This window comes from Pseudomonas sp. zfem003 (assembly GCF_032621675.1).
GTDB lineage: Bacteria > Pseudomonadota > Gammaproteobacteria > Pseudomonadales > Pseudomonadaceae > Metapseudomonas > Metapseudomonas otitidis.
The window spans coordinates 1-222,202 of the sequence record NZ_JAVYJG010000001.1; the positions used below are offsets into that span (position 1 = coordinate 1).

The following is a 222,202-nucleotide window of genomic DNA, read 5'->3' on the forward strand; positions in this document are numbered from 1 at the left end:
AATATCATTGAGCGGATGTTTGGCTGGCTAAAAGAGAACCGGAGAATTAGCACCCGTTACGACAAGCTCGCCAGAAGTTTTGCCGCAATGGTCACGCTGGCTTGCACGCTGCGATGCCTGCGGCAGTACTTTTCGTACAGAACCTAGCAACGCGTCGCCCCATCGCCCGGTATCAATCCCCTCGCCTCGCATTCGAATGTGCAGGCCTTGCTTCCCAGAAAACCTTGCTTAAGCCCGTTACCTGGTCGACAGTCCTTCGTCTGCAATCAAGAGCGGCTCACTGACGAGCCTCGGACCAAGTAAGAACTGCTTCTGCTCAAAGCCAGGGCAACAGGAAGAATGAATGGCAACGACTCCATCGATATATGTGCTGCATGTTCAGTTGGCTCCCCTAGTGGTGCTGCCACCCGTCTGGCGGCGGCTGGCGGTAACGGGGGATTGTTCGCTGCGACGGCTGCACCACTTCATCCAGGCAGCATTCGGCTGGGAGAGTCGCCATCTGCATGAGTTCTCCAATGGCATCGACCACTACCTGCCACCTGACCCCGACATAGGACTGCCGGAAGCGGGAACAGCGGACGATCGCCGAGTGAAAGTACGGCGCGCGCTTAAACCAGGGGACCGGATGCAGTACATCTACGACTTCGGGGATGAATGGCTGCATGTGATCGCAGTGGAATCTGTCCGGCCGTGCGAGGTTACGGGGGCCTGGTGCGAGCTGCTGGACGGAGCCGGCGCATGTCCGCCGGAGGACGTAGGCGGGCCACACGGGTACATGGCGTTCTTGCAGAGCATCCACTCTCCCACCAGCCCTGCTGGTCGGGAGGCACTGGAGTGGGCGGGTGGCACGTTCGATCCGGAGCTGTTCGATCTCCGGGCTGCGAAGGCGGCAGTGCAGCGGGTTTGCAATAACCAGTGAGGGTGACATTCGATCAAGCCGATGCGGCTGGGCTTAGGGAGGTCCTGAAGGAGACTTTTCGAATCTGATGAGATACACCGATTCCGCTGCCCGAGTCCTCCGATGAAGCAGATGGCCTTCGCCGACACCAAGTACGCCGGCAAGCGTAAACAGACTCGCAAAGAGCTGTTCCTGATCAAGATGGAACAGATGATGCCGTGGGAGGGCTTGATTTCCCTGATCGAGCCACACTACCCCGAGGGAGAAGATGGTCGTCTAGGTTCTGTACGAAAAGTACTGCCGCAGGCATCGCAGCGTGCAAGCCAGCGTGACCATTGCGGCAAAACTCCTGGCGAGCTTGTCGTAACGGGTGACAATTCTCCGGTTTTCTTTTAGCCAGCCAAACATCCGCTCAATGATATTCCGCTGCCGGTATTTCGGACGATCAAACAGTCGGGGTAGTCCTGGCTTGGGTTTGCGCTTCCTGGTGCGCTGCGGAATCACCGGCTGCATGCGGTAGCGGTACTGGCGCAGATGCTCGGCATCGTAACCTTTGTCTGCCAGTAACCAACGGCAGCGCTTACGAGGCCGTCCAGACCTTCCGGGGATACGTACCTGATCTAAGAGTGGCTGAGCATGGCCAATGTCGCTGGCCTGCCCGGGTGACAGCATGAAGTGGGGAGGTATCCCGTTGGCATCGCAGATAAGGTGAATCTTGGTGGTTAGGCCGCCTCGGCTACGTCCCAATGCATGATCTACCGGTTCTTCTGGCCCCCCTTTTTCCCGGCGCCAGAAGAGGCTCGGGTTGCACGCACCGCGGTGGAGTCGATCATCCACGTATCCAGGTCGATCAGGCCTTCCTGATTCAACCGGACGTGCAAGCGCTCAAGTACTCGGTTAAACGTGCCGTCGTCTCGCCAGTCACGGAACCGTTGATAAACCGTCGACCACGGGCCGAAACGTTCCGGCAGATCACGCCAGGCGGCTCCGGAGCAGAGGATCCAGAAGATGCCGTTGAGCACCAGCCGGTCATCACTTCGAGGTCGGCCCATCTTCTGTTCCGGGGAAACCATATCCTTGATCAACTCCCAGTCCGCATCTGGGAGTTCGTAGCGCCTTGCCATGTGGGCCTCCAGCTAATCATGGTGGCGATTCTACCTGTACCGACTTTTCGTACAGAACCTAAGTTGACTTGCCCGGGTAACGCGGCAGGAAGCATTACGGCGATGTAATTTTGACTTCATTTTTATGACAGGTTGAGCAGATATATTTTAATCACCACCTTGAAGGAGTGATTAAACATGAAAAGCCTCAACGTTATTGCAGCACTTACCGTTATGGTTGCTTCCTCTGCCGCTCTGGCAGAAGGTGGCGCTGATCGTGTTTATGGTCGGATGATTCAGGCCAATGAGCAGGCCATGCAAGAATATGCTGCAGCTAACGGAAAGAATCCGCCTGAAGTTATTCATTACCGTTACGGCATGAAACTGGATATCGCCAAAGTCGTGGCCACTACCCGGACGGACTCTAGCTGCGATGTGATGCCGGCTCAGATGACCTACGAGGACTCCAACGGCAATCTGAATATTCTCGAATACCGGGCAGCCGGAACAGGTTGCCGGAACAAGAATTAATAAATGACATTACGCTGACTGAAATGTAATTTTCATGTCGCCTTGGTGTTATTTGGCATGTGGAAATATACTCAAAGCGCGCCTTGGCTATGCCCGGCGCGCTTGGCACATATATGCAACCACACAATGACAACTGCCAATAACATCAGGAACACTTATGAATAACAGGACTTTGTTAGGGCTTTCTCTGCTCGCTCTGAGCGTCAGCATCGGCCAAGCTGCAATGGCCGCTGGCGAGAAAGGCGAGGGATTTATCGAAGGCAGCAGCCTGACCATCCTCAATCGAAACCTCTACTTCAACCGCGATTTCCGTAAGGGCCAGTCCAGCAGTTCAGGTAATGGCTATTCGGAGGAGTGGGCGCATGGCGTGATAGGCCGATTCGAGTCTGGCTTCACCGAGGGCACTATAGGCTTTGGTGTCGATGCCTTTGCAATGCTAGGGCTCAAACTTGACACTGGCGACGGCCGTTCAGGAGCCGGCGGCTCAGTCGATGTGCTGCCTTACAACAGCCTGGGGCAGGCTGAGGACAACTACTCCAAACTGGGTGGCGCGGTGAAAGCTCGGTTCATGGATACCGAGATCAAGGCGGGCGACGTCTTTCCCGTCAGCCCGGTCGTCCAATACGGTGATGCGCGGCTTTTACCGGAGAGTTTCCGAGGTGTCACCGTGACCAACAGCAGCGTGGAAGGACTGTCGCTTCAAGGCGGTCGCCTCCACTCGATGAGCCAACCCAATACCAGCAGCCTGCGCGACGGCTTCGCTACCTTCTACGCGGGCGAAGTGGACTCGCCATGGATCGCCTATTTCGGTGGTGATTACACGCTTAATGACAACGTCGGCTTCAGTCTCTACACCAGTCGCCTCAAGGATGCCTGGAATCAATACTACGCGGGCACCACGCTGAGCTATCCGCTTGCGGACGATGTCACCTTGATCGGTGGGCTGAATTACTACAAGGCGGTCGATGAAGGTAAGCAACTCCTGGGGCGCTTCGATAACAACATCTTTAGCGGTAAGGTCGGCATCCAGTTCGGCGCTCACACAGTGCTGGTAGGTTTACAGCGCAACAATGGCGATGATGACTTCGACTACTTGCGCCAATCGGACTCCATCTATCTAGACAACTCCATCCAGTACAGCGACTTCAACTCGCCCAAGGAGAAGTCATGGCAAGTGCGCTATGACCTGGATATGGAGTCTTTCGGTGTGCCTGGATTGAGCTTCATGACTCGGTATGCCCAAGGCTGGGATGCCGACTACAGCAATGCCAACGAGGTCTATATGCGTCGGGATGACAACGGCGATCCGTTGACCAACCAGAAGCGCTGGGAGCGGGACATCGAGGCCAAATACGTTGTGCAGACTGGATCACTGAAGGATATGTCTTTCCGTGTTCGCCAAATGACCACTCGCGCGACCGACTACGAGTCCGATCTTGATGAAGTCCGCCTGATTGTCGAGTACCCGCTGGAAGTTCTCTAACCTCGGTGCGCGAGCGGGTTGGTTGCCCGCTCGCGCCTTGGTCCTGCTGTCCCCTCGTAGTGCTCCTTTGGTTTGGAGACAGCCCTTGGCACCTTCGGGTGCCTTTTTTACTTAGGTTGACGGGTGGTTTGAAAAAGCGTCGGTCACTCGATGCACAAGCGGCCATGGTGGCAGGAGCTGCTACTGAGCGGGATATTCTGCCACGATCTGATCAGCACCCGTCTTGGTCAAGCCAATGACCTGGTAGACATGCTGTACGCCATCGACTTCCATGCCGGGAGAGCCGGCCGGCATCCCGGGAACAGCGATGCCCACGAGGTCATTACGCTTGCTGAGTTCTAGGACTTGAGCCGCTGGCACATGTCCTTCGACGAACTTGCCGTCAATCACCGCGGTGTGGCAAGACGCCAAGCGTGGCGCAACACCCAGACTTTGCTTCACTGCCGTCATGTTGCTTTCGACATGGTCGACGACTTTGAAGCCATTCGCTTCGAGGTGCGTAATCCACTTCTTGCAACACCCGCAATTGGCATCACGATGAACATCAATCGTCAGGGCATCAGCTGCTTGAACCGCAGATGTGATGGAGAGAGCGCCGAGTAAGGCCAGATAGTTAGTTTTCATGTACGTGTTCTTTGCCATCAGCGTGGGTGTGGGTCTTGGGCGCGGCATTCGGAGCCTGCTTGGAGTGATGATCGCCTCCGTTGGCAGGTGCCTCATTCCCAGCATGGTGGTCATCGGCACTCATATCCGAGTGGTGGTCAGCCTCAGAAGCGGAGTCACCGCCGTTATCCGTAGCCGCAGTATCGTGATGACCAGGCTCTCCGGCATCACCTGTTCCATGATGGTCTTCGCCACCGCCGCTATTGCCATGATCGCCAGGCTTGTTGTCGCCGTGCTGCCCTTCATGGTTATGCATCTGCGTTTCTCCACCACCATGTTGATGGCCGGTACTGGATGCGACGAGTGCTTGGTATTGTTTGCCATCCATCGTCGGCAGCTGGTTGAGGAAGGCAACCATGCCCCAGATGTACTGATCGCCCATGTTCTTGCCCCAAGCAGGCATACCTGTAGCTTTGATGCCGTGCTTGATTACCCAGAATGCTGCAGAGGGATTGCCATCGACACCGATCTTGGCGAGATTTGGGGGAGCAGGATAAAGCGATTGGCTCAGCTCGGTCTCCGCCACACCTGGCGCCAAGTGACAGCCGATGCACATGGAGTTGTAGTTGCCCGCCCCGGTGCGAATAAGAGCTTGATCATCGAGATTGGGAACCTCGATGTCCCGCGAACGAACCTCGATAGAGCGGTCACGGGCCATCGTGAGAAACGCGCTCACTGCGGGAAAATGAGGATCGTCGGCCCCCACGTTGACCACGCCATAGTACGCACCGGCCAGGACAGCTGTGCTACCGACTACACCAGCCGCCACCAAAGTTTTAATTGTTCTTTTCATGTCAGGTTCTCAAAACCACATCCGGATACCGGCGACAAAACGCGCCTCGTTTACATCACCGTCCTCGTCGCGCACCATGTCAGCCGTGTTGCCATAGGAGCGGCTCCAGGAAACGCCGATATAGGGGGCAAACTGCCGGACAATCTCGTAGCGCAGACGCAAGCCGAGTTCAGTATTGGCCAACCCCGACCCCACGCCACGCTCAGGATCGTTCTTGCCGTAGAAGTTCACTTCGGCAGTCGGCTGTAGGATCAACCGGTTGGTTAGCAAAATGTCGTAATCACCCTCCAATCGGGCAGCCGTCTGGCCATTCTCGCCCACGAACGCCGTGGCTTCGGCCTCGAAGGCGTAAAGCGCCATGCCCTGAACACCGAAGGCGGCCCAAGTCTGCGGCGACTCCGGTTTAAAGTCCTGGCGAACGCCCGCGACGACGTCCCACCAGGGGCCGATCGAGCGGCCGTACAACAGCTGTAATTCCGCATCCTCGGTCACGCCGTTGGTACGCTCGCCTTCGGAGCGGAACCACACCCGGTTGATATCACCGCCTACCCAACCCGACGCATCCCAGGCCAGAGTGCTGCCCTCATCTGCGTCCTGGTATTCGAGCTGATCGAGCAGGAAAAAGCTGTTGATGGCGCTGTCGTGCACCTTGTGGCCAGGCAGTGGCGGGAAAGCCGCTTGACGATCAGCATCCGTCAGAACGGGAATCGGCGTACGGCTGGTGGTTCTCGGGGCTTCAGCGGAGCCATGATTCATCTTCGAGTGATCCATGCCCTCCATCTGTCCTTGCATGGTGCCGTGCCCCATCTTGCTGTGGTCCATGGCCGGGGCCTTCTCTTGGCCCTGGCTGTGGCCCATCTGGCTATGGTCCATGCTGCCCGACTCGCTCTGCATGGCACCATGATCCATCTTGCTGTGATCCATGCCCTCCATCGGCGCTTTGGCGGAACCGTGATCCATCTGGCTATGGTCCATCGACATGGAGCCGTGCCCCATTGCCGAATGATCCATTTCTTCCGCAGCCTGGGTAACGCCGCCGCTGAACGCACTCAGCGATACGGCTAACGCTATAAGGGACGGACGTGAAAACCTAGTGGTCATGGTTCGAACCTGCTTCGGCCTCGGTGCCGCCATGCTTATCCATCATGTTTTCGTGCTTCATACCGTCGTGGTTCATGCCCTCATGATCCATGGTGCCATGATCCATCTGCTGGCCAGCGGCCTTATCCTTCGATTGATCTGCAGCCTTGCCACTGGTGGCGTTGGGCGCAGCCGACTCGGCAGCATGTTGTTCGTGCTCACCGTGCCCCTCACCTGCCCATGATGCAGGTGCGTGCAGAGCAGCCAAAAGACTGAACATAACTGCGCTGCCAACAAGGGCATTTCGCTTCATAAAAGTGCTCATCAGAAATCTCCTTTACTCATCCACACGGACTTCACGGAACATGCCCATTTCCATGTGGAGCAACAGGTGGCAGTGATAGGCCCAACGCCCCAACGCATCGGCCGTCACTCGATAGCTACGCTTGGAGCCTGGCGGCATGTCGATAGTGTGTTTACGCACCAGGAAATTGCCGTTCGCATCCTCCAGATCACTCCACATGCCATGGAGATGGATCGGGTGAGTCATCATGGTGTCGTTGACCAGCGTGATGCGAACACGCTCGCCGTACTTGAGGCGCAGAGGCTCGGCGTCAGAGAACTTGATTCCATCGAAGGACCAGGAGAATTTCTCCATATGTCCGGTGAGGTGCAGCTCGATGGTGCGACTTGGCTCACGCCCGTCCGGATCAGGGAAGGTGCTGCGCAGGTCAGAGTAAGTAAGGACGCGCCGGCCGTTATCACGCAGACCGATACCTGGATCGTCCAGCTTGTGTGTCGGCGTCATGGTCTGCATGTCGACCAGCGGGTTATTGGTCTCTGATGCCGGGTGTGCCTGCATGGCGCCTGCCATGCCTGCCATGCCTGCCATGCCTGAATGATCCATTCCGGCCATCTGGCTATGATCCATCCCAGCCATGCCACCCTGCATGCTGCCGTGATCCATACCCGCCATGCTGCTGTGGTCCATTGCGGCCATGCTGCTGTGGTCCATTGCGGCCATGCTTCCGTGATCCATGCCGCCCATGCCGCCCATGCTGCCGTGATCCATACCCATGTCGCCCATCGCGATCAGTGGGCGCGGGTCGGGGCTTGGTACCGGAGCACTCAACCCTTCCTGTACCGCAAGGGTGCCGCGCGCATAGCCAGTGCGATCCATGGATTGAGCAAAGACGGTGTAGGCTTGCTCGCTATCGGGCTCGACTATCACGTCGTAGGTCTCGGCTACGGCGACACGGAACTCATCGACGCTGACTGGTTTGACGTGCTGGCCATCGGCCGCGACTACCGTCATTTTTAGGCCGGGGATACGCACATCGAAGTACGTCATGGCCGAGGCATTGATGAAACGCAGACGGATCTTCTCGCCCGGTTTGAATATGCCGGTCCAGTTGCCATCAGGTGCCTGGCCGTTCATCAGGTAGGTGTAGGTGTAGCCACTGACGTCGGCGAGATCAGTCGGGCTCATCTTCATTTCGGCCCACATCTTGCGGTCGGCTACGGCGGCGGACCAACCCATCTCGCTTACGTCATCAATGAAGTCGCCGACGGTGCGCTTGTGCTGGTTGTAGTAGTCCGACTGCTTCTTCAGCTTGGCCAGTACCCGCGCTGGATTTTCATCCGTCCAGTCGCTCAGCAGTACGACGTAGTCACGGTCGTAACTGAAGGACTCGGGCTCCTTGGCATCTATGACCAGCGCGCCGTATACGCCGACCTGCTCCTGCAGCCCCGAGTGACTGTGATACCAGTAGGTACCGTTCTGGTTGACCTTGAACTTGTACTCATACATGCCGTCAGGGGCGATGCCATGGAAGCTCAGGCCCGGAACACCATCCATGTTCGCCGGCAGGATGATGCCGTGCCAATGGATGGAGGTGTCCTCCTTGAGGCGGTTGCGCACGCGCAATGTGACCGTATCGCCTTCGCGCCAACGAAGAATCGGCCCAGGGAGCGAGCCGTTGATGGTCATGGCAGTACGCGCTGCGCCGGTGATATTCACCGGGGTTTCACCGATGAACAGGTCGAATTCATTACCAGTCAGTACGTTGGGCTGGCCGGGACTGGTCACCGCCCAGACCGGCGTGCGCCACAGGCCAAGGCCGCCGATAATGCCGGTGGCGGCCAGGCCTTTGACGAAGGTGCGCCTTGTGGTTTTACTTTGCATGCCGTTTTGTCCAATCCGTCAAATGAGCCGGTGATGGTGTGCCCGGTCTCGGGTTCATGGCTGCTTCAATGTTGGGGATTTCACCCCTCGATTTTCCACGTCGATGCATTACTCAAGTATCACCGACGATCAGCAGTATGAAACTGCCATATCCCAACCATCGAGGTGATTACATTTATGTAAGGTAGCAGCCTTTAGCAGTTGGTGTGCTCTGCTTGCTTGGCTGGGTTGCTGGCCACAGGAGCCTCAACTTTCTGCTGTTGTGCTACCCGGTAGGCCTCCATTGACGCCTGACGTGCTTGATCCATGCGTGCGAAGGTGCGGTCAGCGCCACCTTCAGCCATTGCCAGGCTGGAGATACCCAGGGCAGTAACTACAAACAGAGCTTTGATCGATTTCATATGGGGTATTCCTCGTAAGTTCAGTGGGCCCCTGCAGCTGCGGAGGCCGAGCATCAGGCTCGATGTCACGTTAACCAAGAGGGCCTGTCAGCAACCTGAGCTGAACATTACAGTTCTGTCAGGTTGCTATTTCTTACTTGTAGCCCATCCAGCAGGCTCGGTACTGTCTTTCATGCCCTCACAAAAGCCTTGCGAATTTCTTGAGAGAGCATGCTCGGCAGTGATGCCTAAGCTACATAGGGTCATTCGCATCTGCGGATACGACCACCAACCATTAAGAGAGATTGCCACTATGTCGAACAAATCCAACGTTGCTACCGGTGCCGCTCTGGCTCTCGTGGCTGCCAGCCTGTTCTCCACCCTGCCCGCCCAAGCTGCCCAAGACACGAAAGCAGCTGAAGTGAAATGCTTCGGCGTCAATGGTTGTAAAGGCCAGAACGATTGCGCGACCGCCAAAAACGCCTGCAAAGGCCAGGGTGAATGCAAAGGCCAAGGTTTCAAGCTGATGACTCAGGCGAAGTGCGATGAGGCCGGTGGCAAGACCAGCGAATAATGCCATTCGGGGAGTGCCTGCCACTCCCCCTGCTGGAGTCTTGAATGAGTGAGCACACAACGCTGGGTTTCGGCCTTGGCCTTCGCAGTGAGTATTACCAGCAGATTCTTGAACAGCGGCCTGCGGTCGACTGGTTTGAAGTGATTTCCGAGAATTACCTAGTGGGCGGTGGCAAGGCCCTCTACTTTCTCGATGCGATTGGCGAGCAATACCCCCTGGTGATGCACGGAGTATCGCTGTCGATCGGCGGTTTACATAACCTGGACATGGGTTACTTACGACAGCTCAAGCAACTGGCGGACCGGATACAGCCCCAGTGGGTCTCCGACCACTTGTGCTGGAGTCGCGGCAACGCCCATCAACTCCACGACCTGCTACCGCTGCCGTTTACCCAAGAAAGCCTGCTGCATGTCGCCGCGCGGGTGAGTCTAGTGCAGGATGTTCTGGAACGTCCCATTGTGCTGGAGAACGTTTCCTCTTACGTGCAGTGGAAGACGTCCAGCATGAGCGAATCGCAGTTTCTCGCAGAACTGAGTTACCTAACCGGTTGCGAGTTGCTCCTTGACGTGAACAACGTCTACGTCAGCGCACGAAATCAGGGTTTCGACCCTTGGCAGTACATCATGGAATTGCCGCACGAGGGGATTCGTCAAATACACCTGGCCGGGCACAGCGATTACGGACGATACCTCATCGACACCCATGATCAGCCCATCGCTGATCCAGTTTGGGCGCTCTACAGCAAGACGCTGAGCTACATGGGCCCAACATCGACTTTGATCGAGCGGGATGATCATTTTCCACCCTTCGAGGATCTGTTATCCGAGTTGGAGCATGCCCGAGCAATTTCCAATGGCGTTGTATCGAGGGCAACACCTTGAGCCTTAGCGCCCTACAGACGGCATTTGAAACTTACCTGACAGATGAAGGCACCCTGCCCTCCGCCGAGCTTTTGGAGCAAGTTCGCGGTAGCACTGCACTGAGTGCCCTTGAAGGCTTGCAGATCTACCACAACGCCTATCGCGCTCGCCTGCTGGCGGTGCTGCGCGAGGATTTCCCGGCGCTGCAGCAATGGCTGGGAGACGAGTCGTTCGAGCAGTTGGCAATGGCCTATATCGCTGCCTGGCCTCCGCGGCATTACAGCCTCCGCTGGCTTGGCGAGCATCTGCCCGAGTTCATCGGCAACTATGTCGCGGAGCCACAGCTGTCGCCACTGCGCGAGCTCGCCACGCTGGAGTGGGCCTTTACACTGGCATTCGATGCCCCGGACACCGATGCGCTCTCGGCCGAGAGCATAAGCAGCTTCTCGGCAGAAGACTGGGTCACCCTTAGGGTGTCACTGGTGCTATCAGCAAACTGGCTGCACTTGACGTACAACACGCTAGAGCTATGGAAAGCCGCCAAAGGCGGAGAACCGCTTCCGGAACCTACACGTCTGCCTGATGAACGCAGCTGCCTGGTCTGGCGCCGCGAGTTGGTATGCCAGTATCGCAGCCTGGAGCCCGATGAAGCGACCGCACTGCAGTTGCTTGTTGCAGGAGAATCCTTCTCCACCCTCTGCGAGTCGTTGCTCCCCAGATACGCCGAACAAGCACCTATGCAGGCAGCAGTCTGGTTGCGACAGTGGGTAAATGATGGGCTGCTGGTTCGACTCAAGCCTGGATGTGAGGGCCGCTGAAGAGTAGCGGCCCTCTATAGAACCAGGCACACCGAAGTCCTACGCAGCAAGTTCAGCCCCAAAACCGAGTTTCTGAACCACATCACGCAAGGTGGCCGCGCTTTCATCGGTGTCGACCGAGACTATGCCGGTGGCTCGATCTACTTCAACCCGCGCGTTCTGATCCAGGGCCTGGATCGCCTTCGTGATCTTGCCCACACAGCTGCCGCAGCCCATCCCCGTCACCTTCAAAACGACCATATGTCACCTCATCTAAGGAACGGCACCAGTTGCCGTGCTCTCAGCATCAACCTTGCCACCTTGGCAAGGTCAAGTGGCCCACTCAGGGTTGCAATACAGCGGGTTGGCCCTGGCGCAGGTTCACCTCGACAGTGATGTGTACCAGCTCTTCATGAATGCTTAGCTGCTCCCGGAAGTAATCAGGTTCAGCCACCTCCATGACGGCAAGCGAGAGGATGCAGGCGTACTTTCCCTTCCCCACACGCCAGACGTGAAGGTCTGTGATGGTGGCCTGGATTGGACTGGCCGAGATGACTTCCCGGATTTCCGCAACCACTGGCGCGTCCATTTCGGCATCTAGTAGGACACGCCCAGTGTCACGCAGCAATCCATAAGCCCAGATCGCAACCAGCACCGCACCGACGATTCCCATTACAGGATCAAGCCAGCTTGCTCCCCAGAATTTACCCCCAACAAGAGCCAAGATGGCGAGCACTGACGTCGCAGCATCAGCCACCACGTGCAAATAGGCTGAGCGCAAATTCAGGTCATGATGGTGGTCATGACCATGGTGGTCATGGTGATGGCCGTGCTCGTGATGGTGGGCGTGGCCACCCTTGAGAAGCCAGGCACAGGCAAGATTGACCAGCAAACCAATCCCGGCAATCGCGATGGCTTGGTCGTAGTGGATCGGTGTCGGTGCAATCAGACGCTCAACCGACTGGTAGAGCATCAACCCAGCCACACCGACGAGAAAGATCGCACTGCTATAACCGCCCAGCACCTCGATCTTCCAAGTACCAAAGGCGAATCGAGTGTCGCGAGCGAAGCGGCGGGCAGCTGAATAAGCCAAAACCGAAAGGCCAAGCGCCAAAACGTGGGAGCTCATGTGCCAGCCGTCTGCCAAGAGCGCCATCGAGTTGTACATCCAACCGCCAATGATCTCGGCCACCATCATCACGGCTGTCAGCACCACCGCCCAGCGGGTATTTCTCTCAGCCAGTGGGTTTCCCTCATCAAAGACGTGAGAGTGATGCCAACGCTCAACAGGAATGGAAGTTCTCATGCCTAAGATGTTCCCCGATCAATTGCTATATACTATACCCCAGTATACTTTAATGCCATCAAGGTGACCACATGGCTCATACGACCAAATCGCAAAAGCAGCTGCTGACGCGCGTGCGGCGCATAAAAGGGCAGGCAGAGGGATTGGAAAAAGCACTGGAACAGAACAGGGAGTGCATAGCGATTCTTCAGCAAATCGCAGCAATTCGGGGAGCAGTCAACGGACTGATGTCAGAGGTGTTAGAGGGACATATCCGAGAGCACCTGGGTGCAGACGACGTCCCTCCCCAGCAAAGGAACGAGGATTTGGAGCAGGTAATTACCGTTCTACGCTCTTACCTGAAGTAGTGCCGGCTTACGTTTTATTGCTGTCCGGATTCTGCACCCCTTTGCTAATCAATCCGGGTTTGCCTCAAGCGCAATGCGTTGAATACAACGGAAGCCGAACTGACGCTCATTGCCAGGGCAGCGATCAAGGGCGACAGAAGATGCCCTGTCAGCGGGTACAGTAACCCGGCCGCTAGTGGGATCCCCATCGCGTTGTAGAGGAACGCAAAGGCGAGGTTCTGCCTCATGTTTTTCACGGTTGCCACTGACAGGGTGCGCGCTCGCAGGATGCCCATCAGGTCTCCCTTGACCAGCGTCACCTGAGCACTGTTCATCGCCACATCGGTACCGGTGCCCATGGCGACACCTACGTCAGACCTGGCCAGGGCGGGCGCATCGTTGATGCCGTCACCCGCCATGGCGACACGACGGCCATAGCCCTGCAAATCGGCGACCAGTTTCTCCTTATCCTGCGGTTTGACCTCACCATGCACTTCCTCGATTCCGAGCTGCTTCGCCACGGCCTTTGCTGTAGTGAGACCATCACCAGTGGCCATGATGACCTTCACGTCTTCGCTTTGAAGCTTGGAGACAGCCTGTTGAGAAGTAGGCTTGATTGGATCGGAAACGGCTAGGAGTCCCGCCAGGCGACCGTCAACGGCCAAATAGATGATGCTGATGCCTTCCAGACGCAGTTGCTCGGCGCGATTACGCAGCGGGGTAATATCGACGCCCGCCTCGTCCATCAGTGCGGTGTTGCCGAGCTGCAGCTGATGGCCATCGACCAGACCGCGCACACCAATACCCGAGCCAGACTCGAAAGTGTCCGGCTTGACCAGTGCAATGCCTTGACCACGCGCGTGATCGACGATGGCATGAGCCAGCGGGTGCTCACTACCCTGGTCGAGACTGGCGGCCAGGCGCAGCACTTCGTTGGAGTCGTAACTGCCTGTCCCTTCCGCGCTATGGAATACGGGACGCCCCTCAGTCAGGGTTCCAGTCTTGTCGACGATGAGCGTGTCGATCTTGCATAGATTTTCGATGGCGCTGGCGTCGCGGAACAACACACCACTGCTAGCTGCCTTGCCAGTCGCAACCATGACGGACATTGGGGTTGCCAGGCCCAGGGCGCAGGGGCAGGCAATGATCAGCACTGCCACCGCATTGATCAGGCCAAATACCCAGCCAGATTCCGGCCCGAACAGCCCCCAGCCGAAGAAGGTCAGAATCGCGATCAGGATCACCCCGACCACGAAATACCCCGCAACGGCATCGGCCATGCGCTGCATAGGAGCCTTGGAGCGTTGGGCTCTGGCCACCATCTGGACGATCTGCGACAGCATGGTTTCAGCGCCCACCTTCTGCGCCTCCATCACCAGGCTGCCGTGGGTGTTGAGGGTCGCGCCGATGAGGGAATCGCCTGTACGCTTAGTAACAGGCACCGGTTCGCCGGTGAGCATGGACTCATCGACCGCGCTCTCGCCCTCAACCACGATGCCATCCACTGGGACTTTCTCGCCCGGCCGGACACGCAGGTGGTCGCCCTGGTGAACGTGAGTTAGAGGAATGTCCTCCTCTTGGCCGTCGGGCCTTATGCGCCGAGCGGTTTTGGGAGCCAAGCCCAGCAGCGATTTAATGGCGGCAGAAGTCTGCGAGCGGGCTTTTAGCTCGAGCATTTGCCCCAACAGCGTGAGCGAGATAATCACTGCAGCAGCCTCGAAGTAGACGCCGATACGGCCATCCTGGACGAAGGCTGCCGGAAACCACTGCGGAACCAGAGTGGCGGCCACACTGTAGAGGTAGGCAGCGGCCGTTCCCAAACCGATCAGGGTCCACATGTTGGGGCTGCGGTGGCGAATGGAGTCGATGCCGCGGGTGAAGAACACCCAGCCGCCCCACAGCGTCACGGGTGTCGCCAGAGCCAGCTCGACCCAGTTCTGGGTAGTGCCATGGAGCAGCTGTAGGGAGTGACCCGCCATTGCTAGTACGGTCACGATGACGGTCAGCGGGAGGGTCCACCAGAACCGCCGCGAGAAGTCCTTCAGCTCCGGGTTTTCCTCCTCTTCCAGCTCCGGGATGACAGGTTCCAGCGTCATCCCGCAGATCGGGCAGTTTCCGGGAGCCTGTTGACGAATCTCAGGATGCATCGGGCAGGTGTATTCAGCACCTACAGGTGTCGATGTGGGTGCTGAATTCACGTGCTGGTGATGCCCCCCATGAGGCTGGTGGCTCATATACTGGTGAGGTGCTGCTTTGAATTTCCCCAGGCACTTCGCACTGCAGAAACGATAGGTCTTCCCCTCAACGCTATCGTGGTAAGGGCCATCAGGTTTGACCTCCATGCCACACACCGGGTCATGTTGACTCTCGGGGTGAGAGTGCGAGTGATGTGCATGATCCTGATCGTGATGGCAGGAGGACTTTTGCATGCGATTTATTTCCTCTCTTCGTCCTTGGAAACTTCGGCACCACTGGAGTGGGCGCCATGATTGTGGCCAAAAAGGTGCATCAGCGGACATAGCAGCAGGATGAGGTACGGCAAAGCCTGCGACAGATGGCCGTAATGCTCGCGTGCCACATAGAAGATGCCGATTACGGCCAGCATGATCAGTGCAATGCCTATCTTGCTCTTCCAAAAAGGTGGTTCCGTGGTATTGGTGTGATGGGTATGGTCCATGGCAATAGCCTCAATGCAATGGCTGCTGATCAGCATAGATGTCTCTGGCTAAGCGGAGTTGACGAGTATCATAAGACGTCAGCGTACGGTCACCTTACCGACCATTCCCGACTGATAATGTCCTGGAACATTGCAGGCAAACTCCAGATCAGTGGTCTCGGAGAACGTCCAGATCAACTCTTCGCGTGCTCCAGGTCCGACTAGTACGCTGTTTGGGTCATTGTGTTCCATGCCATCCATCTTCATGCCGCCCATATCCATACTGCTCATTTTAGGAGCACCTGTCGGGGAGAGCGTGCCGTTCTGAAACATCGCTGCCATCTCTTTCTGATGCGCAGCATGAGATGCCGCTTTGCCAAGGTTGAACTCGTGCAGCAGTGCCCCCTCGTTTGTCAGCACGAAGCGCACCGTCTCGCCTGCTTTGATCTCAATTGCCTTGGGGTCGAAGAAGATATCCCCCATCCGGACTTCGATGGTGCGATCTACTGCCTGACTGTCTCCCGGTTGCCCGATGCTGTCTTTGGTGTGGCCCGGGCTGGCCAGCGCATTAACAGCACTGAGCAACAAGCCAAGGGCTATGATTTTGGAAGTGGGTCTGAGTTTCATGGTGTGCCTCTGAAGTTGAGGAGGGATGAGTCCCGATGCTAAGAAGGTACAGCTGGCGGTACGCTGACGCGAAAACTACATTGCAGTAAGGTTCGTCAGATCGGTGCTACCCAGCCCGCGGCCAACGGGTAGCACCAGTGCCGAACTAACGCAGAGCAAACTCACCGACCATCCCTGCCTGGTAATGCCCAGGCAACGTACAGGCGAAGCTAAAACTGCCCGCCTGCGGAAAGGTCCACACGAACTCTTTGGTTGTGCCGGGCTCGACGAGAACCGCGTTCGGATCGTCATGCTTAGCCTTGATGACTTCCGGATAACCTGGAGGGTTGGCGTCTCCCATGCCATAACGCTCATGCCAGACAATGCGTTCGGCCATACCGGTCGGGGTCAAAGTGCCGTCCTTGAACAAGGACGCCATCTTGCGCTGGTGCTCCAGCTGGGAAGTTGCTTGCCCGATGTTGAACTCGTGCATCAACGCGCCCTCGTTCTTCAGAACGAAGCGCACGGTTTCACCCGGTTTTACATCGATCGTTTTCTGGCTGTAGTTAATGTCGGCCATCTTTACCAAGATAGTGCGAGTCGCTGGCTTCGCCTTGGCCTGCTGGCCAAAGTTGCTTCCGTTGGGCTCGGCAATTGCCGAGATAGCAGTGCTGATGAACAGAGTGCTCATCAGCAGCTTAAGGGGTATGTGTTTCATGGTGAGACCTCGCGATGGATGCTGGAAATCTCATGCTATCCCCCACTTGCTGCCAGGCCACTGACCCCAAAGCTACAATTGCGTCAGCTGGGAAAAAGCACGGCGCCATAAAGGCGCCGCTAGGCCAAAGGAGCAATCACGAAAGGCCTGGAAGATGGGTGGGATCTTTACTGATGGCATTCCTTGTCGGCCATCATCAGCTTGTGCTCTCGAATCATTTGACCCAGCACGTCGTCTACCAGCTTGTCATGCTTTTCCATCCAGGCCAGATGCTCTTCGGCAGACATATCGGGCGCAGGATGTTCGTTGTGCAGCTGGCTCATGATGTCTTCAAGCATGTTCATATGCTCTTTCATGTGCACATGCCGCTCGCCGACCGGGGCCTTCTCCGCCTGAACCAACACAGCTTCTGCTTTATCGCGCATCTGCTGGATACGCTCGAATACACGGTCGCCGCCCCCTTCGGCCCAAGCCATAGAAGACAGCAGTAGCGAACCAACCAGAAGCAAAGGTTTCAGCGATTTCATGGGGCAGTCTCCATCAGTGCAAACTATGGCCGGCACCTCTGCTTTTGGTTGTCGAGGGCCGAGAGCGCAACCTAGTGCTCAGGCAATCACTGTAGACGAAAAATTCTGTCGATGACCTGAGCTCAAGATTACTTTTCTGTAAGCTTCTGGCTGGAGCTGCCATTTGTCTGCAAACTCAGGCATACAAACTTTTGGAGTCTGCTCGCATGAAACTACTGGTAGCTGAAGATGAACCTAGAACCGGCGCATACCTACAGCAAGGCCTAAGCGAAGCGGGCTTCAATGTCGACCGGGTTATGACCGGCACAGATGCTCTACAACACGCGCTGAGTGAGTCCTATGACCTCCTGATTCTGGATGTGATGATGCCTGGGCTGGACGGGTGGGAAGTGCTGCGCATGGTGCGCGCAGCAGGAAAAGACGTTCCCGTATTGTTCTTAACGGCACGCGATGGGGTGGAGGACCGCGTTAAAGGATTGGAGTTGGGCGCGGACGACTACCTGATCAAGCCATTTGCTTTTTCAGAACTTCTGGCCAGAGTCAGAACGCTGCTGCGCAGAGGCAATGGCTCACTCACGCAAACAACGATGAAAATTGCCGATCTGGAGGTCGATCTGATGAAGCGCCGCGCCATCCGCGGCGGTAAAAGAATTGACCTGACCGCGAAGGAGTTTTCACTGCTGGAACTGCTACTGCGCCGGCGCGGCGAGGTGCTCCCGAAATCTCTGATTGCTTCTCAGGTTTGGGATATGAACTTCGACAGCGACACGAACGTCATTGAGGTCGCCGTACGTCGGCTGCGCGCCAAGATCGATGACGATTTCGATCTCAAACTAATCCATACCGCCCGTGGCATGGGATACATGATGGATGCGCCGGAGTGAGTATGAAACACCTCTCGCTGACCGCCCGTATGAGTTTAATGTTCATGTCTGCGGTAATCGTAGTTCTGACAGTGGCGGGGCTGAGTTTCAACATGCTCAGTCAGCACCACTTCAAGATGCTGGATCGGCAGGCCCTGGCGGAGAAACTCGAATCCGCCAAACATATCCTCAACAACGCCCGCGGCGAAGCGAGCCTTTCTGAGGAGTTACCGCAGTTGCGAGCCTTGTTGGGAGCCCATCAGGATCTGGCGGCGACCATCCTGGCCAGTGACGGCTCTGTACTGTTTTCCGACCCCAGAGCAGTCGAAGTACCTGAGCGTTTCAGGCGTGCCAATGAGCAGAGCATGTGGGAGTGGCAAGACGGCCAACACATGTACCGTGGCATGACGGCGCAAATCTCAGTAGCCGATCAGCCTGAGCCGCTCACAGCCTTGCTCATTCTTGATGTCACCAATCACACACACTTTTTCGACACGCTGCAGCGATGGTTCTGGATTGGATTGGTCATCAGTGCCCTGGTCAGTGCCGCGCTCGGCTGGGTGGTTGCTCGCAGCGGCCTCAGACCGCTGCGACAAGTCACACACGTAGCCTCCGGGATGTCCGCTCGCTCGTTACAAGAGCGAATCCCTCTCGAACCAGTACCGCGAGAGCTTCAGCAACTGGTTCTGTCCTTCAATGCGATGCTGGCTCGGCTAGAGGATGCCTTCGTTAGGCTCTCCAATTTTTCGGCCGACATAGCCCACGAGCTTCGAACTCCAGTCAGCAATCTGATGACCCACACGGAGGTCGTGCTGAGCAAAAAGCGCGATATCAATGCCTATGAGGAGAATCTGTACTCCAACCTCGAGGACTTGAAGCGTATGTCTCGGATGATTGATGACATGCTGTTCTTGGCCAAGGCTGATAATGGCCTGATCATCCCAGAGCAGGCCAGGATCGAGCTGGCTGACGTCGTCTTCAAGCTGTTTGACTACTACCACCTTCTGGCCGAAGAGCGTGGCATTGAACTATCGCTCTCAGGCAAGGGCCAAGTGCTAGGAGATCGGCTGATGCTTGATCGAGCGCTATCCAACTTGCTGTCTAATGCACTGCGCTATACGCCGGCGGGAACAACAATTTCGGTTTTGATCCGAGAGACAGCTGACTTAACTACCTTCAGCATCGAGAACCCTGGGGGCACAATCAGCCCAGAGCATTTAGAGAAGCTCTTCGACCGCTTTTACCGGGTTGACCCCGCTCGGCGGGAGGGAAGCCCGAGCAACGCCGGGCTCGGACTTGCCATCACCCGATCCATCATTGAAGCTCACAGAGGCCGCATCTGGTGCACCTCAGTGGCGGACCTTACGGGCTTTCACATCGAACTTCCCCACCCCCACTGATGCCAGTCTGGTGGTAGTTCGGTTACTGCTAATCGCTCGCTCAACTTCACTGAGTGGGTGCAGGGACCATCCGACTGAGCGCTGATTGCATTCGGCATCCAGATAGGCAACGAGCGGCGCGCTGACACCAGGGCCAGCCATTCGCTCTCCGTTGTAGCTTATGAATTTTGGAAACGGCATCCCTCACGCTTGGTAAGCCGATGCTCGAAAGACGTCCCCCCGCTCCACTATCGCCAACAGCCATCAACCATCGACGCGCATGCCGAATCGACACGGTGGTCTTGCCAACCTGAAGCGCCCTAGGCCGCTTTTATCATTTTTGCCCCACCGAGCGTTTTTCTAGCCTGTAATTCAGCATCACTTCGTATGTGATCACCGGCTTTCTGTCGTGCACAAGGCCTTGGATACCAGATCATCGGCCTGATTGTCTCTCAGTAAGGAATTCTCTCAATGTTCAACACCAAGCTTCCGACCCTCAACGCACTCCCATCGACAGTGCAGCTGCTTCGCGCCACGATCACCGCAGCAATCATTGCCTGCGTGTTCTTGGTTACCGTGGTATGGCTTCGGAGTATGCGATCGTGGGCCGAGCACTTGGATTGGGCTCCGATCATTGGCGACCCGTTGACCATGATCGCCGGCGTCATGCGCGAACCCTTCTGGAGCTTCTTTTTGATCGTGCTACTGGCCAAGGCTGCTCGATACCTGGTTCTCACCGTTGTTGCCCTTGGGATCGCGGGGTAATGCGCTCGACCAGTTTGGATCTCGTCAAATGGCTCGCCATGCTAACGATGGTCATAGACCACCTGCGCTATCTCTGGCCTGAAGAGACAGCCTGGCTGTTCGTGGTTGGACGCTTCGCCTTCCCATTGTTCTGCTTGGGTATTGCCGCCAACGTGTCACGTTCACGCCCAGGAGAACTATACAGCGACAACAACTTTCGCTATCTGAGCTGGCTGCTAGCTTTCAGCCTCATATCCGAGCTGCCGTATAGGGCGCTGTCCGAGATGAGCAATACGCTGAATGTCATGCCGACACTGATGTTGGGGTTTATCGTTGCCTGGAGCGTCCATCACAGCGATCGTGCAGGCTTGGCGCTAGGACTAGTCACGCTGATCGTTTCGATAGCGCTTCATGATCGGCTGATGTACGGCGCCTTTGGTGTCTTGCTGCCGGCGACCATGGTATTGGCAGCGCAACGCCCTTGGATTACCTGGCTCATACCTGCAGTGGTCAGCGTATTGGCCAATAGTCGTGACGGCTGGATTGGAGCCGGCACTTGGTGGGCCATGGCTGCTACCTTTGCGGCTCCGCTGGTTGGCCTGTGGCTATTGCGCCAGAAAATCACCCAGCACATATGGCCAGTGGGGCGCTGGGGTTACTACTTCTACCCCGGCCATCTAGCGGTGCTGGCGTTGCTTCGTGCGGCTCTGTGATCGCCATCGCCACCGTTATTGCCCTTTTTTCCGACGCTGCTATTGCTCACAGCGGCGGTACCGATTCGAAGGGCTGCCATGCCAACCACTCCACAGGCGAGTACCACTGCCATTGATTTAGGTGCCTCTCGCGAGGCGGCCAGAAGCAGATGGCTAGACCAAATCGCACACCGCCTGCTTGGCTTCACGCCATCCTGCAAAGCCGTCGACGAAATACGGCGCATCCAGCTCGCGGCACATCCTGGCTGATTTCATGCCCGCGAGCGCAGTAAGGATTCACGGGGCGATCCCGTGGCACCTGATCCTTCCAAAAAAAGCTGATCGGGCTCGTACCATTTCACCTCGGCGTCTGTGCTCGGCTAGCGTTGCGCACGTTAGCTCGGCGCACATCGAGTAACTCAAAGCAGCGATCTGAAGCCTGCCACTCAGCGAGCTCGCGAATCGATGTGCGCTCAATAACCACTCCCTAACGCAGCAGGTGGATTGGTGTCGGGATCGTGCGAATGGCTGTCGGAGGATGCGGATAGGTTTCGACGGGGTGCGAATGGCTGTCAGTTTTGAACAACCGTGTTGTGTCGGTTTTGCGTGCGAATCAGTGTCGGAACCATTGCGAACACTCACTCTGGGGTGAGTGGACAGCAACTACCTACGGGCGGCTGAAAAATGAGCTGGAAATAGCCCGTCAAGAGAAAATGAAAGCCAAAATAGATAAGCAGGCATCCCGCAGTTACCTCTTTTTTGTAGGTTCCCAGGATCCCAAGAACCCTGCAATTTTCCATGTGCTGGACCATCGACTCATTTGCACCGCACATGACGAGCTGGTGTTCCCAGTGCGCAGCTAGGTGCGGATCGGGGCCGCGGAAGGCTGTCTTATGGCAGTCCCTCGGGCCAGTTTGAGATGTGTTGTAGCGCACTCAGCTGCCCGGGGAACACTCCTGTGCTCTCGACATAGCGCAACGCGGATTGACCATCGCTCCAGCCTACGTACTGCATCAGCGCTTTGAGATCCCAGCCGCTGCGGGTGGCCCAGGTGGCAAAGCCGCGGCGCAGCGAGTGACTACTGTACAGCTCCGAAGGCAGCCCTGCCGCCTGCAGGACGGCGCGCATGAGTGGGACAACGCTATTGGGGTGCAAGCCCTGCTCACCTAAGTGCCCCCAACGATCAATTCCACGGAATACCGGCCCACGCGCGATGCCCGCCACGCTGATCCAGTCGACATAGGCTTGTACTGGGCACAGCCTGGCCAACGCCGGCGCGCTGAAGGTCTGGCCTTGGTTGTCGCGGTCACCCTTGCTCCAGGGCAGAAACAGCTGCATCCCCTCCCCGGCCCGCACCTGGATGTGCTCGACGTGCAGGCGGCATAGCTCATCACTGCGGAACGCCCGCCAGAAGCCAATCAGGATCAGAGCACGGTCGCGGCAACAGCGCAGCAACCGTGGCCAGTCATCCTCCGCACGTGCCTGCTGCCCGGCCTGCTCTAGCCACAACACGCACTGCTCAAGCTGACGCAGCTGCAATGGCTCGGCCTGTTTCTCCTGGCGAGGGTGCAGCGTACGGATGCCCTTGAGTATCTGGCGAACCAGCGGGGTCTTAGTCGGATCGGGGAAACCCTGGCTGACGTGCCACTGTGCCAACGCCGCCAGGCGCAGTTTTAACGTATTGCTGGAGAGCGTGGAGGCGTAGTCGACCAGGTAACGCACGATGGCATCGCTAGTCGCCGGTAGAAAGCCGCCCCAGGTCACCTCGAAGTGCTCGAGCGCTTGCTGGTAGCTGCGCCGGGTGTTGGCGCGGGTACCAGCCTGCAGGTACCGCTCGATCGCCTGACTCATCGGCGCATATCCCCTTGGTGTACCGGTGCGCGACTGTCGAATGACGAAAAGGCCGCCTCACCTTGGATAATTCGTGATTACCCAATTCTAGAATACTGGAGGATCAGAAAGAAAATTCTTGATAAAGTGCCATGTAAATACATGGTATGTACCACAGAACGAAATCGTCAGGAGTCCCACTTATGGCCCGCGGTGGTGTCAACAAAGCGATCGTGCAGAAAGCCAGGAGTGCCCTCCTCGCCCGTGGCATTCACCCCAGTATTGATGCGGTGCGCATCGAGTTGGGCAATACCGGTTCAAAGACCACCATTCACCGCTACCTGAAAGAGCTTGAAGACGCCGAGCGCGGCCGGGATGCGGCCGTGATCCCGCTCAGCGAACAGTTGGCCAATCTGGTCAGCCAACTGGCAGACCAGCTTGAGGAAGAGACCCAGGCCGCCGTGGCCCAGGAGCGCGAACAACTGGCGCGCGAACGGCTCGATTTCCAGCATCGGTTTCGACAGGCCGATAGCCGCATCCAACAACTGGAAGGCCAGACCGCGCTCGACGCGGAACGACTTCAGGCCACTCATCACGAGTTGCAGCAGGCACGCGAGCAACGGCAACAGGCCGAGATCGAGAACGCCCGCCTACAGCAGGCTAATCGTGACCTCGAGGAGCGGCACAAGGATCGCGACGCACAGATCCACTCGCTGGAGGAAAAACACCGACATGCGCGCGACACCCTGGAGCACTACCGACAGGCCAGCAAGGAACAGCGTGAGCAGGAACAACGCCGACACGAGTCGCAGGTACAACAACTGCAACTAGAACTGCGGCAACTGCAGCAGACCTTGATAATCAAGCAGGACGAACTGACGCAACTGAACCGCGACAATGCACGCTTGCTCACCGAGGCGCGGCAGTTGCAAAAAGAGCGACATGCACAGCAACAGCTAGTGGCGCAGAAAACTCAGGCCCTGGAGGCTCTGCAGAGCACGCTGGCCGGCTCCGAACGCTCGAATGAGGCCCTTGAACAGCGTTGTCGCACATTGCAGGAGGAGGTGTCCCGGCTGAGCGAAGCCTCCGCGCTTCAGGCGCAGCAGACGCAGGGCCTGCAGGAGCGCTTGGTCGAAGCCACTACACAGCTGAAGCTACTCGGGGCGCCGCTTGCGAACAGCGATGGCGCATGTAGCACATGAACCGGCACACTGAGCCTAAGCGCTAAGCGGAGGTGAAGATGACGCTACTTGAGACTGCCAATGAGGGGGCTGCTGAACCTGTCCGGCTGACTACGCCGCTGGGCCAGGCCATTGGTAATCTGTTCGCCCGGGCCTTGCCGCTACTGGATGGCAATCCGCCAGGCTCGCTCAAAGTCTTCATCTTCGGCGGCTGCGCGGTGCACCTGCTCACCCATGCGCGTGGCAGTGCGGACATCGATGCGGAGATCGAGGCGGCCCGTGTGCTGCGTAAGGACGAGATCATGGCCGTCTACACACCGCCAGAGGGCTATGAGGACGGCGACGGCCGCGACTTGCAGGTGTACCTGGACCAGAACTACACCAATGCCCTCGGGCCACTACACGAGGACTACCGCGAGCGCGCCATCCCCATGGAGGGTTTCGAGGGTGAGCAGCCGCTGCATATCTTCGTTGCCGCCGGCGTGGATCTGGCCATCTCCAAGCTCGGCCGCTTTACGGAAAACGATCAATCTGATATCGAACAGCTAATCGAATGCGGCCGTGTCGATGTCGGCCAGTTTGTTACACTGGCAACAGAGGCAATCGATTATGCCGTGGGCAACCGAAGCGCAATGCTAAGCTGCCTGAAACTGGTCACAGCGAAGTACCTGGAGGATGGGCGAGATGCCACGTCTGGATCGTAAACAAAGCTTTGGCACGCTTCTGGAGACTGTCACCCAGCAGCGCCTTAGCCAAGTTGCGTCCGATGCTCTCGTGGAGCTCGCCAAGCAGTTGTGGTACGAAGAGCGCGACCTCGTGCCGGTACTGCAGCGTGAAGTGGCAGGCAAGCTGCGCGAGCCTGAACAGAAGTTGCGTGCCCTCTATCTCGTCGACCTGCTGCGTCGCTTTCCCTGTGTATCAACGGACAAAGCCGCGCGCCTAAAAGGCTTTGTCAGCAGTTGGTCGAACCTGAAACCAGCAGAACGCTCACCTCGTGCGACCCAGCTTGTCTCTCGCTACCAACTCGACAAGCTGGCCTATGAATGGGGGCTTGAAGAGGACGTCAGTAAGCAGATGCAGGATGTCCTGGCTTTCCAAACCCGCCATTACGCCGCCACCCAGGGCGTGAAGACGGGCTATTCAGAGCCAACGCCCGTCAGCTAGCAGCAGGGCACGGCAAAATGGACGCGGAATGGCCAATTCAACAAATGACGACCAACGACTCGCTGATCTAACACGCGAGGCATTAGCCGACGTGGGCGAGGGTTTGGTGATCGATCATGCATTGGTCGAGACCTGGGCTCAGAGCCTTGATACCGACACCCCGGTGCCTTTGCCAACTCCAGATCGGCCTACTTAATTCGCAGCAGGCCGAACTGATCCTCAGCGGTATCAGGCTGAAGCCATTGCGCTAAGCGCGCCTTCGCTTGAGCAGGACTTCCATTCTGTTCGTTTAAATACAGCAAGTTACAGAACGAATGCACTAATTTTTGCCTCATCTCGGCATACCCCTGATTCCCCCATTACCTCGGCATAACTTCAATCAGGCGTTCAGAGCCGTTTCTATAATTGACTATAAAAGCCTATAAAGCCCACCCTGAGCAGCTCAGCGTTGCTTGAAAAATATTTAAATACAATCAGTTGCAGCGCGTATGTCCTAATTTTCCTTTATCTCGGCATGACCCCCTTGCGGTCCACCAGCCGCCCCACCACCGGCGACAGCAGCGCCACGCCCAGGGTGGTGGGCAGCAGCAACAGGCCGCTGGCCTGCACGCTCTCGCCACGGATCAGCGACAGGTACAGCGGCATCACGAAGAAGGCCACGCAGTAGAACAGCGCCAGGCCGAAGCTGGCGGTCACCGCGGCGACGAAGCGGCGGTTGGCGAACAGGCGCAGGTCGACGATGGGCGCACGCACCCGCAGCTCCACCGCGACGAAGGCGATGAAGGCCAGCGCGGCCAGGCCGACCAGCCCCAGGGTGGTGGCCGAGGACCAGCCCCAGGCGCCGCCCTGGACGATCACCAGCACCAGGCTCGGCAGGCCCACCAGCAGCAGCGCTGCACCGGCCCAGTCGAGCCGCGCGCCGTCCTGCTCGGCACGGGATTCGTCCGCCGCCAGGGCGATGATCGCCAGGCTGAGCAGCACGAAGGGCACGTTGACCAGGAAGATCCACTGCCAGCCGAAGGCGCTGGTGATCACCCCGCCCAGCACCGGTCCCACGGCGAGGCCGACGCCGTTGACGCCGAACAGCACGCCGAAGGCCTTACCCTGCTCCTCGCTGGCGAAGGTGGCCGAGACGATGGCACCGGAGGCCGTGTACAGCACCGCACAGGCCAGCCCCTGGGCCACCCGCGCGGCCACCAGGGCGTCGATGCTGGTGGCCAGCCCGGCACCGAGGGAGGCCAGGCCGAATACGGCGAGGCCGATGTTCAGCACCCGCCGGCGGCCATGCAGGTCGGCCAGCCGGCCCACCAGCACCATGGCGCTGGAGAGCGCGAGGATGAAGCCGTTGATCACCCATTGCAGGCTTTCCACCGAAGCACCGAGGTCGGCCTGCAGGGCCGGCAGCGCGGTGTTGACGATGGTGAAATCCACGCAGCCGAGAAAACTGGCGATGCTCACACCGAGCAAGGCCCACCATTTGCGTTGCTGTTGCGCAAAAACGCTCATGGGAACTCCTTCCGTCATGACAGGGGGTGGAGGCCGTCGTCCGTGTGGCGTGGGGCCGTTTTTGGTGCTGGAAATTTGTAGGGGCGAATTCATTCGCCCAGGCAGCCCGCAGGGCTGCGCCCTTTTCGCGGATGAATCCGCTCCCACGGGTGGTTCATCAACCCTCCGGCTGTGTGCCGGGTCGGTTGGCGATGCGGCGCATCGCTGGGCGAATGAATTCGCCCCTACAGGGAACGATCGTGCCCTGTGGGAGCGAATTCATTCGCGATGGCGGCGCAAGCCGCCCTTCATGGAACAGTCAGATCGCAATCGCACTCCCCGCCCAGGCCGGGTGCACGGCGCCCGGGAGGGTGAAGGGGATCGGGATGCCACGCTTCTTGAACTTGAGCGGCAGCCAGTGCACCCGATCCGGCGCGTGGGGCTCGATCAGCAGGCGCCGGGCGGTGGCCATGGCGTTGGTCATCTGCTGCGGGTAGATCACGTAGTCGTAGCCCTCCTCCGCCCACAGCGGGAGGATGATCGGCACCTCTTCCAGGATGTACTCGCGGCATTGCGCAGCCGCGCGCTCGACGTCGGCGTCCGGGTCGCGCAATCGCAGGCGCTCGATGAACACGCCGATGGTGGCCTCGATGGCGCCGCGCAGGTCCTCGCTCTCGCGGTAGAGCTGGTCCACCTGCTGGCGCAGCTCGGCGTAGCGGTCGGAGGCCAGCTCCTGGTTCCAGCGGCTGACCGTTACCGGTGCTTCCAGCCCCGACAGGTAGCGGCGGTTGCGCGCCAGCCAGGCGTCGCCGTCGCGGATCGAGGCGGACAGCGCCTCCCCCGGCGACTTGCCGTGCTTGTTGTGGCGCTGCAGGGTGTCGGCCACCACCACCTTCACCCGGCTGAAGCCGGACTTGTTGATCAGGTGCACGGTGGAGCTGAGCTTCTGCCCCTCGTGGTACTCCTGCCCCACGCTCACCGCCAGTACACAGCGCTTGCCGGTGAAGTCCAGCTCCTCGCCGCCCTTGTTGAAATAGGCTTTCAGGTTGATCGCTTCCACGTCACTCATGCTGCTTAGCTCCAATAGGCCAGGGGCTGGTCGTCGCCGAAATAACCGATGAATACGCCGAGGGTGATCCGCGTGGCGGTGGCCGAGGGGCGCACCGCATGGATCAGCCGCGGGTTGAGCAGGATCAGGTCGCCCGGCTCGGGCTTGACCACCACCTCCGGCGGCGGCAGCAGGTGCCGTTCGATGCCGTAGGCACGCGAGCCGCGCAGCCGCTCGTATTCCGCCTCGTCGGGCTGCTGGCCCCAGAACTCCAGTTCGCCGCCGTCCTCCGGGATGGCCAGGTAGACGTTGGCGGACAGCTGCGTCAGCAGCTTGGGCTCGTGGTCCTGGGGCGCGTTGCGCTCGAGGTTGTCGGTATGGGGGGTGAGGTCGGTGCCATTGCCGAGGAAGCGGGTGATGCCGACGAAGCACTTCTGCCCGTTCACATCCAGCAGGCGCGCGCCCTTGGGCCAGACCTCATCGAGCAGCAGGCGCAGCTCGTCGATGGGCGACGCCAGGGGCCGGAACACGTCGCGCACGCGGCGGATGGTGGGCACGGCCTGGGCGTGGTACTCGGCGCGGCTGGCCTCGTCGCCGATCTCGATATAGGCCTTGCCCAGGCGCACGAACTCGTTCTGCTCGCTGAAGGCGCTGCGCAGTTCGTGGCGGCTGAGCCGCTCACGGGCCAGTTCGACGGTGTCGGCCGGGGCAAAGCCCTTGATGAGGATGCCGTAGTGCCGGGCCTGGATCAGGCCGGCCAGGTGGTCGGCGGTCAGTTCATCGACCGTGGTGGTGATCAGCATGGTGTTGCCTCGCATGTATCCCTGAAATGGAACGTCCGTTGTGGGTTCGGGGAAGGGTCGGCCTGGGAGGAGCGTGGGCTTCGGGACGGGTCATGGATGCGCCTCCCCGTGGCTGTTGAAGCGCCGGTCCACCTGCTCGGCTGCCACGAAGCCGGGGCCGATCACACCCTCGTCCCGGTACAGCCGGGCGGTGTCGGCGAGGTCCTGCACCAGGGCCTCGTCCACGTCCACCCGCCGGGGCTGCGAGTAGCGGTTGGAGCGCAAATGCACCTCCAGTGGCAGGCCGCTCTGGCGCGCCTGGATCGCCGAGAAGGCCTCGACATGGGCGTTGGCCCAGTCCCAGGCGCGGCCGACGCGCTGGAGGAAGTCTCGCAGCTGCTCCGGCTTGTCGCGGATCGCCGCCGGGTTGGCCACCAGCAGCATGTTGCCGGCGAACAGCCCTTCCCCGCTGACCAGCACCCGCGTGCCGCCTTCCAGCTGCACCATGCTGGTGTACGGGTCCCAGGTGGCCCAGGCATCCGCCCCGCCGTTGGCCAGCAGGCTGCGGGACTCCCCCGGCTGCAGGAACACGAACGTCGCATCGCGCCCGCTGCGGCCCACCGAGCGCAACGCCGCCAGCGCCAGGTAATGGCCGATGGAGCCGCGCGTGGTGGTGATGCGCGTGCCCACCAGGGACGCGGCATCGGTGAGCGGCGAGCCCTCGGGCACGACGATGGCCACCGCCGTGGGCGTGACCTTCAGGCGCACCACGCCCACCGTCTTCAACCCGGCACCGGCCGAGGCGGCGAAGACGAAGGGCGCGACGCCCAGGGTGCCGACGTCCACCGCGCCGGCGCTCAGGGCCTCGGCCGTGGGCGCCGCCGCGCCGAAGGCGGCGAACTCGATGGGGTACGGCACCGACTCCAGCTCTCCGGCGGCCTGCAGCAGCACCTGCAGCGAGTTCTTCTGGCTCGACACGCGCAGCGCCTCGGCGCCCAGCGCGGGGGCAGCCCCCAGCGCCAGGCACAGGAGACCCGCCAGCAAACGTCCCGTGCCCATCATCAGAACGCCAGGCTCACGCGGCCGTAGTAGTAGCCGCCACCCAGGCCGTACGGGGAGAACATCCCGTACTCGTAGGTGCCGGCCCAGGGCACGATGCCGATCTTGTCCGGGTAGACGTCGAACAGGTTGTTCGCCCCCAGGGCCACGGTGAGGTTCTGGGTGACGTCGTAGGCGACGTCGATGTCGGTGATCCACTTGGCGCTGTAGGTGCGGTCGTTGGCCGGGATATTCGAGCCCTCGGTGTATTCGCCGTAGCGGGTCAGCGTCAGGTTGAGGGTCCAGTCGTCCACCTTGTAGTTGGTGTTGAGGATCCACTTGTCCTTGGGCGTGGCCTTGGTCAGGTCGGTTTGCTGCTGGCGGTCGAACAGCACGTAGCCGGAACCCAGGCTGGACAGCTCGGGCGGCGTGTCGGCGAGGTCGCGGATGGTGGTCTTGTTGTGGTTGTAGGCCAGGCTCCAGCGCACCGTGCCGTACTCGTCCAGCGGTTGGCGGTACTCGGCCACCAGGTCGACGCCCTTGGTGCGGGTGTCGGCGGCGTTGGCGAAATACTGGCCGGAAAGGTTCGGCGACAGGCCGTTGGCCACCAGGATCGCCGACACCGCCGGGCCGGTGAGCACGCCGGTCTGCAGGATGCGGTCGTCGATGTCGATCAGGTAGAAGTCGGCGGTGAGGCGCAGGCGGTCGGTGGGTTCGGCGGTGAAGCCCAGGCTGTAGTTGCGCGAGGTCTCCGGTTCCAGGGCCTTGGCACCGAGGGCGATGGCTTCCCGCGAGCCGGGGCGCATCTGCTTGGTGCGCGCGGTGGTGGTGGAGCCGCCGGCACCAAAGATGGTCACCGAGCTGGTGGAGGAGAACACGTTCTGCGCCAGGGATGGCGCGCGGAAGCCGTTGCTCACCGCCGCCCGCACCGCGTAGCCCGGGGCGAACTCGTAGCGGGTGGTGAACTTGCCGCTGAGGGTCTCGCCGATGTCCTGGTTGTAGCGCTCGTAGCGCAGGGCGAAGGCGTTGTACCACTGCGGGGTGACGTTGAGGCCGAAGTCCACATAGGCGGCGCCGCTGTGGCGGATCATGTCGCCAGCGTCCTCGGGGGTGGTGCCGTTGACCGAGAACAGGCCCGGGTCGGGTCGGCGCCCGCCCAGGCTGCCGCTGGGAATCACGTAGTTGCCGTAGTTGTAGGAGTTGGGCTCGCCCTCGGTGAGTTCGTACTTCTCCCAGCGGTATTCGATGCCGGCGGAGGTTTCCAGGGGGCTGTCCAGGCCGATGTCCAGCGCACGGGTCAGGTCCAGGTTGGTGGTCCACTGGTCGAAGATCTCGTCGGTCAGGTGGAAACGTCGCTGACTGAAATCCGGCCCGTTGGAGAGGTTGAGGTTGTTGTCGGTGTAGAGCTTGGCCTTGTCGCGACCGTAGCTGGTGGAGAGGTCCCAGTCCCAGTCGGCGGCCAGGCCCTTGAGCCCGGCGAGGAACTGGTAGTCCGTCTCGTTCACCTCGCGGGTGGCCTGACCGCCCTTGGGGTACGGCTGGTTGGCCAGCCAGTTGGTGGCGGTGATGTCGGTGGGCGCACGGTGGCCGAGCACCTTCTTGCCGTCGCGGTAGCTGAGGGTGGAGAAGGAGTAGAACTTGAGGTCATCGCCCAGCGGCAGCTCCAGGTTGTAGGCGCTGCTGTAGGTGCGGTCGCGGCCCAGGCCGTACTCCTCGCCCCAGCCGTGGCGCTGGGTGATGCGCGGGTCGGGCTGGCCGTTGGCGAGGGTGCCGAAGTTGCCGCGCACGGCGCCGGCGCGGTCATAGGGCTCCTGCACCTTTGCGTCGAAGGAAAGGTTGAAGAAGCCGCCCTCCCCCAGGCCGAAGCCGAAGTTGGCGGCCTCGTGGCCGGTGGTGCCGTCGCCGCTGTAGTACTGGCCGAGGGAGCTGTCCGAGGTGATCCCCTCGGCGTCCTTCTTGAGGATGATGTTGATCACCCCGGCGATGGCGTCGGAGCCGTACTGGGCGGCGGCGCCGTCGCGCAGCACCTCGATGCGCTCGATGGCGGCGGTGGGAATCAGGTCCAGGTCCACCGGCACGGCGGCGGTGCCGACCCGGGCGTTGTTGTTGATCATCGCGGTGTTGTGGCGGCGCTTGCCGTTCACCAGGATCAGCACCTGGTCACCGCCCAGGCCGCGCATGCTGATGCCACGCACCAGGAAGGCGGTGCCGCCGCCGTTGATGGTGGGTGCGTTGAAGGACGGCAGCAGGCGCGTGAGCATGTCCTTGAGGCCGTTCTGGCCGCTGGTCTTCAACTGCTCGCCGGAGATCACGTCCACCGGCGCGGGGCTGTCGGTCACGGTGCGCTGCTGGCTGCCGCGCACGCCGGTCACCACTACGGTGGACAGGGTCGGGTCGCTGGCGGCCAGCGCCTCGCCGCCCAGGGCGAGGAGCAGCGCGGCGCTGAGGGGGGAAAGCGAGAAGGTCTTGCTGAAGGCGTTACGCATCACGGGACTTCCTGTAGGCGACCGCAACCCGGCCGCATCTGGCTCGATCTGTGGGGGATTGGGTCAGCGGGCCTTGGCGGCCACCGCCTCGACTTCGATCAGCGCGCCGGGCAGCACCAGGCCGGCCACCTGCACCGTGGTGCGGGTCGGCTTCAGCGGCTGCTTCTCGCTGCCGAAGAACTGCCGGAAGCCGCGCTGCAGGCCCTCGAAGTCCATGCGCCCGTCCAGTTTCGGGTCGCCCACCAGGTACACCCGCAGTTGCACCACATCGCCCAGGCCGAGGCCGCGCGGGGCCAGGGCGGCCTCCACCTTGCGCAGCACGGCGACGGTCTGCGCCTCGGTGTCGCCGGCGGCGCGCAGGTCGTCCTTGGCGGCCTTGGGGTCGGCCGGGTCCGGCAGGATGCCGGAGACGAAGGTCAGCGCCGTGCCCGGCGGCAGGGTCGCCGACTGCAGGATCGGCGAGTTGGGATAGGTCGAGGGCACCCGCTCGATCTCCGCGGCCTGGCCGACGGTGGCGAAAAGGACCCCCAACCCCAGAAGGGCATGTTTGAAAGGCATCGCGAAAGCTCCAAGGTCTGTGTTGGCGCCAGCCTCGGAGGTCCGCTACCTGGCAGGTGGATCTGGTTATGGATGCGGCGCGGCGTGGTTCAGGCCGTTTGCCGGTGTTGCGACGTGCCTTGCGCACGCTCGAAGATGTTCCGCACCACGCGCCGGGCAGCGCCGGCGGCGGCTTCCTGCCAGATGCCCACGCCGCTGTGGGCGAGGCCGTCGCTGGTCAGGTGCACGCGGCCCTGGGCCTGGTTGAGCAGGCCGTAGTCCGGCTCCGCCACCTCGTGGCTGATCCAGGGGCCGAGGCTGTGGGGAATGCGGTTCCAGGCGATGGCCAGCGGCTTGCGCAGGTCCTGCCCGTGGCCGGGGTGCAGCAGCTCCACGGCCTGGCGCGACAGGGCGATCTGCTCGTCGATGGTCTTGTCGCCGAATTTGCGCGCCACCTCGCCGTTGTTGTACGCGGCAATGAGGATGCCCTCGGCCTGGTTGAAGCCGCCGCTGGGGTACCAGAGCCCCGAGGCCTCCTGGTTGATGAAGGAAAGCCCGCCGTAGATCTGGTAGTCGGTCTCCCAGAAGCGCCGCGACTGCCAGGCCACCTTGTTGGCGTAGCCGAACTGCACCGCCGAGATCGCCTGGCGCACCGGGGCGGTGAAGTTGCTGTCGATCCTGGCCAGCAGCGGCAGCGGCAGCGCGATCACCGCGTAGTCGCTGGTCACCTGCTGCTCGCGGCCGCTGCGGCGGTCGCGGTAGCCGATCTCCACGCGGTCCTCGTGGTTGCGGATGGAGCGCACCTCCGCCCCCAGGCGCAGGGACGGCTGCAGGTGGCGCTGGAAGGCCGCCGGGATGCGGTCCATGCCGCCCACCGGCTGGAACATGGTGGGCGAGAATTCCGGGTATTCGTCGATCATCAGCGCGGTGCCCAGGGCCGGGTTGAGCAGCGTGCGCAGCGGCAGCGGCTCGTTCTTCTGCGCCAGCTGGTCGCCGGCGCCGGGCCACACCTTGTAGCCGGAGCGCGCCGAGCCGAGGTAGTCGAGCTTCTCCGAGAGGTCGCCCCAGGTCTTGAGGAAGCCCAGCAGGTTCTGCCGGTCGGCCGCGTTCAGCTCCTGGTCCAGGGCCTGGCGGTTGACCGCCTTGGCCAGCAGCTCGGCGATGTGGCCACGGCTGTCGTTCACCGCCTGGCGGATCTGCATCGGCGGCGCGGACAGGTCCGGGCGCACCAGGGCGTTGCGGCTGGTGTTGACCAGCACCTCCAGCTCCACGCCCAGCTCGCGGCAGTAGCCGAGCATCAGCTGGTGGTGGCTGGGCAGGCGCGCGGGGCCGGCGTTGAAGTAGAAGCCTTCGTCGAAGTCAGCGACCTGGGTGGTGCCGTCGGTGTACTCGACGCGATCGCCGCGGCGCAGCGTCCAGTTGCGCCCGCCGACCCGCTCGCGGGCCTCCAGCAGGGTCACGGCGAAGCCGGCCTTGCGCAGCTCGTAGGCCGCCACCAGCCCGCCGATGCCGGCACCGACCACGGTGACGCTGGCGCCCTGCCCCAGGCCGCTGGCCGGTTGCAGCGCCGCATAGTTCTCCTGGCTGGCACCCGTGGCCGGGCTCATCACCCCGAGCACACCCATGGCCGCCATGGCGGCGCGGTAGCCCCCAACGGCACCGATGCGGGCGATGAGCTGTCGTCTGGTCAAAGGCATTGCAGGCACTCTCCTTGATTCCCTTCCACCAGGCACGGCTCGCCCGATGGCGCCCTTCCCTGGCTGCATCCGGATATCGCATCCGGTTATAGATTCACATCAAAGAGCTTCGAAATCGCTCTATGTGGAGCCATCCTATGGGGCGGAATTTGATAAGAGAAATACATTTTGAGCATATGCAAATATTAAAATGTTTCATTTTTATCAATCTGCATATTGCGTGAAACGCATAATCATCTTGAAACATCATGCCCACGTAGCCCAAGGCACGGGCGGCGCGGAGCTGACGAGACGGGATGGCAACCGTAGGAGGCGAAGGGCGCAGGCACCGTCCGTAGCCCGGACCTGCGTTTACCGCATGGGATGGCGCTGAGCGATTTCGTGTGGAGATCGGCGCCAGGGTGCATCTGGGGAGCCCGGACTTCGGTCCGGGGATGCCACAGGCTTCGCTCCCGGGCTGAAGCCCGGGCTACTTCGAGGCGGCGTTTGCTTCCGCTGCCGCCAGCACCCGCAGCAGGTTGCCGCCCCAGATCGCGGCGAGGTCCTGCTCGCTGTAGCCGGCGGCGAGCAGGCGTTCGCTGATGCGTGGCAGGTCGCTGACGTCGCGCAGGCCTTCCACGCCGCCGCCACCGTCCCAGTCGGCGCCGATGCCGACGTGTTGCGGGCCGACCACGTCGAGGATGTGCAGCAGGTGCGCCATGAAGTCGTCCAGGCGCGTGGGTGGCAACGGGTAGCGTGCATCGGCCTCGCGGATGCGCCGGGCGAGGTCGGCCACCTGTTCCGGGGAGAGGCTGGCGGCCAGGCGGAACTCGCGGTACAGCGGTGCCATGGCCTTGTCCCGCTCGGGGTTGGGCGCACGTGGCACGAGATCGCTGGGGAAGCTGTTGACCTGCACCACCCCGCCCTTTTCCGCGAGCCTGCGCAGGCGTGCGTCGTCGAGGTTGCGCGGGTGCGGGCCGATGGCGCGGGCGCCGGAGTGCGAGGCGATCACGGGGGCGCGGGACAACTCCAGCACCTGGTCGAACACCGCGTCGGAGGCATGGGACACATCGATGAGAATCCCCAGCCGGTTGGCCTCCCCCACCAGCTCGCGCCCGGCCGGGCTGAGGCCGTGCCATTCCGGCAGCGCGGTGGCGGAGTCGGCGAATGAATTGTTCTGCGCGTGCACCAGGCCGAGCATGCGCAGCCCCAGGCGCTGGTAGGTGGCCAGGCGGCCGGGATCGGCCGCCAGGGGCTCGGCGTTCTCCATGCTGATCAGCACCACGCGGCGCCCCGAGGCGACGATGCCCGGCACCTCCTGCGCGCGGGTGGCCAGGGCGAATTCATCGGGCCGCGCGGCGACCATGTCGCGGATGCGGGTGATGACTGCCAGGCCGTGCTCGCTGGCCAGGGTGCGCCCCTCCGCCGTGCGCGGGCCCTGGGGCGTGAACACGGCGAAGAAGCCGCCATCCAGCCCGCCCTCGCGCATGCGCGGCAGGTCGACCTGGGACAGGTCGTCGGCGTAGCGGTGGCGCTGGCTGATGTCCCAGCCGGGCCGCGCCAGTTGCATGGGCGTGTCGAGGTGGCTGTCGAGCACCAGCAGCCGCTCGTGGAGGGCGCGGATAGCGGGCGGGACGTCGGCAGCCTGGGCGCTGCCGGTGAGCACTGCCAGGGCGATCAGGGGTGGCTTGAGGTGCATGGAACCGATCCTTGGATGCCTGGGATACGTGACGGGCTCAGCCCCAGCGGAAGCTCCGATCCCAAAGCGACGCCACGTCCAACCGCTGCGGCAGCACGCCGGCCTCGAAGAAGGTGTCGGCCACGGCCTGCTGGGAGCGCACGGCGGCGTCGTCCACTGCCTGCAGCACGCGCGGCCCGCTCTGGGCCTTGTACTGGGCGAGGAACACCTCGCGGGGGATGCCGAGGATCTTCTCGCTCTTGGCCGCCCAGGCCTCCGGGTTGTGCTGCACCCATTGCCAGCTGCGGTACTCGCGCTGGACGTAGTCCTCGATGGCCGCGCGCTTGCCCGGGTCGTCGATGGCGCGCTGGTTGGCGGCGATCACGTAGTTGCCGGAGAGGTAGCCCTGCCCCGTGCGCAGCACCCTTGCGCCGCTGCGCAGCTCGGCCAGCTGGATGAAGTAGCCGAAGGTCACCCAGACATCCAGATTGCCGTTCTGGAAGGCGGCGAAACCATCCTGGGGCGTCAGCGCGAAGGGTTGGATGTCGGCCAGGGTCAGGCCCTGCTCCTTCAATGCGCGCAGCAGCATGTAGTGCGACGAGGTGGAGCGGATGTAGCCCACGCGCTTGCCCGGCAGCTCCGCCAGGGATTGCATGGCCGAGCCCTTGGGCACCACGAAGGCCTGGTTGTTGACGTCGCCGGTGAGCACGGCGATGAGCTTCACCGGCGCCTGGTTCCTGATGCCGAAGATCGGCGGGATCTCGCTCATGGGCGCGAGGTCCAGGGTGCCGCTGATCAGCGCCTCGAAACCGAGGTTGCCGCCGTTGAACTCGGCGTATTTCACCGCGTAGGGCGGACGCTCGATGCCCGCCTCGTCGAAGAAGGTGGGCGCCGCGCCCTTGTAGGTGGCGACGTTGAGGCCGATGCCGTTCCAGTCCCGGGCGAAGGCCGTGGGCAGCGCGCAGGCGAGCCCGGCCAGGGCGGAATACTGGAGGAAGTGACGGCGGTTCATGGGGGCTCCTTGCAATCAGTCGAGGAAGTCGGGCTCGTCGCGCAACAGGCGGTCCCAGTAGGGCTGGAAGCTGAACCAGCCGCCGAATTCGGTGCCCACCTGGCGCGCGGTGTGTTCGGCCACGGCCGGGGGAATGGGCCGGGGCGTGCCGGCGGCCTCGGCCAGCAGTTGGGCGTGGGCGGCGTTGTCCAGGGCGATAAAGCGCCAGACGGCCGCCTCCACCGTGCGGCCGACGGTGAGCAGGCCGTGGTTCTGCAGGATCAGCGCGACGTTGCTCGGCCCCAGGGTGGCGGCGATGCGCGCGCCCTCGCTGGCTTCCAGCACCACGCCGGTGAAGTTGTCGAACAGCGCGTGCTTGCCGTGGAAGGCGCAGGCGTCCTGGGTCAGCGGGTCGAGCAGGCGCCCGAGGCTGGACCAGGCCTTGCCGTACAGCGAGTGGGCATGGGCGGCGGCGACCACGTCCGGTCGGGCCTCGTGCAGCGCGGCGTGGATGGCGAAGGCGGCGAGGTTGAGTGCGCCCTGCCCTTCGACGATCTCGCCGTGGGGGTTGACCAGCAGCAGGTCGGAGACGCGGATATGGCCGAAGTACACGCCCACCGGGTTGACCCAGAAGTGGTCGGGGAACTCCGGGTCGCGCACGGTGATGTGGCCGGCGCCGCCCATGTCGAAGCCGTGGCGGGCGAACAGGCGGAAGGAGCCGGCCAGGCGCTGCTTGCGCAGCAGGCGCTCGGCCTCGACCGTGGGTTGCTGCGGCGGCTCCTGCCAGCGGTATACGGTGTGGCCGTCGCGGGGCAGCGAGTAGGCCGTGGGTTGCGGGGTGCCGGTGAGGCCGGTCAGCCTGGCGGTCATGCGGTTTCTCCTTGAAGGGCCGGCGGGCTCAGTAGCCACGCGTGGCCTGCACCAGGTTCTCCAGCGGTTGCCCGCTGTGGAAACGTTCGAGGTTGCGCGCCAGCAGCGCTACGAGGTTGCGGTACACCTGCGGCGTGTTGGCCGAGGTGTGGGGGCTCAGTCGTACACGGGGATGGCTGTAGAACGGGTGCCCGGCCGGCAGCGGCTCGGGGTCGGTGACATCGAGGCTGGCGAGCGCCAGGCGCCCGTCGTCCAGGGCCTGCAGCAGCGCGGCCTGGTCCACCAGGGCGCCGCGCGCGACGTTGATCAGGTGCAGGCCGGGGCGCGCCGAGGCCAGGGTCTCGCGGTTGACCACATAGTGCGTCTCGGCGGTGGCGGGCGCGGCCAGCACCAGGTGATCAGCGCGGGCGAAGAGTTCATGGATGTCGCCGGCGCGCTGCACGCCGTCCAGGCCGAAGGGCTGGGGTGAATGGCGCAGGGCGAGCACCTGCATGTCCAGCGCCAGGGCCTTGTGCGCCAGGTCACGGGCGATGCTGCCGAAGCCGTAGAGCCCCAGCGTGCTGCCGGCCAGGGACGCCAGCGGGCGTTGCCGCCAGGCGTCGGCGCTGTCGATCCACAGCTCGGGCAGCTGCTTGGCGGCGACGAAGATGGCCGCCAGGGCGAACTCGGCGATGCTGCTGGCGGTGGCGCCCCGGGCGCTGGCCACCGGCGGGCCGTCGAACAGCCAGGGCGGGAAGAAATCCAGCCCCGAGCTCACCAGTTGCACGAACCCCAGGCCGAAGGGCCAGCCGGGGGGCGGCTCGGCGGCGTTGCGCCAATCGGCGTGGGGCGCGGCGAGCAGCACCTGTATGTCCGTCGGCAGCGTGCTGGGCACCCCACGAGGCAGGTCCAGCACCTCCACGCCCGGCAGGCGCGCGCGCAGCAGGTCGTTGAAGGTGCCGTCCAGTTGGCTGGCGATGCGCGCCCGGCTCATGCCTGCCCGCCCCGGCTGGGCAACGCGAACGCGGCGCGGCCGGCGGCGCCGAGCACGGCGTCGTTCTGCGGTGTGTGGATGCGACTGCAGAGCACGTCGCGGTAGTGCCGCTCCAGCGGGTTGCCCCGGGCCAGGGCCGGGTTGCCGATGGCTTCCACGCCCAGCTCTACGGCGGTGATGGCCTGGGTGGTGACCAGGTACTTGACCTGGGTCGCCTCGCTGACGGGGATGCGGCCTTCGGCGGCGGCGTCGAGCAGTACGCGGTTGGACAGCAGCAATGCGTCGATGCGCCCCACCAGTTCCTGGAAGCGCGGCAGGCTGGAGAGCGGTGCGCCGAGGTTGGCCGGCGTGCGCTCGGCCAGCCAGCCCACCAGCCAGTCCCGGGCGGCGCGGGCCACGCCGTCGTAGATGCTGGAGAGCAGCACGGCGAGCCAGAGCACGCCGCTGGAGTCCAGCTCCGAGGGTCGCGGCTGGCTGGCGGGGAGGATGTCCACGGCGTATTCGTCGGGCACCAGGACGTCGTCGAAGACCACGTCGTGGCTGCAGGTGGCGCGCATGCCCAGGTGGTCCCAGGTTTCCTCGATGCGGATGCCCGGCGTGTCGCGGTGCACCAGCCAGGTGCCGACACGGGGTTCGGCCTCGTCGCTGCGCGCCCACACAGACAGCCAGGTGAGCCCGGGGATGCCGGTGGAGTAGATCTTGCGCCCGCTGATGCGCCAGCCCTCGGGCACGCGCCGGGCGATGGTGCCCGGCAGGCCGCCACGGGCGGGGGTGCCCAGGTCCGGCTCCACGCGCAGGGCGTTGATCAGCGCGCCCTCTTCCACCGCCTCGCGGGCCAGGCGCAGGCGCAGGTGCTCGGGCCAGGCCTGGTTGGCCTGCAGGCGCGCGTGCTGCAGGTATTGCATCACCAGCACCAGGGCGGTGGACGGCTCGCCCCGCGCCACGGCGGCGATCACCCGGCGCGCCTGTGCCAGGCTGGCCTCGCTGCCGCCGAGGCTACGCGGCACGGTGAGGGCGATGAGGCCGTGTTCGTGCAGGCGGCGCAGGTTGGCGTGGGGGAATTCGCCGTGGCGGTCGTAATGGGCGGCGCTGGCGGCGAACTCGTCGCTGAGCTGGGCCAGCAGGTCGGCGAAGGCCGGGGAATCGAGGTCGGGCACGCGGGCCGTCTCCTTGGCGGTTTTCAAGTCGAAGCTCATCGTTGGGCGGTCCGTGCGAGGGTGTGGACGAAGGGGCTGGCCGGCGCTTCGACGCCGAGCAGGGTGAGCAGGTGCTGGCGCAGCTCCTGGAAGCCGCGGCTGGCCACCTCCCGTGGACGCGGCAGGCGCACGGGGATCTGTTCGGCGATGCGTCCGGCCTCCAGCACGACGACGCGATCGGCCAGCAGCACCGCCTCGTCGACGTCGTGGGTGACCAGCAGCACCGAGGGCTGGTGGGTGCACCACAGCTCGATGATCAGCTGGTGCATGCGGATGCGGGTCAGCGCATCCAGCGCGGCGAAGGGCTCGTCCAGCAGCAGCAACTCCGGCTCGCGCACCAGGGCGCGGGCCAGGGCCACGCGCTGCGCCTCGCCGCCGGACAGGGTGCCGGGCCAGGCGTCGAGGCGATGGCCCAGCCCCACTTCCTGCAAGGCGGCCAGGGCGCGGGTCTGCGGGTTGGCGCCGCGCAGGCCGAGGGCGACGTTGCGCCAGGCGCGCTTCCAGGGCATCAGCCGGGGCTCCTGGAACACCGCCGCGTGGGCCTCGGGCACCTCCAGCGTGCCGCCGTCCACCGCGTCCAGCCCGGCCAGGGCGCGCAGCAGGGTGGTCTTGCCCGAGCCGCTGCGCCCCAGCAGGGCGACGAATTCGCCGGCGCCCAGCTCCAGGTCGAGGCCGTCGAGCACGGCCTGGCCGGCGAAGCGACGGGTCAGCCCGCGCACGCGCACCGGTGGGCGCAGGCGTTGCAGCGCAACATCCATGGTCAGTTCCTTATGAAGGTGGGGCGCCAGGCCAGGGCCAGGCGTTCGAGCAGGCGCACCAGGGCGTCGATGGACAGGCCCAGCACGCTGTAGACGATGAGGCAGATGACGATCACGTCGGTGCGCATGAAGTCGCGGGCGTCGTTGACCAGGTAGCCGAGGCCGGCGCTGGCGTTGATCTGCTCCACCACCACCAGGCCGAGCCAGCTGATGCCGAAGGCGTAGCGCAGGCCGACGAAGAAGGACGGCAAGGCACCGGGCAGGATGACGTGGACCACCAACTCCAGGCGGCTGAGGCCGAACAGGCGCCCCGCCTCCACCAGCTTGGGATCGACGCCGCGGATGCCGGAGAACAGCGTGAGGTAGACCGGGAAGGTGGTGCCGAGGGCGATCAGGGCGATCTTCGGTGTCTCACCCACGCCGAACCAGAGGATGAACAGCGGCACGATGGCCAGGAACGGCAGCGTGCGCAGCATCTGCACCGGGGAGTCGATGATCAGCTCGCCCCGGCGCGACAGGCCGGCCAGCAGGGCCAGCACCGTGCCGAGGGACACGCCTATGGCCAGCCCGCTGAGGGCGCGCTTGAGGGACACCCAGAGGTGCCCGGCCAGCTCGCCGCTGGCGATCATCTGCCAGAGGGTGTCGCCGATGGCGCTGGGCGCGGCGATGATGCGCGCCGGCAGCAGGCCCGTGCGGGAGGCCAGCTCCCAGAGCAGGAGCAGCACCAGCGGGCTGACCAGGCGCAGGCCGAGGTTGCTCCAGCCCTTCCAGCGCAGGGGCGCCAGCAGGGCCGTCAGTGCGGTGCCCGGGGGCACCAGGGCGTTGCTTCGCCGGGACATTCCTTCTCCTCGCTCGAGGCCTTTCCAATGGTCGGGGGCCGCAGGCGGGAGGTTGGATCGAGCCCGCTGCAGCCTGGCTTGACCCACATGCTATCCATCTAAAAAACCGCAGTGAAATTCGATCTGGTTCTAATCTAATATACAAATCGCGCATCTAACCAATGCAGTTACATGCAAGATGCTTTGGTTATGAGCCTGCCGCGGCCCCCTCCTCCGCCTGGTGCGCCACGCGCTGGGCCACGGTCTCGCCGAACAGCGCCACCGGCGCCTGCAGGTTGCCGAGGAAGCGCGGGTGGATCAGCCACAGGTCGATCACCGGCTTGAAGTCGCTCACCGGCACCACCTCCAGCCGCTCGCGGTGACGGCTGTTCTCCAGCAGCGGGCGCGGCACCAGGCCGAAGCCCAGGCCATTGGCGATCAGCCCCAGTTGCAGCTCGGTGCCGAAGGTCTCCAGGTTGATGCGCAGCGACAGCCCCTCGTCGCTCAGGGCCCGTTGCAGGCCGGCGCGGAAGCCGCAGCCATCGGGGTTCAGCACCCAGCCGCGCTGGTAGCAATCGGCGAGCTTGCAGGAGCGCTTGCGCACCTCGCCCTTGGCCGCGACTACCACCAGGTCCATGCGCGCCAGGGAGCGCCCGACTATGCCTTCGGGGAACACCTTGCCCGCCGGGAACAGCGCGGCCACGGCGTCCAGCTCCCCGTTCTCCATCTTGCCCAGCAGGTGGCTGCCCCAGCCGGTGGACACCTGGGTCTGCAGGTCCGGGTAGAGGGTCTTGAGCTGGCTGAGGGCGTCCAGCAGCACCACGTCACCCACCGTCTGCGGCACGCCCAGGCGCAGCACGCCGCTGGGGGAGGAATCGCTCAGCACCAGTTCGCGCAGGGCGTCCATCTCGCGCAGCACCGAGCGGCACTGCTCGTACACGCGCATGCCCATGGGCGTGGGCTTCAGCGGCTTGGTGTTGCGGTCCAGCAGGCTGACGCCGAGGGCCTCTTCGAAGTTCTGCACGCGCCGGGTGATGGCCGGCTGGGTGAGCTGCAGGGACTCCGCCGCCTGGCTGATCGACTGGCTGCGGATGACGGCCACGAATGCATCGATATCATCTATCTTCATTCTTTATTCGCATAATAAATGGCTGGAAGAATACGTAAGAAGAATAATATCTTTTGCCCCGGCACGGTAGCGGTTACCGCTGCGCACTCACGGACATCGAGGGAACCATGTCTCAAACGCCCAACCTCGGACGGCTACGCGGCTTCATCGTCGACCTCGCCGACCTCCTCGCCCAGGCACCGGACGAGCCACGGATACTCGACCAGGGCGCCGCGCTGCTGCGCGACCTGGTGAGCACCGACGACTGGCTGCCGGACGCCTACGCCCAGCCCAGCCCGGAGCGCTACCAGCAGTACCTGCTGCACGCCGACTCGCGCCAGGCCTTCTCCATCGTCAGCTTCGTCTGGGGCCCCGGCCAGTCCACCCCGGTGCACGACCACCGCACCTGGGGGCTGATCGGCATGCTGCGCGGCGCCGAGCTCAGCCAGGGCTTCGCCCGCAACGCCGACGGCAGCCTGCGGCCCCAGGGCGCGGCGGAATCCCTGCAGCCGGGCGACGTGGTCGCCGTGTCGCCCCGGGTGGGCGACATCCACCAGGTGCGCAACGCCTTCGAGAACCGCACCTCCATCAGCATCCACGTGTACGGCGCCAACATCGGTGCGGTGCGTCGCGCCGTCTATGCCGAGGGCGGCGTCGAGAAGCCCTTCATCTCCGGTTATTCCAACCTCCACCTGCCCAATATCTGGGACCTGTCGAAAGAGAGCCTGGCGCCATGAGCCGTATCCCCCTTCGCCGTTTTGCCGACATCCGCTCCGCCCTCCTCGCCCACGAGGAAGTCGCCCTCATCGACCTGCGCGAGGAGGCCCCCTTCGCCGAGGCGCACCCGCTGTTCGCGGCCAATATCCCGCTGTCCAAGCTGGAACTGGAAGTGCTCGACCGCGTGCCCCGCCGCGACACCGCCGTGACCCTCTACGACGACGGCGAAGGCCTGGCCGAGCGCGCCGCCGAGCGCCTGCTGCAACTCGGTTACAGCGACGTAGCGTTGCTGGAGGGCGGCCTCGCCGGCTGGCGCGAGGCCGGCGGCGAGCTGTTCCGTGACGTCAACGTGCCCAGCAAGGCCTTCGGCGAACTGGTGGAAAGCCAGCGCCACACGCCCTCCCTCGCCGCAGAGGAAGTGAAGGCGCTACTGGACGCCAAGGCCGACGTGGTGGTGCTCGACGCCCGCCGCTTCGACGAATACCAGACCATGAACATCCCCGGCTCCATCAGCGTGCCCGGCGCCGAACTGGTGCTGCGCGTGCGCGAACTGGCGCCGGACCCGAGCACCCGGGTGATCGTCAACTGCGCCGGGCGCACCCGCAGCATCATCGGCACCCAATCCCTGGTGAACGCCGGCATCCCAAACCCGGTGGCCGCCCTGCGCAACGGCACCATCGGCTGGACCCTGGCCGGGCAGACGCTGGAGCACGGCCAGCAACGGCGCTTCGCCGAGGTCGGCCAGCACACCCGCGAACAGGCCGGGCAGGCAGCCCGCGCCGTGGCCGACAAGGCTGGCGTACGCCGCGCCGGCCTCACACAGCTGCACGACTGGCACGCCGAGCCCGGCCGCACCACCTACCTGTTCGACGTGCGCACCGAAGAGGAATACCGCGCCGGCCACCTGCCCGGCGCGCGCTGGGTCGCCGGCGGCCAGCTGGTGCAGGAGACCGACCACTACGCCAGCGTGCGCGGCGCCCGCATCGTCCTCGCCGACGACGACGGCACCCGCGCCAACATGACCGGCTCCTGGCTGGCGCAACTGGGTTGGGAGGTGCATGTACTGGACGGGCTCACGGCAGCGGACTTCAGCGAGAGCGGCGCCTGGCGCCCCGCCCTGCCCGCCCTGCCCCAGGTCGAAGCCATCGCCCCACAGACCCTGGCCACCTGGCTGGAGCATGGCGACACGGTGGTGCTGGACTTCACCGCCAGCGCCAACCACGTCAAACGCCACATCCCCGGCGCCCGCTGGGTGCTGCGCGCACAACTGCGCGAAGCCCTCGCCGCCGCGCCCAAGGCCGAGCGCTACGTACTCACCTGCGGCAGCGGCCTGCTGGCCCGCTTCGCCGTGGACGAAGTGGCGGCCATCACCGGCAAACCCGCCTTCCTGCTCGACGGCGGCAACACCGCCTGGGCCGACGCCGGCCTGCCGGTTGAAGCCGGCGAAAGCGGCCTGCTGTCACCGCGTATCGACCGCTACCGCCGCCCGTACGAAGGCACCGACAACCCGCGCGAGGCCATGCAGGCTTACCTTGATTGGGAGTTCGGGTTGGTGGAGCAGTTGGGGCGGGATGGGACGAGTGGGTTCTTTGTGGTTTGAATGACAGTTACGTTTTGCGCTACTGAAATTTGATGAGGAGAGGCTGCACTTGGCTATTAACAGCCTCTCTCTTATCAGGCCACTATCAGCTATTGGGGGTTGCTTACTATTGCCTCAGGCGGGCCCGACATAACTCCAATTTCGGATGAAGCAGAAGCTTCACTTGAGCCAGCAAGCATCATCCCGCCATAAAACCGAAAGCGCCATATAGATATCTGAGGGGAGTCAACACCTTGGACTCCCTCATATATAATCGTTCCCTTTCCAATATTAGCCAGAACATGTTTGCCTGGGCGTAATGAAAAGAAATTCTCCTTAAAAAACCTAGCCCCGTCCGCCGTTAGAATTAGTGGCTCAATTTCATTATCGGGATTGATGTAAGTACCCCAGTGATACCAAGACAGACCGCGCACTATATATCCAAATAGCGACTCAATTGTTCCCTCTCGGATCGGGAGCGCAATTGTCTTTGATGTAACGCCACCCTCATTTAAATTTACATACATTAAGCCTTCTTGCAGTTCACGATGTAGCGCTTGGTTTCGGCTTAGCCGTTTAGGCACTAACTCGGAAAGGGTTTCGCAAGACTGGTTGTGGCGCCCAGCGAAAGGAAGTATGGCGGTCAAATAGTGCTCTAACTTGCTTTTCTCGTTATTGCAGCGCGCACAAACCGGCGCTTGCGGAAGCTGATCACGATCCACCGGCAAGAAAAACTCTCGTGCAAATATGTGATCACCCGCAACTGATTTTTGCTCAACACAATAAGCACAGTCTAGGTTTTTGAAGCGTTTACTTCCCACAGGAACCTCTTAAAGCCTGACTGTAATTATTGATAACAGCACTATCCCTATTAATCATTGCGACACATAACCTCCTCAGCCCCAATCTTCAGCGCCGTAATCCCCTCCCGAGGCGGCAAGTTGCTCGGCACATTCACATCCCAGGCAAGACCAAGACGCTGGAGCAGTTGGATGAAGTGCCAGCCCAGGTCGATCTGGCCGGGATAGAGCCCATGGCGAGCTGACGCCGGGAATGCATGGTGGTTGTTGTGCCAGCTCTCGCCAAAGGTGGGGATGGCGGCGATGGGCACGTCATGGGCCTGCACGCCTGCGCCATCCACTTCCCAGGTCTGGGGGCCGCGGGTGTGGGCGAAGTAGGAAATGAACCAGTGCATGGTGGTACAGGCCGCCACCCGGACCGACACGCCCCACACCAGCCACGGCATGCCGCCAATGAGGTAAAGGACGATGCCGATGGGGAGTTGCTGGAGCATCCAGGTCTTTTCAAGGAATTGGTAGAAGCGGTCGTTGGCGATCTCCGGGCCCGGGTTGAAGCCGGGTGGGTGATCGAGCACGAACTTGCAGTGCAGGTTGTACCAGGCGTCCTTGAGCAAACCCTGGCGGTGAGCGAGGTAGTCGTGGCAGGCCGGCTGCCGCTGGGACCAATCGCGGGTGTCATGGGTGCGGATGGTCCAGAACGGGCCGCCGATACCGACGATGGTCCCCATCCACACGAGAAAGCGTTCCGTGACCTTCGAGCATTTGAAGCTGCGGTGAATCAGCCGCCGATGAAACCCTACCGAATGGCCCGCACACAGGGTCGCCGCACTGAGCGTGAGGAAGACCAGCAAAGCACCCCAGCTGAAATAGAGCGGTGCCAGCACGAGGGCGCTGGTGAAGATGAAGCTGTTCCAGAGCGACCGCCATGTGTCCCAGACGATGGTGCCCGTCAGCGGGCTGGCGCCGTTGTCCAGCACCAGGGAGTTGACCTTGAACGCGCCGGCGGCAGCGCCTGCGTGAGTGGACATCAGAAAATCTCCGCTAGGACAAAGGCGATGGCCAATAGCGGCAGCGCGATGACGCTTGCCGAGCAGGCAACCAGGGCCAGGTATTCGAGGTAATGCCGAGGCGTCGCGGCTACGGGAGCGGAAGGCAGTATCTCGGCGCGAACGTCCGCCACCCTCCTCTCCAACAGCTCCGGATAGGCGTAACCCTGGTACAGCGTGCGGCTGTGCTTGCCGCGCACGAAGGCCGAGAAGCTGCGCCTGGGTACGACACAGGCCCCCATGCTTACCAACGGCAGGCAGAACAGTGTGCTCAGCGGGTTGGGGTAGCGGCCCGCAGCGAATTCCCAGGCGGCCATCTCGAACTCGCCGGTTGGCCGGAATGGGTAACCGGTGAGGACGTGGTGAATGTCATGGAGGGGCAGCGCCCGGCGGCGCCACTCGAAATTCGGCAGATAGACCTTGAGGTCGCGGCACCCCACGGGTGACCAGCGCTTGGCACTGACTCCACCGTCGATAGGGAAACCATTGCGGGTATAGAACTGGGCGACAGCCTCTTTCAACGACGCATTCGGATCGACTTCCATATCACCTGACTCCTTTCAGGTTCGCCGTGTCTTGCGGGCTTCGTGGGCACGAAGCTTGTGCCGTCGGCTGCGTCATTCTTGACGCGGCGGGCGTATGGATCAACTGGGTGACTGAAGAAATTTCAGCGTCGATTTGGGCGGCAAGCTGAAGCAAGCACCTGCCTGGCGCCTGCTTAATGGGCTGACTCGATCAATGAGCGCTCTACGATGTGAGTCCTTGACGTATCGCCTGGTGCGCTTGGAGCCTCAAGCCTCTTTCCCATAAGGGCTGGGCAGATCGTTGCGTTCGAGCAGGTGCTCCATCGAGTTGTTGATCGCCCACACCATCAGCGCATCCAGCGTCATATCGAGGGGTTGGCCGCTCAACAGCGGTTCAAGCCGCTGCAGGGTGCCGGGGTAGTCTTCGGTGTGGAAGCGGAACCGCCCGTAGTTGCCGTGGCGGTCCACCAGGAGATAGGTGCAGTAGTGGTCATCGTCCGACCAGCGCCCGAAACAGAAGTAGTTGGCGCTCAGGTGCGCGATCTGTTCTTCCGACAACTCTTCCCTGGCGAAGTACTCGCCGAAGTTCCAGGCGATCGCCGGGCAGAACGCGTGCAGGCACGGGTAGGAGGTAGAGGTCGAACGCCCGTAGATCTCGAGGATGCGGCGGTCGCCCCAGCGGCCGCGATCCGCAATGACGTCGTAGATGGCGAAACGCTTCCTGAACAGCGCCTTCAGCTCCTCCGGCATCGCGAACCCATGCTGGGTCTCGGCGCTCAGCAGGTCCTCGTCGGATACAGCACCCGACCACTCGAACAGCGTGCCGTCCTGGAAGTACTCGTCGAAGTACAGCTCATAGGTTTCCCCTTCCTCGTCGTAGAACGCATGCAGGCTCAGGCAGAACGACTCGAAACGGTTCAGGGCCTCAGGCCAGGTTTCGTCCGCCCCACCACGGAGATGGACGCTGTAGCTGTTTTCACCTGCTGGTTTGGGCTGGATGCCGAGAATGCCTTTGATTTTCTTGAACACGATGGGGCCTGATGAGGATCTGGGATTCGAGGACATTAAATGAAAAGGACCTTGCCTGGATGGGCATGGTTATCGAATCGAGTGTTGAGTAACAAGAAGCTTTACCGCCCCAGGGTTCTAGCTCTACGTAGTCAACTGCGATGGCAGCGGCGCTTCGCAGATCGCGGTTCTAGGCGTTAAGCGACCACTTTCGGACAAGAGCGAATCTTGGCAGGCACTGAACTGAGATCAATCAATACAATACTAATCAGGTAGACCCTAGAGTAGTATGTCAAAGCTCAATCCTTAGGCTTCGCGAGTAATATGACGACAAAACGAAAGCGTTCACAGGCCACTAGTCGTGATGGAGTCAATTTCGTAAAAGGATTGATTGAGCGCCAGAACTCAATTTTTCAAGAAATCGATCTTCATAACGACATAGGTAACGACGCCTATATTGAATTTATAGTCGAAGAGAATGCCACCGGCTGCTGCGTGGCTTTACAGATAAAATCAGGGGCATCCTACCGTAGTCCTTCTGGCCGATATGCCTTCCAATCAGACAGTGATCACTTCGAGTACTGGGCGTCTCACATATTGCCTGTGCTTGCAGTAGTCTTTGATCCAGAAAGAAAAAAGGCAGTTTGGGTCGATATCACTGATCACCTTCGAAAGACCCCCTCGGCCATCACCGATGGACCCTACACAATCTATGCTGACCAAGATTTTTCGGAGTCCACATTCTTAGAGTTTCGAAATCATTGCCTGCAGTATCGAGACCAATACAGCCGCGAATCAAATTTCGGGCAAGCGCTTGAGAGTCTCTCCATTCGAAATGACGTGGAGCGCTGCCTTGACGGTCTGCGGGCTCTTTTTGCGTACCATCGAAATCAACCAGCAACGTGGTATTACCTAATCTCCTGCATTTCAAACTACAGAGGGCACGCTCTTCTTCGTGAACTGATAGTGCAACTTTCCCACATTCCAGGGCATGGTGACATTTTCTGGAGCAAGAGAAACATTATTAATGAGACGGTTCGTCGTAGCGCTCTTCTTTTCATGAGGGAGCGATTTGAACGCAGAGATGCTTTGACAATGCTCTCTGCAATAGATGATGCAGGAATTGATAGGGGAACAATAGGGCAATATGTGCATGCGCTGATCGACACTATGACGGACGCGCAAGGGGTTATGGAATCCATCGCGATTGATATCAACCAGGATGGGCGTATCCGTCACAGCGCACTATTATTTGCCATTAGTGCCGCGCAAGCTCAATCTGTGGCTAACGCCCTTGCGCTTTTGAGTCGACTTCGACACTCCATCGATGATGAGGAACTTAACTCTGTAGTTGGATGGCTTGAGGAGGATCTTCGTCAGTTTGGCTACGTTTCTTTTTACTAGATTGCGTAATATTTGTGAAACCTGTGAATACATTGACCAGCTCAAAACATTAATTTTCGACCAAATTATTGCCTGCCGTGACCGTTGGCTTTGGGTCGACTACTACCGGTCGTGACAGGCCGGAGTCAACCCAAAGCTGACTTTACTCAAGTGCATCTATTCCACCAGCCATTCCTGCTCCTCTGGCGAGCAGGCCGAGGGTCATTGAGCCCGCTGATTACTGCGTATGACATGCACAAGCCTGCGGTCTTCCTGGATATCCATCAGCTCCCTTGCCTTTGCTAACTGCTCTGGCGTCGGGTCGGGGAGATTTCTGAACCACGGCCCCCATCGATTGCGAATCCCTTCGAGCGATACTTCGTCGGTGGTTCCGCAGTTTGCCTGATCTAGAATCAGCGAGAGCAATTCGCGAGAAAGGTCCTTGCCTTCGAAATATCGTTTAAACACCCATAAATACACGTCCACCAACTCAAGCCCAACGCTCTGATCACCAGGGGTTGGTGTAAGTGGAATAATAGGCATATGGCGCAGGTCCATTTCCGGCAACCCCGCCCCACCTGGGAATACATACCCTTTCCCCTGAGCATAAATATTCGCGATAAATTCTTGAGCCTTATTAAACTGAGACTGCCTATCAACAATAATACGTGAGGCGTCCACCCGAGCCTTACCCAGCCGACGTGCAATAGTATGCATCACAGACTGAAAGCCAATTAGATTCGGCGATATCTGTAGAGTGTCGTCTTTACTGTATGCGTTGTAGTGAATTTCTTCTGGGTTCGTCATTGCCCACTGAAGCCCATCAACAAGAATCTCTTTTGCTCGTGGATCTCTAATCAGTCGATCAATCCTGGCAAGCAACTTTTGACAAACTTCGACATATAGCTGATTTGCTTCTGCGTCCTTGACATTAATCCTTGCCTGCCACACCTTCCTGAGAAGCTCATCATCGAACAGGCCCGGCAACTTAAGCAAGAGAAGAAACCTCAACGGCGTCCAGTACCAACTCCATGGAACAGCAGGGTTTAACCCCTGATCGAAAGTCTGATCAAAAAAACTTATTAGAGCGTGATCTGACTTCATTATCCTTAGAACATCAAAGGTAATCCTATATTTCTTCTTTAGTTTTCTTATTTCCTCGGCGATCTCGGAAAGCCTTGCGACACCAAGCTCGTTTGAATGCAGGCGATCAACACCAAATCGATTTCGCATTCTCCTAATGGAGTCCGACGCGACTAGATCAAGATTTACCTTTGATGTAATCAGCCCGTAATAAAGGGTCGGCTGACTCTTGTCGAATAAATTTAGCCCGGTGTGCCCACTTTCATCTACGTAAAAATACATAGCAATTCCCTCTTTCTACGAGTTCCCTAAAACTCCTGAAGCCCCCAGTGCCCAACCAAGGGGGGCACTCAGTGTCCCAGTTACGTAAGCGCCGCCAGACTTTCCAACAGCTTGAACACCGCCGGCTATCACGGCGACATTACGGACATCGCCACCTAATACTGCGATAGCAAAGCGAAACCGCGTAGTTCTTGCCTTATTGAGGGACAGCTTCTGACCGATTGCTGCTGTTTACAACTAGTGCCTTAACTGCCGCTGGTGAGGCCCGGCGCGAGTTTCCATCTACAACGCATCGTCCGCAAGGAACCTCCTCCCCTTGCCCTAAACCGCCCCCCTCCCTATCCTCCTCCGGCCACGGTCAATCCCGTGGCCGGGTTTGACAGCCCGCTTACGTTGGCGAGCTTGCCCCAAGTGTCATGCAAAGCGATGAATAGCTTTTTGCAGGCATCAAACGGGGCAAGAAAATGGACCTTAATTGGAACTTCGCCATGCATGACGCATCCACTCCCATCACCTTTCAACGCCACTGCCATCAACTGCGCGCCGTGATGATCGACAACCGCCCCTGGTTCGTCGCCATCGATTTCGCGCTGATGATCGCCGCTGCCCGCCCCTATCGGTTGACCAAGCGCCTGTATCCCCACCAGCACCGTTTCGCGATGCTGCGTTTTGCCACTGGCCGTTGCGAGGAGCTGGAGTTGATCAGTGAGGCCGGGCTTTACCGGGCGCTGTATCGCTTCGGGCACCCGGAGCATTGCGCGTTGAGCCAGTGGCTCAGCGATGAGGTGATCCCCGCGCTGTACGACTACCACCGCGAGGTCGATGCCAGCCCGCGACGCATTCTGATGACCTGGGCGAACCAGCTTGTCGGCGCCCTGCGTTGGCAGGGGGAGCTGTGGATCGCGCGGCGGGACCTGCCGCGCTTCATGGCGGCGCACGATGACCCGGCGCTGAGCGACGGGCCGAGCTGGAAGCGGTTTTTCTAGGGGCAGGACGGGAGCGCCGCATGGAGGTGCGGCGTTTTCGGCTCCGGCAGCACCCGCTGGCCGGCCAACTACCATTCAGCATGCCTATCCCCACCAATCCGGCCGTGAATGACGGTTCGGTGCGGTTTGACCTTGAACCGAGCTTGAACCTTAGGGTTCGGCCATGCGCTCCATGCCCTTCGCTTCCGGGCGAGCTACGGAGCTGCTACCGCGCTACGAGCACGACAATCTTTTCGATTCGTAGAAGTTCAAGCAGCGCTTTCCTGCCTTCGAAGTGACTACCTATCGCCAGGGGCTTGAGCAGGTGCTCGCCGGCTTGGTTCGTCAGGCCTGAGCTCGCTGCATGATCCGTGTCGCATTCCAGTAATGCGTCGTATCCTGCCGACCGAGCTGGGGTGACTTCTCCATAAGGAAGAGAGAGAGATGGCTACAAGCGCCGTAACGTTTGAGGGCAGGCATGCATTTATCAATGATGCGAGCCTCTACGAGCTCATCAAGGCGATTGCCTTCAACTTAAAATCCAGAGTTGATGAAGGCTCTGAGCACAATTGGTTGATTCTGGCGTGCTGTTCCTGGATGGATGAGTACGAAACCATGCCTCCCGGCTTAAGAGATATTGATCTTGATAGATGGCTGATCGCGCCTGAAAGAAAAGAGATGTTCAGAGCGTATTTGCAGTGGCTTAAGTCCGTGCCAATCGACAGGAAGCCCTACGACTCTGACGTGTTGATAAAGGTTATCGATAGGCTAGAGCTGGAGCTCTTTGATGCTGCCGGTAGCGCGTAGGACCTCTTGGGGCTCGTCGTGACGGTATAGAGACCTACCGGCAGTTCCTCGCGACGATGTGTACGGCACACCTTAAAGCATGGGTCATCCTGACGTCGCTCCCACTGGAGTTCGAATGAAAAGCGCCGCATGGGAATGCGGCGTTTTTCTGTGTTGCGCTCGCTGGGCAAGTTGGTGGGCTGAAGCGGAACGCCACCCGGCCCACCTTGCTGACTCAGGCCGCTCTACCCTGCCCAGCGCGGGGGCGCGATGAGAGCGGCAGCAGGTGGCGCAGTTCTTCTTCGACGATGCGGTTTTCGAGGCGCATGTCGAGCATGGGGCAGCTCAATTCCAGGCAGTCGCCGTGTTGCAAGTAGGTGGCGACGATTTCGCTGTCGAGGCGGCTGAAGAGGTAATGGACCATGCCCGGCTGGAGGAATTGCGGGTGCTGCTCCAGCAGGGCTTCGCCGGCTTCCCGCGAGGCGCGCCAGGCCTGTGGGTCGAGGCGCAGGTGGGTTTCGCTGAAGCAGGTGCCGTTGCGTTCGATGCGTTGGCGCAGGTGCAGCGGTTCGTCCAGCTCGCCCAGCAGCAATTCCGAGGCCACGGCGCATTCGAGCAGGTGGGCGCGGGCGGATTGGCCCTGCAACGGGTCGTGCAGGTCGTGGCCGAGGGTGACGCCGACGTGGAGCAACTGGCCCCGCGAGCCCACCAGGTAGATGGAGACCAGGCAGGCGTCCGCTGCGATGGCCTGGACGTGGTACGGCACTTCCAGGTCGTCGCGGTCGATGCGCAGGACGCGGCCGTTGCCCTTGTAGAACCAGCCGGCATCGTCCCGCGCGCCCAGCGGCAGGCCGCTGACGTGGGTGAGCAGCGGGTTGTCGGGCATGGCGGGCGGGCGCAGGCGGGTTTCCTGGCGCAGGGCGGGCAGCGTGTGCGTTGGGCCCGGCAGGTGGCGCAGGTGCGCCAGGTGGTCCTGGTGGCGGCGCGCGCAGTCCTGCAGGGTCTGGTAAAGGCCGCTGCTTTCGCCGTGCACCCGCACCGTGTGCGCGGGGTCGTCGCCCAGCAGACCGATACGCGGCCCGCCGCTGTGTTCGATGTCGAGGACTTTCAGGTAGTCGCCCATTTCAATTACTCCCTAATAAGCAGTGCGGCGTTGGCCGGCGGTGTGGCCTCGCGGGGTGCCTGTGCGCGGCCTTCCTTGAGCCCGAGCGCCAGGCACAGGCCGGCGAGGCTGCCGGCCAGGGCCAGGTAGAGGATCGATGGCAGCCCGTGGTGGGTGGCGAGGTAGCCGGCGAGGATCGGCGCCAGGCCGCCGCCGAGGATTTCGCCGAAGCCGATGACGATGCCGGTGGCCGCCGTGAGCAGGTGCGGCGCCACCGATTCGCCCGTGAGCGGGCCGACGGTGAGGCAGATGAGGCTGAAGTTGAAGAAGGTGATGAAGAACAGCACCCCGAACAGCAACCAGCGCTCGGCGGGGGTGACGATCAGCGTGGCGACCAGCGCGGCGCTGGCACAGAACGAGAGCAACACCACCGGTTTGCGCCCGAAGCGGTCGGACAGGCCGGGGATGATCAGTTGGCCGACGAAGCCGCCGAAGCCGATCGCCGAGATAACCAGCGCCATCGCCTCCAGCGACAGCCCGAGGTGGTCGGTGAGGTAGCTGGGCAGCAGCGCGCAGAGCACGAACTGGCAGGTGAGGATGCAGAACATGATGCCGATGTTGCGCCGCACGTTGCCGCTGCCGAGGGCCGCGAGCCACAGGCGCCAGGGCCGCTCCTGCCCGGCCTGGAGGGGTGCGGGGACGGGGCGGTAGGTGCGCTGCAGCCACCAGGCGAGGATGAACCCGGGGATGGACACGCTGATGAACACCCAGCGCCAGGAGCCGAGCCAGGCCAGCAGGCCGGCGGCGATCAGCGGCCCGAGGCCGAGCCCGAGGATGGGGAACACGGCCTGCTGCACGCCGATGTTGAAGCCGGTGCGCCGCAGGTGCGAGACCTGGGTGGTGACGCTGATGCTGGTGGGGGTGAAGGCGCCCTCCGAGAAGCCCATGAGGCCGCGCAGGAGGATGAGCCCGAGCACCCCGCCGGCCAGGGCGGAGAGCCCCGAGAGCAGCGAGAAGGCGAGCACGGAGACGACCAGCACGCGCTTGGCGCCGAGCCGTTCCACCAGGCAGCCCATGCCCAGGGCGGAGACGCCCCAGGTGAGCGCCAGGGCCGCGGAGATGTTGCCGAGGTCCTGATAGTCCAGCTGCAGGTCGCGCATGATCAGCGGGAACAGCGGCAGGATGATGAAGCGATCCAGCCCCACCAGGCCGAAGCTCAGCGACAGCAGGATCACCATGCGTGTTTCGTAGCGGGCATCCCAGCCCGTGTCGCTTGCCTGCTCGCGCATGGCCAGCCCTCCTCTTCTAAGGAGCCGAAAAAGGTGGCGCGGGTTACCCCGCGCCACCGTGCCCGAGGGTACTCAGGCTGCCCATTCACCAAGTGCCATTTCGGCGGTGAAGCCCGGCCCGAACGCGGCGAGCAGGCCTTTGCTGCCGGGTTTGGGGGAGCTGTCGAACTGCCGGCGCAGGACGTCGAAGACCACCACGCTGGCGATGTTGCCGGCCTCGGAGAGGCTGGTACGCGAGAGCGAGACGCGCTCGGACGGCAGGTCCAGGTGGCGGACCAGTTCGTCGAGGATCTTGCGGCCGCCGGTGTGGAAGATGAAGAAGTCGTTCTGCGCGCAGTTCTGCTGGTAGCCGGCCTGGTTGAGGCGCTCGATCACCGGGGCGACGTCCTTGATGGAGTTCATCACGGCCTTGTCGAGGGTGAAGTGGAAGCCGGTGTCCTTCACGTCGTACTTGATGAAGTGCTCGCTCTTGGGCAGGAAGAACGAGTCGGTGGCCTTGATGCGGAAGCCCTTGGCCTCGTCGTCGGCGCGCAGCACGCAGGCGGAGACGGCATCACCGAACAGCGCCGCAGAGATGAAGGAGTGCAGCTTGGTGTCGTCCGGCTGGTAGCACAGCGAGGAGAACTCCAGGGAGACGATCAGCACGTGGTTGTCGGCCTTCAGGGTGGCGAAGTCGTGGGCGCGGTTGATGGCGGCGGCGCCGGCCACGCAGCCGAGCTGGGCGATGGGCAGCTGGATGGTGGAGTTCGGCAGGCCGAGGTCGTTGATCAGGTGGGCGGTGAGCGACGGCATCATGAAGCCGGTGCAGGAGGTGACGATGACCATGCGCACGTCCTCGGGCTTGAGGCCGGCGTTGTCCAGCGCCTGGCGGGCGGCGGCGGAGGACATCTCGCGGGCGGCACGCTCGTAGACGATGCTGCGGTGGGTGAAGCCGGTGTGGATGGCCAGCTCGTCGATGGGCAGCACGAGGTGGCGCTCGTTGACCTCGGTGTTGAGGATCATGCGCTTGGCCAGGGCCATGCGCGGGTGGTCACCGTGGAGGTTCTCCAGGTGCTCGATCATCTGCTGCTGAGTGATCTTGTGTTGCGGGAACAGTACGTGGGGTTGGCAAAGAGTCGACATGTTGAATCCTCGTTGATCGTTCAAAATTCGTTCATTCAGTGGGTAAGAACCCGTTCTTCAGGCACAGCCAAGCCCGTCAGCGCTGGCGTGGGCCAGCACTTCACGGGGGGCAGCGGCAGGAGAAAAGGGCGTAAACCGCACGCCGGAAAATGACGTTCTTGTTTTAGCTGCCACGGAGCCCATCCGGGCCCCGCGGCAAGAGCCTCAGTGGTCGAGTACGAACTTGTAGGCGTACTGCCAGGCCAAGTTGCTTTCACGCACCTGCTTGCGCACCACCATCCTCACGCGGGCGCCGACCTTGAGCTGGGCCGGGTCGACGACATCGACGATCTCGGAGGCGATCACCAGGCCGTCGTCCAGCCGCACCATGGCGATGTGCCGGGGCACCACTTCGCCGTAGCCCATGGCCGCGAGGATCGGGTTCTCGGCGTTGGCCATGACTTCGATATGGCCGGTGCGCTCGCAGCGGTAGGCGCTGACCTTCAGCGAGTTGCAGGCGCCGCAGACGGTGCGCCGGGGGAAGAAGATCTCGTGGCATTCGTCGCAACGGCTGCCTTCGAGCCGGTACTTGCCGCCGTGCTCGCGCCATTCGCGGAGCATGCTGGCGGTGGTCATCCGGTGGATCTGTTCGGGGTAGAGAGACATGGTCGACACTCCTCAGTCGTTGGCCAGGACGATCACCGAGTTGTGGGCGGCGTAACCCCCCAGGTTCTGCGAGACGGCGATACGGGCGCCGGGAACCTGGTTGGTGGACTCGCCGCGCAACTGGCGGAACAGTTCGGTGATGTGCAGGATGCCGTCGGCGCCGGAGGCGTGGCCGCGTCCGATGTTGCCGCCGTCGGTGTTCAACGGCAGTTGGCCGTCCAGGGCGATGCCACCCTCGCGGACGAAGTCACCGGCCTGGCCGGGTTTGCACACGCCCATGGACTCCATCTGGATGAGCCCGGCGCCGAGCAGGTCGTAGACCTGGGCGACGTCGATGTCCTTGGCGGTGATGCCGGCCTTCTTGTAGGCGATCTCGGCGCAGGCGATGGAGTTGGCCGAGACGGCCATGCCGACGTCCTGGGGCAGGCCCGGGTACTTCAGCGTCGGGTTGTGGTAGCGGGTGCCGTAGTAGTGCGACACACCGGTGTATGCGCAGCCCCGCACGAACACCGGTTTGTCGGTGTACTTGTGGGCCAGGTGCTCGGCCACGAGGATGGCGCAGCCGCTAGCCTCGCCCCAGGCGAGCATGGAGCCGCAGGCCTCGGTGCGCTTGAGCTCTTCGAGGCTGGGGATGGGGTGGCCGTAGCGGGTGGAGCCGGGGGTATTGTGGGCGTAGATGCGCATCTGCCGGCCGAAGCTGGCGAGCACGTCGGCCTCGCGACCGGCGTAGCCGTACTTGTGGAAGTACTCGGCGGTGGCCAGGGCGAAGGCGTCGGTGTGGGAGATGCCGAGGAAGTAGTCGTACTCGCACTCGGTGCTGGAGCCGATGTACTCGGCGTAGTTGTAGTGGTCGGTCATCTTCTCGAAGCCGCCGCACAGGACGATGTCGTATTCACCGGAGGCCACCATCTGGTGGGCCATCTGGAACGACACCGAGCTGCTGGTGCAGTTGGCGGTGCTCATGAAGGTGGGCGCAGGGCTGATGCCGAGGGCGTCGGACAGGGTCGGGCCAAGGCCGCCGTATTCGGAAATGCCCTCGCCGTGGTAGCCGTAGGCGACGCCCTGGATTTCACGCGGGTGCATCTTGGCGGCGTGGATGGCCTCGTAGGCGGACTCGACGATCATTTCCTTGAAGGTCTGCCGGACGCGGGAGTTGCCGGGTTTCGGCGTATGGGCGGCCGACACGATTGCAACGCGACGTGCAGTCATGGTTGTGCTCCTTGCAGTACGGGCGGTCAGAGGTAGGCGGTCAGGGCGTAGTCGGCGCGCAAATACTTGAATTCGTATTTGATCGACGTGCCGTAATCCACGTACACCTTGTTCTCCAGCACCTTGCGCAGCGGCTTGGCGCGCTGCTGGTAGGCGAGGATGGCGTCGGTGACCGTCAGCGCGATGGCATCGCTGCCGGCGCCGAACCCGTACGACGAGAGGAGGATCTTCTGCCCCGGCCGTGCCTGGTCGAGCACGTTGATCAACCCCAGCAGCGGGCTGGCCGAGCCGGTGTCGCCGACGCTGCCGGCGTAGATGCCGGGCTCGATCTGGCGCGCCTCGAAACCGAGGTGGCGGCCCAGCGAGCGGGGGGTGGAGACGAGGTTCTGCTGGAACACCGCGTAGTCGTAGTCATGGCTGGAGGTGCCGAGCTTCTTGAACAGGCCGTGCACGGCGCGGGCGGTCTGCTCCTCCAGGCCGATGCTGTTCTTGTCGGAGCCCAGGCCCATGCCAGAGCGGATATAGCGCTCGCCTTGCGGGCGGATGTTGTCGGCGACGTCGGCGGCGCAGGAGAAGCTGCCGTCGAACTCGGCGATCAGGTTGTCGCGGCCCAGCAGCAGCGCGGCGGCACCGGCGCCGGCGTAGGCTTCGGTGAGGTCGCCCGGGGCGGTGTTGCGGTTGATGGTGTCGGCACCGATGGCCAGGGCGTTGCGGGCCATGCCGGAGGCGACCAGGGCGTGGCCGATCTGCAGGGCGGAGGTGCCGGACTTGCCGGCGAACTGCACGTCGGCGCAGAAGGCATCGTAGCCGCTGCCGAGCATCTCCAGGATCACCGCTGCCGAGGCGCGGGATTCATAGGGGTTGGTGCAGGTTCCCAGGTACAGGGCGTCGAGCTCGGCGATACCGCCCTGCTCCACCGCCTGCTGGGCCGCGAGGGCACCCAGGGTGATCACATCCTCGTCCGGCTGGAGCACGGCACGTTCGGTTATCCCTAACTGATCCCTGACCAGTCTCAGGTCGGCGTTACGCCAGACGCTGAGCACGTCTTCGACTTTCAGGCGGCACACGGGCAGCCCGTAGCCGTAACTGACAATTCCTGTCTTATGCACGGTCGTATTCCTCTTGAGCACATTTTCATTGAGACAAGCCATCCCTTGCCGTCCGGAATGGGCAGCACGCAAATCACATCGAAAAAAGGCACTCCTGCTTTCTAGTTCCGGGCGGGAACGCACGAGTCGTCCGCTCGCCACAGGGTGTCCGCGACGTCCGCAGGTTGTTTCACGGGCACCGATAGCTCTCTCACGCTTGGGGCGTGCTTGCGTTGCCAGCGCCAACGGCGCTGTGCAGGGCATTGCGCAAACATCACCTTCCCGTCATCGACCTCCTTTTAGAATACGAAACGTACCGTATCTATTTTATGAAACACTTCAACTTCGTTTGCCCAAGAAAGAGGGGTATCGGTAGCCGTGGTTACTTCTGCCGTGATATGTGACCGCCGACCCGATCCCCCCATCTCAAGAGGAAGTTTTGTTACAAATTCACTGCACGAAACGGTCCGTATCGTTTCGTAAAATCAGCCTATACCTTAGAATTCGTTTGTCAACACATTTCCTATGGGGACTTTTGCCTTGACTCGAACACGCTCACGAAGCTCCATCGGTTCGCTGCGTAGCCCGCATGCGCACAAAGCCATCCTCAAGTCGACGACCGAGATCCTGATGGAAAGCGGTTATGCCGGGTTGAGCATCGAGTCCGTCGCAAGACGGGCAAGCGCCAGCAAACCGACGATCTACCGCTGGTGGCGGAACAAGGCAGCACTGATTGCCGAGGTGTACGAGAAGGAAAGCGAGCAGATCCGCATCTTCCCGGAACTTGGCTCGTTCCGCGAAGATCTCTCGTTTCTTCTGCACAATCTCTGGAAGATCTGGCGGGAGACCATTTGCGGCCTGGCCTTTCGGAGCGTCATCGCCGAGGCCCAGCTGGACCCGGAGACGCTGGAGGAACTCAAGGATCAGTTCATGGAACGGCGCCGGGAAGTGCCCAAACGCCTGGTGGAAAATGCCGTGAATCGCGGTGAACTGCCGAAGGACATCAACCAGGACCTGCTGCTCGACATGATCTTCGGGTTCTGCTGGTACCGCCTGCTCACCGACCAGTTGCGGGCCGAAGAGGACATCGATGACTTCATCAACTTGCTGACCAGCGGTGTCTGCGCCTCCCCCACCGCCTGACCAGCAAGACAAAGACCCGCAGGGAGCGCGGGTCGTCCAGGATCAGGCCGGATGGCCTGAAAACTCGCGGTAGAGTTCCGGCAGGAAACTCGCTAGGTGATTGAACTCGCACAGGTCGTGCACCGCGAACTCGAACGCCAGCTCCTCCAGCCCGGCAGCATCCAGCCCCAGCCCCGCCAACAAGCTCTCTGCCCGTTCAGCACCGGGGAACCGCGCCATCGACGGGTGCGCACCGACCCAGTAACGGCTGGTCAGCCACATCCCCTCCTCCGTCTCCTTGAACAGATGGACCATCAGCGACACCGGCACGTCCGGCTCCTGGGCCAGGCTCATCAGCGCACTGACGCTGCCATCGATCTTCGCTTCGCGGTACAGCGCCGGGTCCAGCCCCAGTTCCGATGGCTCGCGGAAGTCGATCTTCAGGTCCATCAGGCGCGAGCCGACGTACTCCGTGGCGCAGAAGCTGTTGCCGTAGAGCCGCTCGGTGAAGCAGCAGCCGTCGTCACAGAGCTTGTGGGCGTTCAGGCAGGGATTCTTCACGTGCGCATAGGGAAACCAGAGCATGTAGCGCTCGGCCTCCAGCGGGTGCCAGAGGAACCACCACTCGAACATGCGTGCGCTACAGCCCGGAAAGAACTTCCGGCTCTGGACATAGGCCATCGGCCCGCTCAACAGTGCGTACCCGGCTTCCGCACTGCGGTAGTCGGGATCGAGCAGGCGATTGATGTCGTCCACCGACGGCGTCAGGGTCTGCTCAAGGGGCAACGGCCCACGCTGCAACAGCTGTACGGCAGACAACGGGACCTGCATGTCGCCGCTGAAGAAGCGCGCGTAAGGCTTGCCGCGAATCGCTTCGCGGTTGCGCAGGAACTGCTTCTGCATCGGCAGGGAAAAATAACTGAATGGCACCATCACGCGTGTTTGCATTGAAGTAACCTGCATCGTTGGTTGCGATGGGGATCAGGCGCGGACGGATCACATATCTCACCTCCCTGCGGGAAGGTGTCGGCCCCTGAGACGCTAGGACAGGCCAAAAACAAAGTCAAATTTGAATTTAAACTAAGTCACACAGAGTCGGTTCCATGACAGCTACAGAGCAGCAGCCCGCCGGTCGCGCCTCTCGCCAGGACGGCCAGGCCACACGCCAGCAGATACTCGAGATCGCCGGGCAGGTTTTCGCTGAACGCGGCTTCGCCAATACCACCAGCAAGGAGATCTGCGCCCGCTCCCAGGCCAACGCGGCTGCGGTGAACTACCACTTCGAGGGCAAGGACGGCCTCTACACCGCCGTGCTGCTGGAAGCCCACCAGCGGATCATGAGCCTGGAGACGCTGGAGGCGCTGTCCACCAGCGAACTGTCAGGCCAAGACAAGTTGCGCCGGCTCATCGCCGAACTGCTGGGCAGCCTCGGCAGCCCCCGCCTGGCCTGGCCCGCCAAGGTGCTGGCGCGGGAGCTGCTCTCCCCTTCCCCGCTGCTGCCGGCCGTGCTGAAGATGGAATCCTTCCCCAAGGCCCGCGCCGCCCGCCGCATCATCGGCGAACTGCTGGGCCTGCCGGAGGACGACCCGGCGGTGCTGCGCAGTGCGCTGAACATCTTCTCGCCCTGCCTGTTCCTGCTGATCGCCCACGACACCCTCAGCACCACCGTCCTGCCCGGCCTCGACACCCAGCCGCAACCCCTGCTGGAGCACATGCTCACCTTCGCCCTGGGCGGCCTCGCGGCCATTGGCGAGCCGCACCGCGCAGGTTGAGGCCGACCGGGCGGCTGCCCTGCCCTAGCGCTCTGCAGACGGGCGCTCGTGAACCGCCCGGAGAAACTCGGCCGCCAGGTGATGCGCCCATGAGCGCGCGGTGAACCCGGCGAGGTAGGCGCAGTGGCTGCCCCGCCGGGTTACCGCCAGCACGGTCCTGGGCATGCGTGCCATGGCGTGCTGGTGGTCCCGCACATTGCCCACCACGCACACCGGATCATCCTCGGCGTTGAGCACCAGCAGCGGGATGCTCACCGTCTCCATCACCGTGATCGGGTTGCAGCTCTCCAGGTAGGCCTGCTGGCTGGGGTAGCCCGCGCACTCGTACAGGTGGCGGTGGAATTCATCCAGGCTCTGCGCGCCTTCGAGGGCGGCCAGGCTGGGCAGGTGCGCCAGCGCGTCGCGGTTGGGGGTGACGAACTGGCGAACCAGCTTGCGCGCCATCAGGCGGGTGTAGGGCGCGCGCGAGCGGGCGAAGGCCACGCGGATGTCGTAGCCCGGGCAGTAGGCGAAGGCACCGCGCAACGGCGTCGCCTCGCCCTCCTCGCCCAGGTAGCGGATCAGCAGCCCCGTGCCGGCGGAAATGCCCGCGGCGTAGAGCGGCGAGCGAGGGTAGCGCTCGCCGATCAGGCGCAGCTGTTCGCGCAGGTCCGCCGTGTCGCCCATGGTGTTGAAGCGCGGGCTGGTCAGCGGCAGCCGGCCGTGGCCACGGCGCTCGCAGAACACCACGCGCCAGCCCGTGAGCCGCTGCAGGTCCCGCACGAAGCCGCGCATGCTGTGGGGCGAGCCGGTGATGGTGTGCAGCACCACCAGGGTCGGCACCTCCGCCGGCAGCTCGGCGCCGAGCCAGTGCAGCGCCGTGGTGCCGCCATCGGCCATGCGCAGGGTGTCGACCCGGTCGTAGGCCAGGCGCGGGGCGAAGGCCTTCTTCAGGCCCAGGCCGAGCAGTTGCAGGTGCCCGTTGAACAGCCAGGGCGTCGCCCAGAAGCGCCGGGTGAGGCGCGGCACCTGGGCGATCAGCGCCTGGTTCTCCGGGTTGGCCTGGTAGACCAGCTCCGGCTTGCGCGCCGCCGTGCGCAGGTAGTGGGCGCCGAGCCCGACCGCCAGCACGGGCAAGGCGGTGATCCAGATGGACATCGGAACTCCTCAATCAGAAAGAAACCTGCCCCGGCATGGGCCTATGCCCGCTCAGGTGCGCAGCTGGGCCCGGAGTATCTTGCCGATGGGCTGCTTGAGGCAATTGCATGTGGAAGTCGGTGCCTGCTTTGTCGACGGCCCCCTCAAGGGCCTTCGGTCAACGGTTACAGCTCAAGAGAACGCAAACGCACCAGCCGGCTAGCACGCGCGCGTCCTGCCGGGGCTTTGAAAGGCAGGCCCTGATTGCCCTACCCTTGCCGCCCTGTCGAGGACGTACAGCGAGAAGGAGTCTTGATGCAGCGCGTGATGATCATCGGCCAACCCGGGTCCGGCAAAAGCACCCTGGCCCGCAGGCTGGGTGAACTGACCGGCTTGCCGGTCGTCCACATCGACACCATCCATTGGCAGTCGGGCTGGGTGGAACGCACTCGGGACGAGAAGACCCGCCTATGCCACGAAGTCGAGGCCCGTGAGCGCTGGATCTTCGAAGGCGGCCACTCCGAAACCTGGGGCAACCGGCTCGCCCGGGCCGACCTGCTGGTCTGGATCGACCGCTCGGCGCCGCTCCGTTGCTGGCGCGTACTACTGCGTACCCTGTCCCTGCGGGGCCGCACCCGCCCCGACCTGCCGGAGAATTGCCCGGAGCAACTGGGCAACCTCCCCGAGTTCCTCGGCTTCATGTGGCGCACCCGGCAATCGGCCCGGGCCAAGATGAAACAGCTCGCCGCCACCGCGCCCTCCACCTGCCGCGTCGTGCGTCTGCGCTCCAACCGGGATACCGAGCGTTTCCTGGCGGACATCCAGGCATCCCGGGTCGTCTCAGGCCTGCGCACCGGCGCGCCGCTGAACGACTGAACCCCCTCCCCCAGGCGCCAGTACGACCATGCGTATCCACCTGCTGTCAGACCTGCACAACGAATTCAGTCTCTTCCAGCCCCAGGTGCTGGACGCGGACGTGGTGATCCTCGCCGGTGACATCGACCTCAAGGGCCGTGGCGTGCATTGGGCACGGGAGGTGTTTCCAGGCCAGGTGCTCTACGTACCGGGCAACCACGAGTACTACGGTGGCCACCTGAAGCGGACCCTGGAAAAGATGAAGGCCGCGCAGGACGCGCGCATTCGCGTTCTGGATAGGGACGAGGTGGTGATCGGTGGTACCCGGTTTCTCGGCGCCACCCTCTGGACTGACTACTGCGCAACCGGCAACCCGGCGATAGCCGCCTTCACCGCGCAGAACGGCATGAACGACTTCAAGAAGATCCGCACCGGCGAGTTTCGGCGGATCCGGCCCGCCGACCTCAAGGATGAGTCGGTGCTGGCGCGCAACTGGCTGCGGGAGAAACTCACCACGCCCCATGACGGCCCGACGGTGGTGATCACCCACCACGCCCCGTCCCTGCGCTCACTGGTAGACAACCCCTACGCGGGCGGTCACATGGACGCCGCCTACGCCAACCGGTACGACGACCTGCTGGAGATGGGCGCGGACCTCTGGGTCCACGGCCACTCCCACACCGCGTGCGACTACAGGACGGGCACCACCCGCGTGGTGTGCAACCCGCGCGGGTATCCCGGTGAACTCACCGACTGGTCGCCCGATCTGGTGTTGGATTTGTAAGGCGCTGGTAGCGCCAAGACCCGGCCCGCCCACGCGGGCCGGGCCACGCCTCAGAAGGTCAAGGTACCCAGGCCCATCCCCGGATCACTGAAGCTCGGGCGGCCGTCTTCCAGGTGGCCACTGAAGCGCCGCAGGAAGCCGTCAACGCCCTGTGCGCTGACACTGAAGTCGTACCAGTTGCCGCTGCTGCGCAGCGAGTAGCGCACCTCGCGGCGCTTGCCTGGGGCGACGGTCAGGGTCTGGCTTTCGCCGCGGTAGTAGACGTTGTCCTTCACGGTCATGCGCAGGGGCTTGAGGCCTCGGTTGACCAGTTGCACCACCAGCCTGCCGAACAGTGGGTCGTGGTCGATGCGCACCTCGGGCTGAGGCGCCCTGCGGTCGGCAGCGGCCACGCGCAGGTTGCCACGGAACACCCGCAGGAAGCCGTTGGGGCCGTGCACTTCCAGGTGGTAATCGCCGCTGGCGTCCCCCATGAAGCGGTCATGCAGGCGTCGGTGGGCCCCAACCGTGTAGCGTTTCGGCGCGCGGACGCTGTCCAGCAGGTCATAGACCTGGAACACCGCGCCGGCCTTGCCGGTGTTGGCGAACGTCAGGCTCAGTGCTTCCTCGCGGACGTGGTAGCGCGCGTGCACCGCCAGGTCGTAAGGCAAGGGGCGCGCACGGCGCAGGCCCATCTCCTGCTTGGGCATGGCGGCCACCGCTGGCGGTTTGGGCTTGGGCAGCTTCACCTGGCTGGCGACGATGGCGTCGGCCTGGCTGGTGTCCGGCAACCCCGGGAGTGCCCCGTTGTCGGGGTGGCTGAAGTCGAAGGCCGAGGTCAGGTCGCCACACACTGCACGGCGCCAGGGGCTGATGTTGGGCTCCATCACGCCGAAGCGCTGTTCGAGGAAGCGGATCACCGAGGTGTGGTCGAACACCTGGGAGTTGACCCAGCCGCCCTTGCTCCAGGGCGAAATCACGTACATGGGCACGCGCGGGCCGAGGCCGTAGGGCTGGCTGCGGTAGCGGGTGTCGCCCAGGGTGTGCCATTCGAGGGTGGCGTCGGCGGTGGTCTTGCCGTGCAGCGTGCCGTCGGCGTTCAGGCCCGGCGCGGCAGGGGGCGCCATGTGGTCAAAGAAGCCATCGTTCTCGTCGAACATCACCAGCAGCGCGGTTTTGCTCCACACCTCGGGGTTGGCGGTCAGCGCGTCCAGCACCCAGGCAGTGTATTCGGCGCCCCAGATCGGGCTCGACGGGCCGGGGTGCTCGGAATACTTGGCCGGCGCCACGATCCACGACACCTGCGGCAGCGTATTGGCCAGCACGTCGCGCTTCAGCGCATCCAGCTTCCAGGTGCTCAGGCCGTTGACGATCAGCGGCGAGTCCGGCCCGGCCGCGCGGTACTGGCGGAAGCCGATCAGCGGGTTGTCGGAGAAGTTGTCCGCCATGTCCTGGTACACGCGCCAGCTGATGCCGGCGGCCTGCAGCCGTTCCGGGTAGGTGGTCCAGGTGTAGCCCTCTTCCACCGGGCCTTCGCTGTCGTGGTCGTTGGTGGTCACCGGGCCGCCGTGCTGGCCGAGCGGGTCGTTGGTGCCGGTCCAGAGGAACAGGCGGTTGGGGTTGGTGCCGCCCTGGAACGAGCAGTGGTACGCGTCGCAGACCGTGAAGGCGTTGGCCAGGGCGAACTGGAAGGCGATGTCCTGCTCCTTGTAGTAGCCCAGGGAGCGCTCGGTCTTGGCCGGCAGCCACTTGTCCATGCGCCCCTCGTTCCAGGCCTGCTGGGCGTCGGGCCAGGTGTGCGGGGTGCCGTCCACGCGCTGGGCGCTGGTGGTGCGGGTGTCGAAGTGGTACGGCAGGACCTCGCCCTTGCTGCCCTTCTGGTGCCACACGCGCTGGCCGTCGGGCAGCGGGATCGGCACGCGGTCGCCGAAGCCGCGCACACCCTTGAGGGTGCCGAAGTAGTGGTCGAACGAGCGGTTCTCCTGCATCAGGATCACCACATGCTCGACGTCCTTGAGGTTGCCGTGGCGGCGGTGCGCGGGGATCGCCAGCGCCGCCTGGATGCTGGACGGCAGCAGGCTGCTGGCGACGGTGGCACCGACCGTTCCGGCCGCCAGCTGGATGAAGCTTCTTCTGCTTTTCGAAATCATCGGGGGAACTCACCAGGTCGTATGAGTGGCAAAAGGCTGCTGAGCGCTTCCATGACGCTGGCAGCGAGATGTTCGAACTCAGGCGACGCTAGTAACGGAAAAAGACGCTTTGGTTTCAGCGCGTCTTGCAACACCCATCCATGCCAACCCCATCACGTTTCAACGCCATGTTTTTGGTCTAGGCCAGCTTTTGCTTGACAGGCTCTGCCGACTGAACAGGACCAAGATAGAGCGGTGGCCGAGATCGCCTTGCCAGTACGCACCCTGCAGTTCGGGTGGTACAGACCAACGCCTTCAAAGGTGTCTGTCCTCTCCGGGTGTCGCAGCACATGCAGGGTGAATGACGCTCTTTTCATCCACCCGGCGGGGTGGCTGGCAAGCACGCACGGTGGACCGATGAAGCGCGGTCCACCCTACGCCCGGACAGGCAAAGTAGTGGGGACATCCAACTCCCGGAACGGCGTCTTCTGACCCGGAGAAAAATCACTGTGAGGGGTGTCGCAACGCGGCACAGCCGACGTATCACCGCCGCCACGAGGCGGTATGTTCGGAGCAGTCACAGGCAGGGCTGGCCAGGAGAGGGAAGGATGAAAGAACGGGAACGCTGCCCCAGGTGCTCGGCACTGTTCACGGCCCGCAAGGCGCTGGTTTCCAGCGGTGTGGGCGTCAGCCAGAGCGCATTCGCCTCGCGGATGCAGGTGCGTTGCCCCGAGTGCTGGCACATCTTCACGGCACGCACGCTGCGCCTGTTCGGCTTCCTGCCACCCAACGGCCTGCGCTGGGTGGTGCTGGGCCTGCTGGTGGCGTGCGTGGTGCTGGCGAAGGTATTGCCTCGCTGAGCGTTCAGCAATTGACGCGTTGGATCATCCGATTGGCGTGGTCGGTCATGTCGCCTCCCCTGTCCTTGGGCACACTCGGGGTCACGGATCTTCACCCAGGCTGAACCACTCGACCCGCAGGAGAGCACGATGTCCAGAGGCGCCCCCATTCCCCGCAACCCCGAGAACGACTACACCCGCGAGCAGGCCACCCTGCGCCGTGACTTCATCAAGGAGCAGACCGGTGCCGCACTGGACACGGTCGGCCAGTACGCCATCGACCCGGCCGTCACCCGCGGCAATATCGAGAACTTCATCGGCGTGGTGCAGATGCCCCTGGGGCTGGCCGGCCCGCTGCGCATAGAAGGCGAGCACGCGCGCGGCGATTTCTACATCCCCATGGCCACCACCGAAGGCACGCTGCTGGCCAGCTACAGCCGGGGCATGCGCGCCATCAGTGCCTCCGGCGGGGTGAAGACCACGGTGGTCAAGCACTCCATGCAGCGGGCACCGGTGTTCTTTTTCGAGGATGCGCTGCAGGCCCGCGAGTTCGGTGTCTGGCTGGTGCGCGAGTTCGAGGCGATCAAGGCGGCCAGCGAAACCACCACCCGCAGCGGCAAGCTGTTCGAGATCGAGCAGTACCCGGTGGCCAACATGCTCTACACCCGTTTCTGCTACACCACCGGCGATGCCGCCGGGCAGAACATGACCAGCAAGGCCACCTACGCAGCCTGCGAATGGATCAAGGCCAACCACCCGTTGCAGCCGCGCTACATCCTTTCCGGTGCCATCGACACCGACAAGAAGCACTCGGCCATGAACATGATCCAGACCCGGGGCAAGCGGGTGATCGCCGAGTTCACCCTCAAGCGCGAGGTGGCCCACGAGCTGCTGCGCGTCGACCCCGCCAACCTCTACCGCTACCGACAGATCGCGGCTGTGGGCGCCTTCCAGGCCGGTTCCGCGTACAGCGGCGCGCACTCGGCCAACGGGCTGGCGGCGATGTACATCGCCACCGGGCAGGACGCCGCCAACGTGGCCGAATCCCACGGCGGTATCACCTACGGGCAACTGCTGGAGAACGGCGACTACTACTGGTCGGTGACCCTGCCCGCGGTGATCTGCGCCACCCATGGCGGCGGCACCAACCTGCCGACCCAGCGGGAATGCCTGGAGCTGCTGGGCTGCCACGGAGCCGGCAAGGCGGACAAGCTGGCGGAGATCATCGCAGCCGTGGTGCTGGCCGGCGATGTGTCCCTGACCTCCGCGATCCTGGCCGGCGACTGGGTCAGCAGCCACGAGGCGCTGGGGCGCAACCGCTGAGGGCGTAGGTTGCAGTGGGCCAGGTCATCGCGATTGCCATCAAACCCTGAGCTGTCGGCCAGGCGCACCCACTGGGAACAGCGGCGCTTTGTGTGACCCCGTGACATATTGGTCACTCGTTGTTCCCGGTCCTTTCGCTCTGTAGGCTATGCGCCCATGAATACGACACCCCCCTCCCGAACGGCCCGCGGGCCGGTGGACCATGAGGTCCGTGACCAGATCGTGGCTGCCGCCACCGAACACTTCAGCCTCTACGGCTTCGAGAAGACCACGGTCTCGGACCTGGCCAAGGCCATCGGCTTCTCCAAGGCCTACATCTACAAGTTCTTCGAGTCCAAGCAGGCCATCGGCGAGATGATCTGCTCGAACTGCCTGCGCCAGATCGAGACGGAGGTCCGTGCCGCCGTCGCCGAGGCCGAGCACCCGCCGGAGAAGCTGCGGTGGATGTTCAAGGCCATCGTCGAGTCCGGACTGCGCCTGTTCTTCCAGGACCGCAAGCTCTACGAGATCGCCGCCTCCGCCGCCACGGAACGCTGGCCGGCCGCCCGCGCCTACGAAGGGCGCATCCTCGAGCTGCTCCGGGACATCCTGCAGCAGGGTCGGGAGAGCGGTGACTTCGAACGCAAGACGCCGCTGGACGAGACCGTGAAGGCGATCCACATGGTCCTGCGGCCGTACCTCAACCCGCTGCTGCTCCAGCATGGGCTGGACTACACCGACGAAGCCCCCCTGCTGCTCTCCAGCCTGGTGTTGCGCAGCCTGTCACCCTGAATAGTGACCATTGACTAATTTGGTCACAAGAATCAAAGTGAGGCTCCCTATGACTTCGCAATGGGTGCCTCATGCTTCGGCACAGCTTTTCTTCCCTCCTCCTGGTCGGTGTCGTGCCAATGGCGCTGGTCGCCTGCAGCGAGCCGCAAGCACACGATCCGCGTACTGAAGCGCCGCTGGTCCGCACCGCCTACCCCCAGTCGGCGGACGCAGCGACACGCGCCTTCACCGGTATCGTCGCCGCCCGGGTACAGAGCGACCTGGGCTTCCGCGTCTCCGGCAAGGTACTGGAGCGCCTGGTCGACACCGGCCAGGCCGTTAAGCGCGGCCAGGTGCTGCTGCGCCTCGACCCGGCCGACCTGAAGCTGGCGGCCAACGCCCAGCGTGAAGCCGTTACCGCTGCCCAGGCGCGGGCCAGGCAGGCGCGCGAGGATGAGGCCCGCTACCGCAAGCTGCGAGGAACCGGTGCCGTCTCGGCATCGGCCTACGACCAGTACAAGGCCGCCGCGGACACCGCCCTGGCGCAGCTCAGTGCAGCGCAGGCGCAGGCCGAGGTGGCACGCAACGCCACCCGCTACGCCGAACTGACAGCAGACGCCGATGGCATCGTCATGGAGACGGTCGCCGAGCCCGGCCAGGTGGTGAATGCCGGCCAGGTGGTGGTCCGTGTCGCCCATGCCGGCCCCCGGGAGGCGGTGGTGCAGCTACCGGAAACCTTGCGCCCGGCGGTGGGTTCCACTGCCCAGGCATCACTGTTCGGGAAAGGCGATCTCCGCGTCGCGACCCGCCTGCGCCAGCTCTCCGACGTGGCGGATCGCCTGACGCGCACCTTCGAAGCGCGCTACGTGCTGGAGGGCGAACTGGCCAATGCCCCGCTGGGGACCACCATCACCGTGCAGGTGGCGGATGGGCAGCCCGGCGCGGCCGGCGAACAGCAGATTCCTGTCGGCGCCCTGTACGACGCCGGCAACGGCCCTGGCGTGTGGGTCATCCAGGGTGAGCCGGCGCGTGTGGCCTGGCATCCGGTCGCAGTCCACCACCTGGGCGCCGAGCAGGTGCGCATCGCTGGGAGCCTGCAGCCGGGCGAGCCGATCGTTGCCCTGGGCGCCCATCTGCTGCACGAGGGGCAGCCGGTCCGCACGGCAGATGCCCATGCCGTCGCCGCCGTCGAGGAAGTGCGTCCATGAGCGAGGGCCGCTTCAACCTCTCCGCGCTGGCCGTGCGCGAGCGCGCCGTCACGCTGTTCATGGTCTGCCTGATCTCCCTGGCCGGGATCGTGGCCTTCTTCAAGCTCGGGCGCGCGGAAGACCCGGCTTTCACCGTCAAGGTCATGACCATCGTCACCGCCTGGCCCGGCGCCACCGCCCAGGAGATGCAGGACCAGGTCGCCGAGAAGCTGGAAAAACGCCTCCAGGAACTGCGCTGGTACGACCGTAGCGAGACCTACACCCGCCCCGGTCTGGCGTTCACCACGCTCACGCTGCTGGACACGACGCCGCCAGCGGAGGTGCCGGAGGCGTTCTACCAGGCCCGCAAGAAGATCAGCGACGAAGCCAAGCTGCTGCCGGCGGGGGTGATCGGTCCGCTGGTCAACGACGAGTACTCCGACGTGACCTTCGCCCTGTACGCCCTCAAGGCCAGGGGCGAGCCGCAGCGCCTGCTGGTGCGTGACGCCGAGACCCTGCGTCAGCGGTTGCTGCACGTGCCCGGTGTGAAGAAGGTCAACATCATCGGCGAGCAGGCCGAGCGCATCTACGTCGAGTTCTCCCATGAACGCCTGGCCACCCTTGGCATCGGCCCGCAGGAGGTGTTCGCTGCGCTGAACGGCCAGAATGCGCTGACCCCGGCAGGCTCCGTGGAGACCCGGGGGCCGGAAGTGTTCCTGCGCCTCGACGGCGCCTTCAATGAGCTGCAGAAAATCCGCGACACTCCGGTGATCGCCCAGGGGCGCACCCTCAAGCTGTCCGACGTGGCCACGGTCCGGCGCGGCTATGAAGACCCGGCCACCTTCCTCATCCGCAACGGTGGCGAACCGGCCCTGCTGCTGGGCATCGTCATGCGCGAAGGCTGGAACGGCCTCGACCTGGGCAAGGCACTGAACGACGAAGTGGGCGCCATCAACGCCCAGCTGCCCCTGGGCATGAGCCTGAGCAAGGTCACCGACCAGGCCGTCAACATCAGCGCCTCGGTCGACGAGTTCATGATCAAGTTCTTCGTCGCCCTGCTGGTGGTGATGCTGGTGAGCTTCCTGAGCATGGGTTGGCGCGTGGGCGTGGTGGTGGCGGTCGCCGTACCGCTGACGCTGGCCCTGGTGTTCGTGGTGATGGCCGCCACCGGCAAGAACTTCGACCGCATCACCCTGGGCTCGCTGATCCTCGCCCTGGGCCTGCTGGTGGACGACGCCATCATCGCCATCGAGATGATGGTGGTGAAGATGGAGGAAGGCTACAGCCGCATCCAGGCCTCGGCCTATGCCTGGAGCCACACTGCCGCGCCGATGCTTTCCGGCACCCTGGTCACCGCCGTCGGCTTCATGCCCAACGGTTTTGCCCGCTCCACCGCCGGCGAGTACACCAGCAACATGTTCTGGATCGTGGGGATCGCACTGGTCGCCTCCTGGCTGGTGGCCGTGGTCTTCACGCCCTACTTCGGCGTCAAGCTCCTGCCGGACTTCAAGAAGGTCGAAGGCGGCCACGAAGCCCTCTATGACACCCCTCGCTACAACCGTTTCCGCACGCTGCTCGGCCGCGTCATCGCCGGCAAGTGGCTGGTTGCCGGCTCGGTGGTGGGGTTGTTCGTGATCGCGATCCTCGGCATGGCGCTGGTGAAGAAGCAGTTCTTCCCCATCTCCGACCGCCCGGAAGTGCTGGTGGAGGTGCAGATGCCCTACGGCACCGCCATCGCCCAGACCAGCGCCGCCACGGAAAAGGTCGAGGCCTGGCTGGCCCAGCAGAAGGAGGCGCGCATCGTCACCGCCTATGTCGGCCAGGGCGCCCCGCGCTTCTTCATGGCCATGGGCCCGGAGCTGCCTGACCCGTCCTTCGCCAAGATCGTGATCCGTACCGACAACCAGGACGAACGCGAGGCGCTCAAGCACCGGCTGCGCCAGGCGATAGCCGAGGGCCTGGCCAGCGAGGCACGGGTCCGCGTCACCCAGCTGGTGTTCGGCCCCTACTCCCCCTTCCCGGTGGCCTACCGGGTCAGCGGCCCGGAGCCGGACACCCTGCGGCGGATCGCCGGCGAGGTGCAGGCAGTGATGGACGCCAGCCCGCTGATGCGCACCGTCAACAGCGACTGGGGAACCCGGGTGCCGACCCTGCATTTCACCCTGCAACAGGACCGCCTGCAGGCGGTGGGGCTCACCTCCAGCGCGGTCGCCCAGCAACTGCAGTTCCTGCTCAGCGGTGTACCCGTGACCGCCGTGCGCGAGGACATCCGCACCGTGCAGGTCATGGCCCGCGCCGCCGGGGACATCCGCCTCGACCCGGCCCGGATGCTGGACTTCACCCTGGCCGGGGCCAACGGGCAGCGCATTCCACTGTCGCAGGTGGGCGAGGTGCAGGTGCGCATGGAGGAACCGATCATGCGCTGGCGCGACCGCGTGCCCACCCTCACCGTGCGCGGCGACATCGCCGAAGGGCTGCAGCCACCGGATGTCTCGACCGCCATCAGCAAGCAGCTGCAACCCATCATCGACAGGCTGCCCAGCGGCTACCGCATCGAACAGGCGGGCTCCATCGAGGAGTCGGGCAAGGCCAGCAAGGCCATGCTGCCGCTGTTCCCGATCATGCTGGCGGCCACCCTGGTCATCATCATCCTGCAGGTGCGCTCGATCTCGGCGATGGTGATGGTGTTCCTCACCAGCCCCCTGGGCCTGATCGGCGTGGTGCCCACGTTGCTGCTGTTCCACCAGCCGTTCGGCATCAATGCGCTGGTGGGGTTGATCGCCCTGTCGGGCATCCTCATGCGCAACACGCTCATCCTCATTGGGCAGATCCGCCATAACCAGGACGCGGGCCTGGAGCCTTTCCAGGCCGTGGTGGAGGCCACCGTGCAACGGGCCCGCCCGGTGATCCTCACCGCGCTGGCGGCGATCCTCGCGTTCATCCCCCTGACCCATTCGGTGTTCTGGGGAACCCTCGCCTACACCCTCATCGGCGGCACCCTCGCCGGTACCGTGCTGACCCTGGTGTTCCTGCCGGCCATGTACGCCATCTGGTTCGGCATCCGACCCATTCCCAACCAGGCAACCGCGGAGGTGCAGCCCGCATGAGCCCTGCCCCCGCTGCCTTCAAGCCACCAAGAGGAACCACCATGTCGAACCCTGTCGTCGCTCTTGTCACCGGCGTGTCGTCGGGTATCGGGCGCACCACGGCCGAACAGCTGGCGCAACGTGGGTGCCGCGTGTTCGGCAGCGTGCGCCGCATCGCCAGCGCCCAGCCGATAGCCGGCGTGGAGCTGGTGGAACTGGACGTCCGCGACGAGGCCTCGGTCAACCTCGGGGTCCAGCAGGTCATCGCCCAGGCCGGGCGCATCGATGTGCTGATCAACAACGCCGGCGTGACCCTGCTCGGCGCCACCGAGGAAACGTCGATTGCCGAGGCCCAGGCCCTGCTGGATACCAATGTCCTCGGCATCCTGCGGACCACCCGCGCCGCCCTGCCCCACATGCGTGAACAGGGCGGCGGCCGCATCGTCAATGTCAGCTCGGTGCTGGGCTTCCTGCCGGCGCCCTACATGGCGCTCTACTCGGCCTCCAAGCATGCCGTGGAGGGCCTGTCCGAGACGCTGGACCACGAGGTGCGCCAGTTCGGCATTCGTGTCGCCCTGGTCGAGCCCTCGTTCACCCGCACCCAGCTGGACCTCAATGCACCCCGGGCCGCCCTCACCCTGCCTGCCTACGAACGCGAGCGTGGCCTCGTGTCCCGCAGCATCGAAACGAGCGTACGCAAGGCGCCGCTGCCCGACAGCGTCGCCGCCACCCTGGTCGAGGCCGCACTGGGGCCCTGGAAGATGCGCCACACCCCTCGGGGCGAGGCCTCGTTGCTGCGCACGCTTCGCCGCTTCATGCCTGCCGGGGCGGTGGAGAAAGGCCTGAGGAAGACTTTCGGGCTCGCCTAGGCCGAGCCTGTTCCACACTGAACCCACCCTTGAAACCACCCAACGCACGCCGCCCGGTCCCCGGCGGCAACGGAGGCCACATGGATACACACCCCACGACAGTCAACTGGGCCAGCCAGCAGGCAGAGGCGCTGCAGCGGATGCGCGAAGGCGGCGGCCAGCCGGGCCTTGCCCGACCTGAGCAGCTCGCGGGCAAGAGCGGTCGGCAGATCCTGGAAGGGATGATGTCCGGCGAACTGCCCTACCCGCCGATGAACGACACCATGAACATGACGCTGCTGGAGGTGGGCGACGGGCGTGCGGTGTTCCAGGGCACTCCCCTGGCTGGGCACTACAACCCCCTCGGCACCGTCCATGGCGGCTGGTTCGCCACCCTGCTGGACTCCGCCCTCGGGTGCGCCGTGCAGACCTCGCTTCCAGCCGGGCGCTCCTACACCACCGCCGAGCTGAGCCTCAACATTGTGCGCTCGGCCTCCCACCGGACCGGCCCATTAAGGGCTGTCGGCACGCTGATACACGGTGGACGCCAGGTCGCTACGGCCGAAGCCCGCATCGAGGACGAATCCGGCAAGCTCTACGCCCACGCCACGACCACCTGTTTCGTGTTCGACCTGCCTCCGCAGTGATGGCCGAACGACCGGCCCGATGCCCGCGTGCCGGTCATGGCAACCCCGAACGAGCCAGCCGCTCAGGCCGGTTCGTCTTCAGGCTCCGACGGCACCGGCTCGATGCGCCACGGGGCCTGGGCATCGTCCCGCGTCGCCTGCCAGCCGGGCTCGAGCCCGGCGAGTTCGGCCATGGAGGGATCCAGGTCGAGCACATGGCCAAGGCCGACGATGCACAGGTCTTCCAGGGCCTCGCTCTCGTTGTCGAGGAACTGCCAGCCGTGGTCGTCCTCGTCATGGACGACGTGAAGGATGGGCTTGCGTTTGTCGATCACGCTTTTCGAAACGATGGTCGCGCCGTTCGGCGGTTGGTCGAAGGGCCACATGGGGAGCCTGCCAGCAGAGTGGGAGCGCTGCAGTATGCCTGCCCCGCCACGACCGCACGAGGCGCGCCATCACGAATCCCCGACGTTCTTCCAGGCAAGAAAAAGCCCGCCGAAGCGGGCTTTTCCCTTTTCGCCATCAGCGTCCGCCGCCGTGGCTGTTCTGGCCACCCTTGCGGCCGGCCTCGGAGGCCTTCTCGCGGTCATTGGCGAAGTTGCCACCGCTGTTATGGCCGCCCTTGCGGCCGGCTTCGGAAGCTTTCTCGCGGTCGTTGGCGAAGTTGCCGGGGTTCTTGTTGGTGGTCATGTCTTCATCCTCTCTTGGCAGGCCGACGTTGGCCTCACAGAAGGTACGAACAGCCCCCTTGCGGATCGTTCTGAACGAATCGCGCTTCGCCGCGCTTGCTGCCCGACGAGCGGTCCCTGCTGATGGAGCGCTGATATCAACCACCCCGCATCACCGGGCCCGTGGTCAGGAACCTTGAACCCGTCCCGGCACCTCCGCTCCATACCTTCGTCATCCCGACATCAAGACGGAGACCACCCCGATGGAAAAGACCCGATCCCACCTGCTGGACTGGCTGCGTGATGCGCACGCCATGGAGCAACAGGCCGAGCAGATGCTCAAGGCGCAGTCCTCGCGGCTGGAGCACTACCCCGACCTCAAGGCCCGCATCGACCAGCACCTGGAGGAGACCCTGGGCCAGCAGAAGCTCCTGGAAGAAGCCCTGGCGCGCCTGGACAGCAGCCCGTCCACCCTCAAGGACATCGGCGGCAAGCTCATGGCCTTCGGCCAGGCCGTGGGCGGCATGACCGCCACCGACGAGGTGATCAAGGGCGCGATGGCCGGCTACGTGTTCGAGAACATGGAGATCGCCTCCTACACCGTGCTCATCGCCGCCGCCCAGGCCGCCGGTGACGTCGAGACCCAGCGTGCCTGCGAACGCATCCTGCCCCAGGAGGTGGCCATGGCCGACTGGCTGAGGGAGCACCTGCCGAGCCTCACCGAGGCCTTCCTGGCCCGCTCCGAAGCCCCCGAAACCCCGGCCAAGCGCTGAGCCCGGCTCGCCAACGGCCCACGACACGAGGAGACACGACATGAACCACGAGTACCAGAACGTCCACGGCATCGAACGCGCCCTGTCCCTGGGCACCGGGCTGGTGGCCCTGTGCACCGGCATCCACCGTGGCGGCACTGCCGGCACCCTCAAGGCCCTCACCGGCGCGCTGCTGCTGTGGCGCGGCACCACCGGCCACTGCGCCATGAAGGGCATGGTCACCGACCTGGAAGGCGAGCTGGAGTACCTGCGCCAGCGCATCGCCCGCCTGCGCGAGGCCCTGCCCAAGGTGGACAACGCCCAGGGCAAGGCACGCACGCCGACCGAGGCCAAGGTCGACAACGCCATCGAGGAAACCTTCCCCGCCAGCGACCCGATCTCGCCCTGACCTGCGAGGGCGCCCCACCCGGGGCGCCCCTTCGCCTAGGGGCGGAGGATCACCTTGCGACAGCCCTCCTCCTTCTTCTCGAACAGCCGATAGCCCTCCGCCGCCTCTGCCAGCGCCATGCGGTGGCTGATGATCACCTCCGGTTTCAGCGCGCCGGTCTGGATGTACTCCAGCAACGTGGGCAGCGTCGGGTGCACGTGGGTCTGGCCCATGCGGAAGGTCAGCCCCTTGTCGAAGGCGTCGCCGAACAGGAAGCCGTGCATGAAGCCGGCGTACACCCCGGGCACGCTCACCACCCCGCCCCGGCGCACCGCCGCGATGCACTGGCGCAGCGCGTAGCCGCTGCTGATCTCCAGCTTCAGCGTGGTCAGAATCGTTTCCGTGGTACTGCCCTTGGCCTCGAAGCCCACGGCATCGATCACCGCATCCACCCCCCTGAACCCGGGTGTGTTCTCGATGATGGCCGCCGCCGGGTCGTCGATCCGCTCGAAATCGATGGGGATCACGCCGTAGGTCTGGCGCGCGTACTCCAGGCGGTACGGGTGGTGATCGACCATGAAGATCAGCTCCGCCCCCAGCATCCGCGCGCAGGCGGCGCTCATCAGCCCCACCGGCCCGGCGCCGAAGATCGCCAGGCTGCTGCCAGGGCCGATGCCGGCGTTGACCACCGCCTGGTAGCCGGTGGGCAGGATGTCGCTGAGGAACAGCACCTGCTCGTCGTCCAGCTCGTCCGGCACCTTGAAGGGCCCCACGTTGGCGTGGGGCACCCGTACCAGCTCGGCCTGGCCGCCCGGCACACCCCCGTAGAGGTGGCTGTAGCCGAACAGCGCCGCGCCCGGCGGGATCTGTTTCTTGTTGAGGATGGCGCCGCGCCCGGTGTTGGTGGTCTCGCAGGCCGCATGCAGGTTCAGCTGGCAGAAGAAGCAGCCACCGCAGGCGATCACGAAGGGCACCACCACCCGGTCGCCCGTGCGCACGGCCGTGACCGCCGGGCCCGTCTCCTCGACGATGCCCATGAACTCGTGGCCGAAGATGTCGCCGTGCTTCACCTGGGGGATCTTGCCCCGGTAGAGGTGCAGGTCCGAACCGCAGATGGCGGTGGCGGTGACCCGCAGGATGATGTCGTCGGGCTGCTCGATCACGGGATCGGGCACCCGCTCGACGCGAACGTCGTGGCTGCCGTGGTAGGTCAAGGCCTGCATGGGGATTCTCCTGGTTGGGGGCTACCCCTGTCGGAAAACCCGCCCGGGCGACTGTTCAGGGAATCGGGATGAACGGTCGGAAGTGCCCGGAGAGAGGCCGCCCGGGTCGCCTGCGTCCCGCATGGGGCGCGGCTTTCCGACCGATGGTGTTTCGATACAGGAGTTGTACGGCGAAGGGCCATTGATAGCTAAATGCAACCCCAGGCGCCGTCGAATCTGTACAGCGCTTCGCCTATGCCTTGCTGCGAGCCTGTGCCGCTGGCGACAAGGCCCTGAGCCATCATTTACAGCGCCTGCTCAGCCCCTAGTCTAGGAAGTCCGCACAGTGACCTTTTTGCTCGGAGGCTTCCCTTCCGTTGTTCTTCCGTCGCTGCACATTCGCCGCCACCCTGCACCAGGGGGTCCCATGTTCCTCAGCGAAATCAGTCGACTCTTCGAAATCCACATGCCCGGCTACAGCTGCAAGGCGATCCGCCAGGACGATGGTTCGCTGTCCTGCCAGTTCACCGCCCGCAGCAGCCAGGCCACCATCACCATCACCGGGCTGACCGCCACCGAGGTGTCCACGCCTGAGGCCGTGGCCGACGTGAGCAAGAGCTTGCTGGAAGAAATTGCCTGCGCCACCGGTGACGTCCATTCCCTGCTGCCCCCGCTGGCCTTGCCCGAGCGCTGGTAGCCTTCCGTCCCGAGGCATGCGGGAGCCCGCCGGACGGCGGGCTCCCAGGGAGGGTTACTCCCGGTCCTTGCCGCCGTGGCTGTTCTGACCACCCTTGCGGCCCGCCTCGGAGGCTTTCTCGCGGTCATTGGCGAAGTTGCCACCGCTGTTCTGGCCACCCTTGCGACCGGCTTCGGCCGCGCGCTCCGGGTCATTGGCGAAATTGCCGCCGCTGTTCTGGCCGCCCTTGCGCCCGGCTTCGGCAGCACGCTCGGGATCGTTGGCGAAGTTGCCACCACTCACCTGGCCACCCTTGCGCCCGGCTTCGGCAGCGCGTTCCGGATCATTGGCGAAATTGCCACCGCTGTTGTGACCACCCTTGCGTCCCGCTTCGGAGGCTTTTTCACGGTCGTTGGCAAAGTTGCCCGGGTTATCGTTCGACATGATGAATCTCCTGTGACAGGCAGGCCGGAATTGGCCTTGCAGAGGTTCTGAAACGGGCCGAAAGGAAGTGTTCGATCTTTTTAGGCTTCGCTAAGTCATTGAATGACAAGCGGTTATCGATGATTTCCGGGTGATATCAAGGCTCGCTACGACACCTGTACAACCCCGCTGCCGGCGGCAGCGGGTTGTACAGGCAGGCCTCAGCGGGACTCCATGGTGGCGGCCTGGTTGCCACCCTCCTCGGCGATCTTGCTGAGCTTCTCGTCGGTGCTCTTCTCCTCGGCCAGGGTGTCCTTCAGCGGCCCGATGGCCTCCTTCAGCCCCAGGTGCTTGGCCATGGCGATCAGCGTGCCGTAGCTGGCGATCTCGTAGTGCTCCACCTTCTGCGCGGCACCGATCAGGCCGGCATCCAGCACCGGGCCCTTGTCGATCTCGTCGATGAGCTCCTTGCCCTCTTCCACCAGGCCTTCCATCGCGATGCACTTCACGCGCTTGAGCTTCAGCCCCAAGGCTTCCACCACCTGGTCGATACGCTCGATCTGGCCCTGGGTTTCCTCCAGGTGCGCCTGGAAGGCCTCGACGAGGATCGGGTTGCTGGCCGCACGGGCCATCTTCGGCAGGGCGCGGGTCAGTTGCTTCTCCGCGCTGTAGACGTCGGACAGTTCGTGGATGAACAGGTCTTGAACGGTTTTACGGGCCATGGGTTGCCTCCAGATGGTTTCGAGTCATGGGTCCGGGCCTCTCCAGAGGCCTCGGGAAAGTCGACTCGGGGGGTGGCAACCCGTTCCAGTTTTATCCCCGTGCGGTCACTGCGCGGGAATGATGGAGATCTTCCCGTTGCGCTCGACGATGGCGTAGCGGATCTGTTCCAGTCGCTCCAGGCCGTGCTTCTCGCGGGCGGCTTCGAGGATGTCCGCCTCGCGCAGGCGCGCCGCGTCCAACCGGCTCTTCAGGACCGCGCCGTGCTCCACCACGATCACCGGCGAGCCCTCCAGCCAGAGGTCGAGGCGCGGCCAGCGCCACTGCAGGCGGGTGAGTACCAGGTCGATGCTGATCAGCGTGACGATCACCAGCACCGCATTGGTGACCGAGAAATCGTCCCCCAGCAGCGCCTGCTGGGTGGCCTCGCCGATGATCAGCAGCAGCACGAAGTCGAAGATCGTGATCTCCGACAGGGAACGGCGGCCGGAGAACTTGAAGATCACCAGCAGAGCGAAGTAGATGGCGGCAGCGCGGAATACGGCGTCCATGGCGGGCTCCTCAGGGGTAGATGAACTGGCTGACCGGCACCTGCCGGTCACCCACGCGGACCTGGCTGCGGAACAGCCCCACGCCGTCGGCGCGCAGGGACAGGAACAGCCGCACCCGCCCCTGCTCGTCCGCCGTCACGTCCAGGGCCAGGCCGTTGCCCCCGGCGGTGCGGCTTGCCGCCGGCTGCGGCTGCAGGCCTTCCAGGGTGGAGCCCTCCAGCAGCTCGCCGAGCAGTTCCACCCGGACCTTGGAGCCCACTCCATGCACGTCCACCACCAGGGTGGAGGTGGCCCCGTTGCGCAGGAAACGCTGCCAGCTCACCTGCAAGCGCCCGTCCTCGGAGGCCGCCTCGGCATGGCTCAGCGGGCCCTTGGCGAACAGCCCGGCCACCGTGAGCAGCACCAGCGCCCCCAGTATCCAGACGCCCACCCGCTCCAGCGCCCACTGGCGCCGCTGCACGTGGAGGTTCTCCTGCACCGGGTAGTGGCGCTCCTGTTCATCGGACGGATCGAGGCGGGGCAGCATGACGGCGCTCCTGGGTGATGGGCCTTGCTTCACAGACCCCGCGCCGTGTCGCCCGGTTCGAGTGATCGACGGCACCGCCCGGTCAGGAAACCGGAACCTCCGCCGCCGGCCCCTGCCAACCGCAGACACCCAGGCAACCGGAGACCACCATGCACATCCATCACCTCGACTGCGGCTGCATGTGCCCCCTGGGCGGGGCCCTCTACGACGGGTTCAGCACCGGCCTGCGTGCGCACCTGGTGTGCCACTGCCTGCTGCTGGAGACCGCCCACGACGGCCTGGTACTGGTGGACACCGGCTTCGGCCTGCGCGACATGCGCCAGCGCGGCGCCCGGATCAGCGCCTTCTTCCGCCGGCTCAACAACATCCGCTACGACACCAGCCTCACCGCCGTGGCCCAGGTCCGACGGCTCGGCTACCAGCCCGACGACGTGCGCCACATCGTCCTCACCCACCTGGACTTCGACCACGCCGGCGGCCTGGAGGACTTCCCCCGGGCCACCGTGCACCTGATGGAGCGCGAGCTGAAGAGCGCCGAGGCCAGCACCGGTTTCTTCGGCCGCCGGCGTTTCGTGCCCGAACAGTGGAAGCGCGTGAAGCGCTGGCAGATCTACCGCGAGCAGGGCGAGCAGTGGAACGGCTTCAATGCCGTGCGGACCCTGCGCGGGCTGGAAAGCGAGCCCCTGTGCCTGCTGCCGCTGGCCGGGCACACACTGGGCCATGCCGGGGTTGCGGTGCAGGGGCCCAACGGCTGGCTGCTGCACGCCGGCGACGCCTACTTCCACCGCGCCGAGGTGCGCCACGCCCAGCGGCATTGCCCGCCGGGCCTGCGCTTCTACCAGTGGATGATGGACACCGACGGCAGCGCCCGGCGGCGCAACCAGCAGCGCCTGCGCCACCTCTCCCTCAGCCGCCCGGACATCGAGCTGTTCTGCAGCCACGACGCCCTGGAGCTGAAGCGCCTGAAGCAACCGGCCTGACCCTCGGGCCAGGCCGGCACAGCACTACTTGCTGTGCTCCGGGGACGACGGGCCGCGGCCCAGGCCCCGGGGCCCGGCGATGCCCCAGTAGACCACCCCCAGCACCGGGAACAACGAGATACCCAGCGCCCACAGCGCCTTGGTTTCAACCGACTTGCTGCTGCGGAAGACGCTGATGATCGCCCACAGGTCGAGCAGGACCAGGATGCCGGCGACGGCGATCCAGAAGTACGTGACGGGATCGGACATGGGATGACCCTCCTCTGCTGAGTCCTGGTGTTTCGGGTCGCACGGGGCGGTCCGGGTTCAGACTTTCCGCCCCGGCGGCCTAGCCGTTGACCACCGTCCCGCCGTTCACGTGCAGCACCTGGCCGCTGACGTAGGAGGCATCCTCGCTGGCGAGGTACACGTAGGCCGGCGCCACCTCGGCCGGCTGCCCGGGGCGTCCCATGGGGGTGTCGGCGCCGAAGCGCGCCACCTGCTCGGCGGTGAAGGTGGAGGGGATCAGCGGCGTCCAGATCGGCCCCGGCGCCACCCCGTTCACGCGGATGCCACGGCTCGCCAGGTTCAGCGCCAGGGAGCGGGTGAAGGCGGTGATCGCCCCCTTGGTGGAGGAGTAGTCCAGCAGCGACGGGTTGCCCTTGTAGGCCGTGATGGAGGTGGTGTTGATGATGCTCGCCCCCTGCCCCATGTGCGGCAGCGTCGCCTTGGTGAGCTGGAACATGCCGAGGATGTTGGTGCGGAAGGTGCGCTCCCAGGTGGCTTCCTCCAGGGCCTCCAGGCCCTCGCAGGGATGCTGCTCGCCGGCGTTGTTCACCAGCACGTCGAGGCGCCCCCAGGTGTCCAGCACGTCCGCCACCACCTGCCGGCAGAACTCGCCATCGGCCACGTCGCCGGCCCGGGTGATGACCTGGCCGCCCTGGCGCGCCACCGCCTCGGCGGTCTCGCGGGCGTCGTCCTCCTCGTCGAGGTAGACCAGCGCCACCTGGGCGCCCTCGGCAGCGAAATGCACCGCCACGGCGCGGCCGATGCCGCTGTCGCCACCGGTGATCAGTGCCACCTTGCCGGCCAGCTTGCCGGCGGCCTTGTAACGTTCGGAGAAGTACTCCGGCAGCGGGTGCATGGCGCCCTCGCGGCCGGGCTGTTTGTCCTGGTGCTGGGGGGGAAGGGTCTGCTCGCTCATGGGGTTCTCCCTGTGGCCTGTGCTTGCCCCGACGGTCGCCGGGCGTTCACAGGGTGGGAAACCCCTCCCCGGCTTAGGTTCGACCTGTCTGGACGAACCGCCCGGGACATTCCCTTGAACTTGTCCGCGCCTGCCCGCTTCTACCGACCGTCATCACCCACCACGGAGACACCGCCATGACCCATCCCCTGAGACACCTGATGTTCGCCCTGCTCGCTGCCTTCGTCGCCTTCGGCGGCACCGCCCGCGCCGCCAACACCGTCGACCCGCAGGACTTCGTCGACCGCGCCTCCGAGTCCGGCATCGCCGAGGTGGAGGCCGGCAAGCTCGCCGAGAAGAAGGCCCAGCACCCGCAGGTCAAGGCCTTCGCCGAGATGATGGTCAAGGACCACACCGCCGCGAATGCCGAACTCAAGCAACTGGCCGCCACGCTGAAACTGAAGACCGCCGATGACGCCAGCCTGATGGAGCAGGCCAAGGCCAAGCTGCTGGAGATGCGTGACGACTCCTTCGACAAGGCCTACGCCGAGAACCAGGTCAAGGCCCACCAGGAAGCCGTCGAGCTGTACCGCCAGGCCGCCCAGTCCGACCAGGCCCCGCTGCGCGACTTCGCCCAGAAGATCCTGCCCAAGCTGCAGGCCCACCTCGAGAAGGCCGAGAGCCTGGCCAAGGAGCTGGACGCCAAGCGCTGATCGCAGCCCCCGGGCGCCCGCGCGGTTGCGGCGGGCGCCCCTCGCGCAAGAGGACCCCGCCATGAACGACACCTACCGCTTCCAGACCTGCATTTCCGCCTGCAACGCCTGCGCCGCCGCCTGTGAAACCTGCGCCTCGGCCTGCCTCAGCGAGGAACATGCCCAGCAGATGACCCGCTGCATCCAGCTCTGCCGGGACTGCGCTGACCTCTGCCACCTGTGCGCCACGCTGATGATCCGCGGCAGCGAGTTCGCTCCGGGCCTGTGCCAGGTGTGCCGCGCCGCCTGCACGGCCTGCGCCGAGGAGTGCCAGCAGCACAACAGCCAGCACTGCCAGGAATGCGCCCAGGCCTGCCAGCGCTGCGCCGACGAGTGCGAACGCATGGCCGCCTGAGCCCACCTGCAAGGAGTTCCCCCATGAGTGCCCAGCAACCGCATGTCCCGAGCACCGAAGAACCGATCCTCGATGACCCTGGTAACGAAGACCCGGGCTCCCAGCTCGACCGTGGCGACCCGCCGGTGGAACAGACGCCGCGCCAGGCGCCGCCCGAGGACGCGCCGCGTTGAGCAGCGCCCTCAGGCCTTGCGTCGGCGCGGCCGGCTGGCGTCGTCCTTCGCCGCCTTGGCCGGGGCACGCTTGCGCGGTGCCTTGGCCGGCGCGGCCTTCTCGCTCTTTTCCGGCTTCGCCCCCTTGCCGCCCAGGCTGCGCCGCAGCAGCTCGGTGAGGTCGATGATGTCCGCGCCCTGGGGCGCCTCCTCGTCCGGCCGTTCGACCCGCTCCACGTGGCCCTCCTGGGCCTTCTGTTCCACCAGGTCCATCACCTTCTCGGTGAAGGTGTCGCGGTAGTCGTCCGGCTGCCAGTCCTGGGTCATGTCCTCGATCAGCCGCTTGGCCATCGCCAGCTCGCCCTTGGCCAGGGTCGGCTCGGTCACCTCGCTGCCCAGGTCGAGGATGCCCAGGCCCTTCACATCCGCCGGCCAGCGCAGCGTCACCAATACCAGCGCCGACTCCTGGGGCATCACCGCCGCCAGGTACTGGCGGGTGCGCAACACCACCTCCGCCAGGGCCACCTTGCCGCTGGCCACCAGGGACTCGCGCAGCAGCGCATAGACCTTGCCACTGCGCCGGTCGGGGCTCAGGTAGTAGGGCGTGTCGATGTTCTGCAACGGGATCTGCCCGGCATCCACGAAGGCGAAGATGTCGATGGTCCGCGTCGCACGCGGGTGCGCCTGCTGGATCTCCTCCTCGCTCAGCACCACGTACTCGCCGGGGGCGTGCTCCACCCCCTTGACGATGTGCTCGCGGGGCACCTCCTTGCCGGTGACCTTGTTCACCCGGCGGTAGCCCACCGGCTCCATGGAGCGGTCGTCCAGCCAGTCGAAATCCACCCCGCCGGAGCTGCTGGCGGACACCAGGTCCACCGGGATGTGCACCAGCCCGAAGCTGATCGCCCCTTTCCAGATCGCGCGTGCCATGGGCTTCTCCTTCGTCATGCCGTCTTTCGATGACCGGCCCGCACGGCAGAAAGTTTCCCCTGGCGCAGGCGCCCGTGCCGCCCATCAAACACCCTGAACTCCCGGCGCGTACCGCTGCTCACAACCCAGGTACGGACGCCAAGGAGACACCGCCATGCGCCGCCTTCCCCTGCTCCTGCTGCTCGGCTGCCTGCCCGCCGGGCTCGCCCTCGCCGAGGGCTGCCACGTCAACAGCCGCACCTCCAGCGCTGCGGTCACCGGCATCGAGACCGAGAGCTGCTACGAATTCGTCGGCATGCCGGCAGAGGCGCTGGACTGGTCCTGCAGCAACGAGAGCAAGGACATGACCAGCACCCGCAAGCAGCGGGTCGCCCAGTGCCCCGGCGGCGAGCAGGCCCGCTGCGACGCCCCGCTGGACCAGGAGAGCCTGGCCAACCCCCGCGCCAGTGCCCGCGGACCGGACACGGCACGCCCGGCGGTGCCGAACGATGCCCGCGTGCTCACCCGCTACTACCAGATGACCGACCTCGGCCAGGTGCGCACCGATTGCGAGAAGAGCGGCGGCCGCTGGCAGGAGCAATGACATGGCCTGCCCTGCCGACGTGCGCCTGCTGCGCAGTGGTACCCCCCTGGCGGAGCACGAAGCCTGCGTGCAGCGCCTGCTCGGCGGACGCCTGGCGCGCCTGCTGGGCTGCCCCTTCGACCCCGCGCCCATCACCCAGGTCGAGGAGCCCGGGCGGCACTATCTGCTGCCCGACGACACCCTGGTGGGCCCGACCCAGCGTCACGGCCTGAGCCACATCGGGCAGCTCTTCGGCGGCTGGGTCGCCGAGCCCTTCATGGCCACCAAGGCCATCGGCCATCCCCTCGCGGGCCCTGGCGCCCAGGCGCCACGGGGCTGGTCCGACGCCTTCGCCGAACAGGCCGGGGATGCCGTGCTGGAGGGCTTCAGCGTGTTCAGCCCGGAGGACGCCCGGCGCGCCGGGCAGCGCCTGCTGGAACGCGGCCCGCTGCGGGCCAAACCGGTGCGCGCCAAGGCCGGGCGCGGCCAGCAGGTGATCCGCCAGCTGGCGGAACTGGACGCCCTGATGGCGCAGCTGCCGACCGATGAACTGGCCACCTGGGGCCTGGTGCTGGAAGAGCAACTGGAGGACGTGGCGACCTACAGCGTCGGCCAGGTGGAGGTGAACGGCCTGCTGGCCAGCTACCACGGCGTGCAGCACCTGACCCGCGACGGCGCCGGCGAGCCGGTCTACGGCGGCTCCGACCTGTACCTGGTGCGCGGCGGCTACGACGCGCTGCTGGCCGAGCCGCTGGCGGCCTCGATACGCCTGGCGGTGCAACAGGCCCGGCGCTACGAAGAGGCCGCCCTGCACAGCTACCCCGACCTGCTCGCCTCGCGCCGAAACTACGACGTGGCGCGCGGGCGCAATGCCGAAGGCCAGTGGCGCTCCGGGGTGCTGGAGCAATCCTGGCGGGTGGGCGGAGCCAGTGCGGCGGAGGTCTTCGCCCTGGAACTGTTCGACGCAGAGCCGGCGTGCCGGCGGGTCCACGCCCGCACCCGGGAAACCTATGGCGAGCCCCGGGTGCCGGCCGACGCCTGGGTGCTCTTCGACGGCGAGGTGCCCGGGCTGGGGCGCCTATGCAAATACGTGGAGGTAATCGCTGATGACCGCCCATAGCCAGGCCCTGGAAATCATCGTCGAGGGCCAGCCCCTGTGCGGCACCCTGCTCTCCCCCGAAGCCCGCGTGCCGGGCATCCTCTTCGTGCACGGCTGGGGCGGCAGCCAGCAACGCGACCTGGCGCGGGCCAAGGGCATCGCCGGGCTCGGCTGCGTGTGCCTGACCTTCGACCTGCGCGGCCACGAGCGCACCGCCGAGGCCAAGGCCAGCGTCACCCGCGAGCAGAACCTGGCCGACATCCTCGCCGCCTACGACCGGCTGGCGGCACACCCGGCGGTCAACCCCGAGGCCATCGCGGTGATCGGCAGCAGCTACGGCGGCTACCTGGCCACCTTCCTCACCACCCGGCGCCCGGTGAAGTGGCTGGCCCTGCGGGTGCCGGCCCTGTACTGGGACGAGGAATGGGACCGCCCCAAGCAGTCCCTCGACGTGGCCCGCCTGGCGCGCTACCGGCGCCAGCCCTGGAACCCCGATGAAAACCTCGCGCTGAAGGCGTGCGCCGCCTTCACCGGCGACGTGCTGCTGGTGGAGTCGGAGCACGACAGCTACGTCCCGCACATGACGCTGATGAGCTACCGCGCTGCCTTCGAGCAGGCCCATTCCCTCACCCATCGCATCCTCGATGGCGCCGACCACGCCCTCAGCGAGGACCATCACCAGCAGGCCTACACGCGCATCCTCACCAACTGGATCAGCGAGATGGTCATCGGTGCCCGCGTCGGCGCCTACCCCCATCACTCTTCCCGCTACTCCTGAGCATGGTCGGCACCGCCTGCGTCTCGCGAAAGCCACGATCCGCCCTTGCGGAGACTCCAGGGTGAGCTTCCAGCAGTGGCTGCTGGTCCTGGGCGGCCTGCTGCTGATCCTCGGGTTGGCCTCTGCCTACGTACGCCTGCTGCCGATCACCACCTCGGCCCTGTACCTGGGCTTCGGGCTGCTGATCGGCCCCCTGGGGCTGGGCCTCTGGCAGCAGGACCTGCCCCAGGTTCGCACCTGGCTCGGGCACCTGGTGGAGGTGGCCGTGCTGGTGTCGCTGTTCCTCGCCGGGTTGCGCCTGCGCCTGCCGTTGAATGCCCGCCAGTGGCGCCCGGCCTGGCTGCTGGCCGGGCCGGTGCTGGTGGCCACCGTGCTGGTGTTCGCGCTCCTGCTGCAGGCGCTGCTGGGCCTGGACTTCGGCTTCTGCCTGCTGCTGGCGGCGATCCTCTCGCCCACTGACCCGGTGCTGGCCAACCTGATCCAGGTGAACCACGCCAGCGACACCGACCCGATGCGCTTCGCCCTCACCGGCGAGGCCGGGCTGAACGACGGCATCGCCTTCCCCTTCGTGATGCTGGGCCTGCTGTTCCTCCAGGGCTCCGGCCTGCCCGGGCAGGCCACCTGGCTGCACTGGCTGACCAACGACGTGCTCTGGGCGGTGCCGGTGGGGCTGCTGGTGGGGTTCGGCTTCGGCCGCGCGGTGGGGCGCGGAGTGATCCGCCTGCGCGCCCGCCACACCGAGACCGCCGTGTCGCCGAACGATTTCATCGCCCTGGCGGTGATCGCCCTGTCCTACGTGCTGGCCGAGGCGCTGGGCGGCTGGGGCTTTCTCAGCACCTTCGCCGCCGGGCTCGGCATGCGCCACGCCGAGGCCCGCGCCAGCGGCCCGGTGCCGGCCGAGGAGTCGGCGCGCCAGGGCGAGCTGCGCGAGGACAGCCACACCCAGGCGCTGATCGAGTTCGGCGAGGACCCGGCGCGCCACCCGCAGATCGCCGCCAGCGCGTTGATGGTGGACATCCAGGCCTTCGGCAACCTGCTCGAACGCATCCTCGAAGTGCTGCTGGTGACGGTGCTCGGTGCCCTGCTCGCCCAGCACTGGCGCTGGGAAGCGGTGCCGGTGGCGTTGCTGCTGTTCGTCGGCGTGCGCCCGCTGATGGTAGCGCTGCTGCTGGGTCGCCACGGCATTCCCCGGTCCCAGCGGTACCTGGTGGGCTGGTTCGGCATACGCGGCATCGGCAGCCTGTACTACCTGTGCTTCGCCCTGGCCCATGCGCCCCGGGCGCTGGACCAGGACCGCCTCGGCGACCTGGTGCTGAGCGTGGTGGCGCTGAGCATCCTGCTCCATGGGCTGTCGATCCAGCCGCTGCTCAAGCGCTTCCACCCCGATCCCTGACCGCTCGCGAAGCGACCTGAACCTTCCGCCCCGCCGGCCACTCCCCTGCACAGGAGGACCTGCCATGAGCGACGCCCTGAACGACTACGCCCGCAAGCGCGACTTCGACGCCACCCCCGAGCCCGGCACCTCCGCGCGCCGGCGCGGCAAGAAGGCGGCCGGGCACGCGCTGCGCTACTGCATCCAGAAGCACGATGCGACGCGCCTGCACTACGACTTCCGCCTGGAGCTGGAGGGCACCCTGAAGAGCTGGGCGGTGCCCAAGGGCCCGAGCCTGGACCCGGCCGCCCGGCGCCTGGCCATCCACGTGGAGGATCACCCGCTGGACTACGCCGACTTCGAAGGCCACATCCCCGAGGGTCACTACGGCGCGGGCGATGTGATCGTCTGGGACCGGGGCGTGTGGATTCCCCAGGGCGACCCGGTGGCCGGCTACCGTGCCGGGCGCCTGCGCTTCGAGCTGCAGGGCGAGAAGCTCTCCGGCCAGTGGAACCTGGTGCGCACCCAGCTGCCGGGCAAGCAGGAGCAATGGTTCCTGATCAAGCACCGGGACGCGGCGGCCCACCCCGAGAGCGAGCTGAGCATCACCGAATCACGCCCGGACAGCGTGCTCAGCGAGCGCCGCCTGGTGCCCCGCGAGGCCAGGACCCAGGCCCCGCGCACCCGGCGCAAGGCGGCCAAGCCCAAGGTCGCCGCCCTGCCCGCGCAGCTCAAGCCGCAGCTGGCCACCCTGGTGGACCGTCCACCGGCCGGGGACTGGCACTACGAGGTGAAGTTCGACGGCTACCGCCTGCTGGCCCGCCTCGATCACGGCCAGGTGCAGCTGTTCACCCGCAACGGCCATGACTGGACCGCCCGCCTGCCGGCCCAGGCCCGGGCCCTGTCACGCCTGCCGGTGGACGAGGCCTGGCTGGACGGCGAAGTGGTGGTGATGGACGAGGACGGCCAGCCCGACTTCCAGGCCCTGCAGAACGCCTTCGAGGTGGGCCGCAGCGAGGCGGCGCTGTACTACCTCTTCGACCTGCTGCACCTCAACGGCAGCGACCTGCACGAGACCCCGCTGGAGCAGCGCCGGGAAGCCCTGGCGCAGCTGCTGGAGCCGCTCGACGACGACGGACTACTGCGCTATTCCCGGTCCTTCACCGAACCCGCCGAGGCGGTGCTCGACAGCGCCTGCCGGCTGGGCCTGGAGGGCCTGATCGGCAAGCGCGCCGGCAGCCTCTACGCGGGCCGGCGCAGCAGCGACTGGATCAAGCTCAAGTGCAAGCGCCGGCAGGAATTCGTCATCGTCGGCTACACCGAGCCCAAGGGCAGCCGCTCGCATTTCGGTGCCCTGCTGCTGGCGCTGCACGATGCCCACGGCGAACTGCGCTACGCCGGCAAGGTGGGCACCGGCTTCGACCAGGCCGTGCTCGCCCGCGTGCATGCCCGGCTCAAGACCCTGGAGACGCGCCAGCCGGCCTGCTCCCAGCCGCCGCGCGGGGCCGAGGCGCGCGGCGTGCACTGGCTGCGTCCGGAGGTGCTGGCGGAAGTGGCCTTCGCCGAGATGACCCGTGAAGGCATCGTGCGCCAGGCGGTGTTCAAGGGCCTGCGGGAGGACAAGCCGGCCCGCGCCATAACCCGCGACGAGCCCGTCGCCGCCCAGCGCCTGCAGGGCGAGGAGACGGCCAGTTCGGCGGCCGTGCGCATCACCCATCCGCAGCGGGTGATCGACCCGGCCAGCGGCCTGACCAAGGGCGATGTGGCCCGGTACTACGAAACCATCGCCCCCTGGCTGCTGCCGCACCTGGCCCAGCGGCCGGTGGCGCTGCTGCGGGTGCCGGAAGGCATCGAGGGCGAGCAGTTCTTCCAGAAGAACCCGGGCAGCCTGGGCACCCAGGCCATCGGTGTGCTGGACAAGGCCCGCGCCGGCCAGCCGGGCCTGCTGCTGGACAGCCCCGAGGCGCTGCTCGGTGCCGTGCAGATTGGCACCCTGGAGCTGCACACCTGGAATGCCACCACCGACGACCTGGCGCACCCCGACCGCTTCGTGCTGGACCTCGACCCGGACCCGGCCTTGCCCTGGAAGACCATGCTGGAGGCCACCGAGCTGACCCTGGCGGTGCTTGACGAACTGGGCCTGCGGGCCTTCCTCAAGACCAGCGGCGGCAAGGGCGTGCACCTGATCGTGCCCCTGGCTCCGAAGCACGACTGGGACACGGTGAAAGCCTTCAGCCAGGGCATCACCCAGCACATGGCGCGCAACCTGCCCCAGCGCTTCGCGGCCAAGTCCGGCCCGCGCAACCGGGTCGGGCGCGTCTTCATCGACTACCTGCGCAATGGCGCCGGCGCCACCACCGTCTGCGCCTACTCCCTGCGGGCGCGGGAGGGGCTGCCGGTATCGGTGCCGGTGAGCTTCGAGGAACTGGCGACGCTCAGGAATGCCCAGGCCTGGACCCTGCGCACCCTGCACAAGCGCCTGGACGACCTGGGCGAAGACCCCTGGCGGGACCTGCCCGGTACCCGCCAGCGCCTGACCGTGGCGATGCGCCGCAAGCTGGGCCTGGCGTAGCCGGGCTCAGCTGTGCACGCACCAGTTGACCGCCTCGGTGGGCATGCCGAGGCAGTCCACCTCGTGGATCAGCCCGGCGGCCAGGGCCTCGTCGACGTTGAAGATCTTCGGTGCGGCGGTCAGGCAGGCCAGCACGTCGATGGGCACCCGGGCGCCGTCGGTACGTGCCTGGACGATGGCGTCGTACAGGTGCAGGTCGTAGTCCAGGCTCATGGCGTACTCGGACATGCGCGCATGGTCCACCGCGCCGTTGAGGGTCCAGTGGAAGGGATGGAACAGGAACTTGCTGTACGGGCAGGCCGTGCGCCGCTCGCCGGCCAGGAAGATGATGTTGCCCATGGATTCCACCGTGCCCAGGTTGTGGGTCTTCACCGGCACCGGCAGCGAGACGAGGAAGTTGTACAGGGAGAACCCGTAGCTGCATTCCCCGCCCATGGTAGCGATCTTGATGATCAGTTCGTCCGCCCCCTGCTGGATCGCCTGGGAGCATTTGTCGATCAGCTGGCCGCACGTGTGCGAGTTGATCGGCGCCGTGAAGTGCACCACATGGCTTCTCATCCCGTCCTCCTCCGCAGTCGCCCCGCATCCACGCGGGTTCGCTGCCGTCCCGGCCCGGACCGCGCGTCCGGGCCCCTTCTGGATGGAGTGACGCGGGTCGCCCAGGGTTCCCCCCCAATTGGCCGCCGGGCCGGGGCACCGTGCGCAGGTGGCTGGCGGAAGCGGCGCGATGCACGCAAAATGCATAGCGCTATTAACTAATTCTGCCGAGTGAGACCCCATGGCCCGACGTGCCGCCACCCCCGCCGACGCTGCAATCGAAACCGCAGAGCCCGCCGTGCTCGACACTTCCCTGGATGAACTGATTGGCTACGCCATGCGCCGCGCCCAGCTGAAGGTCTTCCAGCATCTGGTGAACAAGCTGGCGGTGCATGACCTGCGCCCGGCGCAGTTCTCGGCGATGGCGATCATCGACCAGAACCCGGGGCTGATGCAGGCGGACCTGGCCCGTGCCCTGGCCATCGAGCCGCCGCAACTGGTGCCCTTGCTGAACAAGCTGGAGGCCCGTGCGCTGGCGGTGCGGGTGCGCTGCAAGCCGGACAAGCGCTCCTACGGGATCTTCCTCAGCAAGACCGGCGAGCAGCTGCTGAAGGACCTCAAGCAGGTCGCGGCGGAAAGCGACATCGAGTCCACCAGCGCCCTGAGCGACGCCGAGCGGGACACCCTCCTGCAGCTGCTGCGCAAGGTCTATCGCGGCAGCTGATGCAGCGCCTGCCTCAGGCGCTGAGGCGCTCCCGCAGCCGGCCGAGCATGCCCAGCAGGCTCCCTACACGCTCCTTCTCCCGCGCCTCGCGCGGCAGTTCGGCCTGCCGCGCCGGCACCTGGGTCGGCTGCTCGCGCCAGTTGCGCGCCTGCTCGGCAGCCGCCTTCAGGCCCTTCTCGAACAGCCCCCGGCGGATCGGCTTGGGCAGGTAGCGGAAGATCTGTGCCTCGTTCACCAGTTGCAGCAGCGCCTGGGTGTCGCGGAACGGCGTCACCACCAGGCTGAGCAGGCGCGGGTGGGCCTGGGCCAGAGACTTGAGCAGCGGCGCGGTGTCTTCGCCGCCGCAGCGCAGGTCGCTCACCAGCAGGTCGGCGCCCTCCTCGTTCAGCAGGCCGATGGCCTCGGTGAGGCTGCGGGCCCGCAGCAGGCGGTGACCACCGGCCATGCAGAAGTCGGCCACGCTGGCCAGGGTCTCCGGGTCTTCGTCCAGCAGCAGCACGCTCAGGCCACGGGGTTCGGCGCTGGGTGCGCTGGCCGAGGCGGCCTGCGGGCGGGCGGCGATCTCCGCTGCTTGGCGCAGGGTGAAGGCCATTTCCTGCGGGTCCCAGGGTTTGGTCAGGTAGCGGAAGATGCCGCCGCTGTTCAGCGCCTCCACCGCCGCATCCAGGTCGGAGTAGCCGGTGAGCAGGATGCGCAGGCAGTCCGGGGCGATCTCGCGGGCCTGGGTCAGCAGCTCGGCGCCGTTCATCTGCGGCATGCGCTGGTCGCTGACCACGATGTGGAAGGTCTCCCGCGCCAGGCGCTCCAGGGCGCGCAGCGGGTCGCTCTCGGTGACCACCTGGTAGTCCCGGCGGAACTGCATGGCCAGGCTGCGCAGGATGCGCTCCTCGTCGTCGACGAACAGGATGCGGATGGCGGATGTCATGGCTCAGGCACTCCGTTTAAGGGCGCGGGCCTGCGCAGTCGGCAGGCGGATGAGGAAGCGCGTGCCGCGCCCCAGTTCAGAGGCCACGCGGATGCTGCCGCCGTGGTCCTGGATGATCTTGTAGCTGATGGACAGGCCCAGGCCGGTGCCCTCGCCCACCGGTTTGGTGGTGAAGAACGGGTCGAAGATGCGCCGGGCCACTTCGGGAGCCATACCGCAGCCGCTGTCCTGCACCGAGACGCACACCCAGTCGCCTTCGGCCCAGGTGCGGATCTGGATGCGGCCGTGGCCGACCATGGCCTGGGCGGCGTTGGTCAGCAGGTTGAGCAGCACCTGGTTGATCTGCGAGGGCGCGGCGCTGACGGCTGGCAGTTCGCCCAAGCCCAGCACCACCTCGGCCTTGTCCTTGATGTGGTTGCGGGCGATCAGCAAGGCGCTGCGCACGCAGTCGTTGAGGTCCACGGCCTCGTCCATGGCGCGGTCGAGCCGGGCGAAATCCTTCAGCCCCACCACCAGCTCGCCGATCTGGCCGAGGCCGTAGAGGGTGTCGTCGAGCAGTTGCCGCAGGTCGTCCGCCAGTTGCTCGGGGGCGGCCTGCTCGCGCATGGCGGCGGCAGCCTCGAAGGCCTGGGCCAGGCGCGCTTCGTCGCAGGCCGGGTCGGCCAGGCAATCGGCCAGCGCGGCCTGGCTGCGGGCCAGCTCCACCAGCGGGGCGCTGAGCTGGTCGAGCAGCTGCACGTTGTTGCGCACGTAGCCCAGCGGGGTGTTCAGCTCATGGGCGACGCCGGCGACCATCTGCCCGAGGGAGGCCATCTTCTCCGACTGCACCAGCTGCGCCTGGGACTCCTTGAGGTCCACCAGGGCCTGGCGCAGCACCCGGTTGCGCTGGGCGATGCGCAGCTCCATGGCCTTGAGCAGGTCGAGCACGGTGCCGAGGCCGCGGTACAGGCCGTCGCCGTCCACCAGGATGAAGTCCTCGGTGATGGGGTACTGCAGGCCGGCGGTGACCTGCTTGGCGGCCTGCTCCAGGTTGCTGTCCAGGCTCAGCACCAGGGGCTCGGCGTTCATCACGTCGGCCACCGGGCGGCGGCCCCAGAGGTCGCGGCCGAAGCGCTGCATGAAGATGTCCTGCAGGGTGTAGCGGCTCACCAGACCGATGGGCCGGCCGCCTTCCACCACCGGGAGGGACAGGAAGCGGCGGTGCTCGGGAGCCAGCAGCTGATCCGCCACGTCGCTGATGCTCAGGCTCGGCGGCAGCGCCGCCACCGGTCTGAGCAGGCGTTCCAGCGCGTTTTCGGCTGCCATTGGCGACTCCCCCGAGCCCGTTGAATGGCGGCCATTGAAGCAATATCAGGTTGCCATCCTGTGACAGCTGTCTCATTCGCGTTACAGGCCGCTGCGCGGCACGCGCCGACAGGCTGGCCAGTCGACAGGCATTGACCTGCGCGACCAGGCAGTCAGAATGGCGCCCCTTCATTTTCCGAGGACTGCCCCGTGCGTACCCTGACCAACTTCGGCCTTGCCCTGCTGCTGGCCCAACCCGCCGTGGCCGCCCAGGCCGTCCTGCCGCAACTGCAGCCCTACACCGCCCCGACCGCCTGGCTGACCCCGGTGGCACCGCTGCGCATCGCCGACAACACCTGGCACATCGGCACCGCCAGCATCACCGCGCTGCTGGTGAAGACGCCGGAAGGCGCCGTGCTGCTGGACGGCGGCATGCCCCAGGTGGCCGACCACCTGCTGGCCAACATGCGCGAGCTGGGTGTGGCGCCGGGCGACCTCAAGCTGATCCTGCACAGCCATGCCCACATCGATCACGTCGGCCCGCTGGCCGCCATCAAGAAGGCCACCGGCGCGCAACTGGTGAGCAACGCCGAATCGGCCGTGCTGCTGCAGCGCGGCGACAGCCAGGACATCCACTTCGGCGACGACATGGTCTTCGCCCCGGTGCAGGTGGACCGCCTGGTGCAGGACGGCGAAACGGTGGAACTGGGCGGCATGACCTTCACCGCCCACTTCACCCCCGGGCACACCCCCGGCAGCCTGAGCTGGACCTGGACCGACCGCCGCGACGGCAAGCCCCTGCGCATCGCCTACAGCGACAGCCTGAGCGCCCCCGGCTACAGCCTGTGGATGAACCCGCGCTTCCCGAAGATCGCCGAGGCCTTCCGCAGCGGCTTCGCGGCCGTCCGCGCCCTGCCCTGCGACCTGCTGATCACCCCCCACGCCGAGGCCAGCGGCTGGGACTACACCAACGCCGAACACCCCAACCCGTCACCCATGAGCTGCAAGGCCTACGCCGACAAGGCCGAGGCCGCCTTCGACGCGCAACTGAAGAAGCAGCGCGGCGGCTGAGGTCTCTGATGACGCAGGTGGTTTTCTAGAAGCGCCCTTCAGGCCCGCACCCAGCGCTGGCGCATGCGGTCGCTGAGGGCGTCCACCAGCAGCACCAGGGCCAGCATGGCGAGGATCACGGTGCTGGCCTGGCGTTCCTGGAACAGGCTGAGGGTGGTGTAGAGCATTTGCCCCAGCCCGCCGGCGCCGACGAAGCCGAGCACGCTGGCCATGCGGATGTTGTTCTCCCAGCGGTACAGCATGTAGGCCAGCAACTGCGGCCAGAGGTTGGGCAGCGTGCCGTAGCAGAAGGCCGCCAGGTGGCTGCCGCCCTCCAGGCGGATCGCGTCGGCAGGCTCCGGCGGGGCGTTCTCCAGGGCCTCGGCGAACAGCCGGCCGAGCACCCCGGCGGTATGCGCCGCCAGGGCCAGGGCCCCGGCGTTGGGGCCGAGGCCGGCCGCCAGCACCATCAGCGCCGCCCACACCAGTTCCGGAATGGCCCGCAGGGCATTGAGCAGCAGCCGCGCCAGGGCCTTGCCCGGCCAGCCGAAGCGCCCGGCGGCGGGAAGTGCCAGGAGCAGGCCGAGCAGCGCGGCCAGGAGCGTGCCCAGGCCGGACATGGCCAGGGTTTCCAGCGCCCCCCGGCCCACCGCCTGGAGGTGCTCCAGGCCCAGGTCCGGCCGCAGGAAGCGCAGGGCGTAGTCGGCCATCTGCCCACCCACGCCCTCCCCCAGCAAGGCCTGGAGGTCGAGCCCGAGGTAGCGGAACGACCCCACCACGGCCGCCAGCAGGGCGAGGACGATGGCCAGGTCGATCACCCGCTTCATGCCAGCCTCCCGCGCAGCAGGCGGCTCAACTGGTCCGCCAGCCACACCAGCAGCAGGAAGGTCAGCAGCATGCTGGCCACCTCGGCACCGGCGAACATGCGCATCGACAGGTCGATCTGCTGGCCGAGCCCGCCGGCACCGACGAAGCCCATCACCACCGAGGCGCGCACGGCGCACTCCCAGCGGTACACGGTGTAGGACACCAGCTCGCCGGCGGCGCTGGGCAGGATGCCGTAGAAGAACGCCGACAGGCGCCCGGCACCGGCCTGCATTAGCGCATGGGCAGGCCGCTGGCCGACCGATTCGAAGATTTCCGCGTAGACCTTGCCGAGCATGCCGCTGTAGGTGATGGCGATGGCCAGCACCCCGGCGGTCGGCCCCAGGCCCACGGCGCGGACGAACAGCAGCGCCCAGACGATCTCCGGCACGCTGCGCAGGAACACCAGCAAGGCCCGCACCGGCCAGCGCAGCACCAGCCCGAAGGTGCTGGGCCGACCGCTGCGGGAGGCAGCCGACAGCGACAGCGCGCGGCTGGCCAGCAGGCTCATGGGCACCGCCAGCAGCAGCGCCAGTGCCATGCCGGCGGTGGCCACGGCGAGGGTCTGCAGGGTGGCGTCCAGCAGCAACTCAAGGAACTCGGCGCCGTGGGCCGGCGGCCAGAACCCGGCCAGGAAGCCGCCCATGGCCTGGCGGCTGTCGGCCTGGAACAGCACGCGTGGGTCCAGTTCGGCCAGGCGGATGCCCGGCCACAGCACCAGCACCGCCAGCAGCCCCAGCAGCAGGCGCGGCAGGAAGGCCGGATCGCGGGTGTCGCGGCTCAGCATCGGGGGATCTGCACCGGGGCGGGCGCGGCGCCGGCGGCCTGTGGCGAGGCGATACCGGCGTTGGCGTAGAGCGCGTCCAGGCGTTCAGGGGTGACCTGGGCGGCCGGCAGGTCGAAGGCCAGGCGGCCGTCGCGCACGCCGATCACCCGGGGGAAGTGCGCCAGGGCCAGCTCCACGGCATGCAGGCTGGCCACCAGGGTGACGCCACGCTCGCCAGCATGGCGGCAGAGGGTCTCCAGGGTGTGGTCGGCCAGCACCGGGTCCATGGCCGAGACCGGCTCGTCCGCCAGCAGCAGTTCGGGTTGCTGGTACAGCACGCGGGCGATGCCGACCCGCTGCAACTGGCCACCGGACAGCTGGCCGCACTGGGCGAAGAGCTTGTCCGCCAGGCCGAGGGTGGCCAGGGCCGCACGGGCACCGGGCACATCCCGTGGGTGCAGCAGGCTGGCCAGCCCGCGCAGGGTGCCCCAGCGCCCCAGGCGCCCGGCAAGCACGGCAGTGACCACCCGCTGGCGCGACGGCAGCGGCGGCGCCTGGTGGATCAGCCCGATGCGCGTGCGCAGGCGCTGGCGGGCGCGGCCCGAAAGGCGCCAGGGCGTCTCGCCGAGCAGCTCCACCGTGCCGCTGTCGGGCTGCAGGGCGGTGGCCAGGAGGTTGAGCAGGCTGGACTTGCCGGCCCCGGAGGGACCGATGACCGCCACCCGCTCGCCGGCCCCGATGTGCAGGTCGATGCCGTCCAGGGCGCGGACCTGGCCGAGGCGCAGGCCCACGCCGGTGAGGCGGACGGTCATTTCAGCAGTTCGGCGGCCCGGGCGGCCTCCTCAATGCCCTTGTAGTTCTCGGGCTGGGTCTCGATGAAGCGGCTGGCGGCCTGCAGGTCGAGGATCGCCTTGTGCTCCGGGTTGGCCGGATCGAGGGCGAGGAAGGCGGCCTTGATCTTCTCGGCCAGGGCCGGGTCGAGGGTGCCGCGCACGGTCCAGTTGTAGTCGTAGTAGGTCGGTGTGGTGGAGAGCACGCGCACCTTGGCGGTGTCCACCTTGCCGGCGGCCACCAGCTTCTCCCAGACGCTGGCGTTGAGCACGCCGCCGTCCACCTTGCCGGCCTGGACCCAGGCCACGGTGGCGTCATGGGCACCGGAATAGGCCACGCGGCTGAAGTAGGTCTCGGGCTTGATGCCGTCCTTGAGCATGAAGAAGCGCGGCATCAGGCTGCCGGAGGTGGAAGACACCGAACCGAAGGCGAAGCTCTTGCCCTTGAGGTCGGCCAGGCTCTTCACCTCCGGGTTGGCGGTGATGAACTTGCTGGTGAACTGGGCGTCCTGCTCGCGCTGGACCAGGGGGATGGCATTGCCGGTCTTCAGGCGCACCTGGACGAAGGTGAAGCCGCCGAGCCAGGCCAGGTCCAGGCGGTCGGTGGCCAGCGCCTCGACCACCGCCGGGTAGTCGGCCACCGGCACGAACTGCACCTTCATGCCCAGTTGCTGCTCCAGGTAGGCGCCGAGCGGCTTGAACTTGCGCAGCAGCTCGGTGGGCGCTTCATCGGGGATGGCACTGACCCGCAGGGTTTCGGTGGCCTGCACGGCCAGGGCGGAACAGGACAGGGCAAGGCCGGCAACGAGGGCCAGGGTGCGCTTGAGCATGCTGATTCTCCGGTTCAATAGCGGAAGGATCGGGGGAGATGGGCGGCCACTGCGGGCGCCGCGGCGGAATTATAGGAATCGCGGGCGCAAAGGCCAGTGTTGCAGGGGCTTTCTATCTCGACTTTCAAAGCCCTTGGAGCCCCTTCCCGCCTCTCTTTCCGAAAGGAAGAAGACACGGGCGTACGCTGGACTTCTGCTTGGAGAGGAAGGTGAGGCAGGGAAAATGCCCCTTCAGGAGGCCGAGCGCAGTCGTTGCGCAGGGGGACGAGCGGCATGGATGCCGAGAGAGGCGCGCCAGGCCATGGATGGCCCATCGCGCCGGCCCCCGGACGCTGCTTGCAGCGAACGCACTTCAGTGCGGCCCGAAGGGCGAGCGAAGCGAGTAGCAACGATGGAGCGAGGGAAGTCCCGCGAAGCGGGACCCGGATGCAGGGGCGAGCCCTTTTGGTTACTTTTCTGGGCGATTGAGAAAAGTGACTCGCCTGGGAAGGCGAAACAGGTGACATCAACAGAACTGGTTAAGCAGCATGAGCACACGGCTCGTTACAGGGACCTAACCCAATGGACATCCAGAGGATGTCTATTGCCGCAGCGGCGGCCCGGTGAGTTTCCCAGCGGCCTGATAGAATCCGCCGCCACGATTTCAGTGAGGTGCGACATGAGCGAACCCATCCGCCTGACCCAGTACAGCCACGGCGCCGGCTGCGGCTGCAAGATCTCCCCCAAGGTGCTGGAAGTGATCCTCGCCGGCAGCGGCGCGCAGAACCTGGACCCGCGCCTGTGGGTGGGCAACGCCTCCCGCGACGACGCGGCGGTCTACGCCCTGGACGAGGAGCGCGGGGTGGTCTCCACCACCGACTTCTTCATGCCCATCGTCGACGACCCCTTCGACTTCGGCCGCATCGCCGCGACCAACGCCATCAGCGACATCTACGCCATGGGCGGCGACCCGCTGATGGCCATCGCCATCCTCGGCTGGCCGGTCAACGTGCTGCCGCCGGAGGTCGCCCGCGAGGTCATCCGTGGCGGCCGCGCGGTGTGCGACGAGGCCGGCATCCCCCTGGCCGGTGGCCATTCCATCGACGCTCCCGAGCCGATCTTCGGCCTGGCCGTCACCGGCGTGGTGGACAAGCGCCACATGAAGCGCAACGACACCGCCACCGCCGGCTGCCGCCTGTACCTGACCAAACCGCTGGGCATCGGCATCCTCACCACAGCGGAGAAGAAGTCCAAGCTGCGCGAGCAGGACCGCCACCTGGCCCGCGACTGGATGTGCACCCTGAACCGCCCGGGCAGCCGCTTCGGCAAGCTGGCCGGCGTCCACGCCATGACCGACGTCACCGGTTTCGGCCTGCTCGGCCACCTGGTGGAAATGGCCGACGGCAGCGGCTTGACCGCGCGCATCCGCTACGACGCGGTGCCGCGCCTGCCCGGCGTGGAGCATTACCTGGCCGAGGGCTGCATCCCCGGCGGCACCCTGCGCAACTTCGACAGCTACGGCGATCGCATCGCCCCGCTGGACGAGGCCCGTCGCCACCTGCTCTGCGACCCGCAGACCAGCGGCGGCCTGCTGGTGGCAGTGGCGCCGGAGGGCGAGGCGGAGTTCCTCGCCGTGGCCCGCGAACTGGGCCTGGACCTGGCGCCCATCGGCGAACTGGCCGAGCGACAGAGCCACGCGGTAGAGGTGGAGTGATGCGCGAAAACACCACCGACTACCGCCGCCTGTTCCTCGAGGGCGTGCCGATGATGGACGCCCGTGCACCGGTGGAGTTCGCCAAAGGCGCGTTCCCCGGTGTGGTCAACCTGCCGCTGATGACCGACATCGAGCGGCAGAAGGTCGGCACCTGCTACAAGCAGCAGGGCCAGCAAGCCGCCATCGCCCTCGGCCATCAGCTTGTCAGCGGCGCCACCAAGGCGGCCCGCATCGAAGCCTGGGCCGCCTTCGCCCAAGCCCACCCCGATGGCTACCTCTATTGCTTCCGTGGCGGGCTGCGCTCGCAGATCGTCCAGCAGTGGCTGAAGGACGAGGCCGGCATCCAGTACCCGCGCGTCACCGGTGGCTACAAGGCGATGCGGACCTTCCTCATCGAGACCCTCCAGGCCGCCGTGCACGAGTGCGACTTCGTGCTGGTGGGCGGCCTCACCGGCACCGGCAAGACCGACGTCATCCAGGCCCTCGGCAACGCCCTGGACCTGGAAGGCCACGCCAACCACCGGGGCTCCAGCTTCGGCCGCCGCGCCACCGCCCAGCCGGCGCAGATCGATTTCGAGAACGGCCTGGCCATCGACCTGCTGCGCAAGCGCGACAGCGGCATCGGTCAGTTCGTGCTGGAGGACGAGGGCCGCGTGGTGGGCAGCTGCAACCTGCCCATGGAGCTGTACCAGGGCATGCAGCAGTACCCGCTGGTGTGGCTGGACGACAGTTTCGAGAACCGCGTGGAGCGCATCCTGCGGGACTACGTGATCGGCCTGTGCGCCGAGTTCGTCGCCCTGCACGGCGAGGAAGCCGGTTTCGAGCAGTTCGCCGCACGCCTGCGCCAGGGCATGGCCAACATCCTCAAGCGCCTGGGTGGCGAGCGCCACAAGCGCATGACGGCGATCCTCGACGAGGCGCTGCAACGCCAGCAGGCCAGCGGCGAGGTGGACCTGCACCGGGGCTGGATCGAAGGCCTGCTGCGGGAATACTACGACCCGATGTACGCCTTCCAGCGCGAAGGCAAGGCCGCGCGCATCGAGTTCGCCGGCGACCAGGCCGCCGTGCTCGACTACCTCCGCCAGCGCCCGTCCCGGCGCTGACCCCCTACCCCGCGCCCGGCAACTTCGGGCGCGAGGCTCACTTCAGGCGAACGCGGTAGACGCAGCGATTGGCATCGCTCAGCAGGTGCTGCTCGCGCTCCACCTCGGCGTCGGCACCGATCACCTCGCGGAACAGCTGTAGCTCCGAGCGGCAGAACCCCTGGCAGACCGTGGCTGCTGCGCAGATCGGGCAGTGGTCCTCGATCAGCAGCCAATCCGCGCCATCGGCCTCCACCCTCGCCATGTAGCCCTCGCGGGAGCGCACCTCGGCGAGCTGCTGCAGGCGCCCAACCACGCTGTCGGCCTGGCAGGCCTGGCGGTAGAGCGCACGGGTCTCGCACTCGCGCTGGCCGATCAGGCGGTCCATGCCCTCCTCCCCGAACAGCTGCCTCACCGAGGCGATCAACTGCACGGTGAGCTGCGCGTGGGCATCGGGGAAGCGCCGGTGGCCGGCCTCGGTGAGCGCCCAGCGCTGGCGCGGACGCCCGGCCCCGCTGATGGGCGCCTGCTGGCCCTCCAGCAAGCCGCCCTGGGCCAGCTTCTGCACCTGCTGGCGGGCGGCCTCGGGGGTCAGCTCCAGTTCCTCGGCCAGTTCGGCGGTGGCCAGCGGGCCCCGGGTCTTCACCAGCATCAGGATGCGGTCGGCCGTGGAGGTGGCGGAGTCGTCGGTCATCGGCGGGGCTTTAGGCAAGAAGGGGCTTGCATATTAGAAGGGCATTCCGGCCAGTGTCGAGCGCATTCCCCGTGTCAGCGAACGGCCTTCCCGCAGATTTCCTGACCGTTCGTCCAGCTTCACGGCCACGGACGCTTTTCGGCCCTTTCAACGAATCCGCTCTGGAACGCAGGTTTCACGCGCTCCTACGCCAAAGCGCCGACTGGCCGGTCGCAAATCGCACACAGGGTGCTGAATTTTATGTATACAACCATCTGGAAACATTGAGACAAAAAGCACTACAGTGCGCGCACAACGACAAGAAGTGAGTGCACCTCCATGAAAAACACCGCTACGACCGCGCCCGCAGCACAACGGCCGGAAGATGAAAAACTCAGCGTCGGCGCCAACCTTGCGTACGGCATGCAGCACGTCCTGACCATGTACGGCGGCATCGTTGCCGTACCGCTGATCCTCGGTCAGGCCGCCGGCCTCTCCCCCGCCGAGATCGGCCTGCTGATCGCCGCCTCGCTCTTCGCCGGTGGCCTAGCCACCCTCCTCCAGACCCTCGGTGTTCCCTTCTTCGGCAGCCAGATGCCCCTGGTCCAGGGCGTGTCCTTTGCCGGCGTGGCGACCATGATCGCCATCCTCCAGAGCGGCGAAGGCGGCGGCATCCAGTCGGTGCTCGGTGCGGTGATGGCAGCCTCGCTCATCGGCCTGCTGATCACCCCGGTGTTTTCCCGCATCACCAAGTTCTTCCCGCCGCTGGTCACCGGCGTGGTCATCACCACCATCGGCCTGACGCTGATGCCGGTGGCCGCGCGCTGGGCCATGGGTGGCAACAGCCAGTCGCCGGAGTTCGGCAGCATGGCCAACATCGGCCTCGCCGGGCTCACCCTCGCGGTGGTCCTGCTGTTGAGCAAGGTGGGCAGCGCCACCATCTCGCGCCTGTCGATCCTGCTGGCCATGGTGATCGGCACCCTGGTGGCCATGTCCCTGGGCATGGCGGACTTCTCCAAAGTCTCCGAAGGACCGCTGGTGGCCTTCCCCTCGATCTTCCACTTCGGCATGCCGACCTTCCATGTGGCCGCCATCATCTCCATGTGCATCGTCATCATGGTGACCCTGGTGGAAACCTCCGCCGACATCCTCGCCGTGGGCGAGATCATCGGCACCAAGGTGGACTCCCGCCGCCTGGGCGACGGCCTGCGTGCCGACATGCTGTCCAGCATCCTGGCGCCGGTGTTCGGCTCCTTCACCCAGAGCGCCTTCGCCCAGAACGTCGGCCTGGTGGCCGTCACCGGGGTGAAGAGCCGCTACGTGGTCGCCACCGGCGGCCTGATCCTGGTGACCCTCGGCCTGCTGCCGGTGATGGGGCGCATCATCGCGGCGGTGCCCACCTCCGTGCTGGGCGGCGCCGGCATCGTGCTGTTCGGCACCGTGGCCGCCAGCGGCATCCGCACCCTGGCCAAGGTGGAATACCGCAACAACATGAACCTGATCATCGTCGCGACCTCCATCGGCTTCGGCATGATCCCGATCGCCGCGCCGACCTTCTACCACCAGTTCCCCGGCTGGTTCGAAACCATCTTCCACTCCGGCATCAGCTCCGCCGCGATCATGGCCATCGTGCTCAACCTGGTGTTCAACCACTTCACCGCCGGCACGCCCGACCAGCCTTCGGTGATCGCTGCCGGCCGCGAGCGCCAGCTGCGCTACACCGACATCGCCTGCCTGAACGAGGGTGACTACTTCCAGAACGGCAAGCTGTACGACGCCGCCGGCAATGAAGTGCCTCTGTGCGAGGACGACGACCACCACCCCGCGCCACGCAGTGCCGGGCGCAGCAGCAAGGCGGCGGAACCCAGTAGTGCGTGACGGCTTGCCTGCTCTGAAGAACCCCGTCCTTTGACGGGGTTTTTCATTGGGCGGCAGGGCCCAGCGGGTTACCGGGCCTGCTGGAAACGCCTGTTCATTTCCGTTCGCTGACCGCCCACTGCCCACCCCACCTGATTGGTCCCGCCCCGGGTGCCCCCATAGAATATGGAACCTCGTTCCACATTCAGGAATATCCCATGCTCACACCCGCTTCCCCTCCCCTCGAATGCGACCTGCTGGTCATCGGTTCCGGTGCTGCCGGGCTGGCGGCGGCGGTTACGGCGGCTCACCACGGCAAGCGGGTGGTGCTGGTGGAGAAGGACCCGGTACTGGGCGGGGCGACGGCCTGGTCCGGGGGCTGGATGTGGGTGCCGCGCAACCCGTTGGCGCGCCGGGCCGGGATCGACGAGCCCCCCGAGCAAGCCCGCACCTACCTGCGTCACGTGCTGGGTGAGCACTACCGCGCCGAGCTGGTGGATGCCTTCCTCGATCACGGCCCCGAGATGGTGGCCTTCTTCGAGCAGCACACCGCCCTGCAGTTCGCCGATGGCAACGGCATTCCCGACATGCATGGCGATGCTCCCGGTGCGGCCACCGGCGGACACCAGCTGATCGCCGCGCCCTACGACGGCCACGCGGTGCTGGACCTGCTGCCCCGCCTGCGCACGACGATGCGGGAAACCTCGTTCCTCGGCATGCCGATCATGGCCGGCACCGACCTCGCCGCCTTCCTCAACCTCACCCGCTCGCCCCGTGCCTTCCTCCACGTGGCGCGCCGTGTGAGCCGCCACCTGTGGCACCTGGCCCGTCATGGTCGCGCCCTGCAGCTGGTCAACGGTGTGGCGCTGGTGGCGCGCCTGGCCCGTTCCGCTGAAGACCTGGGGGTCACCCTGCTGACCCAGGCCCCGGCCCGGCGCCTGCTGCTGCAGGCAGGCCGCGTCAGCGGCGCGGTGATCGAGCAGGACGGCGTCGAACACAGCATCCGCGCCCGTGCCGTGCTGCTGGCCACCGGCGGCTTCGCCCATGACGCCGAGCGACGGCGCGAGCTGGTGCCGCACGAGCGCAACGGCCAGGCCACCCTGGCCCTGCCGCCGCCCGGTTGCAGCGGCGACGGCCTGCGCCTGGGCGAGTCCGCCGGGGGCGTGGTGGCCCGCGACCTGCGTGCACCGCTGGCCTGGGCGCCGGTGTCCGAGGTGCCGCACGGGGACGGCAGCACCGGGCACTTCCCGCACATCATCGAGCGCGGCAAGCCCGGGGTGATCGCCGTGCTGCCCAGCGGCCAGCGCTTCGTCAACGAAGCCCACGGCTACTACGACTACGTCGACGCCCTGCTGCGTACCACGCCGGAAGGCGAACCGGTGGTGTCCTGGCTGGTGTGCGACCACCGTTTCCTCCGCCGCTACGGCCTGGGCCACGTACGCCCGGCACCGCTGCCGATCGGCGTGCACCTGCGCAGCGGCTACCTGAAGCGCGGGGCCACGCCCGAGGCACTGGCAGCCGCCTGCGGCATCGACCCCGCCGGCCTGGCCGCTACCCTCGCCGCCTACAACCGCCACGCCCGCGACGGCCAGGACCCGGCCTTCGGACGCGGCAGCACCGCCTTCAACCGCCGCAGCGGCGACCCCGGGCACCCCGGGCCCAACCCCTGCGTGGCCCCCATCGAGCACGGGCCGTTCTATGCGGTGAAGGTGCTGCCCGGCTGCTTCGGCAGCTTCGCCGGGCTGCGCACCGACGGCCATGCACGGGTGCTGGATGCCCGGGGCCAGCCCATCGCCGGGCTCTACGCCGCCGGCACCGACATGGCCAGCGTGATGGGCGGGCACTACCCCTCCGGCGGCATCAACCTCGGCCCGGCCATGACCTTCGGCTACATCGCCGGGCGCCACGCCGCCGGGCTCGATGCCCCGGCCCGCAGCCCGCGCGCGGTCACTGAACCAGTTGGTTGATCTCGATGATGGGCAGCAGCACGGCCATCACGATGGTCAGCACCACGCCGCCCATCACCACGATCATCAGCGGCTCCAGCAGCGCCGTCATGCCCAGGGCGCGCCGCTCGATGTCCCGCGACAGCGTCTGGGCCGCGCGCTCCAGCATCGGCGGCAGCGCGCCGGTCTTCTCCCCGCTGGCGATCAGGTGGATGAGGATCGGCGGGAACACCCGCCCCGCCTTCAGCGCCACCGCCAGCCCCACGCCTTCGCGCACCGCCAGGGAAGCCTGGGCCACGCAGGCCGCCAGGCGCGCGTTGGAAAGCGTCTCCCGCGCTGCATCCAGCGCCCGCAGCAACGGCACCCCGGCGCCACCGAGGATGGCCAGGGTCGAGGCGAAGCGGGCCGTGTCCACCCCCAGCACGAAGCGCCCCACCAGCGGCAGGCGCAGCACCCGTGTGTGCCAGGCCAGGCGTGCCGCCGGGTTCTGCAGGTAGCGCCGCCAGCCCCAGCCGGCGGCCACCAGGGCCGCCGCGCAGGCCAGGCCCCAGGCACGCACGAAGTCACTGGCCTGGAGCATGGCGCGGGTCAGGCCCGGCAGGTCCTGGCGCGCCTGGGAGAAGGCGCTGACCACCTGGGGCACCACGAAGCCGAGCAGGAAGACCACGATGCCGATGGACACCACCCCCACCACCGCCGGGTAGATGAACGCCGTCAGCACCTTGCCGCGCAGGGCGTTGCGCTCCTCCACGTAGTCCGCCAGGCGCTCCATCACCTGGGCCAGGTCGCCGGACTCCTCGCCCGCCGCCACCAGCGCGCGGTAGATGGCGGGAAAGTCCCGTGGCCGCGCCCCCAGGGCATCGGCCAGGCGCACCCCGCTGCGCACATCCCCCCGCACCGCCTCCAGGGCTTCGGCCACGTGGCGCCGCTCGGCCTGTTCCAGGGCCGCGCTGAGCGCCGCCTCCAGGGGCATGCCGGCGCCCAGCAGGCTGGCCAGCTGGCGGGTGGTACCGGCCAGTTCGGTTTCCGACAGGCGCGGCGCCAGCCAGCCCGCCGAAGCGGCCGGCGCTGCCGGGGCCACCTCCAGCGGCACCAGTCCACGCCCGCGCAGGGCCGCCAGGACCCCGCGCTCGCTGTCGGCCTCCAGCACGCCAGTCTCGATGCGCCCGCCGGCGTCGGCGGCCTCGTAGCGGTAGCGCTGCACGTCCATGTTCAGGTGTCCCGGGTCACGCGTAGGATTTCCTCCCGCGTGGTGGTGCCGTCGAGCACCCAGCGCTCGCCGTCGTCGCGCATGCTGGCCATCCCCGCCGCCCGCGCGGCCTGGCGCAGCACCTGCTCGGCGGCGCCTTCATGGACCAGCGCCCGGGCGCCGTCGTCCATCACGAACAGCTCATGGATGCCGGTGCGCCCGCTGTAGCCGGTGTGGTTGCAGGCCGTGCAGCCCACCGCGCGCCAGCCGCCGGGCTGCAGCGGGTCGGGCGCCTTGCACTGCGGGCAGAGCCGCCGCACCAGGCGCTGGGCCAACACCCCCAGCAGGCTGGAGGCCAGCAGGAAGGGTTCCACGCCCATGTCCACCAGGCGGGTCACGGCGGAGACGGCATCGTTGGTGTGCAGCGTGGCCAGCACCAGGTGCCCGGTGAGGGACGCCTGCACGGCGATCTGCGCCGTCTCCAGGTCGCGGATCTCGCCGATCATGATGATGTCCGGGTCCTGCCGCAGCAGCGCCCGCAGGGCCAGGGCGAAGGTCATGTCGATGCGCGCGTTGACCTGGACCTGGCCGATCCCCGGCAGGTCGTACTCCACCGGGTCCTCCACGGTGAGGATGTTGTGCACGCTGGCATCCAGCCGGGCCAGGGCGGCGTACAGCGTGGTGGTCTTGCCCGAGCCGGTGGGCCCGGTGACCAGCACGATGCCGTGGGGCTGGCGGATCAGCCCGTCCAGCCGCGCCAGCAGCCCCGGCGCCATGCCCAGGCGCTCCAGGCTGAGGCGCCCGGCCTGCTTGTCCAGCAGGCGCATCACCACCCGCTCGCCGTGGCCGGTGGGTACCGTGGAAACGCGCACGTCGATGGGCCGACCGGCCACTCGCAGGGCGATGCGGCCGTCCTGGGGCAGGCGTTTCTCGGCGATGTCCAGCTGCGCCATGATCTTGATCCGCGACACCAGCGCCGGGTGCAGCGCCTTGCGTGGCGCCACCACGTCGCGCAGGGTGCCGTCCACCCGGTAGCGCACCACGGCGTGGCTCTCGAAGGGCTCGATGTGGATGTCGCTGGCGCCGTCCCGCGCGGCCTGGGTCAGCAGCGCGTTGATCATGCGGATCACCGGCGCACCGTCTTCCGCCTCCAGCAGGTCGGTCACCTCGGGGATGTCCTGCAGCAGGCGGTCCAGGTCCACCTCGCTCTCCACCGCGCCCACCACCGCCGCCGCACTGCCGGTGTCGGCGTAGGCCCGGGCCAGGGCCTGTTCCAGCTCGGCATCGCTGACCGGCTGCAGCCGCGCCCCGGCGAACCGCCGCAGCGCCTCGCCGATGGCCCAGCCGGGGGTGGCCTCGCTGATCAGCAGCACCGGCTCGTCCGTGCCGCCCTCCAGCAGCACCCGCTGGGCCCGCGCCCAGGCATAGGGCAGGCCGCTCACGGCTGCTCCCCCGGGGCCAGCGGCACGGCACGCATCGGCCTGGGCTGTGCCGGTGGCATGGCCTGGGCGGCCGGCGGCAGCTGCGGCGCCTGCATGTCGTCGAGGGACCAGCGCCGCACCGGCTGCAGCGCGCCCTGGGCGCGGCGGATGTAGTCGTAGCGGTTGAGGGTGATGCCCTGGCCGGTGGCGGCATCGCGGACGATGTAGGGCCGCAGGAACACCATCAGGTTGGTCTTGCTGCGGGTGCGCCGGTCACTGCGGAACAGCGCCCCCACGCCCGGCAGCGCCGAGAGCCCGGGGATGGCGTTGCTGGTCTCGGTGTAGCCGTCCTGCAGCAGGCCGCCGAGCACCATGATCTGGCCGTCGTCGAGGAGGATGCTGGTGTCGATGGCGCGCTTCTGGGTCACCGTGCCGGCGTCGCTGGTGGCGCGCTCGTCCACGCTGCTGACCTCCTGGTAGATGTCCAGCTTCACCGTGCCGCCCTCGGAGATCTGCGGGCGCACGTTCAGCCGCAGCCCCACCTCCTCGCGCTCGATGGTCTGGAACGGGTTGTTGCTGTTGCCGCCGCCGTTGGTGACGTAGTTGCCGGTGACGAAGGGGATGGTCTGGCCGACGAAGATGCTCGCCACCTCGTTGTCCAAGGTCAGCAGGTTCGGCGTCGACAGCACGTTGGTGCCGCCCTTGGCCTTCAGCGCCCGGGCCAGCACCTTCAGGTCCAGCACCCGGCCGACACCGGGGATGTCCACCCCGCCGGAGGCCTTGCCGATGTTCAGCCCGCCGGGCAGCACGTCCAGGCTGTTGCGCGCGGTGGTGGTGAGACCGGAGCCGCCCAGCCTGGCACCGCCGAACCAGCCGTTGGCGAGGTCGCCGGCCTGCCACTGGATGCCGAACTCGCTGGCGTCGTCCTCGCTGACCTCGACGATCAGGCTCTCGATCACCACCTGGGCGCGGCGCTGGTCCAGCAGGTCGATCACCTCCCGCAGGCTGCGGTACAGCGGCTCGGGCGCGGAGATCAGCAAGGTGTTGGTGGTGGTGTCGGCCTGCACCGTGGCGCCCCCGGCGGAAAATGCCACCGGCGCTTCCACCCCGTGGGCCTGGCCGCTGGCGGTCGGGGTGGTGGCGGTTACCGCCTGGCTGCCGCTGCGGGACGGGGTGCCTGTGCCAGCGGACTGCCGGGTGCTGCCGGCCTGGCCCTGGCCGCCCAGTTCGCCGCCGTTGAGCCGCTCGCGGGTGCCGTCGCCCTGCCCGCCGCCGGCCTCCGCCTCGCCGGTGAGCAGCCCGCGCAGGGCCTGGGCCAGCTTGTTGGCCTGGGCGTTGCGCAGGTACACCACGTGGAGGTTGCTGGGGTTGCCCTGGGCGCTGTCCAGGCGGTCGATCAGCTGCCGCGCCAGGGCCGTGCGCTCCGGGCTGCCGGTGCGCAGGATGACGCTGTTGGAGCGCGGGTCGCCCACCGCCCAGACCTTCTGCCCGGCATCGCCGCCGGGGGTGTCCATCAGTTCGCCGAGCATCGCGGCGATGTCGGTGGCGATGCCGTTGCGCACCGGCACCACGTCGGTGTCCACCGAGCCCGGCACGTCGATGTTGGCGATGATCGCCGCCACCCGGTCGAGGTTCTCCGCGTAGTCGGTGACCACCACGGTGTTGTTGCCGGGGTAGGCGTTGATCGGGTTGTTCGGCGAGACGATGGGCCGCAACACCGGGATCAGGTTCACCGCGTTCTCGTACTGCAGGCGGTAGGTGCGGGTGATCATGCCGTTGCCCGCCGCGCGGTCACCGTCGCCCACCGGCCCGCCCAGCAGCTTGGCGTCCGCCTCGGGCACCACCTGGCTGACCTCGCCCGCCTCCACCACCGAGTAGCCCTGCATGCGCAGCGCCGCCAGCAGCATCCCGTAGGCGGTTCGCGCCGGCACCGGCCCTTCCGAGACCAGGGTCAGCTGGCCCTTGACCCGGGGATCGGCGAGAAACTGCCGGCCGGTGGCGCGGGACAGCGCCCGCAACACCGCCGGGATGTCCGCCTCGACGAAGTTCAGCTGCACCGGCTGCTCCCCCAGGCCGGACGCCCCGCTGCCCGCTGCCGGGCGCGGCGCAGACGGCCCTGGTGCGTGGGCCTGGCGCGCCCGTGCCTCGCGTTGCTGCTGTTCCAGCTGGGCCTGGCGCCGCTGGCGCTCGGCCAGGGTGTCCACCGCCGGCCCCGGCGCCACCAGCGGGCGCCCCAGTTCGCTGGGGGCCGGCAGCACCGGCGGCACCTGTGCGCCGCCCTGGCTGCAGGCGGCCAGGACCGCCACCAGGCCGAGCAGCGCCGGGCCCTGCCAGCCGCGCCAATTACGTTTTGTCATGATCCTTCCCCTGTGCCTGGCGCCCTGTCCAATTCGATGACACCCGTGAGCCGGCCTTCCGCCGCCTTTCCATCGCGTTCGCCATCCCGCCGCAGGCGGACTTCGCGCACCCGCACCGGCACGCTGGGCAAGCCGCCCAGCAGCCACTCCATCAGGGCCGGCGCCGGGGCGCCGTCCAGTTGCACCTGCCAACGCCCCGGCTCGCCGCCGAGGCGCACGTGTTCCGTCAGCCCGGCCCGCTCCAGGGTCTCGCGCAGGCGGGTGTCGGCCTCCCCGGGGGGCAGCGCCTGGCCCACGCCCGCCTCCGCCAGCACGGTTTCCAGGGTCTGCGCCTGGGCCCGCAGACGCGGCAGCTCCGCCTGCCAGTGGTCGATGCGCTGCAACGCCGGGTCCACCAGGGCGAACCACAGCAGCAACGGCGGCAGCACCAGGGCCGCCACGCGCAGCACGCGGCGCTCGCGGGGGGCCAGCCGCTGCCAGGCCTGGCGCGCCTCGTCGTAGCGCTGCTGCAGGGCTTCACGGTTCATCGCGGCGGGCCTCCGGGGCCGGTGCACGGCGCAGGGTCCAGCCATCGGCCACGGCCTCGCCCTCCAGGCCGGCGGGGGCCAGGGTCGCCTGCCAGTCGGCCGGCAAGGGGCTGGCGCTGCGCGCCGGGCGGATCAGGTGCAGGGCGCCGTCGGCGTAGTCCAGCCCCTCCAGGCTGCCGGCCGGCAGCGCCAGGGCCAGGCCGGCCTGGCGCAACAGGCTGTCGAAGCCGTCCGCCCCCGGCGCCTGCCCGGCCAGGCGGGCGTCGCGCTGCTGGCGGGCCTGCTGCAGCGGGTTGAGCACCACCGGCAGCTGCGGGAAGGCCTGGCGCACGCGCTCGTTCATCTGCCGGCGCAGGGCCTGGCCCTGCTCGGCGAGCTGCGCCGCGTAGAGGTTCAGGCCCAGGGTCCAGACCAGCGCCGCCAGGGCGCAGCAACCCAGGGCCCGCCCCCAGCGCGCCGTGCCTTCGTGGCGCGGGGCGGCACCAGCTGCCAGGTCGAGGGTGCCGGCCGGCCCCTGCCAGGCGGCTTCGACGGGCAGCGCGGCGACACCCTCGGGGCCGCCTGGCCCCAGCCAGTGCCAGCGGGTGGGGTCGGGCTGCTCGGCCAGGGCCAGCGCCGGCAGCGGGTGCACCCAGCCGTGGTCCGGCCCGCTGCGTGCCACCAGGTAGCCGTCCAGGCACTGGGCGCTGACCTGGCCGGGCGGCGGCAGCGGCAGGAAGAACGGTGCCGGCACCAGGCGGAAGCGAACCCCCGCCAGCAGGCGTTGCAGCCGTGCCAGGGCCGGGCGTGCCAGCCAGGCCAGTTGCACCTGCCCGTCGGTCTCGCGCGGGCCATGGGCCAGGTGCAGGGCATCGCGCCCTTCCAGGGCCAGGCCGTCCAGGGCACAGGCGGCCGCAGCGGCCAGGCGCGGGGCCGGCAAGGGCGGCAGCGCCACCCGCGCCAGCAGGCTGTCTTCGGGGTGCAGGCGCAGTTCCAGGGGTGCGCCGCGCAACGTGGCGGCCAGCGTCGGGAGCGCTACCGAGCAGGGCAAGGCCTGCTCGCGTGCTTCCAGCCAGAGGCCCTCCAGCACGCTGCCGGGCTCCAGCAGGCGCAAGGGCGGCAGGGCCAGGCGCAGGCGGCGCTTCATGCGCCCACCCGCGACCAGACCACCCGCGCCGCGCCGTCCTCGGGGCGGAACAGCAAGGCCTCCAGCGGCCACTGGCGGCTGCCGACGCGAACCTGGCCCTGCAGGCGGAACCATTCGCTGGTGATGCCCAGGCGCACCTGCTCGGTGTCCAGCTGCGGCAGGCGCAGGCGATTGAGCAGATCGCCGCTGTTGATGAAGCCCTGGCCCCGGTCACGCTCGGCCACCAGGGCGCGGGCCCGCTCCAGGCCGAGGCCGGGCACCCGCGCGGCGATCACTTCGGCCGGCGCAGTGTTGCCGTTCACCCAGCCGGGCAGTGGCAGCACGGTGACGAAGGGCGCCAGCCGCGCCAGCGCGCGGGGCTCCACCCCCGGCGCGCCGGCCAGGTCCTCCAGGCTGCGCGGGCGCGGCAGGCGGGCCTCGCCGTAGGCGGCCAGCAGGCGCTGTTCCAGGGCGGCGAGGGTCGCCGGGGCGACGCCGAGGCTGGCCCCCAGGCGCTGGAAGGCGGCCTGCTCCAGCGGATCGAGCTGGCCCTCGTGCACCAGGCTGGCGAGGTTGAACAGGCCCTGCTCGTCCAGCAGGCGCCCGTCGAAGGCGGCGCTGTCGGTCACCGGCAGCTGCCAGCCACGGGCCCAACCCTGATCCAGCCGCGTGGCCGGGTCCTGCTGCCAGGCCTGGCGCAGGCGCTGCAGGCCGAAGGCCGTGGCGCTGCGGGCCACCCACTGGGCCGCCTGGCGCTCGCCCTCACCTTCCGCCAGGCGCACCAGCCGCGCCTGGCGGGCCAGCAGGCCGGCGGCGATCACCGCCACCAGCGCCGCCACCAGCAGCGCGCTGATCACCGCCATGCCCCGTTGCCGGTCCACGTTCAGAGCTGCCAGGAGCCGATGTCGGCGTTCACGCCCTCGCCTTCGGGCTGGCCGTCGGCGCCCAGGGAGAACACGTCCACTTCGCCGTTGGCGCCCGGGTTGAGGTACTGGTAGGGCCGGCTCCAGGGGTCGTTGGGCAGGCGTTCGAGGTAGGCGCGCCAATTGCTGGTGGCGGCGTCGGCAGGCTTTTCCACCAGCACCTTCAGGCCCTGGGCCTGGCTGGGGTAGCGGCCCTGGTCGAGGCGGTAGAGCTTGAGGGCCTGCATCAGCCCGGCGATGTCCTGGCGGGCGGCGGTGGCACGGGCCTGGTCCGGCCGGTCGAGCACCTTGGGCACCACCATCGCGGCAAGGATCCCGAGGATCACCACCACCACCATGATCTCGATGAGGGTGAAGCCTCGCTGGGAGGCCAGGCGCACGCCATCCATATCCGTTACTCCTCGCTGCAGTCCTTGCCGGTCGGCGGGCTCTTGCCCGATCAGATGCAGCGGATTGTTCCAAGCGGATATGTCAGACCGATTGAAAATCCTCGGGAGCTTGGCGGCCCCGGCGGCCCTGGGATACGGCTCTCGGGACTGTGCCTGGCGCCCGGGGACCGCCTCCTCCTGAGCATTGGTCGCCGTTTCGTCAGCTGACCCGGCTAGGGTCGCGGGCACAGCCTGGAGAACGCGCGATGACCCGATTCCCCCGCCGCGACGCGGCCGGCTTCACCCTGGTGGAAGTGCTGGTGGCCCTGGCCATCGTCGCCGTGGCCATGTCGGCGGCGGTGCGCGCCGCCGGGGTGGCGACCCAGGGCAGCGGCCTGCTGCGGGACCGTTCGCTGGCGCTGCTGGCGGCGCGCAGTGAACTGGCCGAGGCGCAGTTGCAGGGCCGCCTGCGCGGCGGCCGCGAGGTGCGCGACTGCGACCAGGGGCGGCTGCGCCTGGCCTGCGTGCGCGAGGTGACGCGGGACGGCGAGCTGTTCAACCTGCGCCTGGAGGTCCACCCCCGGGACGCCGACGGGCCGCCGTTGGCCCGCCTGAACGCCCGCCTGCCGGCGCAGGACGCCGGGACGGTGCGCCCATGAGGCGCTCAGCGCAGATCCGGCAGCTCCGGCCCCTGGGCCAGGCGCGGAATGGCCAGGCGCTCGCGGCGCTCGCCCCGGCGGATGACCACGGCATCGGGCTCGATGGCCTCCAGCCACACCCCCTCGGCCAGCGGCTCGCCGACCAGGAACGGCTGCGGACTGCTGCCGTCCACGGCGAGGATCGCCACCCGCCCACGCGGGCCGGCGAACAGCCCGGTCACCTGCAGGGTGACGCTGTCGCTGCGCCGGGCGAACCAGCGGGCCGGCTGTTCCGGCACCGCCACCTGCACGGCCGTGGCGCTGCTGGCGCGGGCCTCCAGGGGCGGCGGGTCGCTCAGCAGCAGGTACCAGGTGGCCAGCCCTGCCAGGGTGGCGAGGATGGCGGCGCCCTGCACCAGGGCGGCGGGGGCGGGTCGGCGGGTCCAGTGCATGGGGCGGTCCTCCCTGAGGTCAGGCAGCCGACCCTAGCAGGCGATCTTCACGGTTTTGTGTCACGGGCTCGGGGTTTCACCCTGGTGGAGCTGATGGTGGTGCTGGTGGTGATCGGCATCGCCAGCGCCGCCGTGGGGTTGAGCATCCGCCCCGACCCGGCGCGCCTGCTGCGGGACGAGGCGCGGCGCCTGGTGCTGTTGCTGCAGGTGGCCCAGGACGAGGCCCGCAGCAGCGGCGAGGTGATCGCCTGGGAGGCGGACGAGCGCGGCTACCGCTTCCGCCGCCTGGGTGCGTCGGCCGGCAGTGCCCTGGACGGCGATGCCACGCTGCGCCCGCGCCCCTGGCAACTGGCCGGCGCGCGGGTGCGGGCGACCCCGCCCCGGCTGCTGCTGGACGCCGAGTGGCTGGGCAGCCCGGCACGGGTGGAACTCTCCGACGGGCTGAACCGGGTCGCCCTGGTGCGCGGCGCCGACGGCCGCCTGGAGCTGGAATGACGGCGCGCCAGCGGGGTTTCACCCTGATCGAGGTGATGGTGGCGATCCTGCTGATGGCGGTGGTGGCGCTGATCGCCTGGCGCGGCCTGGACAGCGTCAGCCGCGCCGACGAGCACCTGCGCCTGGCCACGGAGCGGGACGACGCCCTGCTGCGTGCGCTGAACCAGCTGCAGCGGGACCTGGACCAGCGCGCCGGGGTGGAGCTGGAACCCCCGCGCCGGGCCGACGAGCCGCCGCCCCCCGCCGAGCGCCTGGCGGCGGTGCAGGTGCGCGGCGGCGGGCGGCTGCTCACCCGCCTGGAGCTGGTGCGCCGCGCCCCCGGCCAGCCCGGCGCCCTGCAACGGGTGCGCTGGTGGGTGGAAGGCGGCGTGCTGCGGCGCGCCACCTCCGCCCCGGCACAGCGCTACCCGCTGCCGCCCCTGGGGCGCGCGGTGACGGTGCTGGAGGGTATCGGCGACTTCCAGCTGCGCACCTGGGCCGAGGGCAGCGGCTGGCACGCCCTGGCCGGTACGCCGGTGCGCAATCCCCGGGGCCTGGAGCTGCGCTTCAGCCGCGAAACGCCCCAGGGGCGCGAGCGCTACCGCCAGGTGTTCGGCCCGCTGGACTGAGCCGCCCGCCCGGGCAGAAAACCTGAACCCCACCGCCCTGCCCCAGTCGGACTCATCAGGTGGCCGGGCACGACCCCGGCCGGTCCCGGAGCCAGACAGGAGCAGCCAGCATGAAGGCCGTGGTTTTCCATGACGTGGGCGACATCCGCCTGGAGGATGTGCCCGAACCCACCTTGCAGGCCCCGACCGACGCCATCATCCGCCTCACGGCCTCGGCCATCTGCGGCACCGACCTGCATTTCGTGCGCGGCAGCGTCAGCGGCATGGTCAAGGGCACCATCCTCGGCCACGAGGGCGTTGGCATCGTCGAGGCCCTGGGGGAGGACGTGCGCAACCTGCAGGTGGGCGACCGGGTGGTGGTGCCCTCCACCATCGCCTGCGGCAACTGCAGCTACTGCCGGGCCGGCTACTACGCCCAGTGCGACGTCGCCAACCCCAACGGCAAGGAGGCCGGCACCGCTTTCTACGGCGGCCCCGCCGCCACCGGTCCGTTCCACGGGCTGCAGGCGGAGAAGGCGCGCATCCCCCACGCCAACATCGGCCTGGTGCGCCTGCCCAGCGAGATCAGCGACGACCAGGCCATCCTGCTGTCCGACATCTTCCCCACCGGCTACTTCGGCGCCGAGATGGCCGAGATCACCCCCGGCGACACCGTGGCGGTGTTCGGCTGCGGGCCGGTGGGCCAGTTCGCCATCGCCAGCGCGTTCCTCTTCGGCGCGGCGCGGGTGTTCGCCGTGGACCACCGGCCCGACCGCCTGCGCATGGCCCGCCAGCAAGGCGCCGAGGTGATCGACTTCGACCGGGAAGACCCGGTGCAGGTGCTGCGCCGGCTCACCGACGGCATCGGCGTGGACCGCGCCATCGACGCCGTGGGCGTGGACGCCGAGCACGGGTGCGCCAGCGGCAGAGCGCAGCGCCAGGAAATGGCCGAGCTGACTCCGCGCACCCACCCGGACGGCGCCAACTGGCACCCCGGCGACGCCCCCAGCCAGGCCCTGCAATGGGCCGTGGAGGGCCTGGCCAAGGCCGGCACGCTGTCCATCATCGGCGTCTACCCGCCCCAGGCGCGGCACTTCCCCATCGGTCTGGCGATGAACAAGAACCTCACCCTGAACATGGGCAACTGCCACCACCGCAAGTACATCCCCCGGCTGATCGAACTGGTGCTGGCCAAGCGCATCGACCCGGCGCGCATCCTCACCCAGGTCAAGCCCATGGGCGACGCCATCGAGGCGTTCAAGGCCTTCGACCGGCGCGAGGCCGGCTGGATCAAGGTGGAGCTGCATCCCCAGCGCCACGGCTCGGCCGGCCCTGCCGGCGAGGAGCAGGTGAAGGACGCCGAACAGGTGGCCGGCGCCCTGCAGCGGGCCATCGACGACCGCCAGCGCTGACGGGGGGGACGCCCATGGCTTGCGTACGCATCGGCATATCCGGCTGGCGCTATGCCCCCTGGCGGGGCGACTTCTACCCCGAGGGGCTGGCGCAGAAGCGCGAGCTGGCCTTCGCCGCCCGCGCCGTCGGCAGCATCGAGATCAACGGCAGCTTCTACGCCCTGCAGACCCCGGAGCGCTATGCGGACTGGGCGGCCCAGACGCCGGAGGATTTCGTCTTCAGCGTCAAGGCGCCGCGCTTCATCACCCATGTGCGGCGGTTGCGCGACATCGAGGCACCGCTGGCCAACTTCATGGCCTCGGGCCTGTTGCGCCTGGGGCCCCGGCTGGGCGCCCTGCTCTGGCAGTTCCCGCCCAGTTTCCGCTTCGATGCCGAGCGCTTCGAGGCCTTCCTGGCGCAGTTGCCCCACGACGGCGAGCAGGCCCTGGCGCTGGCCCACCAGTGCGAGCCGCGCATGCACCGCGAGGGCTACCTGGACCTGGCGCCGGGCACCCGCCTGCGCCATGCGGTGGAGATCCGCCACGAGAGCTTCCGCAGCCCGGCCTTCATCGAGCTGCTGCGCCGCCACGGGGTGGCGCTGGTGGTGGCGGACACCGCCGGCAAGTGGCCGCTGCTGGAGGACCTGACCACCGACTTCGTCTACCTGCGCCTGCACGGTGACAAGACGCTATACGCCAGCGGCTACAGCGAGGAGGCCCTGGAGGCCTGGCAACGGCGCATCGAGGCCTGGCAGCGGGGCCGGCAGGTGCCCGACGCGCGCCTGGCCGAGCCCGACCCGCTCACCGAGGGCGGCTCCCGGGACGTCTACTGCTACTTCGACAACGACCTGAAGGTGCGCGCGCCCTACGACGCCCGCCGCCTGCTGGAGCGCCTGGGGCTGGACCGGGACCTGGCGGTGCGCCCGGGCCAGCCGCCGGCCGAGGGGGTGCTGCCATGAGCCTGGCCCCCGGTCGCCCGTTGCCCGGGCTCGACGGCGCCGAGGCGGTGCGGCGCCTGCGGATCATCACGGTGAACACCCACAAGGGCTTCACCGCGCTGAACCGGCGCTTCATCCTCCCGGAGCTGCGCGATGCGGTGCGCACCCTGGGGGCGGACCTGGTGTTCCTGCAGGAAGTGCTCGGCACCCACCGCCGCCACTCCCGGCGCTACCAGGACTGGCCGCCCACGCCGCAATACGAGTTCCTCGCCGACAGCATGTGGGGCGCCTACGCCTATGGCCGCAACGCGGTCTACCCGGACGGCGACCACGGCAACGCGCTGCTCTCCAAGTTCCCGATCCTGCGCCACGAGAACCTCGACGTGTCCATCGCCGGCAACGAGGAGCGCGGCCTGTTGCATTCGGTGCTGGAGGTGCCCGGGCACGACGAGGTGCACGCCATCTGCGTGCACCTCGGGCTGCGCGAGGCCCATCGCCAGCAGCAGCTGGCCCTGCTCTGCGATCGGGTGGCGGGCCTGCCTTCGGAGGCGCCGGTGATCGTGGCCGGTGACTTCAACGACTGGCGCCAGCGCGCCGACCCGGTGCTGGCCGCCTGCGGCCTGCGCGAGGCCTTCGTCGAGGCCCATGGCGCGCCGGCACGCAGCTTTCCCGCGCGCTGGCCGCTGTTGCCGCTGGACCGCGTGTACCTGCGCAACGCCAGCGCCCATTCCCCCCAAGTCTTGCGGCAGCGGCCGTGGTCGCACCTGTCCGATCACGCCCCGCTGCTGGTGGAGGTGCACCTGTGAGTTACCCATGGCGCGACGGCAACCAGGTGGAGTTGCTGATCAATGGCGAGGCCTTCTTCCCCCGCGTGTTCGAGGCCATCGAACACGCCCGCCACGAGGTTCTGCTGGAGACCTTCATCATCTTCGAGGACAAGGTCGGCCAGCGCCTCAAGGAGGCCCTGCTGGCCGCCGCGGCCCGGGGCGTGCGGGTGGAGGCCACGGTGGACGGCTACGGCACCGCCGACCTCGGCGAGCGCTACGTGGCCGAGCTGGCGGCCGCCGGAGTGAACCTGCGCATGTTCGACCCGCAGCCCCGGCGCTTGGGCCTGCGCACCAACCTGTTCCGCCGGCTGCACCGCAAGCTGGTGGTGGTGGACGGCGAGCTGGGCTTCATCGGCGGCATCAATTTCGGCGCCGACCACCTGGCCGACTACGGCGAGATGGCCAAGCAGGACTACGCGGTGGCCCTGCGCGGCCCCATCGTCGCCGACCTGCACCGGGTCTGCCGCGACCTGCTGGCCCATGCGCCGGAGCCGCCCAGCTCCGTGCCGCCGCCGACGCCGCGCCAGGTGGGGAGCTCGCGCCTGCGCCTGGTGCTGCGGGACAACGCGGCCCACCGCAACGACATCGAGGAGCAGTACCTGGAGGCGCTGCGCAGCGCCCGCCAGCGCCTGGTGGTGGCCAATGCCTATTTCTTCCCCGGCTATCGCCTGCTGCGCGAGCTGCGCAACGCTGCGCGCCGGGGGGTGAAGGTGACGCTGATCATGCAGGGCATGCCGGACATGCCCATCGTCCGCCTGTGCTCGCGGCTGCTCTACAACTACCTGCTGCGCGACGGCGTGGTGATCCACGAATACTGCCGCCGCCCGCTGCACGGCAAGGTGGCGCTGGTGGACGGCGAGTGGGCGACGGTGGGCTCCAGCAACCTCGACCCGCTGAGCCTGTCGCTGAACCTGGAGGCGAACGTGGTGATCCGCGATGCGGCGTTCAACTGCCAGTTGCACGACCACCTCACCCAGCTGGCCCAGCAGCACTGCAAGGCGGTGACGCTGCAGCGCATCACCCGGGGCCACTGGTGGCGTGCGCCGCTGATCTTCCTGTGCTTCCACTTCCTGCGGCACTTCCCCGCCCTCGCCGGGCTGCTGCCGGCGCATTCGCCGCGGGTCGAACCGGTGACACCGGTGGAGCCCAAGGACGCGGTGCTGGAACAGGAGCAGGCCCGATGAATCGCCAACGCTGGTTCACCTGGGGCAAGCGGGCGTTGACGGTGTTCTTCTTCTGCCTGGTGCCCGTGCTGCTGTTCCTGCTGGTGAAGAACATGGACTGGGACGAGGTCGTCCGCGCCCTCTCCGCCTACAGCGCCGGGACCCTGGCCCTGGGCCTGGCCGCGTGCGTGGCGAGCTACGCCACCTATTGCTGCTTCGACCTGGTGGGCCGCCACTACACGGACCACAAGCTGCCGGCGTGGCAGACCTTCCCGGTGACCTTCGTCTGCTACGCCTTCAACCTCAACCTGAGTTCGTGGGTGGGCGGCATCGCCATGCGCTACCGGCTCTATTCGCGCCTGGGGCTCGACGTGCCGACCATCACCCAGGTACTGAGCCTGAGCCTGATGACCAACTGGCTGGGCTACATGCTGCTGGCCGGCTGCGTGTTCGCCCTGCGCCTGGTGGAACTGCCGGAGAACTGGAAGATCGGCGAGACCGGCCTGCAGGTGATCGGCGTCGTGCTGGTGGCGCTGTCCCTCGGCTACCTGGCCGCCTGCCGCTTCGCCAGGCGCCGCACCTGGCGCATCCGCCAGCAGGAGCTGACGTTGCCGAGCCTGCGCATGGCTTTGGTGCAGGTCGGCCTGGGGATGCTGAACTGGGCGCTGATGGCGCTGCTGATCTACGTGCTGCTGCCACCCCAGGCGTTCTACCCGACGGTGCTCGGCATCCTGCTGATCAGCAGCATCGCTGGCGTGGTCACCCATATCCCCGCCGGCCTGGGGGTGCTGGAGGCGGTGTTCATCGCGCTGATGCAGCACCAGTTCGCCAAGGGCACCCTGCTGGCAGCGCTGATCGGCTACCGGGCCATCTACTTCCTGCTGCCACTGGCGGTGGCCTGCGTGGTCTACCTGGTGCTGGAGCGCCGGGCACGCCGGCTGCGCCGCGTGGACTGGCGCGAGGACAAGGGCGAGCCGGCCCAGGCGAAAGGCTGAGCGGCGGGCCGTAGCCCGCCGCGTGGCCCCTTCAGCGCGCCTCGCCGTCCCAGGGCTTGCCGTCCAGGGGGTAGGCGCGGCCCTCCTCGGCTTCGTCCAGACCGTCTCCGGCACCGATCTCGTCAGCACCCACCACACTCAGCTCCTTGTCTGCCGGCAGGCTGCCGGTGGTGCCCCGGCCCAGGCGCTCTCCGTTCTCGTCGATCAGCGTCTCTGGGCTCAGGTCGTCATCGGAGACGCCGTCCTCATGCAGGCTCTGCCCCAGGGTCTCGCCGCCGGTCATGCCGGCCTCACGCACGCGTTCGTCCGGGAACTCCCGCTCCAGCTCCTCTTCGGATCGCAGGTCGCCGACGCGGCCCTGGCGTTCATCCTTGCGCTCGCTGAAGTCCAGCTGCTCCATCGATCCCATGCGGTCCTCGATGTCGTCGATCTCGTGGATGCGGGCGCTCGGCTTGTTCGATTTCATGGTGATTTCCTCCGGTTGTCCTCTAGGTGGACCGGGGCCCGGCGGCAAGATTCAGGTTGAGCGAGGAACGGCCAGCGGGAACGTCGGGGGTGGGGCAGGCACTGGCATCGCTCATTCTTTACTCAATATAAATATCGTTATTTATCAGATATTTACGATCACTTAGTAATGTAAAAAATCACATGGAATCACCATAACCCAGCGAAAGACTCGGAATTGGGAGAGCCAATCGAGGTATGACGGCTGATTTACCGCATTTACTGACTTTTAAATTGTTATTTTTCAATGATTTACGATGCATTAATAACCTGATTTATCAGAAATCCAGCCAGCCGCTGGCGCATCGAGCCCGAACTTCCTCCGCAGCACCGGACTCACACCCCTTACGGCCCCGCCGCGCATCCAACAGTCCTGCCCACAGCACTGAGAGAACCGCGATGAACAGCACCCCGTACCTCGAGCGCTACCGGCACGTCCGCCGCCAGAGCGAAAACCTGGTGGCACCCCTTGGCGAAGAGGACATGGTGGTGCAGTCCATGCCGGACGCCAGCCCGAGCAAGTGGCACCTGGGCCATACCAGCTGGTTCTTCGAAACCTTTCTGCTACCGCGCCTGGCGGGTTACCGGGTGTTCGACCCGGCCTTCGCCTACCTCTTCAACTCCTACTACGAGGCGGTCGGCCCCCGGCAGCCACGCCCCGAGCGCGGCCTGCTGACCCGGCCGCCCCTGCATGAGGTGCTGGCCTACCGGGCCCACGTGGATGCGCACATGGAGCGGCTCATCCCGGACCTCACCGAACCCGACCTGGCCCTGCTGGAGCTGGGTCTGGCACACGAGGAGCAGCACCAGGAACTGCTGCTGATGGACGTGCTGCACCTGTTCAGCCGCTCGCCGCTGTCGCCGGCCTACGATCCGCGCTGGCAGGAGCCGGAGGGCGACCGGCCCGGGCGCTTCGTCTCGCTGCCGGGCGGGCTGGTGGAGCTGGGGCACGATGGCGACGGCTTCGCGTTCGACAACGAGGGCCCACGGCACACCACCTACCTGCAACCCTTCCAGATCTGCGATCGCCTGGTGACCAACGGCGATTGGCAGGCCTTCATCGACGACGGCGGCTACCAGCGCCCCGACCTCTGGCTGGCCGATGGCTGGGCGCGGGTCCAGGCCGAGGGCTGGCGGGCGCCGCTGTACTGGCAGCGCCAGGGCGATGGCTGGCAGGAGCTGGGCCTGGGCGGCCTGCGCCCGCTGGTGCCCGATGCGCCGGTGCGCCACATCAGCTACTACGAGGCCTGCGCCTATGCGCTGTGGGCCGAGGCGCGGCTGCCCAGCGAAGCGGAATGGGAAGTGGCCGCCCGCAGCGGCGTGCTGGGCCAGGTGGAAGACAGCGCCTGGCAATGGACGGCGAGCGCCTACGCGCCCTACCCCGGCTTCCGCCCCTCCGCAGGCGCGGTGGGCGAATACAACGGCAAGTTCATGGTCAGCCAGATGGTGCTGCGCGGCGGCGCCAGCATCACCCCGGCCGGTCACGCCCGGGTGAGCTACCGCAACTTCTTCTACCCGCACCAGCGCTGGATGTTCGCCGGCCTGCGCCTGGCCCGTGATCCGGCTGGCACACAACGGGAAGCCGGGGCGGACACCTCCTTCGCCGAGGACGTGCGCGCCGGGCTGGGCGCCCCGGACAAGAGCCTGCCGCCCAAGTACTTCTACGACGCCATCGGCTCGGAGCTGTTCGAAGCCATCTGCCGCACCCGCGAGTACTACCCGACGCGCATGGAAACGGCGCTGCTGGAGGCGATCGCCGGGGAGCTGTCGAGCGTCATCCCACGGGGTGCCGCCCTGGTGGAGTTCGGCAGCGGTGCCAGCCTGAAGACCCGCCTGCTGCTGGACGCCGCCCCGCAGGTGGGCGTCTACCTGCCCATCGACATCTCGGAATCAGCCCTGCGCAAGGCCACCGCCATGCTGGAGGCGGCCTACCCGAGGCTGCGGGTCCTGCCCCAGGTCGGCGACTTCGGCCACTTGCCCCACCTGCCCGCCGCCGTGGCCTCGCGCCCTCGCGTGGCGTTCTTCCCCGGCTCAACCCTGGGCAACTTCAGCCCGCCGGAGGCCCTGCGCTTCCTGCGCTCGGTGCGCCGCTACCTGGGCCGTGACTCACGGCTGATCCTCGGGCTGGACATGCAGAAGGACGTGGCCACCCTGGAAGCGGCCTACGACGACGGGGACGGCATCACCGCCCAGTTCAACAAGAACCTGCTGACCCGCATCAACAGCGAACTGGGCGGCACCTTCGACCTCGATGCCTTCCAGCACCTGGCCCGCTGGAATCCGCAGGCGCAGTGCATGGAGATGTTCCTGGTCAGCCAGCGGGACCAGGTGGTGAGCGCCGCCGGCCAGCGCTTCCACTTCGCCGCCGGCGAGCGACTGCACACCGAGTGCTCGCACAAGTACAACCTGGAAGGCATCGCCGACATGGCCGCCCAATCCGGCTGGCGCCTCGCCCGCCGCTGGCTGAGCCCGGCGCCGCAGGTGGGGATGTTTGTGTTGGAGAGCGGGTGAAGAAGCGGGACGCCTCTTGCTAAGGCGTATAGAGCGTCGGCTTGGTCCAATAGCCGTAACGTATGACACCCCACGAAAGCAGATGACCTTGGAGGCTGTTGAACTCCATAGCCGTTACGACACTCGAGAAATTTTCCTTGTCCAGGTGATAACGACCCAAGCCATCGAAATTCACGTTCATGTCTGACTCGATGCGCTCAATGGCCAACTCTACGTATCGATTGGCGTACTGCAGTAACTCGGACGAAGCATTCATGCGAACAGACAGGCGTTGCGCCACGTCATCCCTTAACAACCCATTGTGGTTGTTCACGATGATCTTCCCGTCGCTACCTACCGTTATCCCGACCAGCCCATCGCGCATGACCGGCTCCCGTCCGGACAACTCTCGCAGCATCTTGCCGTAGAGCTCCTGAAACCCTGCATGGGCCATATTGAGTTCTGCGTCTATCTGCTCCAGCGGGCGGGCATTCTCCTTGGGTGGGCGCTTCACCTGCTCCGATATCCAGATCTCGAAATCGCTGGCGATGTTCGGGCCTGAAGGCAATTGCCCCAGCCGGTCATAGGTTCGCGCCTCGATAAAGCTGTCCAGATCCTCCTGTGGCCGCTCCTGGGGTGTGGCCACCGTGCGCGTCGACTCTGCCGCCTTGGCGACTTCAGCGAGGCGGGTGTCCGAGCGGGTGGTCCAGAGCGGAAGGCTGCTGTTGATTTCCATGGCGACCTCTCCTTTTGGGTATTCCCATCAAGGTCGGCCGGGGCGGGTTGAAGCTGAACGTAAAGCAGGCTTCGAACGACCTGATTCAAGGAAGGAAATGGACTACATGACCAGTGATAGAGCGTTACTCAGACGGATAAATCTTGCGTTCGCTCCAATGCCCATACCGGACAACACCGGAACTAGACAGATGGAGAAGAAGGCTATTGAACTCCATCGCCACGAATGCATCTGCGAAGTTGCTTTTGTCCAGGTGGTAGCGACCAAGCCCCTCCAGATAGACATTCATATCTGATTCAACTCGCTCAATTGCCAGTTCTACATAGCGATTGGCGTACCGCAGCAACTCCTCAGAAGCATTCATCCGTGCCGACAGGCGTTGCGCCACATCATCTCTAAGCAGGCCGTTGTGGTTACGCACAATGATCTTCCCGTCGCCATCGACCGATATCCCCACCATGCCGTCTGGCATGACCGGCTCCCGCCCTGACAATTCCCGCAGCATCTTGCCGTAGATCTCCTGAAACCCTGCATGGGCCATATTGAGTTCTGCGTCGATCTGCTCCAGCGGACGGGCATTCTCCTTGGGTGGACGCTTCGCCTGCTCCAAGGCCCAGACCTCGTAGTCGCCGCCCCCGCTCTGACCCGACGACAATTGCCCAAGCCGGTCATAGGTCCGCGCCGCAATAAAACTGTCCAGATCTTCCTGCGGCCGTTCCAGTGGTGTGGCCACCGTTCGCGTCGACTCAGCCGCCTTGGTGACTTCAGCGAGGCGGGTGTCCGAGCGGGTGGTCCAGAGCGGCAGGCTGCTGTTGATTTCCATGGCGACCTCTCCTTTTGGGTATTCCCATCAAGGTCGGCCGGGGCGGGTTGAAGATGAGGGGCGATGTTCTGGATAGCGTCCTATTACCGCGTAGGAACGGGACGACGCCGGCCAGGGCTGTGAGTGCCGGGGCACGAACGGCCCCGGCGGATATGCAGCGGTGGTCAGACCGCCCGGCGGATCTCGGCCGGTTGTGCGTTGGCGAGCCGGGTGAGACGGCGGCCGCCGCAGCCGGCCTGCAGCAGCACCATGTCCTCGAACACCTGCTTGCCCAGGCGACGCAGCGCGCGGGAGTCGGGATAGTCCTGCGGTTTCAGGGCGCTGACCTTGAAGGATTCCTGGGTGGCCGAGTTGTACATGAACAGGCTGAAGGTGCCATCGCCGTCGGCACGGCTTTCAACCCGGCACCCCGGAATGGACTGGGCCAGCCAGTGGTCGATCTGCTTGTGGGACAGGGTCTGGGTCATCGGGCATCTCCTTGTGCTCGGCCTGCCTGGGGGCAGGCATGGGGAATCATTCACGGCATGCGTAAGGCCGGTCCGGGGCGCAGGCCATCGGTGTGCGTAACCCGGCACGCGCCCCGTGCGTGGAGCAGGCAATAGCCAGTTCCATGCCAGTCCAGCTTTCCATGGCGTTAATCGATGCGAGCCCGAAGTTGGTAGAAGGTCTGTCCACTTAATCAGTGGCACCTTGATGCCAAATCAATCTTCCGGGCCCGCCGAACACGCTCGCGACCCCTGCAAATTGCACGGGCAATGTGCACGATCCGGGCATTCTGCATGGCCGCCGGGCACCGTCTCGCTTCGCCAATCCACGTGACGTCACGACGGCATCCTTCTGATGCCAAAGGGTTTTTATCGGCAAAAAAAGCTGAACTCCCGTGCCCCGTCCCGGCTCTCAAGCCATGACTCACACGACTCCCTTCGAGCCCGGTCGCTGGCGGCATGCGCCGGGCTTCTTTCTGGAACAGGCGCCGATGAGCTACCAACCCACGGAAGAAGAACTCCAGCGACGCCTGGATGAACACCTGGACCACCACCTGTGCGTGGTCCGCATCCGCGACGACGACGTGGTGGTCTCGGCCCGGGACCTGCGCACCGGCCAGGTGTCCATCGTCGCCGGGCTGATTCCCCGGCGCTGGGCCGACCGGGCGCAGTTCGAAACCCTTGGCGCGCAGCTCATCGGCGAACTGGAGCGGATGCTGGAAGCCCCGCCGGACGATGGCAGCGATGGGCCCGAAGAGTTCTGAACACCGGTGGATGCCGCGCCCACCCGCAGCGTGCGCGGCCACGACGAGCAGGAGCACACCCGATGGCGCTCAACCGGACCAACGAGCGGCTGCGGTGCGTCCTGAAGGACGCCTCGCTGAACAACCGCATGGCCTGCATCACCCTGGAAAGCGCCGCCCGGCAGCTGGAGGACCCGCAATTGGCCGAAGTGCTGGTGAAGACCGCCCGCACGCTATCGGCGGATGCACATCACCTGCACCGCCACGCCCGCGAAGTGGAACGCGGACGCATTCGCCGCAAGCGCTGAGTCGCATTGCGCATGGAACCCGGGAACTTCCGGCGACTCTTATGAGCGCCGGTAGTCAAAGCCCAAGGAGGGGCGCGTAGTCCGGAAACACCAATACGAGCACCAGGAGAGTTGCATGGGCTGCTACCACATCACCCCAACGGACAAGGGCTGGGAGCTGCGCAAGGAAGGCGCGACCCGCCCGTCGAAGACCGCTGCCGAACGGGAGCGGCTGCTGGAGGCCATCGAGGCCTTCATGGAAAAGCGCGCCGGCACGGTGCTGATCCACAGCGAGGACGGCACCGTCGAGCAGGAGCTGAGCTACCCCCCGCCCCGTCGTCCGTCCCGCGCCTGAACCCGCCCCTTGCCTCGGCACGCCGGGGCAAGGGGCGTCCGTGTGGCCCGCCACCACCTGCTAGCGAGCCGCGATCCCCGTGATGGTCACGCCATAGCGCTTGAGCAAACGCATCGCCGGCTCCCGGCTCGGTGCCTCGCTGCCGGCGTATTCCCCTGCCGGCAGGTGATCCTCCGCCCAATCCAGCACCGCCGCGCACGCCTGCTCCGGCGTCGGCCGCTCGGGCGCCTCCAGCTCAAGCGTCGAGGTGTTGTTGTCCTTGTGGTAGCTGATGATCCAGAGCGTCATGGCCGGTTCTCCCCTCTCGATGGGTCTCCCCAGAGCTGACTGACCCAGCCGGTCCCGAGTTCCCCCTCGAATACGCGCATCAACCGGCTTGCGAATTATTTAAATCAGGATTTAATTAAGCCCATTTGCCCCCGGAGCCTGCCCCATGACCCGCAGCCGTACCCCCGGACGCCCCAGCGGAGACGCCCCCGACCTGCGCGAGCGCATGCTCGACAGCGCCATCCAGTGCTTCGCCCAGGCGGGCGTGCAGGCTACCCGCCTGCGGGACATTGCCGAGCACGCGGGCGTGACCCCGGCGCTGCTCAACTACCACTTCGGCAATCGCGAGCGCCTGCTGGACGCGGTGGTGGAGGAACGCCTGCAGCCCCTGCTGATGGGCATGGTGCAACGCCTGGCGACGCCCGGGAACGAGCCCCGCGAACTGGTCCGGGCCTTCGTTCGCGGGCTCAGCGCGACCCTCTCGCAGCATCCCTGGCTGCCGCCTTTGTGGGTGCGCGAGGTGCTCTGCGAAGGTGGCGCCCTGCGCGGGGTGGTGCTGACCCGCTTCGCCCCGCTGCTGCCGGTGCAACTGGCCCGGCGCTTCGCCGAAGCCCGCAGCGAAGGCCACCTCAACCCGGACCTGGACCCGCGCCTGCTGGTGGTCTCGCTGCTCGGCCTGGTGATGCTGCCGTACGCCGCCGGCTCGCTCTGGCGCGGCATCTTCGCCAGTGACGACCTCGACGACGAGGCCCTGGTCAACCACGTACTGGCCCTGCTGGAACGGGGCCTGGAGATGCGCCCATGAACACCCGCCCGCTCCTCCTGCTCGGCCTGGCCCTGCTGGCCGCCTGCAAGCCCGCACCGCCGCAGCTGCTAGGCACCCTGGAATGGGACCGCATCGCCGTACCTGCCGAGGCCTCCGAGCCGATCCTCGCCTGGCACGTGGCCGAAGGCGAACAGGTCAGCGCCGGCCAGGTGCTGCTGGAACTCGACCCGCGCCGCACCGATGCCCGCCTGGCCGAGGCGGAAGGCGACCTGGCCGCCGCCCGCGCCCGCCTCGACGAGCTGCGCAACGGCTCCCGGGACGAAACCATCGACGCGGCCCGTGCCAGCCTGGCCCGCTACCAGGCCGAGCTGACCGACGCCGAGCGCAGCTTCACCCGCATCGCCGCCCTCTACGAGCGCCGCCAGGTGGCCATCGCCGACCTCGACCGCGCCCGCGCCACCCGCGACCAGGCCCGCGCCAGTGTGAACAGCGCCAACGCCCAGTTGCGCGAGCTGCTCAACGGCACCCGCCCGGAACAGCTGCACCAGGCCGAAGCCCAGGTGCAGGCGGCGGAGGGCCGCGTCGCCCAGCTGCGCATCACCCGCGAGCGCCTGACCCTGCGCGCCCCGCGTGCCGCCCGTGTGGACGCCCTGCCCTACAAGCCCGGCGACCAGCCCCCGGCCGGTGCCGAACTGGCCAGCCTGCTGGTGGGCGAGGCGCCCTACGCGCGGGTCTACGTGCCCGCCTCTCAGCGCCCGCGCCTGGCCATCGGCGACCACTTGCAGGTGCAGGTGGAGGGCATCGCCACCCCCTTCGACGCCCAGGTCCGCCGCATCGCCAGCGAAGCCGCCTTCACGCCCTACTACGCCCTCACCGGCGACGACGCCAGCCGCCTCGCCTACCGTGCCGAGCTGCTGCTGCAGGGCGATGACGCCCGCCGCCTGCCGGCCGGCCTGCCCCTGCAGGCCCACTGGAGCGCGCCATGAACGGCAGCGAAGCGGTCATCCACGCCCAGGGCCTGACCAAGCGCTTCGGCGAGCTGACCGCCGTGGACAACCTCGACCTGCAGGTGAACCGTGCCGAAGTGTTCGGCTTCCTCGGCCCCAACGGCTGTGGCAAGTCCACCACCATCCGCATGCTCTGCGGGCTGCTGCTGCCCAGCGCCGGGGAGATCGAGGTGCTCGGCTGCCGCATCCCCCAGGACGCCGAGGCCCTCAAGCGGCGCATCGGCTACATGACGCAGAAGTTCTCCCTCTACGAAGACCTGACCGTCGCCGAGAACCTGGACTTCCTCGCTGCCGTCCAGGGGCTGGACCGCGCCCACGCACGCCGGCGCATCGACGAACTGCTGGAGCGCTACTGGCTCGGCGACCGCCGCCGGCAGCTGGCCGGCACCCTCAGCGGCGGGCAGAAGCAGCGCTTGGCCCTGGCCGGGGCGGTGCTGCACAAGCCCGACCTGCTGTTGCTGGACGAGCCCACCAGCGCCGTCGACCCGCAGTCACGCCGGGAATTCTGGGATTCGCTGTTCGAACTGGCCGAGGCCGGCACCACCCTGCTGGTGTCCACCCACTACATGGACGAAGCCGAGCGCTGCACCCGCCTGGGCATCCTCGACGCCGGCCGCTTGGTGGCCGACGGCAGCCCCGCCGAGCTGATGGACGCCCTGCCCGGCCGGCCGCTGCTGGTGGAGTGCGCCCAGCCCCGCCAGGCCCAGCGCGCGCTGCAAGGGCAGCCGGAAGTGCTGGCCCTGGCGCAGATCGGCGCCAACCTGCGGGTGCTCAGCGCCGCGGCCGATGCCCGTGACTGCGTCGTCCGGCTGCTGGAGAAGGCCGGCATCGACGCCGACGTGCGCGACACCGACGCCAACCTGGAGGACGTGTTCGTCACCGTCACCCAGCGTCCCACCACCCATGCCGAGGCCCGCCCATGAACATGCGCCGGCTCGGGGCCATCGTGCTCAAGGAGCTGCGCCAGCTGCGCCGCGACCGGCTGACCTTCGCCATGATCATCGGCATCCCCATCCTGCAACTGGTGTTGTTCGGCTACGCCATCAACATGGACGTGCGCAACCTCCACGCCGCCGTGCTGGATCAGGCCGACAGCGCCCGCTCGCGGGAAGTGATCGCCGAGCTGGGCGCCAGCCAGGTGCTGGACTTCCGCTACCACCTGGCCACGACGCAGCAGCTCGACCAGCTGTTCGCCGAAGGCGTGATCAGTGCGGCCCTGGTGATCCCCCGGGACTTCGAGGCACGCCTGCAACGGCGCGACCGACCGCCCCTGCAACTGGTGGTGGACGGTTCCGACCAGGTGGTGCAGGCCTCCGCCCGCCAACTGGCCGCCTACCCGCTGCCCGGCTGGCCCCGCGCCACCGGTGTGGAGGTGGTGAACCTCTACAACCCCGAACGCCTGGCGCCGCTGAACACGGTGCCGGGGCTGATCGGGGTGATCCTCACCATGACCATGGTGCTGTTCACAGCCATCGCCCTGGTCCGCGAGCGGGAACGGGGCAACATGGAACTGCTGATCACCACCCCGGTGTCGCCGTGGGAGCTGACCCTGGGCAAGGTGCTGCCCTTCGTCGGCATCGGCCTGCTGCAGGTGACGGTGATCCTGCTGGTGGGGCGCTGGCTGTTCGAGGTGCCGGTGCGCGGCTCGCTGCTGGCGCTTTACGGCGCCTCGCTGGTGTTCGTGTTCGCCAGCCTGAGCCTGGGGGTGTTCATCTCCACTCTCGCCCGCAGCCAGTTCCAGGCCATGCAGATGGCCTTCTTCATCTTCCTGCCGCAGATCCTGCTCTCCGGCTTCATGTTCCCCTTCGCCGGCATGCCACGCCTCGCCCAGTGGATCGCCGAGCTGATGCCCCTCACCCACTTCCTGCGTCTGGCGCGCGGCATCATGCTGCGCAGCGCCAGCCTGATGGACCTGTGGCCGGAGATCGTCGCACTGCTGCTGTTCAACCTGGTGGTGCTGGGGGTGGCGGTGAAGCGGGTGAGCAAGCGCCTGGACTAGGGCAGTCGGCGTGGCCCCGTAAATAAGCATCACCCCGCAGGGTGGGCTTCAACCCACCGGCACCGCTCCGATGCAGACGTAGCCCGGGCTTCAGCCCGGGAATGAGGTGGGGACCGCTCCCGGGCTGAAGCCCGGGCTACGGGGTTGCCGTAGGGTGGGCTTCAGCCCACCAGCGCAAACGCTTCGCGAGCAGAGCTCGCTCCTACAGGGCTCACCCCAACAACGACGCCACGGTGCGCTCGCCCAGCGCCGGGCCGATGCTCATGCCCAGGCCGGTGTGCATCAGCACCGCCGTGATGCCCGGCTCGGGCTGGATGACGCTGAACGACGCCGGGCCACGGGCGCCGTACACGCCCTGCCAACGCTCCACCACCTGCAAACGCTCGCCGAGGGTGTGCTCGGCCAGGTCCAGCATGAGGCTGTCCACCGCTTCGGCATTGAACGGCGAGGCATTGCGGCCATAGTCGTGGGAGTCGCCGACGATCAGGTCGCCGTGGGGCGTGGGGCTGACCAGCAGGTGGATGCCGTGCTCGATCAGTTCCGGCCGGCGGGCCTGGACCTGTTCGCGCAGGGCGATGGCTTCGGGCAGGTCGGCGAAGGCACCGTAGTGGGTGCAGCTCAGGCCGGTCAGCACGGCATGGTCGAGGCCGATGGTGCGGGCCGGGCGTACCCGCAACATCTGCAGGCGACACACCTGGGGCTGCAGGGCGGCCATGGGCTCGGCCAGCAGGGTCAGGTAGTCATGGCCGGAGCAGACGATGATCTGCTCGGCGCGGCAACTGCCGGCGCTGGTGTGCACGCGCTGGGGTTCGACGTCGCGCACCAGGGTGGAGAAATGGAAGGTCACGCCCATCTGCTCACGCAGGTAGGCCACCAGGGCCGGCAGCGCCTCGCGGGAGTACAGCTGCTGGTCATCGGCACCGTGCAACGCAGCGCGGTGGTGGGCGAAACGGCCGTCGTACAGCGCTGCCAGGCGTTCGCCGCGCAGCAGCTCGACGGTGTAGCCGTGCTCCCGCGCGCGGCCGGCACAGAAGGCGTCGAGCACCTGTTCTTCGGCTTCGTCGCGGGCGAACAGCAGCGAGCCCTGACGGCGGATGTGGAAGCCGGCCGACTCTGCCAGGTGCGCCCAGATCGGGCGGGCCTCGCGGGCCAGTTCCAGCATCGGGCCTGGCGCCTGGCCGGTGATCAGCGCCTGGCCGAAGTTGCGCACCGAGGCGCCCAGGGGCTGCTCGCTGCGTTCGAAAACCGTCACCCGCAGGCCGCGCCGGGCAGCGGCATAGGCGTGGGACAGGCCGAGGATGCCGGCGCCGACGATGGCGATATCGGTGTCGTGGATGGGCATGGGGTGTCTCCTGGAATTCGATGCCCGCCCTCCCCGACCCTCTCCCCGGAGAGAGAGGGCGAAGCGAGCGGGCTAGGGCTTACTGCGGCAGCTTCTCGGACTTCCCGTCGTAGCGCTTGCGCCACTCGGCGAGGATCGAGTCGCGGTTCTTCGAAGCCCACGCGAAGTCGTTCTTGATCAGGCGCTGCTCGTAGTCGGCGGGCAGTTCGGTCTGCGGCTTGGCGATGCCGGGCTGGGCGAGGACGGCGAAGTTCTCCTTGTACAGCTCCATGGCGGCGGGGCTGGCGGAGAAGTCGGCGAGCTTCCTGGCGGCGTCGGCGTGCTGGGTGCCCTTGATCACGCCGGTGGCTTCGATTTCCCAGCCCAGGCCTTCCTTCGGCAGGACGATGTCCAGCGGCGCGCCCTGGCGCTTCAGCTGCACGGCCGGGTATTCGAAGGAGATGCCGATGGGGAACTCGCCGGCAGCGGCCAGCTTGCACGGCTTGGAGCCGGAGTGGACGTACTGGCCGATGTTCTGGTGCAGCGCATCCATGTAGGCCCAGCCTTGTTTCTCGCCGAAGGTCTGCAGCCATGCGCTGACGTCGAGGAAGCCGGTGCCGGAGGACGCCGGGTTGGGCATGACGATCTTGCCCTTGTACTCGGGCTTGGTCAGGTCTTCCCAGCTGCCGGGCTTGGTCAGGCCCTGCTTCTCGGCTTCGACGGTGTTGAAGCAGATGGTGGCGGCCCACACGTCCATGCCCACCCAGGCCGGCGGGTTGGCGGCGTCGCGGTAGTTGGCGCCGATGGCGTCCAGGTGCTTGGGCGCGTAGTGCTCGAGCATGCCCTGCTGGTCGAGGATGGCCAGGCTGGAGGCCGCCAGGCCCCACACGGCGTCAGCCTGGGGGCGCTCCTTCTCGGCCAGCAGCTTGGCGGTGATGATGCCGGTGGAGTCGCGCACCCACTTGATCTCGATGTCCGGGTTTTCCTTCTCGAAGGCCTTCTTGTAGGCCGCCAGCTGCTCGGCCTCCAGGGCGGTGTAGACGGTCAGCTCGGTGGCGGCCTGGGCCTGCAGGGCGAAGCCTGCGACAACGGCGGCAGCGAAGGCGAGACGCTTGAACATGTGAAGCTCCTTGGTTGGTGTGCTGGGGTCAGGTTTGGCGTGTTGTGGTCAGGCGTTGGCAGGGGTTTCGCCGCGCGCCAGGCGGGCGTTGATCAGGTCGATCACCCCCGGCAGGTCGGCGAGGGTGTCGATCAGGTAATGCGGGCGGCTCGGCGCGAACAGCGCGTCGATACGGGTGCGCTCCTCGGCCAGGCGCGCGGCCGGCAGGGCCTGGTAGGCGGCGAAGTCGAGGCCGAGGAAGTTGCCGGAGAAGCGCAGCGCCACGGTCCACATGCCGGCGCTGCGGCCTTCGAGGATGCCGGGCTCGGTGTCGTCCACCTTCACGCAGGCGGCCACATCGTCGAGGCCGAGGGCGATGACGTTGGCCAGCGCCTGGGCCGGGCTCGGGCGGCCCCTGGGCACCTCGTCTGTGGCGACCACGTGGTCCGGGCGGTAGCCGGCCTCGGCGGCCAGTTCCACCACCTTGTCCATCACCACCCTGGGGTAGCCGGAGCAGGTGCCGATCTTCATCCCCCTGGCGCGCAGGGCGGCAATGGCCTCCAGGGCGCCGGGAATCAATGCCGAGTGCTCGCCGACCTTGGCGATCTGCAGCGGCATGAAGCGCTCGTAGATCGCGGTGACGTCCGCGTCCGTGGGCAGCCGGCCGAAGCGGCGCTCGAAGCGCGCGGCGATGGCCGGCACGTCGCACAGGGTGCGGATGTGGTCCCACTTGCCCATGCCCATGGGGCCGCGCGCTTCCTCCAGGCTGATCTCGACGTCGAAGCTGGCGAAGGCCTCGACGAAGATCCGCGTGGGGGCGAAGGAGCCGAAGTCGACCACGGTGCCGGCCCAGTCGAGGATGGCGGCCTGCAGGTGCGTGGGGGTCTGGTAATGCATGGGGATCTCCGTGGATCAGTGGCCGGGCGCGGTCTGGCGCCAGGCCTGGGAGCGGCGCAGCAGGCCGCGCGAGGCCCCGGCCAGCAGCAGCGAGACGGCGGCCGAGGTGAGCAGGATGAGGGTGGACATGGCGGCCGCGCCGCCGACGTTGCCGGCGTCGTCCATGTTCAGCACGGCGACGGCGGCGAGCACGCTGTCCGGGCTGTAGAGGAAGATCGCGGCGGACACGGTGGTCATGGCCGAGACGAACAGGTAGCGGACGATGTCCAGCAGCGCCGGCAGGCAGATGGGCAGCGTCACCTTCAGGTAGTGGCGGTACAGCGGCATCTTCAGCGACAGCGCGGCGGCCTCGAACTCGCCGTCGAGCTGGCGCAGCGCGGTGCTGGCGGTCATCTGCGCGGTGGTGAGGAAGTGCGCGATGGAGCACACCACCAGCAGCGTCATGCTGCCGTAGAGACCGTGCAGCGGGTTGGCCGGCAGGTTGAAGAAGAAGACGTAGCCCAGGCCCAGCACCAGGCCGGGTACCGCCATGGGCACGAAGCTGAGCAGGCGCAGCACCTGGTTCAGGGCGCGCTGGCCGTGGGTCTTCTCCATCAGCCAGGCGCCGGTGAAGATCAGCGCGCCGCCGAACAGCGCGGTGCAGGTCGCCAGGGTCAGGCTGTTGCGGTACGCCAGCCAGCCGCCGCCGGCGGTTTCCTCGAAGGCGTAGTGACGCAGGGACAGCGACAGGTTGTAGGGCCAGAACTTCACCAGCGAGGAGTACACCGCCATGCCCAGCACCCCCAGCAGCACGGCGCAGACCAGCAGCACCAGGGCGAGGAAGCCGGCATCCCGCAGGCGCGAGGGCTTGGGCTGGTGGACGTGGGCGCGGCCGCTCATGGCATCGCCCTGGCGCCGGCGCAGCCAGGCATCGACGCCGAAGCTGAGCAGCGCCGGCAGCAGCAGCACCATGCCGATCAGCGCACCGCGACCGAACTGCTGCTGCCCCACCACCGCCTTGTAGGCCTCCAGGGCCAGCACCTGGTAGTCGCCACCCACCACCACCGGCACGCCGAAGTCGGTGATGGTCAGGGTGAACACCAGGCAGAAGGCGGCGAACACGGCCTGGCGCGTGGCCGGCCAGGTGATGCTGCGGAAGGCCTTCCAGGGCCCGGCGCCCATGCTGGAGGCGGCGTCGAACAGGCGGCCGTCGGCCAGGGACAGCGCCGAGATGAGGATCATCAGCGCATGGGGGAAGGTGTAGATGGCCTCGCCCAGGACGATGCCCCAGAAGCCGTAGATGTTGTCCGGCAGCCAGCCACGCAACAGGCCCTGGTTGCCGAACAGGTAGATCAGCGCGATCCCCGGCAGCATCGAGGGCGCCAGCAGCGGCAACAGCGAGATGCCGCGCCACAGCCCCTTGGCCGGGATCAGCGTGCGGGTCAGGGCGTAGGCGAACAGGTAGGCCACCGGCACCACCAGGGCGGCGACGCTGAGGGAGACCTTGAGGCTGTTGCCCAGCAGCCAGTGGAAGTTGGCGCTGGCCAGCAGCTCGCGGGCGGCCACCAGGCCACCGCCCTGCCCGGCTTCACCGCTGAAGCCGCGCCAGAAGATGGCCGCCAGGGGCAGCACCACAGCGACGGCGAGGAAGGCCAGGAACAAGCACTTGCCGCCCTGGATGAACAGGCGGTCCCCCAGGTCGCCCGGGCGACGGCGGGCACTCTGCGGCAGGGCCAGGGTGCGCTCCATCAGGCGAACACCTGCAGGCTGCGGGACGGCAGCGCCACCCAGATGTCCGGCCCGCCGAGGCGCGGCATCTGCGCCGGGTCCAGCTCGGCCAGCAGCGGGTGGCCGGGCAAGGCGTCCAGCTCGAAGCTGACCCGGCAGCGGTTGCCGAGGAAGGTGATCTCGCGCACCTGGGCGCGGAAGCGGTTGTCGTCGTCCTGGCCGGGCTCCACGGCGATGGCCTCGGGGCGGCAGAACAGCTGGCCACTGGCGCCCTCGCCCGCCTGCTCGGGCAGGCACAGGCGCAGGTCGCCGACCCGGGCATGGCGCCCGTCGCGGCCCTCGAACGGCAGCCAGTTGCCCTGGCCGACGAAGCTGGCGACGAAAGGCGTGGCCGGGCGCCGGTAGATGGCTTCGGGGGTGTCGTACTGCTCGACCCGGCCGTGGTTCATCACCGCGATGCGGTCGGCCATGAGCATGGCCTCGTCCTGGTTGTGGGTGACCATCAGGGTGGTGATGCCCAGGCGCTTCTGCAGCTGGCGAAGCTCGGTGCACAGGTGCTCGCGGACGCGGGCGTCCAGCGCCGACATGGGCTCGTCCAGCAACAGCAGCGACGGCGACGGCGCCAGGGCACGGGCCAGTGCCACGCGCTGCTGCTGGCCACCGGACAGCTGGCCAGGGTACTTCTTCTCGCTGCCGGTCAGGCCCACCAGTTCGAGCATCTGCGCCACGCGCTGGCGGGCTTCTTCACGGCTGGCACCGGTGAGGCCGTAGGCGATGTTCTGCTCGACGCTGAGGTTGGGGAACAGCGCATAGGACTGGAACAGGATGCCGTAGTCACGGGCCTGGGGCGGCAGGTGGGAGATGTCCCGCCCGCCCATGCGCAGCACGCCGGCATCCTGCCGCTCCAGCCCGGCGATGCAGCGCAGCAGCGTGGTCTTGCCACAGCCGGAGGGGCCCAGCAGGCACACCAGCTCGCCTTCGGCGATGTCCAGGGAAACCGCGTCCAGGGCGGTGAAACTGCCGAAGCGCTTGCGCACTTCGCAAGCCTGCAGATAGGGGGTGGCGGACATGACAGGACCTCGCAGAACACTGGCGCACCGCAGGAAGCGCGGTACGGCTCGACGAGGCTGATGCTAGGGAGCAAATGCGAAATCCATGTGGCGATAACCCCAAGCCCACCGATAGTGGCATTGGCGGATTTGGTATAGGCCAGCGCTCTGGTAGTGTGCACAGCGGCCGGCGCGGCCGCGCCGGGACGGGCTTCAGGGCCCATCGATCCATGGAGAAGGAGACTCAGCATGCCGAACGAACACCGCCCCCGCCCCCATCGCGCCGTTGTCCTGGCGCTGGCCGTCATGGCCCTCGGACTGGGTGGCTGCAGCACCCACCCGCCGGAGAAGAAGCAGGGCCAGATCCTGGCCGAGGCCCTGGCGAAAACACCGAACCCCACGCAGGCACGCGAGCTGGTCACCGTCACCATCCCCAGCCACGGAACCCTGGCAGACCAGTTGGCGATCGCCTCCGGCGGCGGTGCCAACGCCACTCAGCTGGCGGCGCTGCTGAGCCAGGTGGCGCGCTCGTCCACCCCGCGCGTTCTGGTCATCGGGGGTGCGCCGGCACTGGACGCCGCGGTCATGCAGGGGGCGCTGAAGGGCCAGCGACTCGAAGGCCTGCAGGTGATCTTCGCGGGTCTGCCGGAACAGGAGGCGGACATCGCCACGCTCGTCCGCGCTGCCGGCGCGCGTTTTGATTTCGTTTCGAGGCACTAAGAGGCAAGACGGGGCTGGCATGCGACTGCCAGCCCCTGGTTGGAAAGCCCGGCCCCTGCAACAGGGACCGGGCGTGCGGGCTTAGAGCCGGTTGAGGCTGACGTTGTCCAGGTACAGCGACTGGTCGGAGCGGGTGCTGAGCACCATCAGCTCCATGCGCCGGTAGGTTCCGGCTGGCACCTGGAAGCTCTGCTGCAGCTTGCCCCAGGCGCCGCCCTGGGTGTTCACCACGCCCAGGGACAGCAGCCGGCCGTTGCCGGCGGTGTCTTCCAGGTAGAGGTAGGCATAGGCCAGCGCGGCGATGCTGGTGGTGCGGCCCACCATCACGTCGGCGGCGAAGCGGTAGGACAGCCCCGGCTGCACCTTGCCGGCCAGGAGCAGGCTGGCGCCGGTGCCGTCGGCCTTGCGGGCGTACACCTCCAGGGACTTGCCGGTGGTTGCCAGGGCGGTCAGCCGGGTGCTGCCGTAGAAGCCCGCCCAGTCGCCGATGGCGCTGTCGAAGTTCCAGCTGAAGGCGGCCGGGGTCACCGGGGTGACGGGGTTGGTGGGGGTCACTTCGCTGAGTTCCACCTCATCCAGCAACACAGCCAGGCGGTTGACGCTGACCAGGCCCAGGTAGGTGTTGCGGATGACGCTGGCCGGCGGCTGGTAGACGAAGGTGACGTCGATGGGGGTGAACTCAGTGCTGGTCACCGACTTGATCACGCCGTTGGCCGTGCTGTAGCTGATGCCGGCGTTCTCCTCGTGAACCATGCCCAGGTAGACGTTGCCGCGCACGTTGGTGCCCTTGAGCATCACCTTGGCCTTGAGCCGGTAGGTGGCGCCGACCTTCAGTGCGCCCACCGAGGTGGCCAGCACGTCGTCGCGGCCGGCCGGCAGCTCGAACTGCAGGGCGTCGTCACGGCAGGTCTTGCCGACGTTGAGGGTGCTGAGCTTGGCCAGGTTGAGCAGTGCCTTCCAGCCATCCAGGGTGCGGAATTCGCCGTTGGCCACCAGGCCCTTGAGCGCCGGTTTGTCGCACCAGGCCGTGGTGACCGGCGGGGTGGGCGTCGTCGGGGTGGTGGGTGTGGTCGGCGAGGTGGGGGTCGTGGGCGTAGTAGGCGTCGAGGTCGGGTTGACCGTCTCGGGCACCTTGGTCGGGCGCAGGGCGGCGATCTGCGCGGCCATGTCGTTCAGCGCCCGGGCGGCGTCGGCGAAGCTGGCACGGCCGCAGGCCTGGTTGGCGCAGGTGGTATCGACCACGTTAGGCGTGGAGAACAGCGGTGCCTGCACGGACGCGTTGAACACCTGGGGGTAGGCCATGATGGTGGAGAAGCGCCCCTGTACCCCGTAGCCCCGGCCCCACTCGTAGGTGCCCTGGTGAATGCCACGGGCCAGGTAGGTGTAGTAGCCCTCGGTCTGGTCCTGCTCGTAGGAATGGCGCAGCCCCATGTTGTGGCCGATCTCGTGGGCCATGGTGCTCAGGCTGCAGTCCACCCCGGTGATGCCGTAGGCACTGGCCCAGGCACCGTTCTGGAAGGTGCCGCTGTTCTTCGGCCCGGAGAGCACGTAGCCGATGCCGCACACGCCATAGCCCTGCCCCACCTGGGTGCGGCTGATCAGCTGCACCACGTCGGCGCCGTAGGTTTCGCGCAGCTGCTGCACACGCGGGTCGGCGGCGAAGGCGGCAAGGTCATTGGAGGAGATGGTCGGGTAGCTGGCCCAGGTGAGCGGCTGGGCGTTGACCAGGCGCAGGCGCAGGTTGACGTTGCTTTTCTTGTAGGCGTTGTTGGCGAACTCGATGTAGCTGGCGATGCGGGCGTTCATGTCCCGCCCGTTGGGCAGGGCCTGGGCGTCCTTGGTGTAGAGCACCAGGATGTCGACGGTGCGCGGTTCGGTGGTGGCGGCTTGGGTGAAGGGGGCCAGCAGGAGCAGGGCCAGGCAGGCGAGCAGTTTCTTCATGGTCATCGTTCCTGTAGCGCTCAGCCGCGGGTCGGCGGCGGGAGGGGCTGCAACGGCGTGGAATCGGGGGTCACGAGGGCGTCCGGGGTGGCACGCATCAGCAACTGGTTCTGGTCGGTCACCAGGGTGCTGCCGGTGGCGTTGTCCACCACCATGGACAGGGTCTGCTCGCGGGTGGCGAGGGTGATGTGGGTCTCCAGCTGGCCCTTCACCACGGTGAGGGTGTCTTCCGGCTGGCCGCCCTCCACCGGGCCGCTCCAGACGGCAGCACCGCCAGTGTTGTGGGTCTCGTCCAGCGTGGCGCGCAGCGGTGCCTGGCGGCCGGGCACGCCCAGCTGCAGGGTCTTGCCGACGGACAGTTCACCCAGGGAGGTGGTCGCCACCTGGGTGCGGTAAAGGGTCATTTCCTGCTGTTGCTCGGGCACCAGGGAGTGGCTGTCCCAGAGTTCGACCAGGGTGTCGGTGGGGGCGTCCGCCACGGGCACCGTGGCGACATGGGGTGCCGGCACCACGTTCACCGCAACCGGCATCGGGCTGGCCGCTACGGGGGCACCCGCCATGACCGGGGCGACGGGCAACGGAGCCGCCGATGCTGCTGGCAATGGGGTGTGCTGGGTAACGGCCGGAGCCGATGGGGCATCGCGCAGGAGGACGGCAAGGGTGACACCTGATGTGACCAGGGCAACCGCCAGGTAGAGGAGCGTACGGGGCATGACCACCTTCCCATGTTTCACCCGGCACAGCCGGGTGGCAGCGAAACCACGGAAGAGCATCCCTGACGAACCGTGGAACAGGTTCGACCGTTGCGAGGGGTAACGGCCAGTTGTTCGATTTATTGACGCCGGAAAATTGATATCACAGTGCCTTCATTGGTCATAAATACGCTTTCGCTATTAGCAAAGCGCTGGATCACACCATTGCGCTGCTACCCCGCCTGCTACCGATCCCTGGCTTCCTGAAGGACGTTACACGGCTCGCAGAAAGTTGAACGCGTTCAACTTCCGCAAGTGAACCAACCACCACCTTAAACAGTTCCTCAATGGCCATCGGGATAATTGGGATTTCTCGCACATTGCTGGTTTGACAGCCTCGCCGCCAATCGTGGGTAATTACGAAATCCGGCGGTATCCAACAGCGAACAACTGATAACACGTCGCCATCATCGACGTAATCGCTAGACAAAATCCTTTGATTACAAACGGTTGTGAAGCACTCCAGTGCGTGCCGCTTCACTTCTGCGCTATTCCCTTAGTTGGCTTCATGCAACTTAAGACACTGGCAATCTGATAGTAGAAACGAATTGTTCAATTCAAACCGACACCGCACGTTTGAATAAGTAGTACCCACTTCATTCGGAATTAATTCACCGGCTCAACCGAACAGCCCCTTGCGTCGTCATTGAATTCAATGGCTGGCCTTTGCCTGCCCGTTGATCGAACCCGCCTGCGCATCACGGACGTGCTCCGGCGGATCACGAGAGACCCGGCCCAGACCGGGTGAAAAAGGAGAACCCCATGCGGAAAACCTGGCTCTACTCGGCCGTCGCCCTGGTGACGGCCGGCACGACCCTCGCCGTCCTGCTCAAGGACGCGCCAGCACAAGGCGATCAGGCGCCGGTGGCCTCGGCACCGTCCGACACCCGCCCGACCCCGTCGCCGTCCCTGGCAGACGCCGGCAGCCTGCCGCAAGCCGCTGCCCCGGTCGCCGCGAAAGCCTCACCAGCCGCTCCGCAGGATGTACCCCCAGCCACCACCCTGGCCCTGTGGGCGCCTGACACCCTGCGGGCCGAGGATCAGGACGGCATGACCGTCTACCACACCCGGACCTCCCCCGACCTGCTGGGCGCGCTCGCCGTGGGCCGCACCCTGCAACTGGGCGTACCGGGTCGCCAGGAGCCCCTGCGAGCCAAGCTGGACGAGACCCACAACACCGGCAGCACCGCCGTGTGGAGCGGCCCGGTGGAGGGCGGCAGCGACGCCGACACCCTGACCGTGGTGAAGGGCCAGCTGGAAACCCACATCACCCTCGCCACCCCCGAGCAGACCCTGTCCTTCGTGGTGGACAACGCCACCGGCGCCACCCAGGTGACCGACCAGAACGCGCTGCTGATGCGCGCCACGCCGGACCCGATCGTCACCCCCGACGCCAAGCAACTGCCTCCCCTGCCGCCGCCCGCCCAGGGCTGATCCCACAAGGAACGTCTCCCATGAAAAGACTCTTCATCGGTGCCCTGCTGGCCGTCGCCGTCCAGGCCGCCCATGCGGCCGAGCCGCGCACCGTCGACATCCTGGTGCTCTACACCAAGGACGCCCAGGCGCTGCCCAACGGCCGCGACATGGACGCGCGCATCGCCAGCTACATCGAGTACGCCAACAACGCCTACAAGAAAAGCAACGTCGACCTGCGCCTGCGCCTGGTGCATCGCCAGCTGCTGGACTGGGCCAGCTACCCCACCGTCTCCAGCCGTGACCTGGCCGCCTTCGCCGCCGACAGCCGCGTGCAGCAGCTGCGCGAGACCTACGGCGCCGACATGGTCCACCTGATCGGTCGCACCCAGGACGGCCAGGGCTACGGCGTGTGCGGCATCGGCTATGTGCTCTCCGGGCCGAAGAACAGCGGCACCTTCAACTCCGGTTCCGCCAACAGCGCCTACGCCATCACAGGCGTCGACTGCAGCCTGAGCACCATGGCCCATGAGATCGGCCACAACATGGGCCTGCGCCACTCTTACGAGCAGGACCAGACGGAGGGCTACTACCAGTCCGACTGGCACCAGGGCACCTTCGAATGGAGCCGTGGCTACGGCGTGCAGGGCCAGTTCTCCACCATCATGGGCTACCCACACGTGTTCAACGCCCGCGTCCAGGCCCCGCTGTTCTCCTCGCCGCGCGTGGTGGACAGCACCTGCGCCAACCAGGCCTGCGGCCAGGAGAACCACGCCGACGCAGCCCGTGCACTGAACGCCATGGCGGCACAGATCGCCGCCCTGCGCGCCACCAAGGTGCCGGAGACGCAGAACCCCACCAACCCGGGCACCCCCACCACCCCGCCGACCACGCCCCCGACCACACCGCCCACCACGCCGACCCCGGCCTGGTGCAACAAGCCGGCGCTCAAGGGCCTGGTGGCCAATGGTGAATTCCGCACCGAGGAGGGCTGGCAGGCCCTGCTGGGCTATGGCACGACGAGCCTGGTGAACGTCGGCAAGACCTGCCGCGACAACGCCCTGCTGCTGGAACTGCCCAACGGCGGCAGCGACATCCTCGCCACCCCGGTCACCGCCCTGCGCGAAGGCGCCCGCTACCGCCTGCGTGCCAAGGTCATGCTCAAGGGTGCCAATGCCCGCGGCAACCTCTACCTGGGCATCCTCCACGAGGCCAACGACCGCATCAGCTACAGCAGCGCCTCGGGCGTGACCCAGTCGGTGACCAGCAGCGAGTTCACCACCCTGGAACGCACCTTCACCTACACCCGCGCCCAGACCCCGCCGCGCACCACCTACGTGGGCCTGATCAGCCGCGACGGCCTGAGCGTGCTGGTGGACGAAGTGGAGCTGACTGAGGTGACCGAGCCGAAGCCCACCACCCCGACCACCCCCACCGTCCCCTCGACGCTGGCGTGGAACTTCGAGAACGGCGCGGCCGGCTGGGCCGGTTTCCACGGCACCACCCGCCTGGTGACCCTGGGTGGCAACACCGGCACCTCGCTGGAAAGCTACGCCCGCCTGTACGAAGGCAGCGGCGCCAGCATCCCGCTGCAGGGCAAGGTGCAGGGAGGTTTCGGCTACCGCCTGGCCGCCGACGTGATGATCGGCCGCAACGCTGCCATCAAGGGTCTCACCTACGGCTACCTGTACCTGGAAGACACCAGCGGCCAGGGTCGCTACCTGCCCCTGGGCATGAGCGGCACCGTGGGCGGCGCCTGGAGCCGTCTGCAGCAGGACGTGCAGATCCCCGCCGGCACCTACCGCCGCGTGGAGCTGCTGGTACTGGGCACCCGCAAGGACCAGTCCCTGTACCTGGACAACGTCAGCTTCAACCGGCTCTGAGCCACAGCCCCCGGCCTTGCCGGGGGCTTTCCCTTCTGCGGCCCCGTCAGCGGCCCTCTTCGCAAGCCTCGCGCGCCAGGGCCATGAACGCGGCCGGCAGACGCGCCTGGCGGCGGTCCTTCAGGCAGTACAGGTATTCGTCGATCACCGGCGCGCCTTCCAGCTCCACCACCCGCAGCTCCGGGTTATCCGGCACTTCATGCCGCGCGATGATGCTGATGCCGATGTTGCGGATCACCGCCTCGCGGATGGATTCGCGGCTGCCGATCTCCAGCAGCGGTCCCACGTCGATGCCCGCCTCCGCCAACAGGCGCTCGGTGATCTGCCGGGTGATCGAACCGCGCTCACGCATCAGCAGGTCATGGCCCCGCAGGGCCGCCACCTGCACCAGCCCGGCAGCGGCCAGGGGATGGCTGCGGTGCACCGCCAGCACCAGCGGATCACGGCCGAGCAGCAGGCGCGTGAGGCGCGCATCCTCCACTGGCTGCGATGAGGCCGCCAGGTCCACCCGGTACTCGTCCAGCGCCTCCAGCACCTGCTGGGAGTTGCCGATCTCCACCGACACCTCGATCTGCGGGAAGCGCTCGCGGAAGCGCCGCACCAACCCCAGCACGTAGTACGGCGAGGTGGCGCCGATGCGCAGGGTGCCCTGCATCTGCCCGCTGTTGCGCAGGAAGAACTCGATGTCCGCCTCCTGTTGCAGCAGCTCGCGCACCATCGGCAACAGCCGCACGCCCTCCTCGCTCAGGGTCAGCCGCCGTCCGCCGCGGTGGAACAGCTCCACGGCGTAGCGGCTCTCCAGGTTGCGGATCTGGGTGGTGACGGTGGGCTGGCTCAGCCCCAGCTTCTTGGCGGCCTGGGTGATGCTGCCCAGGCGGGCGACCATGTGGAAGGCCTTGAGCTCGGCACAGAGCATGGGGAAGGTTCCGGACTGCGGGAAGGCGCCGATTATAGGCACGAAGATGACGGGATTCACCGCCGTTCAGGCCCGACAGCCGCCCCCGGTTCCCGAGGCGGAGAGGCATGGATGGGCCGGTAATGCCAGCCCGGTCACACCGGCTAGCACACCCGTACTATTCAAGGCCGCCAAGCGCCTCCCTAGACTTCCGTCCACGGCGTCCAGGCCTGCCCTCGGCACCTTTGAAAACGCAGCCCGTTTTCAAAGGTGCCCCTGTGGGTCGCTCGCCCACGACCCGGCCCTGCTCCCCTCCAGGGCCACTCCGCCCGCCCAACAAAGGAATGCCCGATGAACCTCCAAGGAATCGCCGCCGGCTTCGCGCTCGTTTCGGTCATCTTCACCACGTCCGGCTGCCTGCCGCAGAACACCCAGTCCCAGGGCCTGATGAACCAGGGCCGGCAGCCCACCCAGGTCGCCTCAGCGAACTCACCCTGCACCCCCAACGCCGCAGCCGACCTGGTCTCCACCGGGCGCAGCCTGCTGGAACTGGGGACCACCCTGATGCAGACCAAGGCGAACATGGACAGCTCGCGCACCGGCTACTCGAACTACACCATGCAGGACGTGGAGAACGCCCAGAAGATCAAGCAAGGCCAGGACGTGCTGAACAACGTCGAAGCCATCACCGGCGGCCCGCAGGCGCCCTGCAGCTAAACGGCCTGCCAACCGCTTTCCCGTGGTTCGCGTACAGGGACGTACGTGACGCGGGGCTTTCCCCCTCCCCGAGCCGGGAGCCGGTGCGCACAGGCACCGGCCCTTCCCGCCCTTCGTCAGTGACGCTTGCCCAGCCCGGCCCGCGAGGCCAGCAGCCCAGGGCGATGCCCCGGCATCGGGCCGTCGCCGGACACGCCATTCACACCCCCAGCCACCGGCCGGCGAACCGACGGGCTGGAATGGAAGAGGTTGGATTCTGGCAGTTCGGGCCCGTCGCAGCCCAACAGGAAGAGATCCAGCAGGGCCAGTGCGGAAGAGCAGTCACGAGGCGTAGCCATGGTCGTTCTCCATGAGTCATTCAATCCGATGGAGCCATGCTGAACCTCCCATCGGCCCTTCCCTTGATCTGGATCATTTCCGCCGTTGCCACGCCTGCGACAACCCGGCGCAGCCCGCTTCCCGCCAGGATTGATCCCGATCAATCGTGCACGCGACCAGGGGCGTAAACAGGAGCCATACGCCGCGCTCAACGCGCGCACCGGTTTCGAACCTGTATGGAGACATGCCCATGTCCGCGCTCAACACCGCGATTGCCCAGCCCGCCCATCCCCTGCCGCTGCACGCCGCGCCCCGTGGCGAGTACTGGATCGAGCCCCTGGAGGACGGCACCCACGTCCTGATCCGCCCGCTGCGCGAGGATGACCGCGAGCGCGAGCGCGCCTTCATCAACCGCCTGTCGCCCGAGGCACGCCACAACCGCTTCCTCGGCGAATTCCGCGAAGTGGCGCCTTCGCTGCTGGAGCAATTGATGGACGTGGACGACCACGACCGCGTGGCCCTGGTCGCCCTGGCCCACGTGGACGGTGAACTGCTGGAAGTCGGCATCAGCCGGTATGCACGGGTCAGCGATGAGAAAGGCGAGTTCGCCGTCACCGTGGCGGATGAGTGGCTGCGCCGTGGCCTGGGCAGCGTCCTGCTGCGCCACCTGATCGAAGCCGCCAAGCGCAATGGCATTCGCGGCCTCTACTCCATCGACTCGGCCAGCAACGCCGGCATGCGCGGGCTGGCCCGCCGCTTCGGCATGCAACGCCGCCGTGACGAAGACGACCCCACCCAGGTGGTGCACAAACTCGCCCTCTGACACCCCCTGCCTACCTGCAAGCCCCGGCCCCGTGCCGGGGCTTTGCTTTTCCGGGCGACGCACTCGGCGCCCTGGCGATCAGATAAATCTGAAAACGCCGCATCTTCCTTGAGTGCGCCTACGGGCCCTCGCTAGAGTCGCCCGCCACGACGGTCAACCTGTGAACGGGTTCACACATGAACGTGCAGCGCCCCCGTTCCGGCTGACCTCCCGGACCATTCCGACCAGCCAGAGGCCTGACAAAAGGCCCAGACAGGACACCCGCCATGCGTACCCAATGGACCTCCCCGGCTGCCGCAGCCGACCGCCACCCGGAGCCCGCCCATGCCTGACGCCACCTTGCTTCCCCGGCCCCACCAGGACCTGCTGCTGCGGGATATACGCGCGCCTGAGCAGACCCTGTTCGACGCCGCGCCCCTGAACGACCCGCTGCGTTTCCCCACCCTGGAGGACTTCTCCGACGAGGTGCTGGACGTGCGCCGGGACTCCCCGCCGGAAGCCTGCCGTGATCTCGGCAACTACCGCCTGGTGCAGGCCACCCACCTGGTGCAGCGCATCCGCGACGAGCTGGAGGCCGACGGCAACTCCCACGCGGCTCACCAGCGCGAACGCCTGTTGTCGGGGCTGGAGGCCCTGCTGATGGACGCCTACCTGATGTTCGCCCGCAGCCAACCCGGCATCGCCCCGCCACCGCGCAAGCCGGTGGCCTGAGGTACAACGCGGAGCCGCGAGGCTCCGCGCGCACGAACGCAGCATCACCGAGCGCAGGCACTTTTCGTAGAGAGCCTAGAGGCTCCGCGCAATCACCATCCGCTGCACATCCGACGTCCCCTCGTAGATCTGGCACACCCGCACGTCGCGGTAGATGCGTTCCACCGGGAAGTCCTTCAGGTAGCCGTAACCCCCCAGGGTCTGGATGGCCGCCGAACACACCTCCTCCGCCATTTCCGAAGCGAACAGCTTGGCCATGGAGGCCTCCGTCAGGCAGGGCATGCCCGCTTCACGCAGGCTGGCGGCGTGGTGGACCATCTGCCGCGCCACGGCGATGCGGGTGGCCATGTCCGCCAGGCGGAAGGCCACTGCCTGGTGCTCGATGATCGGCTTGCCGAAGGTCTTGCGCTCGTGGGCGTAGTCCCGCGCCGCCTCGAACGCGGCCCGTGCCATGCCCACCGACTGAGCGGCAATGCCGATGCGCCCGCCCTCCAGGTTCGACAGCGCGATGCGGTAGCCCTCGCCCTCCTCGCCCAGGCGCAGGGCGGCAGGGATGCGCACGTCATCCAGCTGGATCTGGCAGGTGTCCGAGGCGTGCTGGCCGAGCTTCTCCTCCACCCGCACCACCTGATAGCCAGGGGTGTCGGTGGGGACGATGAAGGCACTGATGCCCTTCTTGCCGGCTTGGGGGTCGGTCACGGCAAAGACGATCACCACCCCCGCATGACTGCCGGAGGTGATGAACTGCTTTGCGCCGTTCAGCACGTAGTGGTCGCCATCGCGCCGGGCACGGGTGCGCAGGTCGCTGGCATCGGAGCCGGCCTGGGGCTCGGTGAGGGCGAAGGCGCCGATCATCCGTCCTTCCGCCAGTGGCCGCAGGAAGCGGGCCTTCTGCTCCTCGCTGCCGAACTTGAGGATGGGCATGCAGCCCACCGAATTGTGCACGCTCATGATGGTGGAGCAGGCGCCGTCACCGGCGGCGATCTCCTCCAGGGCCATGGCGTAGGCCAGGTGGCCGGTGGCCGCCCCGCCCCATTCTTCCGGCACCAGCATGCCGAGGAAGCCCAGCTCGGCCATCTCGCGGATGGCCTCGGCGGGGAAGCGGTGCTCACGGTCCCAGTCGGCCGCGAAGGGCTTCAGCCGCTCCTGGGCGAACTGGCGGGCCACGTCGCGGATCTGGATGTCGTCTTCGGAGGGAATCATGACGGGCTCCTTCAGCCGATGAGTTCGAGGGCCACGGCGGTGGCTTCGCCGCCACCGATGCACACCGAGGCCACGCCGCGCTTCAGGCCGTACTGGCCCAGCGCATTGAGCAGAGTCACCAGCACCCGCGCGCCGGACGCCCCGATGGGGTGCCCCAGGGCGCAGGCGCCGCCGTGGATGTTGATGCGGTCGTGGGCGATGTCCAAGTCACGCATGGCCACCATGGGCACCACGGCGAAGGCCTCGTTGACCTCGAACAGATCCACCTCCGCCAGGCTCCAGCCGGTGCGCGTCAGCAGCCGCTGGATGGCACCCACCGGCGCGGTGGTGAACAGGTTGGGCGCGTGGGCGAAGGACGCATGGCCGGCAATCCGGGCCAGCGGCCTGAGGCCGCGCTTCTCCGCTTCGGACTGGCGCATCAGCAGCAGCGCGGCGGCGCCGTCGGAGATGGAGCTGGCATTGGCCGCCGTCACCGTGCCGCCGTCGCGGAAGGCCGGCTTCAGGGTCGGGATCTTCTCCAGGCGCGCCTTGGGCGGCTGCTCGTCCTGATCGACGGTGCGGGTCTCGCGGCCGGCCCTGGCCTCCACGGCGACGATCTCGGCGGCGAAGCGCCCCTCGCTCATGGCCTTCTGCGCGCGGGTCAGGGAGGCGATGGCGAAGGCGTCCTGCTGCTCGCGGGTGAAGCCGTAGGCCTGGGCGCAGTCCTCGGCGAAGGTGCCCATCAGGCGGCCCTTGTCGTAGGCGTCCTCCAGGCCGTCGAGGAACATGTGGTCGAGCACCTTGCCGTGGCCCATGCGGTAGCCGGAGCGGGCGCGCTCCAGCAGGTACGGCGCGTTGGACATGCTCTCCATGCCGCCGGCCAGCACCACGTCGGCGCTGCCGGCGGCCAGCAGGTCGTGGCCCAGCATCACCGCCTTCATGCCCGAGCCGCACATCTTGTTCACCGTGGAGCAGACCACGCCGGCCGGCAGCCCGGCACCGAGCGCGGCCTGGCGTGCCGGCGCCTGGCCCTGGCCGGCCTGCAGCACGCAACCGGTGATGACTTCGTCCACGGCGTCGGCGGCCAGCCCGGCGCGCGCCAGGGCCGCGCGGTTGGCGGCGGCGCCGAGCTGGGCGGCGGTCATGTCCTTGAAGTCGCCGAGGAAACCGCCCATGGGGGTGCGGGCGGCGCTGACGATCACGATGGGGTCATGGTTCATGGGGTTCTCCTTACTTGGCCGCCATGCGGATGGCACCGTCGAGGCGGATCACCTCGCCGTTGAGCATCACGTTCTCGACGATGTGGCGCACCAGCGCCGCATACTCTGCCGGGCGCCCCAGGCGCGGCGGGAACGGCACCGAAGCGCCCAGGGAATCGCGCACCTCCTGGGGCATGGCGGCCATCATCGGCGTCTCGAAGATGCCGGGGGCGATGCACATCACGCGGATGCCCGAGCGCGCCAGGTCACGGGCGATGGGCAGGGTCATGGCGGCCACACCGCCCTTGGAGGCGGAATAGGCCGCCTGGCCCATCTGCCCGTCGAAGGCCGCCACCGAGGCGGTGTTGATGATCACCCCGCGCTCGCCCTCGGCATTGGGTTCGGCGGCGGCCATGGCCTCGGCGGCCAGGCGCAGCATGTTGAAGCTGCCGATCAGGTTCACCTCGATCACCCGGCGGAAGCTCTCCAGGCCGTGGGCGCCGTTGCGGCCCACCACCTTCTCCGCCGGGGCGATGCCGGCGCAGTTGACCAGCCCGTGCAGGCCGCCGAAGGCCTCCTTGGCGGTGGCAACAGCCTGGCGGGCGTCGTCCTCGCGGGTGATGTCGGCACGGACGAAGCGCGCGCTCGCGCCCAGCTCCTCGGCGGCGGCGGCACCGGCGTCGGCATTGATGTCCACCAGCACCACGCGGCCGCCCTGCCCCACCAGCTCGCGGGCGGTGGCCAGGCCGAGGCCGGAGCTGCCGCCGGTCACCAGGAATACGGATTGTTCGATACGCACGTTGTGTTCTCCTCGGATCAGTGGGCAGCGGCCTGGGCCTTGGCGATCTCCTGGTTGCGCAGGAGGAAGCGCTGGATCTTGCCGCTGGGGGTCTTGGGCAGTTCCGCGACGAATTCGATCTCGCGGGGGTAGGCATGGGCCGAGAGGCGCTTGCGCACGTACTGCTGCAGCGCCTCGGCCAGGGGTTCGTCCGGCGCGTGGCCGGCGTGCAGCACCACGAAGGCCTTCACCACCTCGGTGCGCTCCGGGTCGGGCTTGCCGATCACCGCCGCTTCGATCACCGCCGGGTGCTCGATCAGCGCGCTCTCCACATCGAAGGGGCCGACCCGGTAGCCGGAGGTGGTGATCACGTCGTCGGCACGCCCGACGAAGCTGATGCTGCCGTCCTCGTTCAGCTCCACGGTGTCGCCGCTCAGGTAGTAGTCGCCGACGAAGGCGCGGGTCTGCATGGCGCGGTAGCCGGGGAACCAGAACAGCGGCGAGCGCGCCCGGTCCAGCGCGAGGATGCCCGGCTGGCCGGGCGGCAGCTCGCGGTGCTGCTCGTCCAGCACCACCACGCGGTGGCCGGGCATGGCGAAGCCGGCAGCGCCCAGGCGCACCGGGTGCTCCAGGGCGTGGTGGTTGCACAGCACCATGCCCAGCTCGGTCTGCCCGTAGTGGTCATGGATGGTGCAACCCAGGCCCTCGGCGAACCAGCGGATCACCTCCGGCGTCAGCGGCTCGCCGGCGCTGCTCACCGCCCGCAACCGGCCCTTCAGGGCGGCTTCCACTTCGTCGCGGGCGGCCAGCAACAGGCGGAAGGCCGTGGGCGAGCCCGCCAGGTTGGTGATGCCGTACTCGCGGATCACCCGGCAGGTGCTCTCCACCGTGAAGCCACCCTCGAAGAAGGTGGTGGCGTGCCCCATGGCCAGCGGACCGGTCACGGCGTAATACAGGCCGTAGGCCCAGCCGGGATCGGCAAGGTTCCAGAAGCGGTCCTCGGGGCGCAGGTCCACCGCGTCGCGCATGTAGCTGACGAACGCGGGAATCGCCTTCAGCGGCACCTCCAGCGGCTTGGCCAGGCCGGTGGTGCCGGAGGTGAACATCAGCAGGAAGGGGTCCTCGGCCCGGCGCAGCACCGGCTCGAAGGCAGTGGCCTGGCGTTCCAGCTCCGGCCGGAAGTCATCGCCCACCGTCAGCTCCGGCGGCGCGTTCTCCACCTCGTCCAGCTTGCTGCGGTTGCCCAGGTCGGTGACCACCAGCTTCGACCCGGCGCTGTGCACCCGGTGCTCGATGGCCTTGGGCCCGAAGGCGGTGAACAGCGGCTGGTAGATGGCCCCCGCGCGCCAGGTGCCGAGGATGGTGATGAGCAGCTCCGGCGTGCGCGGCAGCATGCCCGACACGCAGTCACCCGCGCCGATGCCCCGGCTGGCCAGCAGGTTGGCGAAGCGGGCGGAGGCCGCGCGCAGCTCACCGAAGGTCCAGCGCGCCCGCTGGCCATCACGGCCCTCCCACACCAGCGCCAGGGCCTCCGGCGGGTGGCGGTCGCAGCATTCGGTGCAGGCGTTGAGCGCCGCCGGATCACCGGCCAGCCCGGCCCAGGCGGCGTCGAGGTCGAAGGAATGGGCAGCCGAGAAGTAGTCGCGCATGGGTAACTCCGTCTTGTTCTTGTGGGGGAGCGTGGGCGGATGATCCGGCGCACCTGCAGCACGGGCAATGTCGAAAGCCACCGATCAGGGCGAGCGTTTTTGACACTCGCCCCTGCGATCCAGAGCCCCGCACGGGGGCCAAAAACGGTGACAGCGGCCAGTAGCAGCCCCTATCCTTGCCCTCCACCCGCCTGTAGGCACCGTTCCCGCTTTACCAAGGATTCCGCCATGCCCCATGAAGGCAGCTCGTTGCAGGTCGCCGTCGTCTTCCTGCTCGCCGCCGTCCTCGCCGTTCCGCTCGCCCGTCGCCTGCACCTGGGCGCGGTGCTCGGTTATCTGTTTGCCGGTCTGTTCATCGGCCCGTCCGTGCTCGGGCTGGTGAATGACCCGCAGAGCGTCGCCACGCTGTCCGAGCTGGGGGTGGTGCTGTTGCTGTTCATCATCGGCCTGGAGCTGTCGCCCAAGCGCCTGTGGGTGATGCGTCGCTCGGTATTCGGTGTCGGCCTGGCCCAGGTGCTGTTCACCGGGGCCTTGATCGGCAGTGTGGCCGGGTTCGGCTTCGCCCAGAGCTGGCAGGCCTCGGTGGTGCTCGGCCTGGGCCTGGCGCTGTCGTCCACGGCGTTCGGCCTGCAGATCCTCGCCGAGCGCAAGGAGCTGACCAGCCCCCACGGGCGCCTGGCCTTCGCCATCCTGCTGTTCCAGGACATCGCGGCGATCCCGCTGATCGCCCTGGTGCCGCTGCTCAGCGGCTCGGCCACCCCGGAGCAGGACGGCGGCGGCCTGCGCCACCTCGCCGAGGTGGTGGGCAGCATCGGCCTGGTGATCATCGGTGGCCGCTACCTGCTGCGCCCGGTGTTCCGCGTGGTGGCCCGCACCGGCCTGCAGGAGGTGTCCACCGCCACCGCGCTGCTGGTGGTGATCGGCACCGCCTGGTTGATGGAGGAAGCCGGCGTGTCCATGGCCCTGGGCGCCTTCCTCGCCGGCTTGCTGCTGGCCGACTCGGAATACCGTCACGAACTGGAAGCGCAGATCGAACCCTTCAAGGGCCTGCTGCTCGGCCTGTTCTTCATCAGCGTGGGCATGAGCACCGACCTCGGCCTGCTGCTGCGCCAGCCGCTGCTGGTGCTGGGCCTCACCCTGCTGCTGGTGGCCTGCAAGTTCCCGGTGCTGTACCTGGTGGCGCGCGTGGCGGGCCGCCTGGTGCGGCAGAGCGCCCTGCGCCTGGCCGTGGTGCTGGCGGCTGGCGGCGAGTTCGCCTTCGTGGTGTTCAAGATGGCCCGCGAGCACCGCCTGGTGGATGCCGACCTGCACGGCTATCTGGTGCTGGCCATCACCCTGTCCATGGCCATGACGCCCCTGCTGATCCTGCTGGTGAGCCGCTTCGCCAAGACGGCGCCGGCCCCCGTGGAGGTGCCCGAGGAGTACCAGCGCATCGAAGGCGATACCCCGCGCGTGGTGATCGCCGGCACCGGGCGCATGGGCCAGATCATCGCCCGTGTGCTGCACGCCCAGCGCGTGCCCTTCCTGGCGCTGGATACCTCGGTGGAAACCATCGAGCTGTCCCGCAGCCTGGGCCGCATCCCGATCTTCTACGGCGACCCGCTGCGCCCGGAGATCCTCCGCGCCGCCAAGGTGGACAAGGCCGAGTTCTTCGTCATCGCCACCGACGACCCGGTCACCAACCTGCGCACCACCGAACTGGTGCACCGGCTCTACCCGCACCTGAAGATCATCTCCCGCGCCCGTGACCGCCAGCACGTGCACCAGTTGCTCGACCTGGGCGCCATGCCGGTGCGCGAGACCTTCTATTCCAGCCTGGAGATGGCCCGGCAGATCCTCCTCGCCATGGGCCTGCCGCCCGAGCAGGCGGAGGCGCGCATCCGCCGCTTCCAGCGCCACGACGAGGAAGTCCTGGCGGCCCAGTACAAGGTCCACGGCGACACGGCTGCCATGCTGCAGACCGCCCGCGAGGCCCGTGCCGAGCTGGAGACCCTGTTCGACGCCGACCGCATCGAGGACCAGGCGGTCAAGTAGCTGCCCGCGTCCCGCCCTCCCCGCGCCGCCGGTCCACCCAGCGGCGCTGCCTTCCCGCCCCCATACCCGCAACCCTGAGCGGCCGAACGGCTTTCGGACTCGTCCCATGTGAGCGCTCCGACCCCAACGGCATTCTGGCCCCAGTCCCGAGATGCAGGGGCTGGAGAAGACCCCATCGACCCCACGCCTGCATCGAGGGCTCCTTTAAGACCTATCCACAAGGACCTTCAACGCATGCGCAAGCAGAGCCTTCGCAAACTCCCCCTGGCCCTGGCCGTCGGCCTCGCCACCCTGGCTTCCCAGCAGGCCATCGCCCACGGCTACATCGAAATCCCGAAATCCCGCTCCTTCATGTGCGCCTCCACCGGCGGCAACCTGAACGCCAGCTGCGGCGACATCCAGTACGAACCCCAGAGCGTTGAATACGCCCCGCCAGTTGACCATCACCTGAATGGCAAGTGGTGCGGCGGTACCTTCCAGGAATGTGGACCGGCAGAAGGCACCATTGCTGCAGGTGGCATCAAGCGCTTCAGCGAGCTGAACGAGCAGACCGCCACCCGCTGGAACAAGACCACCATCAAGCCCGGCCTGCAGGACTTCACCTGGTACTACACCCAGGGTCACGCCACGGCCTACTGGCAGTTCTACATCACCAAGAAGGACTGGAACCCCAACCAGCCGCTGACCCGCGACGCCTTCGAAGCCACGCCGATCGCCCACGAGCAGTTCATCCCGGGTGTACATGAGCGTCCCCAGGCCAACGGCAGATCCGTTCACAAGGTGAATGTGCCGGCTGACCGCAGCGGCTACCACGTGATTCTCGCCACCTGGCGCGTTGGCGACACCGACGCCACCTTCTACCAGGCCATCGACGTGAACATCGACAACGATCAGGCCGGTGGTGGCGAAACCCCGCCGCCCGCTCCGGAGTGGAACCTGATCGGTGCCGTGCAGCCGGAAGCCCTGAGCATCGGCGATACCGTGATCCTGCGCGCCTTCGACAAGAGCACCCAGCTGAACACCGTCGAGCTGAAGATCGCCACCGCTGAACAGGCCCAGGCCAACACCTGGCCCTTCCTGCTGGCCCAGAAGGTCAACGCCGGTGACTACGGCTACAAGCTCGGCGAACTGAACACCGCTGGTGAGATCGTCCCGAACTACGGCCGCAACGGCATCCACGTGAAGGCCGACAGCAAGGTCACCAACGTCGAAGTCCAGAAGGACAAGCCCTCCGTACCGGGTTCCCTGAACCTGACCGGCCTGGCCTCCAGCTACCAGATCAAGGACGGCAAGGCTGACCTGCACTTCAACGCCATCGCACAGGGCGGCGAGTACCAGATCAAGGCCACCGTGCTCAACACCAAGGGCGAGACCATCGCTCACAAGGAAGCCGCGCCGGGCAATACCCCGCACATCCACATGGCGCTGAACAACGTGGAAGCCGGCGAACATGACCTGGTGGTCGTGGCCACTCCGAAGAAAGGCGAGCTGCTGCAGCAGACTCACCGCTTCACCCTGATTGCCGAGCCGGGTAACGGCGGCGGCGAGAACCCGGGCGAAGGCGGTGGCGAGAACCCCGGCACCGGTGACTACGACTTCGTCTTCCCGGATGGTCTGCAGAGCTACAAGGCCGGCACCACCGTACTGGCGAAGGATGGCAACACCTACGAGTGCCTGCCGTTCCCGGCCAGCGGCTACTGCAAGCAGTGGACCAGCGGTTCCACCCAGTTCGAGCCCGGCAAGGGCACCCACTGGAACATGGCCTGGAAACGCAAGTAACCCGAGCCTGCAATAAAAGGAGCGTGGCGCCTAGCGCCACGCTCCTTTTCGTTTCAATGGGAACAGCGCCCCTGTCCACGACGCCTGGCTCGTGTGCAGCACCCACGTCCCGTCCACCGCACTGCTGATTCCGTCCTTCGCCCTGCGCATCGGCCATGCCCAGGCCGCATCCCGACCTTCTGACGGCCTGCTGCGCCCGGAAACCCTCCTTGGCGACGCGGCCAGCTTGCTGCAGCCCCGCACTCCTCGCCCTGTCCGGCCCTCCCGGCGGTACAGCTTCCTTCCCCATGCCTGCCGTCCCGAGCGGCCGAACGGCTTTCGGACTCGTCCAATGTGAGCGGTCCAGGCCCGACGGCATTCTGACCCCAGTCCCGAGATGCGGGGGCTGGAGAAGACATGATCGACCCCACGCCTGCATCGAGGGCTCCTTTGAAACCTACCCACAAGGACCTTCAACACATGCGCAAGCAGAGCCTTCGCAAACTCCCCCTGGCCCTGGCCATCGGCTTCGCCACCCTGGCCTCCCAGCAGGCCTTCGCCCACGGCTACATCGAAAGCCCGAAAGCCCGTTCCTACATGTGCGCCTCCTCCGGCGGCAGCTTGAACGCAGACTGCGGCAACATCCAATGGGAACCCCAGAGTGTCGAATACCGCCCGGGTTCCGACTTCCACCACGGTGGCAAGTGGTGCGGCGGTTCCTTCATGGAGTGCGGTCCGGCTGACGGCACCATCGCTGCTGGCGGCCACGACGCCTACGGCAAGCTGAACGAGCAGACCGCCACCCGCTGGGCCAAGACCACCATCAAGCCCGGCCCGCAGGACATCACCTGGTTCTACACCGCTGGCCACGCCACGGCCTACTGGCAGTTCTACATCACCAAGAAGGACTGGAACCCCAACCAGCCGCTGACCCGTGACAGCTTCGAAGCCACCCCGCTGCTGCACGAGCCCTATGTCGAAGGCGTGAGCGTGCGTCCCCAGGGCCAGGGCAGAACCACCCACCGCGTGAACGTCCCGGCTGACCGCAGCGGCTACCACGTGATTCTCGCCACCTGGCGCGTAGGCGACACCGACGCCACCTTCTACTCCGTCGTCGACGTCAATATCGACGGCGACCAGGCCGGTGGTGGCGAAACCCCGCCGCCCGCTCCGGAGTGGAACCAGATCGGCGCCGTGCAGCCGGAAGCCCTGAGCGTCGGCGACACCGTGACCCTGCGCGCCTTCAGCAAGACCGGCCCGCTGAACACCGTCGAGATGAAGATCGCCACCGCCGAACAGGCCCAGGCCAACACCTGGCCCTTCCTGCTGGCCCAGAAGGTCAACGCCGGTGACTACGGCTACAAGCTCGGTGAACTGAACGCCAACGGCGAGATCGTCCCGAACCACGGCCGCAACGGCATCCACGTCAAGGCCGACAGCAAGGTCACCAACGTCGAAGTCCAGAAGGACAAGCCCTCCGTTCCGGGTTCCCTGAGCCTGACTGGCCTGTCCTCCAGCTACCAGATCAAGGACGGCAAGGCTGACCTGCACTTCAACGCCATCGCACAAGGCGGCGAGTTCCAGATCAAGGCCACCGTGCTGAACGCCAAGGGCGAGACCATCGCTCACAAGGAAGCCGCGCCGGGCAACACCCCGCACTTCCACATGACCCTGGACAAGGCTGAAGCCGGTGCACACGACCTGGTCGTGGTCGCCACGCCGAAGAAAGGCTCCCTGCTGCAGCAGACCCACAGCTTCACCCTGATTGCCGAGCCGGGTAACGGCGGCGGCGAGAACCCGGGCGAAGGCGGTGGCGAGAACCCCGGCAGCGGTGACTACGACTTCGTCTTCCCGGATGGCCTGCAGAGCTACAAGGCCGGCACCACCGTACTGGCGAAGGATGGCAACACCTACGAGTGCCTGCCGTTCCCGGCCAGCGGCTACTGCAAGCAGTGGAACACCGGTTCCACCCAGTTCGAACCCGGCAAGGGCTCCCACTGGAACATGGCCTGGAAACGCAAGTAACCCGAGCCTGCAACAAACGGAGCGTGGCGCCTGGCGCCACGCTCCTCTTCATTTCCCTGGGAACACTGTTCATGTCCACTGCTCGTTACTCGCGTCCCCGCGCCCTGCTGCACTGGGGTTCGGCGCTGGTCATCCTCTGGGCCACCGTCACCGGCTTCGCCAATGCCCTGCTGGATGTCCCGGCGGCCCTGTCCGAGGCCATCGGTTTCATCAACGTCTCGCTCACTGCGCTGCTGATCCCGTTCTTCGTGCTGCGCATCGGCTACGCCCTGGCCCAGCCCGGCCCTGACGACATCGCCCACGGCAACGGCCTCGGCCAGTTCCTCGCCAAGGCGGGCCACCTGGCGCTGTACATCGCCACCGCCCTGGTGCTCGCCACCGGCGTGCTGATGATGGACCGCCCCATCGACCTGTTCGGCCTGGCCACCCTGCCGCAGCCGTTCGCCGAGCCGGTACTCATCGAATTCTTCAACAGCAGCCATCGCCTGTTCTGCGTGGTGCTGGCCCTGCTGGTCGCCGGCCATATCGGCGCCGTGGTGTTCCATCAACTGCGCGGCCACGCCGTGCTCGACCGGATGAAGCCCTGAGCCATGCTGCCGTCGCTGCGTCCCGACCTCCGCCTGCCGCTGCGCCGGGCCCTGCTGGCCCTGGCCGTGCTCGCCCTCGCCGGCTGGCTGGCCTGGCTCGCCCGGGATGCCTGGCACGCCCGCCAGGCCCTGGCCGCCGAGCTGGCCCAGCCGGCCCCCAGCGCCGCCGCCCCGGTGGCTGCCGAGGCCGCGCCGCTGGACAGCACCCTGGTGGCCCTGCTCTTCGGCGTGCTGCCCGCCAGCATTAGCCCCGAGGAGGCCGCCGAAGACGCCAGCACCAGCCTCTCGCTGGTGCTGATGGCGAGCCTGGCCGAACGCGGCGAGGCCGACTCCCGCGCGCTGATCGCCGGCCCGTCGGGCAGCGCCTTCTACCGCATCGGCGACCGTTTGCCCGGCGGCGCCGTACTGCGTGCCGTCGCCCCCGACCACGTGCTGCTGCAGCACGGCGGTCGCGACTACCGCCTGGGTTTCCCGCGCCCTGAAACCCGCCTTTTCGTACCCCGTCCGCCTGCGGCCGAAATCGCAAACGGGGCCCCCACCCACACGCCGGAGACCCGACCATGAAACTGCCCCGCGTGACCGGCGCGCTGCTGGTGCTTGGCACCCTGCTCGCCCCCCTTCCCGCGTTCGCCGAACGCAACGAATCCCGCCAATGGACGCTGAACATGAAGGACGCCGAACTGCGCGACCTGGTCAGCGAAGTCGGCGAAATCACCGGCAAGACCATGGTCCTCGACCCGCGCATGAGCGGTAAGGTCACCGTGCAGTCCAGCAGCGCGCTGGACCAGGCCGGCATCTACTCGCTGTTCCTCACCGTGCTGCGCAGCCAGGGCTACGCCGCCCTCGACCAGGGCGACCGCGTGCTGATCGTCCCCGTGGCCGACGCCAAGACCAAGGCCAGCGGCAGCGAGCAGGCGGCAGACGACGAGTTCGTCACCGAGGTCATCCCGCTGCGCAACGCCACCTCCGCCGAAGTGGCCGCCGTGCTGCGCCCGCTGGTGGCGGTGGACGCCTACGTCGCCCCCTCCAGCAGCTCCAACGCCCTGGTAGTGACCGACAGCGCCAGCAACGTCGGCCGCATCCGTTCCCTGGTGCGCGAGCTGGACAGCGCCGGCGAGCGCGCCTTCTCCACCCTCGGCCTCAAGCACGCCTGGGCCACCGACCTGGCCGCCACCCTCACCGAGAGCGTCAACCAGGGCAGCGGTGCCCCGGCCGGCGCCCGCGCCATCGCCGATGCCCGCAGCAACCGGCTGATCCTGGTCGGCCCGAGCCAGGCCCGCGAGCAGATGGCCACCCTCGCCCGCCAGCTGGACGTGCCCGGCAACGCCAACGACGGCACCCGCGTGGTGCGCCTGCACCACACCGACGCCAAGCAACTGGCCGACCTGCTCTCCGGCATCGGCAAGCGCATGGAAGTGGGCAACGGCGGCAAGGAAGGCCGTGCCGGCTCCATCCTCATCAGCGCCGACGAAAGCCAGAACGCCCTGGTGCTGATGGCCGAACCGGCCCAGCTGGCGACCCTCGACGCCGTGATTGCCCAGCTCGACCGCCCCCGCGCCCAGGTGCTGGTGGAAGCGGCCATCGTCGAAGTCAGCGGCGACATCAACGACGCCCTCGGCGTGCAGTGGGCCGGCCGTGGCGGCGACGCAGCCGGTTCCATCCAGTTCGGCGGCAGCGGCCTGACCATCGGCTCCCTGCTGGGCACCCTGCAGGACGGCAAGCGCCCCACCCTGCCCGACGGCGGTGTGATCGGCGTCGGCAGCGGCCACTTCGCCGCCCTGGTCACCGCCCTGTCCAGCGACTCCAACAACAACCTGCTCTCCACCCCCAGCCTGCTGACCCTGGACAACGAACCGGCGGAGATCCTCGTCGGTCAGAACGTGCCCTTCCAGACCGGCTCCTACACCACCGACGCGGCCGGGGCCAACAACCCCTTCACCACCGTCGAGCGCCGCGACATCGGCGTGACCCTCAAGGTCACCCCGCACATCAACGAGGGCAACAGCCTGCGCCTCAAGGTCGAGCAGGAGAGCTCCGAGCTGGCCGCCGCCCCGCCGGGCATCACCACCAGCGACGCCATCACCAACAAGCGCGCGATCAAGAGCACCATCCTCGCCGACAACGGGCAGATCATCGTCATCGGCGGCCTGATCAAGGACAACGTCAAGACCCAGGTCAGCAAGGTGCCGCTGCTGGGCGACATCCCCCTGATCGGCGGGCTGTTCCGCTCCACCAAGGAGGTCACCGAGAAGACCAACCTCATGGTCTTCCTGCGCCCGACCCTGCTGCGCACCAGCGAGGAGAGTGGTGAACTCGGCCAGCGCAAGTACAACGACCTGCGCAACCTGCGCAGCAACGACCGCGGCCCCAGCGGGCTGCTGCTGCCTAGCGACCCGCGCCAGCTGTTCGACAACGACGGCGGCCAGGTGCTGGACATGCGCGGAGCCAAGGGGCGATGAGCAGCGCGCGCCTGCCCTTCAGCTACGCCCGGCGCCACGGCGTGCTGCTGCACGGCGGCGAGCTGCTGTGCCGGGCCGGCGCCGAGCTGGCGATCCTCGCCGAGGTACGCCGCCAGCACGGCAGCGCCCTGCGCCCCCGGGTGCTGGACGCCGAGGCCTTCGCCCAGGCCCTGGCCAGCCATTACCAGGACGGCCAGAACGACGCCCGCGAAGTGGCCGACGGCCTGGGCGACGCCATGGCCGGCCAGGACGACCTGGCCAGCCTCGCCGAGCAATTGCCGCAGACCACCGACCTGCTGGAGCAGGAAGACGACGCGCCGATCATCCGCCTGATCAACGCCATCCTCGCCGAGGCGGTGAAGGCCAAGGCCTCCGACATCCACCTGGAGACCTTCGAGCGCCACCTCTCCGTGCGCCTGCGGGTGGACGGCCTGCTGCGCGAGATCCTCCAGCCCCGCCGTGAACTGGCCGGGCTGCTGGTGTCGCGGATCAAGGTCATGGCGCGGCTGGACATCGCCGAAAAGCGCATCCCCCAGGACGGCCGCATCGCCCTGCGCATCGCCGGCCACGAAGTGGACGTGCGCGTCTCCACCCTGCCCTCCACCCACGGCGAACGGGTGGTGATGCGCCTGCTGGACAAGCAGGCCGGCCGCCTCGACCTCAGCCGCCTGGGCATGGACCCCGGCACCCGCAGCCGCCTGGAAGGCGCCCTGGCGCGCCCCCACGGCATCCTGCTGGTCACCGGCCCCACCGGCTCGGGCAAGACCACCACCCTCTACGCCGGCCTGGCCAGCCTCAACAGCCAGACCCGCAACATCCTCACCATCGAGGACCCGGTGGAGTACCACCTGCCCGGCATCGGCCAGACCCAGGTCAACACCAAGGTGGACATGACCTTCGCCCGGGGCCTGCGGGCCATCCTCCGCCAGGACCCGGACGTGGTCATGGTGGGTGAGATCCGCGACCACGAAACCGCCGAGATCGCCGTGCAGGCCTCGCTCACCGGCCACCTGGTGCTCTCCACCCTGCACACCAACAGCGCCGTGGGCGCCGTCACCCGCCTGGTGGACATGGGCGTCGAGCCCTTCCTGCTGTGCAGCTCCCTGGTGGGCGTGCTGGCCCAGCGCCTGGTGCGGGTGCTCTGCCCGCACTGCAAGCAGCCCGGCCCCGCCGACGACGCTGCCTGCGAGCACCTCGGCCTCGACCCGCAGGCGCGCCCCACGCTCTGGCACCCGGTGGGCTGCGATGCCTGCCAGCACAGCGGCTATCGCGGCCGCCAGGGCCTCTACGAACTGGTGCTGCTGGACGAAGCCCTGCGCCAGCTGATCCACCAGGGCGCCGGCGAGGCCGAACTGACCCGCCACGCCCGCCGCCACGGCCCCAGCCTGTTCATGGACGGCCGCGACAAGGTGCTGGCCGGCGTGACCAGCCTCGAAGAACTGCTGCGCGTCACCCGGGAGGACTGAGATGGCCGCCTACGAATACCTCGCCATGGACCCGGGCGGCCGCAAGCTGCGCGGTGTGCAGGAAGCCGACAGCGAGCGCCAGGCGCGCCAGTTGCTGCGCGAGCGCAACCTGGTGCCACTCAAGCTCAGGAACCACCGGGGCAGCACCCCGCGCGAGGGCGCCCCGGGGCGCAACCGCCAGGGGCTGTCCACCGCCGACCTGGCCCTGCTGACCCGCCAGTTGGCCACCCTGGTGCAGGCCGCCCTGCCCCTGGAAGAGGTGCTCGCGGCGGTCGCCGCCCAGTGCGAGAAGCGCGCCCACCAGGCCATGGTCCTGGCCATCCGCGCGCGGGTGCTGGAAGGCCACGGCCTGGCCCGCGCCATGGCCGAGTTCCCCCGCGCCTTCCCGGCGCTGTACCGCGCCACCGTGGCCGCCGGGGAGCGCGCCGGCCACCTGGCCCAGGTGCTGATGCAACTGGCCGACTACACCGAGGCCCGCCAGGCGGCGCGCCAGCAGCTGCAGCTGGCCATGCTCTACCCCAGCATCCTGCTGGTGGCGGCCTTCGGCATCGTCGGCTTCCTGCTCGGTTTCGTGGTGCCGGACGTGGTCAAGGTGTTCATCGACAGCGGCCAGGAGCTGCCCGCCCTGACCCGAGGCCTGATCGCCGCCAGTGCCGGCCTGCAGGCCCACGGCCTGCTGATGCTGCTGCTCGTCGCCGGCGCAGCGGTGGGCGTGCACCTGGCCCTGCGCCGCCCCGCCACGCGCCTGGCCTGGCACGGCCTGCAGCTGCGCCTGCCGGTGGTGGGCAAGGTGCTGCGGGCGAGCAACTGCACCCGTTTCACCAGCACCCTGGCCATCCTCGGGCGCAGCGGCGTACCGCTGGTGGACGCCCTGGAAATCGCCGCCGAAGTGGTGGCCAACCAACGGATTCGGACGAGTCTCAAAGACGTGGCGCGCTCGGTGCGAGAAGGTGGCGGCCTGACCCGGGCACTGGAGCGCAGCGGCCACTTCCCGCCGATGATGCTCTACCTGATCGCCAGCGGTGAGCGCTCCGGCGAGCTGGACGCCATGCTCGACCGCGCCGCCACCCAGCAGGAAACCCAGCTGGCCAACCGCATCGCCATGCTCGTCGGACTGTTCGAACCGGCGATGCTGGTGTTCATGGGCGCCAGCGTGCTGCTCATCGTCCTGGCGATCCTGATGCCCATCCTCAGCCTCAACCAACTCATCACCTGAAGGCAGGCACACCCATGCACACCCGCAACCGGCAACGGGGTTTCACCCTGATCGAAATCATGGTCGTCGTGGTCATCCTCGGCGTCCTCGCCGCACTCGTGGTCCCGCAGATCATGAACCGCCCGGACCAGGCCAAGGTCACCGCCGCCCGCAGCGACATCAAGGCCATCGCCATGGCGCTGGACATCTACAAGCTCGACAACCACGGCTACCCCAGCACCCAGCAGGGCCTCGAAGCGCTGGTCAGCAAGCCCAGCGGCACCCCGGCCGCGCGCAACTGGAACCCCGACGGCTACCTCAAGCGCCTGCCCGTCGACCCCTGGGGCAACCCCTACCAGTACGTGGTTCCCGGCAGCCGCGGCACCGCCTACGACCTGTTCTCCTTCGGTGCCGACGGCCGTGCCGGCGGCGAAGGCCTGAATGCCGAGATCGGCAACTGGGACCTCTGATGCAGCGCTGGCGCCACCGCACCCCGCCGGCTCGCCAGGGCCGAGGCTTCACCCTGCTGGAAGTGCTGGTGGTGATCCTCATGGTCGGCCTGCTGGCCAGCACCCTGACCCTCGCCCAGAGCGACCACGGCCCGCAGCACGCCAAGCGCGAAGCCGAGCGCCTGCGCAGCCTGCTCGGCCTGCTGCGCGAGGACGCCATGCTGGAGCGCCAGGAACTGGGCGTGCGCATCGAACCCGACGGCTACTCCGTGCACCGACTGGACACCGACGGCCGCTGGATCCCGGCCAGCGACTACCGCCCGCAGCAGCTGCCCGACAGCCTGCGCCTGCACCTGGAACTGGGCGAGCAGGCCCCCGGCCTGGGCGCCCCCGTGCCCGGCCCCGGCCCCCAGCTGCTGGTGCTCTCCAGCGACGAGCTGACGCCCTTCAGCCTGCAGATCGAGGTGCGCGGCCGGCCGGTGCTGGAACTGTCCAGCGACGGCCTGGAGGAGGTGCGCGTTGAAACGCTCTGACGGCTTCACCCTGCTGGAAGTGATGGTCGCCCTGGCGATCTTCGCCACCCTCTCCGTCGCGCTCTACAGCGCCGCCACCCACGTCGCCCGCAACAGCGCCGGGCTGGTGGAGCGCAGCCTCGCCAGCTGGCTGGCGGACAACCGTCTCAACGAACTGCGCGTCGGCCTGCTGGCACCGCAGATGGGCCACCGGGAAGAGCGCATCGCCTTCGCCGGCCGCGAATGGCTGCTGGCTGTGGAAGTGGGCAACGCCCCCGACCCGCGCCTGCTGGAAGTGGACGTGGCCGTCGCCGTGCCCGGCCGACCGCCGGTGACCCGCGCGCGCCTGAACGGCTTCATCGAGGCCCGCCCATGACCCAGCGCGGCTTCACCCTGCTGGAAGTGCTGATCGCCATCGCCCTGTTCAGCCTACTAGGCCTGGCCAGCTACCAGCTGCTGCAGCGGGTGCTGCACAGCGAACAGCGCATCGAATTGCACGAACAGCAACTGCGCAGCCTGCAGCGGGCCCTGGACATCCTCCAGCGCGACCTCTGGCAGGCCGTGCCCCGCCCCCTGCCCGACGACCCCAGCCGGCGCCAGGCGCTGATCGGCCGAGACGACCGCCTGCGCCTGCTGCGCGGTGGCGCGGCCAACCCCCTCGGCCAGCCCCGCAGCGACCTGCTGCTGGTGAGCCACCAGTGGGAAGACGGCGAATGGTGGCGCGAATTCCGCAACCCCGACGACGGCGCCACCCGCCGCCAGCGCCTGCTGCAGGGCGTCACCCTGCTGCGCCTGGGCTACATCGACGCCCAGGGCGCGCGCCACGACAGCTGGCCCGCCACAGGCGGCGCCCTGGCCTTGCCGGCCGCCGTGGACCTGGTGCTCGACGCACCGGGCTACTCGGAGCTGCGCCGGGTGATCCTCCTGCCCGGTAGCGAGGGCCAGCGTGATGACTGAACACCGCCAGCGCGGCGTCGCCCTGCTCAGCGTGCTGCTGGTCACCGCCCTGGTGACCCTGGTGGTGGCCGACATGCTCGCCCGCCAGCGCCTGAGCCTGGCCGCCACCGCCCGCCAGCTGGACCAGCAGCACCTCTGGCAGATGGCCCTGAGCGGCGAGACCTGGGCCCGCCAGCAACTGCGGGACGACCTGGCCAACCGCGAAGACCCGCCCCAGGTCCACCTCGGCCAGGGCTGGGCACGCACGCCACAGCGCTGGGACCTGGGCGGCGGCCAGGTGCAGGTGCGCATCGAAGACCTGGCCGGCCGCTTCGACCTCGACCACCTGCGGGTCGGCCGCAGCGACCTGCAGCGCGCCCGCTACCAGCGCCTGCTGGCCCAGCTCGACGTGCCCGCCCACGACCCCGCACGCCTGCCCACCCGGCCCGGCCCCGGCGGCAAGGCCCAGGGCCTGCTGGATGCCAGCGAGCTGCTGCGCCTGGGCGACCTCGCTCCCCAGGACTTCGCCCGCCTGGCACCCCACGTGGCGACACTCGGCGGCGCGTCCCTCAACCTCAACACCGCCTCGGCGGTGCAGCTGGCGAGCCTGGAAGGCCTCGACCCGTCCCTCGCCCGCACTCTGGTGCAGGCACGCCCCGCCGACGGCTGGGCCACGGTGCAGGACTTCCTCGAACTGCCCCTGCTGCAGGGCCGCGAAGTGCGCGCCCCGGGCCTGGCCGTGGACAGCCGCTTCTTCCGCATCCACCTGCTGGCCGAGCTGGGCGACCGCCGCCTGCACCTGGCCAGCGACCTGCGCCTGGAACAGGACGGGCACCTGCGGGTGCTGCGTCGCCAGGTGCTCCCATCCCCTTCAACGACGGAGTGACCCCCGTGCACGCCTGGCTCCACCTGTCCACCCCCGCCGCCGACAGCCCCGCCACCTGGTGGACGGCCACCGGCGCCCCCGCCCAGGGCAACCTGGAGCAGGCCGCCGAGGCACTGGCCGGCCACGCCCTGACCCTGCTGCTGCCCGCCGAGGCTGCCAGCCTGCACAGCGTCGAGGTCCCGGCGCGCAGCGGCCGCTGGCTGCGCCAGGCGGTGCGCTCCGCCCTGGAAGAACGCCTGCTGGACGACCTGGACCGCCTGCACCTGGCCCAGGGGCCGCTGCAACAGGGCCGCCAGTGCCGGGTGATCGCCCTCGACCGCGCCTGGCTCAGGGCCTGCCTGGAGCGTCTGTCCGCCGTGGGGCTGACGCCCCGGCGCATCCACCTCGACGCCGACTGCCTGCCCCCCGGCCAACCCCTGGCCCTGCGCTGTGCCGGTCGCTGGCTGGTGGGCGGCGCCCCCGGCCTCTGCGATGCCCTGGACGACGAAACCCTGGCCGCCAGCGCCGCGCTGCTGCCCAGCGACCTGCAGCAGCGGGAAGACGAACCCTGGGCGCTGCTGGCCGAAGGCAGCCGCCAGGCCATCGACCTGCGCCAGGGCGAGTTCGCCGGTGGCGACCGCCGTGCCATGCCCTGGGGCACCCTGGCCCTGCTGCTGGTGCTCGCCGGCAGCGGCCAATGGCTGCATGACCGCATACAGCGCCAGGCCCTGGAGCAGGCCACCGCCACCCTGGAGGCCGAGAACCTCGCCCAGTGGCGGGCCCGCGTGCCCGACGAGCCCCGCGTGGTGGACCTGGAGCGCCAGGTGCGCGCCCGCCTGGCCAAGGCCGACCAGCCCGACGCCGACCTGGCCCGCGGCCTGGAGCACCTGGCGCGCACCTGGAGTGCCGGCGGCGGCGCCCTGGCCAAGGTCCAGCGGCTCGACTACCAGGCTGGCGAAGGCTGGACCCTGCGGGTCGGCAGCGCTTCCTTCGCCGACCTCGAACGCCTGCGCGAAGGGCTCACCGGCCAGGGCCTGGCGGTGCAGTCCGACGCCGGCGCCCGTGACGCCCAGGGCGTCAGCGCGCGCCTGCAGATCGCCACCCCCTGACCCGAGGAGCCCCCATGTCGCCCGCCACCCTCACCGCCCCCTTGCGCCAGCGCTGGGACCAGTTGCCACCCCGTGAGCGCCGCGCCCTGCTGCTGCTCGTGCTGTTCCTCACCCCCGTGCTGGCCTGGACCCTGCTGCTGCAACCGGAGCGCGCCGCCCTGCAGCACGCCCAGCAGCAGTACCAGCAGGCGCAGATGCTGCGCTTCGACCTCACCCGCCTGCCCGCCAGTGCCCCCCGCGCCAGCCTGGACGCCAAGGCCCTGCCCGGCCTGCTGGCCCGCTCCGGCGCCGAGGCGCAACTGAACATCGAGCGCATGGACAACGAAGCCGGCGGCGCCATCCACCTCACCCTGGAAGGCAGCCTCGACGCCCTGCTGGGCTGGCTGCAGAGCGTGGAACGGGCCGGCGCCCGGGTCACCCGCCTGGGCCTTGAAGTGAACCCCGACGCCCTCGCCCGCGCCCGCCTGCTGGTGGAACCGGGGCACTGATGCCAGCGCCTCCGGCGACGCCTGGAGGCACTCCCGGAACCATTCATCACTGAGAGTGATAGTCACCTTCGTAGCGTTCGATTCGTTCCGCTCAGCCCCGCGACGCAGACTCCGCCCACTCACAAGTCCAACTGGCGGAGCTACACATGGAACAGACCCCCCACAAACCCTGGCGCACCGGCCTTACCCTCGCCGCAATGCTGGTGCTCGCGGCCTGCGGCAAGACGCCCGAGGCCCCGATGAACCAGGCCGCCGCCAAGGTCAGCGTTGCCGAAGTGCTGCAGCAGCCGATCAACGAATGGGATGAATTCACCGGGCGCCTGGAAGCCCCCGAATCCGTCGAGATCCGTCCCCGCGTCTCCGGCTACATCGACAAGGTGGCCTTCCACGAAGGCGGCCTGGTGAAGAAGGGCGACCTGCTCTTCCAGATCGACCCGCGCCCCTTCCAGGCCGAAGTGAAACGCCTGGAAGCCCAGCTGCAGCAGGCCCGCGCCGGCCTCAACCGCGCCCAGAACGAAGCCCGCCGTGGTGACCGCCTGCGCCAGAGCAACGCCATCTCCGCCGAGCTGGCCGACGCCCGCACCAGCGCCGCCGCCGAGGCCCAGGCCAATGTCGCGGCGATCCAGGCGCAACTGGACAATGCCCGCCTCAACCTCGGCTTCACCCGCGTCACCGCGCCCATCGACGGCCGCGTCAGCCGTGCCGAGATCACCGAAGGCAACCTGGTCAACGCCGGCGAATCGCTGCTGACCTCGGTGGTCTCCACCGACAAGGTCTACGCCTACTTCGACGCCGACGAGCGCGTGTTCCTCAAGTACGTGGAGCTGGCCCGCAAGGCCGGTGCCGACGCCCGTGGCGCCAGCCCGGTGTACCTGGGCCTGTCCAGCGAGGCCGGCAACCCGCACCAGGGCCAGCTGGACTTCCTCGACAACCAGGTCAACCCGCGCACCGGCACCATCCGTGGCCGCGCCGTGTTCGACAACACCGACGGCCAGTTCACCCCCGGCCTCTATGCCCGGGTCAAGCTGGTGGGCAGCGACACCTACCCCGCCGCCCTGGTGAAGGACGAAGCCATCGGCACCGACCTCGGCAAGAAGTACGTGCTGGTGCTGGGCGACAACAACACCGTGAGCTACCGCCCGGTGGAGCTGGGCCCGAAGGTGGAAGGCCTGCGCATCATCCGCACTGGCCTGGCCAAGGGCGAGAAGATCGTCGTCAACGGCCTGCAGCGCGCCATGCCCGGCGCCACCGTGGACCCGCAGGCGGTGCCCATGGCCGACGACAAGACCCTCGCCCGCCTGGACGACCTGCGCCGCTCGGTGGAAGGCCGTGATGCCCCGCGCGTGGCCGAACAGAACGCAAAACCCTCCGTCAGCCCGCGCGGCTGAGGTAGTACGCCATGAATTTTTCCCAGTTCTTCATCAAGCGGCCGATCTTCGCCGCCGTGCTGTCGCTGCTGATCCTGATCGGCGGCGCCATCTCGCTGTTCCAGCTGCCCATCAGCGAATACCCCGAAGTGGTGCCGCCCACGGTGGTGGTGCGCGCCAACTTCCCCGGCGCCAACCCCAAGGTGATCGGTGAAACCGTGGCCTCGCCGCTGGAGCAGGCCATCGTCGGCGTGGAAGGCATGCTCTACATGTCCTCCCAGTCCACCAACGACGGCAAGCTCACCCTCACCGTGACCTTCGCCCTCGGCACCGACCTGGACAACGCCCAGGTGCAGGTGCAGAACCGCGTCACCCGCACCATGCCCACCCTGCCCACCGAAGTGCAGCGGCTCGGCGTGACCGTGGACAAGGCCTCCCCGGACCTGACCATGGTGGTGCACCTGACCTCGCCGGATCAGCGCTACGACATGCTCTACCTGTCCAACTACGCCGCGCTCAACGTCAAGGACGAGCTGGCGCGCCTGGACGGCGTGGGCGACGTGCAGCTGTTCGGCATGGGCAACTACTCCCTGCGCGTGTGGCTGGACCCGAACAAGGTGGCTTCGCGCAACCTGACCGCCACCGACGTGGTCAACGCCATCCGCGAACAGAACCGCCAGGTCGCCGCCGGTGCCCTCGGCGCGCCGCCGTCGGATGCCGGCAACAGCTTCCAGCTCTCCATCAACACCCAGGGCCGCCTGGTCACCGAGGAAGAGTTCGAGAACATCATCATCCGCGCCGGCGACGACGGCGAAATCACCCGCCTGCGGGACATCGCCCGGGTCGAGCTGGGTTCCAACCAGTACGCCCTGCGCTCGCTGCTGAACAACCAGCCGGCGGTGGCCATCCCGGTGTTCCAGCGCCCCGGCTCCAACGCCATCGCCATCTCCGATGCGGTGCGCCAGCGCATGGCCGAGCTGAAACAGGGCTTCCCCCAGGGCATGGACTACGAAATCGTCTATGACCCGACCATCTTCGTGCGCGGCTCCATCGAGGCAGTGGTGCACACCCTGCTCGAAGCCATCGTGCTGGTGGTGCTGGTGGTGATCCTGTTCCTGCAGACCTGGCGCGCCTCGATCATCCCGCTGGCCGCCGTGCCGGTGTCGCTGATCGGCACCTTCGCAGTGATGCACCTGTTCGGCTTCTCCCTCAACGCCCTGTCGCTGTTCGGCCTGGTGCTGGCCATCGGCATCGTGGTGGACGACGCCATCGTCGTGGTGGAGAACGTCGAGCGGAACATCGGCCTCGGCAAGTCGCCGGTGGAGGCCACCCGCCAGGCCATGAAGGAAGTGACCGGCCCCATCGTCGCCACCGCCCTGGTGCTGTGCGCGGTGTTCGTGCCCACCGCCTTCATCTCCGGCCTCACCGGGCAGTTCTACCAGCAGTTCGCGCTGACCATCGCCATCTCCACGGTGATCTCGGCGTTCAACTCCCTGACCCTGTCGCCGGCCCTGGCCGCCGTCCTGCTGAAGGACCACCACGCACCCAAGGACCGTTTCTCGCGCCTGCTGGACCGGCTCTTCGGAGGCTGGCTGTTCGGCCCGTTCAACCGCTTCTTCGACCGCGCCGGCAAGGGCTACGTCGGCACCGTGCGCCGTGTGCTGCGCGGCAGCAGCATCGCCATGCTGGTCTACGGCGGCCTGCTGCTGGGCGGCTACCTGGGCTTCTCCAGCACCCCCACCGGCTTCGTGCCGCAGCAGGACAAGCAGTACTTGGTGGCCTTCGCCCAACTGCCGGACGCCGCCACCCTCGACCGTACCGAGGCCGTGATCAAGCGCATGTCCGAGATCGCCGCCAAGCACCCGGGCGTGGAGAACACCGTGGCCTTCCCCGGCCTGTCCATCAACGGCTTCACCAACAGCCCCAACAGCGGCATCGTGTTCACCCCGCTCAAGCCCTTCGATGAGCGCAAGGACCCATCCATGTCCGCCGGGGCCATCGCCGCCGCCCTGAACCAGGAGTTCGCCGGGATCCAGGACGCCTACATCGCCATCTTCCCGCCGCCGCCCGTGCAGGGCCTCGGCACCATCGGCGGCTTCCGCCTGCAGGTGGAGGACCGTGGCGGGCTGGGCTACGAGGAGCTGTACAAGCAGACCCAGAACATCATCGCCAAGGCGCGCCAGCTGCCGGAGCTGAACCCCATGTCGGTGTTCACCAGCTACCAGGTCAACGTGCCCCAGGTGGATGCCGCCATCGACCGCGAGAAGGCCAAGACCCACGGTGTGGCCATCAGCGACATCTTCGACACCATGCAGGTGTACCTGGGTTCGCTGTACGCCAACGACTTCAACCGCTTCGGCCGCACCTACCAGGTCAACGTCCAGGCTGACCAACCGTTCCGCCTGGAGCCCGAGCAGATCGGCCAGCTGAAGGTGCGCAACAACCGGGGCGAGATGATCCCGCTGTCCACCTTCGTCAAGGTGGACAACAGCTCGGGCCCGGACCGCGTCATGCACTACAACGGCTTCATCACCGCCGAGATCAACGGCGCCGCCGCCCCCGGCTACAGCTCCGGCCAGGCCGAGGACGCCATCGCCAAGCTGCTCAAGGAAGAGCTGCCCAACGGCATGACCTACGAGTGGACGGACCTGACCTACCAGCAGATCCTCGCCGGCAACACCGCGATCTTCATCTTCCCGCTCTGCGTGCTGCTGGCCTTCCTGGTGCTGGCCGCCCAGTACGAAAGCTGGAGCCTGCCGCTAGCGGTGATCCTGATCGTGCCGACCGTGCTGTTCTCCGCCATCGTCGGGGTGATCCTCGCCGGCAGCGACAACAACATCTTCACCCAGATCGGCCTGATCGTACTGGTGGGCCTGGCGTGCAAGAACGCCATCCTCATCGTCGAGTTCGCCAAGGAGAAACAGGAAGAAGGCCTCGACCGCCTGGCCGCGGTACTGGAAGCCTGCCGCCTGCGTCTGCGCCCGATCCTGATGACCTCCATCGCCTTCATCATGGGCGTGGTGCCCCTGGTGCTGTCCTCCGGTGCCGGTGCCGAGATGCGCCACGCCATGGGTGTAGCGGTGTTCAGCGGGATGATCGGCGTGACCTTCTTCGGCCTGCTGCTGACCCCGGTGTTCTATGTGCTGATCCGCGGCTTCGTCGAGAAAGGCGAAGCGCGCAAGGCGGCCAAGGCCCAGAAACTCAAGGAACTGCACGCATGATCAACAAGGCATTCGCCCCTGCCCTGCTGGCACTGGCGCTATCCGCCTGTGCCGTGGGCCCGGACTACAAGGCCCCCGAGAGCGAGCCCGCGCGGCTCGCCTCGGCCGAGGCCACCCCGGTCGACCGTTCGCACTTCGAGAGCCTCTGGTGGCAGCAGTTCGACGACCCGACCCTGAACCAGCTGGTGCAGCAGTCCCTCGAACAGAACCGCGAGCTGCGCGTGGCCTTCGCCCGCCTGCGCGCCGCCCGTGCCATCCGTGACGACGTCGGCAACGACCAGTTGCCGGTGATCACCAGCCGCGCAGCCGCCCAGGGCGGCAAGGCCCAGCAGCCCGGCCAGACCGAGGACCGGGTGACCACCGAGCGCTACGACCTGGGCCTGGACATGGCCTGGGAACTGGACCTGTTCGGCCGCATCCAGCGCCAGATCGAAGCCAGCGACGCCGAGGCCGGCGCCGCCCAGGCCGACCTGCAGCAGTTGCAGGTCAGCCTCATCGCCGAACTGGTGGACGCCTACGGCACCCTGCGCGGCGCCCAGCTGCGCGAGGGCATCGCCCGCGAAAACCTGAAGAACCAGCAGGAATCCCGTGGCCTCACCGAGCAACTGCGCGACGCCGGCGTCGGCAGCGAGCTGGACGTGCTGCGCGCCGACGGCCGCCTGGCCGCCACCGAAGCCACCCTGCCGCAACTGCAGGCCATCGCCAGCCGCGCGCGCAACCGCATCGCCACCCTCCTCGGCCAGCGCCCGGACCAGCTCAGCGTGGACCTGTCGCCCAAGCCGCTGCCGGTGATCGCCAAGCAACTGCCCATCGGCGATCCCGCCGAGCTGCTGCGTCGTCGTCCGGATGTCGCCGCCGCCGAACGGCGCCTGGCCGCTGCCACCGCCAACGTCGGCGTGGCCACGGCGGACCTGTTCCCCCGGGTCAGCCTCTCCGGCTTCCTCGGCTTCACTGCCGGGCGTGGTTCGCAGATCGGCTCCTCCGCTGCACGCGCCTGGGGCGTGGCGCCCACCATCAGCTGGGCCGCCTTCGACCTCGGCAGCGTGCGGGCCCGCCTGCGCGGTGCCGAGGCCGAAGCCGACGGCGCCCTGGCCAGCTATGAACAGCAGGTGCTGCTGGCCCTGGAAGAGTCCGAGAACGCCTTCAGCGACTACGGCAAGCGCCAGCAACGCCTGGTCGCCCTGGTGCGCCAGTCGGAAGCCACCCGCGCCGCCGCCGAGCAGGCCGCCGTGCGCTACCGCGAAGGCACCGTGGACTTCCTCGTGCTGCTGGACGCCGAACGCGAACGCCTGGCCGCCGAAGACGCCCAGGCCCAGGCCGAAGTGGAGCTCTACAGCGGCATCGTCGCCATCTACAAGGCCCTCGGCGGCGGCTGGCAGCCCCAGGCCTGAGTGTTGCCCTTGCCCGACCGCCCCCCGGTCGGCATTTCATCCCGCCCCGAGCCCCTCGGGTGCGGGATTTTTTTACTGAATCGACAACCCGGTCAGGGCACCGCCTGCGCCGGCAACCGCTCGGCAAGGTCCTGCCCGTGGCGGACGAAGCGCCGGCTCCAGGCCCAGACCCCGGCCATGCAGAGGATCAACCCCGCCAGCATGCCCAGGTAGCCCAAGCGGTCGAGCAGGATGCCGGCGAGCATCGGCACCAGGGTGCGGGTCAGTACGAACAGGCTCGACTGCAGGCCGTAGTCGACGGCGGTCAGGCCGGCGCGGGTGTGGTTCATCATCATCCCGAACAGCAGGCCGGCCGAGGCGCCCATCACCAGTGCCAGCAGCAGGGTGCAGGCCACCAGCCAGGGCACGCCGGCACCACTGGCCACCGTGCCGGCCAGGGCGCCAAGAGCTGCCACGCCGGCCAGGGCGCAGGCCGGCAGGGCCCGCTGCAATCCGCTGCGCCGGGCCAGGTGGCCGCCGAGCGCACTGCCCACGGCCCCCACCACACCGCCAAGCACGCCGGCCACCAGCGCCACCTGCTCGGGCGGCAGGCCATGGTCCAGCAGCAAGGGCTTGAGGTAGACCCAGGCGGCGCCGATGAAGGGGAAATAGAGCATCAGCATCACCACCCAGCGGCGCCGCTCGGCGTTGCTGAAATAGGCCAGCCATTGGCCGACGCCCACCTGCCGGGCCTGCACGCCATCCGTCTGCGCCAGGGTGGCCCGCGGGATCAGCCACAGGCCCAGGGCGGCCAGCAGCAGCCCGCCGCTCAGCGCCCAGAACGGCCAGGCCCAGCCGGCACGCGCCTGCAGCATCAGCATCACCCCGCCGCCCACCACCGCCCCCAGGGAGCTGGCGGCGGAGCGGATGATGCCGGCGCGCTGGCGCTCCTCCGCCGGCAAACAGCGGATCGCCAGGGCGTTGACCGGCGCGTCGGCCCAGGTGCCGAGCAGGCTGGCCAGCATGGCCAGGGCGAACAGCGGCACGAAGCCGGCCTGCTCGATGCCCAGGCAGGCCAGGCCGACGAGGCTGGCGGCATAGCCGGCCATCAGCACCAGGCCCCAGCGGCGGTAGCCGGGCGCGCCCCGGGCCCAGCGGTCCACCGGGGCGCCAAGCACGAACTTGAGCACCGCCGGCAGCCCGGCCAGCTGGAACAGGCCGATCTCGGTGCCGCTCCAGCCGTGCTGGCGCATCACCAGCGGCAAGCCGAGGTAGAGGTAGATCAACGGCGCGGTCATGGCGAAGTTGACCCAGCCCAGCAGCAGTTGCAGGGGCCAGTGGGAAGGGTTCGGGCGGTCCATGTCAGAGCTTCCAGGTCACGCGCACGCCGAGTTCGCGAGGCGGGCTGTAGACGGTGATGAAACCGTTCTGGTAGCCCACCGCGTCGTACTCGCGGTCGGCCAGGTTGTTCACGTAGCCGCTCAGCTCCCACTGCTCGTAGCGCACGCCAGCGCTGAGGTTGACCAGCGCGTAGCCGTTGCGGGTGTACTGGTTGGCGGCGTCCAGGTAGACCTTGTCGCTGCCCACCAGGTTGCCTTGCACGTACCAGCCTTCCGGGTCGTCGTAGCGCAGGCCCAGGTAGCCGGTGAGGTCGGGGGCGAAGGGGTTGTGGTGCCCGTCGTAGCGGGCGCGGCCGTCCTGGAAGCTGTCGAAGCGCGTGCGGTTCCAGGCCAGCCCGGTCTGCACGCTCCAGCGGGCGCTGAGCAGGTACTCGGCATCCAGGTCCAGCCCCTTGGATGTGGCGCTGGCGGCGCTGGTGATGTACTGCACGCCCGGGCTGGGCATCTGCATCACCTGCATGTCGGTGACGTCCATGTAGTACGCCGCCAGCGAGTAGCGCAGGCGCTCCTCCAGGGTCCGGCCCTTGACGCCGAGTTCGTAGGACCAGACCTTCTCCGGCTCGAACGCGGCGTAGTGGGTGGCGGCCGAGAGCACGTTGAAACCGCCGTTGCGTACGCCCTTGCTGGCGCTGAGGTAGACCTGGTTCTGCTCGGCGAAGGCGTACTGCAGTGCCACCTTCGGCGAGAACGACGACCAGCTCCGGGACTGGTTGGCATCGCCACGGGGGTCGATGCCCACCCGGTAGCGCTCCACCCGTCCGCCCAGGGAAAGGGTCCAGTCCGGCGTCAGGTGCAGGTTCCAGTGACTGAAGGCAGCCAGCGTGCGGCTGCTCTGGTCCAGGCGCAGCTCCTGGACGAAGGGGCCGCGCTGGCTGACGTTGCGCAGGTCGTTTTCGGAGCTGTCGACGTAGACCCCGGCCAGCCAGTCGGCAAGGCCCCACTGCCCTTCCAGGCGCAGTTCCTGGGACAGGGTGCGCAGGCGCAGGTCGCGGGCAATCATCGACAGGTTGACCGGCAGGAAGTCGGTGTCCTGCTGGATGCGGTCGTGGAAGTCGTTGTAGGCGGTGATCGAGCGCAGGTTCAGGTCATCCCCCAGGCTGTGGCCGATGTTCAGCGACAGGGTCTGGCCCCAGGAGCGGTTCCAGCTGTCGATGCCCGAGGCCACGTGGTTGCGCCGCGCCGTGGGCGCGCCCCACAGCGAGGCGTCGTCGTCATAGGCCTGGCGCGCATAGCGCAGCACCATGTCGGTGCCCTCCTGGGGCACCAGGCGCAGGCCGGCGTTGAGGTTGTAGCGTTCGCGGTCATCGGCCTGCTTGCCGAGGGCGTCGTTGCGGATGAAACCGTCCTGGCGTTGCCACTCGCCCGAGACGCTGCCGAACAGCCGCTCGTCCACCAGCGGGCTGCTCAGGGCGAAGCGCGTGGCCCGCTTGTCGCGGCTGCCCGCTTCGGCGGACACGCTGGCCCGCGCCAGCTCGTCCATCGGCTTGCTGTACACCGCGATCACCCCGGCCTCGGCATTGCGCCCGTAGAGGGTCGACTGCGGCCCGCGCAGCACCTCGATGCGGTCGATGTCGATGAAGCGGTTCTCGAAGCCCTGGGCGGTGAGGGTCGGCACGTCGTCCACCAGCATCAGCGTCGAGGTGGACAGCGCATTGAAGTTGGCAGTGAGGCCACGCATCACCGGGGAGTTGATGCCCGACTGGCCGAAGGGCTGGAACGACAGCCCCGGCACTCGCCCTTCCAGCTGTTCGAAGCCGGTGATGTGCTCGTCTTCCAGGGTCTGTCCATCGATCACCTTGACGCTGGCCGGCACCGCGTCGAGGCTGCGCGGGACCTTTTCGGCATTGACGCTGACCTCGGGCAGGCTCAATGCCTCTGCGGCCTGGAGGGCCGGACAGGACAACGCCAGCGCGGTGCTGACCCAGACGTGGGTGGGGGTACGACGACTTCTGACCATCGCGAATCTTCCTTGTAGGCGCCTGGCGCCGTTACTGAGTGGGTTGGGCCAGCAGCCGCGCGTAAGCATCGCAGCGGGCCAGCAGGGTCGAATGGGTGCCCTGGTCGCGCACCTGCCCGTCTTCGAGCAGCACCACCCGGTCGGCCTGGGCGATGGTGCTGGGGCGGTGGGCGATGAGCAGCAGCGTGCGCTGCCCGCGCAGGCCCAGCAGGGCCTGCTGCAGGGCGTGCTCGCTATGGGCGTCGAGGCTGGAGGAGGCTTCGTCCATCACCAGCACCGGCGCCTGCGACAGGAGCGCACGGGCGATGGCGATGCGCTGGCGCTGGCCGCCGGACAGGCGCGCGCCGCCCTCGCCGCAGCGGGTCTGGTAGCCCTCCGGCAAGGCCTGGATGAAGTCGTGCGCCTGGGCCTGGCGGGCGGCGGCCTCGATCTCTTCGGCGGTGGCATCAGGGCGGGCCAGGCGCAGGTTGCCCTCGATGCTGTCGTCGAACAGGTAGGCGTCCTGGCCGACCCAGGCGATGCCCTGGCGCAACCCGGCCAGGGGGATCTCACGCACGTCCACGCCGCCGACGCGGATGGCCCCGCCTTCGACGTCGTAGAAACGCATCAGCAGGTTGGCGCAGGTGGTCTTGCCGGCTCCCGAGGCCCCCACCAGCGCCACCATTTCGCCAGGACGCACCAGGAAGTCGACACCCTGCAGGACAGGACGACCGCCATGGCTGAAGCGCACCTGATCGAACTCCAGGCGCGCGCCCTGGGGCTGCTGGCAGCCCTGGTCACGCACCCGTGGCGGCTGGCGCAACAGCCCCAGGACCCGCCCGGCGCTGGCGCGCACGGCGCCGAGCTGGCCGGCCTCGCGAGCCACGTCGGCCATGGGCAGCAGGGCCGCGCCGACCAGCATCACCGCCAGGGGCAGTTGTGCCAGGTCCAGCAGGCCGATCTGCAGCAGCCAGGCGCCACAGGCCAGCGCACTCACCAGGGCCAGGGCCTGGATCAGCTCGATCACCCCCTGCTCGGCACCGCTGCGCAGGGCATAGCGGCGCTGCTCCAGCCGCAGCCGGGCCAGCAGGCGACCCAGGCGCGCGTGCCAGGCCGCCTCCTGGTCGAACAGGAGGATCTCCCGGCGCGCCTCGATGCCTTCCAGCACTTCGGCGTTGAGCCCGGCCAGCGCCTCGTTCATCGCCCGGCCCTGGCGCAGGGCGCGCCCGCCGAGCCAGAACGGCACGCTGGCCAGGGCCGCCAGGAACGGCAGCAGCGCCAGGGTCAGCCAGGGCTGGATGGCGGCCAGGGCCAGCAGCGCCACCAGCGGCACCAACACGGCGCCGATGGCATCGGTGAGGGTGTGGGCGAAGAAGTGCTCCAGGGCCTGGGCGTCGTTGAGCGCCACGTTGGCCTGCTCCCCTCGACGCACCCCGGCCTGCACGTCCGGTGCGGCCCGCTCCAACCCCTCATAGCTGCCGACCTGCAGGGTCTCGATCAGGTGGAAGGCGAACACATGGGAGACATGGGCCTGCCACCAGCGCCCACCGGCACCGGCCAGGGCACAGGCGAGCATCGCCGCCGCCACCGGCTGCCACAGGCTGGCCGGGGCATCGGTCAGCACCAGGCCGATCAACCAGCCGCCGAGGGCCAGGCTGCCCACCATGCCGGCCTGGGCCACCAGGGTGGCGACCAGGGTTTGCGCCAACAGCGCCGGCTGCCCGGCCGACAGCCGCAGCAGGTCGCTCCAGCGGCTGCCTTCGCCGGCGCGGATCGCGTGGGGATTGCCTTTCATGCCAGGGCTCCTTCGCTCAGGGGTTGGGTTTCGTGGGCGTGCTGCAGGGCCCAGAGGCGCGCATACAGGCCCTGGCGGGCCAGCAGGCTGCGGTGGTCGCCGCTTTCCACCAGGCGTCCCTGGTCCAGCACCAGGATGCGGTCGGCATGGCGCACGGTGGCCAGGCGGTGGGCGATCACCAGCATCGAGCGCTGCCCGCGCAGGCGCTCGATGGCCGCGCCGATATGCGCCTCGCTGGCCACGTCGACGTTGGCGGTGGCCTCGTCGAGCAGCAGGATCGGCGCGCCCTTGAGCCAGGCACGGGCAATGGCCACGCGCTGGCGCTGGCCGCCGGAGAGCCGGTTGCCGCCCTCGCCCACCGGGGTCGCCAGGCCGTGCGGGAGGCTGGCGACCCAGGGCTCCAGCGAGGCCAGCCGGCAGGCTTCGGCCAGGGCCTCAGGGCTGGCATCTGCCGCCCCCATGCGCAGGTTGTCTTCCAGGCTGCCGTGCAGCAGCACGCTCTGCTGGAACACCCCGCTGACGCGCTGGTAGAGGTCGGCGGAGCGCAGGTGACGGATGTCCACGCCGCCGAGGGTGACGCGCCCTTCCTGGGGGGCGATGAAGCGCATCAGCAGCGCTGCCAGGGTGGACTTGCCCGCCCCGGAGGGCCCCACCACGGCCACGCACTGGCCGGGTTCCAGGGTGAAGCTGAGGTTCTGCAAGGCCGGGGCCTGGCTGCCGGGCCAACGGAAGGTGACGCCCTCGAAGGCCACCTCGTGGCCGGCCGGCAACGGCTCGGGCCGGGCCGGTTCGGGCACCGGCGGCTGCGCTGCCAGCAGCTCGGCCACCGGGGCGGCGGCGCCGTTGCCCGACCAGGCGACGTGGAAGGTCTTGTCCAGCTTCTCCAGGGTGCGGAACGCTTCGCGGGCCAGCAGCACGGCAGCGAACAGGGCGAAGGCCGACAGCTCGCCGGCACCGGCGCGCTGGACGCTGAGCAGCGTGACCAGCGCCAGCCCGCCGAGGCTGAGCAACCCGGTGACGCCATTGCGCATCAGGATGCCGTGCAGCACCGCCATCGCCTGCCGGCGCAGGTCGCGGGCCTGGCCGCGCAGGGCATCACGGCGCCGGTCCTGGGCGTTGAAGGCCTTGAGCGTCGTGACCCCACGCAGGCTGTCCAGCAGGTGCGCCGAGAAGCGCCCGATGCTGGCGAACAGCCCGCCGGCCGAGGGGCGTCGCCAGCGCAGCCAGAGGCGATCGACGAAGGGCAGCGACAAGGCGCCCACGGCGGCCACCAGGGCCGAGCGCGGGTCGAACAGCGCCATCAGCGCAAGCAGCCCGCTGCCCCCCAGGGCCGCGCCGATCACCGCCGGGATGTAGCGGCTGTAGTAGGCCTGCAGGGCCTCGACGTTGTGGATCAGGGTGGTGCTCAGCCCGGCGCTGTCATGCTCGCCGGGCGCCTGCCCGGCCACCCGCAGCACCTGGGGCAACAGGCGCTGGCGCAGGTGCTGCCGGGTCAGCCCGGCGACCCGCATGGCCAGCACCTCGGCCCCGCCGTTGAGGGCGATGCGCAGTAGCGTCAGGCCGAGGAAGGCGCCCAGGGGCGTCCACAGCGCCGCAAGCGGCTGGCCCTCGAACAGGCCGGCCAGGGCCCAGGCCAGGCAAAGGGCCAGGCCGGCGTTGCAGGCGCTGACCGCGAGCTGGCCGCAAGCGGCCAGGGCGATGGCCGGGCGCAACGGCCGCGAGAGGTTCCACAGCACACGGCTCATGCGACCTCCCCGGTATCGCCGCGCGCCGCCCAGATGCGCTGGATGGGCAGGCCGCGCAGTGGCGCGGACTCGATCTGTTGCCAGCCCTGCTCCTCCAGCAGGCGCTGCACCGCGCCCAGGGCATGGCAGTCGCCGGCCTCGGTCAGGCTGAGCATCTGCGCGGCGAACAGGCGCGGAATGGGCTCCTGCTCCGCCGGCGCGTCCGAGCGCATGAAGCCGGCGATGAGCAACCGCCCGCCCGGTTTCAGCCAGGCCTGCAGGCGGCCCAGCAGGCGCCGGCATTCGGCCTCGTCGAAGTGGTGCAGGACCTGGCTGAGGATGATCAGGTCCACCGGTTCACCCGGCTCCACGGTGAAGATGTCGGCACCGATGAAGCGTGTGCGTTCGCGCACCCCGAAGGTCTCGGCGGTGCTCCAGAACAGCTCGGCACTGGCTGGCCAGTCCACCCCGCAGAGGCTCACCGCCGGGCACTCGGCCGCCAGGGTGAAGCCGTAGGTGCCGTTGCCGCAGGCCAGGTCCAGCACGCTCGGCTGCTGCCGCTGGGCCAGCCACGGCAGCACCTGCTGCGCCAGGCGCTGGGCGGTCACCCGCGCGGTGTTGGCGATGCCCCGGGAGAATTCGCCCCAGTACGGATGGTTGGCGGTCTCCAGGCCCTGGGGCAGAACGCTGCCACCGGCCACCACGGCGTCCTTGAAGTGGCGGAAGGCATCCCACATCAGGTCGGCGGTGTAGACCTGCGCCAGCCCACCCACGTAGTGCGGTGAGCTGCGCCGCAGAAAGCGTTCGGCCAGCTCACCCAGGCGGTAGTAGGCCTGCCCCGGCTCCTGGCGGAGCAGGCCCAGGCCGGCCAGGGCATCCAGCAGGATGCGGGTGCCGCGCTCGCTGGCCCCGGTGCGCTCGGCCACGGTGCGGGCACTGGCACCCTCGCCCAGGTGGTCGAACACCTGCAGTTCGATGGCGGCCCGCAGCACGCCGGCCCGTTCGACGCCCATCAGCAGGTCGATCACCGGTTGCGCGGAGACGGCCGGGCGTGGCACCTGCAGGCTCTGCAACAGGGCCGCCTGGTCGACCTTGCCGGAGGGCGCCAGCGGCAGCTCCGGCACGCAGGCCAGGGCGTCGGGCAACTGGCTGGGCTGGGCGCCCACTTCGTCATTGAGGAAGCCGCGCACCTGGGCGAGGGTCAGCGGCGGCTGCCCCGCCTTCATCACCACGAAGGCGTGCATGCGCGTGGCGCCGTCCTCCAGCGGGGCATTGAGGACTACGCACTGGGCGATGGCCGGGTGCTCGCGCAGCAGGTGCGCCACCTCCACCAGGTTCACCTTGTGCCCGCCGCGCATCACGGTGTCGGCGCGGCGCCCGACGATGCGCAGCCGGCCATCGGCGTCCAGCTGGCCACGGTCGCCCAGGCGCACCCAGCCGTCCGGGTGGCGGTACTGGCGGTCCAGTTCGGGGGCGCGGTAGTAGCACAGCGGCGTCATCGGCCCCCGTGCCCAGATCTCCCCCACCTCGCCTGGCGCGCATTCGTGCCCCTGCTCGTCGCGGATGCTCAGGCTGACCACTGCAGGGTCGGGTCGCCCGACGGTCTGCACGGTCACCTCGGGGGCGTCGTCCAGGGCGGTGTGGCAGGCCACGCCGTCCGCCGAGCCGTAGGACTGCACCAGGGCACAGCCGAAGTGCCGACGCACGCCGGCCAGGGTCTGGGCGCTGAGGGCCGAGCCGCCGCTGACGATGGCCTCCAGCGCGCTGAAATCCAGCGCCTGCCCTTGCGCCGATTGCAGCAGGGGGCTGGCCAGCAGCATGTCCACCATGTTGGGCCCGGCGAACAGGTGGGTAACGCGCTGCTGGGCGACCAGCCGCAGCACCGCGTCGGCCTCGAAGCGGTCCAGGCAGATCAGCGCGCCACCCAGGGAGGCCAGGGTGCAAGGCGTGCCCAGGGAACCGAAGGGCGACGCCAGGGGCACGGCGAACAGCGCCCGCATGGCCTCGGGCTGGCGCGCCAGGCCGTTGAGGTAGGCACTCTGCCCGCCCACCAGGGCGTTGTGGGAATACAGCACCAGCTTGGGCTCGGACTCGGAGCCCGAGGAGGCGATCAGCCGGGCGCCGGCATCCGGGTCCACCCGCTGGCCTTCGGTGCTCCAGGCCGGCCCCTCCCAGCACTGGTCCAGATCCGGCCAGTCCTGGTAGCACTCGCCGTGTACCAGCACATGGGCCAGCGCCGGCAACGCGGGGCGCAGGCCGTCCACCAGCGCGGCGTAGTCGGCTTCACCCACCTGGCGCTTGCAGATCAGCACCCGCGCGGCGGACTTGCCGAGCATGGCGAGGGTGTCGCGCTTGCGCCGCCCCAGGGGGTACGGCAGCACGATGCCGCCCAGGGCCGCCACGGCCAGGTCCACGGCGCAGGCGCGCCAGCCATTGGGCAGGTTCACCGCCACCACCACGCCAGGCCCGACGCCGAGCTGGTGCAGCACCTGGGCCAGGCTGAGGCTGCGCGCCCGCAGCTGGGCGAAGCTCAGGCTCGCCGCCCCTTCGGTGACGGCGACCGCCAGGGGCCGTGAGCGGGCAATGTCGAGGAAGGACTCGAACAGGCTCTTGTGGGGATAGATGCCCTCGGCCCGCCAGTGCGCGCGAAGGTGCGCGGGGACGCAGTCCGGCGCCGTGTAGCGGTCACCGGTGACAGGGGGCTGCACGGCGGACAGGTGTTCGTTTGCCATGGGGTATCGACCTCAAGCGTTGATGATCCAGGGGCTGGCGGTACGCAGGCCGTATTCGTCACGGCCCAGGGCACAGCCCAACCAGGGGTGGGCGCCGACATCGGCGGCGCAGCGGGAGATGCGGCTGGCGGGAATGCCCCGCGCAGCCAGGTGGGCCAGGGCTTCGCCACTGGCCAGGTGCCCAAGGCTCGCCACCTCGGAGGGGTCGGCACCGTCGAGCATCAGGTGGCCGTCGGCGCAGGCCAGTACCTGCCCCGCGTCGGCAATGGCGGCCTCCAGCAGCAGGCCGGCGGCACCGCTCATGCTGGAATCGAGGCCGCCGGCCAAGCCGTGGACGTGGCGCTGGTAGAGCGCGGCCACCAGGCCCTCGGCCAGGGCAGCGCCGCCCAGCACGTCCACCAGGGTGAGCAGCGCGCCGGCCGGGCGGTCGTGCTGCTGGATGCGGGCGGCCAGGCCGCTGTGGGCCTGGATCATGAAGTCGGTGCCCAGGGGGTCGTCCGCTCCAGGGTGGCGTCCGCAGCCGGAGGCCGAGCCGTACACCAGGCCCGGGGCATGGCGGCGCAGCGCCTCGGCGGTCAGCCCCAGGCGCTCGGCGCGTCCGGGCGCCCAGTTGTGCAGGAAGGCATCGCAGCCCTCCAGCAGCTGCCCCAGCCGGGCCTGCCCGGCTTCGCTGCGCACGTCCAGCTCGACCCAGGGCTTGCCCCGGTTGATCGCCTGGAAGTGCACGGACAGGCCGCCCACCAAAGGCGCCATGCCGCGCATCGGATCACCGCCCGGCGGCTCGATGCGCGTGACCTGCATGCCCAGTTCCCGCAGCAGGTGCCCCGCCAACGGCCCCTGGATCAGCCGGCAGGCCTCCAGCCCCGCGAGGCCGGCCAGGGGCTGGGCCGCGCTGGAGGGCGCGCGCGCCAGGGCAGCGGCCGATACGGGCGGGTCAAAGGCCCAGGGGCCTTGGGCGCAGTCTTCCCGGGGCGCCAGGCGCAGGGTGCAGAGGTTGACCCCGGCATCCCGGGCCAGGCAGTTCAGGTCGTCCAGGCGATAGCACGCACAGGCGCGGAACAGCGAGGGCGGCAACCACGCCGTGGCGGTGGTGTAGCGCTGCATGAACGGCGACCAGCCGGCGGCGATGTCCGCCAGGGACACCCCCAGGCCTTCCCAGAAGCGGCGCCAGGCCTCCGGGTCGAGGGCTTCCAGCTCGAAGCGCAGGCCCTCGCCACTGGTAAAAGGCGGGTGCTGCCAATCGGCGCCACCCGGCACCGGCAGCACCTGCCCGGCATCGTCCATCGCCAGGTACTGGGCCATCGCCAGCAGGCCGGCGCCGCCCAGGCTGAGGTGCACCTCATGGCTGCCGCTGCCCCGGCGCTGCCCGAGCAGGGCGGCCACGGCTGCGGTGGACGCCAGGGAGGCCGTCAGCACCGCGAGGTAGTCCACCCCCAGGGTGAACAGCCCACCGGCGCTGCGCCCATGCCAGCCCACCAGCCCGCAGGCCGCTTGGGCCAGCGCCTCGCTCACCGGCTGCACCCCGCAGGGCCAGCCACGCACATATAAGGTGACCCGCGCGCCGGCGGCATCCTCCAGCCAGGCCGTCAGTTGGCCATCCAGGCCTTGCACACCCGCTGCCGCGCATACCCGCGCGCCCAGCAAGCCCATGCGCAGGGCCAGCGCCTCGCGGGTGGCCTGCAGCCCGGTCGGGGCTTCGGCCAGACGCAGGGTCACGCCTTCCAGGGGCCGTATCGACATGAACAACTCCTTCGTTCCTGTTCGCGCTTCCTGCACCCGGAGCGCCGAACCCCTCTATCTCCAGGGCCTGCGGCAATCCGTTGCAGGTCGATGGGAGGATCATACTTCCTTGATTAATGCTAATCATTCGCATTACATATGCGCTCCGGCGATTTTCATATGCAGTTCCGGCGAGGCAGTTTTTTGCGCACTTCGCCTGTGCTCTGATGCGTCGGCGAACCCAGTCAAGGACGGTGATCACTGCGCCCGGATGGAGCCCCGCACAGGCACACCGGGCGAGTGATGAGGAGTGATTTGCTATGAACGGTTTGGCACAACCCAAGCTGGCCAGCGCCCAGCAACTCAAGGAATGGACACGCCACCAGACGGCATCGGCCCAGGGCCAGGCGCTGATCGAGCGGCTGGACTGCGAGGCCGGGTTCTCCCTGGTGCGCTCGCGGGTCTCCTCGGGCCGCATCCTGCGGGAGGTCTGCGAGCACGATGGCAACGACCGCACCCTGGTCATCACCTTCGGGCTGTCCGGCCAGTCCGAGTTTCTCGACCGGGTCGGCAATGCCCTGCCCTTCGCGGCGAACCACACCACGGTCTCGGTGTTCCAGGCCGGCACCGGCGAGCGTCGCTACGCCGCCAACGAGCCCATCCAGCAACTGCGCCTGGTGGTGTCGGAGTCGACCCTGACCCGCTACATCGGCCCCGAGCGCTGCGGCCGCCTGCTGGGCAAGGCCCTGAGCCACAACGAGAGCTTCCGGCAGATCGCCTACAACGGCAGCTGCAGCAGCGAACACCTGCGCTTCTTCAAGAACCCCCGGGTCGGCGAGCACGACGGCCTGCGCCAGCGCATCCATGCCCTGAGCCTGCTGGCCGAGCAGCTCAACCTGCTGGCCCCCGCCACGCCCCAGGCCGAGCGCATCAGCGGCCGTGACCTGGATGTGATGGAGCGGATCGAGGCCTACATGCGCGCCAACCTCGGCCAGCCGCTGAACAACGCCTGCCTCTGCGCCGCACTGGGCATCAGCGAATACAAGCTCAAGGAATGCTTCCGCCACGCCTACGGCACCAGCCCCGCCCACCACCTGCTGGAGATGCGCATGCAGCGCGCGCAGGAGCTGCTCGCCGCCGGCTACCGGGTCTCGGAGACGGCCTACCAGGTGGGCTACCAGCACCCGAACAACTTCAGCGCCGCCTTCCTCAAGTTCTTCGGCTACACCCCGAAGTCGGTACGCAGCGGCCGCTAGCCACCCACGAACGCCCAACCCGGGAACCTGACATGAACCACCTATCCAGCGCCCGCCACGCGGCGGGCGAAGGGGACGCCTGCGCCTTGCAAACGCCCCTCTGCCTCAACCTCAACGAATCCCCCTATGGCGTACCGCCGGCTGCGCGGCAGGCGGCCAGCGAGGCCATCGGCCTGTCCTCGCGCTACCAGTTCGAGCGGGTGGAGGCGCTGCGCCAGGCCCTTGCCCAGCGCCATGGCGTGCCGCTGGAGTGGGTCTCGCTGTACCCCGGCTCCAACCGTGCCCTGCACTACGCCACCCTGGCCTTCACCCGGGCCGATGCGCCGCTGGTGGTGGCCGCGCCGGGCTACCCGGTGCCCGAGCAGGCCGCACGCCTGCACGGCCGGGCGGTGTGCCGGGTGCCCCTGCTGGCGGACGGCGGGCACGATGTGCAGGCCATGCTCGCCGCCAGCGAGGGCGGGCTGATCTACATCGCCAACCCCAACAACCCCACCGGCACCGTCACCCCCCACGTAGCGCTGCTGGCTCTGGTGCAACAGGCCGGCGCCCTGCCCCACCCGCCGGTGGTGCTGATCGACGAGGCCTACCTGGAGTTCAGCGACGAGCCTTCGATGATCCCGGCAGTCAGCGCCCACCCCGGCCTGGTGGTCACCCGCACCTTCTCCAAGATCCACGGCCTCGCCGGGCTGCGCATGGGCTATGCCATCGCCCAGCCCGCCGTGCTGGACCGCATGCACACCCAGCCGGCCCACGACGTGCCGGTGCCGGCCGTTGCCGCCGCGCTGGCCTGCCTGCACGACGAGGCCGAATGCGCCCGGCGCAAGGCCGCCAACACGGCCCAGCGCGAGGCCTTCTGCGCCTGGCTGGACCGCCAGGGCCTGCGCTACAGCCCGTCCCGGAGCAACTGCGTGCTGATCGACTGCCAGCGCCCGGCCGCAGAGGTGATCGCCACCCTGGCCGCAGGCGGCATCCGCATCGGCCGCCCCTGGCCCGGCCTGGAACAGCGACTGCGCGTGACCCTCGGCACCCCCGATGAAATGACCCGGCTCCGGCACGCCCTGAGCCAGGCCCTCGACCTGCCCCGGAGCTGAACATGACTGCCTTTACCCCGACTCCCCTGCCCCGCACCCTCGGCCCCCTGGTCAGCGACCAGGCCACCCTCAGCGCCGAGGAGCGCGCCCGCTACAGCCGCCACATCCTGCTGCCGGAGTTCGGCCTTGCCGGCCAGCAGCGCCTGAAGAACGCCCGCGTGCTGGTGATCGGTGCCGGCGGCCTGGGCTCGCCGACCCTGCTGTACCTGGCAGCGGCCGGTGTCGGCACCCTGGGCATCGTCGACTTCGACCGGGTGGACGCCTCCAACCTGCAGCGCCAGGTGATCCACCGCATGGACACCCTCGGCGAGCTGAAGACCGAGAGCGCCAAGCGCACCATCGCCGCGCTCAACCCGCACGTGCAGGTGAACCTGCACGACCTGCGCCTGGACAACGACAACGCCGTGGCGCTGTTCCAGGGCTACGACCTGATCATCGACGGCGCCGACAACTTCGCCACCCGCTACCTGGTCAACGACGCCTGCGTCCTGGCCGGCAAGCCCTATGTCTGGGGCTCCATCTACCGCTTCGAAGGCCAGGCCAGCGTGTTCTGGGAAAACGCCCCCGGCGGCGGCCTGAACTACCGCGACCTCTACCCCGAGCCGCCCCCGCCGGAGCTGGCGCCGTCCTGCTCGGAGGGCGGCGTGCTCGGCGTGCTCTGCGCCGCCGTGGCCTCGGTGATGGGCACCGAGGCGATCAAGCTGCTGACCGGGATCGGCGAATCCCTGCTGGGCACGCTGATGGTCTACGACGCCCTGCGCATGCGTTACCGCTACCTGCCCCTGCAGCGCGATCCGCAGCGCCAGCCCATCACCGCGTTGCAGGACTACCCGCAGCTGTGCGGCCTGGGCCAGCCCGCGGCGCCGGCCGCTCCCGTGCCGGTGATCACCCCGCAGGAGCTGCACGCCCTGCTCGGCAGCGGGCAGCCGCTCCGGCTGATCGACGTGCGCGAGCCCAACGAGTGGGACATCGTCCGCATCGAAGGCGCCGACCTGCTGCCCAAGGCCCGTGCCCTGGCCAGCCTCGGCCAGGGGCCGCTGGCCGACCGCGAGCAGCCCTACGTGATCTGCTGCAAGGGCGGCAGCCGCTCCCGCGAGGTGGTCGAGGCCATGCTCACCGCCGGCTACCACAAGGTGCGCAACCTGCAGGGCGGCGTGCTCGCCTGGGTGCGTGACGTGGCCCCCGACCAGCCCCGCTACTGAGGACGGCCCGATGCTCACCCTGCCCGCCGCCCTGCGCGATGCCATTGCCCACCAGGCCCGCACCGAGCACCCGCTGGAATGCTGCGGGCTGATCGCCGCCGTGCCCGGCGAGCCCGGCAGCCTGCGCCTGGTGCCGATGCACAACGCAGCCCAGGCCGAGGACTTCTTCAGCTTCGAGCCCCTGCAGCAACTGCGCGTGTGGCGCGAGATGAACGGCCGGGGCGAAGTGCCCCTGGTGCTCTACCACTCCCACACCGCATCCCGGCCCTACCCCAGCGACACCGACGTGGAGTACGCCGCCGCCTTTCCCGAGGTGTTCCACCTCATCGTCAGCACCGATCCCCGCTTCGACCTGTCGATGCGCTGCTTCCGCATCGAGGACGGCCGAATCCTGGAGCAGCCGCTGGCCTTCGACTGAACCCCATGCCCCGACCACGAGGAACCGCCATGTCCATCACCATCCACATCCCCACCACCCTGCGCGACCTGACGGCCGGCGCAGCCCAGGTCAGCGCCCAGGGCGACAGCCTGGGTGAAGTCATCGATGACCTGGAGCGCCGCTGGCCGGGCCTGGAGCAGCGCCTGCTGAAGGGCCGCACCCTGGTGCGCTTCATGAACCTGTACGTCAACGACCAGGACGTGCGCTTCCACGGCGGCCTGGAGGCCCGTGTCGCCCCCGGCGACGAGATCACCATCCTGCCCGCCGTCGCCGGTGGCCAGGACTGCCGGAACCCGGCATAGGAGCGGCGACCATGGGATGCCCCTTTTCCGGCGCCAGGAACGCCCTGGCGCCCCGTACCGGCGACGGCCGCTACGGCGACTACCTGAGCCTGCAGCACATCCTGCACAGCCAGGTGCCCCGCTCGGGGGTGCCGGACGAACTGCTGTTCATCATCCAGCACCAGACCGCCGAACTGTGGATGAAGCTGATGCTCCACGAGCTGACCCTCGCCACCCACCACGTCGGCCGCCAGGACCTGCCCCGCACCTTCAAGGCGCTGACCCGCGTGCAGCGGATCATGGAGCACCTGATCCACGCCTGGAGCGTGCTCGCCACCCTCACCCCCAATGACTTCCTGGCCATGCGCCCGGCCCTGGGCAGCGCCTCCGGCCACCAGTCGGTGCAGTTCCGCGAGATCGAATTCCTCCTCGGCAACAAGTGCGCACGCCACCTGGAAGACCACGCCGAAGACCCGGCAGCGTTGCGCGCCCTGCAGGCCCGGCTGCTGGCGCCTTCGCTCTACGACGAGGTGGTGCGCCTGCTGGCCGCGCGCGGCCTGGCCATCGACCCCGCGCGCCTGCAGGCCGCCGTCGACGAGCCCACCGGCTACGACGCCTCGGTGGAGGCCGCCTGGCTCACCGTCTACCGCGCTCCCGAAGCCCACCGCGACCTCTACGAGCTGGCCGAGCAACTGGTGGCGCTGGAGGACAACGTCAGGCACTGGCGCTTCCGCCACATCGGCATGGTCGAGCGGGTCATCGGCCGTCGCCAGGGCACCGGCGGCAGCAGCGGCGCCGACTACCTGCGCAAGACTCTCGACACGCTGCTGTTCCCGGAACTGTGGAACCTGCGCACCGTCCTCTGAACCCAGGAGATTTCCCGATGGCAGAACATCGCACCGCCCTGATCGTTGGCGGTGGGCTCACCGGCCCGCTGCTGGCGTGCCTGCTGCAGCGCCAGGGCTGGCAGGTCACCGTGCTCGAACAACGCCCCGACCCGCGCCTGCACACCGCCCAGGCCGGCAAGTCGATCAACCTCGCCCTGGCCGAGCGCGGCCTGCAGGCCCTGCGCCAGGCCGGCCTGGACGCAGCCGTGCTGGCCGGTGCCGTGGCCATGCACGGCCGGCGGGTGCATGTGCCGGGCGTGCCGGAGCAATTCCACGCCTACAGTAGCCGAGCCGGGGACGCCATCTGGTCGATCCAGCGCGGCCGCTTCAACCGGCTGCTGCTGGACGCGACACAGGCAGCCGGCGCCCAGCTGCACTTCGACACCCCGCTGGCGGGTATCGACTGGGCGCGCCGCGAGGTCATCGCCGGTGGCCAGCGCTGGCCCTTCGACCTGCTGGTGGGCGCCGACGGTGCCGACTCCGGCGTGCGCCGGGCCATGGCCGAAGGCGGCCCCCTGGGCGAACGCCGCGAGCGCCAGCCCCACGGCTACAAGGAGCTGAACATCCCCGCCTCCGGGCGCCTGCTGGCCGATGCTCTGCACATCTGGCCCCGAGGCGGGCATATGAGCATCGCCCTGCCGAACATCGACGGCAGCTTCACCACCACGCTGTTCCTGCCCCACGACGACGGCAGCGCGGACTGCTTCGCCCAACTGCCGGACGGCCCCACCGCGCGACGCTGGTTCGACACCCACTACAGCGACCTCTCCGCCGAACTGCCGGACCTGGAGGCGGACTTCGAGCACAACCCCATCGGCCAGCTCGGCACCCTCTGGCTGGAGCGCTGGCACGCCCAGGGCTGCGCCGTACTGGTGGGCGATGCGGCTCACCCGATGGTGCCGTTCCACGGCCAGGGCATGAACTGCGGGCTGGAGGACGTGCTGGCCCTGGCCCGCCACCTGGCCCGGCCGCAACCCCTGGAGGCGGCCCTGCAGGCCTACGCCGAGGAGCGCCGGCCCAATGCCGGCGCAATCCAGGCCATGGCCCTGGAGAACTACGTGGAAATGCGCGAACGGGTGCGCGCAGCGGACTACCAGCTGGAGCGCCAACTGGCCGCGTGGCTGGAGGCCCGCCACCCGGGGCGCTTCGTGCCGCGCTACAGCATGGTCACCTTCAGCTGCCTGCCCTACGCCACGGCCTTCGCCCGGGGCGAGGTGCAGGCCCGCCTGCTGCGGGAGGCCGTGCAGGGTTGCGAGCGCTTCGAGCAGATCGACCTGGCCAAGGCCGAGCGCCAGTTGCTCGACCGCCTCGACCCGCTGCACCCCCTGGAGGGCGCGGCATGACGGCCCTGCATGACGACCCCTTCGGCCTGCACCTGCCCCTTGAGCAGCGCGAGCGGGCCTACTCGCCGAGCAGCCTGGCGCCCGGCTTCGCCGAGACGCTGCAGCGCTACCACCGTGACAGCCGCACCGCCGAGGCCCTCTGCGGCCCGGCCGAGGTGCTGCCCTACGGCCCCTCGCCCCGGGAGAAGGTCCTGCTGCTGCCCGCGCCCCAACCGGCCAGGGCCACCCTGGTGTACGTGCACGGCGGCTACTGGCAGGAGCTGAGCGCCGAGGACTCGCTGTTCCCCGCACCCGGGCTGTACGCCCAGGGCTACGACCTGGCGGCGGTCGGCTATCGCCTGGCGCCCGAGGCGGGCCTGGAACAGATCGTCGAGCAGGTCGCCAGCGCCCTGCTCCAGCTGCGGACGGCCCTGCTGGTACGGGGGCGCGTACCCCATCTGGTCCTCGCCGGCAGTTCCGCCGGGGCGCACCTGGTGGCGATGATGCTCAGCCACCCCTGGGAGGGGCCGCCGCCGTTCCAGGCGGCCCTGCTGGTCAGCGGCATCTATGAACTGGCGCCGCTGATCGGCACCTACATCGACCAGCCGCTGCAGCTCACGGCGGCGCGTGCCGCCGCCCTCAGCCCCCTGCGCCGGGTGCCCAGCTGCGAAGTCCCGGTGGCCCTGGCCTGGGGCGAGCGGGAAACCGACGCCTTCCAGCAGCAGAGCCGCGCCATGGCCCGCCACCTGGCCCGCTACCTGCCGGTCACCGCAGTGCAACCCTGCGCAGGACGCGACCACTTCGACATCCTCTTCGACCTCAGCGAGCCGGCCAGCCCCCTCGGCCGCTGCCTCGCCAGCCTCACCCCGGAGCCCATGCGATGAACCAGCGACCCTGCCTCAGCGACCCCGACGTCCAGGCCATGGCCCAGGCCGCCCGCGCCTTCGCCCGCCAGCAGCAGTGGCCGGTGACCGTGGCCATCGTCGACGACGGCGGCCACCTGCTGCACCTGCAACGCCTGGAGGACGCCAGCCCCATGAGCGTGGAGATGGCCACCGCCAAGGCCCGCACCGCCGCGCTGACCCGGCGGCCGACGCAGTTCTACGAGGAACTGATCCTCGGCCAGGGCCGGCTGTCCTTCCTCGCCACTCCGATGACCGGCCTGCTGGAAGGCGGCCTGCCGATCCGCATCGGCGACACCGTGGTCGGCGCCATCGCCGTCTCGGGCGTCACCTCCGCCCAGGACACCCAGGTAGCGCAGGCCGGGATCGACGCCCTGAACAGGGATTGAGCCCCGGCAGCCGCGCCCTCGTCCCTGGCGGTTCTGCTGCTTGCGGCGAACGCCCGGGGCGGCTTCACTGGCGCGGTCCGCCCTGCTGCCGAGGTTTCCATGTCCGTCGCCGAACTGCTCCAGCAACGCACCTCCATACGTGCCTTCACTGACCAGCCGGTGGACGCTGCCACCGTCCACGCCCTGCTCGATGCCGCGCGCTGGTCGCCCTCCGGCGGCAACCTGCAGCCCTGGCAGGTGATCGCCGTGGCCGGGGCCGAGAAGGCCGCCGTCGAGCGCCTGGCCACCGAGACCCTGCTGCGCAACCCGGCCGGCGAAGCCGACGAATTCCCCATCTACCCGGCCGCCCTCGGCGAGCCCTACCGCACCCGCCGCTACCAGGTGGGCGAAGCGCTCTACGCCCTGCTGGGCGTCCCCCGCGAGGACAAGGCCGGCCGGTTGCGGGCCCTGGCGCGCAACTTCCAGTTCTTCGGCGCGCCGGTGGGGCTGTTCTTCGTCATCGACCGCAGCATGGGCCACGGCCAGTGGGCGCACCTGGGCATGTTCATGCAGTCCCTCGCCCTGGTGGCCCAGGAGCGCGGCCTCTCCACCTGCATGCAGGAGGCCTGGGGCATGGTGCGCCAGAGCCTGCACCGGCACTTCGCCCTGGCCGAAGACCAGGTGCTCTACTGCGGCATGGCCCTGGGCCACGCCGACCCGCAGGCGCCGGTCAACCAGCTGCGCTCCGAGCGCGCCCCGGTGGAGGCCTTCGCCCGCTTCCAGGGCTTCTGAGGCCGGTGGCGGCAGGCGCGCTCGTCGGGACGGGTGCCGGCGCCACGGGCTGCCGCTACAATGCGCGCCTTGCCCGTGTCGCCTGATAAAGAAAAAACACCATGTCCTTGCCCAAGCACCACCTCGAACTGCTCAGCCCCGCCCGTGACGTGCACATCGCCCGCGAGGCCATCCTGCATGGCGCCGACGCCGTCTACATCGGCGGGCCGAGCTTCGGCGCGCGGCACAACGCCTGCAACGAGGTGGCCGATATCGCCCAGCTGGTGGAGTTCGCCCACCGCTTCCACGCCCGCGTGTTCGTCACCATCAACACCATCCTCCACGACGACGAGCTGGAGCCGGCGCGCGCGCTGATCCACCAGCTGTACGACGCCGGCGTCGACGCGCTGATCGTCCAGGACATGGGCGTGATGGACCTGGACATCCCGCCGATCGAGCTGCACGCCAGCACCCAGACCGACATCCGCACCCTGGAGCGGGCCAAGTTCCTCGACCAGGCCGGCTTCTCCCAACTGGTGCTGGCCCGTGAGCTGAACCTGCAGCAGATCCGCGCCATCGCCGACGAGACCGACGCCGCCATCGAGTTCTTCATCCACGGTGCGCTGTGCGTGGCCTTCTCCGGCCAGTGCAACATCTCCCACGCCCAGACCGGCCGCAGCGCCAACCGCGGCGACTGCTCCCAGGCCTGCCGCCTGCCCTACACCCTGAAGGATGACCAGGGCCGCGTCGTCGCCTTCGAGAAGCACCTGCTGTCCATGAAGGACAACAACCAGAGCGCCAACCTCAGCGCCTTGGTGGATGCCGGCGTGCGCTCCTTCAAGATCGAAGGGCGCTACAAGGACATGGGCTACGTGAAGAACATCACCGCCTACTACCGCCAGCGCCTGGACGGCATCCTGGAAAACCGCCCGGACCTGGCCCGCGCCTCCAGTGGCCGCACCGATCACTTCTTCGTGCCCGACCCGGACAAGACCTTCCACCGTGGCAGCACCGACTACTTCGTCACCGACCGCAAGATCGACATCGGCGCCTTCGACTCCCCCACCTTCACCGGCCTGCTGGTGGGCCATGTGGAGAAGGTCAACAAGCGCGACCTGCTGGTGGTGACCCAGGAGCCGCTGTCCAACGGCGACGGCCTCAACGTGCTGGTCAAGCGCGAGGTGGTGGGCTTCCGCGCCAACATCGCCGAGCCCAAGGGCGAATTCGAGGAAGACGGCGAGAAGCGCTACCGCTACCGCGTCGAGCCCAACGAGATGCCCGAGGGCCTGTTCCGCCTGCGCCCCAACCACCCGCTCTCGCGCAACCTCGACCACAACTGGCAACAGGCCCTGCAGAAGACCTCCTCCGAGCGCCGCGTCGGCCTCTCCTGGGTCGCCAAGCTGCGTGAAGAGCGCCTGGAACTGACCGCCACCAGCGAGGAAGGCGTCAGCGCCAACGTCGCCCTGGACGGCCCCTTCGGCGCCGCCAACAAGCCCGAGCAGGCCCTGGAGCAACTGCACGACCTGCTCGGCCAGCTGGGCACCACGATGTACCACGCCGACGCCGTGGAGCTGGACGCGCCCCAGGCCTTCTTCATCCCCAACTCCCAGCTCAAGGCCCTACGCCGCGAAGCCATCGAAAAGCTCACCGAAGCCCGCGTCGCCGCCCACCCCCGTGGCGGTCGCAAGGCCGAAACCAACCCGCCGCCGGTGTACCCCGAGGCGCACCTGTCGTTCCTCTACAACGTCTACAACCAGAAGGCGCGGGACTTCTACCACCGCCACGGCGTGCAGCTGATCGACGCCGCCTACGAAGCCCACGAGGAAGCGGGCGAAGTACCGGTGATGATCACCAAGCACTGCCTGCGCTTCTCCTTCAACCTCTGCCCCAAGCAGGCCAAGGGCGTCACCGGCGTGCGCACCAAGGTCGCGCCGATGCAGCTGGTGCACGGCGACGAAGTGCTGACCCTGAAGTTCGACTGCAAACCCTGCGAAATGCACGTCATCGGCAAGATGAAGGGCCACATCCTCGACCTGCCCCAACCCGGCAGCGCTGCGTCCCAGGTGGTCGGCCAGATCAGCCCCGACGACCTGCTCAAGACCATCCGCCGCGCCCCGCACTGACGACCGCCCCTCCAAACGCCCAGGCACCCGTAGCCTGGGCTTCAGCCCAGGACAACCCGCTCCCAGACTGAAGCCCGGGCTACACCACCACCACCACCCCGCCCCCACAACGCCCAAGCCCCCCGGACCCCGTAGCCTGGGCTTCAGCCCAGGAAAACCCACTCCCGGACTGAAGCCCGGGCTACACCACCAATACCCCGCCCCCACAACACCCAAGCCCCCGGACCCCGTAGCCTGGGCTTCAGCCCAGGGAACCGCTCCCGGACTGAAGTCCGGGCTACGCCGCGAACGCCATCGCCCGAACCTCTTGCCCTCACACCTGCCCATCCCTATCCTGCGCCGGTCACGGTCAATCCCGTGGCCGGGGTTGACAGCCCGAATTAGTAGGCGAGTTGCCTTCAGCCAAACCCGCAAAGCCGTAATCGGCTCGGCTGGCCTAACTGACGGTAAGCAAATGGACCTTAATTGGAACTTCGCCATGCATGACGCATATACCCCCATCACCTTCCAACGCCACTGCCACCAACTGCGCGCCGTCATGATCGACAACCGCCCCTGGTTCGTCGCCCTCGACTTCGCCCTGATGATCGCCGCCACCCGGCCCTACCGCCTGACCAAACGCCTCTACCCCCACCAATTCCGCTTCGCCTTTCTGCGCTACAGCACAGGCCGCTGCGAAGAGGTGGAACTGGTCAGCGAAGCCGGCCTCTACCGCGCCCTCTACCGCTTCGGTCACCCCGAGCACTGCGCCCTCAGCCAATGGCTCAGCGACGAAGTGATCCCCACCCTCCACGACTACCACCGCGACCCGCAGGCCAGCCCGCGACGCATCCTCATGACCTGGGCCAACCAGCGCATCGCCGCGCTGCACTGGCAAAGCGAAACCTGGATCGCCCGGCAGGACCTGCCGCGCTTTATGGCAGCGCATGACGACCCGTTGTTGGGGGATGGGCCGAGTTGGAAGCGGTTTTTCTAAAGTGCAGAAATGAAAAAACGCCGCATGGGAATGCGGCGTTTCTTTGTGGCCAGTGAGAGCGAGTAGACTCACGCGCGGTTTATCCAGCCTTCATGCAGAGAACGGATATCTCCTATGCAACGCATTGCAATCGCTGCACTCTCAGCCCTGATCTCCATGACGACGGTCGCAGACACCCTCGAAAGCGAACTTCAGAAGAACGGCTTGGTGCCCCAGGCCGTACCGAAAAGCGGCATCACTGGGAAAACACTGGACCTTGGCTCTTATCAGGTATCAGCAAAGAGTGACGAGCTCCTGATCAGTCACGATGAGCAGAGCATGGAACGCCCCCTGACCGAGTTGGAGGTCGATGGCGTGAAGATCAGGGGTACGGATCGCGGTGAATGGGGTGGGGAGCTGACCGTCACCTCGCAAGATGGAACGACCAGAACCTTGGTGAAGGAAAATGTCGTCAGCATCCAGAGGGTTGGCGGCTCGATCTTCGTATTTACCGGACTCAACCACATGGTGACCGACGTTGGCGCTATGTATGAGCTGACGGACGTCGTAGGTGAACCGAAGTTGACCAGAATCACCCTGCTTCCATCCGCCCCGGTGAGGATTCTCTTTGAACAGGGCGTTGCCTACATCCTGACTTACGACAGCCTGATTGCCGTGAACCCATCGCCTAAACGCGCTTCCATGGAGATGATCACCTACGACGCGCCCTGGTCGCGCTTCGCGCCCAATAGCCTGGTCAAGCAAGGCGACACCTTTGTAGTGGGCATGCACGCAGGCGTTACGGTGGTCAAAGCCAGCAGGTTTGGAATTCAAGACGTGAGGTTCTATGGGCCACAGGGAGCAGAAGAACTGCTCAAGCCGGAGACGATCAATCATCGCCTGCGCTGAGCAGTAACCCTCGCCCCACTACTCCCTGACATAAACCCCATCAAAACTCACATTCATGCCGCCGCAATTGTTGTTGTCATCCACGATCAGGAAGCGGCCGACCCGGCTGAACTCCACAGCGCAGTCGTACTTGCCGTCGCCTTCCTTGGTCATCGCGTAGCGGCCTTCTGGTTTGAGGGGGCCGTCAATCTGTCCGACGTGGGTGCTGGCACCGATGCCCCAGGTGGCATCGCCGGTCACGTGCAGGCCATTGCCCTGCTCTCGCTGCTCGATGGTGATGGAGCTTGACGGGGTCTTCCAGGTGCCCAGCCAGTCGGTGGGCTGGGACACGGGATCGGCTGCCGGTGCGAGGTTCTCCAGCACGATCCAGCCCACGGTTTCGCGCTTCTTGCCCTGGTACCAGGCACAGGCCCAGTCGCCTTCGATCTTGTTGACCAGCACCTCATCGCCCTCGATGACGTAGGCCTTCTGCATGCACCCCTCCGATTCGGGGCAACCCTCGGTGTCCTTGAAAAAGTGCGTCTGGTGCTTGCCCACGACGGTGTAGAGCTTGGTGAACTTGCCCTCGGAGGGGAAGTAGCCGTTCCTGCAACTGAAGGGCTCGATGTACTCGGCGTGGCTGGGCAGGCAGATGAATGCCAGGGCGCTGGTGAGCAGTAAGGGCGTGATCTTGTGCATGACGGGCCGTTCCTTGCCACGGTGAGGGCTGCGGGGCGAGGGGCCCTGCGGCGAAGAAGGGCCGGAATCTAGCGACGGGTGCGAGTGAGCGTCAACTAGCACAGCGGCACTAGGGCGAGCCGAGGGACAACGGGCGCTCCGTGGCGTCGGGATCGGGCGCTGTTCGGCTTCAACCCCCAACGCCCCTGGCACACCCCTTGCTATCCCCCCTCCAGGCCCCACCGTCGGGGCCCGACGGCAACGGCGCCGCCAACGGCCATCGCACTGTACGAAGGGTCGGGGCGGCGCCTTTTCATTTCGAGGACAGGGACACCATGGATCACGCCCGCCCGACCACCCGCCGCGATGCCCTGGCCTGGGTCGCCGGCAGTGACGCGCCCGAGAAGAGCGCGCTCGACATCGGCTTCATGCCGCTCACCGATTCGGCCTCGCTGATCGTCGCGGCCACCCAGGGCTTCGCCCAGCCCTACGGCCTCACCCTCAACCTGCATCGGCAGGCATCCTGGGCGGGGCTGCGCGATGGGCTCACCAGCGGCCGGCTGGATGCCGCCCAGGCGCTCTACGGGCAGGTCTACGGCAGCCACCTGGGCATCGGCAGCCCGGCCACGCCCATGGCGGTGCTCATGGCCCTGAGCCAGAACGGCCAGGGCATCAACCTGTCCGAGCCGTTGCGCCAGGCGGGCGTGACCCACGCCGAGGCACTGGTGCGCCATGTGCACCAGCACGGCGCACGGCTCACCTTCGCCCACACCTTCCCCACCGGCACCCACGCCATGTGGCTGGCCTACTGGCTCGCGGCTCATGGCATCCACCCGCTGCGCGATGTCGACACCCAGGTGGTGCCGCCGTCGCAGATGGTTGCGCACCTGCAGGCCGGGCGCATCGACGGCTTCTGCGCCGGCGGCCCCTGGGGCGCGCTGGCGGTGGAGCGTGGCCAGGGCTTCACCCTGGCCACCAGCCAGTCCATCTGGCCGGACCACCCCGAGAAGGTGCTGGGCGCCACCCGGGCCTTCGTCGAGCAGTACCCCAACTGCGCCCGCGCCCTGGTGATGGCGGTGCTGGACGCCAGCCGCTTCATCGAGCAGAACCCCGAGAACCGCCGCAGCACAGCCCAGTTGATCAGCGCCGAGGCTTACGTCGGCGCGCCGCTGGAGGTGATCGAGCCGCGCTTTCTCGGCCACTACCACGACGGCCTCGGCCACCACTGGGAAGACGCCCATCCCCTGCGCTTCTTCGACGAGGGCCGCGCCACCTGCCCCTACCTCTCCGACGGCCTGTGGTTCCTCACCCAGTTCCGCCGCTGGGGGCTGCTGCGGGACGACCCGGACTACCTGGCCATCGCCCGCCAGGTGCAATGCCTGGCGCTGTACCGCGATGCCGCCGAGGCCCTCGGCATCGCCGTGCCGGCACCGATGCGCAGTGCGCTGCTGATGGATGGCGTCGCCTGGACCGGCGACGACCCGGCCGGCTACGCCCGCCGTTTCCCCGTGCACGCGCTCGCCGATGCGACCGCCCCGCTGCTCTGACCCAGGGACGACCGCCATGCTGCGCATCCTGCTGATCAACGACACCCCGAAGAAGATGGGCCGGCTCAAGGCCGCCCTGAGCGAGGCCGGTTTCGAGGTGGTGGACGAGTCCGGGCTGGACATCGACCTGCCGCGCCGGGTCGAGGCGGTGCGCCCCGACGTGGTGCTGATCGACACCGAATCCCCCGGCCGCGACGTGATGGAGCAGGTGGTGCTGGTCAGCCGCGACCGCCCGCGCCCCATCGTCATGTTCACCGACGAGCACGACCCGGCGATCATGCGCCAGGCCATCCAGGCCGGCGTCAGCGCCTACGTGGTGGAGGGCATCCAGGCCCAGCGCCTGGCGCCGATCCTCGACGTCGCAATCGCCCGCTTCGAGAGCGACCAGGCCCTGCGCGCCCAGCTCAACGCCCGTGAGCAGCAACTGGCCGAGCGCAAGCGGGTGGAGCTGGCCAAGGGCCTGCTGATGAAGATGAAGCAATGCGGCGAAGAGGAGGCCTACACCCTCATGCGCCGCCAGGCCATGAGCCGGCAGCAGAAGCTCATCCAGGTGGCCGAGCAGATCATCGCCATGCACGAGATGCTCGGGCACTGAAGCCGGGCAGGCCGGGGCCGCGTGCCCCTGCTCGGGGCATCGTCCCAGCGGCATGAATCCCCCCGGCAGCCTGCCAACTGGCGTATCGCCTGCCCTGCCAGCCCTTTCCCGCACTTGGCCCGGCTCTTGCTGAGCCTCCCCCAGGTAGCCAACGGCGGTTGCCCACCGAACGGCAAAGGCGTCGCGTTTCCCCAGCCCAGCGGCTGCGGGATCGCGGCGCCTTTTGCGTTCCAGCCCCGGCGCAGGGGCAGCGCGGTGCAGTCCGCCCGCGCGTGTGACATCACCCGATCCAGCCCCGGCCATGACCGGCCGGGCGCGCCCGACCCCGTCCGGCGCGCATGTGCCGGAGGGACGCAACCGCCGTGCACTGCCGGGGGTGGTCCGTCCGGTTCCCCACTGATGCAGATGAGGAGTTCGTTCGATGACGAGTTTCTGGAAAGCGGGCCACACCCCGACCCTGTTCGCCGCCTTTCTCTATTTCGACCTGAGTTTCATGGTCTGGTACGTGCTCGGCCCCCTGGGGGTGCAGATCGCCACCGACCTGGGGCTGACCACCCAGCAGCGCGCCCTGATGGTCGCCACACCGATCCTGGCCGGCGCCGTGCTGCGCTTCCTGATGGGCCTGCTGGCCGACCGCACCTCGCCGCGCAGTGCCGGCCTGCTGGGCCAGGTCATCGTCATCGGCGCGCTGTTCGGCGCCTGGCAGCTGGGCATCCACAGCTACGAGCAGGCGCTGCTGCTGGGGCTGTTCCTCGGCTTCGCCGGGGCCTCGTTCGCCGTTGCCTTGCCGCTGGCCTCCCAGTGGTACCCGCCACAGCACCAGGGCAAGGCCCTGGGCATCGCCGGGGCCGGCAACTCCGGCACCGTGCTGGCGGCGCTGTTCGCCCCGGGGCTGGCCGCCCTGTACGGCTGGAACAACGTGTTCGGCCTGGCGCTGGTACCGCTGGTGCTGACCCTGGCGATCTTCGCCATCGCCGCGCGCAACGCTCCCAACCGCCCGGCACCCAAGGCCCTCGGCGACTACCTCAAGGCCCTGGGTGACCGTGACAGCTGGTGGTTCATGTTCTTCTACAGCGTCACCTTCGGCGGTTTCCTCGGCCTGGCCAGCACCCTGCCCGGCTACTTCCACGACCAGTACGGCCTGGAGCCGGTCACTGCCGGTTACTACACCGCCGCCTGCGTGTTCGCCGGCAGCCTGATGCGCCCCATCGGCGGCGCCTTCGCCGACCGCATCGGCGGCATCCGCACCCTGCTGGTGGTCTACACCCTCGCCTCGCTGTGCATCGCCGCCGTGGGCTTCCACCTCGACAGCGTCTTCGCCGCCCTGGCGCTGTTCGTCATCGCCATGCTCAGCCTCGGCGCCGGCAACGGCGCGGTGTTCCAGTTGGTGCCGCAACGCTTCCACAAGGAGATCGGCGTCATGACCGGGCTGATCGGCATGGCCGGCGGCATCGGCGGCTTCTGCCTCACCGCCGGGCTCGGCGCCATCAAGCAGCACACCGGTGACTACCAACTGGGCCTGTGGCTGTTCGCCAGCCTCGGCCTGCTGGCCTGGGTCGGGCTGTACGGCGTCAAGCTGCGCTGGCGCACCACCTGGGGCAGCGCCGCCCTCACTGCAGCGCGGGTATGAGCCTGCGCCTGCGGGTCGGCCAGGCCAGCGCCACCGGCCCCCGGCGGGACAACCAGGACGCGCTGCGGGTGGTCACCCCCGCCGCGCCCCTGGCGGCCAGCAAGGGCAGCCTGTTCGCCCTCGCCGACGGCGTCAGCCAGTGCGCCGACGGTGGCCTGGCGGCCCGCGCCACCCTGCAGGCGCTGGCCCTGGACTACTACGCCACGCCGGAAACCTGGGCCGTGGCCCAGGCCCTGGACCGCCTGCTGCTGGCCCACAACCGCTGGCTGCGCGCCAACGGCGGCGGCCAGCCGCTGCTCACCACCCTCACCGCCCTGGTGCTGCGCGGGCGCCGCTTCACCCTCGCCCACGTCGGCGACTGCCGCGCCTACCGCTGGCACGAAGGCCGCCTGCAGCGCCTCACCGAGGACCACGTCTGGGATCAGCCCGGCATGCAGCATGTGCTCAAGCGCGCCCTCGGGCTGGATCAGCACCTGGTGGTGGACTACCGCGACGGCGACCTGCACGAGGGCGACGCCTTCCTGCTGGTCAGCGACGGCGTCTGGGCCAGCCTCGGCGACGACGGCATCCGCCACCTGCTGCAGGACGAAGCCGACCCCGAAGCCGCCGCCCGCGCGCTGGTCAGCGCCGCCCACCTGGCCGGCAGCCAGGACAACGCCAGCGCCCTGCTGGTACAGGTCCAGCAACTGCCGGAACGGGCCCTGGCCGACGCCATGGCCGAGGTGGACGACCGCCCCCTGCCCCCCGAGCTGCGCCCCGGCCAACGGTTCGAAGGCTGGTGGGTGCAGGGCCAGGTGGCCGCCTCGCGCCAGTCGTTGCTGTACCGCGTGCGCGATGCCGCTGGCCAGGACTGGCTGCTGAAGACCCTGCCCCACGAGCGCCACGACGAACCGGAGGCGGCCATAGCCCTGCTGCAGGAGGAATGGTTCCTGCGCCGGGTGGCCGGCCGCCATTTCGCCGAGGTGCACCCCCTGCCCCAGCGCCAGCACCTCTATTACGTGCAGCGCGAATACCCCGGGCGCGACCTCGGCCGGCGCCTGGCCGAGGACGGCCCGCTGCCCCTGGACGCCTGGCTGCAGGTGGCCAGCCAGCTGCTGCAGGCCCTGGGCACCCTGCACCGGCGCAACGTGCTGCACCGCGACGTGAAGCCGGAGAACCTGCTGCAAGGCGAGGACGGCCAGCTGCGCCTGCTGGACTTCGGCCTCGCCTACTGCCCGGGCCTGTCCGCCGAGCCGGACGCAGGCCTGCCCGGCACCCCCGGCTACCTGCCGCCGGAAGCCTACGCCGGTGCAGCGCCGGCACCGGGGCTGGACCTCTACGCCGCCGCCGTCACCCTGTACCGGCTGCTCACCCAGCACTTCCCCCAGGGCGAGGTGGAGGCCTTCCAGCGTCCGCGCCTGGGGCCGCCGACGCCGGCCAGCCGCTACCGGCCGGACGTTCCGCCGTGGATCGATGCCCTGCTGGACAAGGCCCTGGCCCTGGACCCGACCCAGCGCCACGAAACCGCCGAGCACTGGTTGCTGGAACTGGAGCGCGGCGAGCGCCGCGACGACAGCCGCCCGCGCCCGCTGCTGCAACGGGCGCCGGCCGCCACCTGGCGCGCCATCGCCCTGCTGGCCCTGGCCGGCAACCTGCTGCTGGGGCTGGCCCTGCTGGCGCACCACGGCGGCGCATGACGCCCCCGGACGGCGCACGCGCCACCCCGCTTTTACCGTGCCGGGTGCCGCAACGCCGCGCCGGGCGGGCTCCGACGGGTTGGCACGCTGCCTGCTAGAGAGGTGTCGACACATTCACAGGCCCCTGCTCAACGGCGAGCGGGTGCCCTTCCCGATCGAACGGGACCTGGACAAAGGCGTCCTGCTGGCAACAGCGGGACGCCTTTTTTGTTTGCCCGGATTTTTATGCAGGAGCCTTCCGCATGAAGAAACTCAAGCTGGTGATGATCGGCAACGGCATGGCCGGAGTGCGCACCCTCGAAGAGCTGCTCAAGCTCGCCCCCGACCTCTACGACATCACCCTGTTCGGCGCCGAACCGCACCCCAACTACAACCGCATCCTGCTGTCGCCGGTGCTGGCGGGCGAACAGGCCTTCGAGGACATCGTCCTCAACGACCTCAACTGGTACGCCGAGCAGCGCATCCAGCTGCTGCTCAACCGCAAGGTGGTGGCCATCGACCGGCGCCGCCGAGTGGTCACCGCCGACGACGGCACCCAGGCCGAATACGACCGCCTGGTGATCGCCACCGGCTCCAACCCCTTCATCCTGCCGGTGCCGGGCAACCGCCTGGCGGGTGTGATCGGCTACCGCGACATCGCCGACACCCAGGCCATGATCGACGCCGCCCAGCGTCACAGCCACGCCGTGGTGATCGGCGGCGGCCTGCTCGGCCTGGAGGCGGCCAACGGCCTCAAGCAGCGCGGCATGGACGTCACCGTGGTGCACCTGGCCGACTGGCTGCTGGAGCGCCAGCTCGACCGCACCGCCGGCAAGCTGCTGCAGAGCGCACTGGAGGCGCGAGGCATCCACTTCCGCCTCAACACCGTCACCGATGAGCTGATGGACAACGGCGAGGGCCGCGTCTGCGCCGTGCAGTTCAAGGGTGGCGAGGTGGTCCCGGCCGACCTGGTGGTGATGGCCGCCGGCATCCGCCCCAACACCGAACTGGCCGAGCGCGCGGGCCTGCCGTGCAACCGCGGCATCCTGGTCAACGACACCCTGCAGACCTACGACCCGCGCGTGTACGCCGTCGGCGAATGCGCCAGCCACCGGGGCATCGCCTACGGCCTGGTGGCGCCGCTGTTCGAACAGGCGCGGGTCTGCGCCAACCACCTGGCCATGCTCGGCTTCGCCCGCTACCAGGGCTCGGTCACCTCCACCAAGCTCAAGGTCACCGGCATCGACCTGTTCTCCGCCGGGGACTTCATGGGTGGCGACGGCACCGAGACCATCACCCTCTCCGACCCCATCGGCGGGGTCTACAAGAAGCTCGTCATCAAGGACGACGTGCTGGTGGGCGCCTGCCTCTATGGCGACACCGCCGACGGCGGCTGGTACTTCCGCCAGGTGCGCGAGGGCGCCGACATCAGCGGTATCCGCGACCACCTGATGTTCGGCGAGAGCGCCCTGGGCGACGTCGGCCACCAGGGCCAGAGCAGCGCTGCGAGCATGCCCGACAGCGCCGAGGTGTGCGGCTGCAACGGCGTGTGCAAGGGCACCATCGTCAAAGCCATACAGGCCAACGGCCTGTTCAGCGTCGACGAGGTGAAGAAGCACACCAAGGCCGCCAGCTCCTGCGGTTCCTGCGCACCGCTGGTGGAGCAGATCCTCATCAGCACCGTCGGCGGTGCAGCGGATGTGAAGCCCAAGAGCGAAAAGGCCGTGTGCGGCTGCACCGAGCTGAACCACGGCCAGGTGCGCGCGGCCATCCGCGAGCAGCACCTGACCCACCTCGGCCAGACCATGGCCGCGCTGGGCTGGAACACACCGGACGGCTGCGCCACCTGCCGCCCGGCGCTGAACTACTACCTGATCTCCACCTGGCCGGGCGAGGCCCACGACGACCCGCAGTCGCGCCTGATCAACGAGCGCGCCCACGCCAACATCCAGAAGGACGGCACCTACTCGGTGGTACCGCGCATGTGGGGCGGCGTCACCAGCGCCGCCGAGCTGCGCCGCATCGCCGACGTGGCGGACAAGTACCAGGTGCCCATGGTCAAGGTCACCGGCGGCCAGCGCATCGACCTGCTGGGCATTCGCAAGGAGGACCTGCCCGGCGTCTGGAAGGACCTGGACATGCCCTCCGGCCACGCCTACGGCAAGTCCATCCGCACGGTGAAGACCTGCGTCGGCAGCGAGTTCTGCCGCTTCGGCACGCAGAACTCCACCCAGTTGGGCATCGACCTGGAGCACGACCTGTTCAACATGTGGTCGCCGCACAAGGTCAAGCTGGCCGTCTCCGGCTGCCCGCGCAATTGCGCCGAGGCCGGCATCAAGGACATCGGCATCATCGGCGTGGACTCCGGCTGGGAGCTGTACATCGGCGGCAACGGCGGAATCCGCACCGAAGTGGCGGAGTTCTTCGTCAAGCTCAAGACCGCCGACGAGGTGCGCGAATACAGCGGCGCCTTCCTCCAGCTCTATCGCGAGGAAGCCTTCTACCTCGAACGCACCGTGCACTACCTGCAGCGGGTGGGCATGGCGCACATCCGCCAGGCGGTGCTGGAGAACGCCGACAACCGCCGCGCCCTCAACCAGCGCCTGCAATACGCCCTGTCCTTCGAACAGGACCCGTGGCAGGCGCGCATCGCCGAACCGGCCCTGAAGAAGGAATTCCAACGCATCCCCGTGAAGGCACTGGCCGACGCCTGAGGCGTCGTGCCGCCCACCCGACCCGACCTGGAGAACGCCCCATGAACTGGCTCGACATCTGTGCCCTGGACGAGATCAACCCGCTGGGCTCGCGCATCGTCGCCGGCCCCGACGGCGACATCGCCGTGTTCCGCACCGCCGAAGACGAAGTCTTCGCACTCGACGACCGCTGCCCGCACAAGGGCGGCCCACTGTCCCAGGGGCTGGTCTATGGCAAGCGCGTGGCCTGCCCGCTGCACGCCTGGCACATCGAACTCGCCTCCGGCGAGGCGGTGGCCCCGGACCAGGGCTGCGCCCACCGGCACCCGGTGCGGGTGGAAGGTGGCCGCGTGCTGCTGGCCCTGCGCAGCACGGCCTGCGCCTGACCCGACGAGGACCACTCATGACCCGGACCACCGCCACCACCTGCTGCTACTGCGGCGTCGGCTGCGGGCTGCTGATCGAACACGACGGCGCGCGCATCCTCGAGGTCGCCGGCGACCCGGCCCACCCGGCCAATTTCGGTCGCCTGTGCAGCAAAGGCTCCAGCCTGCACCTCAGCGGTGACCCGGCGGCCCGCGCCCTGCGGCCGGAGCTGCGCCTGGCCAAGGGCCTGGCACGCAGCGCCACCGACTGGGACACCGCCCTGGAGCACGCCGCCGAGCGCTTCGCCACCACCCTCGCCGAGCACGGGCCGGACAGCGTGGCGTTCTACGTCTCCGGCCAGTTGCTGACCGAGGACTACTACGCCTTCAACAAGCTGGCCCGGGCCCTGGTGGGCACCCACAACATCGACAGCAACTCGCGGCTGTGCATGTCCTCGGCGGTGGTCGGCTACAAGCGCAGCCTGGGCGCCGACGCCCCGCCCTGTTCCTACGAGGACATCGAACAAGCCGACTGCGTGCTGATCGTCGGCAGCAACATGGCCTTCGCCCACCCGGTGCTGTTCAGGCGCCTGGAGGCAGCCAAGGCGCAGCGCCCCGAGATGAAGGTGATCGTCATCGACCCCCGGCGCACCGATACCTGCGAGCTGGCCGACCTGCACCTGGCGATCCTCCCCGGCACCGACGTGGCGCTGTTCCACGGGCTGCTGCACCTCCTGCTGTGGGAAGGCTGGGTGGACCACGGCTTCATCGCCGCGCACACCGAGGGCTTCGACGCCCTCAAGGCGCTGGTGCGCGACTACGGGCCGGCGCAGGTGGCGCAGACCTGCGGCATCGACGCGGCCGACCTGCAGCGCTGCGCCGAATGGATCGGACGCACACCGCGCCTGCTCTCGCTGTGGTGCATGGGGCTCAACCAGTCCAGCGCCGGCAGCGCCAAGAACAGCGCGCTGATCAACCTGCACCTGGCCACCGGGCAGATCGGCCGGCCGGGCACCGGGCCCTTCTCCCTCACCGGCCAGCCCAACGCCATGGGCGGCCGCGAAACCGGCAGCCTGAGCAACCTGCTGCCCGGCCACCGGGAAGCGGGCGATGCCGGGCACCGGCAGGAGGTGGCCGCCTACTGGGGCGTGCCGGCGCTGCCGGAGGCGCCGGGGCTGGCCGCCCTGGAGCTGTTCGAAGCCGTGCGCGAGGGGCGCATCCGCGCGCTGTGGATCGTCTGCACCAACCCGGCCCAGTCCCTGCCGGACCAGGCACAGGTGCACGAGGCCCTGGCCGCCTGCCCCTTCGTGGTGGTGCAGGAGGCCTTCGCCACCACCGAGACCTGCCGCCACGCCGACCTGCTGCTGCCCGCCGCCAGCTGGGGCGAGAAGGACGGCACCGTGACCAACTCCGAGCGGCGCATCAGCCGCGTGCACCAGGCCGTCCCGGCGCCCGGCGAGGCGCGCCCCGACTGGGCCATCGCCTGCGATTTCGCCCGCCGTCTGGAACGCCGCTTGCGCCCTGGCCAGCCGAGCCTGTTCGACTTCGACGGCCCGGCAGCGCTGTTCGACGAGTACAAGGGGCTGACCGCCGGCCGCGACCTGGACCTCAGCGGCCTCTCCCACGCCCTGCTGGAGCGCTTCGGCCCCCAGCAATGGCCCTTTCCCGCCGGAGCCCAGGCCGGCACGCCACGCCTGTACGGCGACCGGCGCTTCGCCACCGCCGACGGCCGCGCCCGCTTCATCGCCGAGACCTACCGGCCGCCGGTGGAGCGCCGCGATGCGCGCTACCCACTGGTGCTCAACACCGGGCGCCTGCGCGACCAGTGGCACGGCATGAGCCGCACCGGCACCCTGCCCCGGCTGTTCGGCCATGTGGGCGGGCCGCAACTCGGCCTGCACCCGGAGGACATGCGCCGGCGCCGGCTCGTCGACGGCCAATTGGTGCGGGTGCGCAGCCACCGGGGCGAACTGCTGCTGCCTGCCGTCACCGACGACGCGCTGCGCCCCGGCCAGGCCTTCCTGCCGATGCACTGGGGCGACCGCTTCCTCACCGGGCTGGGCAGCAACCGCCTGACCAGCCCGGCGCGGGACCCGCTGTCGCGCCAGCCGGAGCTCAAGCACGCCTGTGTGGAGGTGGAGCCGGTGGCGCTGCCCTGGCAGCTGTTCGCCCTGGTGGAGGGCGACCTGCAGGCCGCTTTCACCACCCTGCGCCCGCTCTGCGACGCCTTTGCCTACGCCAGCCTGGTGCCCAGCGGCCACGAGCGCGGCGCCCTGGTGATCCGCGCCGCCCACGGCGAGGCCCCCGATCCGGCGTTGCTGCAGCGCATCGACCAGGCCCTGGGGCTGCTGGACGGCCCGGTGCTGGCCTACGACGACCCGCGCCGCGCGGTGGGCAAGCGGGTGCGCATCGAGGGCGGCCGCATCACCGCCCTGCGCCTCGCGGGCGAAACGGCCGCGCGGGACTGGCTCAAGGGCCTCTGGCAGGAAGGCCGCGCCGACCAAAGCCTGCGCCGCTGGCTGCTGGCGCCCCTGAGCACACCGCCCAGCGGCACCCCCGCCGCCGCGCGCACCCTGTGCACCTGCATGAACGTCAGCCAGCCGGCGGTGCTGGCCGGCATCGCCCGGGGGCTGGACCTGGCGGGCCTGAAGGAGGAGCTCGGCTGCGGCACCCGCTGCGGCTCCTGCGTACCGGAAATCCGCCGCCTGCTGGCGGCGCCACAACGGGCAAGCGCCTGAGGAGGTTGCACATGAACGGCAAGGTCTGGCTGGTGGGCGCGGGCCCCGGTGACCCCGAACTGCTGACCCTGAAGGCCACCCGCGTACTGGGCGCGGCCGACGTGGTGATGATCGACGATCTGGTGAACCCGGCCCTGCTCGTGCACTGCCCCGGCGCTCGGGTGGTGCGGGTGGGCAAGCGTGGCGGCTGCCGCTCCACGCCCCAGGCCTTCATCCACCGCCTGATGCTGCGCTACGCCCGCCAGGGGCGCTGTGTGGTGCGGCTCAAGGGCGGCGACCCGTGCATCTTCGGGCGCGGCGGCGAGGAAGCCGCCTGGCTGGCGGAGCGCGGCGTGGACTGCGAACTGGTCAACGGCATCACCGCCGGGCTGGCCGGCGCCACCGCCTGCGGCATCCCGCTCACGCTGCGGGGCGTCAGCCGTGGCGTGACCCTGGTCACCGCCCACACCCAGGACGACAGCGAGCCGGAGTGGGACGCCCTGGCCGCCAGCGGCACCACCCTGGTGGTGTACATGGGCGTCGCCCGGCTGGCCGCCTTGCAGGCCGGGCTGCTCGCCGGCGGCATGGCGCCGGGCATGCCGCTGGCGATGATCGAGAACGCCTCGCTCCCCGAACAGCGCGAGCGCCGCAGCACCCTGGCCACCCTGTTGCAGGACGCCAGCGCCTTCCGCCTGAGCAGCCCGGCGATCCTGGTGATCGGCGAGGTGGCGGCCGAGGCGGCGGTCAGCGCCCTGCCCCTGAGTGCCTGACGGGGCCGCTTGCGGAAGCGCCCAGCGCATCACGGTACGCGGCCATGGGCGCGCTAGAATGCCCGCCCGCTGACCGTCAAGGAGACCGTCCCGTGAAGCCCAGGAATCCCATTGCCCTCCTCGCCCTGCTCTGGACCAGCTCACCCGCCTTCGCACTGGACGCCCAGGTGGTCGGTGCGCTGGAGAAGGCGCTGACCTGCCGACAGGCCCCGCTGGATGCCCGCGACGACGCAGTGAAGGCGCTGTTCAAGGCCAACGGCATCGTCGCCGTGGACCACGACGAAGACGGCCTGATCGACCTGGAGTACCACCTGCCGCAACCGGTCGAGGTGCTGGGCGTGCCGATCTCCACCCTCTGGTACCGGGGCGACAGCGGCGCGGTGTTCTACGCGCAAGCCACCGGCGACCTGGCGGCCTTCGTCGGCAGGACCGGCGTGCAGCCCGTGCCCAAGGATGAACTGGCCACCAGCGGCTGGGGGCGTGGGCAGTACCGCAAGGAGGTCGGCCAGGCCTCCGACGACACCCCCTTCCCGGATGCCTTCTTCGTCGGCACCGACAGCGCCTCGCCGCCCGGGACGTTCTACTTCGGCTGCCAGGTGTTCGACGGCTGACCGGCGCACGCCGCCAAGCCCCGCCGGGCGCTAGAATGCCCCACCCTTCTCTCCACTCAGGACACCCGCACATGGACCGTCGCCTCCATCGCCCCCTGCTCCGCGCCCTGCCCTGGCTGCTGGCGGCCGCCGCCAGCTTGGCCAACCCCGCCTGGGCCCGCGATGCACAGCCCTGTGAGCCCGCGTTGCTGAACGGCATCGCCCAGCAACTGGGCCAGAAAGGCTGGCAACAGCCGAGCTACGACAGCGAAGGCCCGCTGGTGGCCGCCGCCTGCAAGCGCTGGCCGGACGACGCCCGGCAGAGCGTGGTGGCCCTGGCCTACGACAGCGACGCCAGCGCTGGCACGCCCGGTGAACGCCTGCTGCACCTGCTGGTGGCACGGGTGGACAGCGCCAGCGGGCGCATCCTGGAGCGCCACGAAGGCAACCTGGAAGAAGACGCCCTGCTGGAGATCAGCGCCGACAGCCTCTGGCTGGACACCGCGCGCTACCGCCTGGCCAAGGACGTGCGTGCCTTCGGCGTGGTGATCAGCAGCCAGGCCCGTGGGCCCAGTTGCCCGGACGCGGGTCAGTTCGACGAGCTGACGCTGTTCGTCCCCGGCGAGGCCGCCACCCTACGCCCGGTATTCACCGGCTACCTGCGGGAGTGGATCACCGTGCAGGGCACCAGTTGCGTGAACAACGACCGCTTCCGCTCCGAGCACGCGCGGATGACCCTGGCCATCGGCCCGAAGAGCAGCCACGGGTTCGCCGACCTGATCCTCTCCGCCCAGGTGAGCGACGACGACGACAAGCCGCTGCGCACGGTGAAGAAGACCCTGCAATACGACGGCAAGACCTACCCCTACTCATCCACCGACACCTTCTGGGGCACCCTGAGCGTCGACTGAACCTCAGCGACGCCCGGCCAGGCCCTCCAGCGGGGCCCCCGGCCGCGCGCCGCCCAACAGCGGGAACAGCAGCTCCACGCAGAAGCCGCCCTCGGCGCGGTTGCTCAAGCACAACGAAGCGCCGAGGCGGCGGCTGATCATCTCCACGATGGCCAGCCCCAGGCCCGCACCCTGGGGGTTGCCGGCGCTGTAGAAGCGGTCGCAGAGGCGCGCCAGTTCGGCCTCGCTGGCCCCCGGCCCCTGGTCCAGCACCCGCAGGCGCACGCCCTGGCCGAGGGCGTCCACCTGCACCCGCACCTCGCTGCCAGGCGGGGTGAAGGTCAGGGCATTGCTGATGAGGTTCTGCAACAGGATCGACAGCGAGGCTTCCTCGCCCTGCACCGGGCACGCGGGCTCCCCTTCCAGCACCAGTTCCACGTCCTGGCGCAGGGCCAGCGGCGTCAGCTCCGCCAGCTCCTCGCGCACCAGGGCCGGCAGGTCCACGGGCTGCCGGGTGTCGATCTCCGGCTCCAGACGGGCCATGGTGAGCAGCTGGCTGGCGATGCGGGTGGCGCGGCCCACGCCCTGCTGGAGGAAGGCCAGGGCCTCGTCACGCTCCTGGTCGTTGTCGGCCTGACGGGCGTTGCGGGCGTGGATGTCGAGAATGGCCAGGGGTGTGCGCAACTCGTGGGCGGCATCGGCGATGAAGCGCCGCTCGCGCTCCAGCAAATTGCGCAGTTGCTGCAGCAGGCGGTCCAGGGCGCTGCGCACCGGCTCCAGCTCGGGCGGCAGCGGGCCGCGTGCCAGGGGTTCCAGGCTGTCCACCGGGCGGGCGCGCAGTTGCCGCGCCAGGCGCTGCAGGGGGCGCAGGCCCCAGCCCAGCAGTTGCCAGATCACCAGGGCCAGCAGCGGCAGCCCCACCAGGCTGGGCAGCAGGGCGTGCTGGACGATGCGCTGGATCAGGTCCTGGCGCAGGTCGTCGCGCTCACCAACCCAGATCAGCAGGCCCTGCTCGGCATCGTCCAGCAGCACACCGCACCATTCGTGGCCGTCGACGATGAAGTCCTGCACGCCCACCGCCGGGGGTTTCTGCAGCGCCGGAGCGTCGTCGGAACGCAGCAGCAGGCGGCCATCGCGGGACCAGATCTGGAAGGCCACGTCGATCTCGTAGGGGTGGGTCAGCACGCCCTCTGCGGAGCGCTCCATGGCCTGGTCCAGCGCCTGGCGCAGGCTCGCCCAGTCGGCGCGCTCCAGGCCCGGCTGCCGCAGCACGCCCTGCAGCAGGCGGGCGGTCTGCAGCAGCTGGGCGTCGTAGATGCCTTCGATTTCCCGGTGGCTGTCACGCACCGCCAGCAGGCCCAGCACCAGGCTGCCGATCAGGAACAGCGCCAGGGTCGGCGCGAGGATGCGGGTGCGGATGGCGATCATGGCGCGCGCTCCACCAGGTAACCGACCCCGCGCACAGTGCGGATCAGGCCGCTGTCGAGCTTCTTGCGCAGGTTGTGGATCAGTACTTCGAGGGTGTTGCCGGGGCCGCTCTCGTTCCAGCCGTAGAGGGTGTGGCTGAGGCGCTCACGGGTGACCACCGCCCCAGGGCGCACCAGCAACTGGTGCAGCAGCTGGTATTCCATGGGCGTCATCGCCACCGTCTGCCCGTGGTAGCGCACCTCCTGGGTCGCCGGGTCGAGGCTGACGCCGGCATGTTCCAGCAGCGGCTGCGCTCGCCCCTGGCAACGGCGCAGCAGGGCGCGGATGCGGGCCTTGAGTTCGTCCAGGTCCACCGGCTTGACCAGGTAGTCGTCGGCGCCGGCGTCCAGCCCCTGGATGCGGTCGGCCTTGCCGTCGCGGGCGGTGAGCACCAGCACCGGCACCTGGGTCTCCGGCCGGCTGCGCAGCTGGCGCAGCAGGGTGAGGCCGTCCTGGCGCGGCAGGCCCAGGTCCAGCAGCACCAGGTCGAAGGCCTCGCTGCGCAAGGCATGGCCGGCCTCCACGCCGTCGGCCACCCAGTCGAGGGTGTAGCCCTCCTTGCGCAGGGCCACGCGAATGCCCTGGGCCAGGGCGGCATCATCTTCGACCAGCAGCACGCGCATGGGGCGCTCTCCATCGTTCGGTGGCGGCCATGATGGGAATTCGCCGCGGCTTGGAAAGCCGGCAAATGTAACGCGCCATTACCCCCTAAGCCTTCGTTAAGCTTCGCGCCACAAGGTGGGCCCCTCACTGAAAAGGAGCCCCACCCATGCGATACCTGCTGCTTCCCACCCTGTTGCTGGCCAGCGCCAGTGCCGTTGCCGGCCCCACCTGCACCGAAGCCGAGCGCAGCACCTGGCAGGACCCGGAGCGCTTCCAGGCCAGCCTGCGCGAGCAGGGCTACGAGATCCGCAAGTTCAAGGTCACCGACGGCAACTGCTACGAGATCTACGGCTACGACAAGGACCGCCGCAAGGTGGAGATCTACCACGACCCGGTGAGCGGCAAGGCCGTGAAGACCGAGGTCGAAGACTGATGCTCAGCCCGACGACGCGCCGCTGGCTGGCCCTGCCGGCGCTCGCCACCCTGAGCTGCAGCCTGCTGCTGGCGGATGACCTCCTCCAGCAGCAGTTCACCCCCAGCAACCGGGCCGAGCTGGAGCTGGGCTACGTGGCGGTGCTCTGGCTGTTCAGCGCCGCCCTCTGGCTCTGCGGCCAACGGCTGCTGGTGGCGGGCATCCTGCTGCTGTTCGCGCTGATGCAGGTGATGCAGCTGGCCAACATCAGCTTCTTCGGCGAACCGCTGAGCGCCATCGACATCCAGGCCCTGCTCAACGACTCGGCCGAGGTGCGCGACACCGCGCTGTACAGCTTCACCCAGCACTGGCCGGTGCTGGTGTGCGTCGGCCTGCCCTACACGGCGCTGCTGCTCCTGCACCTGAAGGTGCGCCCGGCCCTGGGCCTGCCTTCGAGCCGCTGGGCGCTGCTGCTCATCGCCGTGGTGCTGCTGTCCAAGCCCTACCGCGCCACCTACCGCAACCTCGACGCCTTCGTCCCCAGCCCGGCCCGCAGCGGCCTGCACAACAGCCTGAACGCCTTCTCCGCCTGGGCGGTGCGCCTGGCCCTGCGCGAGGACACGCAACTGCCCCCGACCCCCTTCCAGCCCTACGGCCTGAGCGCCGTGCCCAGCGGCGCCAGGCATGTGTGGCTGGTGGTGGCGGACTCCCTGCGCAGCGACCGGCTCGGCGTGTTCGGCTACGACCGCGACACCACCCCGCGCCTGCAGGCCTACCTGCGCGACCACCCCGACGCCTTGCTGCGCCCTGGCGTGGCGGCCGGCGTGGCCACCGACGTGAGCCTGCCGTACCTGCTCAACCCCATCCGCGAACCCGGCCAGGACCCGCTGCTGCGCACCGGTCAGGTCAACCTGTTCCGCTTCGCCCGGGAAGCTGGCTTCCGCACCCACTGGATCTCGTCCCAGGAGTCCAAGCTGCTGGCGCACCTGGGCAGCCGCTACCTGGACGTGTCGATCACCCGCGAGGACCACCCGCTGCGCTTCCTCCAGCGCCAGGACCGCACCCTGCTGGAGCTGCTGGCCCAGCAGCACTGGGGGCCGCGCAACTTCGTGGTGCTCAACCTGCGCACCGCGCACCTGCCCTACGCAAACAACTACCGCCACGAGGCGCGCGTTGCGCCCTGGCCGGACCAGGACGCCGCCGACCAGGCCAACGCCTACGACAACGCCATCCACTACCTGGACGAGCTATTGGGCGAGGTGCTGGAGGCGTTCGACCGGCTCGAAGGCGAGCGCTACCTGGTGATCACCGGTGACCACGGCCAGCGCCTGGGCGAGGACGGCCACTGGGGCCACAACGACCTGGTGCCGGAGGTCAGCGACGTGCCGGTGATCGTCATCGCCCGCGAGGCGCCGGAGGCACCGCTGCAGCAGCTGGCCAGCGAACGCTGGATCAGCCACTACGAGGCCGGCGCCTGGCTGGCGGCGCGCCTCGGCACGCGGATCGACAACCCCAACCTGCGGCCTGGCGAGCACTTCGTGCACGGCAAGCTGCTGTTCACCGACAACTTCATCCAGCGCGTCTGCGAGTCGGACGACGGACTGGTGCACCAGCCGCCGAAGCAGCTCAGCCTGCTGCTGAAACGCCCGGACGAAGGCGCCTGCTCGCCCGGCTAGAAGTACTTCAGCCAGGCAAGGTCGCGCCGCCGCGCCTTCAACCGGGCGAAGGCGCGCACCGGCGGGAACAGCGCCACCGCCAGCACTGCGCTGGCCAGCCACAGCGCCCAGACGCCGTCGAAGCCGAACAGCGTGCCCTGGTTGGCGCCGAAGATGGCCAGGCACGCCAGGTAGAGCAGCTTCAGCACGTAGAGGTGCAGCAGGTAGAAGAACATCGGCGCGGCGCCGAAGGTGGCCAGCAGCGGCACCAGGCGCGCCTGGCCGATGCGCTCGAAGGCCCGCAGCAGCCACAGGCCGAGCCCCAGGGTGAGGGCCAAGAACAGCAGCGACGGCGGGTACTTGGTGATGTTGAAGAAGGCCATCAGTGTGTGGGTCAGGTCGGCGCCCGGCACCCAGGGCCGTTCGCCGTAGCCGTTCACCAGGCGCAGCAGCACGAAGAGCAGCAGGCACGCCGCGCCCGTCATCCACAACCGGTGCTGGCGCCTCTCCGCCTGGCTGCCCCGGCCGAACCAGGGCCCCAGGGCATAGCCCAGGGCGATCACGCCGATCCACGGCAGCACCGGGTAGGAGGTGCGCAGGCGCAGGCCCTCGCCCAGCTCGATCCAGCCCCGGTCATGCAGCACCGCCCACGGGATGTGCGCCCAGGTGCCGAGCTCGGCATGCACGCCATCCAGCAGGTTGTGCCCGGCCACCAGCAGCAGACCGAGGGCCACCAGCGCCGGGCGCGGCAGCCAGACCAGCGCGGAGAGCGCCAGCATGCTCAGGCCGATGGCCCAGATCACCTGCAGGTACATCACGCTGGGCGGCCACTGGAAGGTCCAGGCGAAGTTGACCAGGGTGAGCTCCAGCACCACCAGGAACAGCCCGCGCTTGAACAGGAAGGCCGACACCGCTGCGCGCCCGTCGTGCTTCTCGCCGTACAGGTAGGCGGACAATCCGGTCAGCAGGATGAACACCGGGGCGCAGAGGTGCGCCAGGGTGCGGCAGAGGAACAGCGCCGGGTCGGTGCTGGCCACGTCCATCGGGTCCCCCACCTGGTGGTGCAGGTAGAAGGTCTCGCGGACGTGGTCCAGCAGCATGAAGAGGATGACGAGGCCCCGCAGGGCGTCGATGGATTGCAGGCGGGTCTGGGGCGTGAGGGGCATGGGCGGGCTCTGTTTTGAAACGTAATAAGATTACGTTTCGGCGCAATCCGTGCCAAGCGAGAACTCATCCCATCCACATCTGCCCGGCCTTCAGCCTCCCGGCCGCTTGACGAAATAGCGCGCCGGTGTCTGCCCGAAGACCTTGCGGAACATGGCGATGAAGTTGCTCGGCGAGGCGTAGCCCAGGGCATCGGCCACCACCGCCACCGGGTCGCCCTGGGCCAGGCGCTCCAGGGCGTGCACCAGCCGCGCCTGCTGCCGCCACTCGGCGAAGGCCATGCCGGTCTCGGCGATGAACAGGCGCCGGGCGGTGCGCGGCGACAGCCCGGCGGTTTCGGCCCAGGCCTCCAGGCTGCGGGTGTCCGCCAGGTTGGCCAGCAGCCCACGGGCGATGGGCAGCACCCGGCGGTCGGTGGGCATCGGCAGGTGGAGCGGCTCGGTGGGCGCGGCGACGATCTCGTCCAGCAGCACCTGCACCAGACGCTCGCGCTCGGGGGTCAGCGCCTCGCGGGGGTTCCAGCTGGCCGCGCGGCTCACCAGCGCGCGCATCACCTCGCCTACGCCCATCACCTGGGGATGGGCCGGCAACCGAGCGCAGCCCGAAGGTTCGATCAGCACGCTCCACCCGGACAGCACGCCGCTCAGGCTCGCCCAGTGGGGCACCCCCGGCGGCATCCAGGCGGCGCGGTACGGCGGCAGCACCCAGGAGCCCTGGGCGGTGCGCACGTGCACCAGGCCCGTCTCGACGCAGGTGAGCTGCCCGCGCTGGTGGCGGTGCCAGTCGGTTTCCTGGCTGCCCAGGCGGAAGACGTGGTCGGGCTCGTGGCCGCCGCGCAGGGCGATGAGCAGCGGACCGCCGAGCAGGTCCGTCAGGTCGGCTTCATTGATGGTGGCGATCTCCGGCGTGGCAGTTTTGCAACATAGCTTGTCCGGATGCGGTTATCGGAACAAGCGCCCTCGCCCCGATCCTGATGGCGAACCCCGGATTCCCGGACTCATCAGGAGACACCGATGAACACCCTCGCCACCGGCCAGCGGGCGCCCGCGCCCACGGCCCTGCTCAACCCCGGCGCGCCCCTCTGGCTCGCCACCCTGATCGCCTGCCTGGCCTCCTTCATGGTGGTGATGAACGGCGCCATCGTGAACGTCGCGCTCCCTTCCATGGCCCGGGACCTGGGGCTGGACGCGGGCAGTCGCCAGTGGGTGGTGGACGCCTACCTGGTGGCACTGGGCGGGCTGATGCTGCTGGCCGCACGGCTGGCCGACCGCCTCGGCCGGCGCCGGGTGCTGCGCGCCGGCCTGGCGCTGTTCAGCCTGGCCAGCCTGGTCGGCGGCCTGGCCCAGGGCCCGGCGCTGCTGGTGGCGGCGCGGGCCTTCCAGGGTGCGGGCGCGGCGGTGCTGGCCACCTCGACCCTGGCGGTGATCGTCGGCGCCCACGGGCCGGGCGCCGGGCGGGACCGCGCCATCGCCCTGTGGACCGCCTCTGGTTCCCTGGCGGCGGCCTTCGGCGTGCTGCTGGGCGGCCTGCTCACGGCCTACGCCAGCTGGCGCTGGGTGATGTTCGTCAACGTGCCCCTGGGCATCGGCCTGTTCGTGCTCGCCTCAAGCCCCCTGGCGCCCGGCGTGCCGACGAACCCCAAGCCGCTGGACGTGGGCGGTGCGCTGACCGTCACCGGCGCCGCCAGCGCCCTGGTCTACGCCCTGGTGAGCAGCATCGGTCTGGGCTGGGGCGCGCCAAGGGTGCTGCTGGCGCTGGGCCTGGCGGCGCTGCTGGGCGTGGCCTTCCTGATCATCGAGGCGCGGGTGCGCGAGCCGCTGGTGCGCCTGGGCCTGTTCCGCCAGCGCAACGTGGCGCTGGGCAACCTGTTGCTGCTGAGCCTGGGCGCGACCCTCACCGCATCGCTGTATTTCCTGGCCCTGGCGCTGCACGAGGTGGCCGGCCTGGGCGCCCGTGACACCGGCCTTGCCATGCTGCCGACCTGCCTGGCCATCGCCAGCGCCGCCCTGGGTGCCCGCTGGCTCGCCGCAAAAGGGATACGCCACCTGCCCAGCCTCGGCGGGGTGCTGGCGGCGCTGGGCTTTCTCGGGCTGGCCTGGCTGCCGAAGGAGGTGGACCTGCTGCGCCATGTGGCGGGCCCGACCCTGCTGCTGGGCACCGGGGTCGGACTGATGCTGGCCACGGCGGTGCACGCAGCCATCGCCGGGATCGCCCCGGCGGACACGGCGCTGGCCTCCGGCCTGCTCAACACCTCGCGGCAGCTGGGCGGCGCACTGGGGATCGCGGTATTCGTCAGCCTGGCCCATCACACCAGCGCCCAGGCACTGGCCGCCGGGCTGGATGCCGGGGCGGCAACCCTGGCGGGCTACCACGCGGCCTTCGTCGCCATCGCCGGGGTCAGCCTGCTGACCGCCCTCCTCGCCCTGGGCCTGCGCCGTGCAGGCTGATCCGGCTCAGAGTTCGCGGGACATGAACTGGTGGATGCGCTCGCGCAGCCAGCGCTCGGCGGGGTCGTTGTCGTGGGCGCCGCTCCAGACCATGGACAGTTCGGCCTTGTCCACCTCGAAGGGGGCGTCGTCGGCGCGCAGGCTGCCGTCGTCCACCAGGGTGCAGGCGGCGTAGTCGGGCACCGTGGCGATCATCTCGGTGCCCCGCAGCAGCGCCCGTAGGCTGCCGAACTGAGGCACCGCGAGCACCACCTGGCGGCTGCGGCCGATGCGCGCCAGGTCCTGGTCGATG

Annotated in this window: 215 protein-coding genes and 3 pseudogenes (1 of these 218 cut by a window edge); 118 read left to right on the top strand and 100 right to left on the bottom strand. The window is 67.6% G+C overall.

Going from position 1 to position 222,202, the window contains the following annotated elements; translation table 11 throughout:
* The 3 genes and pseudogenes from RTK35_RS00005 to RTK35_RS00015 all read left to right on the top strand — a co-directional run.
* Positions 1 to 147 (top strand): transposase (locus RTK35_RS00005; RefSeq protein ID WP_316907387.1); only part of this gene is annotated, 147 nt, incomplete at its 5' end.
* A 196-nt stretch (positions 148 to 343) separates the two neighbouring features.
* A complete protein-coding gene (locus RTK35_RS00010) occupies positions 344 to 919 on the top strand; it encodes a plasmid pRiA4b ORF-3 family protein (protein ID WP_316907028.1) in 576 nt (191 codons plus the stop codon).
* 102 nt (positions 920 to 1,021) lie between these two features.
* Positions 1,022 to 1,174 (top strand): annotated as a pseudogene (locus RTK35_RS00015) (IS5/IS1182 family transposase); the annotation flags it as partial.
* Here the strand turns inward: RTK35_RS00015 and RTK35_RS00020 are convergent.
* A protein-coding gene (locus tag RTK35_RS00020; RefSeq protein ID WP_316907029.1) for an IS5 family transposase occupies positions 1,175 to 2,022 on the bottom strand; the annotation gives its coding sequence in 2 pieces (ribosomal slippage) (positions 1,175 to 1,680 and positions 1,680 to 2,022; 849 coding nt in all).
* Positions 2,023 to 2,199: 177 nt separating this feature from the next.
* Between RTK35_RS00020 and RTK35_RS00025 the strand changes: the two genes are divergently transcribed.
* Both RTK35_RS00025 and RTK35_RS00030 read left to right on the top strand, forming a co-directional pair.
* On the top strand, positions 2,200 to 2,532 hold the full coding sequence (locus RTK35_RS00025; protein ID WP_074974297.1) for a DUF2790 domain-containing protein: 333 nt from the start codon (positions 2,200 to 2,202) through the stop codon (positions 2,530 to 2,532).
* Positions 2,533 to 2,689: 157 nt separating this feature from the next.
* Complete coding sequence (locus RTK35_RS00030) at positions 2,690 to 4,015, top strand: OprD family porin (RefSeq protein WP_316907030.1); 1,326 nt, start codon at positions 2,690 to 2,692, stop codon at positions 4,013 to 4,015.
* 180 nt (positions 4,016 to 4,195) lie between these two features.
* Here RTK35_RS00030 and RTK35_RS00035 read toward each other — a convergent pair whose 3' ends face one another.
* From RTK35_RS00035 to RTK35_RS00060, 6 genes are all read right to left on the bottom strand, one after another.
* On the bottom strand, positions 4,196 to 4,639 hold the full coding sequence (locus tag RTK35_RS00035; protein WP_074974293.1) for a DUF411 domain-containing protein: 444 nt from the start codon (positions 4,637 to 4,639) through the stop codon (positions 4,196 to 4,198).
* Positions 4,629 to 5,471 carry a c-type cytochrome gene (locus RTK35_RS00040; protein WP_074974291.1) on the bottom strand — a complete coding sequence of 281 codons (843 nt, stop codon included), beginning with the start codon at positions 5,469 to 5,471 and terminating at the stop codon, positions 4,629 to 4,631. The genes RTK35_RS00035 and RTK35_RS00040 overlap by 11 nt, the downstream gene beginning before the upstream one ends.
* Positions 5,472 to 5,480: 9 nt before the next feature.
* Positions 5,481 to 6,572, bottom strand: a complete 1,092-nt coding sequence (locus RTK35_RS00045) for a copper resistance protein B (RefSeq protein WP_074974289.1) — start codon at positions 6,570 to 6,572, stop codon at positions 5,481 to 5,483.
* A complete protein-coding gene (locus RTK35_RS00050; RefSeq protein ID WP_074974287.1) occupies positions 6,562 to 6,876 on the bottom strand; it encodes a hypothetical protein in 315 nt (104 codons plus the stop codon). The genes RTK35_RS00045 and RTK35_RS00050 overlap by 11 nt, the downstream gene beginning before the upstream one ends.
* A 12-nt stretch (positions 6,877 to 6,888) precedes the next feature.
* Complete coding sequence (locus RTK35_RS00055; RefSeq protein WP_316907031.1) at positions 6,889 to 8,736, bottom strand: copper resistance system multicopper oxidase; 1,848 nt, start codon at positions 8,734 to 8,736, stop codon at positions 6,889 to 6,891.
* Between the two features lie 194 nt (positions 8,737 to 8,930).
* Positions 8,931 to 9,137, bottom strand: a complete 207-nt coding sequence (locus tag RTK35_RS00060; protein WP_074974273.1) for a co-regulatory protein PtrA N-terminal domain-containing protein — start codon at positions 9,135 to 9,137, stop codon at positions 8,931 to 8,933.
* Between the two features lie 292 nt (positions 9,138 to 9,429).
* Here RTK35_RS00060 and RTK35_RS00065 point away from each other — a divergent pair, with 292 nt between their 5' ends.
* Genes RTK35_RS00065 through RTK35_RS00075 form a run of 3 tightly spaced genes read left to right on the top strand, consistent with a single transcriptional unit; the run spans position 9,430 to position 11,368 of the window.
* Positions 9,430 to 9,690, top strand: coding sequence for a hypothetical protein (locus tag RTK35_RS00065; RefSeq protein ID WP_074974271.1), 261 nt, complete (start codon positions 9,430 to 9,432; stop codon positions 9,688 to 9,690).
* A 44-nt stretch (positions 9,691 to 9,734) separates the two neighbouring features.
* Positions 9,735 to 10,571, top strand: coding sequence for a DUF692 domain-containing protein (locus RTK35_RS00070; protein WP_074974269.1), 837 nt, complete (start codon positions 9,735 to 9,737; stop codon positions 10,569 to 10,571).
* Positions 10,568 to 11,368 carry a DUF2063 domain-containing protein gene (locus RTK35_RS00075; RefSeq protein ID WP_316907032.1) on the top strand — a complete coding sequence of 267 codons (801 nt, stop codon included), beginning with the start codon at positions 10,568 to 10,570 and terminating at the stop codon, positions 11,366 to 11,368. The genes RTK35_RS00070 and RTK35_RS00075 overlap by 4 nt, the downstream gene beginning before the upstream one ends.
* A gap of 39 nt (positions 11,369 to 11,407) precedes the next feature.
* Here RTK35_RS00075 and RTK35_RS00080 read toward each other — a convergent pair whose 3' ends face one another.
* Both RTK35_RS00080 and dmeF read right to left on the bottom strand, forming a co-directional pair.
* Complete coding sequence (locus tag RTK35_RS00080) at positions 11,408 to 11,608, bottom strand: heavy-metal-associated domain-containing protein (RefSeq protein WP_074974265.1); 201 nt, start codon at positions 11,606 to 11,608, stop codon at positions 11,408 to 11,410.
* An 82-nt stretch (positions 11,609 to 11,690) separates the two neighbouring features.
* The gene (gene dmeF, locus RTK35_RS00085; protein ID WP_074974263.1) at positions 11,691 to 12,653 is read right to left on the bottom strand and encodes a CDF family Co(II)/Ni(II) efflux transporter DmeF; all 963 of its coding nucleotides are present in this window, start codon (positions 12,651 to 12,653) and stop codon (positions 11,691 to 11,693) included.
* Positions 12,654 to 12,724: 71 nt separating this feature from the next.
* On the opposite strand from dmeF, the gene RTK35_RS00090 reads away from it, so the two are divergent.
* A complete protein-coding gene (locus tag RTK35_RS00090) occupies positions 12,725 to 13,000 on the top strand; it encodes a metal/formaldehyde-sensitive transcriptional repressor (RefSeq protein ID WP_074974261.1) in 276 nt (91 codons plus the stop codon).
* Positions 13,001 to 13,044: 44 nt separating this feature from the next.
* Here RTK35_RS00090 and RTK35_RS00095 read toward each other — a convergent pair whose 3' ends face one another.
* The 5 genes from RTK35_RS00095 to RTK35_RS00115 all read right to left on the bottom strand — a co-directional run bounded on the left by RTK35_RS00095 (position 13,045) and on the right by RTK35_RS00115 (position 17,486).
* Complete coding sequence (locus RTK35_RS00095; RefSeq protein ID WP_316907033.1) at positions 13,045 to 15,408, bottom strand: heavy metal translocating P-type ATPase; 2,364 nt, start codon at positions 15,406 to 15,408, stop codon at positions 13,045 to 13,047.
* 5 nt (positions 15,409 to 15,413) lie between these two features.
* Complete coding sequence (locus RTK35_RS00100) at positions 15,414 to 15,656, bottom strand: DUF2933 domain-containing protein (protein ID WP_316907388.1); 243 nt, start codon at positions 15,654 to 15,656, stop codon at positions 15,414 to 15,416.
* A 78-nt stretch (positions 15,657 to 15,734) separates the two neighbouring features.
* Positions 15,735 to 16,262 (bottom strand): cupredoxin family protein, encoded by a 528-nt coding sequence (locus tag RTK35_RS00105; RefSeq protein ID WP_316907034.1) that lies wholly within the window; start codon positions 16,260 to 16,262, stop codon positions 15,735 to 15,737.
* 145 nt (positions 16,263 to 16,407) lie between these two features.
* Positions 16,408 to 16,959, bottom strand: coding sequence for a plastocyanin/azurin family copper-binding protein (locus RTK35_RS00110; protein WP_074974255.1), 552 nt, complete (start codon positions 16,957 to 16,959; stop codon positions 16,408 to 16,410).
* Positions 16,960 to 17,126: 167 nt separating this feature from the next.
* On the bottom strand, positions 17,127 to 17,486 hold the full coding sequence (locus RTK35_RS00115) for a co-regulatory protein PtrA N-terminal domain-containing protein (protein WP_316907035.1): 360 nt from the start codon (positions 17,484 to 17,486) through the stop codon (positions 17,127 to 17,129).
* 206 nt (positions 17,487 to 17,692) lie between these two features.
* Between RTK35_RS00115 and RTK35_RS00120 the strand changes: the two genes are divergently transcribed.
* The 5 genes and pseudogenes from RTK35_RS00120 (at position 17,693) to RTK35_RS00140 (ending at position 21,301) form a co-directional block, all read left to right on the top strand.
* The gene (locus tag RTK35_RS00120; protein WP_316907036.1) at positions 17,693 to 18,370 is read left to right on the top strand and encodes a heavy metal response regulator transcription factor; all 678 of its coding nucleotides are present in this window, start codon (positions 17,693 to 17,695) and stop codon (positions 18,368 to 18,370) included.
* Positions 18,371 to 18,372: 2 nt separating this feature from the next.
* Complete coding sequence (locus RTK35_RS00125) at positions 18,373 to 19,749, top strand: heavy metal sensor histidine kinase (protein WP_316907037.1); 1,377 nt, start codon at positions 18,373 to 18,375, stop codon at positions 19,747 to 19,749.
* 582 nt (positions 19,750 to 20,331) lie between these two features.
* A pseudogene (locus RTK35_RS00130) lies at positions 20,332 to 20,493 on the top strand (DedA family protein); the annotation flags it as partial.
* Entirely contained in the window at positions 20,493 to 21,185 is a 693-nt protein-coding gene (locus RTK35_RS00135; protein WP_074974245.1) for a TraX family protein, read from the top strand. The pseudogene RTK35_RS00130 and the gene RTK35_RS00135, both read left to right, overlap by 1 nt.
* On the top strand, positions 21,107 to 21,301 hold the full coding sequence (locus RTK35_RS00140) for a YHYH domain-containing protein (protein ID WP_316907038.1): 195 nt from the start codon (positions 21,107 to 21,109) through the stop codon (positions 21,299 to 21,301). The genes RTK35_RS00135 and RTK35_RS00140 overlap by 79 nt, the downstream gene beginning before the upstream one ends.
* A gap of 754 nt (positions 21,302 to 22,055) precedes the next feature.
* Here RTK35_RS00140 and RTK35_RS00145 read toward each other — a convergent pair.
* Positions 22,056 to 23,015 carry a site-specific integrase gene (locus tag RTK35_RS00145; RefSeq protein ID WP_316907039.1) on the bottom strand — a complete coding sequence of 320 codons (960 nt, stop codon included), beginning with the start codon at positions 23,013 to 23,015 and terminating at the stop codon, positions 22,056 to 22,058.
* Between the two features lie 182 nt (positions 23,016 to 23,197).
* On the opposite strand from RTK35_RS00145, the gene RTK35_RS00150 reads away from it, so the two are divergent.
* From RTK35_RS00150 to RTK35_RS00160, 3 genes are read left to right on the top strand one after another with little or no spacing between them, the layout of a single operon-like run.
* The gene (locus RTK35_RS00150; protein ID WP_316907040.1) at positions 23,198 to 24,196 is read left to right on the top strand and encodes a DNA-binding protein; all 999 of its coding nucleotides are present in this window, start codon (positions 23,198 to 23,200) and stop codon (positions 24,194 to 24,196) included.
* A gap of 38 nt (positions 24,197 to 24,234) precedes the next feature.
* The gene (locus tag RTK35_RS00155; protein ID WP_316907041.1) at positions 24,235 to 24,879 is read left to right on the top strand and encodes a DUF6036 family nucleotidyltransferase; all 645 of its coding nucleotides are present in this window, start codon (positions 24,235 to 24,237) and stop codon (positions 24,877 to 24,879) included.
* A complete protein-coding gene (locus RTK35_RS00160) occupies positions 24,860 to 25,339 on the top strand; it encodes a hypothetical protein (RefSeq protein ID WP_004374702.1) in 480 nt (159 codons plus the stop codon). Before RTK35_RS00155 ends, RTK35_RS00160 begins: the two co-directional genes overlap by 20 nt.
* Before the next feature lie 504 nt (positions 25,340 to 25,843).
* On the opposite strand, the gene RTK35_RS00165 is transcribed toward RTK35_RS00160, so the two are convergent.
* From RTK35_RS00165 to RTK35_RS00235, 15 genes are all read right to left on the bottom strand, one after another.
* Entirely contained in the window at positions 25,844 to 26,845 is a 1,002-nt protein-coding gene (locus tag RTK35_RS00165; protein WP_316907042.1) for an MFS transporter, read from the bottom strand.
* Between the two features lie 298 nt (positions 26,846 to 27,143).
* Positions 27,144 to 27,893, bottom strand: coding sequence for a tRNA-dependent cyclodipeptide synthase (locus RTK35_RS00170; RefSeq protein WP_142009141.1), 750 nt, complete (start codon positions 27,891 to 27,893; stop codon positions 27,144 to 27,146).
* Positions 27,894 to 27,898: 5 nt separating this feature from the next.
* Entirely contained in the window at positions 27,899 to 28,675 is a 777-nt protein-coding gene (locus RTK35_RS00175; protein WP_044403202.1) for a 2OG-Fe(II) oxygenase, read from the bottom strand.
* Positions 28,676 to 28,765: 90 nt separating this feature from the next.
* A complete protein-coding gene (locus RTK35_RS00180) occupies positions 28,766 to 29,713 on the bottom strand; it encodes an aliphatic sulfonate ABC transporter substrate-binding protein (RefSeq protein ID WP_253543646.1) in 948 nt (315 codons plus the stop codon).
* A 2-nt stretch (positions 29,714 to 29,715) separates the two neighbouring features.
* Positions 29,716 to 32,178, bottom strand: coding sequence for a TonB-dependent receptor (locus RTK35_RS00185; protein WP_316907043.1), 2,463 nt, complete (start codon positions 32,176 to 32,178; stop codon positions 29,716 to 29,718).
* A gap of 63 nt (positions 32,179 to 32,241) precedes the next feature.
* Complete coding sequence (locus tag RTK35_RS00190; RefSeq protein ID WP_044402848.1) at positions 32,242 to 32,736, bottom strand: RidA family protein; 495 nt, start codon at positions 32,734 to 32,736, stop codon at positions 32,242 to 32,244.
* Positions 32,737 to 32,825: 89 nt separating this feature from the next.
* Complete coding sequence (locus RTK35_RS00195) at positions 32,826 to 34,412, bottom strand: flavin monoamine oxidase family protein (protein WP_316907044.1); 1,587 nt, start codon at positions 34,410 to 34,412, stop codon at positions 32,826 to 32,828.
* Positions 34,413 to 34,881: 469 nt separating this feature from the next.
* Positions 34,882 to 36,090, bottom strand: a complete 1,209-nt coding sequence (locus RTK35_RS00200; protein ID WP_316907045.1) for a dipeptidase — start codon at positions 36,088 to 36,090, stop codon at positions 34,882 to 34,884.
* A gap of 37 nt (positions 36,091 to 36,127) precedes the next feature.
* Positions 36,128 to 37,081, bottom strand: coding sequence for an ABC transporter substrate-binding protein (locus tag RTK35_RS00205; protein WP_316907046.1), 954 nt, complete (start codon positions 37,079 to 37,081; stop codon positions 36,128 to 36,130).
* A 15-nt stretch (positions 37,082 to 37,096) separates the two neighbouring features.
* Positions 37,097 to 37,930 carry a class II aldolase/adducin family protein gene (locus RTK35_RS00210; protein ID WP_052807539.1) on the bottom strand — a complete coding sequence of 278 codons (834 nt, stop codon included), beginning with the start codon at positions 37,928 to 37,930 and terminating at the stop codon, positions 37,097 to 37,099.
* Between the two features lie 28 nt (positions 37,931 to 37,958).
* Positions 37,959 to 38,903: a D-isomer specific 2-hydroxyacid dehydrogenase family protein gene (locus RTK35_RS00215; RefSeq protein ID WP_316907047.1), complete on the bottom strand. Its 945-nt coding sequence runs from the start codon at positions 38,901 to 38,903 to the stop codon at positions 37,959 to 37,961.
* Entirely contained in the window at positions 38,900 to 40,099 is a 1,200-nt protein-coding gene (locus tag RTK35_RS00220; protein WP_316907048.1) for an acyl-CoA dehydrogenase family protein, read from the bottom strand. The genes RTK35_RS00215 and RTK35_RS00220 overlap by 4 nt, the downstream gene beginning before the upstream one ends.
* Positions 40,096 to 40,857, bottom strand: coding sequence for an ABC transporter ATP-binding protein (locus RTK35_RS00225; protein ID WP_410478617.1), 762 nt, complete (start codon positions 40,855 to 40,857; stop codon positions 40,096 to 40,098). The genes RTK35_RS00220 and RTK35_RS00225 overlap by 4 nt, the downstream gene beginning before the upstream one ends.
* A gap of 2 nt (positions 40,858 to 40,859) precedes the next feature.
* Entirely contained in the window at positions 40,860 to 41,696 is an 837-nt protein-coding gene (locus RTK35_RS00230; RefSeq protein ID WP_083422403.1) for an ABC transporter permease, read from the bottom strand.
* A gap of 187 nt (positions 41,697 to 41,883) precedes the next feature.
* Positions 41,884 to 42,804 carry a LysR family transcriptional regulator gene (locus RTK35_RS00235; RefSeq protein ID WP_021221877.1) on the bottom strand — a complete coding sequence of 307 codons (921 nt, stop codon included), beginning with the start codon at positions 42,802 to 42,804 and terminating at the stop codon, positions 41,884 to 41,886.
* A gap of 107 nt (positions 42,805 to 42,911) precedes the next feature.
* Here RTK35_RS00235 and RTK35_RS00240 point away from each other — a divergent pair, with 107 nt between their 5' ends.
* Both RTK35_RS00240 and RTK35_RS00245 read left to right on the top strand, forming a co-directional pair.
* On the top strand, positions 42,912 to 43,520 hold the full coding sequence (locus RTK35_RS00240) for a cysteine dioxygenase (RefSeq protein ID WP_173175415.1): 609 nt from the start codon (positions 42,912 to 42,914) through the stop codon (positions 43,518 to 43,520).
* On the top strand, positions 43,517 to 45,100 hold the full coding sequence (locus RTK35_RS00245) for a rhodanese-related sulfurtransferase (protein ID WP_316907049.1): 1,584 nt from the start codon (positions 43,517 to 43,519) through the stop codon (positions 45,098 to 45,100). Before RTK35_RS00240 ends, RTK35_RS00245 begins: the two co-directional genes overlap by 4 nt.
* Before the next feature lie 89 nt (positions 45,101 to 45,189).
* Here RTK35_RS00245 and RTK35_RS00250 read toward each other — a convergent pair whose 3' ends face one another.
* The 4 genes from RTK35_RS00250 to RTK35_RS00265 all read right to left on the bottom strand — a co-directional run bounded on the left by RTK35_RS00250 (position 45,190) and on the right by RTK35_RS00265 (position 48,478).
* On the bottom strand, positions 45,190 to 45,900 hold the full coding sequence (locus RTK35_RS00250) for a hypothetical protein (RefSeq protein WP_316907050.1): 711 nt from the start codon (positions 45,898 to 45,900) through the stop codon (positions 45,190 to 45,192).
* A 50-nt stretch (positions 45,901 to 45,950) separates the two neighbouring features.
* Positions 45,951 to 46,907, bottom strand: a complete 957-nt coding sequence (locus RTK35_RS00255) for an acyl-CoA desaturase (RefSeq protein ID WP_316907051.1) — start codon at positions 46,905 to 46,907, stop codon at positions 45,951 to 45,953.
* On the bottom strand, positions 46,907 to 47,470 hold the full coding sequence (locus RTK35_RS00260) for a hypothetical protein (protein ID WP_316907052.1): 564 nt from the start codon (positions 47,468 to 47,470) through the stop codon (positions 46,907 to 46,909). The genes RTK35_RS00255 and RTK35_RS00260 overlap by 1 nt, the downstream gene beginning before the upstream one ends.
* A gap of 246 nt (positions 47,471 to 47,716) precedes the next feature.
* Positions 47,717 to 48,478 carry an SMI1/KNR4 family protein gene (locus tag RTK35_RS00265; protein WP_316907053.1) on the bottom strand — a complete coding sequence of 254 codons (762 nt, stop codon included), beginning with the start codon at positions 48,476 to 48,478 and terminating at the stop codon, positions 47,717 to 47,719.
* A 303-nt stretch (positions 48,479 to 48,781) separates the two neighbouring features.
* Here RTK35_RS00265 and RTK35_RS00270 point away from each other — a divergent pair, with 303 nt between their 5' ends.
* Complete coding sequence (locus RTK35_RS00270) at positions 48,782 to 49,861, top strand: DUF4365 domain-containing protein (RefSeq protein WP_316907054.1); 1,080 nt, start codon at positions 48,782 to 48,784, stop codon at positions 49,859 to 49,861.
* A gap of 201 nt (positions 49,862 to 50,062) precedes the next feature.
* Here the strand turns inward: RTK35_RS00270 and RTK35_RS00275 are convergent, their stop codons facing one another.
* A complete protein-coding gene (locus RTK35_RS00275; RefSeq protein WP_316907055.1) occupies positions 50,063 to 51,205 on the bottom strand; it encodes a DUF3800 domain-containing protein in 1,143 nt (380 codons plus the stop codon).
* Positions 51,206 to 51,693: 488 nt separating this feature from the next.
* Here RTK35_RS00275 and RTK35_RS00280 point away from each other — a divergent pair, with 488 nt between their 5' ends.
* Positions 51,694 to 52,191 carry a Bro-N domain-containing protein gene (locus RTK35_RS00280; RefSeq protein ID WP_316907056.1) on the top strand — a complete coding sequence of 166 codons (498 nt, stop codon included), beginning with the start codon at positions 51,694 to 51,696 and terminating at the stop codon, positions 52,189 to 52,191.
* Positions 52,192 to 52,614: 423 nt separating this feature from the next.
* Entirely contained in the window at positions 52,615 to 52,977 is a 363-nt protein-coding gene (locus RTK35_RS00285; RefSeq protein ID WP_316907057.1) for a hypothetical protein, read from the top strand.
* Between the two features lie 214 nt (positions 52,978 to 53,191).
* Here RTK35_RS00285 and RTK35_RS00290 read toward each other — a convergent pair whose 3' ends face one another.
* The 6 genes from RTK35_RS00290 to RTK35_RS00315 all read right to left on the bottom strand — a co-directional run bounded on the left by RTK35_RS00290 (position 53,192) and on the right by RTK35_RS00315 (position 59,432).
* The gene (locus tag RTK35_RS00290; protein WP_316907058.1) at positions 53,192 to 54,079 is read right to left on the bottom strand and encodes a fumarylacetoacetate hydrolase; all 888 of its coding nucleotides are present in this window, start codon (positions 54,077 to 54,079) and stop codon (positions 53,192 to 53,194) included.
* Between the two features lie 5 nt (positions 54,080 to 54,084).
* A complete protein-coding gene (locus tag RTK35_RS00295) occupies positions 54,085 to 55,347 on the bottom strand; it encodes an MFS transporter (RefSeq protein WP_316907059.1) in 1,263 nt (420 codons plus the stop codon).
* A gap of 72 nt (positions 55,348 to 55,419) precedes the next feature.
* Positions 55,420 to 56,469, bottom strand: a complete 1,050-nt coding sequence (locus RTK35_RS00300; RefSeq protein ID WP_044402893.1) for a type III polyketide synthase — start codon at positions 56,467 to 56,469, stop codon at positions 55,420 to 55,422.
* A gap of 204 nt (positions 56,470 to 56,673) precedes the next feature.
* Positions 56,674 to 57,114, bottom strand: a complete 441-nt coding sequence (locus tag RTK35_RS00305) for a Zn-ribbon domain-containing OB-fold protein (RefSeq protein ID WP_044402896.1) — start codon at positions 57,112 to 57,114, stop codon at positions 56,674 to 56,676.
* Between the two features lie 12 nt (positions 57,115 to 57,126).
* Complete coding sequence (locus tag RTK35_RS00310) at positions 57,127 to 58,323, bottom strand: thiolase family protein (protein ID WP_316907060.1); 1,197 nt, start codon at positions 58,321 to 58,323, stop codon at positions 57,127 to 57,129.
* Between the two features lie 26 nt (positions 58,324 to 58,349).
* Positions 58,350 to 59,432: a hydroxymethylglutaryl-CoA synthase gene (locus tag RTK35_RS00315; RefSeq protein WP_316907061.1), complete on the bottom strand. Its 1,083-nt coding sequence runs from the start codon at positions 59,430 to 59,432 to the stop codon at positions 58,350 to 58,352.
* Between the two features lie 519 nt (positions 59,433 to 59,951).
* Between RTK35_RS00315 and RTK35_RS00320 the strand changes: the two genes are divergently transcribed.
* Positions 59,952 to 60,554 (top strand): TetR/AcrR family transcriptional regulator, encoded by a 603-nt coding sequence (locus RTK35_RS00320; RefSeq protein ID WP_316907062.1) that lies wholly within the window; start codon positions 59,952 to 59,954, stop codon positions 60,552 to 60,554.
* A 42-nt stretch (positions 60,555 to 60,596) separates the two neighbouring features.
* Here the strand turns inward: RTK35_RS00320 and phlG are convergent, their stop codons facing one another.
* Positions 60,597 to 61,481, bottom strand: a complete 885-nt coding sequence (phlG, locus tag RTK35_RS00325) for a 2,4-diacetylphloroglucinol hydrolase (RefSeq protein ID WP_279863087.1) — start codon at positions 61,479 to 61,481, stop codon at positions 60,597 to 60,599.
* Between the two features lie 155 nt (positions 61,482 to 61,636).
* On the opposite strand from phlG, the gene RTK35_RS00330 reads away from it, so the two are divergent.
* Complete coding sequence (locus RTK35_RS00330; protein ID WP_142009193.1) at positions 61,637 to 62,305, top strand: TetR/AcrR family transcriptional regulator; 669 nt, start codon at positions 61,637 to 61,639, stop codon at positions 62,303 to 62,305.
* A gap of 24 nt (positions 62,306 to 62,329) precedes the next feature.
* On the opposite strand, the gene RTK35_RS00335 is transcribed toward RTK35_RS00330, so the two are convergent.
* On the bottom strand, positions 62,330 to 63,442 hold the full coding sequence (locus RTK35_RS00335) for a YheT family hydrolase (RefSeq protein WP_316907063.1): 1,113 nt from the start codon (positions 63,440 to 63,442) through the stop codon (positions 62,330 to 62,332).
* 294 nt (positions 63,443 to 63,736) lie between these two features.
* Between RTK35_RS00335 and RTK35_RS00340 the strand changes: the two genes are divergently transcribed.
* Together RTK35_RS00340 and RTK35_RS00345 are read left to right on the top strand one after the other, a co-directional pair.
* Positions 63,737 to 64,297: an AAA family ATPase gene (locus RTK35_RS00340; RefSeq protein WP_316907064.1), complete on the top strand. Its 561-nt coding sequence runs from the start codon at positions 63,737 to 63,739 to the stop codon at positions 64,295 to 64,297.
* A gap of 28 nt (positions 64,298 to 64,325) precedes the next feature.
* On the top strand, positions 64,326 to 65,060 hold the full coding sequence (locus tag RTK35_RS00345) for a metallophosphoesterase (protein WP_316907065.1): 735 nt from the start codon (positions 64,326 to 64,328) through the stop codon (positions 65,058 to 65,060).
* 50 nt (positions 65,061 to 65,110) lie between these two features.
* On the opposite strand, the gene RTK35_RS00350 is transcribed toward RTK35_RS00345, so the two are convergent.
* On the bottom strand, positions 65,111 to 67,189 hold the full coding sequence (locus RTK35_RS00350) for a phosphocholine-specific phospholipase C (RefSeq protein WP_316907066.1): 2,079 nt from the start codon (positions 67,187 to 67,189) through the stop codon (positions 65,111 to 65,113).
* Positions 67,190 to 67,776: 587 nt separating this feature from the next.
* Between RTK35_RS00350 and RTK35_RS00355 the strand changes: the two genes are divergently transcribed.
* From RTK35_RS00355 to RTK35_RS00385, 7 genes are all read left to right on the top strand, one after another.
* Positions 67,777 to 68,028 (top strand): hypothetical protein, encoded by a 252-nt coding sequence (locus RTK35_RS00355; RefSeq protein WP_236210390.1) that lies wholly within the window; start codon positions 67,777 to 67,779, stop codon positions 68,026 to 68,028.
* 129 nt (positions 68,029 to 68,157) lie between these two features.
* Entirely contained in the window at positions 68,158 to 69,330 is a 1,173-nt protein-coding gene (locus tag RTK35_RS00360; protein ID WP_213625114.1) for a hydroxymethylglutaryl-CoA reductase, read from the top strand.
* Positions 69,331 to 69,486: 156 nt separating this feature from the next.
* Complete coding sequence (locus tag RTK35_RS00365) at positions 69,487 to 70,101, top strand: TetR/AcrR family transcriptional regulator (RefSeq protein WP_316907067.1); 615 nt, start codon at positions 69,487 to 69,489, stop codon at positions 70,099 to 70,101.
* Between the two features lie 71 nt (positions 70,102 to 70,172).
* A complete protein-coding gene (locus RTK35_RS00370; RefSeq protein ID WP_316907068.1) occupies positions 70,173 to 71,288 on the top strand; it encodes an efflux RND transporter periplasmic adaptor subunit in 1,116 nt (371 codons plus the stop codon).
* Positions 71,285 to 74,374, top strand: coding sequence for an efflux RND transporter permease subunit (locus tag RTK35_RS00375; protein ID WP_253121445.1), 3,090 nt, complete (start codon positions 71,285 to 71,287; stop codon positions 74,372 to 74,374). The genes RTK35_RS00370 and RTK35_RS00375 overlap by 4 nt, the downstream gene beginning before the upstream one ends.
* A 41-nt stretch (positions 74,375 to 74,415) precedes the next feature.
* Entirely contained in the window at positions 74,416 to 75,222 is an 807-nt protein-coding gene (locus tag RTK35_RS00380) for an oxidoreductase (RefSeq protein ID WP_316907069.1), read from the top strand.
* Positions 75,223 to 75,302: 80 nt separating this feature from the next.
* Complete coding sequence (locus RTK35_RS00385) at positions 75,303 to 75,848, top strand: PaaI family thioesterase (RefSeq protein WP_044402943.1); 546 nt, start codon at positions 75,303 to 75,305, stop codon at positions 75,846 to 75,848.
* Positions 75,849 to 75,910: 62 nt separating this feature from the next.
* Here the strand turns inward: RTK35_RS00385 and RTK35_RS00390 are convergent, their stop codons facing one another.
* Both RTK35_RS00390 and RTK35_RS00395 read right to left on the bottom strand, forming a co-directional pair.
* The gene (locus RTK35_RS00390; protein WP_316907070.1) at positions 75,911 to 76,213 is read right to left on the bottom strand and encodes a hypothetical protein; all 303 of its coding nucleotides are present in this window, start codon (positions 76,211 to 76,213) and stop codon (positions 75,911 to 75,913) included.
* A 136-nt stretch (positions 76,214 to 76,349) separates the two neighbouring features.
* A pseudogene (locus RTK35_RS00395) lies at positions 76,350 to 76,496 on the bottom strand (general stress protein); the annotation flags it as partial.
* A gap of 262 nt (positions 76,497 to 76,758) precedes the next feature.
* Between RTK35_RS00395 and RTK35_RS00400 the strand changes: the two are divergent.
* The gene (locus tag RTK35_RS00400) at positions 76,759 to 77,268 is read left to right on the top strand and encodes a ferritin-like domain-containing protein (RefSeq protein ID WP_044402951.1); all 510 of its coding nucleotides are present in this window, start codon (positions 76,759 to 76,761) and stop codon (positions 77,266 to 77,268) included.
* A gap of 40 nt (positions 77,269 to 77,308) precedes the next feature.
* Positions 77,309 to 77,656 carry a DUF2892 domain-containing protein gene (locus RTK35_RS00405; RefSeq protein WP_044402953.1) on the top strand — a complete coding sequence of 116 codons (348 nt, stop codon included), beginning with the start codon at positions 77,309 to 77,311 and terminating at the stop codon, positions 77,654 to 77,656.
* A gap of 35 nt (positions 77,657 to 77,691) precedes the next feature.
* Here RTK35_RS00405 and RTK35_RS00410 read toward each other — a convergent pair whose 3' ends face one another.
* Complete coding sequence (locus tag RTK35_RS00410) at positions 77,692 to 78,858, bottom strand: zinc-dependent alcohol dehydrogenase (protein ID WP_044402956.1); 1,167 nt, start codon at positions 78,856 to 78,858, stop codon at positions 77,692 to 77,694.
* 406 nt (positions 78,859 to 79,264) lie between these two features.
* Between RTK35_RS00410 and RTK35_RS00415 the strand changes: the two genes are divergently transcribed.
* On the top strand, positions 79,265 to 79,534 hold the full coding sequence (locus tag RTK35_RS00415) for a hypothetical protein (protein WP_222902022.1): 270 nt from the start codon (positions 79,265 to 79,267) through the stop codon (positions 79,532 to 79,534).
* Between the two features lie 54 nt (positions 79,535 to 79,588).
* Here the strand turns inward: RTK35_RS00415 and RTK35_RS00420 are convergent, their stop codons facing one another.
* From RTK35_RS00420 to RTK35_RS00435, 4 genes are all read right to left on the bottom strand, one after another.
* The gene (locus RTK35_RS00420; RefSeq protein WP_044402961.1) at positions 79,589 to 79,957 is read right to left on the bottom strand and encodes a general stress protein; all 369 of its coding nucleotides are present in this window, start codon (positions 79,955 to 79,957) and stop codon (positions 79,589 to 79,591) included.
* Between the two features lie 200 nt (positions 79,958 to 80,157).
* On the bottom strand, positions 80,158 to 80,658 hold the full coding sequence (locus RTK35_RS00425; RefSeq protein ID WP_074971380.1) for a ferritin-like domain-containing protein: 501 nt from the start codon (positions 80,656 to 80,658) through the stop codon (positions 80,158 to 80,160).
* 105 nt (positions 80,659 to 80,763) lie between these two features.
* A complete protein-coding gene (locus RTK35_RS00430) occupies positions 80,764 to 81,207 on the bottom strand; it encodes a DUF421 domain-containing protein (RefSeq protein ID WP_044402967.1) in 444 nt (147 codons plus the stop codon).
* A 10-nt stretch (positions 81,208 to 81,217) separates the two neighbouring features.
* Entirely contained in the window at positions 81,218 to 81,733 is a 516-nt protein-coding gene (locus RTK35_RS00435) for a hypothetical protein (RefSeq protein ID WP_316907071.1), read from the bottom strand.
* 149 nt (positions 81,734 to 81,882) lie between these two features.
* Here RTK35_RS00435 and RTK35_RS00440 point away from each other — a divergent pair, with 149 nt between their 5' ends.
* A complete protein-coding gene (locus RTK35_RS00440; protein WP_316907072.1) occupies positions 81,883 to 82,713 on the top strand; it encodes an MBL fold metallo-hydrolase in 831 nt (276 codons plus the stop codon).
* 24 nt (positions 82,714 to 82,737) lie between these two features.
* Here the strand turns inward: RTK35_RS00440 and RTK35_RS00445 are convergent, their stop codons facing one another.
* Entirely contained in the window at positions 82,738 to 82,962 is a 225-nt protein-coding gene (locus tag RTK35_RS00445; RefSeq protein ID WP_316907073.1) for a PLD nuclease N-terminal domain-containing protein, read from the bottom strand.
* A gap of 79 nt (positions 82,963 to 83,041) precedes the next feature.
* Entirely contained in the window at positions 83,042 to 83,896 is an 855-nt protein-coding gene (locus RTK35_RS00450; protein WP_316907074.1) for an SDR family oxidoreductase, read from the bottom strand.
* 176 nt (positions 83,897 to 84,072) lie between these two features.
* On the opposite strand from RTK35_RS00450, the gene RTK35_RS00455 reads away from it, so the two are divergent.
* The 3 genes from RTK35_RS00455 to RTK35_RS00465 all read left to right on the top strand — a co-directional run bounded on the left by RTK35_RS00455 (position 84,073) and on the right by RTK35_RS00465 (position 85,155).
* Positions 84,073 to 84,588, top strand: coding sequence for a DUF4142 domain-containing protein (locus tag RTK35_RS00455; RefSeq protein WP_316907075.1), 516 nt, complete (start codon positions 84,073 to 84,075; stop codon positions 84,586 to 84,588).
* Positions 84,589 to 84,649: 61 nt separating this feature from the next.
* Positions 84,650 to 84,982, top strand: coding sequence for a four-helix bundle copper-binding protein (locus tag RTK35_RS00460; RefSeq protein WP_316907076.1), 333 nt, complete (start codon positions 84,650 to 84,652; stop codon positions 84,980 to 84,982).
* Between the two features lie 23 nt (positions 84,983 to 85,005).
* Entirely contained in the window at positions 85,006 to 85,155 is a 150-nt protein-coding gene (locus tag RTK35_RS00465; protein WP_316907077.1) for a hypothetical protein, read from the top strand.
* A 9-nt stretch (positions 85,156 to 85,164) separates the two neighbouring features.
* Here the strand turns inward: RTK35_RS00465 and RTK35_RS00470 are convergent, their stop codons facing one another.
* Positions 85,165 to 86,064, bottom strand: a complete 900-nt coding sequence (locus RTK35_RS00470) for a Ku protein (RefSeq protein ID WP_172433637.1) — start codon at positions 86,062 to 86,064, stop codon at positions 85,165 to 85,167.
* Between the two features lie 154 nt (positions 86,065 to 86,218).
* On the opposite strand from RTK35_RS00470, the gene RTK35_RS00475 reads away from it, so the two are divergent.
* The 5 genes from RTK35_RS00475 (at position 86,219) to ligD (ending at position 92,447) form a co-directional block, all read left to right on the top strand.
* Positions 86,219 to 86,647 carry a hypothetical protein gene (locus RTK35_RS00475; RefSeq protein ID WP_172433636.1) on the top strand — a complete coding sequence of 143 codons (429 nt, stop codon included), beginning with the start codon at positions 86,219 to 86,221 and terminating at the stop codon, positions 86,645 to 86,647.
* Position 86,648: 1 nt separating this feature from the next.
* Positions 86,649 to 87,746, top strand: a complete 1,098-nt coding sequence (locus tag RTK35_RS00480) for a DUF3182 family protein (RefSeq protein ID WP_316907078.1) — start codon at positions 86,649 to 86,651, stop codon at positions 87,744 to 87,746.
* On the top strand, positions 87,733 to 88,503 hold the full coding sequence (locus RTK35_RS00485) for an alpha/beta hydrolase family protein (RefSeq protein WP_044402994.1): 771 nt from the start codon (positions 87,733 to 87,735) through the stop codon (positions 88,501 to 88,503). Before RTK35_RS00480 ends, RTK35_RS00485 begins: the two co-directional genes overlap by 14 nt.
* A gap of 61 nt (positions 88,504 to 88,564) precedes the next feature.
* On the top strand, positions 88,565 to 89,896 hold the full coding sequence (locus RTK35_RS00490; RefSeq protein ID WP_316907079.1) for a cation:proton antiporter: 1,332 nt from the start codon (positions 88,565 to 88,567) through the stop codon (positions 89,894 to 89,896).
* Positions 89,897 to 89,960: 64 nt separating this feature from the next.
* Positions 89,961 to 92,447, top strand: coding sequence for a DNA ligase D (gene ligD / locus RTK35_RS00495; protein WP_316907080.1), 2,487 nt, complete (start codon positions 89,961 to 89,963; stop codon positions 92,445 to 92,447).
* Positions 92,448 to 92,453: 6 nt separating this feature from the next.
* On the opposite strand, the gene RTK35_RS00500 is transcribed toward ligD, so the two are convergent.
* Positions 92,454 to 93,005 carry an ATP-dependent Clp protease proteolytic subunit gene (locus tag RTK35_RS00500; protein WP_044403002.1) on the bottom strand — a complete coding sequence of 184 codons (552 nt, stop codon included), beginning with the start codon at positions 93,003 to 93,005 and terminating at the stop codon, positions 92,454 to 92,456.
* Between the two features lie 220 nt (positions 93,006 to 93,225).
* Here RTK35_RS00500 and RTK35_RS00505 point away from each other — a divergent pair, with 220 nt between their 5' ends.
* Positions 93,226 to 93,708: a MarR family winged helix-turn-helix transcriptional regulator gene (locus tag RTK35_RS00505; protein ID WP_044403004.1), complete on the top strand. Its 483-nt coding sequence runs from the start codon at positions 93,226 to 93,228 to the stop codon at positions 93,706 to 93,708.
* Between the two features lie 13 nt (positions 93,709 to 93,721).
* Here the strand turns inward: RTK35_RS00505 and RTK35_RS00510 are convergent, their stop codons facing one another.
* Together RTK35_RS00510 and RTK35_RS00515 are read right to left on the bottom strand one after the other, a co-directional pair.
* The gene (locus tag RTK35_RS00510; protein WP_316907081.1) at positions 93,722 to 94,633 is read right to left on the bottom strand and encodes a response regulator; all 912 of its coding nucleotides are present in this window, start codon (positions 94,631 to 94,633) and stop codon (positions 93,722 to 93,724) included.
* A gap of 3 nt (positions 94,634 to 94,636) precedes the next feature.
* The gene (locus RTK35_RS00515; RefSeq protein ID WP_316907082.1) at positions 94,637 to 95,938 is read right to left on the bottom strand and encodes a sensor histidine kinase; all 1,302 of its coding nucleotides are present in this window, start codon (positions 95,936 to 95,938) and stop codon (positions 94,637 to 94,639) included.
* Between the two features lie 189 nt (positions 95,939 to 96,127).
* Between RTK35_RS00515 and blaPOM the strand changes: the two genes are divergently transcribed.
* Entirely contained in the window at positions 96,128 to 96,988 is an 861-nt protein-coding gene (gene blaPOM, locus RTK35_RS00520; protein WP_316907083.1) for a POM family subclass B3 metallo-beta-lactamase, read from the top strand.
* Positions 96,989 to 97,026: 38 nt separating this feature from the next.
* Here blaPOM and phnE read toward each other — a convergent pair whose 3' ends face one another.
* The 4 genes from phnE to RTK35_RS00540 are packed head-to-tail and all read right to left on the bottom strand — an operon-like array spanning position 97,027 to position 100,257.
* A complete protein-coding gene (phnE, locus tag RTK35_RS00525) occupies positions 97,027 to 97,794 on the bottom strand; it encodes a phosphonate ABC transporter, permease protein PhnE (RefSeq protein WP_074971395.1) in 768 nt (255 codons plus the stop codon).
* The gene (locus RTK35_RS00530; RefSeq protein ID WP_316907084.1) at positions 97,791 to 98,618 is read right to left on the bottom strand and encodes an ABC transporter permease; all 828 of its coding nucleotides are present in this window, start codon (positions 98,616 to 98,618) and stop codon (positions 97,791 to 97,793) included. Before RTK35_RS00530 ends, phnE begins: the two co-directional genes overlap by 4 nt.
* Positions 98,612 to 99,409 (bottom strand): phosphonate ABC transporter ATP-binding protein, encoded by a 798-nt coding sequence (locus RTK35_RS00535; RefSeq protein WP_316907085.1) that lies wholly within the window; start codon positions 99,407 to 99,409, stop codon positions 98,612 to 98,614. Before RTK35_RS00535 ends, RTK35_RS00530 begins: the two co-directional genes overlap by 7 nt.
* The gene (locus tag RTK35_RS00540; protein ID WP_208275294.1) at positions 99,406 to 100,257 is read right to left on the bottom strand and encodes a putative selenate ABC transporter substrate-binding protein; all 852 of its coding nucleotides are present in this window, start codon (positions 100,255 to 100,257) and stop codon (positions 99,406 to 99,408) included. Before RTK35_RS00540 ends, RTK35_RS00535 begins: the two co-directional genes overlap by 4 nt.
* A 658-nt stretch (positions 100,258 to 100,915) precedes the next feature.
* On the opposite strand from RTK35_RS00540, the gene selD reads away from it, so the two are divergent.
* Together selD and mnmH are read left to right on the top strand one after the other, a co-directional pair.
* Entirely contained in the window at positions 100,916 to 101,950 is a 1,035-nt protein-coding gene (gene selD / locus RTK35_RS00545; RefSeq protein ID WP_316907086.1) for a selenide, water dikinase SelD, read from the top strand.
* Positions 101,950 to 103,053, top strand: coding sequence for a tRNA 2-selenouridine(34) synthase MnmH (mnmH, locus tag RTK35_RS00550; protein WP_316907087.1), 1,104 nt, complete (start codon positions 101,950 to 101,952; stop codon positions 103,051 to 103,053). Before selD ends, mnmH begins: the two co-directional genes overlap by 1 nt.
* Positions 103,054 to 103,090: 37 nt before the next feature.
* Here mnmH and RTK35_RS00555 read toward each other — a convergent pair whose 3' ends face one another.
* Positions 103,091 to 103,726, bottom strand: a complete 636-nt coding sequence (locus RTK35_RS00555) for a helix-turn-helix transcriptional regulator (protein ID WP_074971400.1) — start codon at positions 103,724 to 103,726, stop codon at positions 103,091 to 103,093.
* Between the two features lie 318 nt (positions 103,727 to 104,044).
* Here RTK35_RS00555 and RTK35_RS00560 point away from each other — a divergent pair, with 318 nt between their 5' ends.
* Both RTK35_RS00560 and RTK35_RS00565 read left to right on the top strand, forming a co-directional pair.
* The gene (locus RTK35_RS00560) at positions 104,045 to 105,583 is read left to right on the top strand and encodes a nucleobase:cation symporter-2 family protein (RefSeq protein ID WP_044403046.1); all 1,539 of its coding nucleotides are present in this window, start codon (positions 104,045 to 104,047) and stop codon (positions 105,581 to 105,583) included.
* Positions 105,584 to 105,780: 197 nt separating this feature from the next.
* Positions 105,781 to 107,529 (top strand): FAD-dependent oxidoreductase, encoded by a 1,749-nt coding sequence (locus RTK35_RS00565; RefSeq protein WP_316907088.1) that lies wholly within the window; start codon positions 105,781 to 105,783, stop codon positions 107,527 to 107,529.
* On the opposite strand, the gene gspF (RTK35_RS00570) is transcribed toward RTK35_RS00565, so the two are convergent.
* From gspF (RTK35_RS00570) to gspG (RTK35_RS00600), 7 genes are read right to left on the bottom strand one after another with little or no spacing between them, the layout of a single operon-like run.
* A complete protein-coding gene (gspF, locus tag RTK35_RS00570) occupies positions 107,510 to 108,712 on the bottom strand; it encodes a type II secretion system inner membrane protein GspF (protein WP_316907390.1) in 1,203 nt (400 codons plus the stop codon). The two genes, RTK35_RS00565 and gspF (RTK35_RS00570), sit on opposite strands and share 20 nt — an antisense overlap.
* A gap of 8 nt (positions 108,713 to 108,720) precedes the next feature.
* Positions 108,721 to 110,139, bottom strand: coding sequence for a type II secretion system ATPase GspE (gspE, locus tag RTK35_RS00575; RefSeq protein WP_107331504.1), 1,419 nt, complete (start codon positions 110,137 to 110,139; stop codon positions 108,721 to 108,723).
* Positions 110,136 to 112,475: a type II secretion system secretin GspD gene (gene gspD, locus RTK35_RS00580; RefSeq protein WP_316907089.1), complete on the bottom strand. Its 2,340-nt coding sequence runs from the start codon at positions 112,473 to 112,475 to the stop codon at positions 110,136 to 110,138. The genes gspE (RTK35_RS00575) and gspD (RTK35_RS00580) overlap by 4 nt, the downstream gene beginning before the upstream one ends.
* Positions 112,472 to 113,002: a type II secretion system protein GspM gene (gene gspM, locus RTK35_RS00585; RefSeq protein WP_316907090.1), complete on the bottom strand. Its 531-nt coding sequence runs from the start codon at positions 113,000 to 113,002 to the stop codon at positions 112,472 to 112,474. Before gspM (RTK35_RS00585) ends, gspD (RTK35_RS00580) begins: the two co-directional genes overlap by 4 nt.
* On the bottom strand, positions 112,992 to 114,128 hold the full coding sequence (gene gspL / locus RTK35_RS00590; protein WP_316907091.1) for a type II secretion system protein GspL: 1,137 nt from the start codon (positions 114,126 to 114,128) through the stop codon (positions 112,992 to 112,994). The genes gspM (RTK35_RS00585) and gspL (RTK35_RS00590) overlap by 11 nt, the downstream gene beginning before the upstream one ends.
* Positions 114,125 to 114,970, bottom strand: coding sequence for a type II secretion system minor pseudopilin GspK (gspK, locus tag RTK35_RS00595; RefSeq protein WP_208275325.1), 846 nt, complete (start codon positions 114,968 to 114,970; stop codon positions 114,125 to 114,127). Before gspK (RTK35_RS00595) ends, gspL (RTK35_RS00590) begins: the two co-directional genes overlap by 4 nt.
* Before the next feature lie 20 nt (positions 114,971 to 114,990).
* The gene (gene gspG / locus RTK35_RS00600) at positions 114,991 to 115,419 is read right to left on the bottom strand and encodes a type II secretion system major pseudopilin GspG (RefSeq protein ID WP_316907092.1); all 429 of its coding nucleotides are present in this window, start codon (positions 115,417 to 115,419) and stop codon (positions 114,991 to 114,993) included.
* A 245-nt stretch (positions 115,420 to 115,664) separates the two neighbouring features.
* Here gspG (RTK35_RS00600) and gspI (RTK35_RS00605) point away from each other — a divergent pair, with 245 nt between their 5' ends.
* Positions 115,665 to 116,057, top strand: coding sequence for a type II secretion system minor pseudopilin GspI (gspI, locus tag RTK35_RS00605; protein ID WP_316907093.1), 393 nt, complete (start codon positions 115,665 to 115,667; stop codon positions 116,055 to 116,057).
* 5 nt (positions 116,058 to 116,062) lie between these two features.
* On the opposite strand, the gene RTK35_RS00610 is transcribed toward gspI (RTK35_RS00605), so the two are convergent.
* A complete protein-coding gene (locus RTK35_RS00610) occupies positions 116,063 to 116,488 on the bottom strand; it encodes a type II secretion system protein N (protein ID WP_316907094.1) in 426 nt (141 codons plus the stop codon).
* Between the two features lie 57 nt (positions 116,489 to 116,545).
* On the opposite strand from RTK35_RS00610, the gene RTK35_RS00615 reads away from it, so the two are divergent.
* From RTK35_RS00615 to RTK35_RS00645, 7 genes are all read left to right on the top strand, one after another.
* Positions 116,546 to 116,983 (top strand): GspH/FimT family pseudopilin, encoded by a 438-nt coding sequence (locus RTK35_RS00615; protein ID WP_044403072.1) that lies wholly within the window; start codon positions 116,546 to 116,548, stop codon positions 116,981 to 116,983.
* Entirely contained in the window at positions 116,980 to 117,591 is a 612-nt protein-coding gene (locus RTK35_RS00620) for a prepilin-type N-terminal cleavage/methylation domain-containing protein (RefSeq protein ID WP_316907095.1), read from the top strand. The genes RTK35_RS00615 and RTK35_RS00620 overlap by 4 nt, the downstream gene beginning before the upstream one ends.
* Positions 117,592 to 117,701: 110 nt before the next feature.
* Positions 117,702 to 118,982, top strand: a complete 1,281-nt coding sequence (locus RTK35_RS00625) for a zinc-dependent alcohol dehydrogenase (RefSeq protein WP_316907096.1) — start codon at positions 117,702 to 117,704, stop codon at positions 118,980 to 118,982.
* 14 nt (positions 118,983 to 118,996) lie between these two features.
* Complete coding sequence (locus tag RTK35_RS00630; protein ID WP_316907097.1) at positions 118,997 to 119,920, top strand: DUF72 domain-containing protein; 924 nt, start codon at positions 118,997 to 118,999, stop codon at positions 119,918 to 119,920.
* Complete coding sequence (locus tag RTK35_RS00635) at positions 119,917 to 120,705, top strand: endonuclease/exonuclease/phosphatase family protein (protein WP_316907098.1); 789 nt, start codon at positions 119,917 to 119,919, stop codon at positions 120,703 to 120,705. Before RTK35_RS00630 ends, RTK35_RS00635 begins: the two co-directional genes overlap by 4 nt.
* A complete protein-coding gene (gene clsB, locus RTK35_RS00640; protein ID WP_316907099.1) occupies positions 120,702 to 121,910 on the top strand; it encodes a cardiolipin synthase ClsB in 1,209 nt (402 codons plus the stop codon). The genes RTK35_RS00635 and clsB overlap by 4 nt, the downstream gene beginning before the upstream one ends.
* A complete protein-coding gene (locus RTK35_RS00645; RefSeq protein WP_160480858.1) occupies positions 121,907 to 122,884 on the top strand; it encodes a lysylphosphatidylglycerol synthase domain-containing protein in 978 nt (325 codons plus the stop codon). Before clsB ends, RTK35_RS00645 begins: the two co-directional genes overlap by 4 nt.
* 31 nt (positions 122,885 to 122,915) lie before the next feature.
* Here RTK35_RS00645 and RTK35_RS00650 read toward each other — a convergent pair whose 3' ends face one another.
* On the bottom strand, positions 122,916 to 123,350 hold the full coding sequence (locus RTK35_RS00650) for a hypothetical protein (RefSeq protein WP_044403092.1): 435 nt from the start codon (positions 123,348 to 123,350) through the stop codon (positions 122,916 to 122,918).
* A gap of 437 nt (positions 123,351 to 123,787) precedes the next feature.
* Between RTK35_RS00650 and egtB the strand changes: the two genes are divergently transcribed.
* Complete coding sequence (gene egtB, locus RTK35_RS00655) at positions 123,788 to 125,899, top strand: ergothioneine biosynthesis protein EgtB (protein ID WP_316907100.1); 2,112 nt, start codon at positions 123,788 to 123,790, stop codon at positions 125,897 to 125,899.
* Between the two features lie 19 nt (positions 125,900 to 125,918).
* On the opposite strand, the gene RTK35_RS00660 is transcribed toward egtB, so the two are convergent.
* The 3 genes from RTK35_RS00660 to RTK35_RS00670 all read right to left on the bottom strand — a co-directional run bounded on the left by RTK35_RS00660 (position 125,919) and on the right by RTK35_RS00670 (position 127,904).
* Complete coding sequence (locus RTK35_RS00660) at positions 125,919 to 126,614, bottom strand: hypothetical protein (RefSeq protein ID WP_316907101.1); 696 nt, start codon at positions 126,612 to 126,614, stop codon at positions 125,919 to 125,921.
* Between the two features lie 124 nt (positions 126,615 to 126,738).
* Entirely contained in the window at positions 126,739 to 127,437 is a 699-nt protein-coding gene (locus RTK35_RS00665) for a hypothetical protein (RefSeq protein ID WP_316907102.1), read from the bottom strand.
* 164 nt (positions 127,438 to 127,601) lie between these two features.
* On the bottom strand, positions 127,602 to 127,904 hold the full coding sequence (locus RTK35_RS00670) for a hypothetical protein (RefSeq protein WP_316907103.1): 303 nt from the start codon (positions 127,902 to 127,904) through the stop codon (positions 127,602 to 127,604).
* 509 nt (positions 127,905 to 128,413) lie between these two features.
* Here RTK35_RS00670 and RTK35_RS00675 point away from each other — a divergent pair.
* The 3 genes from RTK35_RS00675 (at position 128,414) to RTK35_RS00685 (ending at position 129,307) form a co-directional block, all read left to right on the top strand.
* Entirely contained in the window at positions 128,414 to 128,686 is a 273-nt protein-coding gene (locus RTK35_RS00675; protein ID WP_182852795.1) for a hypothetical protein, read from the top strand.
* Positions 128,687 to 128,748: 62 nt separating this feature from the next.
* On the top strand, positions 128,749 to 128,973 hold the full coding sequence (locus tag RTK35_RS00680; RefSeq protein WP_044403109.1) for a hypothetical protein: 225 nt from the start codon (positions 128,749 to 128,751) through the stop codon (positions 128,971 to 128,973).
* Positions 128,974 to 129,088: 115 nt separating this feature from the next.
* Positions 129,089 to 129,307, top strand: coding sequence for a DUF2188 domain-containing protein (locus tag RTK35_RS00685; protein WP_044403112.1), 219 nt, complete (start codon positions 129,089 to 129,091; stop codon positions 129,305 to 129,307).
* A 60-nt stretch (positions 129,308 to 129,367) separates the two neighbouring features.
* Here RTK35_RS00685 and RTK35_RS00690 read toward each other — a convergent pair whose 3' ends face one another.
* The gene (locus tag RTK35_RS00690) at positions 129,368 to 129,595 is read right to left on the bottom strand and encodes a hypothetical protein (RefSeq protein WP_074971425.1); all 228 of its coding nucleotides are present in this window, start codon (positions 129,593 to 129,595) and stop codon (positions 129,368 to 129,370) included.
* Between the two features lie 145 nt (positions 129,596 to 129,740).
* Here RTK35_RS00690 and RTK35_RS00695 point away from each other — a divergent pair, with 145 nt between their 5' ends.
* The 4 genes from RTK35_RS00695 to RTK35_RS00710 are packed head-to-tail and all read left to right on the top strand — an operon-like array spanning position 129,741 to position 133,346.
* Complete coding sequence (locus RTK35_RS00695; RefSeq protein WP_316907104.1) at positions 129,741 to 130,379, top strand: TetR/AcrR family transcriptional regulator; 639 nt, start codon at positions 129,741 to 129,743, stop codon at positions 130,377 to 130,379.
* On the top strand, positions 130,376 to 131,326 hold the full coding sequence (locus RTK35_RS00700; protein WP_316907105.1) for an HlyD family secretion protein: 951 nt from the start codon (positions 130,376 to 130,378) through the stop codon (positions 131,324 to 131,326). Before RTK35_RS00695 ends, RTK35_RS00700 begins: the two co-directional genes overlap by 4 nt.
* Positions 131,323 to 132,270: an ABC transporter ATP-binding protein gene (locus RTK35_RS00705; protein WP_316907106.1), complete on the top strand. Its 948-nt coding sequence runs from the start codon at positions 131,323 to 131,325 to the stop codon at positions 132,268 to 132,270. Before RTK35_RS00700 ends, RTK35_RS00705 begins: the two co-directional genes overlap by 4 nt.
* Positions 132,267 to 133,346, top strand: coding sequence for an ABC transporter permease (locus tag RTK35_RS00710; RefSeq protein ID WP_316907107.1), 1,080 nt, complete (start codon positions 132,267 to 132,269; stop codon positions 133,344 to 133,346). Before RTK35_RS00705 ends, RTK35_RS00710 begins: the two co-directional genes overlap by 4 nt.
* Before the next feature lie 211 nt (positions 133,347 to 133,557).
* Here RTK35_RS00710 and RTK35_RS00715 read toward each other — a convergent pair whose 3' ends face one another.
* The 5 genes from RTK35_RS00715 to RTK35_RS00735 form a co-directional block, all read right to left on the bottom strand.
* A complete protein-coding gene (locus RTK35_RS00715; protein ID WP_316907108.1) occupies positions 133,558 to 134,688 on the bottom strand; it encodes a TIGR03364 family FAD-dependent oxidoreductase in 1,131 nt (376 codons plus the stop codon).
* 79 nt (positions 134,689 to 134,767) lie between these two features.
* Entirely contained in the window at positions 134,768 to 135,787 is a 1,020-nt protein-coding gene (locus RTK35_RS00720) for a putative 2-aminoethylphosphonate ABC transporter substrate-binding protein (RefSeq protein WP_044403131.1), read from the bottom strand.
* 48 nt (positions 135,788 to 135,835) lie between these two features.
* Positions 135,836 to 136,663 (bottom strand): phosphonoacetaldehyde hydrolase, encoded by an 828-nt coding sequence (gene phnX / locus RTK35_RS00725; protein WP_316907109.1) that lies wholly within the window; start codon positions 136,661 to 136,663, stop codon positions 135,836 to 135,838.
* Positions 136,664 to 136,678: 15 nt separating this feature from the next.
* Positions 136,679 to 138,391 (bottom strand): putative 2-aminoethylphosphonate ABC transporter permease subunit, encoded by a 1,713-nt coding sequence (locus RTK35_RS00730; RefSeq protein WP_316907110.1) that lies wholly within the window; start codon positions 138,389 to 138,391, stop codon positions 136,679 to 136,681.
* Positions 138,391 to 139,440 (bottom strand): putative 2-aminoethylphosphonate ABC transporter ATP-binding protein, encoded by a 1,050-nt coding sequence (locus RTK35_RS00735; protein WP_316907111.1) that lies wholly within the window; start codon positions 139,438 to 139,440, stop codon positions 138,391 to 138,393. Before RTK35_RS00735 ends, RTK35_RS00730 begins: the two co-directional genes overlap by 1 nt.
* A gap of 228 nt (positions 139,441 to 139,668) precedes the next feature.
* Between RTK35_RS00735 and RTK35_RS00740 the strand changes: the two genes are divergently transcribed.
* Complete coding sequence (locus RTK35_RS00740) at positions 139,669 to 140,139, top strand: hypothetical protein (RefSeq protein WP_316907112.1); 471 nt, start codon at positions 139,669 to 139,671, stop codon at positions 140,137 to 140,139.
* An 81-nt stretch (positions 140,140 to 140,220) separates the two neighbouring features.
* Here RTK35_RS00740 and RTK35_RS00745 read toward each other — a convergent pair whose 3' ends face one another.
* Positions 140,221 to 142,080 carry a zinc-dependent metalloprotease family protein gene (locus RTK35_RS00745; RefSeq protein WP_316907113.1) on the bottom strand — a complete coding sequence of 620 codons (1,860 nt, stop codon included), beginning with the start codon at positions 142,078 to 142,080 and terminating at the stop codon, positions 140,221 to 140,223.
* Between the two features lie 20 nt (positions 142,081 to 142,100).
* Positions 142,101 to 142,793, bottom strand: a complete 693-nt coding sequence (locus RTK35_RS00750; RefSeq protein WP_236215029.1) for a hypothetical protein — start codon at positions 142,791 to 142,793, stop codon at positions 142,101 to 142,103.
* Between the two features lie 801 nt (positions 142,794 to 143,594).
* Between RTK35_RS00750 and RTK35_RS00755 the strand changes: the two genes are divergently transcribed.
* Positions 143,595 to 144,266 (top strand): hypothetical protein, encoded by a 672-nt coding sequence (locus RTK35_RS00755; RefSeq protein WP_236212679.1) that lies wholly within the window; start codon positions 143,595 to 143,597, stop codon positions 144,264 to 144,266.
* 20 nt (positions 144,267 to 144,286) lie between these two features.
* On the top strand, positions 144,287 to 146,128 hold the full coding sequence (locus RTK35_RS00760) for a zinc-dependent metalloprotease family protein (protein ID WP_316907114.1): 1,842 nt from the start codon (positions 144,287 to 144,289) through the stop codon (positions 146,126 to 146,128).
* A gap of 46 nt (positions 146,129 to 146,174) precedes the next feature.
* Here RTK35_RS00760 and RTK35_RS00765 read toward each other — a convergent pair whose 3' ends face one another.
* The gene (locus tag RTK35_RS00765) at positions 146,175 to 147,044 is read right to left on the bottom strand and encodes a LysR family transcriptional regulator (protein WP_182852916.1); all 870 of its coding nucleotides are present in this window, start codon (positions 147,042 to 147,044) and stop codon (positions 146,175 to 146,177) included.
* 330 nt (positions 147,045 to 147,374) lie between these two features.
* Here RTK35_RS00765 and RTK35_RS00770 point away from each other — a divergent pair, with 330 nt between their 5' ends.
* Complete coding sequence (locus tag RTK35_RS00770) at positions 147,375 to 147,740, top strand: hypothetical protein (RefSeq protein ID WP_044410320.1); 366 nt, start codon at positions 147,375 to 147,377, stop codon at positions 147,738 to 147,740.
* A gap of 116 nt (positions 147,741 to 147,856) precedes the next feature.
* On the opposite strand, the gene RTK35_RS00775 is transcribed toward RTK35_RS00770, so the two are convergent.
* On the bottom strand, positions 147,857 to 148,078 hold the full coding sequence (locus RTK35_RS00775) for a hypothetical protein (RefSeq protein WP_208276565.1): 222 nt from the start codon (positions 148,076 to 148,078) through the stop codon (positions 147,857 to 147,859).
* Between the two features lie 224 nt (positions 148,079 to 148,302).
* On the opposite strand from RTK35_RS00775, the gene RTK35_RS00780 reads away from it, so the two are divergent.
* Complete coding sequence (locus RTK35_RS00780; protein ID WP_316907115.1) at positions 148,303 to 148,881, top strand: GNAT family N-acetyltransferase; 579 nt, start codon at positions 148,303 to 148,305, stop codon at positions 148,879 to 148,881.
* A 324-nt stretch (positions 148,882 to 149,205) separates the two neighbouring features.
* A complete protein-coding gene (locus RTK35_RS00785; RefSeq protein ID WP_316907116.1) occupies positions 149,206 to 149,592 on the top strand; it encodes a hypothetical protein in 387 nt (128 codons plus the stop codon).
* A gap of 75 nt (positions 149,593 to 149,667) precedes the next feature.
* Here RTK35_RS00785 and RTK35_RS00790 read toward each other — a convergent pair whose 3' ends face one another.
* From RTK35_RS00790 to RTK35_RS00805, 4 genes are read right to left on the bottom strand one after another with little or no spacing between them, the layout of a single operon-like run.
* The gene (locus RTK35_RS00790; RefSeq protein ID WP_044410309.1) at positions 149,668 to 150,795 is read right to left on the bottom strand and encodes an acyl-CoA dehydrogenase family protein; all 1,128 of its coding nucleotides are present in this window, start codon (positions 150,793 to 150,795) and stop codon (positions 149,668 to 149,670) included.
* Positions 150,796 to 150,806: 11 nt separating this feature from the next.
* Complete coding sequence (locus RTK35_RS00795; RefSeq protein ID WP_316907118.1) at positions 150,807 to 151,994, bottom strand: acetyl-CoA C-acyltransferase; 1,188 nt, start codon at positions 151,992 to 151,994, stop codon at positions 150,807 to 150,809.
* 10 nt (positions 151,995 to 152,004) lie between these two features.
* Positions 152,005 to 152,772, bottom strand: coding sequence for a 3-hydroxyacyl-CoA dehydrogenase (locus tag RTK35_RS00800; protein ID WP_160483246.1), 768 nt, complete (start codon positions 152,770 to 152,772; stop codon positions 152,005 to 152,007).
* Positions 152,773 to 152,789: 17 nt separating this feature from the next.
* Positions 152,790 to 154,400, bottom strand: a complete 1,611-nt coding sequence (locus RTK35_RS00805; RefSeq protein ID WP_316907120.1) for an acyl-CoA synthetase — start codon at positions 154,398 to 154,400, stop codon at positions 152,790 to 152,792.
* Between the two features lie 228 nt (positions 154,401 to 154,628).
* Here RTK35_RS00805 and RTK35_RS00810 point away from each other — a divergent pair, with 228 nt between their 5' ends.
* The 18 genes from RTK35_RS00810 (at position 154,629) to RTK35_RS00895 (ending at position 176,262) form a co-directional block, all read left to right on the top strand.
* A complete protein-coding gene (locus RTK35_RS00810) occupies positions 154,629 to 156,434 on the top strand; it encodes a monovalent cation:proton antiporter-2 (CPA2) family protein (RefSeq protein ID WP_236212688.1) in 1,806 nt (601 codons plus the stop codon).
* Positions 156,435 to 156,668: 234 nt separating this feature from the next.
* Positions 156,669 to 158,213 (top strand): N-acetylglucosamine-binding protein GbpA, encoded by a 1,545-nt coding sequence (gene gbpA / locus RTK35_RS00815; protein ID WP_316907121.1) that lies wholly within the window; start codon positions 156,669 to 156,671, stop codon positions 158,211 to 158,213.
* Between the two features lie 459 nt (positions 158,214 to 158,672).
* Positions 158,673 to 160,217, top strand: coding sequence for an N-acetylglucosamine-binding protein GbpA (gbpA, locus tag RTK35_RS00820; protein ID WP_074971445.1), 1,545 nt, complete (start codon positions 158,673 to 158,675; stop codon positions 160,215 to 160,217).
* A 71-nt stretch (positions 160,218 to 160,288) separates the two neighbouring features.
* Positions 160,289 to 160,804, top strand: a complete 516-nt coding sequence (locus tag RTK35_RS00825; protein ID WP_044411827.1) for a cytochrome b — start codon at positions 160,289 to 160,291, stop codon at positions 160,802 to 160,804.
* Between the two features lie 3 nt (positions 160,805 to 160,807).
* Entirely contained in the window at positions 160,808 to 161,368 is a 561-nt protein-coding gene (locus tag RTK35_RS00830) for a type II secretion system protein N (protein WP_074971446.1), read from the top strand.
* On the top strand, positions 161,365 to 163,263 hold the full coding sequence (gene gspD, locus RTK35_RS00835) for a type II secretion system secretin GspD (RefSeq protein WP_074971447.1): 1,899 nt from the start codon (positions 161,365 to 161,367) through the stop codon (positions 163,261 to 163,263). The genes RTK35_RS00830 and gspD (RTK35_RS00835) overlap by 4 nt, the downstream gene beginning before the upstream one ends.
* Positions 163,260 to 164,729, top strand: coding sequence for a type II secretion system ATPase GspE (gene gspE / locus RTK35_RS00840; RefSeq protein ID WP_074971448.1), 1,470 nt, complete (start codon positions 163,260 to 163,262; stop codon positions 164,727 to 164,729). Before gspD (RTK35_RS00835) ends, gspE (RTK35_RS00840) begins: the two co-directional genes overlap by 4 nt.
* Before the next feature lies 1 nt (position 164,730).
* A complete protein-coding gene (gene gspF / locus RTK35_RS00845; protein ID WP_044411834.1) occupies positions 164,731 to 165,945 on the top strand; it encodes a type II secretion system inner membrane protein GspF in 1,215 nt (404 codons plus the stop codon).
* Between the two features lie 14 nt (positions 165,946 to 165,959).
* Complete coding sequence (gene gspG, locus RTK35_RS00850; RefSeq protein WP_044411837.1) at positions 165,960 to 166,394, top strand: type II secretion system major pseudopilin GspG; 435 nt, start codon at positions 165,960 to 165,962, stop codon at positions 166,392 to 166,394.
* The gene (gene gspH / locus RTK35_RS00855; RefSeq protein ID WP_074971449.1) at positions 166,394 to 166,906 is read left to right on the top strand and encodes a type II secretion system minor pseudopilin GspH; all 513 of its coding nucleotides are present in this window, start codon (positions 166,394 to 166,396) and stop codon (positions 166,904 to 166,906) included. Before gspG (RTK35_RS00850) ends, gspH begins: the two co-directional genes overlap by 1 nt.
* Positions 166,893 to 167,261, top strand: coding sequence for a type II secretion system minor pseudopilin GspI (gene gspI / locus RTK35_RS00860; protein ID WP_074971450.1), 369 nt, complete (start codon positions 166,893 to 166,895; stop codon positions 167,259 to 167,261). The genes gspH and gspI (RTK35_RS00860) overlap by 14 nt, the downstream gene beginning before the upstream one ends.
* Positions 167,258 to 167,842 (top strand): type II secretion system minor pseudopilin GspJ, encoded by a 585-nt coding sequence (gene gspJ, locus RTK35_RS00865; RefSeq protein WP_316907122.1) that lies wholly within the window; start codon positions 167,258 to 167,260, stop codon positions 167,840 to 167,842. The genes gspI (RTK35_RS00860) and gspJ overlap by 4 nt, the downstream gene beginning before the upstream one ends.
* On the top strand, positions 167,835 to 168,707 hold the full coding sequence (gene gspK, locus RTK35_RS00870; RefSeq protein ID WP_316907123.1) for a type II secretion system minor pseudopilin GspK: 873 nt from the start codon (positions 167,835 to 167,837) through the stop codon (positions 168,705 to 168,707). The genes gspJ and gspK (RTK35_RS00870) overlap by 8 nt, the downstream gene beginning before the upstream one ends.
* Positions 168,708 to 168,712: 5 nt before the next feature.
* Positions 168,713 to 169,795: a type II secretion system protein GspL gene (gene gspL / locus RTK35_RS00875; protein ID WP_316907124.1), complete on the top strand. Its 1,083-nt coding sequence runs from the start codon at positions 168,713 to 168,715 to the stop codon at positions 169,793 to 169,795.
* A gap of 14 nt (positions 169,796 to 169,809) precedes the next feature.
* Positions 169,810 to 170,283, top strand: coding sequence for a type II secretion system protein GspM (gspM, locus tag RTK35_RS00880; protein ID WP_044407465.1), 474 nt, complete (start codon positions 169,810 to 169,812; stop codon positions 170,281 to 170,283).
* Between the two features lie 146 nt (positions 170,284 to 170,429).
* Entirely contained in the window at positions 170,430 to 171,671 is a 1,242-nt protein-coding gene (gene mexE, locus RTK35_RS00885; protein WP_316907125.1) for a multidrug efflux RND transporter periplasmic adaptor subunit MexE, read from the top strand.
* An 11-nt stretch (positions 171,672 to 171,682) separates the two neighbouring features.
* Positions 171,683 to 174,871 (top strand): efflux RND transporter permease subunit, encoded by a 3,189-nt coding sequence (locus tag RTK35_RS00890; RefSeq protein ID WP_074971454.1) that lies wholly within the window; start codon positions 171,683 to 171,685, stop codon positions 174,869 to 174,871.
* Complete coding sequence (locus tag RTK35_RS00895) at positions 174,868 to 176,262, top strand: efflux transporter outer membrane subunit (protein WP_044407474.1); 1,395 nt, start codon at positions 174,868 to 174,870, stop codon at positions 176,260 to 176,262. The genes RTK35_RS00890 and RTK35_RS00895 overlap by 4 nt, the downstream gene beginning before the upstream one ends.
* 92 nt (positions 176,263 to 176,354) lie before the next feature.
* Here RTK35_RS00895 and RTK35_RS00900 read toward each other — a convergent pair whose 3' ends face one another.
* Genes RTK35_RS00900 through RTK35_RS00925 form a run of 6 tightly spaced genes read right to left on the bottom strand, consistent with a single transcriptional unit; the run spans position 176,355 to position 187,568 of the window.
* Entirely contained in the window at positions 176,355 to 177,602 is a 1,248-nt protein-coding gene (locus tag RTK35_RS00900) for an MFS transporter (RefSeq protein WP_316907126.1), read from the bottom strand.
* Position 177,603: 1 nt separating this feature from the next.
* A complete protein-coding gene (locus tag RTK35_RS00905) occupies positions 177,604 to 179,598 on the bottom strand; it encodes a TonB-dependent receptor (protein ID WP_316907127.1) in 1,995 nt (664 codons plus the stop codon).
* A 31-nt stretch (positions 179,599 to 179,629) separates the two neighbouring features.
* On the bottom strand, positions 179,630 to 181,372 hold the full coding sequence (locus tag RTK35_RS00910; RefSeq protein ID WP_316907128.1) for an ABC transporter ATP-binding protein: 1,743 nt from the start codon (positions 181,370 to 181,372) through the stop codon (positions 179,630 to 179,632).
* On the bottom strand, positions 181,369 to 183,117 hold the full coding sequence (locus tag RTK35_RS00915; RefSeq protein ID WP_316907129.1) for an ABC transporter ATP-binding protein: 1,749 nt from the start codon (positions 183,115 to 183,117) through the stop codon (positions 181,369 to 181,371). The genes RTK35_RS00910 and RTK35_RS00915 overlap by 4 nt, the downstream gene beginning before the upstream one ends.
* Complete coding sequence (locus tag RTK35_RS00920; protein ID WP_316907130.1) at positions 183,114 to 185,828, bottom strand: AMP-binding protein; 2,715 nt, start codon at positions 185,826 to 185,828, stop codon at positions 183,114 to 183,116. Before RTK35_RS00920 ends, RTK35_RS00915 begins: the two co-directional genes overlap by 4 nt.
* Before the next feature lie 12 nt (positions 185,829 to 185,840).
* Positions 185,841 to 187,568 (bottom strand): CoA transferase, encoded by a 1,728-nt coding sequence (locus RTK35_RS00925; protein ID WP_316907131.1) that lies wholly within the window; start codon positions 187,566 to 187,568, stop codon positions 185,841 to 185,843.
* Positions 187,569 to 187,867: 299 nt separating this feature from the next.
* Here RTK35_RS00925 and RTK35_RS00930 point away from each other — a divergent pair, with 299 nt between their 5' ends.
* The 13 genes from RTK35_RS00930 to RTK35_RS00990 all read left to right on the top strand — a co-directional run bounded on the left by RTK35_RS00930 (position 187,868) and on the right by RTK35_RS00990 (position 200,053).
* Complete coding sequence (locus RTK35_RS00930; protein WP_316907132.1) at positions 187,868 to 188,803, top strand: AraC family transcriptional regulator; 936 nt, start codon at positions 187,868 to 187,870, stop codon at positions 188,801 to 188,803.
* A gap of 32 nt (positions 188,804 to 188,835) precedes the next feature.
* Positions 188,836 to 189,894 carry an aminotransferase class I/II-fold pyridoxal phosphate-dependent enzyme gene (locus RTK35_RS00935; RefSeq protein ID WP_316907133.1) on the top strand — a complete coding sequence of 353 codons (1,059 nt, stop codon included), beginning with the start codon at positions 188,836 to 188,838 and terminating at the stop codon, positions 189,892 to 189,894.
* A 2-nt stretch (positions 189,895 to 189,896) separates the two neighbouring features.
* Positions 189,897 to 191,096 carry a molybdopterin-synthase adenylyltransferase MoeB gene (gene moeB, locus RTK35_RS00940; RefSeq protein ID WP_316907134.1) on the top strand — a complete coding sequence of 400 codons (1,200 nt, stop codon included), beginning with the start codon at positions 189,897 to 189,899 and terminating at the stop codon, positions 191,094 to 191,096.
* A gap of 10 nt (positions 191,097 to 191,106) precedes the next feature.
* On the top strand, positions 191,107 to 191,514 hold the full coding sequence (locus tag RTK35_RS00945) for a Mov34/MPN/PAD-1 family protein (RefSeq protein WP_044407628.1): 408 nt from the start codon (positions 191,107 to 191,109) through the stop codon (positions 191,512 to 191,514).
* Between the two features lie 29 nt (positions 191,515 to 191,543).
* On the top strand, positions 191,544 to 191,837 hold the full coding sequence (locus tag RTK35_RS00950; protein WP_044407630.1) for a MoaD/ThiS family protein: 294 nt from the start codon (positions 191,544 to 191,546) through the stop codon (positions 191,835 to 191,837).
* Between the two features lie 11 nt (positions 191,838 to 191,848).
* The gene (locus RTK35_RS00955; RefSeq protein WP_316907135.1) at positions 191,849 to 192,682 is read left to right on the top strand and encodes a tryptophan 2,3-dioxygenase; all 834 of its coding nucleotides are present in this window, start codon (positions 191,849 to 191,851) and stop codon (positions 192,680 to 192,682) included.
* A gap of 17 nt (positions 192,683 to 192,699) precedes the next feature.
* A complete protein-coding gene (locus RTK35_RS00960; RefSeq protein ID WP_316907136.1) occupies positions 192,700 to 194,046 on the top strand; it encodes an NAD(P)/FAD-dependent oxidoreductase in 1,347 nt (448 codons plus the stop codon).
* The gene (locus tag RTK35_RS00965) at positions 194,043 to 194,909 is read left to right on the top strand and encodes an alpha/beta hydrolase (RefSeq protein ID WP_316907137.1); all 867 of its coding nucleotides are present in this window, start codon (positions 194,043 to 194,045) and stop codon (positions 194,907 to 194,909) included. The genes RTK35_RS00960 and RTK35_RS00965 overlap by 4 nt, the downstream gene beginning before the upstream one ends.
* A complete protein-coding gene (locus RTK35_RS00970) occupies positions 194,906 to 195,316 on the top strand; it encodes a GlcG/HbpS family heme-binding protein (protein WP_074971180.1) in 411 nt (136 codons plus the stop codon). The genes RTK35_RS00965 and RTK35_RS00970 overlap by 4 nt, the downstream gene beginning before the upstream one ends.
* Before the next feature lie 99 nt (positions 195,317 to 195,415).
* Positions 195,416 to 196,087: a nitroreductase gene (locus RTK35_RS00975; RefSeq protein WP_284549652.1), complete on the top strand. Its 672-nt coding sequence runs from the start codon at positions 195,416 to 195,418 to the stop codon at positions 196,085 to 196,087.
* 101 nt (positions 196,088 to 196,188) lie between these two features.
* On the top strand, positions 196,189 to 198,189 hold the full coding sequence (locus RTK35_RS00980; RefSeq protein ID WP_316907138.1) for a U32 family peptidase: 2,001 nt from the start codon (positions 196,189 to 196,191) through the stop codon (positions 198,187 to 198,189).
* Between the two features lie 478 nt (positions 198,190 to 198,667).
* Positions 198,668 to 199,165, top strand: coding sequence for a Bro-N domain-containing protein (locus tag RTK35_RS00985; protein ID WP_222901952.1), 498 nt, complete (start codon positions 198,668 to 198,670; stop codon positions 199,163 to 199,165).
* Between the two features lie 114 nt (positions 199,166 to 199,279).
* Positions 199,280 to 200,053 (top strand): hypothetical protein, encoded by a 774-nt coding sequence (locus tag RTK35_RS00990; protein ID WP_316907139.1) that lies wholly within the window; start codon positions 199,280 to 199,282, stop codon positions 200,051 to 200,053.
* Between the two features lie 18 nt (positions 200,054 to 200,071).
* Here the strand turns inward: RTK35_RS00990 and RTK35_RS00995 are convergent, their stop codons facing one another.
* Entirely contained in the window at positions 200,072 to 200,731 is a 660-nt protein-coding gene (locus tag RTK35_RS00995; RefSeq protein WP_316907140.1) for a hypothetical protein, read from the bottom strand.
* A gap of 314 nt (positions 200,732 to 201,045) precedes the next feature.
* Between RTK35_RS00995 and RTK35_RS01000 the strand changes: the two genes are divergently transcribed.
* From RTK35_RS01000 to RTK35_RS01045, 10 genes are all read left to right on the top strand, one after another.
* The gene (locus tag RTK35_RS01000; protein WP_107330750.1) at positions 201,046 to 202,257 is read left to right on the top strand and encodes a CmpA/NrtA family ABC transporter substrate-binding protein; all 1,212 of its coding nucleotides are present in this window, start codon (positions 201,046 to 201,048) and stop codon (positions 202,255 to 202,257) included.
* Positions 202,258 to 202,273: 16 nt separating this feature from the next.
* A complete protein-coding gene (locus RTK35_RS01005; RefSeq protein WP_069561374.1) occupies positions 202,274 to 202,852 on the top strand; it encodes an ANTAR domain-containing response regulator in 579 nt (192 codons plus the stop codon).
* A 421-nt stretch (positions 202,853 to 203,273) separates the two neighbouring features.
* Positions 203,274 to 204,482 carry a nitrate/nitrite transporter gene (locus tag RTK35_RS01010; RefSeq protein WP_316907141.1) on the top strand — a complete coding sequence of 403 codons (1,209 nt, stop codon included), beginning with the start codon at positions 203,274 to 203,276 and terminating at the stop codon, positions 204,480 to 204,482.
* Positions 204,479 to 206,158, top strand: a complete 1,680-nt coding sequence (locus RTK35_RS01015) for a bifunctional protein-serine/threonine kinase/phosphatase (protein WP_172433561.1) — start codon at positions 204,479 to 204,481, stop codon at positions 206,156 to 206,158. Before RTK35_RS01010 ends, RTK35_RS01015 begins: the two co-directional genes overlap by 4 nt.
* 242 nt (positions 206,159 to 206,400) lie before the next feature.
* Positions 206,401 to 208,851 carry a nitrite reductase large subunit NirB gene (gene nirB, locus RTK35_RS01020; protein ID WP_316907142.1) on the top strand — a complete coding sequence of 817 codons (2,451 nt, stop codon included), beginning with the start codon at positions 206,401 to 206,403 and terminating at the stop codon, positions 208,849 to 208,851.
* Positions 208,852 to 208,892: 41 nt separating this feature from the next.
* Positions 208,893 to 209,216 (top strand): nitrite reductase small subunit NirD, encoded by a 324-nt coding sequence (gene nirD / locus RTK35_RS01025; protein ID WP_044407664.1) that lies wholly within the window; start codon positions 208,893 to 208,895, stop codon positions 209,214 to 209,216.
* Between the two features lie 17 nt (positions 209,217 to 209,233).
* The gene (locus RTK35_RS01030) at positions 209,234 to 211,933 is read left to right on the top strand and encodes a molybdopterin-dependent oxidoreductase (RefSeq protein ID WP_410478618.1); all 2,700 of its coding nucleotides are present in this window, start codon (positions 209,234 to 209,236) and stop codon (positions 211,931 to 211,933) included.
* Between the two features lie 11 nt (positions 211,934 to 211,944).
* On the top strand, positions 211,945 to 212,682 hold the full coding sequence (cobA, locus tag RTK35_RS01035) for a uroporphyrinogen-III C-methyltransferase (RefSeq protein ID WP_316907143.1): 738 nt from the start codon (positions 211,945 to 211,947) through the stop codon (positions 212,680 to 212,682).
* A 92-nt stretch (positions 212,683 to 212,774) separates the two neighbouring features.
* Positions 212,775 to 213,293, top strand: coding sequence for a hypothetical protein (locus RTK35_RS01040; protein ID WP_316907144.1), 519 nt, complete (start codon positions 212,775 to 212,777; stop codon positions 213,291 to 213,293).
* Between the two features lie 71 nt (positions 213,294 to 213,364).
* Entirely contained in the window at positions 213,365 to 214,183 is an 819-nt protein-coding gene (locus RTK35_RS01045) for a hypothetical protein (protein ID WP_313904170.1), read from the top strand.
* A gap of 3 nt (positions 214,184 to 214,186) precedes the next feature.
* Here the strand turns inward: RTK35_RS01045 and RTK35_RS01050 are convergent, their stop codons facing one another.
* Entirely contained in the window at positions 214,187 to 215,590 is a 1,404-nt protein-coding gene (locus RTK35_RS01050) for an ATP-binding protein (RefSeq protein ID WP_316907145.1), read from the bottom strand.
* Positions 215,587 to 216,252 carry a response regulator gene (locus RTK35_RS01055; RefSeq protein ID WP_044407692.1) on the bottom strand — a complete coding sequence of 222 codons (666 nt, stop codon included), beginning with the start codon at positions 216,250 to 216,252 and terminating at the stop codon, positions 215,587 to 215,589. Before RTK35_RS01055 ends, RTK35_RS01050 begins: the two co-directional genes overlap by 4 nt.
* Before the next feature lie 146 nt (positions 216,253 to 216,398).
* Here RTK35_RS01055 and RTK35_RS01060 point away from each other — a divergent pair, with 146 nt between their 5' ends.
* Positions 216,399 to 216,665 (top strand): PepSY domain-containing protein, encoded by a 267-nt coding sequence (locus tag RTK35_RS01060; RefSeq protein WP_142009542.1) that lies wholly within the window; start codon positions 216,399 to 216,401, stop codon positions 216,663 to 216,665.
* Positions 216,665 to 218,320: a phosphoethanolamine transferase gene (locus RTK35_RS01065; RefSeq protein ID WP_316907146.1), complete on the top strand. Its 1,656-nt coding sequence runs from the start codon at positions 216,665 to 216,667 to the stop codon at positions 218,318 to 218,320. The genes RTK35_RS01060 and RTK35_RS01065 overlap by 1 nt, the downstream gene beginning before the upstream one ends.
* On the opposite strand, the gene RTK35_RS01070 is transcribed toward RTK35_RS01065, so the two are convergent.
* Together RTK35_RS01070 and RTK35_RS01075 are read right to left on the bottom strand one after the other, a co-directional pair.
* Positions 218,317 to 219,465, bottom strand: a complete 1,149-nt coding sequence (locus RTK35_RS01070) for a DUF1624 domain-containing protein (RefSeq protein WP_316907147.1) — start codon at positions 219,463 to 219,465, stop codon at positions 218,317 to 218,319. The genes RTK35_RS01065 and RTK35_RS01070 overlap by 4 nt on opposite strands.
* 90 nt (positions 219,466 to 219,555) lie before the next feature.
* A complete protein-coding gene (locus RTK35_RS01075) occupies positions 219,556 to 220,197 on the bottom strand; it encodes a helix-turn-helix transcriptional regulator (protein WP_316907148.1) in 642 nt (213 codons plus the stop codon).
* Between RTK35_RS01075 and RTK35_RS01080 the strand changes: the two genes are divergently transcribed.
* A complete protein-coding gene (locus RTK35_RS01080; protein WP_305835510.1) occupies positions 220,192 to 220,389 on the top strand; it encodes a hypothetical protein in 198 nt (65 codons plus the stop codon). The two genes, RTK35_RS01075 and RTK35_RS01080, sit on opposite strands and share 6 nt — an antisense overlap.
* A gap of 87 nt (positions 220,390 to 220,476) precedes the next feature.
* Positions 220,477 to 221,910, top strand: a complete 1,434-nt coding sequence (locus tag RTK35_RS01085; RefSeq protein WP_316907149.1) for an MFS transporter — start codon at positions 220,477 to 220,479, stop codon at positions 221,908 to 221,910.
* A gap of 6 nt (positions 221,911 to 221,916) precedes the next feature.
* Here RTK35_RS01085 and RTK35_RS01090 read toward each other — a convergent pair whose 3' ends face one another.
* Positions 221,917 to 222,202 carry the 3' end of a LysR family transcriptional regulator gene (locus RTK35_RS01090; protein WP_074971144.1) on the bottom strand. Its footprint extends 623 nt past the window's final position, so 286 of the gene's 909 nt are visible here — the last part of the coding sequence; its start codon lies beyond the right edge, outside the window; its stop codon occupies positions 221,917 to 221,919.

Coding starts and splice junctions, on each gene's coding strand:
- RTK35_RS00365 (WP_316907067.1), top strand. CDS start 69,487: ATGAATACGACACCCCCCTCCCGAACGGCCCGCGGGCCGGTGGACCAT.
- RTK35_RS00955 (WP_316907135.1), top strand. CDS start 191,849: ATGGGATGCCCCTTTTCCGGCGCCAGGAACGCCCTGGCGCCCCGTACC.
- RTK35_RS00060 (WP_074974273.1), bottom strand. CDS start 9,137: ATGAAATCGATCAAAGCTCTGTTTGTAGTTACTGCCCTGGGTATCTCC.
- RTK35_RS00200 (WP_316907045.1), bottom strand. CDS start 36,090: ATGCACCTCAAGCCACCCCTGATCGCCCTGGCAGTGCTCACCGGCAGC.
- RTK35_RS00925 (WP_316907131.1), bottom strand. CDS start 187,568: ATGTCGATACGGCCCCTGGAAGGCGTGACCCTGCGTCTGGCCGAAGCC.
- phlG (WP_279863087.1), bottom strand. CDS start 61,481: ATGCAAACACGCGTGATGGTGCCATTCAGTTATTTTTCCCTGCCGATG.
- RTK35_RS00755 (WP_236212679.1), top strand. CDS start 143,595: ATGCGGAAAACCTGGCTCTACTCGGCCGTCGCCCTGGTGACGGCCGGC.
- RTK35_RS00280 (WP_316907056.1), top strand. CDS start 51,694: ATGCATGACGCATCCACTCCCATCACCTTTCAACGCCACTGCCATCAA.
- RTK35_RS01015 (WP_172433561.1), top strand. CDS start 204,479: ATGAGCCTGCGCCTGCGGGTCGGCCAGGCCAGCGCCACCGGCCCCCGG.
- RTK35_RS00125 (WP_316907037.1), top strand. CDS start 18,373: ATGAAACACCTCTCGCTGACCGCCCGTATGAGTTTAATGTTCATGTCT.
- RTK35_RS00165 (WP_316907042.1), bottom strand. CDS start 26,845: ATGAGCGTTTTTGCGCAACAGCAACGCAAATGGTGGGCCTTGCTCGGT.
- RTK35_RS00745 (WP_316907113.1), bottom strand. CDS start 142,080: ATGAAGAAACTGCTCGCCTGCCTGGCCCTGCTCCTGCTGGCCCCCTTC.
- RTK35_RS00245 (WP_316907049.1), top strand. CDS start 43,517: ATGAGCCGTATCCCCCTTCGCCGTTTTGCCGACATCCGCTCCGCCCTC.
- RTK35_RS00225 (WP_410478617.1), bottom strand. CDS start 40,857: ATGGATGTTGCGCTGCAACGCCTGCGCCCACCGGTGCGCGTGCGCGGG.
- RTK35_RS00410 (WP_044402956.1), bottom strand. CDS start 78,858: ATGCAGGCCTTGACCTACCACGGCAGCCACGACGTTCGCGTCGAGCGG.
- RTK35_RS00775 (WP_208276565.1), bottom strand. CDS start 148,078: ATGGCTACGCCTCGTGACTGCTCTTCCGCACTGGCCCTGCTGGATCTC.
- RTK35_RS00645 (WP_160480858.1), top strand. CDS start 121,907: ATGAATCGCCAACGCTGGTTCACCTGGGGCAAGCGGGCGTTGACGGTG.
- RTK35_RS00090 (WP_074974261.1), top strand. CDS start 12,725: ATGGCTCATACGACCAAATCGCAAAAGCAGCTGCTGACGCGCGTGCGG.
- RTK35_RS00065 (WP_074974271.1), top strand. CDS start 9,430: ATGTCGAACAAATCCAACGTTGCTACCGGTGCCGCTCTGGCTCTCGTG.
- RTK35_RS00310 (WP_316907060.1), bottom strand. CDS start 58,323: ATGACTGCACGTCGCGTTGCAATCGTGTCGGCCGCCCATACGCCGAAA.
- RTK35_RS00030 (WP_316907030.1), top strand. CDS start 2,690: ATGAATAACAGGACTTTGTTAGGGCTTTCTCTGCTCGCTCTGAGCGTC.
- RTK35_RS00690 (WP_074971425.1), bottom strand. CDS start 129,595: ATGACGCTCTGGATCATCAGCTACCACAAGGACAACAACACCTCGACG.
- RTK35_RS00050 (WP_074974287.1), bottom strand. CDS start 6,876: ATGAGCACTTTTATGAAGCGAAATGCCCTTGTTGGCAGCGCAGTTATG.
- RTK35_RS00480 (WP_316907078.1), top strand. CDS start 86,649: ATGGCCTGCCCTGCCGACGTGCGCCTGCTGCGCAGTGGTACCCCCCTG.
- RTK35_RS00505 (WP_044403004.1), top strand. CDS start 93,226: ATGGCCCGACGTGCCGCCACCCCCGCCGACGCTGCAATCGAAACCGCA.
- RTK35_RS00040 (WP_074974291.1), bottom strand. CDS start 5,471: ATGAAAAGAACAATTAAAACTTTGGTGGCGGCTGGTGTAGTCGGTAGC.
- RTK35_RS01030 (WP_410478618.1), top strand. CDS start 209,234: ATGACCCGGACCACCGCCACCACCTGCTGCTACTGCGGCGTCGGCTGC.
- RTK35_RS00485 (WP_044402994.1), top strand. CDS start 87,733: ATGACCGCCCATAGCCAGGCCCTGGAAATCATCGTCGAGGGCCAGCCC.
- RTK35_RS00990 (WP_316907139.1), top strand. CDS start 199,280: ATGCAACGCATTGCAATCGCTGCACTCTCAGCCCTGATCTCCATGACG.
- RTK35_RS00695 (WP_316907104.1), top strand. CDS start 129,741: ATGACCCGCAGCCGTACCCCCGGACGCCCCAGCGGAGACGCCCCCGAC.
- RTK35_RS00720 (WP_044403131.1), bottom strand. CDS start 135,787: ATGTTCAAGCGTCTCGCCTTCGCTGCCGCCGTTGTCGCAGGCTTCGCC.
- RTK35_RS00110 (WP_074974255.1), bottom strand. CDS start 16,959: ATGAAACACATACCCCTTAAGCTGCTGATGAGCACTCTGTTCATCAGC.
- RTK35_RS00540 (WP_208275294.1), bottom strand. CDS start 100,257: ATGCTCAAGCGCACCCTGGCCCTCGTTGCCGGCCTTGCCCTGTCCTGT.
- moeB (WP_316907134.1), top strand. CDS start 189,897: ATGACTGCCTTTACCCCGACTCCCCTGCCCCGCACCCTCGGCCCCCTG.
- RTK35_RS00025 (WP_074974297.1), top strand. CDS start 2,200: ATGAAAAGCCTCAACGTTATTGCAGCACTTACCGTTATGGTTGCTTCC.
- RTK35_RS00980 (WP_316907138.1), top strand. CDS start 196,189: ATGTCCTTGCCCAAGCACCACCTCGAACTGCTCAGCCCCGCCCGTGAC.
- RTK35_RS00185 (WP_316907043.1), bottom strand. CDS start 32,178: ATGCGTAACGCCTTCAGCAAGACCTTCTCGCTTTCCCCCCTCAGCGCC.
- RTK35_RS00790 (WP_044410309.1), bottom strand. CDS start 150,795: ATGATTCCCTCCGAAGACGACATCCAGATCCGCGACGTGGCCCGCCAG.
- cobA (WP_316907143.1), top strand. CDS start 211,945: ATGAACGGCAAGGTCTGGCTGGTGGGCGCGGGCCCCGGTGACCCCGAA.
- RTK35_RS00675 (WP_182852795.1), top strand. CDS start 128,414: ATGAGCTACCAACCCACGGAAGAAGAACTCCAGCGACGCCTGGATGAA.
- RTK35_RS00665 (WP_316907102.1), bottom strand. CDS start 127,437: ATGGAAATCAACAGCAGCCTGCCGCTCTGGACCACCCGCTCGGACACC.
- RTK35_RS00650 (WP_044403092.1), bottom strand. CDS start 123,350: ATGAAATCGAACAAGCCGAGCGCCCGCATCCACGAGATCGACGACATC.
- RTK35_RS00175 (WP_044403202.1), bottom strand. CDS start 28,675: ATGCTGATCACCACCACGGTCGATGAACTGACCGCCGACCACCTGGCC.
- RTK35_RS00285 (WP_316907057.1), top strand. CDS start 52,615: ATGGCTACAAGCGCCGTAACGTTTGAGGGCAGGCATGCATTTATCAAT.
- RTK35_RS00785 (WP_316907116.1), top strand. CDS start 149,206: ATGCCTGACGCCACCTTGCTTCCCCGGCCCCACCAGGACCTGCTGCTG.
- RTK35_RS00810 (WP_236212688.1), top strand. CDS start 154,629: ATGCCCCATGAAGGCAGCTCGTTGCAGGTCGCCGTCGTCTTCCTGCTC.
- RTK35_RS00205 (WP_316907046.1), bottom strand. CDS start 37,081: ATGAACCGCCGTCACTTCCTCCAGTATTCCGCCCTGGCCGGGCTCGCC.
- gspE (WP_074971448.1), top strand. CDS start 163,260: ATGAGCAGCGCGCGCCTGCCCTTCAGCTACGCCCGGCGCCACGGCGTG.
- RTK35_RS00610 (WP_316907094.1), bottom strand. CDS start 116,488: ATGCACTGGACCCGCCGACCCGCCCCCGCCGCCCTGGTGCAGGGCGCC.
- RTK35_RS00350 (WP_316907066.1), bottom strand. CDS start 67,189: ATGATTTCGAAAAGCAGAAGAAGCTTCATCCAGCTGGCGGCCGGAACG.
- RTK35_RS00740 (WP_316907112.1), top strand. CDS start 139,669: ATGCCGAACGAACACCGCCCCCGCCCCCATCGCGCCGTTGTCCTGGCG.
- RTK35_RS00170 (WP_142009141.1), bottom strand. CDS start 27,893: ATGAGTGACGTGGAAGCGATCAACCTGAAAGCCTATTTCAACAAGGGC.
- RTK35_RS00730 (WP_316907110.1), bottom strand. CDS start 138,391: ATGGAGCGCACCCTGGCCCTGCCGCAGAGTGCCCGCCGTCGCCCGGGC.
- RTK35_RS00500 (WP_044403002.1), bottom strand. CDS start 93,005: ATGAGAAGCCATGTGGTGCACTTCACGGCGCCGATCAACTCGCACACG.
- RTK35_RS00335 (WP_316907063.1), bottom strand. CDS start 63,442: ATGTCCATCTGGATCACCGCCTTGCCCGTGCTGGCGGTCGGGCTCGGC.
- RTK35_RS00670 (WP_316907103.1), bottom strand. CDS start 127,904: ATGACCCAGACCCTGTCCCACAAGCAGATCGACCACTGGCTGGCCCAG.
- RTK35_RS00470 (WP_172433637.1), bottom strand. CDS start 86,064: ATGGCACGCGCGATCTGGAAAGGGGCGATCAGCTTCGGGCTGGTGCAC.
- RTK35_RS00195 (WP_316907044.1), bottom strand. CDS start 34,412: ATGCCTTTGACCAGACGACAGCTCATCGCCCGCATCGGTGCCGTTGGG.
- RTK35_RS00425 (WP_074971380.1), bottom strand. CDS start 80,658: ATGGCCCGTAAAACCGTTCAAGACCTGTTCATCCACGAACTGTCCGAC.
- RTK35_RS00465 (WP_316907077.1), top strand. CDS start 85,006: ATGAGTGCCCAGCAACCGCATGTCCCGAGCACCGAAGAACCGATCCTC.
- RTK35_RS00115 (WP_316907035.1), bottom strand. CDS start 17,486: ATGAAATCGCTGAAACCTTTGCTTCTGGTTGGTTCGCTACTGCTGTCT.
- RTK35_RS00390 (WP_316907070.1), bottom strand. CDS start 76,213: ATGTGGCCCTTCGACCAACCGCCGAACGGCGCGACCATCGTTTCGAAA.
- mnmH (WP_316907087.1), top strand. CDS start 101,950: ATGCGCGAAAACACCACCGACTACCGCCGCCTGTTCCTCGAGGGCGTG.
- RTK35_RS00370 (WP_316907068.1), top strand. CDS start 70,173: ATGCTTCGGCACAGCTTTTCTTCCCTCCTCCTGGTCGGTGTCGTGCCA.
- gspK (WP_316907123.1), top strand. CDS start 167,835: ATGACTGAACACCGCCAGCGCGGCGTCGCCCTGCTCAGCGTGCTGCTG.
- RTK35_RS00150 (WP_316907040.1), top strand. CDS start 23,198: ATGGCCCGCGGTGGTGTCAACAAAGCGATCGTGCAGAAAGCCAGGAGT.
- gspI (WP_316907093.1), top strand. CDS start 115,665: ATGACCCGATTCCCCCGCCGCGACGCGGCCGGCTTCACCCTGGTGGAA.
- RTK35_RS00360 (WP_213625114.1), top strand. CDS start 68,158: ATGTCCAGAGGCGCCCCCATTCCCCGCAACCCCGAGAACGACTACACC.
- RTK35_RS00100 (WP_316907388.1), bottom strand. CDS start 15,656: ATGGACCATACCCATCACACCAATACCACGGAACCACCTTTTTGGAAG.
- RTK35_RS01055 (WP_044407692.1), bottom strand. CDS start 216,252: ATGCGCGTGCTGCTGGTCGAAGATGATGCCGCCCTGGCCCAGGGCATT.
- RTK35_RS00295 (WP_316907059.1), bottom strand. CDS start 55,347: ATGCGCGAGCAGGCAAGCGACACGGGCTGGGATGCCCGCTACGAAACA.
- RTK35_RS00945 (WP_044407628.1), top strand. CDS start 191,107: ATGCTCACCCTGCCCGCCGCCCTGCGCGATGCCATTGCCCACCAGGCC.
- RTK35_RS00930 (WP_316907132.1), top strand. CDS start 187,868: ATGAACGGTTTGGCACAACCCAAGCTGGCCAGCGCCCAGCAACTCAAG.
- RTK35_RS00260 (WP_316907052.1), bottom strand. CDS start 47,470: ATGGAAGTCGATCCGAATGCGTCGTTGAAAGAGGCTGTCGCCCAGTTC.
- RTK35_RS00710 (WP_316907107.1), top strand. CDS start 132,267: ATGAACATGCGCCGGCTCGGGGCCATCGTGCTCAAGGAGCTGCGCCAG.
- nirD (WP_044407664.1), top strand. CDS start 208,893: ATGAACTGGCTCGACATCTGTGCCCTGGACGAGATCAACCCGCTGGGC.
- RTK35_RS00630 (WP_316907097.1), top strand. CDS start 118,997: ATGGCTTGCGTACGCATCGGCATATCCGGCTGGCGCTATGCCCCCTGG.
- RTK35_RS00825 (WP_044411827.1), top strand. CDS start 160,289: ATGTCCACTGCTCGTTACTCGCGTCCCCGCGCCCTGCTGCACTGGGGT.
- RTK35_RS00765 (WP_182852916.1), bottom strand. CDS start 147,044: ATGCTCTGTGCCGAGCTCAAGGCCTTCCACATGGTCGCCCGCCTGGGC.
- RTK35_RS00475 (WP_172433636.1), top strand. CDS start 86,219: ATGCGCCGCCTTCCCCTGCTCCTGCTGCTCGGCTGCCTGCCCGCCGGG.
- RTK35_RS00920 (WP_316907130.1), bottom strand. CDS start 185,828: ATGGCAAACGAACACCTGTCCGCCGTGCAGCCCCCTGTCACCGGTGAC.
- RTK35_RS00965 (WP_316907137.1), top strand. CDS start 194,043: ATGACGGCCCTGCATGACGACCCCTTCGGCCTGCACCTGCCCCTTGAG.
- RTK35_RS00070 (WP_074974269.1), top strand. CDS start 9,735: ATGAGTGAGCACACAACGCTGGGTTTCGGCCTTGGCCTTCGCAGTGAG.
- RTK35_RS01085 (WP_316907149.1), top strand. CDS start 220,477: ATGAACACCCTCGCCACCGGCCAGCGGGCGCCCGCGCCCACGGCCCTG.
- RTK35_RS00935 (WP_316907133.1), top strand. CDS start 188,836: ATGAACCACCTATCCAGCGCCCGCCACGCGGCGGGCGAAGGGGACGCC.
- RTK35_RS00515 (WP_316907082.1), bottom strand. CDS start 95,938: ATGGCAGCCGAAAACGCGCTGGAACGCCTGCTCAGACCGGTGGCGGCG.
- RTK35_RS00565 (WP_316907088.1), top strand. CDS start 105,781: ATGCTCACACCCGCTTCCCCTCCCCTCGAATGCGACCTGCTGGTCATC.
- RTK35_RS00780 (WP_316907115.1), top strand. CDS start 148,303: ATGCCCATGTCCGCGCTCAACACCGCGATTGCCCAGCCCGCCCATCCC.
- RTK35_RS00915 (WP_316907129.1), bottom strand. CDS start 183,117: ATGAGCCGTGTGCTGTGGAACCTCTCGCGGCCGTTGCGCCCGGCCATC.
- RTK35_RS01060 (WP_142009542.1), top strand. CDS start 216,399: ATGCGATACCTGCTGCTTCCCACCCTGTTGCTGGCCAGCGCCAGTGCC.
- RTK35_RS00510 (WP_316907081.1), bottom strand. CDS start 94,633: ATGACATCCGCCATCCGCATCCTGTTCGTCGACGACGAGGAGCGCATC.
- RTK35_RS00290 (WP_316907058.1), bottom strand. CDS start 54,079: ATGGGCGACTACCTGAAAGTCCTCGACATCGAACACAGCGGCGGGCCG.
- phnE (WP_074971395.1), bottom strand. CDS start 97,794: ATGAAGCGGGTGATCGACCTGGCCATCGTCCTCGCCCTGCTGGCGGCC.
- nirB (WP_316907142.1), top strand. CDS start 206,401: ATGAAGAAACTCAAGCTGGTGATGATCGGCAACGGCATGGCCGGAGTG.
- RTK35_RS00760 (WP_316907114.1), top strand. CDS start 144,287: ATGAAAAGACTCTTCATCGGTGCCCTGCTGGCCGTCGCCGTCCAGGCC.
- RTK35_RS00830 (WP_074971446.1), top strand. CDS start 160,808: ATGCTGCCGTCGCTGCGTCCCGACCTCCGCCTGCCGCTGCGCCGGGCC.
- RTK35_RS00795 (WP_316907118.1), bottom strand. CDS start 151,994: ATGAACCATGACCCCATCGTGATCGTCAGCGCCGCCCGCACCCCCATG.
- RTK35_RS00210 (WP_052807539.1), bottom strand. CDS start 37,930: ATGACCGCCAGGCTGACCGGCCTCACCGGCACCCCGCAACCCACGGCC.
- RTK35_RS00770 (WP_044410320.1), top strand. CDS start 147,375: ATGAACCTCCAAGGAATCGCCGCCGGCTTCGCGCTCGTTTCGGTCATC.
- RTK35_RS00215 (WP_316907047.1), bottom strand. CDS start 38,903: ATGAGCCGGGCGCGCATCGCCAGCCAACTGGACGGCACCTTCAACGAC.
- RTK35_RS00620 (WP_316907095.1), top strand. CDS start 116,980: ATGACGGCGCGCCAGCGGGGTTTCACCCTGATCGAGGTGATGGTGGCG.
- RTK35_RS00440 (WP_316907072.1), top strand. CDS start 81,883: ATGCACATCCATCACCTCGACTGCGGCTGCATGTGCCCCCTGGGCGGG.
- RTK35_RS00985 (WP_222901952.1), top strand. CDS start 198,668: ATGCATGACGCATATACCCCCATCACCTTCCAACGCCACTGCCACCAA.
- gbpA (WP_074971445.1), top strand. CDS start 158,673: ATGCGCAAGCAGAGCCTTCGCAAACTCCCCCTGGCCCTGGCCATCGGC.
- RTK35_RS00180 (WP_253543646.1), bottom strand. CDS start 29,713: ATGGGCACGGGACGTTTGCTGGCGGGTCTCCTGTGCCTGGCGCTGGGG.
- RTK35_RS00155 (WP_316907041.1), top strand. CDS start 24,235: ATGACGCTACTTGAGACTGCCAATGAGGGGGCTGCTGAACCTGTCCGG.
- ligD (WP_316907080.1), top strand. CDS start 89,961: ATGAGCGACGCCCTGAACGACTACGCCCGCAAGCGCGACTTCGACGCC.
- RTK35_RS00995 (WP_316907140.1), bottom strand. CDS start 200,731: ATGCACAAGATCACGCCCTTACTGCTCACCAGCGCCCTGGCATTCATC.
- RTK35_RS00160 (WP_004374702.1), top strand. CDS start 24,860: ATGCCACGTCTGGATCGTAAACAAAGCTTTGGCACGCTTCTGGAGACT.
- gspJ (WP_316907122.1), top strand. CDS start 167,258: ATGACCCAGCGCGGCTTCACCCTGCTGGAAGTGCTGATCGCCATCGCC.
- RTK35_RS00355 (WP_236210390.1), top strand. CDS start 67,777: ATGAAAGAACGGGAACGCTGCCCCAGGTGCTCGGCACTGTTCACGGCC.
- RTK35_RS00270 (WP_316907054.1), top strand. CDS start 48,782: ATGACGACAAAACGAAAGCGTTCACAGGCCACTAGTCGTGATGGAGTC.
- RTK35_RS00660 (WP_316907101.1), bottom strand. CDS start 126,614: ATGGAAATCAACAGCAGCCTTCCGCTCTGGACCACCCGCTCGGACACC.
- RTK35_RS00535 (WP_316907085.1), bottom strand. CDS start 99,409: ATGACCGTCCGCCTCACCGGCGTGGGCCTGCGCCTCGGCCAGGTCCGC.
- gspM (WP_044407465.1), top strand. CDS start 169,810: ATGTCGCCCGCCACCCTCACCGCCCCCTTGCGCCAGCGCTGGGACCAG.
- RTK35_RS00430 (WP_044402967.1), bottom strand. CDS start 81,207: ATGGACGCCGTATTCCGCGCTGCCGCCATCTACTTCGCTCTGCTGGTG.
- RTK35_RS00750 (WP_236215029.1), bottom strand. CDS start 142,793: ATGCCCCGTACGCTCCTCTACCTGGCGGTTGCCCTGGTCACATCAGGT.
- RTK35_RS00375 (WP_253121445.1), top strand. CDS start 71,285: ATGAGCGAGGGCCGCTTCAACCTCTCCGCGCTGGCCGTGCGCGAGCGC.
- RTK35_RS00685 (WP_044403112.1), top strand. CDS start 129,089: ATGGGCTGCTACCACATCACCCCAACGGACAAGGGCTGGGAGCTGCGC.
- RTK35_RS00970 (WP_074971180.1), top strand. CDS start 194,906: ATGAACCAGCGACCCTGCCTCAGCGACCCCGACGTCCAGGCCATGGCC.
- RTK35_RS00635 (WP_316907098.1), top strand. CDS start 119,917: ATGAGCCTGGCCCCCGGTCGCCCGTTGCCCGGGCTCGACGGCGCCGAG.
- RTK35_RS00455 (WP_316907075.1), top strand. CDS start 84,073: ATGACCCATCCCCTGAGACACCTGATGTTCGCCCTGCTCGCTGCCTTC.
- egtB (WP_316907100.1), top strand. CDS start 123,788: ATGAACAGCACCCCGTACCTCGAGCGCTACCGGCACGTCCGCCGCCAG.
- gspD (WP_316907089.1), bottom strand. CDS start 112,475: ATGACAAAACGTAATTGGCGCGGCTGGCAGGGCCCGGCGCTGCTCGGC.
- RTK35_RS00975 (WP_284549652.1), top strand. CDS start 195,416: ATGTCCGTCGCCGAACTGCTCCAGCAACGCACCTCCATACGTGCCTTC.
- RTK35_RS00230 (WP_083422403.1), bottom strand. CDS start 41,696: ATGTCCCGGCGAAGCAACGCCCTGGTGCCCCCGGGCACCGCACTGACG.
- RTK35_RS00300 (WP_044402893.1), bottom strand. CDS start 56,469: ATGTCGACTCTTTGCCAACCCCACGTACTGTTCCCGCAACACAAGATC.
- phnX (WP_316907109.1), bottom strand. CDS start 136,663: ATGCATTACCAGACCCCCACGCACCTGCAGGCCGCCATCCTCGACTGG.
- RTK35_RS00735 (WP_316907111.1), bottom strand. CDS start 139,440: ATGTCCGCCACCCCCTATCTGCAGGCTTGCGAAGTGCGCAAGCGCTTC.
- gspG (WP_044411837.1), top strand. CDS start 165,960: ATGCACACCCGCAACCGGCAACGGGGTTTCACCCTGATCGAAATCATG.
- RTK35_RS00380 (WP_316907069.1), top strand. CDS start 74,416: ATGTCGAACCCTGTCGTCGCTCTTGTCACCGGCGTGTCGTCGGGTATC.
- gspG (WP_316907092.1), bottom strand. CDS start 115,419: ATGGATGGCGTGCGCCTGGCCTCCCAGCGAGGCTTCACCCTCATCGAG.
- RTK35_RS00345 (WP_316907065.1), top strand. CDS start 64,326: ATGCGTATCCACCTGCTGTCAGACCTGCACAACGAATTCAGTCTCTTC.
- RTK35_RS00450 (WP_316907074.1), bottom strand. CDS start 83,896: ATGAGCGAGCAGACCCTTCCCCCCCAGCACCAGGACAAACAGCCCGGC.
- RTK35_RS00385 (WP_044402943.1), top strand. CDS start 75,303: ATGGATACACACCCCACGACAGTCAACTGGGCCAGCCAGCAGGCAGAG.
- RTK35_RS00275 (WP_316907055.1), bottom strand. CDS start 51,205: ATGTATTTTTACGTAGATGAAAGTGGGCACACCGGGCTAAATTTATTC.
- RTK35_RS00305 (WP_044402896.1), bottom strand. CDS start 57,114: ATGTCTCTCTACCCCGAACAGATCCACCGGATGACCACCGCCAGCATG.
- RTK35_RS01065 (WP_316907146.1), top strand. CDS start 216,665: ATGCTCAGCCCGACGACGCGCCGCTGGCTGGCCCTGCCGGCGCTCGCC.
- RTK35_RS00120 (WP_316907036.1), top strand. CDS start 17,693: ATGAAACTACTGGTAGCTGAAGATGAACCTAGAACCGGCGCATACCTA.
- dmeF (WP_074974263.1), bottom strand. CDS start 12,653: ATGAGAACTTCCATTCCTGTTGAGCGTTGGCATCACTCTCACGTCTTT.
- RTK35_RS00010 (WP_316907028.1), top strand. CDS start 344: ATGGCAACGACTCCATCGATATATGTGCTGCATGTTCAGTTGGCTCCC.
- RTK35_RS00045 (WP_074974289.1), bottom strand. CDS start 6,572: ATGACCACTAGGTTTTCACGTCCGTCCCTTATAGCGTTAGCCGTATCG.
- RTK35_RS00625 (WP_316907096.1), top strand. CDS start 117,702: ATGAAGGCCGTGGTTTTCCATGACGTGGGCGACATCCGCCTGGAGGAT.
- RTK35_RS00905 (WP_316907127.1), bottom strand. CDS start 179,598: ATGGTCAGAAGTCGTCGTACCCCCACCCACGTCTGGGTCAGCACCGCG.
- RTK35_RS00080 (WP_074974265.1), bottom strand. CDS start 11,608: ATGGTCGTTTTGAAGGTGACGGGGATGGGCTGCGGCAGCTGTGTGGGC.
- RTK35_RS00910 (WP_316907128.1), bottom strand. CDS start 181,372: ATGAAAGGCAATCCCCACGCGATCCGCGCCGGCGAAGGCAGCCGCTGG.
- RTK35_RS00145 (WP_316907039.1), bottom strand. CDS start 23,015: ATGAGTCAGGCGATCGAGCGGTACCTGCAGGCTGGTACCCGCGCCAAC.
- gspF (WP_044411834.1), top strand. CDS start 164,731: ATGGCCGCCTACGAATACCTCGCCATGGACCCGGGCGGCCGCAAGCTG.
- gspD (WP_074971447.1), top strand. CDS start 161,365: ATGAAACTGCCCCGCGTGACCGGCGCGCTGCTGGTGCTTGGCACCCTG.
- RTK35_RS00400 (WP_044402951.1), top strand. CDS start 76,759: ATGGAAAAGACCCGATCCCACCTGCTGGACTGGCTGCGTGATGCGCAC.
- RTK35_RS00555 (WP_074971400.1), bottom strand. CDS start 103,726: ATGACCGACGACTCCGCCACCTCCACGGCCGACCGCATCCTGATGCTG.
- RTK35_RS00530 (WP_316907084.1), bottom strand. CDS start 98,618: ATGCTGAGCCGCGACACCCGCGATCCGGCCTTCCTGCCGCGCCTGCTG.
- RTK35_RS00055 (WP_316907031.1), bottom strand. CDS start 8,736: ATGCAAAGTAAAACCACAAGGCGCACCTTCGTCAAAGGCCTGGCCGCC.
- RTK35_RS00220 (WP_316907048.1), bottom strand. CDS start 40,099: ATGAGCTTCGACTTGAAAACCGCCAAGGAGACGGCCCGCGTGCCCGAC.
- selD (WP_316907086.1), top strand. CDS start 100,916: ATGAGCGAACCCATCCGCCTGACCCAGTACAGCCACGGCGCCGGCTGC.
- RTK35_RS00560 (WP_044403046.1), top strand. CDS start 104,045: ATGAAAAACACCGCTACGACCGCGCCCGCAGCACAACGGCCGGAAGAT.
- RTK35_RS00950 (WP_044407630.1), top strand. CDS start 191,544: ATGTCCATCACCATCCACATCCCCACCACCCTGCGCGACCTGACGGCC.
- RTK35_RS00680 (WP_044403109.1), top strand. CDS start 128,749: ATGGCGCTCAACCGGACCAACGAGCGGCTGCGGTGCGTCCTGAAGGAC.
- RTK35_RS00095 (WP_316907033.1), bottom strand. CDS start 15,408: ATGCAAAAGTCCTCCTGCCATCACGATCAGGATCATGCACATCACTCG.
- RTK35_RS00700 (WP_316907105.1), top strand. CDS start 130,376: ATGAACACCCGCCCGCTCCTCCTGCTCGGCCTGGCCCTGCTGGCCGCC.
- RTK35_RS01005 (WP_069561374.1), top strand. CDS start 202,274: ATGCTGCGCATCCTGCTGATCAACGACACCCCGAAGAAGATGGGCCGG.
- RTK35_RS00255 (WP_316907051.1), bottom strand. CDS start 46,907: ATGTCCACTCACGCAGGCGCTGCCGCCGGCGCGTTCAAGGTCAACTCC.
- RTK35_RS01070 (WP_316907147.1), bottom strand. CDS start 219,465: ATGCCCCTCACGCCCCAGACCCGCCTGCAATCCATCGACGCCCTGCGG.
- RTK35_RS01000 (WP_107330750.1), top strand. CDS start 201,046: ATGGATCACGCCCGCCCGACCACCCGCCGCGATGCCCTGGCCTGGGTC.
- RTK35_RS00900 (WP_316907126.1), bottom strand. CDS start 177,602: ATGGACCGCCCGAACCCTTCCCACTGGCCCCTGCAACTGCTGCTGGGC.
- RTK35_RS00340 (WP_316907064.1), top strand. CDS start 63,737: ATGCAGCGCGTGATGATCATCGGCCAACCCGGGTCCGGCAAAAGCACC.
- RTK35_RS00140 (WP_316907038.1), top strand. CDS start 21,107: ATGGCCAGTGGGGCGCTGGGGTTACTACTTCTACCCCGGCCATCTAGC.
- RTK35_RS00420 (WP_044402961.1), bottom strand. CDS start 79,957: ATGTCGAACGATAACCCGGGCAACTTTGCCAACGACCGTGAAAAAGCC.
- mexE (WP_316907125.1), top strand. CDS start 170,430: ATGGAACAGACCCCCCACAAACCCTGGCGCACCGGCCTTACCCTCGCC.
- RTK35_RS00240 (WP_173175415.1), top strand. CDS start 42,912: ATGTCTCAAACGCCCAACCTCGGACGGCTACGCGGCTTCATCGTCGAC.
- RTK35_RS00405 (WP_044402953.1), top strand. CDS start 77,309: ATGAACCACGAGTACCAGAACGTCCACGGCATCGAACGCGCCCTGTCC.
- gspM (WP_316907090.1), bottom strand. CDS start 113,002: ATGAACCGTGAAGCCCTGCAGCAGCGCTACGACGAGGCGCGCCAGGCC.
- RTK35_RS00105 (WP_316907034.1), bottom strand. CDS start 16,262: ATGAAACTCAGACCCACTTCCAAAATCATAGCCCTTGGCTTGTTGCTC.
- RTK35_RS00330 (WP_142009193.1), top strand. CDS start 61,637: ATGACAGCTACAGAGCAGCAGCCCGCCGGTCGCGCCTCTCGCCAGGAC.
- RTK35_RS00135 (WP_074974245.1), top strand. CDS start 20,493: ATGCGCTCGACCAGTTTGGATCTCGTCAAATGGCTCGCCATGCTAACG.
- RTK35_RS00190 (WP_044402848.1), bottom strand. CDS start 32,736: ATGCCTTTCAAACATGCCCTTCTGGGGTTGGGGGTCCTTTTCGCCACC.
- RTK35_RS00715 (WP_316907108.1), bottom strand. CDS start 134,688: ATGCCCATCCACGACACCGATATCGCCATCGTCGGCGCCGGCATCCTC.
- RTK35_RS01010 (WP_316907141.1), top strand. CDS start 203,274: ATGACGAGTTTCTGGAAAGCGGGCCACACCCCGACCCTGTTCGCCGCC.
- RTK35_RS00895 (WP_044407474.1), top strand. CDS start 174,868: ATGATCAACAAGGCATTCGCCCCTGCCCTGCTGGCACTGGCGCTATCC.
- RTK35_RS00805 (WP_316907120.1), bottom strand. CDS start 154,400: ATGCGCGACTACTTCTCGGCTGCCCATTCCTTCGACCTCGACGCCGCC.
- RTK35_RS00035 (WP_074974293.1), bottom strand. CDS start 4,639: ATGAAAACTAACTATCTGGCCTTACTCGGCGCTCTCTCCATCACATCT.
- RTK35_RS00235 (WP_021221877.1), bottom strand. CDS start 42,804: ATGAAGATAGATGATATCGATGCATTCGTGGCCGTCATCCGCAGCCAG.
- RTK35_RS01045 (WP_313904170.1), top strand. CDS start 213,365: ATGGACCGTCGCCTCCATCGCCCCCTGCTCCGCGCCCTGCCCTGGCTG.
- gbpA (WP_316907121.1), top strand. CDS start 156,669: ATGCGCAAGCAGAGCCTTCGCAAACTCCCCCTGGCCCTGGCCGTCGGC.
- gspL (WP_316907091.1), bottom strand. CDS start 114,128: ATGAAGCGCCGCCTGCGCCTGGCCCTGCCGCCCTTGCGCCTGCTGGAG.
- RTK35_RS01050 (WP_316907145.1), bottom strand. CDS start 215,590: ATGATCGCCATCCGCACCCGCATCCTCGCGCCGACCCTGGCGCTGTTC.
- RTK35_RS00415 (WP_222902022.1), top strand. CDS start 79,265: ATGTTCCTCAGCGAAATCAGTCGACTCTTCGAAATCCACATGCCCGGC.
- gspH (WP_074971449.1), top strand. CDS start 166,394: ATGCAGCGCTGGCGCCACCGCACCCCGCCGGCTCGCCAGGGCCGAGGC.
- RTK35_RS00960 (WP_316907136.1), top strand. CDS start 192,700: ATGGCAGAACATCGCACCGCCCTGATCGTTGGCGGTGGGCTCACCGGC.
- RTK35_RS00460 (WP_316907076.1), top strand. CDS start 84,650: ATGAACGACACCTACCGCTTCCAGACCTGCATTTCCGCCTGCAACGCC.
- RTK35_RS00705 (WP_316907106.1), top strand. CDS start 131,323: ATGAACGGCAGCGAAGCGGTCATCCACGCCCAGGGCCTGACCAAGCGC.
- RTK35_RS00890 (WP_074971454.1), top strand. CDS start 171,683: ATGAATTTTTCCCAGTTCTTCATCAAGCGGCCGATCTTCGCCGCCGTG.
- RTK35_RS00435 (WP_316907071.1), bottom strand. CDS start 81,733: ATGCTGCCCCGCCTCGATCCGTCCGATGAACAGGAGCGCCACTACCCG.
- gspK (WP_208275325.1), bottom strand. CDS start 114,970: ATGGCGGTGATCAGCGCGCTGCTGGTGGCGGCGCTGGTGGCGGTGATC.
- RTK35_RS00445 (WP_316907073.1), bottom strand. CDS start 82,962: ATGTCCGATCCCGTCACGTACTTCTGGATCGCCGTCGCCGGCATCCTG.